At 51.0% G+C, this 230,686-nt stretch carries 213 protein-coding genes, 3 tRNA genes, 3 rRNA genes and 1 other RNA gene (1 of these 220 cut by a window edge); 103 read left to right on the top strand and 117 right to left on the bottom strand.

Features of this window, described 5'->3' with window-relative positions; all coding sequences use genetic code 11:
- The 7 genes in view from birA to F5I99_RS01070 are tightly spaced (at most 45 nt apart) and all read right to left on the bottom strand, a layout consistent with a single transcriptional unit that may run on beyond the window.
- A protein-coding gene (gene birA / locus F5I99_RS01100; protein ID WP_151053270.1) for a bifunctional biotin--[acetyl-CoA-carboxylase] ligase/biotin operon repressor BirA crosses the window boundary here: on the bottom strand, positions 1 to 264 show its beginning. The gene continues 705 nt to the left of window position 1, outside the view; the window shows 264 of its 969 coding nt (coding positions 1–264); the start codon lies at positions 262 to 264; the stop codon falls past the left edge of the window.
- Complete coding sequence (locus tag F5I99_RS01095) at positions 261 to 785, bottom strand: dihydrofolate reductase (RefSeq protein WP_191905915.1); 525 nt, start codon at positions 783 to 785, stop codon at positions 261 to 263. The genes birA and F5I99_RS01095 overlap by 4 nt, the downstream gene beginning before the upstream one ends.
- Before the next feature lie 8 nt (positions 786 to 793).
- Entirely contained in the window at positions 794 to 1,636 is an 843-nt protein-coding gene (locus F5I99_RS01090) for a thymidylate synthase (protein ID WP_151053269.1), read from the bottom strand.
- A 45-nt stretch (positions 1,637 to 1,681) separates the two neighbouring features.
- Complete coding sequence (lgt, locus tag F5I99_RS01085; RefSeq protein ID WP_151053268.1) at positions 1,682 to 2,467, bottom strand: prolipoprotein diacylglyceryl transferase; 786 nt, start codon at positions 2,465 to 2,467, stop codon at positions 1,682 to 1,684.
- A gap of 10 nt (positions 2,468 to 2,477) precedes the next feature.
- On the bottom strand, positions 2,478 to 3,275 hold the full coding sequence (locus tag F5I99_RS01080; protein ID WP_151053267.1) for a sulfite exporter TauE/SafE family protein: 798 nt from the start codon (positions 3,273 to 3,275) through the stop codon (positions 2,478 to 2,480).
- A 10-nt stretch (positions 3,276 to 3,285) separates the two neighbouring features.
- Entirely contained in the window at positions 3,286 to 5,595 is a 2,310-nt protein-coding gene (ptsP, locus tag F5I99_RS01075) for a phosphoenolpyruvate--protein phosphotransferase (protein WP_225307497.1), read from the bottom strand.
- Between the two features lie 34 nt (positions 5,596 to 5,629).
- Positions 5,630 to 6,112: an RNA pyrophosphohydrolase gene (locus F5I99_RS01070; RefSeq protein WP_151053266.1), complete on the bottom strand. Its 483-nt coding sequence runs from the start codon at positions 6,110 to 6,112 to the stop codon at positions 5,630 to 5,632.
- Positions 6,113 to 6,259: 147 nt separating this feature from the next.
- Here F5I99_RS01070 and F5I99_RS01065 point away from each other — a divergent pair, with 147 nt between their 5' ends.
- The gene (locus F5I99_RS01065; RefSeq protein ID WP_151053265.1) at positions 6,260 to 6,913 is read left to right on the top strand and encodes a histidinol-phosphatase; all 654 of its coding nucleotides are present in this window, start codon (positions 6,260 to 6,262) and stop codon (positions 6,911 to 6,913) included.
- On the opposite strand, the gene F5I99_RS01060 is transcribed toward F5I99_RS01065, so the two are convergent.
- The 7 genes from F5I99_RS01060 to F5I99_RS01030 all read right to left on the bottom strand — a co-directional run bounded on the left by F5I99_RS01060 (position 6,914) and on the right by F5I99_RS01030 (position 14,295).
- The gene (locus tag F5I99_RS01060) at positions 6,914 to 8,110 is read right to left on the bottom strand and encodes a class I SAM-dependent rRNA methyltransferase (protein WP_151053264.1); all 1,197 of its coding nucleotides are present in this window, start codon (positions 8,108 to 8,110) and stop codon (positions 6,914 to 6,916) included. It abuts the gene before it with no gap.
- 74 nt (positions 8,111 to 8,184) lie between these two features.
- On the bottom strand, positions 8,185 to 8,577 hold the full coding sequence (gene gcvH, locus F5I99_RS01055) for a glycine cleavage system protein GcvH (protein ID WP_151053263.1): 393 nt from the start codon (positions 8,575 to 8,577) through the stop codon (positions 8,185 to 8,187).
- Between the two features lie 15 nt (positions 8,578 to 8,592).
- Complete coding sequence (gcvT, locus tag F5I99_RS01050) at positions 8,593 to 9,699, bottom strand: glycine cleavage system aminomethyltransferase GcvT (RefSeq protein ID WP_151053262.1); 1,107 nt, start codon at positions 9,697 to 9,699, stop codon at positions 8,593 to 8,595.
- Positions 9,700 to 9,817: 118 nt separating this feature from the next.
- A complete protein-coding gene (locus tag F5I99_RS01045; RefSeq protein ID WP_151053261.1) occupies positions 9,818 to 11,092 on the bottom strand; it encodes a UbiH/UbiF/VisC/COQ6 family ubiquinone biosynthesis hydroxylase in 1,275 nt (424 codons plus the stop codon).
- A 10-nt stretch (positions 11,093 to 11,102) separates the two neighbouring features.
- Positions 11,103 to 12,353: a 2-octaprenyl-6-methoxyphenyl hydroxylase gene (ubiH, locus tag F5I99_RS01040; RefSeq protein WP_151053260.1), complete on the bottom strand. Its 1,251-nt coding sequence runs from the start codon at positions 12,351 to 12,353 to the stop codon at positions 11,103 to 11,105.
- Entirely contained in the window at positions 12,350 to 13,678 is a 1,329-nt protein-coding gene (gene pepP, locus F5I99_RS01035; protein WP_151053259.1) for a Xaa-Pro aminopeptidase, read from the bottom strand. The genes ubiH and pepP overlap by 4 nt, the downstream gene beginning before the upstream one ends.
- A gap of 26 nt (positions 13,679 to 13,704) precedes the next feature.
- On the bottom strand, positions 13,705 to 14,295 hold the full coding sequence (locus tag F5I99_RS01030) for a UPF0149 family protein (RefSeq protein WP_191905914.1): 591 nt from the start codon (positions 14,293 to 14,295) through the stop codon (positions 13,705 to 13,707).
- Between the two features lie 186 nt (positions 14,296 to 14,481).
- On the opposite strand from F5I99_RS01030, the gene F5I99_RS01025 reads away from it, so the two are divergent.
- The 4 genes from F5I99_RS01025 to F5I99_RS01010 all read left to right on the top strand — a co-directional run bounded on the left by F5I99_RS01025 (position 14,482) and on the right by F5I99_RS01010 (position 15,802).
- Entirely contained in the window at positions 14,482 to 14,691 is a 210-nt protein-coding gene (locus tag F5I99_RS01025) for a TIGR02449 family protein (RefSeq protein WP_151053257.1), read from the top strand.
- Positions 14,688 to 14,987, top strand: coding sequence for a cell division protein ZapA (locus F5I99_RS01020; protein WP_191905913.1), 300 nt, complete (start codon positions 14,688 to 14,690; stop codon positions 14,985 to 14,987). Before F5I99_RS01025 ends, F5I99_RS01020 begins: the two co-directional genes overlap by 4 nt.
- A gap of 29 nt (positions 14,988 to 15,016) precedes the next feature.
- Positions 15,017 to 15,197: non-coding RNA, 6S RNA (gene ssrS / locus F5I99_RS01015), on the top strand.
- 5 nt (positions 15,198 to 15,202) lie between these two features.
- On the top strand, positions 15,203 to 15,802 hold the full coding sequence (locus F5I99_RS01010) for a 5-formyltetrahydrofolate cyclo-ligase (RefSeq protein ID WP_151053255.1): 600 nt from the start codon (positions 15,203 to 15,205) through the stop codon (positions 15,800 to 15,802).
- A 343-nt stretch (positions 15,803 to 16,145) separates the two neighbouring features.
- Here F5I99_RS01010 and F5I99_RS01005 read toward each other — a convergent pair whose 3' ends face one another.
- A complete protein-coding gene (locus F5I99_RS01005) occupies positions 16,146 to 17,054 on the bottom strand; it encodes an AEC family transporter (RefSeq protein WP_151053254.1) in 909 nt (302 codons plus the stop codon).
- A gap of 155 nt (positions 17,055 to 17,209) precedes the next feature.
- Between F5I99_RS01005 and F5I99_RS01000 the strand changes: the two genes are divergently transcribed.
- A complete protein-coding gene (locus F5I99_RS01000) occupies positions 17,210 to 19,120 on the top strand; it encodes a methyl-accepting chemotaxis protein (RefSeq protein WP_151053253.1) in 1,911 nt (636 codons plus the stop codon).
- Positions 19,121 to 19,182: 62 nt separating this feature from the next.
- On the opposite strand, the gene argH is transcribed toward F5I99_RS01000, so the two are convergent.
- Positions 19,183 to 20,586 (bottom strand): argininosuccinate lyase, encoded by a 1,404-nt coding sequence (argH, locus tag F5I99_RS00995; RefSeq protein ID WP_151053252.1) that lies wholly within the window; start codon positions 20,584 to 20,586, stop codon positions 19,183 to 19,185.
- Positions 20,587 to 20,747: 161 nt separating this feature from the next.
- Here argH and hemC point away from each other — a divergent pair, with 161 nt between their 5' ends.
- From hemC to F5I99_RS00975, 4 genes are read left to right on the top strand one after another with little or no spacing between them, the layout of a single operon-like run.
- The gene (gene hemC / locus F5I99_RS00990) at positions 20,748 to 21,686 is read left to right on the top strand and encodes a hydroxymethylbilane synthase (protein ID WP_151053251.1); all 939 of its coding nucleotides are present in this window, start codon (positions 20,748 to 20,750) and stop codon (positions 21,684 to 21,686) included.
- Positions 21,664 to 22,482: a uroporphyrinogen-III synthase gene (locus F5I99_RS00985; protein ID WP_151053250.1), complete on the top strand. Its 819-nt coding sequence runs from the start codon at positions 21,664 to 21,666 to the stop codon at positions 22,480 to 22,482. The genes hemC and F5I99_RS00985 overlap by 23 nt, the downstream gene beginning before the upstream one ends.
- On the top strand, positions 22,479 to 23,798 hold the full coding sequence (locus F5I99_RS00980; protein WP_151053249.1) for a uroporphyrinogen-III C-methyltransferase: 1,320 nt from the start codon (positions 22,479 to 22,481) through the stop codon (positions 23,796 to 23,798). The genes F5I99_RS00985 and F5I99_RS00980 overlap by 4 nt, the downstream gene beginning before the upstream one ends.
- Positions 23,798 to 25,057 carry a heme biosynthesis HemY N-terminal domain-containing protein gene (locus tag F5I99_RS00975; RefSeq protein WP_151053248.1) on the top strand — a complete coding sequence of 420 codons (1,260 nt, stop codon included), beginning with the start codon at positions 23,798 to 23,800 and terminating at the stop codon, positions 25,055 to 25,057. The genes F5I99_RS00980 and F5I99_RS00975 overlap by 1 nt, the downstream gene beginning before the upstream one ends.
- Positions 25,058 to 25,108: 51 nt before the next feature.
- On the opposite strand, the gene F5I99_RS00970 is transcribed toward F5I99_RS00975, so the two are convergent.
- The 4 genes from F5I99_RS00970 to trxA all read right to left on the bottom strand — a co-directional run bounded on the left by F5I99_RS00970 (position 25,109) and on the right by trxA (position 29,303).
- Positions 25,109 to 25,849, bottom strand: coding sequence for an NAD(P)H-flavin reductase (locus tag F5I99_RS00970; RefSeq protein ID WP_151053247.1), 741 nt, complete (start codon positions 25,847 to 25,849; stop codon positions 25,109 to 25,111).
- Positions 25,842 to 27,335 carry a 4-hydroxy-3-polyprenylbenzoate decarboxylase gene (gene ubiD, locus F5I99_RS00965; RefSeq protein WP_151053246.1) on the bottom strand — a complete coding sequence of 498 codons (1,494 nt, stop codon included), beginning with the start codon at positions 27,333 to 27,335 and terminating at the stop codon, positions 25,842 to 25,844. Before ubiD ends, F5I99_RS00970 begins: the two co-directional genes overlap by 8 nt.
- 115 nt (positions 27,336 to 27,450) lie before the next feature.
- Positions 27,451 to 28,710, bottom strand: coding sequence for a transcription termination factor Rho (rho, locus tag F5I99_RS00960; RefSeq protein WP_036524738.1), 1,260 nt, complete (start codon positions 28,708 to 28,710; stop codon positions 27,451 to 27,453).
- Positions 28,711 to 28,976: 266 nt separating this feature from the next.
- On the bottom strand, positions 28,977 to 29,303 hold the full coding sequence (trxA, locus tag F5I99_RS00955) for a thioredoxin TrxA (RefSeq protein WP_151053245.1): 327 nt from the start codon (positions 29,301 to 29,303) through the stop codon (positions 28,977 to 28,979).
- A 192-nt stretch (positions 29,304 to 29,495) separates the two neighbouring features.
- On the opposite strand from trxA, the gene ppx reads away from it, so the two are divergent.
- Positions 29,496 to 31,022 carry an exopolyphosphatase gene (gene ppx / locus F5I99_RS00950; RefSeq protein WP_151053244.1) on the top strand — a complete coding sequence of 509 codons (1,527 nt, stop codon included), beginning with the start codon at positions 29,496 to 29,498 and terminating at the stop codon, positions 31,020 to 31,022.
- 135 nt (positions 31,023 to 31,157) lie between these two features.
- Here ppx and F5I99_RS00945 read toward each other — a convergent pair whose 3' ends face one another.
- Together F5I99_RS00945 and hslO are read right to left on the bottom strand one after the other, a co-directional pair.
- Positions 31,158 to 32,705, bottom strand: coding sequence for a phosphoenolpyruvate carboxykinase (locus tag F5I99_RS00945; RefSeq protein ID WP_151053243.1), 1,548 nt, complete (start codon positions 32,703 to 32,705; stop codon positions 31,158 to 31,160).
- 223 nt (positions 32,706 to 32,928) lie between these two features.
- Positions 32,929 to 33,798: an Hsp33 family molecular chaperone HslO gene (gene hslO / locus F5I99_RS00940; RefSeq protein WP_151053242.1), complete on the bottom strand. Its 870-nt coding sequence runs from the start codon at positions 33,796 to 33,798 to the stop codon at positions 32,929 to 32,931.
- A 99-nt stretch (positions 33,799 to 33,897) separates the two neighbouring features.
- Here hslO and F5I99_RS00935 point away from each other — a divergent pair, with 99 nt between their 5' ends.
- Positions 33,898 to 34,683 (top strand): phosphatase PAP2 family protein, encoded by a 786-nt coding sequence (locus F5I99_RS00935; RefSeq protein ID WP_191905912.1) that lies wholly within the window; start codon positions 33,898 to 33,900, stop codon positions 34,681 to 34,683.
- A 9-nt stretch (positions 34,684 to 34,692) separates the two neighbouring features.
- Here F5I99_RS00935 and hslR read toward each other — a convergent pair whose 3' ends face one another.
- Together hslR and yrfG are read right to left on the bottom strand one after the other, a co-directional pair.
- Positions 34,693 to 35,091: a ribosome-associated heat shock protein Hsp15 gene (hslR, locus tag F5I99_RS00930; protein ID WP_151053240.1), complete on the bottom strand. Its 399-nt coding sequence runs from the start codon at positions 35,089 to 35,091 to the stop codon at positions 34,693 to 34,695.
- Entirely contained in the window at positions 35,088 to 35,744 is a 657-nt protein-coding gene (yrfG, locus tag F5I99_RS00925) for a GMP/IMP nucleotidase (RefSeq protein ID WP_151058859.1), read from the bottom strand. The genes hslR and yrfG overlap by 4 nt, the downstream gene beginning before the upstream one ends.
- A gap of 94 nt (positions 35,745 to 35,838) precedes the next feature.
- On the opposite strand from yrfG, the gene cysQ reads away from it, so the two are divergent.
- The 3 genes from cysQ (at position 35,839) to trmB (ending at position 38,171) form a co-directional block, all read left to right on the top strand.
- Positions 35,839 to 36,654, top strand: coding sequence for a 3'(2'),5'-bisphosphate nucleotidase CysQ (gene cysQ / locus F5I99_RS00920; protein WP_151053239.1), 816 nt, complete (start codon positions 35,839 to 35,841; stop codon positions 36,652 to 36,654).
- 225 nt (positions 36,655 to 36,879) lie between these two features.
- A complete protein-coding gene (locus F5I99_RS00915; RefSeq protein WP_151053238.1) occupies positions 36,880 to 37,464 on the top strand; it encodes a superoxide dismutase in 585 nt (194 codons plus the stop codon).
- 50 nt (positions 37,465 to 37,514) lie between these two features.
- Positions 37,515 to 38,171 carry a tRNA (guanine(46)-N(7))-methyltransferase TrmB gene (gene trmB / locus F5I99_RS00910; protein ID WP_225307496.1) on the top strand — a complete coding sequence of 219 codons (657 nt, stop codon included), beginning with the start codon at positions 37,515 to 37,517 and terminating at the stop codon, positions 38,169 to 38,171.
- On the opposite strand, the gene F5I99_RS00905 is transcribed toward trmB, so the two are convergent.
- Together F5I99_RS00905 and F5I99_RS00900 are read right to left on the bottom strand one after the other, a co-directional pair.
- On the bottom strand, positions 38,158 to 38,676 hold the full coding sequence (locus tag F5I99_RS00905) for a DUF1311 domain-containing protein (protein WP_151053237.1): 519 nt from the start codon (positions 38,674 to 38,676) through the stop codon (positions 38,158 to 38,160). The genes trmB and F5I99_RS00905 overlap by 14 nt on opposite strands.
- A gap of 25 nt (positions 38,677 to 38,701) precedes the next feature.
- A complete protein-coding gene (locus F5I99_RS00900) occupies positions 38,702 to 39,316 on the bottom strand; it encodes an arylesterase (RefSeq protein WP_151053236.1) in 615 nt (204 codons plus the stop codon).
- Between F5I99_RS00900 and F5I99_RS00895 the strand changes: the two genes are divergently transcribed.
- Together F5I99_RS00895 and F5I99_RS00890 are read left to right on the top strand one after the other, a co-directional pair.
- The gene (locus tag F5I99_RS00895) at positions 39,315 to 40,010 is read left to right on the top strand and encodes an ABC transporter ATP-binding protein (protein ID WP_151053235.1); all 696 of its coding nucleotides are present in this window, start codon (positions 39,315 to 39,317) and stop codon (positions 40,008 to 40,010) included. The genes F5I99_RS00900 and F5I99_RS00895 overlap by 2 nt on opposite strands.
- Entirely contained in the window at positions 40,007 to 42,475 is a 2,469-nt protein-coding gene (locus F5I99_RS00890; RefSeq protein ID WP_151053234.1) for an ABC transporter permease, read from the top strand. The genes F5I99_RS00895 and F5I99_RS00890 overlap by 4 nt, the downstream gene beginning before the upstream one ends.
- A 27-nt stretch (positions 42,476 to 42,502) precedes the next feature.
- Here the strand turns inward: F5I99_RS00890 and rpiA are convergent, their stop codons facing one another.
- Positions 42,503 to 43,177, bottom strand: coding sequence for a ribose-5-phosphate isomerase RpiA (gene rpiA / locus F5I99_RS00885; RefSeq protein ID WP_151053233.1), 675 nt, complete (start codon positions 43,175 to 43,177; stop codon positions 42,503 to 42,505).
- Positions 43,178 to 43,314: 137 nt separating this feature from the next.
- On the opposite strand from rpiA, the gene ilvA reads away from it, so the two are divergent.
- Positions 43,315 to 44,832 carry a threonine ammonia-lyase, biosynthetic gene (gene ilvA / locus F5I99_RS00880; protein WP_151053232.1) on the top strand — a complete coding sequence of 506 codons (1,518 nt, stop codon included), beginning with the start codon at positions 43,315 to 43,317 and terminating at the stop codon, positions 44,830 to 44,832.
- 109 nt (positions 44,833 to 44,941) lie between these two features.
- Here the strand turns inward: ilvA and F5I99_RS00875 are convergent, their stop codons facing one another.
- The 3 genes from F5I99_RS00875 to F5I99_RS00865 all read right to left on the bottom strand — a co-directional run bounded on the left by F5I99_RS00875 (position 44,942) and on the right by F5I99_RS00865 (position 48,748).
- The gene (locus F5I99_RS00875) at positions 44,942 to 47,104 is read right to left on the bottom strand and encodes a TRAP transporter permease (RefSeq protein ID WP_151053231.1); all 2,163 of its coding nucleotides are present in this window, start codon (positions 47,102 to 47,104) and stop codon (positions 44,942 to 44,944) included.
- 82 nt (positions 47,105 to 47,186) lie between these two features.
- Entirely contained in the window at positions 47,187 to 48,173 is a 987-nt protein-coding gene (locus tag F5I99_RS00870) for a TAXI family TRAP transporter solute-binding subunit (protein WP_151053230.1), read from the bottom strand.
- 122 nt (positions 48,174 to 48,295) lie between these two features.
- Positions 48,296 to 48,748: a universal stress protein gene (locus F5I99_RS00865; protein WP_151053229.1), complete on the bottom strand. Its 453-nt coding sequence runs from the start codon at positions 48,746 to 48,748 to the stop codon at positions 48,296 to 48,298.
- 368 nt (positions 48,749 to 49,116) lie between these two features.
- On the opposite strand from F5I99_RS00865, the gene F5I99_RS00860 reads away from it, so the two are divergent.
- Positions 49,117 to 50,712 carry a methyl-accepting chemotaxis protein gene (locus F5I99_RS00860; RefSeq protein ID WP_191905911.1) on the top strand — a complete coding sequence of 532 codons (1,596 nt, stop codon included), beginning with the start codon at positions 49,117 to 49,119 and terminating at the stop codon, positions 50,710 to 50,712.
- Positions 50,713 to 50,760: 48 nt separating this feature from the next.
- Here the strand turns inward: F5I99_RS00860 and F5I99_RS00855 are convergent, their stop codons facing one another.
- Together F5I99_RS00855 and F5I99_RS00850 are read right to left on the bottom strand one after the other, a co-directional pair.
- Positions 50,761 to 52,128, bottom strand: coding sequence for a sigma-54-dependent transcriptional regulator (locus tag F5I99_RS00855; RefSeq protein ID WP_151053228.1), 1,368 nt, complete (start codon positions 52,126 to 52,128; stop codon positions 50,761 to 50,763).
- 12 nt (positions 52,129 to 52,140) lie between these two features.
- Positions 52,141 to 54,414, bottom strand: coding sequence for an ATP-binding protein (locus F5I99_RS00850; protein WP_151053227.1), 2,274 nt, complete (start codon positions 54,412 to 54,414; stop codon positions 52,141 to 52,143).
- Positions 54,415 to 54,519: 105 nt separating this feature from the next.
- Here F5I99_RS00850 and pyk point away from each other — a divergent pair, with 105 nt between their 5' ends.
- From pyk to gshA, 3 genes are all read left to right on the top strand, one after another.
- Complete coding sequence (gene pyk / locus F5I99_RS00845) at positions 54,520 to 55,956, top strand: pyruvate kinase (RefSeq protein ID WP_151053226.1); 1,437 nt, start codon at positions 54,520 to 54,522, stop codon at positions 55,954 to 55,956.
- An 18-nt stretch (positions 55,957 to 55,974) separates the two neighbouring features.
- Positions 55,975 to 58,116, top strand: a complete 2,142-nt coding sequence (locus tag F5I99_RS00840) for a Tex family protein (protein ID WP_151053225.1) — start codon at positions 55,975 to 55,977, stop codon at positions 58,114 to 58,116.
- 93 nt (positions 58,117 to 58,209) lie between these two features.
- Complete coding sequence (gene gshA, locus F5I99_RS00835; RefSeq protein WP_151053224.1) at positions 58,210 to 59,775, top strand: glutamate--cysteine ligase; 1,566 nt, start codon at positions 58,210 to 58,212, stop codon at positions 59,773 to 59,775.
- A 19-nt stretch (positions 59,776 to 59,794) separates the two neighbouring features.
- Here gshA and F5I99_RS00830 read toward each other — a convergent pair whose 3' ends face one another.
- Positions 59,795 to 60,187 carry a flagellar basal body-associated FliL family protein gene (locus F5I99_RS00830; protein WP_225307495.1) on the bottom strand — a complete coding sequence of 131 codons (393 nt, stop codon included), beginning with the start codon at positions 60,185 to 60,187 and terminating at the stop codon, positions 59,795 to 59,797.
- A gap of 186 nt (positions 60,188 to 60,373) precedes the next feature.
- Between F5I99_RS00830 and rsd the strand changes: the two genes are divergently transcribed.
- Both rsd and F5I99_RS00820 read left to right on the top strand, forming a co-directional pair.
- Entirely contained in the window at positions 60,374 to 60,850 is a 477-nt protein-coding gene (gene rsd, locus F5I99_RS00825) for a sigma D regulator (protein ID WP_151053223.1), read from the top strand.
- Positions 60,847 to 61,824 carry a WD40 repeat domain-containing protein gene (locus tag F5I99_RS00820; RefSeq protein ID WP_151053222.1) on the top strand — a complete coding sequence of 326 codons (978 nt, stop codon included), beginning with the start codon at positions 60,847 to 60,849 and terminating at the stop codon, positions 61,822 to 61,824. Before rsd ends, F5I99_RS00820 begins: the two co-directional genes overlap by 4 nt.
- A gap of 55 nt (positions 61,825 to 61,879) precedes the next feature.
- Here F5I99_RS00820 and F5I99_RS00815 read toward each other — a convergent pair whose 3' ends face one another.
- Both F5I99_RS00815 and F5I99_RS00810 read right to left on the bottom strand, forming a co-directional pair.
- Positions 61,880 to 62,584 carry an FKBP-type peptidyl-prolyl cis-trans isomerase gene (locus tag F5I99_RS00815; protein WP_151053221.1) on the bottom strand — a complete coding sequence of 235 codons (705 nt, stop codon included), beginning with the start codon at positions 62,582 to 62,584 and terminating at the stop codon, positions 61,880 to 61,882.
- 117 nt (positions 62,585 to 62,701) lie between these two features.
- Positions 62,702 to 63,205, bottom strand: coding sequence for a TIGR02444 family protein (locus tag F5I99_RS00810; protein WP_151053220.1), 504 nt, complete (start codon positions 63,203 to 63,205; stop codon positions 62,702 to 62,704).
- Between the two features lie 19 nt (positions 63,206 to 63,224).
- Between F5I99_RS00810 and F5I99_RS00805 the strand changes: the two genes are divergently transcribed.
- Positions 63,225 to 65,147, top strand: coding sequence for an ATP-binding cassette domain-containing protein (locus F5I99_RS00805; RefSeq protein ID WP_151053219.1), 1,923 nt, complete (start codon positions 63,225 to 63,227; stop codon positions 65,145 to 65,147).
- Between the two features lie 4 nt (positions 65,148 to 65,151).
- Here the strand turns inward: F5I99_RS00805 and F5I99_RS00800 are convergent, their stop codons facing one another.
- The gene (locus F5I99_RS00800) at positions 65,152 to 66,483 is read right to left on the bottom strand and encodes an HDOD domain-containing protein (RefSeq protein WP_151053218.1); all 1,332 of its coding nucleotides are present in this window, start codon (positions 66,481 to 66,483) and stop codon (positions 65,152 to 65,154) included.
- A gap of 88 nt (positions 66,484 to 66,571) precedes the next feature.
- Between F5I99_RS00800 and F5I99_RS00795 the strand changes: the two genes are divergently transcribed.
- On the top strand, positions 66,572 to 67,054 hold the full coding sequence (locus F5I99_RS00795) for an asparaginase domain-containing protein (protein ID WP_151053217.1): 483 nt from the start codon (positions 66,572 to 66,574) through the stop codon (positions 67,052 to 67,054).
- A gap of 7 nt (positions 67,055 to 67,061) precedes the next feature.
- Here the strand turns inward: F5I99_RS00795 and F5I99_RS00790 are convergent, their stop codons facing one another.
- From F5I99_RS00790 to F5I99_RS00770, 5 genes are all read right to left on the bottom strand, one after another.
- Entirely contained in the window at positions 67,062 to 69,176 is a 2,115-nt protein-coding gene (locus F5I99_RS00790) for a RelA/SpoT family protein (protein WP_151053216.1), read from the bottom strand.
- Between the two features lie 85 nt (positions 69,177 to 69,261).
- Entirely contained in the window at positions 69,262 to 69,474 is a 213-nt protein-coding gene (gene rpoZ, locus F5I99_RS00785) for a DNA-directed RNA polymerase subunit omega (RefSeq protein ID WP_151053215.1), read from the bottom strand.
- A 54-nt stretch (positions 69,475 to 69,528) separates the two neighbouring features.
- Positions 69,529 to 70,146: a guanylate kinase gene (gene gmk / locus F5I99_RS00780; RefSeq protein WP_151053214.1), complete on the bottom strand. Its 618-nt coding sequence runs from the start codon at positions 70,144 to 70,146 to the stop codon at positions 69,529 to 69,531.
- Positions 70,147 to 70,314: 168 nt separating this feature from the next.
- Positions 70,315 to 71,232: a GGDEF domain-containing protein gene (locus F5I99_RS00775; RefSeq protein ID WP_151053213.1), complete on the bottom strand. Its 918-nt coding sequence runs from the start codon at positions 71,230 to 71,232 to the stop codon at positions 70,315 to 70,317.
- Positions 71,233 to 71,326: 94 nt separating this feature from the next.
- A complete protein-coding gene (locus F5I99_RS00770; protein ID WP_225307494.1) occupies positions 71,327 to 72,229 on the bottom strand; it encodes a LysR family transcriptional regulator in 903 nt (300 codons plus the stop codon).
- A 142-nt stretch (positions 72,230 to 72,371) separates the two neighbouring features.
- On the opposite strand from F5I99_RS00770, the gene F5I99_RS00765 reads away from it, so the two are divergent.
- The 6 genes from F5I99_RS00765 to F5I99_RS00740 are packed head-to-tail and all read left to right on the top strand — an operon-like array spanning position 72,372 to position 78,689.
- Positions 72,372 to 73,346, top strand: coding sequence for a TAXI family TRAP transporter solute-binding subunit (locus F5I99_RS00765; protein ID WP_151053211.1), 975 nt, complete (start codon positions 72,372 to 72,374; stop codon positions 73,344 to 73,346).
- 17 nt (positions 73,347 to 73,363) lie between these two features.
- Positions 73,364 to 75,241 carry a TRAP transporter permease gene (locus tag F5I99_RS00760; protein ID WP_151053210.1) on the top strand — a complete coding sequence of 626 codons (1,878 nt, stop codon included), beginning with the start codon at positions 73,364 to 73,366 and terminating at the stop codon, positions 75,239 to 75,241.
- A complete protein-coding gene (locus F5I99_RS00755) occupies positions 75,238 to 76,167 on the top strand; it encodes a 3-hydroxyacyl-CoA dehydrogenase NAD-binding domain-containing protein (protein WP_225307493.1) in 930 nt (309 codons plus the stop codon). The genes F5I99_RS00760 and F5I99_RS00755 overlap by 4 nt, the downstream gene beginning before the upstream one ends.
- Positions 76,164 to 77,012 carry a BKACE family enzyme gene (locus tag F5I99_RS00750; protein ID WP_151053209.1) on the top strand — a complete coding sequence of 283 codons (849 nt, stop codon included), beginning with the start codon at positions 76,164 to 76,166 and terminating at the stop codon, positions 77,010 to 77,012. Before F5I99_RS00755 ends, F5I99_RS00750 begins: the two co-directional genes overlap by 4 nt.
- Positions 77,009 to 78,382 carry an acyclic terpene utilization AtuA family protein gene (locus F5I99_RS00745; RefSeq protein WP_151053208.1) on the top strand — a complete coding sequence of 458 codons (1,374 nt, stop codon included), beginning with the start codon at positions 77,009 to 77,011 and terminating at the stop codon, positions 78,380 to 78,382. The genes F5I99_RS00750 and F5I99_RS00745 overlap by 4 nt, the downstream gene beginning before the upstream one ends.
- Positions 78,375 to 78,689, top strand: coding sequence for an AtuA-related protein (locus F5I99_RS00740; protein ID WP_225307492.1), 315 nt, complete (start codon positions 78,375 to 78,377; stop codon positions 78,687 to 78,689). The genes F5I99_RS00745 and F5I99_RS00740 overlap by 8 nt, the downstream gene beginning before the upstream one ends.
- A gap of 28 nt (positions 78,690 to 78,717) precedes the next feature.
- Here F5I99_RS00740 and F5I99_RS00735 read toward each other — a convergent pair whose 3' ends face one another.
- From F5I99_RS00735 to F5I99_RS00700, 8 genes are all read right to left on the bottom strand, one after another.
- Positions 78,718 to 80,031, bottom strand: coding sequence for an ATP-binding protein (locus tag F5I99_RS00735; RefSeq protein ID WP_151058850.1), 1,314 nt, complete (start codon positions 80,029 to 80,031; stop codon positions 78,718 to 78,720).
- Positions 80,032 to 80,280: 249 nt separating this feature from the next.
- Positions 80,281 to 81,381, bottom strand: coding sequence for an HNH endonuclease (locus F5I99_RS00730; protein ID WP_151053206.1), 1,101 nt, complete (start codon positions 81,379 to 81,381; stop codon positions 80,281 to 80,283).
- A 2-nt stretch (positions 81,382 to 81,383) separates the two neighbouring features.
- Complete coding sequence (locus tag F5I99_RS00725) at positions 81,384 to 83,225, bottom strand: restriction system-associated AAA family ATPase (RefSeq protein WP_151053205.1); 1,842 nt, start codon at positions 83,223 to 83,225, stop codon at positions 81,384 to 81,386.
- A complete protein-coding gene (locus tag F5I99_RS00720) occupies positions 83,222 to 84,838 on the bottom strand; it encodes a restriction endonuclease subunit S (protein ID WP_151053204.1) in 1,617 nt (538 codons plus the stop codon). The genes F5I99_RS00725 and F5I99_RS00720 overlap by 4 nt, the downstream gene beginning before the upstream one ends.
- Positions 84,835 to 86,574 carry a type I restriction-modification system subunit M gene (locus F5I99_RS00715; RefSeq protein ID WP_151053203.1) on the bottom strand — a complete coding sequence of 580 codons (1,740 nt, stop codon included), beginning with the start codon at positions 86,572 to 86,574 and terminating at the stop codon, positions 84,835 to 84,837. The genes F5I99_RS00720 and F5I99_RS00715 overlap by 4 nt, the downstream gene beginning before the upstream one ends.
- Positions 86,575 to 86,576: 2 nt before the next feature.
- The gene (gene rhuM / locus F5I99_RS00710) at positions 86,577 to 87,566 is read right to left on the bottom strand and encodes a virulence protein RhuM/Fic/DOC family protein (protein ID WP_151053202.1); all 990 of its coding nucleotides are present in this window, start codon (positions 87,564 to 87,566) and stop codon (positions 86,577 to 86,579) included.
- A gap of 14 nt (positions 87,567 to 87,580) precedes the next feature.
- Positions 87,581 to 90,394 (bottom strand): type I restriction endonuclease subunit R, encoded by a 2,814-nt coding sequence (locus F5I99_RS00705; protein WP_151053201.1) that lies wholly within the window; start codon positions 90,392 to 90,394, stop codon positions 87,581 to 87,583.
- A 372-nt stretch (positions 90,395 to 90,766) separates the two neighbouring features.
- Positions 90,767 to 91,627: a YicC/YloC family endoribonuclease gene (locus F5I99_RS00700; RefSeq protein WP_151053200.1), complete on the bottom strand. Its 861-nt coding sequence runs from the start codon at positions 91,625 to 91,627 to the stop codon at positions 90,767 to 90,769.
- Positions 91,628 to 91,721: 94 nt separating this feature from the next.
- On the opposite strand from F5I99_RS00700, the gene rph reads away from it, so the two are divergent.
- Positions 91,722 to 92,495 carry a ribonuclease PH gene (gene rph / locus F5I99_RS00695; protein WP_151053199.1) on the top strand — a complete coding sequence of 258 codons (774 nt, stop codon included), beginning with the start codon at positions 91,722 to 91,724 and terminating at the stop codon, positions 92,493 to 92,495.
- A gap of 41 nt (positions 92,496 to 92,536) precedes the next feature.
- Here the strand turns inward: rph and F5I99_RS00690 are convergent, their stop codons facing one another.
- Positions 92,537 to 93,310, bottom strand: a complete 774-nt coding sequence (locus tag F5I99_RS00690) for an exodeoxyribonuclease III (protein WP_151053198.1) — start codon at positions 93,308 to 93,310, stop codon at positions 92,537 to 92,539.
- A 166-nt stretch (positions 93,311 to 93,476) separates the two neighbouring features.
- Between F5I99_RS00690 and pyrE the strand changes: the two genes are divergently transcribed.
- A complete protein-coding gene (gene pyrE / locus F5I99_RS00685; RefSeq protein WP_151053197.1) occupies positions 93,477 to 94,118 on the top strand; it encodes an orotate phosphoribosyltransferase in 642 nt (213 codons plus the stop codon).
- Positions 94,119 to 94,242: 124 nt separating this feature from the next.
- On the opposite strand, the gene rrf is transcribed toward pyrE, so the two are convergent.
- From rrf to F5I99_RS00645, 8 genes are all read right to left on the bottom strand, one after another.
- Positions 94,243 to 94,358: ribosomal RNA gene (rrf, locus tag F5I99_RS00680) — 5S ribosomal RNA — on the bottom strand.
- 166 nt (positions 94,359 to 94,524) lie between these two features.
- A 23S ribosomal RNA gene (locus tag F5I99_RS00675) occupies positions 94,525 to 97,605 on the bottom strand.
- A 327-nt stretch (positions 97,606 to 97,932) separates the two neighbouring features.
- A 16S ribosomal RNA gene (locus F5I99_RS00670) occupies positions 97,933 to 99,469 on the bottom strand.
- The 16S, 23S and 5S rRNA genes sit together here, the layout of an rRNA operon.
- Before the next feature lie 256 nt (positions 99,470 to 99,725).
- Positions 99,726 to 100,154: a universal stress protein gene (locus F5I99_RS00665; protein WP_151053196.1), complete on the bottom strand. Its 429-nt coding sequence runs from the start codon at positions 100,152 to 100,154 to the stop codon at positions 99,726 to 99,728.
- Between the two features lie 48 nt (positions 100,155 to 100,202).
- On the bottom strand, positions 100,203 to 100,631 hold the full coding sequence (locus F5I99_RS00660; RefSeq protein ID WP_151053195.1) for a universal stress protein: 429 nt from the start codon (positions 100,629 to 100,631) through the stop codon (positions 100,203 to 100,205).
- A gap of 11 nt (positions 100,632 to 100,642) precedes the next feature.
- Positions 100,643 to 103,249 (bottom strand): TRAP transporter permease, encoded by a 2,607-nt coding sequence (locus F5I99_RS00655; protein WP_151053194.1) that lies wholly within the window; start codon positions 103,247 to 103,249, stop codon positions 100,643 to 100,645.
- 206 nt (positions 103,250 to 103,455) lie between these two features.
- Entirely contained in the window at positions 103,456 to 104,436 is a 981-nt protein-coding gene (locus F5I99_RS00650) for a TAXI family TRAP transporter solute-binding subunit (RefSeq protein ID WP_151053193.1), read from the bottom strand.
- 169 nt (positions 104,437 to 104,605) lie between these two features.
- Entirely contained in the window at positions 104,606 to 105,613 is a 1,008-nt protein-coding gene (locus F5I99_RS00645) for a TAXI family TRAP transporter solute-binding subunit (protein ID WP_151053192.1), read from the bottom strand.
- A 214-nt stretch (positions 105,614 to 105,827) separates the two neighbouring features.
- Here F5I99_RS00645 and pfkA point away from each other — a divergent pair, with 214 nt between their 5' ends.
- Positions 105,828 to 106,832 (top strand): 6-phosphofructokinase, encoded by a 1,005-nt coding sequence (pfkA, locus tag F5I99_RS00640; protein WP_191905910.1) that lies wholly within the window; start codon positions 105,828 to 105,830, stop codon positions 106,830 to 106,832.
- A 27-nt stretch (positions 106,833 to 106,859) separates the two neighbouring features.
- Here pfkA and F5I99_RS00635 read toward each other — a convergent pair whose 3' ends face one another.
- The 7 genes from F5I99_RS00635 to hisB all read right to left on the bottom strand — a co-directional run bounded on the left by F5I99_RS00635 (position 106,860) and on the right by hisB (position 112,245).
- Positions 106,860 to 107,045, bottom strand: a complete 186-nt coding sequence (locus tag F5I99_RS00635; RefSeq protein WP_151053191.1) for a CPXCG motif-containing cysteine-rich protein — start codon at positions 107,043 to 107,045, stop codon at positions 106,860 to 106,862.
- A 117-nt stretch (positions 107,046 to 107,162) separates the two neighbouring features.
- The gene (locus F5I99_RS00630) at positions 107,163 to 108,599 is read right to left on the bottom strand and encodes a GGDEF domain-containing protein (RefSeq protein ID WP_191905909.1); all 1,437 of its coding nucleotides are present in this window, start codon (positions 108,597 to 108,599) and stop codon (positions 107,163 to 107,165) included.
- A gap of 34 nt (positions 108,600 to 108,633) precedes the next feature.
- On the bottom strand, positions 108,634 to 109,392 hold the full coding sequence (locus F5I99_RS00625) for a transporter substrate-binding domain-containing protein (RefSeq protein WP_151053189.1): 759 nt from the start codon (positions 109,390 to 109,392) through the stop codon (positions 108,634 to 108,636).
- A 32-nt stretch (positions 109,393 to 109,424) separates the two neighbouring features.
- A complete protein-coding gene (gene hisF, locus F5I99_RS00620) occupies positions 109,425 to 110,198 on the bottom strand; it encodes an imidazole glycerol phosphate synthase subunit HisF (protein ID WP_151053188.1) in 774 nt (257 codons plus the stop codon).
- Between the two features lie 9 nt (positions 110,199 to 110,207).
- Complete coding sequence (gene hisA, locus F5I99_RS00615) at positions 110,208 to 110,948, bottom strand: 1-(5-phosphoribosyl)-5-[(5-phosphoribosylamino)methylideneamino]imidazole-4-carboxamide isomerase (RefSeq protein WP_151053187.1); 741 nt, start codon at positions 110,946 to 110,948, stop codon at positions 110,208 to 110,210.
- Between the two features lie 53 nt (positions 110,949 to 111,001).
- On the bottom strand, positions 111,002 to 111,649 hold the full coding sequence (gene hisH / locus F5I99_RS00610) for an imidazole glycerol phosphate synthase subunit HisH (RefSeq protein ID WP_151053186.1): 648 nt from the start codon (positions 111,647 to 111,649) through the stop codon (positions 111,002 to 111,004).
- A gap of 2 nt (positions 111,650 to 111,651) precedes the next feature.
- Positions 111,652 to 112,245 (bottom strand): imidazoleglycerol-phosphate dehydratase HisB, encoded by a 594-nt coding sequence (gene hisB / locus F5I99_RS00605; protein WP_151053185.1) that lies wholly within the window; start codon positions 112,243 to 112,245, stop codon positions 111,652 to 111,654.
- 140 nt (positions 112,246 to 112,385) lie between these two features.
- On the opposite strand from hisB, the gene F5I99_RS00600 reads away from it, so the two are divergent.
- Genes F5I99_RS00600 through F5I99_RS00590 form a run of 3 tightly spaced genes read left to right on the top strand, consistent with a single transcriptional unit; the run spans position 112,386 to position 115,878 of the window.
- A complete protein-coding gene (locus F5I99_RS00600) occupies positions 112,386 to 114,533 on the top strand; it encodes an AsmA family protein (protein WP_151053184.1) in 2,148 nt (715 codons plus the stop codon).
- A complete protein-coding gene (mutY, locus tag F5I99_RS00595) occupies positions 114,534 to 115,619 on the top strand; it encodes an A/G-specific adenine glycosylase (protein ID WP_151053183.1) in 1,086 nt (361 codons plus the stop codon).
- Positions 115,609 to 115,878 carry an oxidative damage protection protein gene (locus tag F5I99_RS00590; RefSeq protein WP_151053182.1) on the top strand — a complete coding sequence of 90 codons (270 nt, stop codon included), beginning with the start codon at positions 115,609 to 115,611 and terminating at the stop codon, positions 115,876 to 115,878. The genes mutY and F5I99_RS00590 overlap by 11 nt, the downstream gene beginning before the upstream one ends.
- Positions 115,879 to 115,936: 58 nt before the next feature.
- Here F5I99_RS00590 and F5I99_RS00585 read toward each other — a convergent pair whose 3' ends face one another.
- The 9 genes from F5I99_RS00585 to F5I99_RS00545 all read right to left on the bottom strand — a co-directional run bounded on the left by F5I99_RS00585 (position 115,937) and on the right by F5I99_RS00545 (position 124,851).
- Positions 115,937 to 116,155 (bottom strand): hypothetical protein, encoded by a 219-nt coding sequence (locus F5I99_RS00585; RefSeq protein WP_151053181.1) that lies wholly within the window; start codon positions 116,153 to 116,155, stop codon positions 115,937 to 115,939.
- Positions 116,152 to 118,104 (bottom strand): ferrous iron transport protein B, encoded by a 1,953-nt coding sequence (feoB, locus tag F5I99_RS00580; protein WP_151053180.1) that lies wholly within the window; start codon positions 118,102 to 118,104, stop codon positions 116,152 to 116,154. The genes F5I99_RS00585 and feoB overlap by 4 nt, the downstream gene beginning before the upstream one ends.
- Positions 118,097 to 118,327, bottom strand: a complete 231-nt coding sequence (locus F5I99_RS00575; RefSeq protein WP_151053179.1) for a FeoA family protein — start codon at positions 118,325 to 118,327, stop codon at positions 118,097 to 118,099. Before F5I99_RS00575 ends, feoB begins: the two co-directional genes overlap by 8 nt.
- Positions 118,328 to 118,500: 173 nt before the next feature.
- On the bottom strand, positions 118,501 to 119,337 hold the full coding sequence (locus tag F5I99_RS00570; protein WP_151053178.1) for an ABC transporter permease subunit: 837 nt from the start codon (positions 119,335 to 119,337) through the stop codon (positions 118,501 to 118,503).
- Positions 119,330 to 120,235: an ABC transporter permease subunit gene (locus tag F5I99_RS00565; RefSeq protein WP_151053177.1), complete on the bottom strand. Its 906-nt coding sequence runs from the start codon at positions 120,233 to 120,235 to the stop codon at positions 119,330 to 119,332. Before F5I99_RS00565 ends, F5I99_RS00570 begins: the two co-directional genes overlap by 8 nt.
- A 23-nt stretch (positions 120,236 to 120,258) precedes the next feature.
- Positions 120,259 to 121,398: a polyamine ABC transporter ATP-binding protein gene (gene potA / locus F5I99_RS00560; RefSeq protein WP_151053176.1), complete on the bottom strand. Its 1,140-nt coding sequence runs from the start codon at positions 121,396 to 121,398 to the stop codon at positions 120,259 to 120,261.
- 67 nt (positions 121,399 to 121,465) lie between these two features.
- Positions 121,466 to 122,569 carry a polyamine ABC transporter substrate-binding protein gene (locus F5I99_RS00555; RefSeq protein ID WP_151053175.1) on the bottom strand — a complete coding sequence of 368 codons (1,104 nt, stop codon included), beginning with the start codon at positions 122,567 to 122,569 and terminating at the stop codon, positions 121,466 to 121,468.
- Positions 122,570 to 122,662: 93 nt separating this feature from the next.
- A complete protein-coding gene (locus F5I99_RS00550; protein WP_151053174.1) occupies positions 122,663 to 124,009 on the bottom strand; it encodes a glutamine synthetase family protein in 1,347 nt (448 codons plus the stop codon).
- The gene (locus F5I99_RS00545) at positions 124,006 to 124,851 is read right to left on the bottom strand and encodes a gamma-glutamyl-gamma-aminobutyrate hydrolase family protein (protein WP_151053173.1); all 846 of its coding nucleotides are present in this window, start codon (positions 124,849 to 124,851) and stop codon (positions 124,006 to 124,008) included. The genes F5I99_RS00550 and F5I99_RS00545 overlap by 4 nt, the downstream gene beginning before the upstream one ends.
- A gap of 274 nt (positions 124,852 to 125,125) precedes the next feature.
- Between F5I99_RS00545 and F5I99_RS00540 the strand changes: the two genes are divergently transcribed.
- The 7 genes from F5I99_RS00540 to hutH all read left to right on the top strand — a co-directional run bounded on the left by F5I99_RS00540 (position 125,126) and on the right by hutH (position 134,171).
- Positions 125,126 to 126,490, top strand: coding sequence for a glutamine synthetase family protein (locus F5I99_RS00540; protein ID WP_151053172.1), 1,365 nt, complete (start codon positions 125,126 to 125,128; stop codon positions 126,488 to 126,490).
- 24 nt (positions 126,491 to 126,514) lie between these two features.
- On the top strand, positions 126,515 to 127,813 hold the full coding sequence (locus F5I99_RS00535) for an NAD(P)/FAD-dependent oxidoreductase (protein WP_151053171.1): 1,299 nt from the start codon (positions 126,515 to 126,517) through the stop codon (positions 127,811 to 127,813).
- 15 nt (positions 127,814 to 127,828) lie between these two features.
- Positions 127,829 to 128,551 carry a histidine utilization repressor gene (gene hutC, locus F5I99_RS00530; protein ID WP_151053170.1) on the top strand — a complete coding sequence of 241 codons (723 nt, stop codon included), beginning with the start codon at positions 127,829 to 127,831 and terminating at the stop codon, positions 128,549 to 128,551.
- Positions 128,552 to 128,715: 164 nt separating this feature from the next.
- Positions 128,716 to 129,930, top strand: a complete 1,215-nt coding sequence (gene hutI / locus F5I99_RS00525) for an imidazolonepropionase (RefSeq protein ID WP_151053169.1) — start codon at positions 128,716 to 128,718, stop codon at positions 129,928 to 129,930.
- Entirely contained in the window at positions 129,927 to 130,910 is a 984-nt protein-coding gene (hutG, locus tag F5I99_RS00520; RefSeq protein WP_225307491.1) for a formimidoylglutamase, read from the top strand. The genes hutI and hutG overlap by 4 nt, the downstream gene beginning before the upstream one ends.
- 16 nt (positions 130,911 to 130,926) lie before the next feature.
- Positions 130,927 to 132,636: a urocanate hydratase gene (gene hutU, locus F5I99_RS00515; RefSeq protein ID WP_151053168.1), complete on the top strand. Its 1,710-nt coding sequence runs from the start codon at positions 130,927 to 130,929 to the stop codon at positions 132,634 to 132,636.
- The gene (hutH, locus tag F5I99_RS00510; RefSeq protein ID WP_151053167.1) at positions 132,633 to 134,171 is read left to right on the top strand and encodes a histidine ammonia-lyase; all 1,539 of its coding nucleotides are present in this window, start codon (positions 132,633 to 132,635) and stop codon (positions 134,169 to 134,171) included. Before hutU ends, hutH begins: the two co-directional genes overlap by 4 nt.
- Before the next feature lie 56 nt (positions 134,172 to 134,227).
- On the opposite strand, the gene F5I99_RS00505 is transcribed toward hutH, so the two are convergent.
- The gene (locus F5I99_RS00505) at positions 134,228 to 134,527 is read right to left on the bottom strand and encodes an MGMT family protein (protein WP_151053166.1); all 300 of its coding nucleotides are present in this window, start codon (positions 134,525 to 134,527) and stop codon (positions 134,228 to 134,230) included.
- Between the two features lie 34 nt (positions 134,528 to 134,561).
- Positions 134,562 to 136,061, bottom strand: coding sequence for an aldehyde dehydrogenase (locus tag F5I99_RS00500; protein WP_151053165.1), 1,500 nt, complete (start codon positions 136,059 to 136,061; stop codon positions 134,562 to 134,564).
- A gap of 120 nt (positions 136,062 to 136,181) precedes the next feature.
- Between F5I99_RS00500 and F5I99_RS00495 the strand changes: the two genes are divergently transcribed.
- The 6 genes from F5I99_RS00495 (at position 136,182) to F5I99_RS00470 (ending at position 143,915) form a co-directional block, all read left to right on the top strand.
- A complete protein-coding gene (locus F5I99_RS00495) occupies positions 136,182 to 137,465 on the top strand; it encodes an NAD(P)/FAD-dependent oxidoreductase (RefSeq protein WP_151053164.1) in 1,284 nt (427 codons plus the stop codon).
- A gap of 32 nt (positions 137,466 to 137,497) precedes the next feature.
- Complete coding sequence (gene aguB / locus F5I99_RS00490) at positions 137,498 to 138,373, top strand: N-carbamoylputrescine amidase (RefSeq protein ID WP_151053163.1); 876 nt, start codon at positions 137,498 to 137,500, stop codon at positions 138,371 to 138,373.
- Positions 138,370 to 139,470 carry an agmatine deiminase gene (aguA, locus tag F5I99_RS00485; RefSeq protein ID WP_151053162.1) on the top strand — a complete coding sequence of 367 codons (1,101 nt, stop codon included), beginning with the start codon at positions 138,370 to 138,372 and terminating at the stop codon, positions 139,468 to 139,470. Before aguB ends, aguA begins: the two co-directional genes overlap by 4 nt.
- Positions 139,471 to 139,556: 86 nt before the next feature.
- Positions 139,557 to 139,632 (top strand) — tRNA-Phe (locus F5I99_RS00480).
- A 391-nt stretch (positions 139,633 to 140,023) separates the two neighbouring features.
- Positions 140,024 to 142,183: an autotransporter family protein gene (locus F5I99_RS00475; protein ID WP_151053161.1), complete on the top strand. Its 2,160-nt coding sequence runs from the start codon at positions 140,024 to 140,026 to the stop codon at positions 142,181 to 142,183.
- A 466-nt stretch (positions 142,184 to 142,649) separates the two neighbouring features.
- The gene (locus tag F5I99_RS00470; RefSeq protein ID WP_151053160.1) at positions 142,650 to 143,915 is read left to right on the top strand and encodes an MFS transporter; all 1,266 of its coding nucleotides are present in this window, start codon (positions 142,650 to 142,652) and stop codon (positions 143,913 to 143,915) included.
- A 253-nt stretch (positions 143,916 to 144,168) separates the two neighbouring features.
- Here the strand turns inward: F5I99_RS00470 and F5I99_RS00465 are convergent, their stop codons facing one another.
- The 6 genes from F5I99_RS00465 to F5I99_RS00440 form a co-directional block, all read right to left on the bottom strand.
- Positions 144,169 to 144,534 (bottom strand): cation transporter, encoded by a 366-nt coding sequence (locus F5I99_RS00465; RefSeq protein ID WP_151053159.1) that lies wholly within the window; start codon positions 144,532 to 144,534, stop codon positions 144,169 to 144,171.
- Positions 144,531 to 144,800, bottom strand: coding sequence for a DUF2933 domain-containing protein (locus F5I99_RS00460; RefSeq protein WP_151053158.1), 270 nt, complete (start codon positions 144,798 to 144,800; stop codon positions 144,531 to 144,533). Before F5I99_RS00460 ends, F5I99_RS00465 begins: the two co-directional genes overlap by 4 nt.
- 51 nt (positions 144,801 to 144,851) lie before the next feature.
- Positions 144,852 to 147,125, bottom strand: coding sequence for a heavy metal translocating P-type ATPase (locus F5I99_RS00455; protein WP_151053157.1), 2,274 nt, complete (start codon positions 147,123 to 147,125; stop codon positions 144,852 to 144,854).
- Positions 147,126 to 147,212: 87 nt separating this feature from the next.
- Positions 147,213 to 147,812 (bottom strand): Spy/CpxP family protein refolding chaperone, encoded by a 600-nt coding sequence (locus tag F5I99_RS00450; protein WP_151053156.1) that lies wholly within the window; start codon positions 147,810 to 147,812, stop codon positions 147,213 to 147,215.
- A 92-nt stretch (positions 147,813 to 147,904) separates the two neighbouring features.
- Positions 147,905 to 148,288 (bottom strand): hypothetical protein, encoded by a 384-nt coding sequence (locus tag F5I99_RS00445; RefSeq protein WP_151053155.1) that lies wholly within the window; start codon positions 148,286 to 148,288, stop codon positions 147,905 to 147,907.
- Positions 148,289 to 148,431: 143 nt separating this feature from the next.
- Positions 148,432 to 149,901 (bottom strand): multicopper oxidase family protein, encoded by a 1,470-nt coding sequence (locus F5I99_RS00440; protein WP_151053154.1) that lies wholly within the window; start codon positions 149,899 to 149,901, stop codon positions 148,432 to 148,434.
- 197 nt (positions 149,902 to 150,098) lie between these two features.
- Between F5I99_RS00440 and F5I99_RS00435 the strand changes: the two genes are divergently transcribed.
- Complete coding sequence (locus F5I99_RS00435; RefSeq protein WP_151053153.1) at positions 150,099 to 150,782, top strand: heavy metal response regulator transcription factor; 684 nt, start codon at positions 150,099 to 150,101, stop codon at positions 150,780 to 150,782.
- Between the two features lies 1 nt (position 150,783).
- Positions 150,784 to 152,115, top strand: coding sequence for a heavy metal sensor histidine kinase (locus F5I99_RS00430; protein WP_191905908.1), 1,332 nt, complete (start codon positions 150,784 to 150,786; stop codon positions 152,113 to 152,115).
- 98 nt (positions 152,116 to 152,213) lie between these two features.
- Here F5I99_RS00430 and F5I99_RS00425 read toward each other — a convergent pair whose 3' ends face one another.
- Together F5I99_RS00425 and F5I99_RS00420 are read right to left on the bottom strand one after the other, a co-directional pair.
- Entirely contained in the window at positions 152,214 to 152,639 is a 426-nt protein-coding gene (locus tag F5I99_RS00425; protein WP_151053151.1) for an N-acetyltransferase, read from the bottom strand.
- A 15-nt stretch (positions 152,640 to 152,654) separates the two neighbouring features.
- On the bottom strand, positions 152,655 to 152,984 hold the full coding sequence (locus F5I99_RS00420) for an antibiotic biosynthesis monooxygenase family protein (RefSeq protein ID WP_151053150.1): 330 nt from the start codon (positions 152,982 to 152,984) through the stop codon (positions 152,655 to 152,657).
- A gap of 516 nt (positions 152,985 to 153,500) precedes the next feature.
- Here F5I99_RS00420 and F5I99_RS00410 point away from each other — a divergent pair.
- The 9 genes from F5I99_RS00410 to F5I99_RS00370 all read left to right on the top strand — a co-directional run bounded on the left by F5I99_RS00410 (position 153,501) and on the right by F5I99_RS00370 (position 159,832).
- Positions 153,501 to 153,824: a HesB/IscA family protein gene (locus F5I99_RS00410; protein WP_151053149.1), complete on the top strand. Its 324-nt coding sequence runs from the start codon at positions 153,501 to 153,503 to the stop codon at positions 153,822 to 153,824.
- A gap of 11 nt (positions 153,825 to 153,835) precedes the next feature.
- Complete coding sequence (gene nifU, locus F5I99_RS00405) at positions 153,836 to 154,780, top strand: Fe-S cluster assembly protein NifU (RefSeq protein WP_151053148.1); 945 nt, start codon at positions 153,836 to 153,838, stop codon at positions 154,778 to 154,780.
- 3 nt (positions 154,781 to 154,783) lie between these two features.
- Complete coding sequence (gene nifS / locus F5I99_RS00400) at positions 154,784 to 155,983, top strand: cysteine desulfurase NifS (protein ID WP_151053147.1); 1,200 nt, start codon at positions 154,784 to 154,786, stop codon at positions 155,981 to 155,983.
- 9 nt (positions 155,984 to 155,992) lie between these two features.
- Positions 155,993 to 157,171 (top strand): homocitrate synthase, encoded by a 1,179-nt coding sequence (nifV, locus tag F5I99_RS00395; protein ID WP_151053146.1) that lies wholly within the window; start codon positions 155,993 to 155,995, stop codon positions 157,169 to 157,171.
- 15 nt (positions 157,172 to 157,186) lie between these two features.
- On the top strand, positions 157,187 to 157,549 hold the full coding sequence (gene nifW, locus F5I99_RS00390) for a nitrogenase-stabilizing/protective protein NifW (RefSeq protein WP_151053145.1): 363 nt from the start codon (positions 157,187 to 157,189) through the stop codon (positions 157,547 to 157,549).
- On the top strand, positions 157,546 to 158,007 hold the full coding sequence (locus tag F5I99_RS00385; RefSeq protein WP_151053144.1) for a nitrogen fixation protein NifZ: 462 nt from the start codon (positions 157,546 to 157,548) through the stop codon (positions 158,005 to 158,007). Before nifW ends, F5I99_RS00385 begins: the two co-directional genes overlap by 4 nt.
- Entirely contained in the window at positions 157,997 to 158,830 is an 834-nt protein-coding gene (gene nifM / locus F5I99_RS00380) for a nitrogen fixation protein NifM (protein WP_151053143.1), read from the top strand. Before F5I99_RS00385 ends, nifM begins: the two co-directional genes overlap by 11 nt.
- A gap of 185 nt (positions 158,831 to 159,015) precedes the next feature.
- Complete coding sequence (locus F5I99_RS00375; RefSeq protein WP_151053142.1) at positions 159,016 to 159,339, top strand: DUF4258 domain-containing protein; 324 nt, start codon at positions 159,016 to 159,018, stop codon at positions 159,337 to 159,339.
- 61 nt (positions 159,340 to 159,400) lie between these two features.
- The gene (locus F5I99_RS00370) at positions 159,401 to 159,832 is read left to right on the top strand and encodes a helix-turn-helix domain-containing protein (RefSeq protein WP_151053141.1); all 432 of its coding nucleotides are present in this window, start codon (positions 159,401 to 159,403) and stop codon (positions 159,830 to 159,832) included.
- A 130-nt stretch (positions 159,833 to 159,962) separates the two neighbouring features.
- Here F5I99_RS00370 and F5I99_RS00365 read toward each other — a convergent pair whose 3' ends face one another.
- From F5I99_RS00365 to rsxA, 7 genes are read right to left on the bottom strand one after another with little or no spacing between them, the layout of a single operon-like run.
- The gene (locus F5I99_RS00365) at positions 159,963 to 160,238 is read right to left on the bottom strand and encodes an RnfH family protein (protein WP_151053140.1); all 276 of its coding nucleotides are present in this window, start codon (positions 160,236 to 160,238) and stop codon (positions 159,963 to 159,965) included.
- Between the two features lie 18 nt (positions 160,239 to 160,256).
- Entirely contained in the window at positions 160,257 to 160,946 is a 690-nt protein-coding gene (locus F5I99_RS00360; RefSeq protein ID WP_151053139.1) for an electron transport complex subunit E, read from the bottom strand.
- On the bottom strand, positions 160,939 to 161,607 hold the full coding sequence (gene rsxG, locus F5I99_RS00355; RefSeq protein WP_151053138.1) for an electron transport complex subunit RsxG: 669 nt from the start codon (positions 161,605 to 161,607) through the stop codon (positions 160,939 to 160,941). Before rsxG ends, F5I99_RS00360 begins: the two co-directional genes overlap by 8 nt.
- Positions 161,604 to 162,689 (bottom strand): RnfABCDGE type electron transport complex subunit D, encoded by a 1,086-nt coding sequence (locus tag F5I99_RS00350; protein WP_151053137.1) that lies wholly within the window; start codon positions 162,687 to 162,689, stop codon positions 161,604 to 161,606. Before F5I99_RS00350 ends, rsxG begins: the two co-directional genes overlap by 4 nt.
- Positions 162,686 to 164,170: an electron transport complex subunit RsxC gene (rsxC, locus tag F5I99_RS00345; protein ID WP_151053136.1), complete on the bottom strand. Its 1,485-nt coding sequence runs from the start codon at positions 164,168 to 164,170 to the stop codon at positions 162,686 to 162,688. The genes F5I99_RS00350 and rsxC overlap by 4 nt, the downstream gene beginning before the upstream one ends.
- Positions 164,171 to 164,182: 12 nt before the next feature.
- Positions 164,183 to 164,707, bottom strand: a complete 525-nt coding sequence (locus F5I99_RS00340) for an RnfABCDGE type electron transport complex subunit B (RefSeq protein ID WP_151053135.1) — start codon at positions 164,705 to 164,707, stop codon at positions 164,183 to 164,185.
- Between the two features lie 19 nt (positions 164,708 to 164,726).
- Positions 164,727 to 165,302 (bottom strand): electron transport complex subunit RsxA, encoded by a 576-nt coding sequence (rsxA, locus tag F5I99_RS00335; RefSeq protein ID WP_151053134.1) that lies wholly within the window; start codon positions 165,300 to 165,302, stop codon positions 164,727 to 164,729.
- Between the two features lie 261 nt (positions 165,303 to 165,563).
- Between rsxA and nifL the strand changes: the two genes are divergently transcribed.
- The 5 genes from nifL (at position 165,564) to F5I99_RS00310 (ending at position 171,204) form a co-directional block, all read left to right on the top strand.
- Complete coding sequence (gene nifL / locus F5I99_RS00330; RefSeq protein WP_151053133.1) at positions 165,564 to 167,102, top strand: nitrogen fixation negative regulator NifL; 1,539 nt, start codon at positions 165,564 to 165,566, stop codon at positions 167,100 to 167,102.
- Positions 167,095 to 168,666: a nif-specific transcriptional activator NifA gene (nifA, locus tag F5I99_RS00325; protein WP_325063003.1), complete on the top strand. Its 1,572-nt coding sequence runs from the start codon at positions 167,095 to 167,097 to the stop codon at positions 168,664 to 168,666. The genes nifL and nifA overlap by 8 nt, the downstream gene beginning before the upstream one ends.
- A gap of 168 nt (positions 168,667 to 168,834) precedes the next feature.
- The gene (gene nifB, locus F5I99_RS00320; protein ID WP_151053132.1) at positions 168,835 to 170,319 is read left to right on the top strand and encodes a nitrogenase cofactor biosynthesis protein NifB; all 1,485 of its coding nucleotides are present in this window, start codon (positions 168,835 to 168,837) and stop codon (positions 170,317 to 170,319) included.
- A 36-nt stretch (positions 170,320 to 170,355) separates the two neighbouring features.
- Positions 170,356 to 170,607 (top strand): 4Fe-4S binding protein, encoded by a 252-nt coding sequence (locus F5I99_RS00315; RefSeq protein WP_151053131.1) that lies wholly within the window; start codon positions 170,356 to 170,358, stop codon positions 170,605 to 170,607.
- A 15-nt stretch (positions 170,608 to 170,622) separates the two neighbouring features.
- A complete protein-coding gene (locus tag F5I99_RS00310) occupies positions 170,623 to 171,204 on the top strand; it encodes a nitrogen fixation protein NifQ (RefSeq protein ID WP_151053130.1) in 582 nt (193 codons plus the stop codon).
- A 9-nt stretch (positions 171,205 to 171,213) separates the two neighbouring features.
- Here the strand turns inward: F5I99_RS00310 and modC are convergent, their stop codons facing one another.
- From modC to modA, 3 genes are read right to left on the bottom strand one after another with little or no spacing between them, the layout of a single operon-like run.
- Entirely contained in the window at positions 171,214 to 172,308 is a 1,095-nt protein-coding gene (modC, locus tag F5I99_RS00305) for a molybdenum ABC transporter ATP-binding protein (RefSeq protein WP_151053129.1), read from the bottom strand.
- A 12-nt stretch (positions 172,309 to 172,320) separates the two neighbouring features.
- Complete coding sequence (gene modB / locus F5I99_RS00300; protein ID WP_151053128.1) at positions 172,321 to 173,007, bottom strand: molybdate ABC transporter permease subunit; 687 nt, start codon at positions 173,005 to 173,007, stop codon at positions 172,321 to 172,323.
- Positions 173,008 to 173,010: 3 nt separating this feature from the next.
- The gene (modA, locus tag F5I99_RS00295) at positions 173,011 to 173,781 is read right to left on the bottom strand and encodes a molybdate ABC transporter substrate-binding protein (RefSeq protein WP_151053127.1); all 771 of its coding nucleotides are present in this window, start codon (positions 173,779 to 173,781) and stop codon (positions 173,011 to 173,013) included.
- Between the two features lie 302 nt (positions 173,782 to 174,083).
- Here modA and F5I99_RS00290 point away from each other — a divergent pair, with 302 nt between their 5' ends.
- From F5I99_RS00290 to F5I99_RS00280, 3 genes are all read left to right on the top strand, one after another.
- Positions 174,084 to 174,572, top strand: a complete 489-nt coding sequence (locus F5I99_RS00290; protein WP_151053126.1) for a TOBE domain-containing protein — start codon at positions 174,084 to 174,086, stop codon at positions 174,570 to 174,572.
- Positions 174,573 to 174,631: 59 nt separating this feature from the next.
- Positions 174,632 to 175,453: a TOBE domain-containing protein gene (locus F5I99_RS00285; protein WP_151053125.1), complete on the top strand. Its 822-nt coding sequence runs from the start codon at positions 174,632 to 174,634 to the stop codon at positions 175,451 to 175,453.
- 155 nt (positions 175,454 to 175,608) lie between these two features.
- Positions 175,609 to 176,031 (top strand): acyl-CoA thioesterase, encoded by a 423-nt coding sequence (locus F5I99_RS00280; protein WP_407670363.1) that lies wholly within the window; start codon positions 175,609 to 175,611, stop codon positions 176,029 to 176,031.
- Between the two features lie 3 nt (positions 176,032 to 176,034).
- Here F5I99_RS00280 and F5I99_RS00275 read toward each other — a convergent pair whose 3' ends face one another.
- Positions 176,035 to 176,679, bottom strand: a complete 645-nt coding sequence (locus tag F5I99_RS00275) for a glutathione S-transferase family protein (RefSeq protein ID WP_151053124.1) — start codon at positions 176,677 to 176,679, stop codon at positions 176,035 to 176,037.
- 107 nt (positions 176,680 to 176,786) lie between these two features.
- Here F5I99_RS00275 and F5I99_RS00270 point away from each other — a divergent pair, with 107 nt between their 5' ends.
- Entirely contained in the window at positions 176,787 to 177,671 is an 885-nt protein-coding gene (locus F5I99_RS00270; protein WP_151053123.1) for a LysR family transcriptional regulator, read from the top strand.
- Here the strand turns inward: F5I99_RS00270 and F5I99_RS00265 are convergent.
- Both F5I99_RS00265 and F5I99_RS00260 read right to left on the bottom strand, forming a co-directional pair.
- Positions 177,660 to 178,091: a bacteriohemerythrin gene (locus tag F5I99_RS00265; RefSeq protein WP_151053122.1), complete on the bottom strand. Its 432-nt coding sequence runs from the start codon at positions 178,089 to 178,091 to the stop codon at positions 177,660 to 177,662. The genes F5I99_RS00270 and F5I99_RS00265 overlap by 12 nt on opposite strands.
- Positions 178,092 to 178,106: 15 nt before the next feature.
- On the bottom strand, positions 178,107 to 178,967 hold the full coding sequence (locus tag F5I99_RS00260) for an SIR2 family protein (RefSeq protein ID WP_191905907.1): 861 nt from the start codon (positions 178,965 to 178,967) through the stop codon (positions 178,107 to 178,109).
- Between the two features lie 332 nt (positions 178,968 to 179,299).
- On the opposite strand from F5I99_RS00260, the gene nifH reads away from it, so the two are divergent.
- From nifH to F5I99_RS19805, 20 genes are all read left to right on the top strand, one after another.
- Positions 179,300 to 180,175, top strand: coding sequence for a nitrogenase iron protein (gene nifH, locus F5I99_RS00255; RefSeq protein WP_151053121.1), 876 nt, complete (start codon positions 179,300 to 179,302; stop codon positions 180,173 to 180,175).
- Between the two features lie 118 nt (positions 180,176 to 180,293).
- Complete coding sequence (gene nifD / locus F5I99_RS00250) at positions 180,294 to 181,769, top strand: nitrogenase molybdenum-iron protein alpha chain (protein ID WP_151053120.1); 1,476 nt, start codon at positions 180,294 to 180,296, stop codon at positions 181,767 to 181,769.
- Positions 181,770 to 181,828: 59 nt separating this feature from the next.
- On the top strand, positions 181,829 to 183,400 hold the full coding sequence (nifK, locus tag F5I99_RS00245; RefSeq protein WP_151053119.1) for a nitrogenase molybdenum-iron protein subunit beta: 1,572 nt from the start codon (positions 181,829 to 181,831) through the stop codon (positions 183,398 to 183,400).
- A 27-nt stretch (positions 183,401 to 183,427) separates the two neighbouring features.
- Positions 183,428 to 183,643: a putative nitrogen fixation protein NifT gene (nifT, locus tag F5I99_RS00240; RefSeq protein ID WP_151053118.1), complete on the top strand. Its 216-nt coding sequence runs from the start codon at positions 183,428 to 183,430 to the stop codon at positions 183,641 to 183,643.
- A gap of 39 nt (positions 183,644 to 183,682) precedes the next feature.
- Positions 183,683 to 183,874 (top strand): 4Fe-4S dicluster domain-containing protein, encoded by a 192-nt coding sequence (locus F5I99_RS00235; RefSeq protein ID WP_036523961.1) that lies wholly within the window; start codon positions 183,683 to 183,685, stop codon positions 183,872 to 183,874.
- A gap of 83 nt (positions 183,875 to 183,957) precedes the next feature.
- On the top strand, positions 183,958 to 184,665 hold the full coding sequence (locus tag F5I99_RS00230) for a dinitrogenase iron-molybdenum cofactor N-terminal domain-containing protein (protein WP_151053117.1): 708 nt from the start codon (positions 183,958 to 183,960) through the stop codon (positions 184,663 to 184,665).
- Positions 184,662 to 184,937 carry a DUF6129 family protein gene (locus F5I99_RS00225; protein WP_151053116.1) on the top strand — a complete coding sequence of 92 codons (276 nt, stop codon included), beginning with the start codon at positions 184,662 to 184,664 and terminating at the stop codon, positions 184,935 to 184,937. Before F5I99_RS00230 ends, F5I99_RS00225 begins: the two co-directional genes overlap by 4 nt.
- Positions 184,938 to 184,962: 25 nt before the next feature.
- Complete coding sequence (locus F5I99_RS00220; RefSeq protein ID WP_151053115.1) at positions 184,963 to 185,946, top strand: hypothetical protein; 984 nt, start codon at positions 184,963 to 184,965, stop codon at positions 185,944 to 185,946.
- A 270-nt stretch (positions 185,947 to 186,216) separates the two neighbouring features.
- Complete coding sequence (nifE, locus tag F5I99_RS00215; protein WP_151053114.1) at positions 186,217 to 187,626, top strand: nitrogenase iron-molybdenum cofactor biosynthesis protein NifE; 1,410 nt, start codon at positions 186,217 to 186,219, stop codon at positions 187,624 to 187,626.
- Entirely contained in the window at positions 187,610 to 189,022 is a 1,413-nt protein-coding gene (gene nifN / locus F5I99_RS00210; RefSeq protein WP_151053113.1) for a nitrogenase iron-molybdenum cofactor biosynthesis protein NifN, read from the top strand. The genes nifE and nifN overlap by 17 nt, the downstream gene beginning before the upstream one ends.
- Positions 189,000 to 189,494: a NifB/NifX family molybdenum-iron cluster-binding protein gene (locus F5I99_RS00205; protein WP_151053112.1), complete on the top strand. Its 495-nt coding sequence runs from the start codon at positions 189,000 to 189,002 to the stop codon at positions 189,492 to 189,494. The genes nifN and F5I99_RS00205 overlap by 23 nt, the downstream gene beginning before the upstream one ends.
- Positions 189,488 to 189,955, top strand: coding sequence for a SoxR reducing system RseC family protein (locus F5I99_RS00200; protein ID WP_151053111.1), 468 nt, complete (start codon positions 189,488 to 189,490; stop codon positions 189,953 to 189,955). Before F5I99_RS00205 ends, F5I99_RS00200 begins: the two co-directional genes overlap by 7 nt.
- Positions 189,939 to 190,397, top strand: a complete 459-nt coding sequence (locus tag F5I99_RS00195; RefSeq protein WP_151053110.1) for a NifX-associated nitrogen fixation protein — start codon at positions 189,939 to 189,941, stop codon at positions 190,395 to 190,397. Before F5I99_RS00200 ends, F5I99_RS00195 begins: the two co-directional genes overlap by 17 nt.
- Positions 190,381 to 190,647, top strand: a complete 267-nt coding sequence (locus F5I99_RS00190; RefSeq protein WP_225307490.1) for a CCE_0567 family metalloprotein — start codon at positions 190,381 to 190,383, stop codon at positions 190,645 to 190,647. The genes F5I99_RS00195 and F5I99_RS00190 overlap by 17 nt, the downstream gene beginning before the upstream one ends.
- Positions 190,644 to 190,931: a ferredoxin III, nif-specific gene (gene fdxB / locus F5I99_RS00185; protein WP_151053108.1), complete on the top strand. Its 288-nt coding sequence runs from the start codon at positions 190,644 to 190,646 to the stop codon at positions 190,929 to 190,931. Before F5I99_RS00190 ends, fdxB begins: the two co-directional genes overlap by 4 nt.
- 81 nt (positions 190,932 to 191,012) lie before the next feature.
- A complete protein-coding gene (locus F5I99_RS00180) occupies positions 191,013 to 191,672 on the top strand; it encodes an alpha/beta hydrolase (RefSeq protein WP_151053107.1) in 660 nt (219 codons plus the stop codon).
- Between the two features lie 42 nt (positions 191,673 to 191,714).
- Positions 191,715 to 192,653 carry a tripartite tricarboxylate transporter substrate binding protein gene (locus F5I99_RS00175; RefSeq protein ID WP_191905906.1) on the top strand — a complete coding sequence of 313 codons (939 nt, stop codon included), beginning with the start codon at positions 191,715 to 191,717 and terminating at the stop codon, positions 192,651 to 192,653.
- Positions 192,654 to 192,747: 94 nt separating this feature from the next.
- The gene (locus F5I99_RS00170) at positions 192,748 to 195,441 is read left to right on the top strand and encodes an EAL domain-containing protein (RefSeq protein ID WP_151053105.1); all 2,694 of its coding nucleotides are present in this window, start codon (positions 192,748 to 192,750) and stop codon (positions 195,439 to 195,441) included.
- Positions 195,438 to 195,902 (top strand): tRNA (uridine(34)/cytosine(34)/5-carboxymethylaminomethyluridine(34)-2'-O)-methyltransferase TrmL, encoded by a 465-nt coding sequence (gene trmL / locus F5I99_RS00165; protein ID WP_151053104.1) that lies wholly within the window; start codon positions 195,438 to 195,440, stop codon positions 195,900 to 195,902. The genes F5I99_RS00170 and trmL overlap by 4 nt, the downstream gene beginning before the upstream one ends.
- 233 nt (positions 195,903 to 196,135) lie before the next feature.
- On the top strand, positions 196,136 to 196,261 hold the full coding sequence (locus F5I99_RS19805; RefSeq protein ID WP_267903003.1) for a hypothetical protein: 126 nt from the start codon (positions 196,136 to 196,138) through the stop codon (positions 196,259 to 196,261).
- Between the two features lie 251 nt (positions 196,262 to 196,512).
- Here F5I99_RS19805 and F5I99_RS00160 read toward each other — a convergent pair.
- From F5I99_RS00160 to znuA, 3 genes are all read right to left on the bottom strand, one after another.
- Positions 196,513 to 196,599 (bottom strand) — tRNA-Leu (locus tag F5I99_RS00160).
- A gap of 32 nt (positions 196,600 to 196,631) precedes the next feature.
- Positions 196,632 to 196,718 (bottom strand) — tRNA-Leu (locus tag F5I99_RS00155).
- A gap of 69 nt (positions 196,719 to 196,787) precedes the next feature.
- Positions 196,788 to 197,783: a zinc ABC transporter substrate-binding protein ZnuA gene (gene znuA / locus F5I99_RS00150; protein ID WP_151053103.1), complete on the bottom strand. Its 996-nt coding sequence runs from the start codon at positions 197,781 to 197,783 to the stop codon at positions 196,788 to 196,790.
- A gap of 70 nt (positions 197,784 to 197,853) precedes the next feature.
- Between znuA and F5I99_RS00145 the strand changes: the two genes are divergently transcribed.
- From F5I99_RS00145 to F5I99_RS00130, 4 genes are read left to right on the top strand one after another with little or no spacing between them, the layout of a single operon-like run.
- A complete protein-coding gene (locus F5I99_RS00145) occupies positions 197,854 to 198,354 on the top strand; it encodes a Fur family transcriptional regulator (RefSeq protein WP_151053102.1) in 501 nt (166 codons plus the stop codon).
- The gene (znuC, locus tag F5I99_RS00140) at positions 198,347 to 199,138 is read left to right on the top strand and encodes a zinc ABC transporter ATP-binding protein ZnuC (RefSeq protein ID WP_151053101.1); all 792 of its coding nucleotides are present in this window, start codon (positions 198,347 to 198,349) and stop codon (positions 199,136 to 199,138) included. Before F5I99_RS00145 ends, znuC begins: the two co-directional genes overlap by 8 nt.
- Positions 199,131 to 199,925, top strand: coding sequence for a zinc ABC transporter permease subunit ZnuB (gene znuB, locus F5I99_RS00135; protein WP_151053100.1), 795 nt, complete (start codon positions 199,131 to 199,133; stop codon positions 199,923 to 199,925). Before znuC ends, znuB begins: the two co-directional genes overlap by 8 nt.
- Positions 199,925 to 201,262 (top strand): MATE family efflux transporter, encoded by a 1,338-nt coding sequence (locus F5I99_RS00130; RefSeq protein WP_151053099.1) that lies wholly within the window; start codon positions 199,925 to 199,927, stop codon positions 201,260 to 201,262. Before znuB ends, F5I99_RS00130 begins: the two co-directional genes overlap by 1 nt.
- 6 nt (positions 201,263 to 201,268) lie before the next feature.
- On the opposite strand, the gene F5I99_RS00125 is transcribed toward F5I99_RS00130, so the two are convergent.
- A complete protein-coding gene (locus tag F5I99_RS00125) occupies positions 201,269 to 201,550 on the bottom strand; it encodes a YheV family putative zinc ribbon protein (RefSeq protein ID WP_151053098.1) in 282 nt (93 codons plus the stop codon).
- A 7-nt stretch (positions 201,551 to 201,557) separates the two neighbouring features.
- Positions 201,558 to 203,600 carry an oligopeptidase A gene (gene prlC, locus F5I99_RS00120; RefSeq protein ID WP_151053097.1) on the bottom strand — a complete coding sequence of 681 codons (2,043 nt, stop codon included), beginning with the start codon at positions 203,598 to 203,600 and terminating at the stop codon, positions 201,558 to 201,560.
- 120 nt (positions 203,601 to 203,720) lie between these two features.
- Here prlC and F5I99_RS00115 point away from each other — a divergent pair, with 120 nt between their 5' ends.
- Positions 203,721 to 204,263 (top strand): gamma carbonic anhydrase family protein, encoded by a 543-nt coding sequence (locus F5I99_RS00115; protein WP_151053096.1) that lies wholly within the window; start codon positions 203,721 to 203,723, stop codon positions 204,261 to 204,263.
- A gap of 4 nt (positions 204,264 to 204,267) precedes the next feature.
- On the opposite strand, the gene F5I99_RS00110 is transcribed toward F5I99_RS00115, so the two are convergent.
- The 10 genes from F5I99_RS00110 to F5I99_RS00065 form a co-directional block, all read right to left on the bottom strand.
- A complete protein-coding gene (locus tag F5I99_RS00110; RefSeq protein WP_151053095.1) occupies positions 204,268 to 204,999 on the bottom strand; it encodes an LrgB family protein in 732 nt (243 codons plus the stop codon).
- The gene (locus tag F5I99_RS00105; protein WP_151053094.1) at positions 204,992 to 205,360 is read right to left on the bottom strand and encodes a CidA/LrgA family protein; all 369 of its coding nucleotides are present in this window, start codon (positions 205,358 to 205,360) and stop codon (positions 204,992 to 204,994) included. Before F5I99_RS00105 ends, F5I99_RS00110 begins: the two co-directional genes overlap by 8 nt.
- A gap of 18 nt (positions 205,361 to 205,378) precedes the next feature.
- Positions 205,379 to 207,751, bottom strand: a complete 2,373-nt coding sequence (locus F5I99_RS00100; RefSeq protein ID WP_151053093.1) for a Lon protease family protein — start codon at positions 207,749 to 207,751, stop codon at positions 205,379 to 205,381.
- Positions 207,752 to 207,847: 96 nt separating this feature from the next.
- A complete protein-coding gene (gene aroE / locus F5I99_RS00095) occupies positions 207,848 to 208,693 on the bottom strand; it encodes a shikimate dehydrogenase (protein WP_325063002.1) in 846 nt (281 codons plus the stop codon).
- Positions 208,683 to 209,603, bottom strand: coding sequence for an oxygen-dependent coproporphyrinogen oxidase (gene hemF, locus F5I99_RS00090; protein ID WP_151053092.1), 921 nt, complete (start codon positions 209,601 to 209,603; stop codon positions 208,683 to 208,685). Before hemF ends, aroE begins: the two co-directional genes overlap by 11 nt.
- A gap of 33 nt (positions 209,604 to 209,636) precedes the next feature.
- Positions 209,637 to 210,194, bottom strand: coding sequence for an L-threonylcarbamoyladenylate synthase (locus F5I99_RS00085; protein WP_151053091.1), 558 nt, complete (start codon positions 210,192 to 210,194; stop codon positions 209,637 to 209,639).
- Between the two features lie 15 nt (positions 210,195 to 210,209).
- Positions 210,210 to 211,340 (bottom strand): 5-(carboxyamino)imidazole ribonucleotide synthase, encoded by a 1,131-nt coding sequence (locus tag F5I99_RS00080; RefSeq protein WP_151053090.1) that lies wholly within the window; start codon positions 211,338 to 211,340, stop codon positions 210,210 to 210,212.
- A gap of 17 nt (positions 211,341 to 211,357) precedes the next feature.
- Positions 211,358 to 211,846, bottom strand: a complete 489-nt coding sequence (purE, locus tag F5I99_RS00075; RefSeq protein ID WP_151053089.1) for a 5-(carboxyamino)imidazole ribonucleotide mutase — start codon at positions 211,844 to 211,846, stop codon at positions 211,358 to 211,360.
- Between the two features lie 112 nt (positions 211,847 to 211,958).
- On the bottom strand, positions 211,959 to 213,065 hold the full coding sequence (dprA, locus tag F5I99_RS00070) for a DNA-processing protein DprA (protein ID WP_151053088.1): 1,107 nt from the start codon (positions 213,063 to 213,065) through the stop codon (positions 211,959 to 211,961).
- 12 nt (positions 213,066 to 213,077) lie between these two features.
- Positions 213,078 to 214,112 carry a LysM peptidoglycan-binding domain-containing protein gene (locus F5I99_RS00065; RefSeq protein ID WP_151053087.1) on the bottom strand — a complete coding sequence of 345 codons (1,035 nt, stop codon included), beginning with the start codon at positions 214,110 to 214,112 and terminating at the stop codon, positions 213,078 to 213,080.
- A gap of 177 nt (positions 214,113 to 214,289) precedes the next feature.
- Between F5I99_RS00065 and def the strand changes: the two genes are divergently transcribed.
- From def to F5I99_RS00040, 5 genes are read left to right on the top strand one after another with little or no spacing between them, the layout of a single operon-like run.
- Entirely contained in the window at positions 214,290 to 214,808 is a 519-nt protein-coding gene (def, locus tag F5I99_RS00060; protein ID WP_151053086.1) for a peptide deformylase, read from the top strand.
- Between the two features lie 24 nt (positions 214,809 to 214,832).
- Positions 214,833 to 215,780: a methionyl-tRNA formyltransferase gene (gene fmt, locus F5I99_RS00055; protein ID WP_151053085.1), complete on the top strand. Its 948-nt coding sequence runs from the start codon at positions 214,833 to 214,835 to the stop codon at positions 215,778 to 215,780.
- Positions 215,780 to 217,108 carry a 16S rRNA (cytosine(967)-C(5))-methyltransferase RsmB gene (gene rsmB, locus F5I99_RS00050; RefSeq protein ID WP_151053084.1) on the top strand — a complete coding sequence of 443 codons (1,329 nt, stop codon included), beginning with the start codon at positions 215,780 to 215,782 and terminating at the stop codon, positions 217,106 to 217,108. Before fmt ends, rsmB begins: the two co-directional genes overlap by 1 nt.
- Positions 217,105 to 218,481, top strand: coding sequence for a Trk system potassium transporter TrkA (trkA, locus tag F5I99_RS00045; protein WP_151053083.1), 1,377 nt, complete (start codon positions 217,105 to 217,107; stop codon positions 218,479 to 218,481). The genes rsmB and trkA overlap by 4 nt, the downstream gene beginning before the upstream one ends.
- A gap of 10 nt (positions 218,482 to 218,491) precedes the next feature.
- Positions 218,492 to 219,940 carry a TrkH family potassium uptake protein gene (locus tag F5I99_RS00040; RefSeq protein ID WP_151053082.1) on the top strand — a complete coding sequence of 483 codons (1,449 nt, stop codon included), beginning with the start codon at positions 218,492 to 218,494 and terminating at the stop codon, positions 219,938 to 219,940.
- On the opposite strand, the gene F5I99_RS00035 is transcribed toward F5I99_RS00040, so the two are convergent.
- A complete protein-coding gene (locus F5I99_RS00035) occupies positions 219,941 to 220,834 on the bottom strand; it encodes a lysophospholipid acyltransferase family protein (RefSeq protein WP_151053081.1) in 894 nt (297 codons plus the stop codon).
- Between the two features lie 94 nt (positions 220,835 to 220,928).
- On the opposite strand from F5I99_RS00035, the gene glyQ reads away from it, so the two are divergent.
- Together glyQ and glyS are read left to right on the top strand one after the other, a co-directional pair.
- Positions 220,929 to 221,933, top strand: coding sequence for a glycine--tRNA ligase subunit alpha (glyQ, locus tag F5I99_RS00030; protein ID WP_151053080.1), 1,005 nt, complete (start codon positions 220,929 to 220,931; stop codon positions 221,931 to 221,933).
- Positions 221,933 to 223,981 carry a glycine--tRNA ligase subunit beta gene (gene glyS / locus F5I99_RS00025; RefSeq protein WP_151053079.1) on the top strand — a complete coding sequence of 683 codons (2,049 nt, stop codon included), beginning with the start codon at positions 221,933 to 221,935 and terminating at the stop codon, positions 223,979 to 223,981. Before glyQ ends, glyS begins: the two co-directional genes overlap by 1 nt.
- A 444-nt stretch (positions 223,982 to 224,425) precedes the next feature.
- Here the strand turns inward: glyS and gyrB are convergent, their stop codons facing one another.
- The 4 genes from gyrB to dnaA are packed head-to-tail and all read right to left on the bottom strand — an operon-like array spanning position 224,426 to position 230,686.
- Positions 224,426 to 226,849: a DNA topoisomerase (ATP-hydrolyzing) subunit B gene (gyrB, locus tag F5I99_RS00020; RefSeq protein WP_151053078.1), complete on the bottom strand. Its 2,424-nt coding sequence runs from the start codon at positions 226,847 to 226,849 to the stop codon at positions 224,426 to 224,428.
- Positions 226,850 to 226,864: 15 nt separating this feature from the next.
- The gene (gene recF / locus F5I99_RS00015; protein WP_151053077.1) at positions 226,865 to 227,947 is read right to left on the bottom strand and encodes a DNA replication/repair protein RecF; all 1,083 of its coding nucleotides are present in this window, start codon (positions 227,945 to 227,947) and stop codon (positions 226,865 to 226,867) included.
- 40 nt (positions 227,948 to 227,987) lie between these two features.
- A complete protein-coding gene (gene dnaN / locus F5I99_RS00010; RefSeq protein WP_151053076.1) occupies positions 227,988 to 229,091 on the bottom strand; it encodes a DNA polymerase III subunit beta in 1,104 nt (367 codons plus the stop codon).
- A gap of 29 nt (positions 229,092 to 229,120) precedes the next feature.
- Positions 229,121 to 230,686, bottom strand: coding sequence for a chromosomal replication initiator protein DnaA (dnaA, locus tag F5I99_RS00005; RefSeq protein ID WP_151053075.1), 1,566 nt, complete (start codon positions 230,684 to 230,686; stop codon positions 229,121 to 229,123).

The following is a 230,686-nucleotide window of genomic DNA, read 5'->3' as shown; positions in this document are numbered from 1 at the left end:
AGACAGACGCAGATCCACTTCATCCAGCAGGATCGGCGATGTGGCTCCCAGCAGACCTTTAAGCCTATCCAGCTCAATCAGGTCAACCCCACCAGGAATACGATAACCACGCCCACGAATACTGAAAACCTCAAGCCCCATAGCTTCAAGCAACTTGATCTGCTTCCAGACAGCCGTACGACTGATTTGCAAGGCCTCACCCAGCTCTCGCCCGGAATGAAAAGCGCCATCAGCCAGCAATGTCAGTAGAGAATGTCTTGTCACAGCTCAGCCTCAGCTCTGTCAGCACGCTGGTAAACAATAAAACTATAATCATAGGGATTAGGCCCATCGGCATTAAAGTCCTGACGCAGCGCTTCCTGCCACTGATCCTTGTCTATCGCCGGAAAGAAAGCATCGCCTTCCACCTGTGCATGCACCTGAGTCAGATACAAGCGGTCCGCCTGTGGCAGGGTCAATGCATAGATTTCCGACCCGCCGATCACCAAAGCCTCTTCGGAACCATCAACCAGCGCCTGTTGTTCGGCCAGATCCAGAGCCTGCTCCAGCGTATGCACAACCTTAATGCCCGGTGCTTGATAATCACCGTCACGGGTGATGACAATATTGGTACGACCAGGTAACGGACGACCGATGGATTCATAGGTTTTGCGACCCATAATAATCGGCTTTCCCTGGGTAATCCGCTTGAAGTACTTCAGATCTTCCGGCAGATACCAGGGTAACTTATTGTTGATACCAATCACCCGATTTTGTGATTGGGCCACGATAATTGATAACAGCATAACTCTCCTTAAATCGCTATCGGTGCACGTATACCGGGTTGAGGATGGTATCCCTCCAACTGAAAGTCTTCATAGCAGTAATCAAACAGGCTAGCGGGACGACGTATAATACGCAGCTCAGGCAAAAGGCCGGGGGTACGGGAAAGCTGTTCAGCTACAATCGCCGGATCATTGAGATGGTTGCTATACAGATGTACATCACCAAAAGTCAGCACGAATTCACCTGGCTCCAGGTCACACTGTTGCGCCAGCATCATCGTTAACAGGGCATAAGAGGCTATATTAAACGGCACACCCAAAAAATAATCAGCGCTGCGCTGATATAGCTGACAGCTCAATCGCCCGTTGGCAACATAGAACTGAAACAGCGTATGGCAAGGAGGTAAAGCCGCCTTTCCCCGGCGCACATTTTCCTGCGGACTCAGCGACTCATCCGGCAGGTCTGCCGGGTTCCAGCCACTGACAATCAAGCGCCGCGAGTTAGGTTTAGTCCGGATCATCTCCACCAGGTTAGCGATCTGATCCACACTACTGCCATCCGGACACGCCCAGGAGCGCCACTGTTTGCCATAGACCGGCCCCAGGTCACCATCTTCCAGCGCCCATTCATTCCAGATGCTCACACCGCGCTCTGACAGCCAGTTGTTATTGGTATTGCCGGAAAGAAACCACAGCAACTCATAGATAATCGACTTCAGATGTACTTTTTTTGTCGTCAGCAAGGGAAAGCCCTGCTGCAAATCAAAACGCATCTGTCGACCAAACACCGAGCGTGTCCCGGTTCCGGTCCTGTCCCCTTTATCCACACCGTTATCGACAATATCCTGCATAAGATCGAGGTATTGCTGCATCAGCCGATCACCTTTTCTACTCTGAAATTATCTAATAGACGTATTTTAGCGCTTTACGCCCCGATAGGCATAGATCATCATAAATGCACCTGCCAGCAACATCGGCAGAGATAACACCTGCCCCATTGTCAACCAATTGAACGCAACAAAGCCCAGTTGTTCATCCGGCTCACGCACAAATTCCACCAGCATACGAAAGCTTGCATAAAGCATTAGAAACAAACCGGAAACAGCCATACGAGGCCGTGGTTTGGACGAAAACCACCAAAGCAGCACAAACAACGCCACACCTTCCAGGAGCATTTGATAGAGCTGTGACGGATGGCGGGCCAGACCATCGCCCGCCGCGGGAAAGATCACCCCCCAACTCTGATCAGTGGCTCGCCCCCAGAGTTCGCCACCAATGAAATTACCCAGACGACCAGCACCCAGCCCAATGGGTATCAATGGAGCGACAAAATCCCCCATATCGAACAGGTTTTTCTGATAGCGGTGTGAAAAAATAATCAGGGTAACAATCACCCCCATTAAACCACCATGAAATGACATCCCACCTTCCCAGATGGCAAATAACCACAGTGGATCAGTGAGAAAATAGTCAAAATTATAGAAGAGCACATAACCGGCTCGCCCACCCAACACCACGCCGACAGCACCCCAGAAAACAAGATCCGCCACCTGCTGTTCAGTCCAGCCTGAGTCAGGCTTTGCGGCACGGCGATTACCTAGCCACCAGGCTGCCGCAAAACCTATGACATACATCAGCCCATACCAATGTATTTGAATCGGGCCCAACTGCAAGGCAACTGGGTCTATCGAATGCATCCACATAAAATAACCGTTATAAATTACTTAATAGAAACCGCAGACCTACCAACAGCAGGAACACAGCAAAACACTTCTTCAATACGGCCTGAGGCAAACTGTGCGCCAAACGTGCTCCCAACTTAGCAAAGGGGGTACTGCTAATAATGATTCCTGCAAATGCCGGCAAGTAGACATATCCCAGACTCCAGGCCGGAAGCTCAGGGTAGCCCCAACCCACCCAGATATTAGTAACAGACCCCATTAACGCAATCGGTAAACCACAAGCAGCCGAGGTTGCTACCGCCACGCGCATCTCTTGGCGTCGCCAACTCAGGTAAGGCACAGTCAACGTACCGCCACCTATCCCAAAGATGGAGGATGCCCAGCCAATCAGACCACCCGAGAAAACCAATTCCTTTTTGCCCGGCGCGTCCGATCCCTTAGGGGGCTGGAGATTAAATGCCATCTGCGTAGCAACCAGGATCACAAAGAGCCCCAGGGCTATCTGCAACAAATACCCCGGTAGCATTACTGCCGTATTCACACCTATTAATGCACCGAAAACTATCCCGACAGCAAGCGGTTTAAACAGTGGCCAGGCAACTGCGCCACGCTTCTGATGCGCGCGAATTGAACTCACAGAGGTGAAGCAAATTGTGGCCAGTGAGGTGGCAACAGCCATATGTGTCAACACCTCGACAGGTACACCCTGTAGCTCAAAACTAAACACCAGTACAGGAACAATCAACAGGCCGCCACCTATGCCAAACAAGCCAGCCGCCAAACCGGCAAACGCTCCCAGCACCAGATAGAGGATCAAGGTCATCAACATTTATATATCCTTAGCAGGGAGGGATTTTCTGATCGGGCATCAACGGTCGTGTCAGTCGCGCCAGACCAAAGGCTTTCAAGGATTGGCGCAATTCCTGATGAATATCGTCAGCATCATGCAAGGAGCGCACGGACAGCAACAGCTGACGTGCGCGAGCAAAACTGACACTACGTATAGCAAATTTGATTTTAGGCAGGTTATTGGCGTTTACCGACAACACATCGTACCCCATTGCCATCAGTAGCAGAGCGCCGCCCGGATCTGCAGCGATTTCACCACAAATGGAGACATGTTTACGCTCCTTGTGCGCTTCATGAACGATAAAATCAAGCGCCTTCAGCACAGCCGGATGATAGGAAGCGTAGAGCCCGGCGACGCGTGGATTATTCCGATCCACAGCCAGCAGATACTGGGTCAGGTCATTAGAGCCGACGGATATAAAATCCACTAATCGGGCAAACCGACGCGTCTGATACACGGCGGCAGGCACCTCAATCATTACACCGACCGGCGGCTTCTTGATCTGATAACCTTCTTCACGCAACTCTTCACAGGCCCGATCAATCTGGCGCAGCGCTTCCTCTACCTCACTGACACTGGTCACCATCGGCAGCATAATACGCAGATTATCCAACCCTTCTGAAGCCCGCAGCATGGCCCTGACCTGCACCATAAATATTTCCGGGTGATCCAGCGTGACTCGAATACCACGCCAACCCAGGGAGGGGTTTTCCTCTTTAATCGGAAAATACGGCAGGGCTTTATCGCCACCTATATCCAGGGTGCGCATAGTCACGGGTAGCGGGGCGAAGGCCTGCAACTGAGTACGGTAACTTTCCAACTGATCCTGCTCACTGGGAAAGGAGTCACGGATCATAAATGGAATTTCGGTACGGTACAGACCAATGCCCTCAGCGCCCTGCTCCAGTGAGCGCGGCACATCAGCGGCAAGACCGGTATTAACCCAGAGCGGCAATCGATAACCATCTTTGGTGATTGCCGGTAAATCCCGTAACACCCGCAGCTCATCAGTGACCACTTGCTCATCAATCACTATCCGACTGAAGGCCTGCACCAGCTCAACTGATGGATTGATATACACCCGGCCGCTGTAACCATCGACGATCACGGCAGCACCATTCAAGCGACGGTAAGGCAGATCCACCACGCCCATGACGGTGGGAATCCCCATCGAGCGCGCCAAAATCGCCGCATGTGAATTACCCGAACCTGTAATTGAAATCAGCCCGGACAACTTACCTTCGGGCACCAGCCCCAGCATTGCCGGGGTCAGCTCATCAGCCAGCAGAACGGCATTTTCGGGATAGTCAAGATGACGGCCATTATTGTCTTCTTGCAGATGCTGCAAAATCCGCTTACCCAGATCTTTAATATCTGTGGCACGCTCACTCAGATAGGGATCATCCATCGCCGAAAACGCTCGTACATGCTCCAGAATCACTTCACGCAAGGCGCCCTGCGCCCAGCTGCCCTGCTCAATTTTGGCACGCATTTCCAGTGGCAGACCATTATCATCCAGCATCCGCAGATACACATCGAAGAGAGCACGCTCATCCTTGCTCAATCGCCCAGCCAGGTTTTCCGCCACCAGGCCGATCTCTTCACGCACTGCAAGCAGCGCTTGCTCCAACTGCGTCAGTTCCAGCGCGACATCTGCTGTTTGCTTGTCCGGTACACTATCCAAATCCGATGGCAGAGAAGCAACCACAATTTCACCGATCACTACCCCACCAGCCGCAGCTACGCCATCGTAGCGCAAATCAGAGCGTAGCTGACTAACTTCACCTTTTTCTCCTGCCGTCTGGATGGCACCAGTCGCGTAAGCGTGAGCAATAATACCTGCCAACTGTGCCGACAGGGTCACCAGAAAAGCTTCTTCACTCTCATCAAAACGGCGACGTTCCTGTTGTTGTACCACTAACACGCCCAGCACTTTGCGCTGATGCATAATCGGCACACCTAGAAAAGCATGAAAAAGCTCTTCACCGGTTACATCCAGATAGTGAAATGCCGGATGACTTGAAGCATCCTCCAGATTAATCGGCTCAGCGCGTTTGGCAACCAAACCGACTATACCTTCGTCCTTAGCCAGACTCACCTCATCCACTGCTGCGGCGTTCAAGCCCATGGTTGCACGCAATACATAACGACCACTGTCCTGATTGAACAGAAATACCGAGCAGACTTCGGTTTTCATGGCTTTTTGTACACGCCCAACGGTAATTGCCAGCACAGCATTCAAATCAGGTGCCGTACTGACATCCTGTACTATCTGCCGTAACACCTTAAGAATGCTCATACGTTAATCTACCTGATTGGGTCTCTGTTAACCGCTACTGCAATATTTTTGACAGCTTAGGAGATAATTCTTTCATCGCTTTGCGGTACACTTCTCGTTTGAACGAAACAACTTGTCCCAAAGGATACCAGTAGCTCACCCACTGCCAACCATCAAACTCCGGCTTGTCGGTCTGGTCAATTTTCACTGCGCTATCATGACTCAGCATACGCAACAAATACCACTTTTGCTTCTGCCCCACACACATGGGCAAGGAGTGACGCCTTATCATGCGTCGTGGCAAACGATACTTCAACCATCCACGTGTCACTGCCAAAAGTTCTACATCGGTCGATAGCAGCCCTATTTCTTCTTCTAATTCCCGGTACATCGCTTGTTCAGGTGATTCATCCTGCTGGATACCGCCTTGGGGAAATTGCCAGGCATCCTGCCCAACGCGCCTTGCCCAGAGTACCTGCCCCAACGAGTTCACCAGAATGATACCGACATTTGGCCGAAACCCCTCTGCATCAATCACAATTTACTACCCGACTCATCATTCTGTTGGCTTTTATTGTTCCACAGTTAGACGCTCGGGCAAATAGCCAGTTTCGACTCATTGCATCTGCAACAGCCTTCAGATTAAGCTATCACGCTTTCATTGAGGTTACACAGGAGTATTGGCGTGAGACTGGCAATTTTTGATTTGGATAACACCCTGTTAAATGGCGACAGTGATCATGCCTGGGGAGAGTTCCTGTGTAATGAGGGTCTGGTTGACCACGACGTCTACCGTGAAGCCAATGACCGTTTCTATCAGCACTACCAGCAAGGCACACTGGATATTGACGAGTTTCTTGGCTTTGCACTACAGCCGCTGACACGCTTCTCCCGTGAACAGCTGCAGCAACTGCATACGCGTTTTATGCAAGAGTGTATTGAGCCGATGATATTGCCTGCTGCCCAGGCGCTATTGGAAAAACACCGCCAGGCAGGCGATTTTTTGCTAATCATCACCGCAACCAATAGTTTTATCACCGCACCTATCGCCAGACGATTGGGAGTTGATGATCTTCTGGCAACCGATCCTGAAGAAATCAATGGCGACTATACCGGCAGGGTTGCTGGCACCCCCTGCTTCCGTGAAGGCAAGGTATTGCGCCTGCAGACCTGGTTAGCACAAGCCGATCATTCACTGAAAGACAGTTATTTTTACAGTGATTCCTGTAACGATCTACCCTTGCTTGAAGCGGTAGATCATCCGGTAGCCGTGAACCCGGATGAGACGTTGCTGGCCGTTGCCCAGGAGCGCAACTGGCCAGTGCTGGATCTGCGCTGATCAGCTCGCGGGCAGTACACGCAAAAAACAGGCTTTCAGATATTCAGTTTCCGGAATAGCAGGGTGGATCGGGTGATCGGCCCCCTGATGTCCCTGGATAAACAGCTGGGCGGATCGATCCAGTTCACGGGTGTTACCCCGCAGAATGTCCACCAGACTTTCGCGAGTCAGGTGCATGGAACAGGAGCCCGCGATTAACACGCCATCACGGCCCAGCAGGCGCATGGCAAAGTTATTGATCCGGGAATAGGCTCGTTCACCATTGCGGATATCTTTACGGCGTTGAATAAACGCTGGCGGATCAGTAATAACAATATCGAACCGCTCACCTTCGGCAATCAACGCCTTGCAGATATCAAAGGCATCACCACGCAGACCCTTGAAGCGCATTTCACCCTGATTAAGACGCGCATTTTCAGCCGCCACATCCAATGCTGTCTGTGAGGCATCAACACAGACGACTTCAGCGGCACCCGCGGCCAGCGCTTGTGCGCCCCAACCACCAACATAACTGAACAGATCCAGCACGCGTTTGCCTTTGGCCAGTTGCATCATCCGCGCACGGTTATCACGGTGATCATAAAACCAGCCGGTTTTTTGACCATCCAGTACCGGCGCTACCAGGTTGACGCCATTTTCAACCAAGGGAGCGTATTCCGGGACCTCGCCCTGCAGTACTTCAACATAGCTGTCCAGCCCTTCCATTGCCCGCATTTTACCGTCATTACGGAACAGGATGGCCTGGGGTTGAAATACCTTATTCATCGCATCGACTATCTCATCACGCACGGCTTCCATACCTGCGGTAGAGATCTGTACCACGAAGATATCAAAAAAACGATCAATAACCAGCCCGGGCAAGCCATCCGACTCACCATATACCAGACGGTAACAAGGCTGCGGAAAATGCATTTCACGTAGCCCAAGAGCGACTTTAAAGCGATGCACTAACAGTGAGCGATCCAGCGGATAACGCACATCGCGGCTGACCAGACGACCACAGATCAGGTTGGAAGGGTTAAGGTAAGCAATACCTAACGCTTTACCCCTGGCATCCTGAACCACCACCTGCTCGCCCGCCACATAGTTTTTCAGCGGCGACTGAGCGGTGTCGATTTCATTGCTGTATATCCACAGATGACCGGCTTTGAGACGACGCTCAGATCCGGCATTGAGGGTCACTGACTGAAAGTTCATTAAAATCACTTATCCAATAATAAAGACCCCGGCTGTTGCCGGGGATCCAGGTGGGCGAAAAGCGTTACCACAACTCAGCTTTCCGCTTCACAGTGCTCAGCATAGCCATCGGCATCTAACAGATCTGTAAGCTCTTCGACATCAGTCAGACGCAAGCGTATAAACCAGCCATCGCCATAAGGATCGCTATTAACCAGTTCCGGAGCATCTTCAAGATCCTCGTTCACGGCGACCACTTCGCCCGTCAGCGGCGCATAGACATCAGACGCGGCCTTTACCGACTCAACAACACCGATATCATCACCGGCTGAAACCTGATCACCCACCTCGGGCAGCTCAACAAAAACCACATCACCGAGCAAATCCTGGGCATGATCCGTAATACCGATGGTGACTGTGCCATCACCTTCATCGCGGATCCATTCATGACTGGCAACGTAGCTGAGTTCGTTTGGAATATTGCTCATGTTTTCCTACCTGTTTCAGGAATAGACTTTTTGACCCTGACGAACAAAGGGCGGCTTGACAACGCGCACTTTGACCCGTTTCCCACGCATTTCCACCTCGGCTTCACCGGATGTATCTACGGGTATTCTTGCTAAAGCTACAGCATAGCCCAGCGTTGGTGAAAAACCACCACTAGTAATACTGCCTTCAGCATTGCCAGCCGTTAGTACGGTCTGACCCTTTCGTAACACACCTTTACCTTCTTCCAAGGCCAGGCCGACAAGCTGACTGGACGGACCGGCTGCCAGTTCTGCAGCCAAGGGATCACGGCCAACAAACCAGCGTTCTTCGGGCTCCCAGGCGACAACCCATGCCATATTGGAAACCAGCGGGCTCACGTTTTCATCCATATCCTGGCCATACAGGTTCATACCTGCTTCAAGGCGCAGGGTATCACGCGCTCCCAAGCCACAGGGAGACACACCCGCCTCAGCCAAAGCTTGCCAGAAGGTTTCTGCTTCATCCTCAGGCAGCATGATCTCCAGGCCATCTTCACCGGTATATCCGGTACGAGCGATAAACCAGCCTTCTGATTCCTGCCCCTGAAATACTTTTAGGGCATCAATCAACTTGCCGCGGAACTCACTGACAACTGTTTTAACCCGAGACAATGCCTGTGGCCCCTGAATAGCAATCATCGCCAGGTCTGGCTGCTCTGTCAGGGCGACATCCATTTTCATCACCTGGTCAGACATCCAGCGCAGATCTTTTTCCCGCGTTCCGCAGTTAACAACAACGCGAAACCACTCGCCAGACACACCCGGATCGGTCATCAAATACACGATCAGATCATCAACTACACCACCCTGCTCATTCAACATAGCGGAGTAAAGGGCTTTACCTTTGAGTTTTAGCCGCGCGACATCATTAGTCAGCAGACGGCGCAGGTAGTCCCGTGCATCAGAACCGGTGATATCCACCACCGTCATGTGCGACACATCAAACATACCGGAATCACGGCGCACCCGATGGTGTTCTTCAACCTGGGAGCCGTAATGCAGGGGCATATCCCAACCACCAAAGTCGACGATTTTGGCACCCATGGCGAGGTGTTGATTATAAAGAACGGTTTTATTGCCCATTGGAAAGCTCATCTATACAACATTTAGCAGGCGAAACGGTGACACAAACGCCTGAATGCAAAAAAAGGGAACCTAATGTAGCGACAAACTCTGATCAGTTCAATGCCTGTCTAGATCTTTACGCGGCGGAATTATCGCGCTGCGCCAAACGAGGCAGGTCCGAGTGCAGTCCCATCGCCAACATCGCCAGATGATTTTTCAATGGAGACAAATGATTAACCAGATTCATACCACTACTGCGCAACAAGCGCACCGGTGCCGGTCGTTCACCAAATAAGCGCCGAAACATTTCCATGGTGGCAGACATGCGCAGATTATCACTGCGCCGCAAACGCTGGTAACGACGCAATACACTCAAACTACCCAGCAGCTCTCCCTGGGCATGAGCTTCCATTAATACTTCAGCCAGTGCAGCCACATCCAGAAAACCCAGATTGACACCCTGTCCGGCCAACGGATGAATGGTATGCGCGGCATCACCCGCCAACACCACGCCCGGGACAACATAGCTATGCGCATGACGCTGGCGCAGATTGATCGCCTGACGCGGCTCAGCCGTCAGCACGCGTCCCAGGCGAGTATCAGACGCCCGGCTAAGTGCTTCACAAAAGGCCTGATCATCCATCGCCAGCAACGCACGCGCATGTGCAGGAGACGTCGACCAGACAATCGAAGCACGGTCAGCCGTCGCTGATGCCAAGGGCAGAAAAGCCAAGGGGCCATCCTCAGTAAAGCGTTGCCAGCATTGCCACTGATGTGAAGTCTCAGTGGTCACTGTAGTAACCAGGGCATGATGGCCATAATCCCAGGCCGTTGCCGGAATGCCTGCCAACTGCCGGGTAGGTGACTCTGCACCGTCAGCCCCAATAAGCAAAGGCGCGTACAGTGACTCGCCATCAGACAGCGTCAGCCAGCGTCCACCCTGTGCATCCGGTGCCGACAGTGCGGTCATTTGGACAGCATTACGTACTTCAATACCAGATTGCATCAGCAAACACTGATACAGCGCTGCCAGCGTGACCCGATTTTCAACAATATGACCCAAGTAAGGCTCGTGCAGCTCAGCCGCACTGAAATGAACATGTCCGCTTCCCAAACCATCCCAGACTTCCATACCCTGGTAAGCCGCCGCTCTTGTCGCTGCCATGGTCGGCCAGGCACCGATATGGGTTAGTAGCGCCTGAGAAGCCAGTGTCAGCGCACTTACACGAGCATCGTAGCCTTGCGCCTGTAGTTCAGGCAATACATCAAGCAACTGCTGCGGGGTTTCTTTGCGCGGTTCGAGCACCAGGACGCGCATACCTGCGCTTGCCAACAAGCATGCTAAGGCGGCACCGACCATGCCTGCACCGTTAATCACTACATCGGTACTACTTTTTTCAGGCTGCTGCATAAAAAGTCCTCTATCGGGGAAGCTGTAAAGCTGGTGAATTCAACCCCATGGCGGCACGGGCAAACAGAGTTTTACCCAACGGACAAATATCAAGGAACTGTAACCCCAATGAGCGACCCAGACTTAATATCGGGTTGGGATTAGAAAACAAACGCATGGTTTTATCGCTGAAGCCAATGGTGCGCAACTGATCAGCCTTACGCTGCTGTTCATAGGTCTGCAAACGGGCCAGATCACCCAACGAAATACCCATCTGCCGCGAAGCAATCAGATTTTCAGCCAAGTCGGTAACACCCCGCAGGGCCAGGTTATAACCCTGACCCGCAATCGGATGCAAAGCGTGCGCCGCATTACCCAGCACCACCAGCCCCGCACGCACCTGCTCCTGTGCCAAGGTCAGTTTAAGGGGGTAGCTGTAACGCTCACCAACCCGCATAAAGCGCCCGGCACGGTAGCCAAATGTCTGCTGCAACTGCTGCAAAAATGCCACATCATCCAGCGCCAACACATCAGCAACATCCTCATCTGGCAGCGTCCAAACCAGGCCACAACGAAACTCACCATCCAGAGTTTCACCCGGTAACAGCGCCATCGGACCCGAGTCAGTGAAACGTTCATAGGCTACCTGCTGATGCGGGCGATCAAGGCTGATATTGGCAACCAGGGCATGCTGATCATAGTGGTGTTCTTCACAGGAGATTCCCAGCGCCTCACGCAAGCCTGAACGACCGCCATCAGCAATTACTGCAAGCTCTGCCTGCAACTGCAACTGGGCGTCCGGAGTCTTCACACTCAGAAGGCTACAACCCTCACCCGGCGTGAAGGATTCAATCTCAGCCGGACAAATAAAATCCAGACAGCCTGAACGATCCTTACGAATATGATCCAGCAACACCTGACCCAGCCAGTGATTTTCAACTACGTAACCCAAGGCCGGCACCTGCTCATCAGCGGCATGCAGACGTGTAGCACCGAAATGCCCGCGGTCAGAGACATGAATATGCTCAATGGGTGTCAGATGCTCTTGTAAACGTTGCCACACCCCGGTGGCTTGATAAAACGAACGCGCACCATACGCCAGGGCTGTGGAACGCGCATCATAACTGGGCTGAAAGCGGCTTTCATCTGGCGGCGGCAAGGGCTGCAGTTCAACCAGGGCGATTTTTAGTTGCAACGCCTGGGCAACTGGCAGCAAAGCGCAGGCCAGACTGGCCCCCACCATGCCGCCACCCGCAATCACCAAGTCATAATGTTTTATCATTGCTCGTCTCCGCTGTGCATCAGCGCCTCGATCTCAGCGATTGACTTAGGCACCCCGGCAGTCAACACCTGACAGCCAGTTTCAGTCACCACCACATCATCTTCAATCCGTATGCCTATGCCGCGCCAACAGGGATCGACCTGTTGATTATCAGGGGCAATATACAACCCTGGCTCAACCGTCATCACCATACCTGGCTGCAATGGCCGCCAGGCGCCAGTAGCATCTTTATAGCGCCCGACATCGTGCACATCCATACCCAGCCAATGGCCGATACGATGCATATAAAACGGTTTGTAGGCTTCTGATTTAATCAAATCATCGAGATCACCTTGCAACAAGCCCAGTTGCAGCAGACCCTGCGTCAGCAACCTCACCGACAAGTCGTGAATATCGCCCCAGGGACGGCCTGGCCGGATGGCATCAATGCAAGCTTCCTGTGTATCCAGCACCAACTGATAGAGCGCTTTCTGTGCCTCACTGAAATGGCCATTCACCGGAAAGGTCCGGGTGATATCACTGGCATAATTATCCAGCTCGCAACCCGCATCGATTAATACCAGATCACCATCCTTGAGCTCGGCATCATTATCAATATAGTGCAGAATACAGGCATTCACACCGCCACCCACTATCGGGGAATAAGCCTGAAAACGTGCACCCGCCATAGCACAATGCTGTTGAATAATCGCTTCCAGCTGATATTCCATCATCCCCGGCTGACACAGCTGCATGGCTCGGCAATGCGCCTGAGCCGACAATTCAGCCGCTTGCTGCATTACTTGCAGCTCTGCTTCCGACTTAAACAAGCGCAACTCATGCAAGTACTTATCCAACAACAGGGTTTGCTCTGGCAGACTGAATCCTAATCTGATTTTCGCCCGTAACCTGTTCAGCCAGTGAGTTACTTTTACATCCAGCCCAGCATGACTCCCCTGGGCATAACACAGCACAGCCTTAGCATTAATCAGCGTCGGCATCTGCTCATCCAATTGATCCAGATTAAATGCCTGATCCAGACCAAAGTCATTAATACACCCCTCTGGACCCGCACGATAACCGGTCCAGATTTCCATGGCCGCATCGCGCGGTGGGCAAAACAAAATCGACTCACCCTCAGCCGCACCGGGTATCAATACCAACAAGGCATCTGGCTCATTAAATCCGGTCAGGTAATAAAAGTCGCTATCCTGTCGAAAAGCATATTCGGCATCGCGGTTACGAACCTTCATGCTGGCAGCCGGTATCAGCGCAATACTGTTTTCCGGCAACTGCTGCAGTAACTGCTTACGTCGTTGGCTGAACTGATCAATCGAAATTTTCATTATTACCTACTGTACACGGTTGAGAGTCAATGTAGCTGCTTACGTTTATCCGCCGGATCAGGGTCAACATCCGGATTGCATTCAGCAAAAATATACAAGGCCGCCATACGGACATATTCTTGTAACTCCAGCAGGCCGGATTCGTCTTCATCATGCAGTTCATCCGGGTCTGTAGACACCTGGGCAATCTCGGAAAAATCCTGCAGCCCCTCTTTCAGCGCTTCGGACATAGGTAACTCACCCAGATACATACCAAAACCGGCCAGAAACCCGCTACACCAGCTACTCAGGGCATCCACCCGCTGGCTTATGTCCTGCTCATCATCTGGAAGCAGCAGTTGAAACCCGAGATCTTCGTCCAGCAAATGCGCCAGCGTAATAGTGTAAAGGGAGACGAAGAGCAGTTTACCTTCTTCTTCTACCAGTTGGTTGATATTCATCAACTCAGACAACACACGCAGCAACGTATCTGTATCAAAACGTGCACCAGCTGACAGCTGCCCAACCATGAGTCCATGCAACTCAGCAGGAGATAGAGTCAACGCCCCTTCGCTGATCATCAGATCGGCGATGGCGTCAAAATCAGGGAGGTCAGGTAGCGTTTTTTCAGAAGTCATTTCAATATCCATCAGAGAAATAAATAAATCAGGAGCAGGCTATGCTAGCATTTACTGTAAAGGGTATGAATAGTCTGTCTGATTGACCAGAATGCGCGCCAAGCTCTTTAGTTTACCCGCGGAAGATGTCAAGGTTTGCCACAGGCTGTTAATATAAACATGATGGTTGTCAGGAAGCGCCCGGACATGAGCGAACATCTTTTTAATGCACTGGAACACAAGGTTGACCAGCTGATAGCTCGGCTCAACGAACTGGAAAAAGAAAACAAGCGTCTGCGCGAGTCAGAACAGCGCTTAAAGGAAGAGCGCACCCAGTTGATGCAACTGAATACGCAAACCCAAAGTAAAATTGAAGCAATGATTTCCCGATTGAAATCATTGGAGCACGGATCATGACAACAGCCCGAAGCGTTACCGTCAGACTACTGGATAAAGAATACACTATCAGTTGCCCGGATGGCGCTGAAGCTGAGCTTTTGGCTTCGGCTGATTATCTCAATGATAAAATGCGTGAAATCAAAAATACCGGGAAGATCGTTGGGCTTGAGCGCATTGCGGTCATGGCTGCGCTGAACATGTCCCATGATTTGCTGAAAAACAAGGAGCATCAACGCCAGAGTGTTGATACTCACTTACGCCGCATTGGCAGTAAAATTGATAACTCATTAAACACATCCAACTCCGGTGGCTGACAATCCTAGTTAATCTGGTATAATGAAATCGTCTTCTGGGGTGTTCGAGAGCTGGTTAAGTCCCTCGAGCCTATATCCTTCTAAATGGGAGTGTCACTTTGATGTTGTGTGCATGTCCGCTTGTCGGAAAGCCTGATATGTCAGACACTGCTCCCTCTCTGAACCTCACGGTTCAGGGCCAGAATCAGTAAACGGCACTCTGGGAGACCTTCATCATGCCCGATTCCCGCAGGGCTCTGCGCCAACACCTTAGACGCCAACGCCGCGCACTGTCAGCCAGTGAACAAAAGCGGCATGCCAACCGCCTCTGTCGCAATCTGAAACATCAGCTTTGGTTTCGTAAAGCACAGAATATTGCTCTCTATTTACCCAATGATGGTGAAATCAGTCCCGAGCCATTGATCCACCTATGCTGGCAATTAGGTAAATCTGTTTATCTGCCCGTACTCCATCCGATTCATCACAATCGCCTGTGGTTTTTACCCTACAGACCCGGTAGTCCAATGCGACTGAACCGTTATGGTATTTCAGAGCCAAAACTACAACGCACACCCAGAACCCCGGCCTGGGCCCTGGATCTGGTTTTTCTGCCGTTAGTTGCTTTCGATATCCAAGGCGGACGATTGGGTATGGGAGGTGGCTATTACGACCGCACGTTTGGCTTCAAACTGCAGTACAAAGGAATAATCAGAGGACCGAAGCTAATAGGATTAGCACACAATCTACAGAAAGTAGATTGCCTGACAACGGAAAGCTGGGATGTACCGCTGACAGGAATTGCCACAGAGGAAGGTGTTTATCGGCTTAGCTGTTGAAAACCTGTTGAACTACAGCCGCAAACTCAATACCACTCTGAGATACACCAGTCATTATTGTGCCAATTACAAAAACCAGCACCAGCACCAGCACTAGATCAGGACTCCTTCTCATCTCGCCTATCTCTTTTATTTATTGCGTTGCAGTTTAATTAGAGATCAGCCACATAGCGTGACTGCAACTAACCCAAACAGGCGTTTATGACCCATACATAGTGTTTCACAAAATAAAAATATTTCAAGTCTATTACAGAGTTTTTTTCGTTTTTTTACTGCATGTTACATGGCTGAGTTAACCGTAGTTATTGAACTATGCCATTAACATGATGATTTTAATCTATTTTTACAGTAATAATGTTAACCAAAAAGGAATGGTTAGCATGGACAACAGGGTCTGTGCAGTAATAATTGCCGCCATCAACGATGCATCACCACCTAACTGACGCGCAAGAATATAGGCCGAAGTAGCCGTGGGAATAGTGGCGAAGATGATCAACGTCCCTGCTGCCAGAGTTGATAAACCCAATAACAGCGCAATTAATCCCGCAAGCAAGGGGAACAACAGCAGCTTAATCACTATGGAGAAGAGCATCCCCCGTCCCGAGCGTCGCAAAGCAGACAGGTTCAACGCAGCTCCGACGGATAGCAAACCAAGTGGCAGGGCCATTTGTGATAGGAGTACAAAGAAAGGCTGCATAAGCTCAGGTAAGCCTCCTGCCAAATTAATACTCACTCCCAGCACAGACGCCAGTATCAACGGATTTGTTAGCAGCGTTTTCAGCACTCCACCCAAGGTTGGTTGGCGCTCTGCATTATGAGCAAATACCAGCACACAAAGCAGATTCAATGCTGGAATCATAACGGCAGCCACTACAGCCGCCAGAGCTATCCCGGCAGAACCAAACTGTGCGGAGGCAACTGCCAGGGCTACAAAGGTATTGAAACGCATACTGCCTTGATAGAAGGACGTAAAAGCCGCATTACCCAACCGCAAGAAACGTCGCAGCCCATAGCAGACTAGCGTGCCCGCCATCAGCAATAGCAGCACGGCCAGCATCAGCCTCAAAGATTCCTGTCCAGACAGCGAGGCCTGACTCAGACTGTTAATCAATAACGCAGGAAAAAGAAAATAATAAGTCAGCCGCTCAGCAGGTGCCCAGAAGCCATTACCAGGAAAATTGAAGCGACGCATGCCAGCACCAGTAATCAACAGAGCGAACACCGGCCAAAGCACTGATACCACTGATAACATAAACTTTCCTGATATAAGTCAAGCTAAGACACACATGATCAATACTTGTACAGATTCAAGTTCTATAATTTTATAATGTGTGCTTGAATTAGATTAAATTTAGTGTCTCTAGAAAAAGTTAGGCTACTAACGTCCAGCTTTAGGAATCCCCGTCAATGCTGAGAAATATTCGCATATCCATTCGCCTTGCCTTAGGTACGGCAATCATGTTGGCACTAGTCATTGCCATCATTCTTCCCACAGTATTAAACCTTTTAAGTAATATCACACAACGTGCTGAAAGCCGTCAACTCGAAGATCTACATAACGCCCTGCAGGCTTCCATTGATGAAACAGCCGAACAGGCATTGCGTATCACTACCGCCGCTACAAGCGGTGTCGGCATTTCTGAAGCTTTTGCCAACCGCGACAGAGCACTGCTGCAACAACTGACACTACCTATATTTGAAGCCTTGCAAGAGACTTATAATATCCGCCAGTTTCAGTTTCATCTGCCACCCGCAACCTCTTATCTACGCTTACATCGGCTGGACAAATATGATGATGACCTGAGCAGCTTCCGTCTGACAGTACTGCAGGCCAACAATCAACAACGCCCCCAAAGTGGCCTGGAAAGCGGTGTCGCTGGCATTGGTCTGCGAGGCGTTATTCCTGTGTATTACCAGCAACGCCATATAGGTTCCGCCGAGGTTGGCCTCTCATTTGGCCAGGATTTCTTTAACACTTTCACTGAGCGCTTTGGTGCGCGAGCAGCACTGCATATTCCAGCAGACCAGGGCTTCAGCACCTTTGCCACAACCATTGAAAACAACACCTCTCTCACCAAGGCCCAGCTAGCCGAAGTCATGCAGGGGCAGATCTATACCAGCGAAATCGATAAAGGCGAACAGAGCTGGGCTGTCATGGCGCGTCCAATCATGGATTTTTCTGGCGAACCACTCGGCGTGGTTGAGCTAATGATTGATCGCACCGAATATGTACAGGGCTATCAACAGGCACTAATCCGCATCATTGTGATTGGCATTATTTCAGTTTTACTGGGCCTGCTGATGGCAACGCTATTGGCTCGCAGCATTATCAAACCTTTAAAAACCACGGCAGACAGCTTGCGTAATATTGCCGCTGGCGATGGCGACCTGACCGCTCGTCTTGACGACAGCGGCCGCGATGAACTGGCCAATCTGGCAAGTTCATTTAATCACTTTGTTGCGCACATCCACAGTCTGATTAAGCAGGTCGGTGCTGCCACTGTTCAGTTGTCTGCTGCAGCAGAGGAACTATCAGCCTCTAGCACCGACACCTCGCAGCAAGCCAAAAAAGAGCAGTCTGAAACGCTACAGGTCGCTACGGCAATGAATGAGATGACTGCCACAGTGACTGAAGTAGCGGATAATGCAGCTCAAACATCACATGCTGCGGGTGCAGCTAATGAATTGGCACTATCCGGAAAACAAAAACTGGCCAACACTCAAGAATCAATTCAAGGCTTGGCCAACGACATCGAAGCGGCTGCACAGATCATCAATCACTTATCTAATGATAGTCAGGAGATCAGCAAGATTCTTGATGTCATTCGTGATATTTCCGATCAGACCAATCTACTGGCGCTGAATGCCGCCATTGAAGCAGCACGAGCAGGCGAACAAGGGCGCGGATTTGCAGTGGTTGCCGACGAGGTACGCAGTCTCGCCAGCCGTACTCAGAACTCCACCGTGGATATTCAACATATGATTGAACGTCTGCAAACCGGTGCCGAAAAAGCGGTCAGCTCAATGGAGCAGAGTCGCAACAAAGCCACCGCCAGCGTTACCAGCTGTAGTGATACAGATGAGGCACTGACCAGCATCGCGGCAGCAATCGAAACAATCAATACCATGAACATACAGATTGCCGAAGCCGCTCGCCAGCAATCCCAAGTGGCTGATGAAATCAATCACAACATCAGTTTTATTACGGATGCCGCTGAAATGACTTCAAGCAGTACTGAGCAAGTGAATACAGCGGCGGATGAACTAGCCAAATTAGCCAATGAACTGCAAAGCCGGATCGGACGCTTCAAGGTTTGATAAGATACCGGAGCAGCCAATTGACTGGCGGCTCCGGCCTAACCCGGCCAAGGATATTACTATCAACTATGCAGATCACGACCTGACAGCAACTGGTGACCAGCGACTACGGCTTTACGCACTTGATTGGGTGCGGTCCCCCCTATGTGATCACGCGCGGAAACAGATCCTTCCAGCGTTAATACACTAAACACATCCGCTGCAATGATGTCAGAAAACTGCTGCAACTCGGATAGCTCCATCTGCCCCAGATCCTTACCAGTGCGGATGCCATAAGCCACCGACAAGCCGACAATTTCATGCGCATCACGGAAAGCAACGCCCTTACGCACCAGATAATCAGCCAGGTCCGTAGCGGTTGAAAAGCCTCGCAAGGCCGCTTCACGCATCACCTCTTTACGTGCCTGTAGCGCTGGCACCATATCAGCAAAAGCGCGCAAACAACCTTTAACCGTATCAACTGTGTCGAACAGCGGCTCTTTGTCTTCCTGATTATCTTTATTGTACGCCAGCGGCTGAGACTTCATCAGTGTCAGCAAAGAGAACAAATGTCCAAAGACCCGACCACTTTTGCCTCTTACCAGCTCTGGCACATCGGGATTTTTCTTTTGCGGCATAATCGACGAACCGGTGCAGAAGCGATCCGGCAGATCAACAAAATTAAACTGCGCAGAGGCCCAGAGCACCAGCTCTTCTGACATTCGCGTCATGTGCATCAACAACAGGCTCGATGCGGCACAGAACTCTATGGCAAAGTCACGATCCGATACCGCGTCGAGTGAATTACCTGCCGGAGCGGTGAACTTCAACAGTTCAGCCGTATAGTGGCGATCAATCGGATAGGTGGTACCGGCCAGTGCAGCGGCTCCCAAGGGTAGAATATTGATACGCTTGCGACAATCAACGAAGCGCTCATAATCACGGCTAAGCATTTCAAACCAGGCCATTAAATGGTGGCCAAAGGTCACCGGTTGCGCCGTTTGCAGATGGGTAAAGCCCGGCATGATGGTATCGGCTTCACGCTCAGCCAATTCCAGCAACCCCTGCTGCAATCGGGATAGCTCATCCAGGATCAAATCAGTTTCATCGCGCAGATAGAGGCGTATGTCCGTAGCTACCTGATCGTTACGTGACCGCCCCGTATGCAGCTTTTTGCCGACCACACCTATTTTATGCGTCAGTGCCGCTTCGATGTTCATGTGAACATCCTCTAATGCAACCGACCACTCGAACTCACCCCGTTCTATCTCAACGCGAATTTCACCCAACCCGCGCAAAATAGCATCACATTCATCCTGACTCAGCACACCTACCCGGGTCAGCATCCGCGCATGGGCAACGGAGCCCTGAATATCCTGCTTGTAGAGGCGTTTATCGAAATCAACTGATGCGGTAAAACGCGCGACAAAAGCATCGGTCGGCTCGGAAAAACGGCCGCCCCATTGCTGATTGGTTTTGTTGCTCATACTGACACTCTCCATGAACAGGCCATGAACTGGCGGATGGCTGAAAATCCCGCCATTATACCAAGCTTGGCCACGGATTACCGTGGGGTTTATCGCCCGTTGTGGTTAATCTGCTACAATCTGTATCTGATTTTTTGCACTCACGGCAACAGGACACCCTTATGAGCAGAACCATCCGTATCGCAACACGCCGAAGCCTGCTGGCCCTATGGCAGGCTGAATATGTCAAAGCCGAGCTTGAAGCTCACTACCCTGGCATCCAGATTGAACTGGTCACCATGGTGACTCAGGGTGACAAGATTCTGGATACGCCATTAGCAAAAATCGGTGGTAAAGGTCTGTTCGTCAAAGAGCTGGAAAATGCCATGCTGGAGAATCGTGCGGATATTGCCGTACATTCGATGAAAGATGTACCCATGGAATTTCCTGAAGGACTGGGATTGGCCGTGATTTGTCCACGTGAAAAACCTACCGATGCCTTTATCAGTAACCACTTCGCCTCGCTTGACGACCTCCCCCAGGGCGCCCATGTCGGCACCTCATCATTGCGCCGAGAGGTTCAAGTACGTGAACGCCGCCCCGATCTGAAAGTCAGCAGTTTACGCGGCAATGTACAGACACGCCTGGGCAAGCTGGATGCTGGAGAGTTTGACGCCATTATTCTGGCAACTGCCGGTTTGGTTCGGCTCAAGCTGGAAGCGCGTATCCGTAGAGAGATGCCCGCCGAGGAGTGCCTTCCTGCCGGTGGACAGGGTGCTGTCGGCATTGAGTGTCGTAGCGATGATCAGGAACTGATCAGTCTGCTGAAACCCCTGCACGACACTCAAACAGCCAGCCGCGTGTTGGCAGAACGCGCCATGAACCGTCGCCTTGAAGGGGGCTGTCAGGTGCCTATCGGTTGCTATGCCGTATTACAGGAAAACAATACTCAGCTTTGGTTACGTGGTTTGGTCGGCCTGCCGGACGGTAGTCGTGTGTTACGCGATGACATCACCGGTCCGGTTGAGTCCGCTGAGGCTCTGGGCATTCAACTGGCGGAGCAACTGCTTGCCGCGGGCGCTGACGACATATTAAAGCATGTCTACACAGAACGCGGCTAAACCGCTGCAAGGACAGCGTTTACTGGTCACTCGAGCGGTCCATCAGAGCCAGACACAGCAGGCGCTGATCCAGGCGCTTGGTGGCGAGGCCGTATGCCTGCCACTCATCCAGATCGAACCGGTGAGTGATTCAGATGCGGCTTACGCCGACCTCAAGTACTGCCTGCTGGATCTGGATCTCTACCAGAAAGTCATTTTTGTCAGCCCCAATGCCGCCAGACTGGGTGTTGAACTGATCGAAGACTTCTGGCCACAATTCCCCTTGGGCATCGACTGGATCGGTATAGGCCGCCAGACAGTTAAGCAGCTTGAAAAGCAGGGTATCCCTGCCTGGTCCAGTGATCAGGGCTATGACTCTGAAGCGCTGCTCGCTAGCGACAGGTTCCAACAGGTTAATGGTCAGCGGATTCTGATACTGCGAGGCAATGGCGGTCGAGATCTAATGCGCTCCACCCTGACAGCACGCGGAGCCAGAGTTGACTATGGTACAGTTTACTATCGACGTCTCCCCGGTTATTCTGAACAAACAGTAAAGCAGAAACTGCTGGATGAACCCTTGTCGGCGCTGCTCATTACCAGCGGCGAAGGTCTGTTAAACCTGCAGACCCTTATTACGGCCTATTCAGCAGACCGGTATCAACCGCTGCTCAACACGCTTTTAATAGTGCCCAGTGAACGCATTGCCGTCATTGCACGGGAGCTGGGATACAGGCGGGTCAGAGTTGCACAGGGACCGGATGACGACTCAATGGTCCGGGCCACTCTCCCCGGAAATGACTTGGAACAGCTGGCATGACAAATAAATCTGATAAACCCGACCAGAATAGTAATCCTGAAACACCTGTAGCTGAAACAGAACAACCGGATACACACACAACAGCGGCGCCAGGAGACGATAGCACCTCCAGTGCTACAGAGAGCCCTACCTCAGAGAGCCTTGCAACTGAGAGCCTTGCAACTGAGAGCAGTGCAGTTGAGAGTACAGCCACTGAATCTGAGGTCCGCCAAGCCAAGCCCGGATTAGCCACACACAGCTCAGACACAGCAACGGCATCTAAATCCTCATCCCCCTGGCCCGCAAGAGCAGCCTTAGTTATCGCCTTGGCTGCATTGGGCTTATCTGGCTATTTGTTTTACCAGAACCAACAGCTGCAGAATAAAACCGTCAGTTTGGCGGCTGAGGTCGAAACCCGACTGGCCAGTAATGCTACTGAAGTAGCTCGTACGGTTTCCTCTGTTAGCGAGCAGGCGGCGGGCATCAATCAGCAACTAGGCCAATTGAAGGAGCAAACAGCGGCCAGCCAACGTAACGTCGACAGTCTGCAACAACGCTTGACTCAAAGCATTCGTCAGGTTCAAGCACAGCAGGTCGTTTCCGAAAAGGACTGGCTGCTGGCTGAGGCTGAGTATCTATTGCGCCTTGCCAACCAGCGTGTACTAATGGAACAAAGCGCCACGGGTGCCCTGGCCTTGCTCAGGTCTGCTGACGAAATACTGCAACAGGCAGATGACGCGGCACTCTATCCGGTCCGCGAAGCTCTGGCAGAGGATATCGCCGCACTGGATGCTGTTCCCCGTCTGGATACCGAAGGCGTTTTCCTACGCCTCAGTGCTTTGAATGCACGCGTGTCTGATCTACGCATGACACCGGTTACAGATCGTCGTCAGCTACCGGATATGCTGGAAGAGATAACACCTGAAGCAGTCCGTGACACTTGGGGAGCTGGCGCCAAAAACGCACTGTCCAGCGCCATGTCTAAGCTGGATCAACTGGTTGTAATCCAACACCGTGATGACCCGGTTGAACCTTTGCTCTCACCAGAACAAACCTACTATCTGCAACAAAACCTGCACCTGATGCTGGAACAAGCTCAACACGCGTTGCTGCAACGCCGCCAAGGCGCCTATTCAGAGAGCCTGGAAAAAGCCAGCCGCTGGATAGCGGACTATTTTGAACCCAGCGATGCAACAACCCAGTCATTGTTGCGCGGCCTTGATGAACTGAAAGCTGTCGAAGTCGCCCCAGAGGTGCCGTCGATCAATGCATCGCTGGATGCATTACAGACTCACATCAGTGAATTGCGCCGCCTGAAGCGTGAAGGAGGCAACTGATGAAGCGCCTTTTCGTATTACTGTTACTGGTCCTTGTAGCCGGTGCTTGGGCTGGCCAGATGATGGTCACCGATTCCGGTTATGTGCTGCTGGCCTATAACAACACCACCGTTGAAACCACCCTGTGGGTATTTCTGGTTGGCGTATTCATTGCCTTTATACTGCTGCATTTGATCTTCAATCTGATCTTTAATACCCGCCTGCCAACGGGACGCTTCCGTCATTGGCGAGCCATCAAGAAACAGCAATCTGCACGGAGAAATACCTTGAAGGGCCTGCTGGCCCTGTCCGAAGGCGAGTGGAGCAAGGCACAAAAATCCCTGACGCGCAGCGCAGAAAACTTCGACTTGCCTGCAATCAACTACCTGGCAGCTGCTCGGGCTGCACATGAGAATGGAGACCAGGCCGGTGCTGATGAACTGCTGAAAAAAGCTTTAAAGTCGACCCCTGAAGCCAGCCTGGCGGTCAGCATTACCCAAGCGCAGATTCAGGTTTCACGCGGACAACTGGAAGCGGCGCTGGCCAATTTACTCAAACTGCGTCGCAAACAACCACACAATAAACAAATTCTGTCCTTGCTGGCCGATGTCTCGGCACGTTTGCATGATTGGCAGGGTGTTGCCGATATTCTACCCGATCTGCGCCGCAGCAAAGCACTACCACAGGAAAATCTAAATCGTCTGGAGCGTGAAACACTGTTACATCTGCTGCATAAACAGAAAACACCAACAGCAGGAGGCTCTACACCCGAACCGGAACAGCGGGTCCGGCATCTACAGAGTGTCTGGGTAAGCATGCCTGAAACAGCATCCAGTTACGATGATGTAGTGGCAGAATATGCCGAACAGTTAATCACTGCCGGTGACTATAAGGCCGTAGAAACTTTATTGCGCCAACGTCTGGAAACCCGCTGGAGTGAAACACTTATTCCCCTTTATGGTCTAATCGATAGCACCAAACCACGCAAGCTTTATCAACAAGCACAAAAATGGTTATCGGTTCATGAACAAAGCCCGGGATTATATATTGCCCTGGCAAGATTGGCAGCAAAATGCCAACTGTGGAGTGAGGCGGTAGGGTTTTATGAGCAAAGCTTAAGTATTGATCCTGACCTGGACACCTGCGCCGAGTTTGCCCGTTTGTTGCAGCAATTGGAACAACCGGAAAAAGCCATGCAGGTTATGAATCAGGGTATTAGCAATCTGACAGCGAAATTGCCCGATCTACCCCTACCGAAACCGGCACTTAAAGCCGACTAGGTGCCTGAGGGGTGCGTCTAATAGACTTAGACGCACCCTTGATTCAAATCGTTAGCTTGTTGCCTTAGGCCGGGGCGCATAGGCAAACACATCCGCATGTATCTGGCGCTCGCTGATGCCTTTGGCTTCCAGTGCATCAACCAGTGCATACACCATACCGGGTGAGCCGCAGGCATAAATATCCGTTTCAGCGGGTGCCTGAATGTCTGCCGCCACGATGTCAGGCAGCAATCCTCGCTCACCCAGCCAACTAGCGTTGGGCTCTGATACTACAGCGGTATAGTGTAGATTGGAGTAGTCATTTGCCCACTGACGGGCCAGATCATCCAGATAGAGATCATCAGCAATCCGCCCACCCCAGAAAACATGAATAGGCTGAGTTACCTGATTGGCTAACAAATGCTCAACCATGCTTTTTATTTGCGCAAAGCCGGTACTACCGGCAACAAAAACCAGTGTGCGCTCAGTTGATAAAGCTGCGGCAGAAAGATGACACTGCCCCATAGCCATGCTCAGTTCCACTTCGGAAGCCTGCTCCAGGTGCGCAACAAGCGCACAATTCATCTCACTATCTGGCATATGACGAATATGTAGCTCCAGCTCGTCCGCCTGCTCTGGAGCTGATGCGATAGAAAAGAACGCACTGCGACCATCTGGCAAAAATAGCTCAAGATACTGACCCGCACTAAAAATTGCTGGTTCAGACCCTGATGCTTTCAGCGCAATCCGAACCCGATAGACATCACGATTCAAACGCTCATTACTGATTATTTTTGCCGTATATCTATTCAAAACTCTCTCCAGAAATAATACCTAAACTGTCCCATATATCATCTACATGCGCCTTGATCTCTGCAGACATCTGAATTGGCTCACCCCATTCACGCTGGGTTTCCCCAGGCCATTTATTGGTTGCATCCATGCCCATTTTTGATCCCAGACCAGAAACAGGTGACGCAAAATCCAGGTAATCAATTGGTGTGTTCTCGATCATGACGGTGTCTCTTGCAGGATCCATACGCGTGGTCATGGCCCAGATAACATCCTTCCAGTCACGCGCATTCACATCGTCGTCACATACAATGACAAACTTGGTATACATAAACTGACGTAAAAACGACCAGACACCCAGCATCACCCGTTTGGCGTGGCCTGGATACTGCTTCTTCATCGTGACCACGGCAAGGCGGTAAGAGCAGCCTTCCGGCGGCAGATAGAAGTCGACGATTTCTGGAAACTGTTTCTGCAGAATTGGTACGAACACTTCATTGAGTGCAACACCTAACACCGCCGGTTCATCCGGCGGTCTGCCAGTATAGGTACTGTGATAGATTGGATCCTTGCGGTGGGTAATGCGCTCTACGGTAAAAACCGGGAAACGGTCCACTTCATTATAATAACCGGTATGATCGCCAAATGGGCCTTCCTCAGCGGTTTCGTCCGGATCGATATAGCCTTCCAGAATGAATTCGGCACTTGCAGGTACTTGCAAATCATTACCGATACATTTCACCAGCTCGGTCTTTCCACCGCGCAATAAACCAGCAAAAGCATATTCGGATAGCGTGTCCGGTACCGGTGTCACAGCACCAAGAATAGTAGCAGGATCAGCCCCCAAGGCGACAGCTACAGGGAAAGGTTCACCGGGATGCTGCTGTTTCCATTCACGGAAATCCAGTGCGCCGCCACGATGCGCCAACCAGCGCATAATCAGCTTATTACGACCAATCAGCTGCTGTCGATAAATACCCAGATTCTGTCGACTTTTATTCGGCCCACGGGTAATCACCAATGGCCAAGTGACCAAGGGCCCGGCATCGCCTGGCCAACAGGTTTGAATGGGTAAACGATACAGATCTACAGCGTCGCCTTCAGTTACAACGGCCTGACAGGGTGCTGATTTAACCAGCTTCGGTCCCATATTCAGCACCTGTCTGAATACCGGTAGCTTGTCCCAGGCATCTTTGAAGCCCTTGGGTGGTTCCGGCTCTTTTAACTGCGCCAGCAATAGACCCACATCACGCAGTGCAGATACAGATTCTTGCCCCATGCCCAAGGCCACCCGCTCAGGCGTACCGAACAGATTGGCCAATACCGGAATATCGAACCCAATCGGGTTCTCAAATAACAGTGCGGGGCCACCTGCACGCAGGGTTCGATCCGCGATTTCAGTCATTTCCAGCACAGGGCTGACAGGCTGGGTAATGCGCTTGAGCTGACCTCTGGCCTCAAGCATCTGGATAAAATCGCGAAGGTCATTATATTTTGGCGTGGACATAGCTAAGTCTTACCAGACACTGACACCCAGACAGCAACGCTACCTGGGTGTCTGGGTGAAAGAGTTTCGAATGTTTACGTCAGAACTCTTTTTGCAGATCGTTTTTACAGATCGCTTACTTACGCTTCATCGACTGGAAAAACTCATCATTGGTCTTAAAGTCTTTCAGCTTATCGATGACGAACTCGGTAGCGGCGGAATCATCCATCGGATCAAGCAATTTGCGTAAGATCCAGATACGCTGCAGTTCATCTTCTGTAGTCAACAGATCTTCACGGCGTGTACCTGAACGACGGATATTAATTGCCGGGAACACACGCTTTTCCGCAATACGACGGTCCAGATGCACTTCAGCATTACCGGTACCTTTAAACTCTTCGTAGATAACTTCGTCCATTTTGGAACCGGTATCTACCAACGCTGTGGCAATGATTGTCAGGCTGCCACCCTCTTCGATGTTACGCGCCGCACCAAAGAAACGCTTGGGGCGTTCCAGAGCATGGGCATCGACACCACCCGTCAATACTTTACCGGAAGACGGAATCACGGTGTTATAAGCACGTGCCAGACGGGTAATGGAATCCAGCAGGATGACCACATCTTTTTTATGCTCAGTCAGACGCTTGGCTTTTTCCAGCACCATTTCAGCGACCTGTACGTGACGTGAAGGCGGCTCATCAAACGTTGAGGCAACAACCTCACCGCGGACAGTTCGCTGCATATCTGTCACTTCTTCCGGGCGCTCATCTATTAACAGCACAATCAAGTAGCAATCTGGGCTGTTGCGGGTAATGCTGTTGGCAATATTCTGCAACATCAGCGTTTTACCGGCTTTAGGCGGCGATACGATCAGCGCACGCTGACCTTTGCCCATAGGTGACACCAGATCGATGACACGGGCAGTAATATCTTCGGTACTGCCATTACCGACTTCCATGCGTATGCGCGATTGGGCGAATAGCGGTGTCAGGTTCTCGAACAGTATTTTATTCTTGGCATTTTCAGGACGGTCAAAGTTAATTTCGCTAACTTTTAACAGCGCGAAATAACGCTCACCATCTTTGGGTGGCCTGATTTTTCCAGCGATGGTATCGCCCGTGCGCAGATTAAAGCGACGAATCTGACTGGGTGAAACATAAATGTCATCAGGTCCGGCAAGGTAAGACGAATCTGCCGAGCGTAAAAAACCAAAGCCGTCCTGAAGTATTTCAAGGACGCCGTCGCCGTATATATCTTCACCGCTAACAGCATGCTTTTTCAGGATGGCAAAAATCACATCCTGTTTGCGGGAACGGGCCATGTTCTGGATGCCCATGCTGTTTGCAATTTCCAGTAGATCTGGAACACTTTTGAGTTTTAATTCAGATAGATTCATAGTTTTTTAGAATGCAGCCAAGCGAAGGCTGATAATTGAATGGTAAGCCGGAGGATTGAGTTGGAAAGAGATTGCTTCAGTGGATCCGCAGATCGGACTGTAACACCCTGCCGGGATCTGACAGGATCATCAGCCAAGCACAGCATGAATATAAAGTGTTTAACGACCGCTGTCCAGTATCCGTCGATATTATCGTATGGTGATTGATCCTGAGCAAGACTATTGGAAAGGGTGGAGTACTCCAACCCTTTCATCCCGACCATCACTCAGAGATTAGCATCGATAAAAGCAGACAACTGAGACTTCGACAACGCTCCCACCTTAGTGGCCTCGACACTGCCACCCTTGAACAACATCAAGGTAGGTATACCGCGGATGCCGAACTTGGGCGGCGTATCATTATTTTCGTCGATATTGAGCTTACATACCTTCAATTGCCCTTCATACTCTTTGGCAATTTCTTCCAGAACGGGCGCAATCATCTTGCACGGACCACACCATTCTGCCCAGTAGTCAACCAACACGGGGCTATCTGCTTTTACCACTTCTTCTTCAAAAGTGGCATCGGTGACATTAATAATATTTTCACTCATGTCTCTGTTTCTCCATTGCACCGGGTGCTTTGTAATAGCTGTCATATAGGGATCATAACACCTGCCGTATAGGCTTGTGAACTTATCCGAATGGCATAGATACGCCAAGAAAATGTTTTTACGGCTTCTTATGCGCCACAGCGTCTGGCAAAATAGCGACCATTCGCTACAAAACGTGACGTGGAGAGCTTAATGGAAGTATACGAACAGCCCGGCCGGCTCGATCAACCTGAAGAGGGTGCGCTGCTGGCGGCAATCGATATTGGCTCCAACAGCTTTCATATAGTAGTTGCCCGGCTGGTGGATGGAGAACTCAAACCGGTCGATGTCATGTCAGAAAAAGTGCAACTGGCTGCCGGACTGGATGAAGCCGGCACTCTCTCAGAAGAAGCCCAACAACGTGGGATCGACTGCTTGCGGCGCTTTGCTGAACGCATCAAAGAGCTACCCAGGTCAGCCATACGAGCAGTTGCCACCAACGCCCTGCGTGAAGCCTCAAATCGCCGGGAGTTTGCCAGCCGCGCCTCTGCTGTTATCGGACTACCGCTGCAGATCATTTCTGGTTATGAAGAAGCACGCCTGATTTATCTGGGTGTTGCGCATACTCTGGCCGATGATACCGGCCGTCGCCTGGTTATCGACATAGGGGGAGGCAGTACTGAATGCATCATTGGTGAACGCTTTGAATCACGACTACTGGAAAGTTTGCAACTGGGCTGCGTTAGCTTTAGCGAAGATTTCTTCCCTGCTGGCCTACTAACGGACAAGGGCTTTCAACAAGCTAAAATGGCTGCCATGCAGGAACTGCTGTCGATCCGACATAACTATCGCCGCATGGGATGGCAAAGTTGTGTCGGTTCATCCGGTACTGCCAAAGCCATCAATCAGGCCTGCATAGAGCTAGGGTACTCTTCCGGGCCTATTACGGCTGAAGCCCTGAACCAGCTTAAAGCCTATCTACTGAAATTCAACCACACTGATGACATCACCCTAAGCAGCATCAAACCGGAAAGAAAAGCCGTACTCCCGGCAGGCACCGCTATTATGTGTGCAATTTTTGAGTCGCTGGATATTCATACCATGGAATATTCGGACGGGGCACTTCGCGAAGGCGTGCTCTACGATATGGCCGGTCGACTGCGCCATGAAGATGTGCGAGAGCGTACCATCAATGCGCTGATGAAACGCCACCATATCGATACCCGTCATGCCGCCAATGTAGAAGCAACAGCACTGATCATGCTGGCCCAGGTCAGTGATAGCTGGCAACTTCAGGATAATGAATTTCACGACATGCTCGGCTGGTCGGCACGCACACACGAAATCGGCCTGACCATTTCACACAACCGCTTTCATCGCCACAGTGCCTATTTACTGCAAAACTGCGACCTACCGGGATTCAGTAACACAGAGCAACAACTGCTCGCCTTCCTGGCCAGAGCCCACCGTCGAAAACTACCCAAGGATGAATTAAAGCTACTGCCTGAAGACAAGCAACTACCCTATATACACTTAAGCTTGCTGCTTCGCCTTGCGGTTATCCTGCATAGAAGTCGCAGTAAGGCCCGCCTGCCCGCTTTCAAACTGCAGGTAGAAAATCAGAAAATCACCCTGACCTTCCCAAGCGAATGGCTGCAACATCACCCTCTGACCCAGACTGACCTGGAAAGCGAAGCGGATTATCTGAAAAGTATCGATTACAAACTGAAGTGCAGCTAACCCCACATTGTGGGTAGCTTGCTTTAGATGCGCCGCTCCTGTGCAGCCATGCGCTCGCGGCATACCGTACGTCCTGTACATAAAAAAGGGGGGCAATTTCCATTGCCCCCCTTTTTTTATGTACCAACTAAGCCGTTACAGCTCAGGTCCTGCCTTAACGATCTCTTGCGAAATGCCATTAAACTTAGTGAAATTACTAACAAACTGACCAATCAGGTCCTTCGCGGCCGCATCATAAGCCGCTGGATCAGCCCAGGTCTCACGTGGATTCAGCAAGCCACTGTTAACACCGGGGACAGCCAAAGGCACAGCCAGATTAATACCCGGCAGTTGCTGGGTTTCACAGTCTTTCAACGCTCCACTTTGAATCGCACTGATAATAGCCCGGGTTGTCGGGATACTAAACCGTTCACCCGTACCATAAGAGCCACCAGTCCAACCGGTGTTAACCAAGTAAACGCGTGAACCATAGTCACTGATTCGCTTCATCAGCAGGTCAGCATAAACATGCGCCGGACGCGGAAAGAAGGGCGCACCAAAGCAGGTAGAGAAGGTAGATTTAATCCCACCACCTGAACCCATTTCCGTGGAGCCAACCAGCGCCGTATAACCAGACAGGAAATGATAAGCTGCCGCTTCTTTGGACAATACAGACACAGGTGGCAAGACCCCTGTCAGGTCACAGGTCAAAAATACAATGGAATCCGGCTCTTCACCCATATTGGTCGCAGAACGCTTATCAACATGCTCCAGCGGATAAGCACAACGTCCATTTTCAGTCAGTGACGTGTCGTTATAATCCGCTTTGCGACAAGCATTCAGGGTAACATTTTCAACGATGGCACCAAAACGAATCGCATCCCAGATAATCGGTTCGTTCTTTTTGCTCAGATTGATGGTCTTGGCATAGCAACCACCTTCAATATTGAATACAACCCCTTTGCCCCAGCCGTGCTCATCATCACCAATCAAGTAACGCTCTGGATCAGCAGACAGGGTAGTTTTGCCGGTACCTGACAAACCAAAGAACAACGTGGTAGAACCATCTTCTCCAATGTTAGCAGAGCAGTGCATCGGCAGCACATCATGCGCAGGCAGCAGGAAATTCTGCACTGAAAACATCGCCTTTTTCATTTCACCGGCGTAACGCATACCGGCGATAAGTACCTTGCGTTCAGCAAAGTTGAGGATCACGCAACCATCACTGTTTGTACCATCACGCTCAGGATCACATACAAAACCTGCAGCGTTAATGATTTCCCACTCAGGCTTACCCTTGGGGTTATACTGATGCGGGCGAATAAACAGATTCAGGCCAAACAGGTTTTGCCAGGCAGTCTGGGTAGTCATTTTGACTGGCAAATAATAATTGTGGTCAGATCCAACGTGAACCTGAGAGACAAAACGCTCTTCACCTTCCAGCCAGCTTTCTACACGCTGCCAAAGGGCATCAAACTTATCAGCATCAAACGGACGGTTAACTTGTCCCCAATCGATGTCTGCGACTGTAGAGGATTCTTCGACGATATAACGATCCATCGGTGAACGACCAGTGCGCTTGCCGGTAGTTACAACCAATGCACCGGTATCAGCAAGCACACCTTCCTGGCGCTGCAGAGCACGCTCCACCAGTTCAGCAGGGCTCAGATTCTGATGTGCAATTTTGACAGTGTCTGTAGTCATTACGCTTTCCCTTGGCTTGATGCCAACAAATTACTGAATAGCAAATGCGAGCCCTGACCAGATACGCCACAGGTATCAGATAGTACTTCGCAGTGTAAATATACCGGCTTGCAAAACTTATTATTGTTTTAAGGACGGCTATTATTGCATAAAAAAACCGCCATGTGGACAACCGGAAACTGTTCTCATTAACTGTTTCACTAAAGTTGCATAGCGGCTTAATTCAATGCAGGGTTTCTCCAGCCGGACGCTGATCCTCTGTTAATGCCAAAATATCTTCATGATCAAATTGATAGACGGTATTACAAAATTGGCAGTCGACGCTGATATGCCCGCCTTGCTCACCGACCGCTGCAAGCAATTCATCCCGGCCGACCAACTGAAGCGCACGTCCACAACGCTCACGAGAACAGTCACAGTGAAACGCCAAGGTTTGTGCCTCGTAAAGACGACACGCCTCTTCATGGAACAATCGATACAGCATTGATTCATTATCCAACGTCAGCAGCTCCTCCTGCGTCAGCGTATCAGCCAGCATACCAATCCGGTTCCAGTCCTCATGCCCCCCTCCAGCAGCTGGCAGCACCTGCAACAACATTCCCGCCGCACGCTCACCATCGCAGGCCAATTGAATACGCGTAGGCAACTGTTCCGAACGACTGAAGTAATCTTCAAGACAAGCCGCCAGTGATCCCTGCTCCATCGGCACAACACCTTGATAACGTTGCCCGTTGACAGGCTCAATAGTCAGGGCCAAGCGCCCCTGTGCAAACAGTTGCGCAAAATTTTCGGCATCCGGCAGCTCACCTTCAATGCGCGCGATACCACGCACCTGTTGATGATGACTGCACTCTGCCATCAACAGGCGCACGGCACCCTCTCCCTGAGCCTGGAGTATCAGACGACCATCAAATTTCAAAGTAGAACTCAGCAGTGCTACAGCAGCAAGCATTTCACCCAGTAGCTTCTGAATCATCATAGGGTAGCTATTGCGCTCCAATACGGCACCATAGCTTGTCTGTAAACCGGCCACAACACCGCGGACATCGGCCTCTTCAAAAAGGATACGCTGGATTTTATCCGCTGTACTCATACACTATTTTCCATTATTGCTGCAATACCAGACTTTGAGCTGGTATCTATGACTGTTACTATAGGAGACGATTTTATCACAACCCATAAAGATAAACGCATGACTTCAATCTCTCCTGTATTTGGTAATCAATGGCGCCCCATTCCCTTGCTCATGATGCACTTGATTGCTTTATTGCTGATGCTCAGTTTTATATTTCCCAGCGGTTTTCAACTATGGCGACAATTAGATAGCAGCCTGTTTCTGACACTTAACGGAACCCTTGCGGAAGGCGATACCTGGGCATGGATCTGGGCCTGGGCCAACACCCGCTACAAAGATATGCTACTGGCTATCGTCATGCTGATATTCATCATCTTTCCCGGGTTCGGTTTCAGAAGACAACAGCTACAACAAGCACTGGTAGGCTTCCTGGCGCTAATGCTGTCACTAGTAGTTTTACGTTATTTTTTCTACGAATTCTCCGAAAAGCTGGATCTCAGCGGGCCCAGTCCCTCTTTAGTCCTGTCTCCAGCGTACCTGTTAACCGAGCTATTCCCGGACATTCCTGCCAAAGACGGCTCCGGTCGCAGCTTTCCAGGTGACCATGCCACCGTACTGATTGTTTGGGCCGCTTATCTGATCATGAATACCCGCTGTCTTGGCAGCTATCTCGCCGTTGCTCTAGCTTCAGTGATGATATTGCCGCGAGTGGTCGGTGGGGCACACTGGTTCAGTGATGTAGCTGTTGGCGGTTTCTCTGTGGCATTGCCATTACTTGCCTGGGCCTTCTACTCCCCGCTACTGTTGAGACTGACTCGCTGGATGGAAAAAGCTTTTCTACCGCTGTTCCAGCTCATCGGACGATTACCACTGCTGAAACAACTACCTTTTTTCAATCCCTGAGTAACGCAGCTAATCCCAACTGCCTTTAACGCGTAGCAATTCACGCCGACTACGTTTATCGGGGCGTTGATCCGGGGCGCTGCCTAACATTTTGCGTTGAGCGGCATGCGCCTCACGCTGCGCCACACTTTGCTCGGTTTCACGGTAAAGCGCCTGCGCTTCAGTCGCACCCCGGCGCTGATCCGATAATGCCAGCACGGCGACGGTCTTCACTTCATTGCCTTGGCGCAGGGTGATTTCTGCCCCCACTTCCACCATTTTACTGCTCTTGGCACGGGTACCATCATACTGCACCTTGCCACCATCAATCATCTGCTTGGCCAGCGCCCGGGTTTTGTAAAAACGCGCGGCCCATAACCATTTATCCAGGCGCACCTTGTGATCGGCATGATAATAATGCTGGGTCATTTGTCTGGCATAACCTCGGTGAAGTGGTCGATAAAGGGAAACTCGGTAATAGTGCGAGGCTCAGACTGACTGTCTGGCTGCACGATGGACAGCAGATAACGAATGCCATAGGTCTGCGCTGAACGTAACACAGCCAGACTATCGTCAATCAACAGGGTTCGCTCAGGGTCAAAGGGCTCTACTTGCTGTAACTGCTGCCAGAAAGCCTGCACCTCTTTAGGGTAACGAAAGTCATGCGAGCTGACGACATTATCAACCAGTGCATCGATAGCAGTTTTTTCAATCTTTAAGGATAAACTGCCGCGATGGGCATTAGTTACTATTACTGTACGAATACCGGCATAGCGCACTGCCAGCAAGAAATCTTCAACATGAGGCCTGAAACTGATACGCTCAGCTATCTCACGCTTCAGATCGGCTATGGGTATTCCCAGTTGCTCAGTCCAGTAGTCCAGGCAATACCAGTTCAGCGTCCCCTGCTCTTTGCCAATTCGTTCATGCAGCCAGACTCGTGCCTCTCCTGGTTCAAGCTGATGCACTTCAGCATAGCGAAGAGGCAAAAACTCCAACCAAAAATAACTATCAAAGTGTAGATCCAGCAGCGTGCCATCCATATCCAGCAGCAAGGTATCGATTTTTTTCCAGTCCAGCATCATCCCGCCTGTTTCTCTTTTATACTGACTAGAGTATGAACGCTTGCCCAACGCTTTTAAAGTCTATGACCAACGCATTACTCATGGGAGCAGCATGTACCGCAACCTCTTACCGACTCTAAAACAGTTAGCCTGCGATGCTGGCGATGTCATTATGCACATTTACCAGGATCCAACCCACTGGAACACGCAACAGAAAAGTAATAACACACCGGTGACAGCCGCCGATCTGGCCGCACACAAGCTACTGGTAGAAGGCTTGCAACAGCTCACTCCCGACATACCGATACTCAGTGAAGAAGCTGAAATTCCTGACTGGCAGCAGCGGCAGCACTGGCCTCGCTATTGGCTACTCGACCCACTCGATGGCACCCGGGAGTTTTTGCATCGCAACGGTGAATTTACCGTCAACATCGCTCTTATAGAAGCTGGCCAGACGCAACTTGGCATAGTTTATGCTCCCGACAGTGAAACACTCTACTGGGGCAGCCCGGCAATCGGGGCATGGAAAAGTCAGCGCTTAGAAGCTGGCACCGCGATTCATACGCGCTCAGTTGAAGGCACTCTGACATTATTAACCAGTCGTCGCCACAGCCAGCATGAATCGGAGGCCATTGGCCAGCTTTTACCAGCCGACGCCAGCAACATAACGACTCAATGTCTGGGCAGCTCACTCAAATTGTGTCGCATTGCCGAAGGGCAAGCCGATCTGTATTTACGCTTATCACCTACCAGCGAATGGGATACAGCCGCAGGCCAGGCCATTCTAGAAGCGGCGGGTGGTGAACTGCTGCAGCTGCCTGAGCTCAACACGTTGTCATACAACAGCAAAGCTTCATTAGAGAATCCCGGCTTCATTGCCAGCGGTCAAAAGCGACTTGACTGGCGACCACTCCTCCTGTCGGACTGACAGGAGGAGTGGCAACCCTTGATTTTTACAGACTCACCCCAAGATAAACTAATGAAGATGGGCGATTGAAGACCTATTCTATTTATGTGGCTCAACTCTTTTGCTATTTTTCGCCAACAAAAAAACACACTTTTTGTATCATGATAGATACATATAACGGTGCTATGATTAAGCAACATTAAGCCACATTGATTTAAACCTGTCAGATAATAAGGGACATATACTATGAGCTTCGAACTACCAGCACTACCCTATGCCAAAGATGCACTGGAACCCCATATCTCTGCCGAAACCCTGGAATACCATCACGGTAAGCACCATAACACCTATGTGGTCAAACTGAATGGACTGGTTCCCGGAACAGAATTTGAAGGCAAATCACTGGAAGAAGTGATCAAAGCCGCACCCGCCGGACCTGTTTTCAACAACGCCGCTCAGGTTTGGAACCACACTTTCTACTGGAACTGCTTGTCCCCCAATGGCGGCGGCGCACCTACTGGTGCTTTAGCAGATGCCATCAATACCAAGTGGGGTTCTTTCGAGAAGTTCCAGGAAGAGTTCAATGACCGCGCAGTGAACAACTTCGGTTCCAGTTGGACCTGGCTGGTCAAAAATGCTGACGGCTCACTGGAAATTGTCAACACCAGCAATGCCGGCACACCTATGACCAATGGTCAGACAGCCGTACTGACAGTCGATCTGTGGGAACACGCCTACTACATCGATTACCGCAACCTGCGTCCTGACTACCTGAAAGGTTTCTGGGCTCTGGTTAACTGGGATTTTGCCAACCAGAATTTTGCTGCATAATCACCACAGACGTTAAACTGAAGACCGCGCCCAGCGCGGTCTTATTGTATATGATGACAGGCAATTCCAGACAAGTTACCTCAGAGCAGCAAGGCTGCCACCCTGATCTGATAGATCGGGTTGCGCGCCATCGCAAGCATGAGTTTCAAAAGCCGATAGCCGACTTTAATCTGCACGCCTTTCAGCAGGCAGAAGCCCAACTGACGGCGCATGGTGGACCCTTAATACTGGATTCAGGCTGCGGTGTCGGTGACTCAACCCGCCATCTAGCTGAACACTATCCGGATCATCTGGTACTGGGCCTGGATCGATCCGGACATCGCTTACAACGTCAGCGCCCGGACTTACCCGATAACGCGCTACTGATACGAACTGACCTGGTGGATTTCTGGCGTCTCGCTGCGGCAGCAAACTGGCAGCCAGCACGCCACTGCCTGTTCTACCCCAACCCCTATCCGAAGCCTTCTCAGTTAAGCCGGCGCTTTCATGCCCACCCAGTATTTCCAGCCATGGTTACCCTGAGCAGGCAATTTGAAGCACGTAGCAACTGGAAAATTTATCTACAGGAGCTTCAGCTAAGTCTAGCAGTCTATGGTATCCACAGCCTGATTGAGGCCATTGACTCCGACAGCCCGGTGGTATCCGCATTTGAACGCAAATACCGAGCCAGCCAACAGCCCCTATGGAAGCTGATCACTCAATCTTAACACCCGCCAAACGCTGCTCAATCAGACTCATCCGCTGACGCGTCTGGGCAATAAACATATCGGCAGCATGATAGGAGCCAACTTCACCACCGCCATTACGATTGAAGGCCTCACTGACGGCCTCCTGACGCGTATCCAGCCACCTGTTCTGCTCATCGATTTCCTTTATCCTGGCCGCGTCCGGCAAGTAATCCAGAAACTCATCGAACAGCACATAGAGCTGTGCATCATACAGATAAGCAATATTGGTGATAGTTTGCCCCATAGCCCGATCATCTGTCTGCTCACGCAACTGCGCTTCCAGATAACGAATAGGTTGGGAGTAATTAGGTGCCCAGTCCAGTGAGGTAATTAACGGTGGTTCAGTTACCTGCGCGGTTTCTGCCGGGGCAGGTTCCGGCTCGCGGCTGCCAAAGCCAGGAATTTGCACATTGCTGCAGGCTGAAACCAGCAACATGACAGTCAGCAGACTGCCTGTCCGAATAAATGAAGCCGGTGTTTTCATGCTAAAAATCCATAGTACTGTGAGATTAAGTGCCATCCGCTGCGGTTGTCAGCATCACATCCAGATAGGGCCAAACATTATCCAGAATGAGTGGCTGTGCCCTCGCATTGGGATGAAGCCCGTCAGACTGCATCAGATTCCAATCCAGTGCAACATTTTCAAGCAAAAAGGGAACTCTGGACACCCCATACAGGTCTGCTACTTCAGCATAGAGAGCAAAGAAAGCGTCGGTATACTGAGGTCCATAATTGGCAGGTATACGTATACCAATCAATAACACCTGGCTGCCAGCATCGACACTTTGCTCTACCAGTGATTTAAGGTTTTTACGGATAACTGCGACTGGCAGTCCTCGCAAGGCATCATTGGCACCCAGTTCAATCAGCACAATATCCGGCTGATGCTGAGACAACAACGCAGGCAAGCGCGTCAGGCCACCACTGGTTGTTTCACCACTGACACTGGCGTTGATTACCTGATAATCTGTATCAGTTGCCTGCAAGCGCTCATCCAGCAATGCCACCCAGCCTTGCTCAGGTGAAATACCGTATGCGGCTGACAAACTGTCACCAACGACTAGCAGGGTATTGGCACTAAGCGAAGCTGACATAAATAAAGCCAAGGAAATGAGATAACGCATGACGCTCCTGAACTCTGATGAAATTATTCTTGAGGCCCAGAATGTCGCAAAATGGTTCCCGGCACAAGCACAACGCCTAAACCTGTTCAGCGATTTGAACCTTACTATTCACGCAGGCCAGACGCTCGCCATTGTCGGCCGTTCAGGGGCGGGAAAATCCACCCTGTTGAGCCTGCTTGCCGGACTTGATCAGCCCAGCGAAGGCCAGATTAAACTGGTCGGACGCTCTCTCAGCGACATGGATGACAAAACCCGCGCTGACCAACGCGCCCGCTATATTAGTTTTATTTTCCAATCGTTTCATTTGCTTCCAGAACTGACAGCCTTAGATAATGTACGTCTGGCACTGGAAATACGATCAGACAAGGATGCTGACCAACAAGCCCGCCATTGGCTAACCGAAGTCGGCCTGGCTGATCGCATGCAACACTACCCGGCGCAACTCTCCGGTGGCGAACAACAACGTGTCGCGATTGCACGCGCCTTTGCCACCCGACCGGCCTTGTTGTTTGCCGATGAACCCACTGGCAACCTCGATGAAGAAACCGGTCATCAGATTATTGAGCAGCTTTTCGACCTGAACGCCAAGGAAAACACCACATTGATCCTGATCACCCACGACCAGGAACTAGCCGCTCGCTGCCAACGCTGCGTTACGCTGCATGCCGGACAATTGCACGAGACAGCCACATGAAAGGGTTCCGACTGCTGTTATTGCGTCAGATAGGCAGCCAACTTCGTACCACTGAGTGGCGTGCGCTGCTGTTCGCCACCTGGATAGCCATTGCGCTAGCTACACTACTGGCATTGCTGGGAGACCGCCTCGAACGCGGTCTGTTACGCGAAAGTGCTGCGATGCTCGGCGCTGACCTGGTACTCAGCAGTCAACGTCCAATCAATCCCGAACGCATTGAGCTGGCCCGCGATGCAGGCCTGAAAACCTCTGAAGTTGCCCAGTTTCCCAGCATGATCCATGTGGGTGAACAGATGATGCTGGTCTCGGTACGCGCGGCAACGCCCCCCTACCCCTTGCGGGGCCAGATACGCACACAGCCAGAACAGCCCACGCCGATGCCGCCACCGGGCGAGGTCTGGGTAGAAGCGCGGATTCTATCCCAGCTTGGGCTGGCACAAGGTGACAGCATCACACTAGGTTACAGTGAACTGCGCATAGGCGCAGAAATGCTCAGCTCACCCGACCGTGGCACAGGCTTTCGCAGTTTCAGCCCACAACTGGTCATGCACAGTGATGATCTTGAAGCAACGCGCATTCTCGCACCGGGCAGTCGCGCCCAGTTTCGCTTACTCATGGCAGGGCCTGGGGAGATACTTGAACAATTTGAAACCCAGTTGCAGAGTGATTTGTCATCCGATGAGCGGCTTTTCAGTCTCCGATCAGATCAGCCAATGACGGGTGCCGCGCTGGGTGGCGCGTTAAGCTATCTCAAACTTACCGCACTGATTGCACTGCTGCTCGCCGCACTGACTATATTCCTCAGTCTGCGCCGCTTTAGCATCGGACAACACAAACGCTGCGCCTTACTCCTCAGCCTGGGTATGCGAGCCAACGACCTGATCAGGCTATACCTCTGTCAGTTACTGATTGCCTGGTTCATATTGTCGTTGCTGGGTACGTTAACCGGCGTACTGCTTGAACAACTGATTCTAAGCTGGCTGAATGAACTGCTCCCCCAGCAGCTTCCACAGCCAACCGCCTGGCGTTATCTCAGCGGCAGTGCCATGGGCTTCGCGTTACTAATTCTGCTGGGCTTGCCGCCTGTGCTGCAACTGTCACGGGTGGCGGTGTCGTCATTGTTTCGGGATGAAGTCAGCGGTTCAGACAAACGCGCCGTGTCTATCCAACTGGTCTGTTTCACACTGTTAGCCGCCGCCCTGCTCACTTTTCTGGAAGCCCCGCTGGCCGCCTCAACCCTGTTGCTGCTAATTTTAATCGGTGGAGCCGTGTTCGGCTGGATAGCGCAGCGTTGTCTGCGTCTGCTAGCCCGCCCCCTGGCGCACAAGTTACTACTAGGGCGCTTGTTGCTGATGCGACTGGAACAGCAGAAGCGCTGGCATCGACTACAGGCCGGCGTTGTCATCCTGCTGATGACCCTGCTGAGCCTGGTGTGGATCAGCCGGACCGACCTGCTGGCAGACTGGCAGGCACAGATTCCGGACAATACCCCCAACTATTTCGTAGTGAATATTCAACCCTGGCAAACCGAGCCCTTAGAAACCTTCCTGCAACAGGAGGGCATCAACAGTGAACTCTACCCAATGGTCAGAGGACGCATCTCAACACTCAACGGCGAGCCGATACGTGCACACATGAGTCCTGAACAGCTGGAGCACAACACCCTCAATCGTGAGCTCAACCTCAGTTGGAACAATCAGCCGCCAGCTCATAACCGCCTGGTAGCGGGTAACTGGTGGACAACAGATACGTCGGAGGCTGAGATTTCAGTTGAGAGTGAAATGGCTGAAGACCTGGGACTCATTCCGGGGGATCGTTTGGGATTTGATCTTGGGGGCTTAACCGTCGAAGCACGCATCACCAGCTTACGTGAAGTGGAATGGGCCTCTTTCAAACCAAATTTTTACGTTATTTTTAACCAGGCAGCCCTGCAGGATATGCCAGCCACCTTTATTACCAGCTTCAGGCTCACCCCAGAGCAGGATGCGCTGGCAACACAACTGGTTCGTGAGTTCCCATCGTTGACATTGATCGATATTGGACAGCTACTGCAGCAGATTGCAACCTGGATGCAACGCCTCGGTGACAGCTCCGCCCTGATTCTGTCACTGACGCTGTTTTGTGGCGCCTTGTTGATGCTGTTGACACTGCGTCAGGCACTGGATCAGCGTCGCTATGAAAGTGCGTTACTGCAGACACTGGGTGCCAGTGCACGCCAGACACAGCAACTCGACCTGCTGGAATTAATGCTATTGGGACTGGTGTGTGGCGTACTTGCTGTATGGACCGCTGAAGGCACACTGGCATTACTGTATTTATATCTGCTGCACCTGGAGCCGGGACTGCATCCATTCATGTGGATGCTACTACCCGCCGCATCAACACTCTTTTTCACTTTGAGTGGCGCACTGATGCGACGCCAGTTAACACTACCCCAATGTTACCGACTGCTACGCACCGGCTAAGCCCAGAGTGGATTGATACCTGACCTATCAGTCCTGCTGCAGGGTAACTACGCCCTGCGGCGTACCCATGAGAATGACATCCGCACTACGGTTAGCAAACAAACCATTGGTCACTACACCAACAATATTGTTCAGGTGGCGTTCAAAGGTCTTTGGATCAAGAATATCAACAGAATGCAGATCCAAAATAATATTACCATTGTCCGTCACAAAACCCTGACGATAGACCGGTTGTCCGTCCAGTCCGGCAAGTTGCCTGCCGACATAAGAGCGCGCCATAGGAATCACTTCCACTGGCAAGGGAAAGTTGCCAAGCACATCCACTTGCTTGCTTTCATCGACAATACAGATAAAAGTTTTTGCCACCGCCGCAACAATTTTTTCACGTGTCAGTGCACCACCACCGCCTTTAATCAGGTTGAAGTGCGGATCAAATTCATCAGCACCGTCGATATAAAACTCCAGCTCTGAGACACTATTCAGATCAAACACTTCAATATTATGGCGGCGTAAACGCTCTGCCGTGGCTTCCGAACTGGCCACAGCACCGGCAAAGTCATTGCGACAAGCGGCCAGCGCGTCAATAAAACAGTTGGCCGTGGAGCCAGTTCCGACACCAATCACTGAGTTTTTTTCCAACTTAGGCCGGATCATATCAACAGCAGCCATCGCCACGGCACGCTTCATTTCGTCCTGGTTCATTATTTACACCTACATTCACTTGGATAGATTGTGGCAATTATACGCCTGACAGCTTTTAGCTTATAGACGTTAGCACACATAGCCGATACCATCAGTATCCATAAATTATTCAGACTATCTTGGCTTACTCTCCCGCTATGGCACACAGGTATATCAAAAAAATTCTTGAAGCGCGCGTTTACGATGTTGCCATCGAAACCCCGCTGGATGAAGCACCCTCACTTTCGGCTCGCCTCGACAATCGCGTTCTACTTAAACGCGAAGACCTGCAGCCGGTATTTTCATTCAAACTCAGAGGTGCCTACAACCGTATGGCACAACTCAGTGAAGCCGAAAAAGCGGCGGGCGTAATTACCGCCTCAGCAGGCAATCATGCTCAGGGCCTGGCCATGTCAGCCAAGGCGATGGGGGTTAAAGCCGTTATTGTGATGCCAAAAACTACCCCTGACATTAAGGTCAGCAGCGTTAAAGCCCGTGGCGGCCAGGTAGTCCTGCATGGTGATACCTTTGATGAAGCGCAGGCACATGCACGCAAGTTAATGGCAGAAAAAGGGATGACTTACATCCCCCCGTTTGATGATCCAGATATCATTGCCGGGCAAGGCACCATTGCCATGGAAATATTACGGCAACACAGCGCTCCGATTGACGCTATTTTTGTGCCTGTGGGTGGCGGCGGTCTGATTGCCGGCATTTCAGTCTATGCAAAATATCTGCGTCCGGAAACCCGCATCATTGGCGTTGAACCTGAAGATGCCGCCTGCCTGAAAGCGGCTCTGGATGCTGGCGAGCGCGTTACCTTATCCCAGGTAGGTTTATTTGCTGACGGTGTGGCCGTGGCGCGTATCGGCGAACACACCTTTGAACTGGCCAAGCAGTTCGTCGATGACGTAATTACCGTTACAACCGATGAAATCTGTGCCGCGGTAAAGGATATTTTTGATGATACCCGCTCCGTCTGTGAACCAGCAGGCGCTCTCGGAGTCGCGGGCCTGAAAAAGTATGTAGAGCAGACCAACGCCAAGAAGCAGACCCTGGTCGCCATAGATTCTGGTGCCAATGTTAACTTCGATCGCTTGCGTCATATCGCCGAACGTTCTGAGCTGGGTGAAAAGCGTGAAGCGATCATTGCCGCACGGATCCCCGAACACCCAGGCAGCTTCAAAAAGTTCTGCACCGCACTGGGTAAGCGCAATATCACCGAATTTAACTACCGTTATGGTGATGACAAAGAAGCGATCGTGTTTGCTGGCATTCAAATCAAGCCTGGCAACGATGGCCGCAAAGATCTGCTGGAAACACTGAACAAACACGAAGTGGACGTGGTCGACCTTACCGATAATGAAATGGCCAAAATCCATATTCGCTACATGGTCGGCGGCCATGCCCCCGCTAACGTGAATAATGAAGTGATTTACCGCTTTGAATTTCCAGAACGCCCCGGTGCGCTAATGCTGTTCCTAAGCAAACTAGGCGGTCGCTGGAACATCTCCATGTTCCACTACCGCAACCATGGCGCCGCCTACGGTCGTGTTCTTTTAGGCATGCAGGTACCAGAAAACGAACGCGATCAGGTGCCTGTTTTCCTAGATGATATTGGCTACAGCTATTGGGAAGAAACTGACAACGAGGCTTATCGGTTGTTTTTGGGTTAGTTCGCGCGACATAAGCAACAGTTCTCTGCCCCCACATCCGAAAAAATGGCGCTTCAAAGAAGCGCCATTTTAATGTGTAGACCGATACAAGCCGGCCGACCAGAATCGATCAAGCAGTTGCCTTGTTACGAACAGCTAACTGCCACGCCAGCACCAGCGCACTCAGAACCAGACCGACTACATCGGTCAGCAAACCACCAGCAATCATGGCCAAAGCAGCAACCAGTAGCAGACCGCGCTGTATCAGATTAACGCGATTGCTCACAAACCAACCCTGAATCGATGCGGCCAACAGGTAAATACCACCACTTGCAGTGACAAACACCCTAAGTATTTCACCCCAGGTTCCGTCCATTAACAGCGCGGGGCTGTAGAAGAACATGAATGGCACGATAAAGGCTGCCAGACCAAACTTGAAGGATGTCATCGCTGTTTTCAGCGGATCAGTGCCGGCAATGGCTGCCGCAGCATAACCTGCCAGCGCCACCGGCGGTGTAATTGCTGAAAGCACCGCGTAGTAGAACACGAAGAAATGCGCTACCAATGGCGGAATACCGATCTGCTGCAGACCCGGTGCCACTACAGAAGCGGCTACGGCGTAAGCTGCCGTTGTTGGCATACCCATACCCAGCAGAATACTGATACACATGGCAAAGAACAGCGCTAGCAAATGACTGGCATCAGCAATATTCAGCAGCATGGAAGCGAATCGTGCACCCACGCCGGTTAGACTGATTACACCCACGATAATACCAGCGCAGGCACACACCGCAATTAACGGCACCGCCATTCTAGCACCCAATGACAGGGCTTCCAGCAAGGCTTTAGGTCCCATGCGATAGGGTGTAAACCAGGACACCACCGCCGCACTCGCCATTGCCAAGGTACCGGCACGGATTACTGAGTAGCCCATAAACAGGGTAGATACCAGAATAATAATCGGCAGAAACAGGTAGACCTGTTTGATCATTTCCTTGAATACCGGCAACTGATCCTTAGTCAGCCCGGACATACCGTCACGACGCGCCTCCAGATCAACCATGAAATAGATTGACAGGAAGTAGAGCGCAGCTGGAATCAGGGCAGCGATGGCGATTTCGGTATAGGGAATACCGGTCACCTCGGCCATGATAAACGCACCGGCACCCATGATCGGCGGTACGATCTGTCCACCGGTAGAGGCAGCCGCCTCGATACCTGCGGCACTACGCGGGTGGTAACCCACTTTTTTCATCAGCGGGATAGTCAAACTACCTGTAGCAACTACGTTACCCGCTGATGTGCCGTTGATCATCCCCATCAAACCGGATGCAAACACCGCCACTTTGGCAGGACCACCACGGGCACGACCGGCTGCCGCGAAAGCAAAGTTAACGAAATAGTCACCTACACGCGAGGCCTGCAGGAAAGCGGCAAAGGTGATAAACAGTATAATATAAGTGGAGGAAACGGCCGTTGTCGGCCCCAGAATACCGTTATCAGTGTAAATATAGGTAAAGAAACGCTGTGCTGAATAGCCGCGATGCTCCAGGATGCCTGGCAGAAAAGGCCCGGCAAAGGCATAAGCCAGGAATACACCGGTAATAATAATGAGTGCCAGACCCGCCACACGACGTGTCAGCTCCATAATCAGCGCAACGCCTGCCAGCGCCACCAGAAACTCGGTTTGCCCCACCATTGGCGTACCTGCCGCCATGCGCCAACGATTCAGCACAAACAGCAGATAGGCGGCAACAACAATAGCGGCAAGCATCAATGCCCAATCGGCCCAGTTAATGCGTTCATTATCCGCAGACTTCCACACCCAACTGGAAACAATCGCTGCCAAGGTTCCAATAGCCAGTAGCCAGGCAATCTGGGGTAATAACCAGTTTGGCGGCATCTGCCCGGTAAACTCACGGCTCAGCCACGCATACGTTATTCCTGCGGCAGACAGCAACACAGCCAAGGATACCGGTACCATAACAGCTCGCTGCAGCAGCGATAGAGGCACAGGTTTTTTGTGTCGATCAAGCGTGTAGGCTGCAATCAGTGCAAATCCCACCACCAGGCCACCCGCTACGTGAATAATACGGAATGCCCAGGTCTCGATCGGAGAAATATTGAGTGCATAAAGGTGCAGCAGCGTATAGAAGACACAGGTAAAAAAGATTACCTTAGCCACGACACCACTTAAATCCCGCTCATTATGACCCAGAGGGGCATCGGCTACGCCTTCAGCGCCGATTTTTTCAGCTGCAGCATCTGCAGATGCCGAAGTTCTATCTGTCATGTTATGAAGACCTACATTAAGGCATAGAAAACAGGGCCAGGCTGACAACCGGCCCTGCACAAGCAATTCCGTCGATAGACGATTAGTCTTTCATATCGGCCGGAATATCATAGCCATTTTCTTCAAACCAACGAACCGCACCGGCATGCCATGGCACGATGGTGTTGTACTTGTAGTTTTCAGGAATTGTCTCTTTCGCAGCACCGTGAATCTGTAGCATCCGCTCGTTATTTTCCATCACGGTCTTGGTGACACCATAAACCAGAGACTCAGGCATATCTTTGTGAGTGATGGCAAAGTTCCACAGTGACAAGGCTGATTTATCTTCATCCATTGACGAATACACTGACGCCGGAATAACACCTGCACTGAGTTCAGGATAATCGGCCGCAATGAGTTCGATGTTTTCTGGAGAATAAGAGAAGATGTTTACATCAACCTGAGCTTCCAACTGGTTGAATGCCGAGATAGGCATACCGGCCGCAAACGCAAAGGCATCGATAAGACCGTCCTGCAACTGACCTGCCTGATCAGACGCACCGCCATTACGGGTTGTGACGTTCAGACCCAGTCGTTCAAACAGCTGCGGATGATACATATCAGCCGTACCGCCAGCAGGGCCTACACCTACGGTTTTACCATCCAGATCAGCAACTGACTCGATACCGGAACTCTTCAGTGAAATGATCTGCAAGGTTGTCTGATACATTGGGAACACGGCACGTACGTCCTCATGCGACATACCCGGCGCCAATGTACTGTTACCAGCAAGCGCTTCAACCAGCGGACCGGTGGTGACCATACCAAAGGCATGCTCGCCCATCTGAACCAGCGTGGCGTTCTGAACCGGACCACCGGTAACTTCTGCGCCCGCAGAAATACCCAGCGCTTCACCTACCATATTGGCCCAGCCAGAACCATAAATGTAGTAAGTGCCGCCCTGGCTGGCAGTGCCGACAGTGATACTGTTCGGCCAGTCACTGCGATCTTCTTCTGCAAAAGCCACACCTGTCGCCATAACAGCGCCAAGGCAACCGGCAATGAGGGATTTTTTGGATAAAATAGTCATTATTGTATTTCTCCTGATTGTATTGCTTGTTGTCGTTTTAGTTTGCACTTACTCAAGTAACCCTGTCAGTTACTCATATCTCTGCTTAGCCTGATGTACTAGCCCTTTTTCAGCACTGTGAATCAGGTTCTGACGGTTAATACCGGAATGGTGGAATTACGCACGACCCGCTCTGCTGTAGAACCTACTAGTACCTTCTCTATGCCGGTTCGGCCATGGGTGCCCATAATGATGAGGTCAGCCTGAATACGGCTTGCTTCATCAATGATGTCTTCATAGCCGGTGCCGACAATCACATTATGGCTTAACTCAAAACCCTGAGCCTGAGCATCAGCAAAGTGCCGATCACAGAAAGATTGCATATCCTCATGGGCGTGCTTGGTAACCTCCCGGATAAAGGTATCAATCACATCCGCCGGGACACGCTTACGTCGTTTGTCTGAGAGCTCAGTAATGATATGCAGCAGATGCAACCTGGCACCTGTGAGCAGGGCAAGCGTACGTGCATGATCCACAGCCCTTTCTGCACCTTCAGAAAAATCTGTCGCAAACAGAAGCGTTTTATAATTCGCCATTCATTCCACCTGTTCCATTTCAATTAAACCCATGACACTGACCTTCAAACCTTAACTCTAGTCATATTTACGCCAGTTGCCAGTCGGCTTGCTGTAAAACTAACAAGCGGAATTCATGCCAAGTATAATAACAAGCTGAAATACAACAATATTTTATAAGTAGCAGATGGAGATGCTGAATGTTTGTGTGGAAAATCGCCCATAACAAATCAGCAAGGGGTGAAAATCCGCCACTTTCTGATTAAAACACTAAGCCTCTGTTTAACTTATGCAAGGTTACAGGCGTATTACTTTAGGGTATTCTTAGTAGACTTAAGGAAAATACGCTAAAATTACAAAGACAAACGTTTAATACGGGCCGCATTTACATGTCAATCAAAACCAAAGTTAACGTCTCACTATTGATTGTCTTCGTGGTGGTACTCTTCAGTTCCCTGACGGTCATTTACCGCAGCGAGTCATCGCTGGTAGCCGATGTTGCCAGAACTACGACCCTTGATACGGCTGATTCTTATTTCGATAGCATCAACATTTTGATGCTGAGTGGATCCATGGGGATTCGCAAAGAGCTGCAACAGCGTGTTCTGAGCAATGAATCCATCACTGAAGCCCGTATTGTACGCAGCCAACAATTAAACTCAGTCTATGGCCCTGGCTCTGAAGATTCAGTGATCATGGATGATCTGGACAGACGTGCTTTGGATGGTGAGCGCGTTATGGAAGAGGTTCGTGATAGTAACGGTCATCGCCTTACCGTTATCGTGCCGATGAAAGCTGTTCCCGATTACAAAGGAACTAACTGCATGCTGTGTCACCAGCATCCGGAAGGATCTGTGATCGGTGCGGTTCGGGTAACCTACTCATTGGATAAGATGAATCAAACCATTCGCACCAACATGATTAAAGTGGCCCTGGTGGAACTGGCGCTATTCGTCATTGGCATACTGGTGATCGGCTATATACTGAACCGTATTGTAATCCGTCCAATCAACCGGTTTGCAAATACGCTTCATGAGATCGAACAAGAGCATAATTTCAATCTTCGGGTCAGCGTCAACTCCGCTGATGAAATAGGTACCATGTCTGCTGCGATGAATTCATTGCTAGATAATATGCACAAAAGCTTGAAACAAGTTAGTAGCACTGTACTGAAATTGTCCGGCTCAAGCGGGCGTATCAATGATATTGCCAACCTGACCACCCAGGCTGTTTTACATCAACAGGATCAGACCCGCTCCGTTGCATCAGCGATTGAGCAGATGGAAGCCTCTACACGCAGTGTTTCCAGCAGCTCTACCCAAACTGTAGAAGCCTCGGATCTGGCACTACGTGAAAGTGATGAAGGCACTCGTGTCACAGCCCAGGCGATTCATGCTATTGAAACATTGCGACACAATATTGATGAAGCAACGATTGTTATTCAAAAACTTGATGACCAGGCTCAAAATGTCGGCACGGTACTGGAAGTTATCAAAAATATTGCGGAACAAACCAACCTTTTGGCGCTCAACGCAGCTATAGAAGCGGCTCGTGCTGGTGAGCAAGGACGCGGATTTGCAGTGGTTGCCGATGAAGTCAGGACACTGGCCAGCCGTACTCAAGCCTCAACCGAAGAGATTAATAAAATCATTGATGGCCTGCAACTGGATGCTAAAAATGCTGTGCAGGTGATGCAGACATCGCTCAGCAGTGCTGGACAGGGTGTTGAACAGGTGCAGAACACCTCTAACGCGCTCAACACCATTGCTGCAGAAATCCGCCGCATCAACGACATGAACCACGAAGTCGCTGGAGCTGTGCGCGAGCAGAGCGATATGGCCAGCAGCATTGAACGAAATATTCTGGCTATTAATGACAGCTCAGAAGACAGTTCAGAACATGCTCGCCATCTGACCCAGGTCTCAACGGAACTGACCAGCCTGGCACAAGAACTGGAGACTATGCTCTCTCGCTTTAAACTCTAAGCATCCCTGAGATTGAGGTACGCAGCAGGCCGGTTTCACCGGCCTGTTTTATTTATAGTGGCTTTTATCCAAACCATATTTACGCATTTTGTCGTACAGGGTTTTGCGCGGTAGCCCAAGAGATTCCAACGTATCCTTGATAGATCCGCCATGTCGGCCTAACTCAGTATGGATCAACATTTTTTCAAATCGCTCCACCTGTTCAGGCAACGTCATCCCTAGCCCCGGCAAATCTACAGTGATTGGCCGGTTATCAAAATCAAAGGTGCAACTCTCCCCCAGAAGAATGTAGCGCTCAGCCAGATTACGCAGCTCGCGAACATTTCCTGGCCAGTCGTGCAACATCAGGCTATGCATACGCTCAGCCGGCAGAGGCATGACTTCACGTCCGTACTGATTAGACGCTACCAGGGCAAAATGCTGGAACAGCAACGGAATGTCTTCACGTCGTTCGCGCAATGGGGGGATATCCACACGCAATACATTCAGACGGTAATACAGATCTTCACGAAAGCCACCGCGTTCACACAAATCCAGCAGGTCCACCTTAGTGGCAGCGATTACACGGAGATTCAAATCGATGGTCTGATTAGAGCCCAGGCGTTCAATACTGCGCTCTTCCAACACCCGCAACAACCGAATCTGCAGTGCCACAGGCATACTTTCGATTTCGTCCAGAAACAAGGTACCACCGTTAGCGTATTCAAACTTGCCGATACGCTTACTTCTGGCATCGGTAAAGGCACCCGCCTCATGTCCGAACAGCTCACTTTCAATCAGCGCTTCCGGCACCGCACCACAGTTAATAGCAACAAAGTTTTTATCCCGGCGTTGACTGTGTTCATGAATAAACCGCGCCAACAAGTCCTTACCACAGCCGGTTTCAGCCATCACCAGAATATCGGCTGCAGTATCAGCAATGGCAGCCAATAAGCGCCGCAACTGCTGGATCTGCTGTGACTTACCAATAATTTTGGGTCCGGGTGCGCTTTGTGCTTCAAGCTCAATACGCAGTTGCCTGTTTTCCAACGTCAAACGGCGTTTATCCAGGGCGCGCCGGACTACATCCAGAAGGAACTCCGATGCAAAAGGCTTTTCAATAAAATCATAAGCTCCCTGGCGTATAGCATTAACAGCCATAGAAATATCGCCATGGCCGGTAATCAATATAACAGGCAGATCCGGGTCCTTGGCATGAATACTTTGCATCAGCTCCAGGCCATCCATACCGGGCATATTAATATCGGTAATCACTACGCCGGGCCAGTTCTCATCCATTGCCGGGATCACACCCTCGGCATTTTCCATCAATGTCACGGCATACCCTGCCAGCTCCAGTGTTTGACCAGCGGCCAGACGAATATGCTTTTCGTCATCTATCAACAATACCGGGCTAGCGCCTTGATCTTCGGTCATAGACTGTCTCAATTAAATGTTATCCAGGGTCAGGCCCTCAACAGAGGCTTGCTTAACCGCCGTCGGTAAGCGAATCAGAAATTCCGCTCCGGCAGTTTGATGGTTACGAACACGCAACTCACCGTAAAACGATTCAATGATACGCTGCGAAATAGGCAAGCCCAGCCCGATGCCCTGTCCCGAGCTTTTGGTGGTATAAAAGGGCTCGAATACGCGTTCAGGATCTCGTACACCAGGCCCGTTATCCAACACCCGAATTTCAGTCCGCTCCTTCACCTTATCAACACTAATCCGGATTTCTTTAACTGATTGCCCGGAAATGGCCTGGAGCGCATTGGTCAACAGGTTAACGAATACCTGCTCCAAACGTAAACGGTCAGCCATGACCCAGACTTCATCGGCAGCATCTGGCCATACAACGGTCACATCTTCCTTGTCGAAACGACCATACATAACCGACATCACACCATCACGTATCTGCTGCAGTGAAACCGCTTCGATACAGTTAGTACTCTTGCGGGAAAACTCTTTGAGCGGATGAATAATCTTTGCCATGCGCTCAGTCAACCCACCGATTTCCTGAAGATTGTTGGCAACAGGCTCCAGGCGGCCAGCTTTCAGAAACGCCTTGGCATTGTCGGCATAGTTACGAATCGCAGTGAGCGGCTGATTCAGCTCATGATTAATACCCGCCGATAACTGACCTAGCACTGCCAACTTGGCTGTCTGTATCAACTCATTCTGGGTATTACGATGCAGGGTCATCTCCTCGACCAGGCGCGCATTGGTCTGCACCAGATCTTTGGTGCGCTCCTCAACTCTATACTCCAGCGCTTCAGTCGCATCCCTGAGTTTCTGCTCATAAAGCTTACGCTCGGTAATGTCGTGAATTGTTAACATAAACAGTTTTTCACCGGCCACCGACATGCGCCCGATGGTTAACTCAACCGGAAATACCTGCTGATTCTGTCCTAACGCCCCGACCTCTGTAGTTAACTCCGCCGTATCCGTAGTTTCATCCATGATGTAGCGCCAGCAAATAATCCGGGCGGTGTCAGAAAACAGTGGATTCAGGTACTGACCTCGTATTTCATCGGCAGACCAGCCAAACAGCTTTTCTGCCGTAGGGTTCATATAGCGGACAGCCCCAGCTTCATCCAGGGTAATCAGACCGGCATGAGTGTGATCAATAATAGCGCGTATTCTCGCCTCACTCTCTTCGAGAGCCGTATGTTCGCGCTGCCGAAACTCCTGTTGCTGTGATTTTAGACGATAGCGAACTCTCAGCACCAGAAACAGCAATATCAGTGCGATATAGACAAAAGCCACCTGCACCATGGCAGTGATCACTTTCTGGTCAACCACTTTCATACTCGCCAGCATGGATACATTTAATCCGGCATCAGCCAGAGACTGAGTCAGTAGAAGGTAATCCTGCTCCTGGCGGGACTCATTGCTGGCAGAGATCTCTGATTGCCGGGTTTGTAGAGTGATCACTTCAGCATTATCATTTAAAGGCTGCCGACTACTTATATCTAGCGGAATCAGAGAGTTATCACCATAGCGCAAACTCTCTTTTAATCTACGCTGATCATGCGGAGCCAGGGGTGTCAGGGTACGGAACTTCCATTCAGGGCGTGTTGAGATAAACACCACATCATCACTGTCGGTAACCAGAATATCCTGTAACGGATCACTCCATTGATCTTCAACGTCATTCAAGTCGATCTTAACAACAATGACGCCTGCAACTTCGTCGCCCTGGTACACGGGGTAACTGAAAAAGTAGCCACGTTGGTGCGAGGTTGTACCCAATGCAAAATAACTGCCAGGGCCACCAGCAATGGCTTGACTGAAATAGGGCCTGAAGCTGAAATTCCCGCCAATAAAGGAGCGATCAAGGCTCCAGTTACTGGCGGCAACTGTCAGACCACGTCGGTTCATCAAATACGTGTCTGATGCACCGATAATGTCATTGACCTCCTCCAAGAAGCGGTTGAGACGCTGGCTAGCCACCTCACTATCTGCCTGAGGCAATACACTCAACAGATCCGGATTAGTGGACAGTAGCTTGGGAAGATCTTTAAAGCGGTCCAGCTTTTGCTGCACAGTGATGATATAGCGATTAAGGTCAGCCTCAGTCTTATGCTGCAACTCGTTTACTGCCTGATTACGGCTGATATCGGCTGTTTGCAGCATAAGCACCACAAACAATGCCAATACACTCAGTATAATAAGCAGACGCGCGGCCTTGCCATTTTTTGCAGGTTGTGACGATGAATTCATGAATCTTCCAGATTTACTACGCTCGCGGCATAGGTTCAACTGCGCGCAGACGATATACTATAAGCATAAAGTATACTAGAAAACCTGAACCGCACCGGAGTGAACATGTTGAAACGCACAAAAATTGTCGCAACACTCGGCCCGTCTACAGACGCCGATGGCCTGCCAGAGCTACTCCTCAAAGCGGGCGTCAACATGTTCAGACTGAATTTTTCCCATGGTACCACAGCTGATCACCGACAGCGCGTGGAGCAGGTGCGGGAAGCGTCTCGTAAAACCGGCATTCCGGTTGCCCTTCTCGGTGACCTTCAAGGGCCAAAAATCCGTATTGCGCGCTTTGAAAACAAACAAGTAACACTGACACAGGGTGATGCTTTCATACTCGATGCGGCGATGGATCCTTCGTCTGGCAATCAGCAAGCGGTTGGCATCGATTACAAAGCCCTTCCAGATGACTGTCGTGAGGGTGATATTCTGCTGCTCGACGATGGTCGGCTGCAACTGCGCGTACTACGCATTGATGCCAGCCGCATTCATACCGAAGTAACCATCGGCGGCATACTTTCAAACAACAAGGGTATCAACCGATTGGGTGGCGGGCTCTCTGCCGCCGCGCTGACAGACAAGGATCGCTTTGATATTCGTGTTGCTGCTGAACTGGACTTTGATTATGTTGCCGTGTCCTTTCCGCGTAATGCCAACGATCTGCATGAAGCGCGCCGCCTACTGGATGCCAGTGGCAGCAGTGCCGAAATTATTGCCAAGGTTGAACGCGCCGAGGCCGTTGCCACCCCAGAGGTACTGGATGAGATTATTCTGGCATCAGATGGTGTGATGGTGGCTCGTGGCGATCTGGGGGTAGAGATAGGTGATGCTGAACTGATTGGTGTACAAAAACACTTGATCCGTCGGGCTCGCGAGCTGAACCGTGTGGTCATTACCGCCACACAAATGATGGAAACCATGATTTCCAGCCCTATGCCGACGCGGGCTGAAGTGTTTGATGTAGCCAATGCCATACTCGATGGTACTGATGCGGTAATGCTCTCTGCAGAAACCGCAGCAGGACAATATCCAGTTGAAGTCGTTGAAGCCATGACGCGTATTTGTCAAGGTGCCGAAAAACATCTGTTATCCGCGCCGACTCCAACTGCGTCAAGTGCCCCATGTGACCGTATCGATCAGGCCATTGCACGTTCAGCCATGAACACAGCTAACGGCCTCAGTGGCGTGGCTGCAATTATCTGCCTGACAGAGTCAGGCTCGACACCCCTGTGGATGTCGCGTATCCGCTCCGGCCTCCCCATCTATGCGCTAACCCGCAACAGTCGCACGCTAAGACGTATGGCTTTGTATCGTGGCGTGATGCCGATTTTCTTCGATGTCACCGCTATTAATGAAAGCCGTATTAATGAAGCTATTATGGCAGGCCTACTGTCCGATGGTCGCATTCGTAGCGGTGATCTTGTACTGCTGACTCGCGGTAGTGAAATCGGAGCCCATGGACAGACCAATCAAATGCAGATTCTACAAGTACAGTAACCAAAGCAGCCCTACGTAATGAACCTGACTGAACAGCTATCCTCCCGACTAAATATTCCGGCAAACCAGATCAGCGCGACGCTGAAGCTTATCGACGAAGGGGCGACCATCCCCTTTATTGCCCGTTACCGCAAGGAAGCCACTGGCGGGCTGGACGACACCCAGCTCAGGAAACTGGCCGAACAACTGGAATACTGTACCGCACTGGAACAAAGACGCACCACCATACTGGAGCAGATCCGCAGCCAGAATCGCTTGACGCCAGATCTGGAACGCGCCCTGCAGCAGGCTGATAGCAAGGCACGCCTGGAAGATCTTTACCTGCCTTATAAGCCCAAACGGCGCAACAAAGCACAAGAAGCGCGTGAAGCGGGGCTGGAACCTCTGGCCCTCTCTTTGCTGCAACGCCCGGAACAGCAGCCAGAAGGCTTAGCTGCTAAATTCCTGAATCCGTCTAAAGGTATCAATACCCTAGAGGATGCGCTTGAGGGCTGTCGCCATATACTGCTGGAATCACTGACAGAGCAACCCGATCTGATTGGACGCTTACGACAGCTACTCTGGCAACAGGGCATGCTTGAGGTCGCTGCAGCCAAAGGCAAGACGGATCCAGACAGTAAGTACCGTGACTACTTCAACTATGCTGAACGCCTGGCTCGAGTCCCCTCACACAGGGCGCTGGCAATCCTGCGAGGCAAGCAGGAAGGTGTGCTCAGTTTCAAGTTGCAATTGCCGGATGAACTACAGGAGCGGCCGATACAAGACATTGCCAATGCCAACCGCCTCTCCGTGCCACGCTGCTCAACCTGGCTGCTACAAACCCTGCAGCAAAGCTGGAAACAAAAACTGGCCCCGATGCTGGAGAATGAGCTCATCAAGCAACTGCGTAGCCAGGCAGAAACAGCGGCCATCGATGTCTTTGCGCGCAATCTACGTGATCTGCTGTTGTCGGCCCCTGCGGGTGCGCATGTGACACTGGGACTGGACCCTGGACTGCGGACCGGTGTGAAAGCCGCTATAGTCAATGCCACCGGGCAGTTACTGGCGTGCGACACCCTTTATCCACACCCGCCACAATATCAAGCTGAAGCGGCCCTGAGCCGGCTTGCCCAACTGATCAAAAAACACCAGGTCACCCTGATTGCCATCGGCAACGGTACCGCCTCACGGGAAACCCTGTCCTGGGTTCGCCCCCTGCTGCAGCAACCCCAGTTTGCCAACGTGGCGGCCATGCTGGTGAGTGAAGCAGGCGCCTCGGTCTACTCAGCCTCAGCCCTGGCGGCCCAGGAATTTCCACAATTGGATGTGACACTACGAGGAGCGGTTTCCATTGCACGTCGCTTACAGGACCCTCTGGCTGAACTGGTTAAAATTGATCCCCAGGCTATTGGGGTAGGTCAGTACCAACATGATGTTGATCAAAAAGCGCTGGCTAATAAGCTGGATGCCGTAGTCGAGGACTGTGTTAACCATGTTGGCGTCGACCTGAATACCGCGTCACAACCGCTACTGGAAAGAGTCGCCGGGCTGAACACTACGCTGGCAGCCAATCTGATCAGTGAACGCGAAGCATTAGGACGTTTTAGTAATCGCAAGCAACTGCTGAAAGTCCCTCGTCTGGGACCTAAAGCCTTTGAACAATGTGCTGGATTTCTACGTATTCGTGATGGCAACGAACCGCTGGACAATTCCGCTGTGCATCCTGAGTCCTATCCGCTGGTCAGGGACATAGCCGATCTCTGGGGTCTTTCTGTATCTCAGCTACTGAAAGCGCCTGACAAGCTCAAGGCAACTCAACCCGAGTCCCTCAGCCAACATGGCAGCTACACTTTGAAAGATGTACTGACTGAACTGGAAAAACCCGGACGTGATCCTCGCCCGGCTTTTCGCTCAGTGGAATATGATACTCGAGTCGAAACTATTGATGATCTACTTCCCGGCATGCAACTGGAAGGCGTCATTACCAACATCACCAACTTTGGTGCGTTCGTCGATCTGGGCGTTCATCAGGACGGACTGGTGCATATTTCACAGCTCGCAGACACCTATGTTAAAGACCCTCACAGCCTGGTCAGTAATGGTCAGATTGTATCGGTCCGAGTGCTCGAAGTGGACAGCAAGCGTAAACGTATTGCACTGAGTATGAAAAAAAACACCTGACACGCCTTGTCCAGCGTGACTGGCAACCCCATTCAAGATAGGTTGGTTTATAATAACCGCCATACAGATCACAATAAAACAGGGAATTGAATCTTGTCTGCTACCCTCGATCACCATCTGAACCAGTTGTTAAGCGATGGCAATAGCCGCCTACTAACACAACTTCAACACGGTCTGGAAAAAGAGGGCTTACGGGTCACTCCCACAGGTCATATTGCCCAAAGCGTACACCCCAAAGGGTTAGGTTCAGCGCTGACTCACAGTGAGATCACCACTGACTACTCGGAAGCGCTGTTGGAATTCATTACGCCGGTGTTTCATGATACCGACTTGATGCTCAGCCATTTGAGCGACCTACATCGTTTCAGTTATGAAGTTATGCAAGATGAACTCATCTGGTGTGCCAGCATGCCTTGCGATATCTCAGGAGAGGATGAAATCCCCATCGCCTTTTACGGTGACTCCAATATCGGTCGTCTGAAACATATCTATCGAGTAGGCCTGCAACACCGTTATGGCAAAATGATGCAAACCATCGCGGGTATTCACTATAACTTTTCCTTGCCCGAACAACTCTGGCCCGCTTACCAGGCGATCTGCAACGATAGTGGCGATATGAACAATTTCCGTTCAGCAAGTTACTTTCGGATGATTCGTAACTTCCGCCGCTTTGGCTGGTTACTGCTCTACCTGTTCGGCGCATCACCCGCCTTAACCCGCAGCTTTATGGGCCAACAGCCCCATAACCTGGAAAGCCTGGCCGGCGATACGCTTTATCAGCCTTGGGCAACGTCCTTGCGCATGAGTGATCTGGGTTATTCCAACCGCATACAGTCATCACTGAACATCTGTTATAACCGTCTGGACAGTTATACCGATTCATTGCAACGCGCAATTCACACCTCGCACCCAGCTTATGAGCGCCTCGGCGTGAAGGTGGATGGCACTTACCGCCAGCTCAACAGTAATATTTTACAGATAGAGAATGAATACTATAGTGATATTCGGCCCAAACGCGTAACGGAATCCGGTGAGAAGCCCATCCATGCACTGCTGAGCCGGGGTGTGCAGTATATTGAAGTACGTAATACTGATATCAATCCGCTGCTGCCCACCGGCATCAGTAGCGAGCAAGCCAGCTTTATGGATGCATTTCTGGTGACCTGCCTATTGTGTAATGATACTGAGCTGAGTGATGCCGAGTGCGGCATGATTGCAGAAAACCAACAACGTATCGTAAACCGGGGACGCGAACCAGGACTCACATTACTCACGGCCACCGGTGACATCAGCCGCACACAACTGGGTAAGACCATTCTTGACCAAGTTGCCCGCACGGCCGCCGTATTGGATGAAGCCAACGCTACCCAGCGCTACTCCAGTGCCGTTGAACTACAACGAGAAAAACTCCAAACTCCCGAGTTGACACCTTCAGCCCAGGTTTTAGCTGCCCTTAAAGCGGCAGGCGGGAGCTATCATCACTGGATCCGGGATCTAAGCCGACAACACCGTGATACCTTGATGCAAAAACCCCTGGCACCAGAACTAAAGGCTCGCCTGCAAAGCGAAGCTCAGACGTCGCTTCTGGAGCAAGCCAGCATCGAAGCAGCAGACAATATCAGCTTCGACGAGTTTCTGGCGAGCTACAACAAGGAATGATGTTACTTTAGTGGTCGCGTTACTGTATTACCAAACTGGTAAAGAACAGATCATCTACTTGAGGATGATCTGTTTCATCAACCAGTATTTGCTGCACTATTCGTAACGCCTTCTGAGCCAGCAGAGTCTGAGCTTCTACGGTAGCCAGATCCGGCTCTTTTTGCTCCATAAACAAAAAAATCAGATCATTGCGAATGTGCGCCTGGTGTTTTTCCACATCAATGCGACTTCCTCCATCAGCCAAATGCAAAGTCACATCGGCTTTCATAAAGCGCAGCGGCCCAGATGGCACTTCCCCAAAATTTGTCACGAAGGACTCCAACTCAATATAATTGAGGTATTCTTCACTCTGCACCAGGCTTGGCGGCATAATCACCAGTACCAGCATTAATAGCACACGTTTAATAACCACCTTTGTCTCCCGTTAGAAAAATAAGTCCATCTGTTGTTTTGATTTTATCTGATAGTTTTGTGACTGTCAGGTTGCCGCGCACCATCTCTCGCATTACTATGGTGCCGTAGCGCTGACTTGTTCATTACGGTTGTACGACAACTGACAAGCCGAGTCATTTTTTGAGTCACTAGGAGAACTTTAGCCATGTTGGAAAAATGTCGCAACGCCAAGGAGCGCTGGGGTGGAGTCAGTCAAATCATCGACCAATGGCTGGAACAGCGTCAGCAAGTCATCAGTGGATTTATCAATTTACCCGATGCCGAAGTAGGTGAGATGCTTAACGCTCGTCTGGATGAGTTTTGCTCTAACCTGATCGACTATATTTCATCCGGGCATTTTGAAGTTTATGAACAACTATTGAATGAAGGTAAGGACTTTAAAGACGGCAGCGTTGCTGAAGCCCAAAAACTCTTGCCATTAATTCAATCCTCCACTGATTCTGCTTTGGATTTCAATGATGTCATCCACGGCTTCAGCAGCCCGACACTACGTGAGTTGCGTGATTTTTCGACACAACTGTCATGCCTAGGGGAAAAGCTTGAAGAGCGTTTTGAGCTTGAAGATCAGTTGATTGAAATTCTCCACAACGCCCACAAAGAACAGATAAACGCAACGGCATGAGAGCCCCACACGTTGTTGTAATGATGCTGTTTCTGCTGCTGAGTGGCTGTGATTCGGCGCAACAACCTGAAAACCACTTATCACTCACAGCTGGAGGAGCTTACAGTGCCTCCATCTCTGAAGATGGCCGTTACGCCATGATCGGCTCTTTTGAACTAGGTGGACACCTTTGGGATTTGGTTAATCGTGAGCGTCTGTATGACTGGAATCATGTAGACGACGGCTTTTCTGACTTGGTCGCCAGCGCCTTCTCTCCAGATGGAAGCTACGTTGCTACGGCAACTACAACAGATCTGGTGCTCTGGCAAACCCGTGACGGCCAACCGGTATGGTTCTGGAGCAGCCCCGGTGAAATTCTGGATATGGCACTATCGGCCAATGGTGACTTTGCGCTGCTGGGACTAGCCAATCACACAGCCGTTTATTTTGATATTAAAAATGGCGGTGTTCGTCACACACTTCGCCACCCTGCCAGAGTGCGCAGCGTTGCTTTAAGTCAGGATGGTCGCTTCGCTTTAACCGGTGCAGATGATTATATTGCGCGTTTCTGGGATCTGGAAAATGAAACCCTACTGACGGAGCATGCGTTCGACAATATCGTCAACCGTGTAGCGCTTAGTCCAGATGCCCAGCTTGCCTTCAGCGCAGCCACTTTAAGCAGCGCAAGGCTTTGGCGTACCAGCAATGGCGAACAAGTTCATTCACTCAGTGGCGATGAATCCTTCTTTACCCGCCGCCTGAGTCATCTTTCCGCACGTTTCTCTGCTGACGGCAGTCAACTCGTGACTGGCACGGCCTCCGGGCGCGTCATGCTTTGGGATGTCGGAAGTGGCAACCATCTACGCAGCTGGCGTATTGAACAACGCGGGAGTATTGGACCGGTACAAACAGGTGTCTACGCTGTCGGCTTTTCAAGCCATCGCGAAGGGCTGGTTGCGGTTGGCTCCAATGGTCTGCTGAATGAACTGAGATAAGGTTAAAAAATCGCCCGGCGTCTAATCCGCTCGGGCGATTTTTCAGAACAAATAATTAATTATCTGTCTCTGGATTGACTTCAATGAGCTCAACCTCGAATACCAGCGTTTCATTCGGACCGATGGCATTACCCATACCATTAGCACCGTAGGCCAGATCCGCAGGGATGACCAATCGCGCTTTTTCTCCGGTTTTCATCAGCTGCAAGCCTTCAGTCCAACCGCCGATAACGCCATTCAATGGGAAAGAAACAGGCTCTCCACGAGCATAGGAGCTATCAAACTCGGTTCCATCGATCAGACTTCCACGGTAATGTACTTTTACCACATCACTGACCGAAGGGGAGGCACCTTCACCGGCTTCCAGTTGCTCATACTGCAGTCCGGATTCAGTTGTAGTGACACCGGATTTTTTGCCATTTTCTGCTAAGTAAGCCTGCCCTTTTTCAAGGTTTTCTGCAGCCATCTCAGCGAAAGCAGCTTGCTGTGCCTGCATTTGCTGTTGTTGAAATGCCTGCATGGTTGCCATGATTTCTTCTTCAGTCATCAGGGCTTCCTGATTACCGTAAACGGTATCAATACCCTGGCGGAATGCCTCGGTATCCAGAGTTTCAAAGTCCTGAATCAGAATATTTTCACCGATCATGACACCCAAACTATAACTTAACTTCTGCTCATCTGATGTCAGAGTCTGCGCATGCACACCCTGCGCCAGACTGACGCTACCGGCCATCATTACTGCCAGTGCAATTTTCTTCATAATCCCATCCTATCGTTTGTAAAAGCTGTTAGGCATTAACAGTGTAACTGTTAGTCGAACATTTAACGTCAAAGTTCAGTATTTTACCAGTCTATGACCAAATCACACATCCGAGTATTAATTAACCAGGACCAGTGCATCCACTAATTTATTGCAACAAGTCACCGCTGTTGTTGAATCCATTCCAACAGTTTTCAGATAGCTGGCTATATTTATCCGCGCAACGTCATCAGGCAAGATATCGGCTGAAGCGCCAGAGACTACCGGTGAAGATTTTGCCAGATATAGCTGCCATAACAAGGCGATATCAACCTGTTCAGCCGCAAGTTCACTCAACTTTAGCTGCTGATAACAGGACTGTAGCTCCGGGTATGTCTTACACATCTGTCTAACCTGATAACGCACCTGACGTAATGGGCTTAGCACAGGTTCACGCCATAGCGAATAGGCACTGGAGTAACGCTCAGGATGAAAATATTCACCCTTTGTTGCCAGCCAGCAGCACAACAATAGTGTATTTACGTGTAAACCCACTTCCTGCGCAGCCAGACAGGACTGTTCAACAGAAGAGTGTGAATAAACCTTAAGCGCATAACGCCAGAGTGGATTGTCCAACTGCATTTTATGCTAAAATCCCGCCATGATTCAGATGACTAACCTTAGCATACAACGCGGCACAACGCGGCTCCTCGATCACGCCAACCTGACCCTGCATCATGGCTGGAAGGTCGGTATTATCGGCAGCAACGGTGTGGGTAAATCCAGCCTGTTCCAACTTCTGCTTGGGCAGTTGCAAGCCGATACCGGTGACCTGAAAATCCCGCCGTCCGCGACTGTGTCACACATGGCACAGGAGGTCGCTGCGAGCGACCGTCGGGCTCTGGATTTTCTGCTGGACGGCGATCAGCAACTGCGCCATATTCAACAACAGCTGCAACAAGCTGAAGCGGGTCACAACCCGAGCCGTGCTGGCGAGCTCCACGCTGAGCTTGACAGTATTGACGGCTATCGCGCCGAAGCGAGGGCTCACCAACTGCTTAATGGCCTGGGATTCAAACCCGATGATGCAAATAAGTCAGTCTCTTCTTTTTCCGGTGGCTGGCGAATCCGCCTGAACCTGGCCCGAGCACTGATGTGCCGTTCTGATATCCTGCTGCTGGATGAGCCGACCAACCATTTGGATCTGGATGCTACGCTTTGGCTGGAACAGTGGCTAAACAGCTACCAAGGCACGCTATTGCTGATTTCACATGACCGTGACTTTTTCGACAATGTAATCGCTCATACCGTGCACATGTCGGCACAACAACTTACCCTGTACAAAGGCAATTACACCGCCTTTGAGCGTGCAAAATCAGAACGTTTATCACAGCAACAGGCCGCTTTTGAAAAACAGCAGGAACGCATCGGCCAAATTGAAAATTTTGTACGCCGCTTTCGTGCTAAAGCCACTAAAGCCAAACAGGCACAAAGCCGCCTGAAAGAACTGGAACGCATGGAGCAGCTTTCGCCAGCGCATATCGATAGCCCGTTCACCTTTGCGTTCAAAAACAGCGAAAAAACCTCATCACCACTATTGTCACTTCAGGATGTAGTCATGGGCTATGCTGGCCAGCCCGTGCTGCAAAAACTGTCGCTATCACTGACACCCGGGGAGCGTATCGGCTTACTGGGGCCAAATGGGGCCGGTAAATCAACCCTGATCAAAACCCTGACCGGCAGTCTGCTACCCATCTCCGGACAGCTGGTTGGTGGAGAACACCTAAAGATCGGCTATTTTGCCCAGCACCAACTGGAAGCTCTGGATCCTAACGCCTCACCCTTTTTACATATTCAGCGTTTATCGCCCAAGGCTACAGATCAGTCAATTCGAGATTTTCTCGGCAGTTTTGACTTTGTTGGTGACAAGGCGCTGGAACCGGTATCACGTTTCTCCGGAGGTGAAAAGGCGCGTGTTGCTTTGGCATTGATCGGCTGGCAACGCCCTAATCTGTTACTTATGGATGAGCCTACAAACCACCTTGACCTTGAAGTCTGCCATGCATTAACACTGGCTTTGCAAACCTTTGAGGGCAGCTTGATTTTGGTGTCCCACGACCGTCATCTATTGCGCAATACGGTGGATTCCTTCCTACTGGTTGCAGAAGGTCAGGTTAAGGAGTTTGATGGTGACCTGGATGACTACCAAAACTGGCTCGGACAGTACCGACGTCAACAGAATAACGATAACAGCCCAGCCCGTCCCGCAGATAGTCGCTCTCTCAGTGCAAACGAACGCAAAGAAATCAAACGTCTGCAGGCCGAACAACGTGCAGCCCTTCGACCACTACGCAAACAGACAGAGACTCTGGAACAGGAAGTCGCACGTCTCAGCAAGGAGTTGAGCAGCACCGAGGCACTACTGGCAGATGCCGATATCTATACAGCGGAACGTAAGGATGAATTAAAAAGCCTGCTACAGCGTCAAACGGATCTCAAACAAACACTGGAAACCCGTGAGCTGCATTGGCTGGAATTGCTGGAAGAACTGGAAGAGAAAGAAGCAGAACTAGAGGTTGAGTAAGCACTTACTCAACCCCTGAATGCCCAAATAAACGAGTCAGTTCTTGCAACTGTTCCTGACTACTTAAAAAAGCCTCAACAGCTTTATCTTTCAACTCTGGCGTGAGCCCAACACGAAGTAAATCACTGGTTGAAACCGGCTCAACTGGTCCGTCACAGTACCCTAATTCCCGCAGAATCCGACTAGCGACACTGATCAGTTGAGGATACTCTGCAAACTTGCCAGTATAATCAGGTTCATTTTGACGCCTGACAGCGACACAAATTGGTTCAGGCAAAGACCAGTTTTCCAGCAACCAGGCACCGACCTGTTCCCGCGTAAGGCGCAACACCTGCTGCTCCACCAGTGTATAAGACAGGTGTGGGTTCGCCTCTATATAACGTGACAGAGTTGAGAATTGAGCCGGAAAAAGGTGCGATAAAAGCAAATAACCAAAATTATGCAACAAGCCGGATAGGTATACTAACCCAGGCTTGGGTTTCTCATCAGTCTGCACCAGGTGAGCCAGGTGATCGGCAAATACTGCCAGCGATACCGACTGAAACCAGAAGGGCGTTCCACCTCTGAGCATATTTTCTGGCAGGCTCATGATGCGTCCCATCGCCACACCCAGGGCCAGATTGATTACCAGATCAAAGCCCAGTACACGAATAACGGCATCTTCAACCGACTCTACCTTGCCTGGGGCGGCATAATAGGGTGAGGCAGCCCAACTCATAACCTGAGCAGAGACCGGAGCATCGAGTTTAATTACCTTAAGCAGATCATCGATATTTGCATCAGGATTACCGCGTAACATTATTAACTTTTGCGTGGTTTGACTGAAACCAGGCAGGCTGAGAGTGTCTTCCAGTCGTTGACGGACACGCAGTGCTGAAAAATGTTCCAACGCTCGAGTGATCGCTTCCGCGTCACTTTGTTCAGGCGTATGCTCACGAATAAGTTCAGAAGTAAGACCCAAAGGGCCCGTATTAACAGCTTTTTGCAACCAGCCTTCACGCACCTTGAACCTGAGCCCAGTATAAGGCTCCCAAAGTTCAACCCTTTGCTTTTGGTCGATGGCACTGTCAATGATCAACGGCATTTCCATCAACTGCTGCTGACCCCAAGGTGTTTTGAGTCCATCCTGGGTAAAAAAGCGTTGGGAATCGCCACAACTGACCGGTTGTAGTTGCCGCCCGGTCAAACGCCAGAGGGAAGCCAAATTCAACAAAGCATGAGCGGGAACCAACACCAAGGCTTTTCCCTGTTTATCATGCACCAGAGCGATTCTGACCACATTTTGCTCAATATGACCTAAGGGTCTTGCGCCGACAGACAATTTACTACCCCTCATGATTGTAATAATCTGTTTATTATTGCAGCTAGTGTAACAGAAGCTGCAAAAAACCAAACCAATTCACTACAAGTTATACGGAATCACCATGCATCTTCAGATCATCACCACAGGCGGCACCTTTGACAAGGTTTATTTTGATGCACTGAGCGAGTTCAGCATCGGTGATCCAGCGGCTGAAGCCATTCTACATAACATCAATCCAAACCTGAGCTGGGAGGTCACTAGCTTACTGCGCAAAGACAGTCTGGAACTCACCGATGCTGATCGCGAGCTGATCTATCAGACCGTAACCAACTCTCCGGCTGAACACCTGGTCATCACCCACGGTACAGACACCATGACTCAAACCGCACAACAGCTGAAAGACATCTCGGGGAAAACTGTTGTTATCACCGGCGCAATGCTCCCCGCATTGTGTAAACAAACCGATGCCGAGTTTAATCTAGGCGGTGCCGTAGCTTTGGCTCAGACCCTACCACACGGGGTGTACTTATTCATGAATGGCCGTGTATACGACCCTGATAAAGTTACCAAAAATCGTGCCGCCATGCAGTTCCAGGATGCTTGATCACCGATCAAGGGCGGGTTATTTTTAACACCGCCCTTAAACGACGTAACTTTCTGATAACCTCAGCCAAGTGCACTCGGTTGCTGACAGCCAGATCCATCTGCACCTTGTAGATCTGCCCTTCATGCTCGCCACTATCGATTTTCAACAAGTTTGCACCTGCCTGGCTAACAGCCGAGGCCAGATTGGCAATAATACCGCGCTGCGACTCCACCTCCAGCAGCAAAACCACCGGATACTCATCTGCATCACTGCCCGACCACTCGAGATAGATGCAGCGTTCAGGATCATCACGCAAATCTCCCAAATTACTGCAATCGGTCCGGTGCACTACCATGCCTTTACCCGCGCTCAGGTAACCGACAATAGCATCACCCGGTAGTGGGTGGCAGCAGCGGGCATACTGCAGCACCACACCTTCAACACCTTTGATGGCAATAGGTTTGCCATTCACCGTCTGAGGTGATTCCTCATCGCTACCGTCTGGCTTGAGACGACGAGCCACCACGTAAGCCATGCGATTACCCATACCTATATCTTCCAGCAGATCCTGAAGAGAAAGCAGTTCAGCCTCTTGTAACAGGGCGGTCAGCTTTTCAGAATCCACATGCTCCAAACTGGTACCGTAATTACTCAGGAACTGATTCAGCAAGCGACGCCCCAGCTCGACAGACTCATGGCGTTGCTGGTTTTTAAGAAAATGACGGATGCTGGATCGGGCTTTGCCGGTCACTACAAAATTCAACCAGGCCATATTAGGTTGAGCGCGTGGTGTTGTGACCACTTCAACCGTCTGACCACTTTCAAGTGGTTGCGATAAAGGTGCCAAACGCCGATCTATTCGGCAAGACACACAGGAATTGCCTATATCTGTATGCACGGCATAGGCAAAGTCTACCGGTGTCGCCCCTTTGGGCAATTCCAGAATGCGGCCTTTGGGAGTGAACACATAGACCTCATCGGGAAACAGGTCTTTTTTCACATGCTCGATAAACTCCATCGAGTCACCGGCACGCTCCTGCATTTCCAGCAGACCTTTGACCCACTTGCGAGCACGGTTGTAGGAACCCACCGCGCTGTCTGAATCTCCATATACTTTATAGTGACTGTGTTCCGCTATGCCCTGGCTGGCGACCGCATCCATTTCACGCGTACGTATCTGCACTTCAATGGTGATATCCTTGGCGCCAAACAGATCGGTATGCAATGACTGGTAACCGTTAGCCTTGGGGATGGCAATATAGTCTTTAAAACGACCGGGCACCGGCTTATACAGATTATGCACGGCGCCCAGTATGCGGTAACAATCATCGACACTTTCGGTAACGATACGGAAGGCAAACACATCCATAATATCAACAAAGGCTTTGCGCTGGGTTTTCATCTTTTTATAAATGCTATAAAGATGCTTCTCGCGCCCTGCGACCGAGCCAGACAGCCCTTCCATTTTTAAGCGATTATCGATGGCTTTTTCTATGCTGGAGATAACATCCTTGCGTTGTCCTCGCGCTTTCACTACCGCACGGCGAATATACTTAGCCCGCATCGGGTAATAAGCCTGAAAGGCCAGATCTTCCAACTCAACCTGCAGATCACGCATACCTAATCGCGCCGCAACAGGAGAGTAGATATCCAGTGTTTCACGGGCGATACGGCGCTGTTTTTCCGGTGGCATAGCACCGAGCGTGCGCATATTGTGCAGCCGGTCAGACAGTTTGACGATAATGACACGGATATCCTCCGCCATCGCCAACACCATTTTCTGAAAATTTTCCGCCTGCGCTTCGGCTCGGGTTTCAAATTCCAGGTGGGTCAGCTTGGACACACCGTCCACTATGTCAGCTACGGACTGGCCAAACTGCTCAGATATGCCCTGATAGCAAATATCAGTATCTTCAATAACGTCATGCAGCATGGCCGACATCAGGCTCGGATGATCCATGTGCATACTGGCAAGAATGGAGGCTACAGCAAGCGGATGGGTAACATAAGGCTCGCCGCTTTTGCGCCGTTGACCATCATGGGCTTGCTCAGCATAATAGTAGGCACGCCGAACCAGATTAATCTGGTTTGGATCAAGATATTCAGTCAGACGCTGAGAAAGATCGTCAATTGTCGGCATCACCCCTCCCGTATTCAGACCAGCTATTCAGAGAAAATAACCGCCCTACCAAGATGATGCCGCATAAGTGAAGTAATTGGAAGAATCAGAACTCGTCGGCGTCTTCAAGCACTGAACGATCAATCAAGCCTGCGCTGATTTCCCGTAGTGCCACAACGGTCGGTTTATCATTTTCCCATTCAACCTTGGGATCTTTACCACCTATAGCCAGTTGACGCGCACGTTTTGACGCTACCATTACCAGCTCAAAACGGTTTTCCAAATTATCCAGACAATCTTCAACAGTTACTCGGGCCATACCAACCTCAGGATTCGGGGCAAAAAGATGCGATAGTTTACGAAATGACCAGTTTCACGACAAGAGCTCAGACAGCAAGGCAGCATGTTTTATCTGCTGAGCATCCTGTCTTAACCGTCTGGCAATGAACAAACTATGCAGTTCTTCAAGGGCCTGGTCAAAATCATCGTTGATTATAACATAATCAAACTCAGGATAATGGCTCATCTCATCAACAGCCTTAGACATTCGCAACGCAATCACTGACTCGTCGTCCTGACCCCGCCCTTTGAGGCGTTGCTCAAGCGCCTGACGCCCAGGTGGCAGGATAAACACTGACACAGCCCCGCGCATCAAACGGCGCACTTGCTGTGCGCCCTGCCAGTCAATTTCCAGAATCACGTCAACCCCGTCAGCCAACCGATCCTTCACCCAGGCCTGAGAGGTACCGTATTTATTGCCAAACACATCAGCATATTCAAGAAACTGCCCCAGTCCGATCATTTCATCAAAGGTCTCATGACTGACAAAATTATAATCGCGGCCCTCTATCTCTCCAGAACGAGGCGAACGAGTGGTATGTGAAACTGATACGAGAACGTTAGTATCTTGTTGCAATAACGCTTTCACCAAGCTGGTCTTACCTGCACCAGAAGGTGCTGAAATAATAAAAAGTGTTCCTGGCGTATTCATGCCCTTATCCTGAATAAAGTTATCATTAAATGAAGTAGCTGCTCAGTGTATTTGCTGATTAATAGTAAAACATTCTACTAGCTAATGCTTAAATCACAGACCAGGTTAAACTGTTATGCAACACAAAGTGGCCTCGATGCACTACCGAACTCGCCGGAGCTGAGTAGTTTACTGCAAGCACGCCTTCACACGGTTACGCCCTGCATGTTTAGCTTGATACAAGGCCGTATCCGCACGTTGCAACAGGCTCTCAAACTGCGGATCAGAGATAAGAAATTCACTGACGCCCAGACTGATAGTAATGGCTCGTTCATATTGTGGAAAACAAGCACTGAGTTCTCTGAACACCACTTCCCGCATGCGCTCAGCCAGATGCAGTGCTTGTTCCATCACAGTGTTTGGCAATACCACGATAAACTCTTCCCCGCCAAAACGGGCCAACAGATCATTATCCCGCAGAGTTTGTTGGCAAATATCACAAAGGGTAGTCAGCACCTGATCCCCCATCAAATGTCCGAAGCGATCATTGACCTGCTTGAAGTGGTCAAGATCAAATAAAATCAAGGATGTAGGGTGGTGATAACGCTGAAACTCGCTGAAGCGACTCTGTAACAGATCAAATAATGGGCGCCGGTTAGCCACTCGGGTTAAGGGATCTGTTTGACTGGCCTCCAGCAACTCTTTTTCCAATAGTTTGCGCCGGGTAATACTTCTCGCCACCCAGATTACAGCACGCTCACCCTCGACACGCCGAGGAAAGGGTTGGATATGCCCTTCAAACCAGATTACCCCATCGGGTCCAGCCTGGCTTTCCAGCCCCTTAACCTGTGCTGCCGATAATGGATACTCTACTTTGACCAGGCCGCCTTTATCCCAGGCCAGCTGCATATGCTGCATCACCCATTCAGCAACATCAGCAGACAACACATCGGCTAAATAGGCACCAACCAGATCATGGCCACTGTGATAATAATTTGGATCTGCATGTCCATACACTCCCGCATAGCGTCCTGTTTCCGTAAGCACAAACACAGGGTCCGGCAGGGCATTCAGTACTGCCAGCATTTGCTCCGGATTTAGGCTCATGAACAGGCTTCCAATAAATCTAATTTATACCAAGTGAATTCTATGCACTATGGCCTATTCTAGGGATTTGACGCTGAATTACTACTGGGGCGGCCTACTCAAGTTTGGATAACTCATCAAGTGAGTAGGAGTGCTCCCGTATTAGATCCAGCATCGCGGTCGCTGCCGCTGAATGCAAGCCACGGGAGGGGGTGATAATACCCAATGACCGTGGCACATAGGGGGCTGTTAATGACCGCCAACCCACACCTTCCGAAGAGATTTGACGAAAGCTAAGGGATGGAAGCGCGGCAACACCTAACCCTGCCGCAACCATTCGTCCTGCTGTACCAATTTGACTAACCTCACACATTAGATCCATCTCCATGTGCAGCGCTCGCAATACACCTTCGATGGCGTTCCGTGTACTCGAAAGTCGGCTCACCGCAATGATAGGGTAGCGCAACAACTGATCCCAACGAACCTCTTGCCGCTCAAGTAACGGATGCCCAAGAGGACAAACAGCGACGAAATGGTCTTCAACCAAGGGTTCAAAATGAGTTGCCTCAGCACGAGGCGGTTGGACTGAAAGACCAATATCCGCACGATGGTCGCTGACTAAATCATCCACTTGTGAAGCCAGCACATCATGAACACTAATTGAAATATTGGGGTAGCGTTGGCGATAATCCGACAGTACGGCTGGTAGAAAACCAGCCGCCAGTGTAGGCAGTGCCGCGAGTGTTACTTTGCCTCGCTGCTTATTGAAAAGCTCACCAAGATCACCCAAGGCCTCATCCCAATCTCCGATCAACCGTCTAGCCGTCGGTAAAAAAAACTTACCCTCTGGAGTGAGCTGTACGCCTCTGGGAGACCGATTGAGAAGCGTGCCTCCCACCGACTCTTCCAATTTTCGAATAGCAATACTTAGCGCAGGCTGCGACATGTGCAGACGCTCAGACGCCTCAATAAAGCTACCAAACTCGGTGATGGCGACGAAGGCTTTGAGTTGTCGCATGGAAGGTTGCATAAAAAAAGTAAAAGTCTCGTTCGTATAATTATATTAGACAAATAATAGCAGCTTCTCTCATTATTAGTAGCGTCAAATGACACATATCTTCTGGAACCAAAAACAAATAACACCTGGGAGAAAAAACACCATGCCCTTACTCAAAAAAACGCTTCTAGCAACCATGATGACTGCAAGCCTGATCGCAGGCACAGTTGCACAGGCTGAAGAACAACTTCTCATTGGCTCCACTTCTACGTCTTCCAGCCAGTACGGCTATTTCGTTGCGGTTGGACAAATTATCAACCAGCACGTTGAAGGCGTGCGAGCGTCTGTAGTTGAAACCGGCGCTACTGTTGATAACCTGCGTCGTATTCTAAGAAATCAGGTCGATATGGGACTGGTAACAACGAATGTTGGTTACCATGCTTACGCTGGCCTAGGTGAATTTGACGGCCGCCCTGTCGATAATCGCTTGCTATGGGTCTACTCTCTGGCACCACAAAACCTGGTTATCCGCCAGGATGCAGGGGTGTCCAGCATGGAAGAGCTAGATGGCGTAAGACTAAATCCAGGTATTACTGGTTCCGCCACCGAGGCAACCACCCTGGCCGTGATGCAGGCACTGGGCCTATCCCCTGAATATGTGCGCGGCTCAACCACGGATGTGGTAGCCGGCGTAAAGGACAACCGCATGGCGGGCTATGTTAAATCTGGCGTAGGCGACAAGCTGGATGGCTCATCCATGGACATTGCTACCTTCACCCCCATACAGGTGCTCTCGTTAAGCGATGCACAAGCCGCCATACTGCGTGAACAGATGCCGGATATTTCCGTTGTTGATATTCCTGAAGGCTCAGCAGAAGGGATACCCGCCTACTCTACCTGGAGCTTCGGCTTAGCCGTGCACGCCAGTCCTGATATGGATGACGAAACGGCTTACCAGATCGTTAAAGCTGTGATGGAACATCCAGAACCGCAAGTTAGCGCACTCGCAAATCTCGCCGATGTTAACATCGCCGAGCTCACCCTAAAGAGCGGCACCGTCCCTTTCCATCCAGGAGCAGCACGCTATTTCGAAGAACAGGGATACACCCTTCCTGAACACTTAGTGCCGACTGAATAAGCAAGGAGCTCGGTGCCATGCGCAATAGACTGCTCATAACAGTCGCCCTAATACTGGGCGGCTTCATCTTCTATACCTCAGCAAACGGGCCATTCGAAAGTTTGGTCCATCGCAGCATATTTCTTGCGCTGGTCATCGTGCTGGGGTTACTTACTTATCCGCTCGGCGTTAACAAGTCATGGCGTCCAGTCGGTGTGGTTATCGACTGCCTAGTAGCATTAGGCGCGGTAACTGCCTGCCTGTTCGTTACCTTCAATGCGGATAAAATTTTAACCACACTCCCCTGGGCAGCACCCTCCGATATGGTAATGACAGCTATTCTAGTCATCGCCATATTGGAAGTAGCCCGACGCGCCATCGGCTGGGTGTTTCCACTGCTTGTCACTCTAGGGATCATCTATGCCCTATTCGGCAATCATCTATCCGGCCCGCTCAGCCATCGCGGTTTTGATGTCAGCTTCGTTACCGAAACGCTGTTCCTGGGCGATTTAGGCATCTGGGGCATGCTGCTTGGCGTCGCCGCCACAACCATTGCGGCCTTCGTACTTTTTGGCAGCCTGCTGCTTCACACAGGAGGGGGGCAAACCTTTATAGATATTTCCATGCGCATCGGTGGACGTAGCCAGGGTGGTGCCGCCAAGATCGCCACCGTAGCATCTAGTTTGTTCGCCATGGTGAGTGGCAGCGCTGTTGCCAACGTGGCCACTACCGGCAATTTCACCATCCCAATGATGAAGCGCCTTAAATACCCGCCCGCCTTTGCTGGTGGTGTAGAGGCCGTGGCATCTACAGGAGGTCAGATTGCACCACCGATACTCGGATCGGCGGCCTTTATCATGGCGGAAATTTTGGGAGTCAGCTACGTTACCATCGCAATGGCCGCTGCGCTTCCGGCTTTACTCTTCTATGTCGCCGTCTTTGTTACTCTGCATTTGGTCGCAGTACGTAATGCATTACCCCTGGTACCCGAAAATGAGCTTCCAGCGTGGCATGAGGTGCTGCAGCTTAAACGCATCACGCCAATTGTTGCGGCATTAGGCGGCCTGTTCGGCGGCGTTCTGAACGGTTACTCAATCCAGTTCGCCGCATTCCTTGGCATAGCGTTACTACTGGTTAGCTTCCTTTTGTTTGCATTCTTAGATCGCATGCCCGCCCGCCAAGTCCTGCGTTCGTTGATTAGCGGCCTGGAGGATGCAGGTAAAGGGATGGTCATTATAGGCGTATTGCTAGCAGGCGCGCAGATACTGGTGGCCATGTTGAACCTGACTGGAATCGGGGTAACCTTGTCAACGCTGGTTGTGAGCATAGCCGGCGAGCAGGTGCTGTTGGTCGCCCTTATCGTTGCTGTAATCTGCCTCATTATGGGTATGGGTATCCCCACCACCGCCGCCTATGTTCTGGTCGCTGCCGTTTTAGCCCCCGCACTTACGCGGATTGGCGTCGAACCTCTTGTTGCCCATCTATTTGTGTTCTATTTTGCCACCATATCGGTAATCACCCCGCCGGTCTGTATTGCCGTTTTCGTGGCGGCAGGCATAGCGCAAGCCAGTTGGATCAAGGTTGCCGGACATGCCATTCGCCTGGGTGCAACGACCTATATTATCCCTTTCCTAATCCTTGCTTATCCAGCACTCATCGGTTTGGGCGATGCTTGGGATATTACTCTGGCCGCCGCACGTGCCATGGCCTTTGTGCTTGCATTTGCCGGGATAATCGGAGGCGCTCGTCTGCTGGGTAACCGCTGGGTTGACAGTGGCTTGTTTGCCGCTGTGGGACTACTGACGTTGGTACCCAACATCCCACTTAGTTTAATCGGGATCAGTAGCCTGATAGGGCTCTATATCTGGGCGTGGAAGCCCGCTAAATCTATTGCATTACAAGGAGTCAAACCATGAGTACACAAGAGGCCAGCATGAAGCGTATTACCATGATTGGATGCGGCACCATCGGTATCAGTTGGGCCGCTTATTTTCTTGCGCATGGCTTACAGGTAACTGCCTTCGATCCTGATGACGCAGCACGAGCTCGCTTTTCAGACTACGTAGCGGATGATATGCGCGCCCTGGGAGCGGATGTCCGCTCACCGGACATTAAAGACAACCTTGAAGATGCCGTACGACAAGCCGATCTGATCGTCGAGAACGCGCCTGAATCCGTCGCACTGAAACAGCAATTACTGGCTGATATTCAACGCGCGGCCATGCCTCACGCACTGATTGTCAGCAGCACCTCTTCTTTAATGCACTCTGATATCGTCAACGCATCGCCTGCACCAGAACGCATCATCATCGCCCACCCTTTCAACCCGCCACACCTAGTGCCGCTGGTCGAACTCTATGGGCCTGATATGCAACTGGTAAATGAACTAGCCGACTTTTACCGCGGCATTGGCAAAAAGCCGGTCATTATGCGTAAAGAGATGATTGGGCATATTGCCAACCGGCTATCTTCAGCACTCTGGCAGGAAGCACTTTATTTGCTACAAGAGGGTGTCGCGAGTGTAGAAGACATCGATCTTGCTGTAACCGCTGGACCCGGGTTGCGCTGGGCGATTCAAGGCCCCTTCTTAACCTATCACCTGGGCGGCGGCAAAGGCGGTATTCGCCATTATCTCGAACATCTGGGCCCCAGCCAGGAATATCGCTGGGCCAGTTTAGGCAAGCCCACCATGAATGCCGAACTCTACGAGCAAGTTATCCAAGGGGTTGAATCAGCCACGCAGGGTAAGCCTTTAACCGACTTGTTTAACGAGCGGGATCAGCAACTGGTCACCCTCCAGCGCGCCATTGCGTCGAAGGAAAATCAGGAGGTGATTGCATGAGCCATTCACCCTGTTTACTGATGGTAGCGCCCAATGGTGCCAGGCGCGTCTATACCGACCACCCTGCCATTCCTCTCACCCCTGAGGAACTCGCACGAGATGCACAACAGTGCGTTAAAGCTGGTGCGTCCATGATGCATTTGCATGTGCGTGAACCGAATGGGCGCCATTTACTTGATGTCACGGCCTACAAAGAAGCTATAAGCGCCATTAATGAGGCCGTGGGCGATCAACTGATATTACAAGTCACCAGCGAAGCCGCTGGACGCTATACCCCCAACGAACAGCGCCGTGTAATTGAAGCCTTGCAGCCGGCGTCAGTTTCTGTCGCTGTAAGAGAGTGGTTTGGCGATAGACATGAAATCGACGCAAGTGGCGAACTTTGCCGGTATCTTGCAGCTAAAAACTGCCATATTCAGTACATCGTCTACTCACCCGAGGACCTGGCCTATTTTAATCTATTAAGACAGCAAGGTTGCCTGCCTCATGGCAGAGCCTTCTTGCTGTTTGTGTTAGGGCGGTATTCCACACCCCCTCTTGCAGATCCAGGCAGTTTAACCGGCTTTCTACATGCACTGGAAAAAGATGACGCATGGGCCGTCTGTGCTTTTGGAACGACCGAAGGTGAGTGCATGTCGATAGCGGCCCAACAAGGTGGGCATGTACGGGTCGGTTTTGAAAATAACCTATGGCGGGCGGATGGCAAGCTCACTAACAGCAATGCTGACATCGTCACCGACACCAGGATCCGCATTGAAGCCGCTGGCCGTAGCGTAATGAATGTACAGCAAACACGCCACTTTCTCGCCCTGACTACAGGGGCTGGACGCGAGGGCGAATTATGACGGTCATTGTAGGTTGTGGTGCTGGCTTCTCCGGTGATCGTACCGATGCGGCCAGACCCTTGGTTGATGCACTGATAGCGTATGATGCACCACGCGCACTGATGTTCGAGACACTCGGTGAGAGAACCCTGGCCGCCGCCCAATTACGCCGAATCAAAAACCCAGATACAGGTGATGAGCCCTTACTGGAGGAATTTTTGTCGCCAGTCCTAAGTGACTGCCTGGCTAACAAGATTACCATCCTGGGTAATTTTGGTGCGGCGAATCCCGATGCGGCCTGCAATCGCATTAAGCGGCTAGCGCAAAACTGTGGCTATCCTCAAGCTTGCTTAGCCACCATACATGGCGATGATGTACGTGAACGGCTTACTGAGCTTGACTGGCTGGCGTGGGAAGGTGAAAACCGCCCCCTAAGTTCACTGCACCAGGTGTTAGCGGCCAATGTTTACCTTGGTGCGGGTTCGTTAATTGAAGCAATGGAAAAAGGGGCTCAGGTAATCATCACTGGTCGTGTAGCAGACCCGGCTTTGGCGCTTGCCCCGCTGTGTTATTACCATGACTGGGCATTAGACGACTGGGACAGATTGGCTGCAGGAGCCTTAGCCGGCCATTTAATTGAGTGTGGTGCTCAAGTAACCGGCGGCTATTTTGCTGACCCTGGCTTTAAAGATGTCCCCGGCATGGCAACGCTGGGCTACCCCTTGGTTGAAGTTGAACGCAATGGTCGATTGGTGGTAACCAAACCAGCGGGTACTGGAGGCTTAGTCACCGAGCAAACAGTTAAAGAGCAACTGCTCTACGAAATTCATGACCCCAGTGCTTATATTACGCCTGATGTCGTCGTTGATCTGTCCCATGTCAGCATCAGGCAACTGGCTAAAGATCGTGTTGAAGTAGTAGGAATACGTGGCAAACCAGCACCTGCACGCCTAAAAACTACTGTCAGTTTCCTAGACGGTTACCAAGGGGAAGCTGAAATATCCTATGCAGGCCCCAATGCTCTCGCTCGAGCCCAGCTAGCACGAGAGACCCTTCGTCAGCGCTTGGCAATGCGCTGCCCCAGCGATTTACGCTCGCGGTTTGACTTAATTGGTCTATCCAGTGTGTTCGATGGTGATACGCAAAACGCCAGTCAATGCATGCACCATCAGCCAACCGATATTCGCTTGCGCTTAGCCGTAGAGCATGCCGATAAAAAAGTCGTTGAACTAGCGACCCAAGAGCTATTAGCACTCTATTGTTGTGGGCCTGCCGGCGGTGGTGGCGTCCGCCGCACCCATTCACAACGGGTAAAAACAGCGTCTTACCTGGTTCCCAAACAACAAGTCATGCCTACCGTCACACTACATGGAGGAACGGCTAGTGAATAATACTCTGCATAATTACGCTCATGCCCGAGCAGGAGATAAAGGCGACCGACTGAGTTTAGGTGTATTCGTATACCAAGATGCGCACTACCCCTGGCTCATTCAACAACTGACTGCGGAGCGTGTCAGCGAGATTTTTAAGCACCGAGGCATCAGCAACGTTACCCGCTACCTGTTACCTAACCTGAAAGGGGTCAATCTGGTGATAGATGATGCCCTTCAGGGGGGCGTTAACAGCGCACTCAACCTCGACGGTCATGGAAAAACTTTATCGTCCTTATTGCTGTCCATGGAAGTAACGCCACCTTAGCCAGCTCTTTGTGACAGGAAAGAGCCGATCACCACCTCAACGGCAAATACTGGGTAAAGTACAAGGGCATCACGATATTAGTTTGCTCAAGCGCCGAAGAGCCTTGTGTGCCAGTTAACTTAAACGTTTTGCTCGGTGCGCACTTTGCAATGTAGGACGTCAGCGATTTAGCCCGCGTGCGTTTACCGCTTTTGACTTCGACCGGGACGATATCACCGGCATCCGTTGTCAGGACAAATTCAATTTCAGCGCGGGCATCATTCCAAGAGTAACTAGGGTCAATGCCGATGGCGGTGAGCTCTTGCTGAACAAAGTTTTCTGCAACATACCCCTTGTACTCGTAGTTTTGCTGTTTGATCTCTTTATAACTACTGCCCAGCATATGATTGAGCAGGCCTACATCAAACAGAAACAGCTTGACCATATTCTCTTTCTTATAGGCCGCCAGAGGCGATTTCGGCTGCCCTTCAATGGGGTAGTTCGCCAAGGCCAAGCGGCAACAGGTTAACCAATGGATAGCGGTTTCAAAATCGCTGTAACGAGATTTACGCTCATGCACGTGTTTAAATTTAAAGCGTCTAACGGACTCATCGCTCACCAGCGATAGTTGTGACGGAATGCTATTGAATACAGATTCAATCAGCGTCGCATCGACCTTACCCGCGTATTTACCAAAATCTCGGCGATAACCTTCAACTAAATCAGCATGAATTTTAGAGACCTTTTCAACACGTTCTAAAATGCTTAATTCTTTATATTGATACCAAGCAGCAACCGCTTCAGGCATGCCACCAGTAAAAAAGTAGTCCGTTAGCTTATCCATTAATTTAGTGTGAACTGCTGCTGTGTTTGCTTGGCTATCAAAGGCTTTGATCAGAGCCTGTTCCCCAGAAGCATAAATAAACTCTTGGAAGGTTAATGGGCGTAAGTTGTATTGTTCAACCTTGCCAACAGGAAAAGTGTTTAACAAACCAATGTTCGAGCCACTGGCCGCCACAAAATAGGACGGTGCTTTTTCAGCAAAATACTTTAATGAGGTAACGGCGCGTTCACATTCGCCAATCTCATCCAAGATCAGCAGATCAGTTTCTGGGTTGAACACCTGGTTGGTAAGCAGCTCAATATTCATCAACAGTTCGTCAGGTGACAGTGAGCCATCGAATGCTTCTTTGTAAGCTGGATTTTCCAGAAAGTCGAGACGCAGGATGTTGGCAAAGGTGCTGCCAAACAACTCTTGCAGTAAGAAGGTCTTACCCGTTTGCCTAGCACCATCGATCAATAAGGGTTTGCGCATGGGTTGAGCTTTCCATGCCATTAAGGCGTTGAGTAAGGTGCGCTGCATCGTCTCTTGTCCTGCCTGTAAGATCGTTAGCTGGTCAATACTATAACTCATTTCGCACTTTTTCGCGCAGAAAAGTGATGAATATCTCATTTTTATGCGCGTAAAAGTGTAAATTATAACTCTAGGTGTATTGGAAGTACGTCAATCGGTCTTGATGGCTGATTACCCTTTGGGCATTTGGGCAAAGCCTTAATTCACCACTTTGGCCGCCTTTCAACTATGCCTACAATGCTGTTATTAATTGGGATATTAAGGTTGCACTGGTGCAAGCACATCAAACAAGCCATTGGTTTGGCAGGCATCGAGAAAGGGTTTCTTTAAGAAATTACACTCCGCGAAAGGCTTTTTTTGAGCTTGCCTTGTTAACGTGCGGATAAATTGGGCCGGTTCGCGGCCGTCTTCTTTCCATTCGTCGAGCACTTGTATTAGCCAGTATTTCCCATCGTTTTCGCCGCATAGCTTGGCTTTGTAGCGTTCTTCAATGCCGTAGACATCTTTCCAAGTTTCAATTTGTTCATTAACAGCCGCGGGGCCGAATTGCAGATTGATATCTGCGGGTGTCAAGTTGGCGACATCTGTCTTATTCAGCTCTACTGTAATGTCAATAGTATGTGGTGCTGTTGAATACGGATAAAAAACGGCTCGACGGTGAACTAAACGTGCCGGGTCTTTAGGTGTATAGGCCGGATCTTTAGTGGTTTTGTAACTGCTGTTGCAGTGATGACAAGCGGGCACCAGATTTTTAAAGTTGATCGAGTTAAACGGATAAATAGCTTTAGGTAAGTAATGGTCGTAAGCTTCGCGCTTGCTGTGATATTCACCCAATAAATCGTTAATGCCGCAAAAGGGGCACTTACCTGCATTATTAGTTTCCATGAAGATTTGGTAATGGTCGTCGATGTCGCCAATTTTTGCGCGAAGCGCGACAAGATCCAGAAGAGACTGCGAATAGAGCCCCTTGAAAAAAATCCCAAGTTGGTCGGAAAGGGCCTTTTGATTGACAGCAATATCAGCGTATCGAACGAGCTCAGTTTTTGGGTTGTTTGCACATATTTTGGGGATATTATTATTCGCTTGATACCAGCGTTTAAACTGCGCGATTTCTTGGCGCGATAGCTTTGCAAAGCTTTCATAAATTGCTTGGACTTGGGTAGAAAACTTGTCCCCTTCTTTCGTGTGATCGTAAGCAAATGAAGTCATCACTTCTTTTAGCCCGGAGTTTTCATCAAACAGGCTTAAATCATATGCTCCGGCCTTCCTTGCTCTACACCACACTTGATAAAAAATATAATTAACATATCTCTGCATCTTTTCCATTTTATGCGGCACGTAGGTGTAGGCAAACAGCATGATTAATTTCCCTCTTCACTGTCGTTTTCTTCGCTGGCATTATCTTCTTTGGCAAGAATGGCTTTAATCAGTAATAGCTTTTCCACCGAATCGCCCAGTTGCTTATGAATTTCATTAATCAGCGTATCGTCATCCTCACCGCCTTGCTCAAAGCGTTCGCGTAACTTATCCAAAATTTCTTGGGCATAAGCGCCAATGGTTTCCCGTTTGCCAAAGGTGTTAATGGTAATTTTATTGATGGATGCACCCAGTGTGTTGTATTCGGGGTGGCGGATGCTGACTTCGCGGGTGGTTTTATCTTTGTTAAATACCAACACTTTTTCCGGCTTGCTATCGGAAATTAAAAACGGTGTATGGGTGGTGATCAGCATTTCTTGGCTTGCCGCGCCGTCTTTCGGGAAACACTGGCGCAACCGGCTGATAAAGTTAGCGCGCCAGTCGGGGTTGAAGTGGGTTTCTGGTTCGTCTAACAAAAACAGGCTGTTGGTATTGCGAAACAGCAGGCACAGGCCGAGGCTGTGGAGTAACTGGTGTTCACCATCCGACAATTCTTTAAGCATTAAAGGCTCGTCACATCCGGTTTTGCTAAAACGCACAAACTTAAAACGCATAATGCGCTGATCCGATGCCAACACCGGAATCGTTTCACTCACATAGTGACTATTGCTTTGGTACAGATCGGCTTTTAATGGTTCGCTTACCGTGTACAAATTCAGCGTTAATAACACCTGAAACGCTTGAAATAACGATAGCGGATCGTTACTGAAATTCTCGCGAAAAGCTTGCTTGGTAGCTTCGTTTACCCAGTAGTCAAGTATCAGGCTATCGCTGGCATCATCTTCGTAGTTCAGGGTGGCGCAGCGCTTAAGGGCGCTGATCATGCGCGACGATTGTTCATCGCCCTTTAACAGGTGCAAAACATTTAAGCGGTAGTGAGTGTTGCCCAGCTCGTCTTCTTCGGCATTGAGTGCCGGATTGTTTTTTACTATCTCTTCGAGGGTTTCTCGTTCGTTTTCATTTTCGCTGGCAAAGGCTGCGAGCTGGTTTGCATCAATAGCAATACTTCGGCGCAAAATAATGCGGAATTCTTTAAGTGCTTCAATGCCAACGTCTTCACTAAACGGCTGTAAGGTTTTGTCATCCTGAAACAATAAATTGCACAGCAGAATAGCCTGACTGAAGCTGTTGTCGAGGCATATCATTCTGGCTTCAGGTTGGTTGCTGTAGATCTCTTGCCGTTTTAGCCTTTGCCAGTATTCATCAAGCTGAATAAAACGCATTTTAAAAAACGGTAGGCTTAAAATTTCGTTTTCGCCAGAGGAGTAGCTGATTATGTATTGCGGCAAAAGTTTCCGCCGCATACTCCTGCCAAAGCTTGTTTTCTGGTCTTTCTCGAACTCTTCCAACTTCCTCCATTCAGCTGGAGAATTTGTCCATATCGACCATTGAGGGTCTTTTTGATTCTCCTTGCAGATTTTTAGGCGGACTTGGATTTCTTCGCTATTTAGTTCAGAAGGTGGCTCAATAATGTATTCAATCTCGAATCCGTCTGGAGTAGCCTTGCTACCTAAAAAACCATTAGGGTTATCTATTGGATCGTGGTCGAAACTATCCGGTCGATTTTCAAGATAGATGCATTCCATATGGTAAAAAATCGCGCCTAACACTTCCAATAAGTTCGATTTACCGCTGCCATTGGGGCCAGCGCATACAAAAGGAGCAAAGCCTTCGTCGCTCGTCAGTTCTTCCTGCAACGACAATTCAGTGCGAAAGTGATGTTCAAACTCACAGGGCAGACTGCGAAAGCCAGCTGGATCGGTGATTTTTAGGCGGAGTAATTTCAAGGCTGAACTCCGGCTCTGAGTTCAATCAGGTTGCCGAGAATAGAATCCCCATTTTCATCATGACCAGTAACATTTTGCGCCTGTTGCAAAAGGCCACTATTGAGTGCGTCAAATACCCAGTTTTTCACGATGTCGTAATCATCCACGCTGAGTTCAAGCTCGGTATCGGGATGCAACTCGGTCATGCGTGTTTGCGCCGCAGCGAGAAAATCGCTGGCAGAAAATGACGTGTTGCCGATTTGCTGGCAATAACTTTTCAACCAATCACTTAACAAGCGCTGGCGCAGTGTGCTGTCGGCAAGGGCGTCTAACAGGTAATCCGTATCTGGCAAGTTGATGGTCAATTGTTCTTCGGCGGGCGTTTCAACTTTTTCAGTGGGTTCGGCAGCTTCGGCAGCTTCGGCAGCTTCGGCAGCTTCGGCATCAGATTGAACATCAGGCAAAGGCACCCGTGATAAATCCAGCTCGCCTTTAAAGGCTTGCTGGCTTAATGCGCCGTAGAGTGATTCAAGATCGCTAAGGCTTTGTTGATAGCCAGATTTAAGCGCTTCGACTTTTTCGACGATGGTGGCGAATTGGTCTTGAAGTTCGCTAGGAGGATAAGGGAATTCAAGTGTGTCGAGTATACCGGTATTCATATGCGTAAAAGCGCCGTCAGGGCCAACTTTGAGCCTACCAACTTTACCTTTGCAATAAGTCATCAGCGCAACGACATGGAGAGGTCTAAGATTATCTCCTAATCTCAACCGAATAAGGTTGGTACTTATAATTGCTTTTCCACCATTCATTTTCGCTACGCACATTTTACCAACGGTGCCTGCGCGGGAAATTATGATGTCTCCATCAATAACGGAATATGAGGAAAGTTCTTTAAATTTCTGCTCTGTTATCCACATTCTAAAAGGAGACAGCATTCGACCCGTAGGGTCAATATTGTCCATATTCCATACTGGGACGCCTGAATCTACATATTCGCCTTTCTTTAAAGCGCTGCCGAAAGGGCCACATTTCGTTCCTTCTTTTGGATTTATATAGAAGTCAGAAAGTTTTCTAACAGGAAAAGTATGTGGATTCTTTATTGGATCACCAAACATCTCCAAAAACACGCTTTTCAGCAGCTCGTCGAGTTGTTGCAGGTGTTGTTTGCGCTGGGCGATCAGCCCTTCCACTTTACCGAGCAGATGGGCAATGCGGATTTGGTCGTTAAACTCGACTTCAGGTAAAGGAATGCCTTCAAGGGCTTTTCGATTGATATGCGGAATAGTTGCACCTGTCGCAGTTTTCCGTAAATAGTCAAATTTCGACTTGAGAAAGAGCCCCAAAAATGGGGTAAATAGTTTTGATTCTGGCTTTATGCGTAGTCGCGCAATGGTGCTGCCAATGAGGCCTCTCTTTCCAAAACCAATAGTTCCAGCGTTAGCACCGTCCCATGCGATAAGTACATCTTCTGGGATTGCTTCTACTCCCTTTCTATCTTCAGTGTATCGAAGCAAATCATCATTGCGGAGGTCATCTATGCCAATCAAACGTTTCGCAGAGCTAGATGGTGATTCAATAACCTCATGTTTTTTACCTTTCGAAATTGAAATTGCTGAGCCTAGGAACTGTGTCATCCCACCATCCCTTTCAATTCCAACAACTCCCGCACTATACCGCTTTGCACTTTCGCCAGCTCCGTATCATCCACCTCACCTACTTCTGCCTGAATAAGCCGATCTAAAATCACCCCCGGCGCATCGTAATGCACTTCTTCAAACACATCTTCTTTATAACGGCTCAGCGACAGGTCATAGTCATTCTTTTCTTCTACTATTTCACTGTATGGCACCATGAACGATTTGGCAGTGCGGTCGATGTCTTTCTCGGCATTACGGGCGTGATATTTTCCGATAATATCTTGTAGGTCGCCCCAACTGTCTTTTCCATCGGTAGTCTTTTGTTTGCTGCGCTTGTCATCCAATGAATAACCATCGGCGGCCATTTCGTAAAACCAAACGTGTTCCGTAGCGGGTTTATCGACCTTGTCTTTTGGCCCCCAAACTTTGGTGAATAGTAAAATTGCGGTACTAACCCCGGCATAGGGTTTAAATACGCCACTGGGCAGGGTTATCACGGCTTTTAAATCGCAACGATCTACTAATATTTTGCGCAAATCCTTAAAGGCTTTACCGGAACCAAACAGCACGCCCTGCGGCACAATCACCCCAGCAGTGCCTCCTTTTTTTAATAGGCGATAAATATTTTCAACAAACAATAATTCGGTTTTGGTGGTAGAAAGTTGCAGGTTCTCGTTGATGTCGCCTTTGTCGATGCTGCCGGTAAAGGGCGGGTTGGCCATGATGATGTCGTATTCGGCTTCTTGGGTGTAACTTTTACTCAGCGTATCTTTATAGTCGATATTGGGCTCATCGATGCCGTGCATCATCAAGTTCATTAAGCCCAAGCGCACCATGGTGCTGTCGATGTCATAACCCCACAGCGAAGCGCTTAAAATGGCCTGGGCTTTTTCGGTCAGGGCAGCGGCCACCGAAGTGCGGATAAAGCCATCTTCATCGGGGGTAAGGTCTTTTGTACCCGCTCCTTTTTTCATTTGAGTTAGTGCTAATTGAGTCACTATGTATTGATAAGCGCCCAGCAAGAAGCCACCGGAGCCACAGGCCGGGTCGGCTATTTTGTGGCCGAGCTGCGGCTGCACTAAATCGGCCAGTAATTTAATAATATGGCGCGGGGTGCGGAACTGGCCGTTTTTACCGGCGGTAGCAATCTCGGAGAGCAGCATTTCATAGACATCGCCTTGAATATCTTGAAAGGCTTGGCCATTTTCCCGCGAGTCGCGCTCCATCACTTCAAAGATTTCATCGATAGTTTTTACTGCTTCCACCATTAGCGACGGCTTAGGAATAATAAATACCGCGTTTTTCATATGGTGGGTAAAGTTGCTTTCGGCCCCGTTTAAGTCTTTTAAAAACGGGAAGACCTTGCTTTGCACATGCTGCAGCATCTCTTCGGCCTGCATGCGTTTGAACTCGCTCCAGCGTAGGGTGCTTTTGTCGATTTCGTACATCTGCGCATCGGCGTGTCTTTTATCGGTTTCTTTCTGGGTGTCGTCTTCTCTGGCTTTGGCGCGGTATTCTGGCGGTATCCATTTGCCTGCAAATTTGGAGGTGTATTTTTCGCCCGTCCACTCGGCATCTGCTTGGCGCTTTAAGTCCAGTTCGTCGAGGCGCTTCATAAACAGCAAGTAGGTGATCTGCTCGATAGCGGTAAGCGGGTTACTGATGCCACCGCTCCAGAACTTGTTCCATAGCTGGTCAATTTTGCTTTTGAGTTCGGGGTTGTTTTGTAACATGCTTAGTTTGCTTCTTTTAATAAAATAAAATGTTCGATTAGGCGAATCATCTGTTCTTTTTGATCCGGTTTGCTTTCAGCCACCAATAGCGCCAAGGCGACTAGGGTGTTGTCGTTTATGAGTTGTTCAACAGGCTTGGCCAGCAAGTGCTGGTTAATGCGCAGGTACCACAAAAACAAGAATGATCCGCTGCGTTTATTACCGTCGGCCAGTGGGTGGTTTTTGATAACCAAGTACAGTAAGTGAGCTGCACGGCTGGCGATGTTAGGGTAAAAAAGCTCATCGCCAAAACCTTGTTCTATGGTAGCAATAGCGGAGGCTAGGCCATCACCGCGCAGTTGACCAAATAATGCAGTGGCTTCGCCTTTGATAATGAGTTCTTGTTTTAATTGGCTTATCGCAACCTGCACATCATCCGGCAGTAATGCCTTCATGCCGGTTTGTCTGTCGGTGCGTTCTATGAGGCTCTGTTCGTCGTAGGCCTGCAACAGGCTCCAACTGCGGGCATAGTCGTGAATCACGGTGACCACCGCCGCACCTTCGGTGTTGATAAGTTGCTGGTTGGTCAGTGTTTGTGTGAGCAGTGTTAGCGCCTGTTCGAATTCGATACCTCGTTCTTGCAGGCGGTGTTGGTTAAGGGTGTAGCCTTCTACCAGGTGCTGTTTGAGGATACGGGTGGCCCATATCCGAAAACGCGTTGCCTGTGCGGAATTGACCCGGTAGCCCACCGAGATAATGGCATCAAGGTTGTAGTGTTTGGTTTTGTATACCTGACCGTGTTCGGCCACATGTTCCAAAATGGAACATGTGCTGTCTTCGTCTAATTCACCACTTTTAAAAATATTGCTTAAGTGCTTAGTAATGGCCGGGCGTTTGGTGCCAAAAAGTTCCGCCATTTGTGCCTGAGTGAGCCATAGGGTGTCCGCGTTTTTTGTCACCTCAACCCTGATTTGGCCATCGCTGGTGGTGTAGAGCAGTATTTGCTGGTTCATGATTCCTCCTTGAATCAACTTGCTAAGCGTTCTGTGAGTTGCAGAATGTCGTTTATTTCCGCTGAGCTAAAAACCCCACGAATACCCTGCGGGTGGATTACCGTAAAGGGCGCATTGATTAAATCTTTTTTCTCGATTTTTTCACGCTCGATAATGAAGTTTTTAAGCAGGTTTAAAAACTCCAGCTGGCGACTGTTGAGCGTGGTATGGGCACGGATAAACTGATCAAAGGCGGCGCTGACTTCATCAGGGAAGCTTTTTAATATTTCGATGCCGAGAATATGGCGAATAAATTGAATAAAACGCGCCTTACGGTTTTTATACACCTGGCGCAGCAGGTTTTCGGTAATGTGCGGGTGCTCCTCGTGCAGTAGCTCAGCTAGCTGCTCAGCCTCATCACTGTTGACCAGCTCACCGTTTTTGATCTTTTGCAGTATGGGGTTATGTTCGGTAAGTTCGGCAATCAAACTCTCTACCATTTCCCGATAACGGGTCACGCTCACGGCTTCGTTTTGCGGGCCAAACTCTACCCATTCTTTTTTGTGCAGTTCATCCATTAAATCGAGGTGGGTTTGTTCCTGCCCGGTGTTTTGTTCGCGGAATTTCATCAGCGGGCCGAGTTTTATCACCATCTCGTCAAAACGGTCTTCGTCGGCCTTGCTCCAAAACTGCGGTGCTTGAGCGGCACGGATCAGTTCTTCTTCCTGCTTCACAAAAGGCACGGATAGCGGCAGCTCGCTGATTTGCTCGACGATACCTTCTTTAAGCGTTTCGGCTTGCTCTTTTTCTTCACGTAATATAGCCAGCGAATATTCCAGCAGATCGCGCTCAAAGCGCATGGATTTGAAGTCGGCCTCAGATACGGTGCGAAACAGCGGCTTGATGTTAGTCCGCAAAAATTCGAGCTTGTCGTCGTTTTTGTTATGAGAGAGCAGGGTGAGCCAGAAGTTGTCGTCACCGAGGCGGGCCAGTTGAGCGGCGGCTTCTTTAATGACTACAGAATTCTGCGGTAAGGCAGCGATTTGCACGCGCAGCTTGGCCACTTCTCGTGCGGCGATATCGCCAAGGCCTGCATCGTTTGCGGCTTCGATTTTATCCAGCCGCAGCCCAACGAGCTTAACCGGTAAGGGCAGCTGGGGTTTGAGCTCTTTACCTTTGGGATTGAGCTTAAAGTATTCAAAGTTATCCCAGCAGTCGAGAATTAAAAACACGTCTTTCTCTAAACACCAAGGCTTGGGTTTGCTGGTTTCGAGTAAACGGGTGCCACGACCCACCATCTGCCAAAACTTGGTGTAGGAATAGACCGGCTTGGCGAATACGAGGTTAACAATTTCGCGTACGTCGATGCCGGTATCAAGCATATCTACGCTGACGGCAATGCGCGGCATGTCGTTATTGGTGAACTGATCAAGCAGACCACCCTTGCCGTAAACACGCGGGTCATCGGATACCAGAACCTTGGCCAGTTCACCATGGTATTGCGGGTAGAGTTTGTCGAAGATTTCTTCTATGCGACGAGCATGGGCTTTGGTGGCGCAAAAAAAGATGGTTTTACCGGGCAGTACACCGTTGGCGTCTTTAATGCCCTCTTCCATAAACTCACGCACGATCAGGGTGTTAGTGCCTTTGTTGATCACCTGCTTTTCCAGCTGTGTGCCTTCGAAGTTGATATCTTCGATTTCTTTACCCTGCAGGATCAGCTTTTTCTGGTCTTCCAGTGAAATGGTGCGCTTGCTGATGCCCTCCATCTGGAATTTGGTTTGAATTTTCATCACCTGAAAATTGCAGAGGTACGGTGGCACGTTGTTGACCGCTTCTTCGTAGGTGTAGGCAAAGGTAGGAATGCCATCTTCGCAGTGAAACAGCTCGAAGGTGTTGTGATCGATAATATCCGTAGGCGTAGCGGTTAAACCTAGGGTGATAGTTTTGAAATAACTGAGTACCTCACCAAAGGTGTTGTAAATGGAGCGGTGGCTTTCATCAACCACGATAAAATCAAAAAAATGTGGCGATAGGTGTTGTGTGTCATCGCGAATAATATTGAGCATGGTTGGGTAGGTAGCCACATACACGCGGCGATCTTTAGCGATTAACTTTTCACCCACGTTGGGCCAGCGCGGTTCGTTGGGCATATGCTCTTTAAAAGCGGCTAATGCCTGCTCACGCAGTGCGATGCGATCCACCAGAAATAAGACTTTTTCGGCATGGCCGGCGCGCATCAGTGCATCAGTCAAGGCGATGCAGGTACGGGTTTTACCGGTTCCTGTCGCCATGACCAGCAAAAAATCGCGTTTTTTCTGCTCGATCCCTTCGAGAACAGAACGAATGGCACGAATCTGGTAGTCACGCCCAGCAATAGAGGTGTTAATGAATTCCTGCGTGAGTGGCTTGCGGTTGCGGCGGATGTAGGCAAAACGGTTTAAGTCATCACGGGTGGGAAAGCCAACCACTTTACGTGGAGGGGCGTTTTCCAGATCCCAGAAATAAAGTTCGTGGCCATTGGTATAAAAGCAGAACGGCAACTCACCACCCAGTTGCTTTTGGATGTTGTAGCAATACTGTTTGGCTTGCTCGCGACCAATGGCTGCATCTTTTGCGGTTTTTTTGGCTTCGACTACCGCCAGAGGCTTGCCATCTTTTCCCAGCAGCACATAGTCACTGAATTGGTGGCCTTCGTACTTGGTGCGCGGCTCGGCTACGCCTTCGGGTAAGGCGGTAACAATGTCGAATTCTTCAACGACATGGGTAGGGTCTTTGATAATCCAGCCCGCCAGAGTGAGTTGTTGGTCGATGAGTTCTGACCGGGTTTGTGCTTCGGTTTTGCTCATACTCCATTGCTCTCTTTGCTGGCTTTCTAGTTCTACATCCACCCCACCCACTCGTACCCATTCATTTACCTCTGAAAGCTAAAACTTCCACAACCGGCCAATTTTGTGTGCAGGCAGGCCTTTTCCCTCACGCTAACAGTTACACGATATCTTTAGCGATGCCTAAATACTTCGCAACGTCGAGGGCGGTGACTCAGGGGTCTATGGTCATGGCACCCAGTTAAAAGACTAGAGTCGCTTATAACCGTTAGCAGTCTACCCAACTAACCCCAAAATAACTATGCCAAATTTAATCGTACAATGAGGTACTGCTTAGCGTTTGCGTTAGCTCTAAAAATCGAGACGCCAAACCTGTTTGAACCGGTGAAAAATCTATTCAACGTTCTGGATCTGCTCTCTCATCTGCTCAATCAGCACCTTAAGATCAATGGCAGCTTGTGTTGACATAATAGCAATGGATTTTGATGACAGGGTGTTTGCCTCTCTGTTCAACTCTTGCATCAGAAAATCCAGCCGTCGCCCCATGGGTTCTGTGGTTTTCAGTACACGGCGGACTTCGTCAAGGTGTGCATCCAGGCGGTCCAGCTCTTCTTCCACATCGGCTTTGTTGATAAGCAGCACGACTTCCTGCTCTACGCGAACCGGATCGGAATCACTGATAAGCTTTCCGATGCGCTCCTGTAATGTGCGGGTTTGTCGTGCCAATATCTCTGGCAGATGTTGACGCAGTTCAGTCAATATAGCGGTGATCGCGTCGAGACGCTGTTCTATCATGACACAGAGCTTCTCTCCTTCACGAAGACGGCCATCACAGAGTGACGCCAACGCCTGATCAAACAGTGCCAGCGCCTGTTCATCCGGCACTTGCTGAGAGTCCTGTTGCTGCAGCACACCTGGCCATTTTAGAAGGTCCAGAGGAGACAGGGCTGTAGACGCGGGTAGATGCCTCTCTACCTGCTCAACGGCTGATAACAAGCCCTTGACCAAGGCTTCGTCAACACTCAATTGCGCGTCGCCCAGAGCGTCCTGAACTCGCAATGAGATTTCTACTTTGCCACGATTTAAGTGAGCCCGCAGGCGCTCACGTAACTGAGGCTCCAGATCCCGGTAGCTATCGGGCAAGCGGAAATGCGTCTCTAAATAACGGCTATTAACCGAACGCAGCTCCCATTTCAGCTCTGTTCCAGTGGATAGGTCACTTAAGGCGGCAAAAGCGGTCATGCTTCGTGTCATCTTGGCTCAATCTCGACTAAAATCACAGGTTGGACTTATATTAACAGCCTTGGTGCCATGACTCTATCTGGTACCGGCCAAGCAAGGGGATACAATGAGCTCAACTTTGTCAGATCAGTTGAAAGGTCTCGGTCTGAATAAACTCCGTCCGGGTGGGCGTCAGCCTGATCAGCTACGCGAAATAAAAATGACCCGGAACTACACCCGCCATGCCGAAGGCTCTGTATTGGTTGAGTTCGGTGATACCAAAGTGCTTTGTACCGCCAGTGTTGAACGCGGGGTGCCCAGATTTTTGCGTGGTTCTGGTTCAGGCTGGGTGACTGCCGAATATGGCATGTTGCCGCGAGCTACTAACACCCGCAACGACCGTGAAGCCAGTCGAGGCAAGCAATCCGGTAGAACCATCGAGATTCAGCGTCTGATCGGACGTTCACTGCGTGCCGCCATCGATTTGAAAAAACTGGGTGAGAATACCATCACCCTTGATTGTGATGTTATTCAGGCCGATGGTGGAACCCGTACTGCTGCGATTAGTGGTGCTTGCGTAGCACTTGCCGATGCCATTGAGTTTCTACGTAAGGATAAAAATGGTGCTGTAAAAGGCAATCCATTCAAACAGCTGATTGCTGCTGTCTCTGTGGGTATCTGTAAAGGCGAGCCGGTGCTGGACCTGAATTACGAAGAAGATTCTGTCGCTGAAACTGACATGAATGTGGTGATGACTGAGGCGGGTGGCTTTATCGAGGTACAGGGTACCGCTGAAGCAGCACCCTACTCACAGGAAGAACTGAACGCCATGCTGGATCTTGCGCGTAAGGGCATTACTGAAATTAATGAAATCCAGAAAGCCACACTAAAAAATAGCTGATAGAATAACCGGACCTGCTATCAAAACGGGTCCGGTTTATCTCAAAAATCCAGATCGTAATCGATAATCAGCGGGGCATGGCCAGAGAAGCGCTGATCTTTATAAATAGATACGTCCTTAATCGTTTTACGCAAATTAGGCGTGGTTATCTGATAATCCAACCGCGCGCCTTCGTTCAGCTTCCAGGCACGATTGTAATCAGGCCACCAGGTATATTGCCGATCCGCTTTGTTTACCTGGCGCAAAGCATCGACAAAGCCCAGATCACCAAACATCTCTTCAATCCAGATTCGCTCTTCGGCCAGAAAACCTGATACACGCTGATTAACATACCAATTGCTCAGATCTATTGGCTTATGGGCAATGTTAAAAGTACCAGTGAAAATAAAATCTCGGCGCTTTCGTAAGGTTTTTTTCAGGTGTCCCATAAACAGGTCCAGGTACTCCATCTTGGCAGCCTGGTCCTGATCACTTTTGAGCCCAGATGGAATCGTCAGCGAAGAAATACTGAACTTGTCAAAATCGGCTTGAATAAAGCGACCATTAAAATCACACTGTTCAAAACCCAATCCAGTCATGATAGCTTTAGGCACATGCCGGGTGTAAATGGCCACGCCACTAAAACCATCTTCAAAGGCATCAAAAAAGTAGGCATGGTAGCCTTCGGGGTGGTAGCGATCTGCATCCAGCTGATACTCTTTTGCACGGAGGCTTTGCAGACAAACCACGTCCGCATCCTGTTTAACCATCCAATCAAAGAATCCTTTGTCAGCGGCTTGTTCAATACCTTCAGTATTGAAAGAAATCACGCGCATATTCGGGCGGCTCCGTTGAGCAGGTTTAGTGTTATTGGTATTAAGTAGTAGATTGTATCGGGAACAGACCGAAAAAGAAATTTATACTACGCAACTTAATGGAATGGTGAAGTCTACAGGGTTATCATTATCCCCCTATTTTTCAACTCAGACCAGCGGATTGCCTATGCACGATTATCAACGCGAATTCATTCAGTTTGCCATTGAAACCCAAGTACTCAAGTTTGGCGAATTCACTCTGAAATCCGGTCGTGTTAGCCCTTATTTTTTTAATGCTGGGCTATTTTGTACTGGTGAAGCGCTACGTAAGCTGGGACACTTTTATGCCGCTGCGTTACAGCAGTCAAGCGTGGAATATGACCTACTCTTCGGCCCAGCCTATAAAGGCATCCCTCTGGCTGCCACAACGGCTGTTGCCTTGGCTGGAGAATACCAACGTGATGTTCCCTATGTGTTCAACCGCAAGGAAGCCAAGGACCATGGAGAGGGCGGCTCACTAGTGGGTGCCGAATTGAAAGGCCGCGCATTGATTGTTGATGATGTGATTACCGCGGGTACAGCAATACGCGAGGTCATGGCCATCCTTGAGCAGGCCAACGCACAACCCGCCGGTGTATTGATTGCACTGGATCGTCAGGAGAAAGGGCGTGCTGAGCTATCGGCCATACAGGAAGTGGAGCGTGATTACGGCATTCCCGTTATCAGCATCATCACTCTGGCGCAGTTAATTGAATATCTGCAGGAACAGGGTAGCCAATCTGCCGAACTAGCCGCTATTCGTCAATACCGTCAGGATTATGGTATTTAACCTTTAGCGCTACCTGCTTTTGGCCATCTGGACCATGAGCGCGTAGCGCGACACATTTTGGACTGATAACTGCCCAATAAAAAACCCCTGGCACGAGGTGACAGGGGTTTTTTAAGTATTAAGTGCCTGGCGATGACCTACTCTCACATGGGGAGACCCCACACTACCATCGGCGATGACGCGTTTCACTACTGAGTTCGGGATGGGATCAGGTGGTTCCACGTCTCTATGGTCGCCAGACAAAACTGGAACAACTCGGACTGGTTCGAAATAGATGTATTTAACTCTGTCTTATAGCACTACAAGCGTCAACCGCGTATCGATCTGTTGATTCAGTGTATCTTCTGAATCGTTGGATTCTTAATCCTTCGTTACCAGCTCACCAACCAAACGCCTTGGGCGTTATATGGTCAAGCCTCACGAGCCATTAGTACAGGTTAGCTCAACGCCTTACAACGCTTACACACCCTGCCTATCAACGTCCTGGTCTCGGACGACTCTTTAGGGGCCTCAAGGGCCCAGTGAGATCTCATCTTGAAGGGGGCTTCCCGCTTAGATGCTTTCAGCGGTTATCCTGTCCGAACGTAGCTACCCGGCAATGCCACTGGCGTGACAACCGGAACACCAGAGGTTCGTTCACTCCGGTCCTCTCGTACTAGGAGCAACTCTTCTCAAATCTCAAACGCCCACGGCAGATAGGGACCGAACTGTCTCACGACGTTCTAAACCCAGCTCGCGTACCACTTTAAATGGCGAACAGCCATACCCTTGGGACCGGCTTCAGCCCCAGGATGTGATGAGCCGACATCGAGGTGCCAAACACCGCCGTCGATGTGAACTCTTGGGCGGTATCAGCCTGTTATCCCCGGAGTACCTTTTATCCGTTGAGCGATGGCCCTTCCATTCAGAACCACCGGATCACTAGAACCTGCTTTCGCACCTGCTCGACGTGTCTGTCTCGCAGTCAAGCACCCTTCTACTCTTGCGCTCATTGGCTGATTTCCGACCAGCCTGAGGGTACCTTCGTGCTCCTCCGTTACGCTTTGGGAGGAGACCGCCCCAGTCAAACTACCCACCACACAATGTCCTCAATCCGGATAACGGATCTAAGTTAGAACCTCAAAGTTGTCAGGGTGGTATTTCAAGGTTGGCTCCACGCAGACTAGCGTCCACGCTTCTAAGCCTCCCACCTATCCTACACAAACAAATTCAAAGTCCACTGTGAAGCTATAGTAAAGGTTCACGGGGTCTTTCCGTCTAGCCGCGGGGACGCTGCATCTTCACAGCGAGTTCAATTTCACTGAGTCTCGGGTGGAGACAGTGTGGCCATCGTTACGCCATTCGTGCAGGTCGGAACTTACCCGACAAGGAATTTCGCTACCTTAGGACCGTTATAGTTACGGCCGCCGTTTACCGGGGCTTCGATCAAGAGCTTCTCCGAAGATAACCCCATCAATTAACCTTCCGGCACCGGGCAGGCGTCACACCCTATACGTCCACTTTCGTGTTTGCAGAGTGCTGTGTTTTTAATAAACAGTCGCAGCCACCTGGTATCTTCGACCGACAAAAGCTTACGGAGCAAGTCCTTCACCTTCATCGGCGTGCCTTCTCCCGAAGTTACGGCACCATTTTGCCTAGTTCCTTCACCCGAGTTCTCTCAAGCGCCTTGGTATTCTCAACCTGACCACCTGTGTCGGTTTGGGGTACGGTCGTCTGTAACCTGAAGCTTAGAGGATTTTCCTGGAAGCAGGGCATCAACCACTTCAACTCATACGAGTCTCGTCATCAAGTCTCAGCCTTAGCAGAGCGGATTTACCTACTCCACCAGCCTACACCCTTAAACATGGATAACCATCACCATGCTGGCCTAGCCTTCTCCGTCTCCCCATCGCAGTTACAGCCGGTACGGGAATATTAGCCCGTTTCCCATCGACTACGCATTTCTGCCTCGCCTTAGGGGCCGACTCACCCTACCCTGATTAACATTGGATAGGAAACCTTGGTCTTCCGGCGGACGAGTTTTTCACTCGTCTTATCGTTACTTATGTCAGCATTCGCACTTGTGATACCTCCACGATGCCTCCCGGCTTTCGCTTCAACGGCTTACACAACGCTCCTCTACCATGCGTGCACTTCCTTAAATACACTTATATTCCACCACCTCACCCGACTCAACGTTCGGGGCGCGCTTGGTCGTGCGCTTCGCGCCCGACAATCGCTTTAGTGTACTTAAGTGAAGTGCACGCATCCGCAGCTTCGGTACTAAGTTTGAGCCCCGTTAAATCTTCCGCGCAGGCCGACTCGACTAGTGAGCTATTACGCTTTCTTTAAAGGGTGGCTGCTTCTAAGCCAACCTCCTAGCTGTCTGAGCCTTCCCACATCGTTTCCCACTTAACTTAGATTTTGGGACCTTAGCTGGCGGTCTGGGTTGTTTCCCTTTTCACGACGGACGTTAGCACCCGCCGTGTGTCTCCCATGATTGCACTTCTGGGTATTCGGAGTTTGCATCGGGTTGGTAAGTCGGGATGACCCCCTAGCCGAAACAGTGCTCTACCCCCCAGAGTGAGACATGAGGCGCTACCTAAATAGCTTTCGAGGAGAACCAGCTATCTCCGGGCTTGATTAGCCTTTCACTCCGATCCACAGGTCATCCGCTAACTTTTCAACGGTAGTCGGTTCGGTCCTCCAGTTGATGTTACTCAACCTTCAACCTGCCCATGGATAGATCGCCCGGTTTCGGGTCTACTCCCAGCGACTTGACGCCCTATTAAGACTCGGTTTCCCTACGCCTCCCCTAATCGGTTAAGCTTGCCACTGAAAGTAAGTCGCTGACCCATTATACAAAAGGTACGCAGTCACCGTATTAAAACGGCTCCCACTGCTTGTACGTACACGGTTTCAGGGTCTATTTCACTCCCCTCACAGGGGTTCTTTTCGCCTTTCCCTCACGGTACTGGTTCACTATCGGTCAGTCAGGAGTATTTAGCCTTGGAGGATGGTCCCCCCATCTTCAGACAGGATATCACGTGTCCCGCCTTACTCGTTTTCACTACGTTTAGGTTTTCAAATACGGGGCTTTCACCCTCTACGGCCGCACTTTCCAGAGCGTTCTTTTAACCATAACGCAGCTTAAGGGCTGCTCCCCGTTCGCTCGCCGCTACTTAGGGAATCTCGGTTGATTTCTTTTCCTCCGGGTACTTAGATGTTTCAGTTCCCCGGGTTCGCCTCTCAAAGCCTATGTATTCAGCTAAGAGATACCTGACACTTTAATGACTCTACCTCTCTCCACCTCCTCGCGTTTGCGCAAGAGGGCTTTGACCTGCGCTTCGCGCAGTTAAAACCATTAAAGTGTCAGGTGGGTTTCCCCATTCGGACATGTACGGATCAAAGCTCGTTTGCCAGCTCCCCGTACCTTTTCGCAGGCTACAACGTCCTTCATCGCCTCTGACTGCCAAGGCATCCACCGTGCACGCTTATTCACTTGACCATATAACCCGAAGGCGTCTGTTCAATTGATGTTTGCTAGTAACGATCGATTTCGCCGGTTGGCGCTTGTATTTCTACAAGACAATCTATTTCTTTCAGTTCGAATTGTTAAAGAGCGATGTCCATGGATGGACTGAATGTCGCAAGGAGGCATGGATGCCGATGCGACTGTCTAAAATTAGCACAAGGCTTATTTAAACATTTATCCAAGAACACAAAAGTCAATAAAGAGTGCTTTCCAGCTATCTTCATTCACTGCTGTATTCTCAGCCGCTTAACTTTCAATCAGGTAATGCGTGTGGACACTTGAACAGGCCAAGCTATCGTTTAAGGAGGTGATCCAGCCCCAGGTTCCCCTAGGGCTACCTTGTTACGACTTCACCCCAGTCATGAATCACACCGTGGTAACCGTCCCCCTTGCGGTTAGACTAGCTACTTCTGGTGCAACCCACTCCCATGGTGTGACGGGCGGTGTGTACAAGGCCCGGGAACGTATTCACCGCGACATTCTGATTCGCGATTACTAGCGATTCCGACTTCACGCAGTCGAGTTGCAGACTGCGATCCGGACTACGACCGGTTTTCTGAGATTTGCTCCACCTCGCGGTCTTGCGGCCCTCTGTACCGGCCATTGTAGCACGTGTGTAGCCCTACTCGTAAGGGCCATGATGACTTGACGTCGTCCCCACCTTCCTCCGGTTTGTCACCGGCAGTCTCCTTACAGTTCCCGGCATTACCCGCTGGCAAGTAAGGACAAGGGTTGCGCTCGTTACGGGACTTAACCCAACATTTCACAACACGAGCTGACGACAGCCATGCAGCACCTGTCTCAGAGCTCCCGAAGGCACTTCAGCATCTCTGCCAAATTCTCTGGATGTCAAGAGTAGGTAAGGTTCTTCGCGTTGCGTCGAATTAAACCACATGCTCCACCGCTTGTGCGGGCCCCCGTCAATTCATTTGAGTTTTAATCTTGCGACCGTACTCCCCAGGCGGTCAACTTATCGCGTTAGCTGCGCCACTAAGACATCAAGTGTCCCAACGGCTAGTTGACATCGTTTACAGCGTGGACTACCAGGGTATCTAATCCTGTTTGCTCCCCACGCTTTCGCACCTCAGTGTCAGTATCAGTCCAGAGAGTCGCCTTCGCCACTGGTGTTCCTTCCTATATCTACGCATTTCACCGCTACACAGGAAATTCCACTCCCCTCTACTGTACTCTAGCTCAGCAGTATCAGGTGCAATTCCCAGGTTGAGCCCGGGGATTTCACATCTGACTGACTGAACCACCTACGCGCGCTTTACGCCCAGTAATTCCGATTAACGCTTGCACCCTCCGTATTACCGCGGCTGCTGGCACGGAGTTAGCCGGTGCTTCTTCTGTGGCTAACGTCAATGTATAAAGGTATTAACTTTATACCCTTCCTCACCACTGAAAGTGCTTTACAACCCGAAGGCCTTCTTCACACACGCGGCATGGCTGGATCAGGGTTGCCCCCATTGTCCAATATTCCCCACTGCTGCCTCCCGTAGGAGTCTGGGCCGTGTCTCAGTCCCAGTGTGGCTGATCATCCTCTCAGACCAGCTAAGGATCGTCGCCTTGGTAGGCCTTTACCCTACCAACTAGCTAATCCTACGCAGGCTCATCTGATAGCGAAAGGTCCTAAGAGCCCCTCCTTTCCCCCGTAGGGCGTATGCGGTATTAGCGTCCGTTTCCGAACGTTATCCCCCACTACCAGGTAGATTCCCACGCGTTACTCACCCGTCCGCCGCTCTCAAAAGTAGCAAGCTACTTTCTACCGCTCGACTTGCATGTGTTAGGCCTGCCGCCAGCGTTCAATCTGAGCCATGATCAAACTCTTCAGTTTAAATTTCGACAACCAATTACCTAAGCAATCAGCCGTCTAAGTCATGCTCAAAAACGTACATCTAAATGAATTCACAGTTAGGTTGCTTGTCTTTGATTAAGCTTTAATGCCTAACCTGAACAAGCGCCCACACGCATTACCTGATTAATTTGTTAAAGAGCGGCTTGAGCTACCCGATGTGTTGGGCTGTTGTCTCAAGCGAGGTGCGTATAGTATAGATCAAAATCAGATGGGTCAACGGTTTTTTGTAGTTATTTTACCGAATGACTAGTACAGAGCAATTAGCTTGCTCAACCACCTTTGACGTCACTGATCCTATAAGAATATTTTCTAGTTTAGAGTGGCTATGGCTAGGTAGCATTATCAGTTGCGGCTGCAGTTTGCGGGAATACTTCAATATCTCTTTATGCACTACACCTTCCGCAGTCTGGACTGTAAAGCCCGTCAATTGCGGCAATGCCTGTTTGACAAGCAAAGTTAAGTCATCCTTGAGAACGGACAAAGCACTTTGCACCTCTTCTTTTGAGGCATAGGAAGACAATAGCGGCACCGGCTTTCCTGGCAATATTGACATAAAGTGCATACATACCTCTTGCTCTCCAAGGTATTTCATCACTTTTATTAAGCCGGCAACCGCAGCATCTCGATCCTGTATATCAACGGGAAGCAGAATTTTCAGACCCATTGGCTTATCCGAATTTTATATGCACAAAACAGCGGCTGGGTCTTCGACTCAGCGCACCACCATCACTGATATATTACTGTGTTTTACCACATGGGCTGAATTGGGTCCCAGCACATAATCAGCGAATTTACGTTTGTTGTGAGCAGCCATAACAATCAAATCTGCATCGATCTCTTTTGCAATGTTTACAATCGTCTCCCAAGGAGACCCGTCCGCCACAATACGCTGAACCTGAATCTCCTCAGGAATATTTTCCTTCACGAACTTTTTCAACTCATCCTTGAGCAGCGTATGTGCTTTGCTGGAAAAGTCCTTAGGAAAGAAAGAACCCACCATTGGCATGGAAAAATCTGGCATCACCGTGAGGACATGCAAAGAAGCATCATAGGTCTTGCATAAATTTAGTGCTACAGGCAAGGCACGCTTCCATGAGTTAGGCTCACTTAACACCACAGGCATTAATATTTTGTTGTACATAGTCAAAGCTCCTATGCCTCGGTAACAGTTTGAACAGCATGCCCCTTACGGGCATGCCGGCGTCTTTGCAGCCAATAAACAAGGCCAAATAACATAAACCCAGGCACCCATACCCACTCTTTAGCCCAACGATCCACAGGAGCACTTACTTCCACTATTTCTTGATCAAAGTCGAAGCCTATGTCCGCAGCCAAACTACCAAATTCAACCATATCAACAAATGCACGATCAGCATCCATATACAATTCAAGGCCTAAGTTTTGCATACGCTCAACAGCCGTTTGACCGCCGGGGACCGGAACCAGTCTATAGGTAACCAGTGGATCACCTACAGCATCCTCACCGGAAATTTGAACACGTAGATGGCTACCTTGATCGGCTCGCATCAAAGCCTCTGCGAATTCTGCAGGTGCCACCGTCTGATAGGGATCATGTATCTTATCCATCCAATAACCCGGACGGAACAGTGTAAATGCCACCAACAATAACAGCAGGGTTTCATACCAACGACTGCGGGTTAACATATAGCCCTGTGTAGCTGCAGCAAAAATTAACATCGCGATCGTCGACACGATAAATATTAATATCCCCTGAATTACAGTGACATCAATAAGCAACAGATCGGTATTAAAAATGAACAAGAAGGGCAGCGCCGCCGTTCGCATACTGTAGTAGAAGGCTTGAAATCCGGTTCGAATCGGATCGCCCCCTGACACGGCGGCGGCGGCAAAAGACGCCAACCCCACCGGTGGGGTAACATCCGCCATAATACCAAAGTAAAATACGAACAGATGCACAGCAATCAAAGGTACCAAAAGGCCATTCTGTTGTCCTAGCGTAACCACCACCGGAGCCATCAGCGCCGCAACAACAATATAGTTAGCTGTTGTTGGCAACCCCATCCCCAATATCAAACTCAGCACAGCCGTCAGCAGCAAAATCAACATCAGATTGCCCATGGCCAGAGTTTCAACCACATCAGCTAATAGATTTCCCACCCCTGTCTGCGAGACAGCGCCTACAACGATACCAGCCGCGGCTGTGGCAATACCTATGCCGATCATGTTACGGGCACCAGCCACCAAGCCATTCCACAGATCCTGAGCGCCTTCTTTTACATCATCCAGCGGCTGGCTACGCTGTCTAAACAACGCAATCAGAGGGCGCTGTGTCAGCATGATAAATATCATAAACACTGTTGCCCAGAAAGCAGATAAACCCGGTGATAAACGCTCAACCATCAAACACCAGACCAACACAACAACCGGCAGAATATAATGCAATCCAACCATAACCGTTGGGCGAGTTTGCGGCAGATGAATGACTTCGGAATTTGGATCATCAAGCTCAAGCTCTGGATATCTCGCGCCTAATTTCAGCAAACCCACGTAGGCAATAGCCAAGGCTACGGAAACCACCCAAGGAGTAGCATCACCCAGGAGTGGCTTAAGCCAACCCAATCCATAGTAAACGCCAAAAGACAGCGCCATAACCAGAATAAGGCCAGTCATAAAGCTGATCACCTTATTGAGTAAGGGCCTGACCGGGTTAGCCGATGGCAATCCCTGCATATTTGCCTTAAGGGCTTCAAGGTGAACGATATACAACAGTGCAATGTACGAAATTAAAGCCGGGAGGAATGCATGCTTAATCACTTCCACATAGGATATACCAACATATTCAACCATCAGAAAGGCCGCAGCCCCCATAACCGGCGGCATAATCTGACCGTTAACCGATGACGAAACCTCAACAGCACCAGCCTTTTCTGAGCTGAAACCTACGCGTTTCATCATCGGAATGGTAAAAGTACCTGTGGTTACTGTGTTGGCGATCGACGAGCCTGAAATCAAGCCCGTCATTCCTGAGGCCACTACAGCGGCTTTCGCCGGACCACCACGATAATGTCCAAGTAAGGAGAAGGCGACCTTTATAAAATAATTACCTGCTCCTGCCTTATCTAGCAGGGCACCAAAAAGTACAAAGAGAAACACAAAGCTGGTTGATACGCCTAGTGCGATACCAAACACCCCCTGAGCTGACACCCACTGATGGTTAACCAAACCATCTACACTGACACCGCCATGGGCCACAATACTTGGCATATAGGGCCCCAGCAGGCTATAGACAAGAAATACCATAGCAACAATCACCAGCGGCGGCCCAAGCGCACGGCGTGTCGCTTCCAACAATAACACCAAACCTATTACACCGATAATAACATCCTGAGTAATCGGTGCTCCTGGGCGCTCAGCTAACTGTGCATAGAAAATGTATATATACAGTGCACAAAAAGCTGCGACTAGCCCGATAGCCCAGTCAAACAGAGGAATGCGATCACGAGGAGAACGCTTGAGGGCCGGATATGCCATAAAAGCCAGCGTTAAAGCGAAAGTCAGATGAATTGATCGTGCTTCAGTTGAGTTAAAAACACCAAAGCCAAAAACAAATGGCAATGGTGATGCAATCCACAACTGAAACAACGACCAAGCCGCAGCAATACTAACCAGCAATTTCCCCTGAAACCCGACCGGCGCTCGCGCCCCTGTATCAGAAGCGGCTACCATTTCATCAAGATCAACTGCTGGCTTTGCTGGCTGATGCGTATCGTTAGTCATCTGTTTACCCTGTAATCATGTTCAGAGAGCATCGGAAGTCGAGACTTGTGATCTCTACACTCCTACCTTTATAGCTTATTAGAACTAAAAATGATAAATACCGGCATCACTGCCGCCTTTTCCATGCGCCCGCGGTATACCGTACTTCCTGTACATAAAAAATGCGCGACGGGTTAGGACGCGCATTTATTTAATATATCGGCTAGTTATTCCTGCATCCAGCCACGCTCAACATAATAACGCATCGCGCCATCATGAATAGGAGCAGTTAAACCATCGGCGATCATATCGGCTTCTTTAAGGTTTGCGAAGGCCGGATGGAGACGCTTGAAGCGATCAAAGTTATCAAACACCGCTTTCACTGTCTGATAAATTGTCTCGTCATCAACACTCGCATGGCTAACGAAGGTGGCTGCTACACCGAAGGTCGGCACGTCCTCATCATTGCCACGGTATAGTCCACCAGGAATAACAGAACGAGTATAATAAGGATAAGCATCGACTAGCTCATCTATTTCTGCACCTGACACGGATACCAGTTTTGCATCAACGGTAGTCGTAGCTTCCTGAATTGATCCATTTGGATGGCCAACTACATACACCATGGCATCAATGTTGTTATCTGCCAGAGCAGATGCCTGCTCAGCAGCATCCAGCTGTGATGCCAGAGCAAAATCTTCAACAGTCCAGCCCATGGTGTTCATCACAACATCCATAGTGTTACGCTGACCTGAACCAGGATTACCAATATTGACCCGCTTACCTTTTAAATCGGTAAAATCGGTAATCCCCGAGTCAGCACGTGCGACAACGGTCAGAGGCTCACCGTGCATGGTGAATACTGAACGCATTTCTTCCCAGGCACCTTCTTCTTCAAAGTTACCTTCGCCATTATAGGCACGGTAGTGAACATCTGACTGTACAACGCCCATATCCAGCTCAGCATTTTTCATACCGTTTACGTTAGCCACGGAGCCACCGGTTGACGGCGCATTACAACGAACACCATGCTCATCACTATTACGGTTTACCATGCGGCAAACCGATTGGCCTACAACATAATAAACACCAGTTTGTCCGCCGGTACCGATAGTAATATATTTCTGTTCTGCGACAGCTTGGGTCGAAAACGCAGTTGCACCAAGTACAATGCCCGTCACGGCTGCTGCTAAAGAAAGACGCTTCATATAACTTACCTCATCAGGTTTATATTTTATTTTACTGCCCGGACCCATTTGACCGGATTAACACATTAACTGTAAGTGCTCGCTGTCAGTCAGCGGAGCTTTTCCTGCATCACTGGATGCATATAACTAAAGTCTAAAAATAGCCCATTAAGCATGAATTATCAAAGTATTATCCATCTTCCGGCAGTATAAGACCCTTTTCTTCATAAAAACGCCTCGCTCCTGAATGCAAGGGTGCCGTCAATGCTTCCTGGACCATGGCTTCAGGAGTTAATTCTGCAAATGCAGGATGCAATCCTTTGAAAGTATCAAAATTATCGAATACCGCTTTAACCAACGCATAAATGATTTCATCTGGAACACTGGAGCGCGTAACCAATGTTGCCACTACGGCAAAAGAATCAACTTCACCAGCATTTCCCTTATAGATTCCTGCAGGAATTCTTGACGTGCGATAATAGCTGTGTTTTTCGATCAACGAGCGAACCTGCTCATCATCAACGGCAATTATATTCACATCACAAGTGGTGGTCGCTTCCTGAACTACACCACTGGGATGTCCCACCGTATATACGGTTGCATCTATGCGGTTATCACATAACGCACTGGCCTGCTCAACCGGCCCGATAGTTTTTACTTCCTGAAAATCATCTAACGTCCAACCCTTGGCCTCCATCAGTACCTGCATGGTAGCGAACTGCCCCGAGCCGGGATTTCCAATATTTACCCGTTTACCCTTAAGATCATCCAGCATGGTGATGTCTGCATCAGCCCGTGCCAGTACAGTAAAAGATTCTGAATGCAACGAAAATACTGAACGCAACTCAAGGTCAGGGCCCTCAGTCTCAAAAGCGTCAGAGGTGCCCAAATAAGCGTGATGCTGCCAGTCAGATTGTGCCAGCCCCAGCTCCATGTCGCCAGCTTGCACCACCTTAAGATTAATCAGCGTCCCCCCTGTAGCACGAACAGCGCACCGCACCCCATGCTCAGCACGAGTGCGATTAACCAAGCGACATACCGCACCACCTGCCGGATAATAGACACCCGTAACACCACCAGTGCCAATGGTTATCGCAGTACTCATTCCCGGATCCGATTGCGCAAGCACAGCTGAGTTATTCATCAAGCCAGCTACCAGCAACAAAGCTCCCACGGTCGATTTATGCTTGCTAAGCATTTTTATTTATCCTACAGCTCCCAGATTAATTGATTATTGGATGTTTCCAGTATTAGCCACATTAACAAACATCTCCAGCTATGACGCTAAACTTTTTCGCACTCGTTAAACAATCGTAATTAAATGCGGCTGACTGCAAGCGTTGAACAGGCGCAAGTTACGCAAAAAAAGTATAGTCTATAAGGACACCTTTATTTGGTTCAGGACCCGTGCCATGTACAATCTTCCAAGCCTAGAAGCGATCCGGGAAATCACCTCTGTTGCCGTATTAACCAGCGGCGGTGACTCGCCCGGCATGAATGCAGCCATCCGCGGTGTTGTGCGCACAGCCCTGAGCTATGGCATCACCGTCTTCGGTATCCATCGAGGCTTCACCGGGCTATTGCAAAATGACATGGAATTACTGTCCTCCGCCTCAGTATCCAACATCGTCCAACGCGGAGGCACTTTCTTGAAAAGTGCTCGTTGCCCTGAGTTCCATGACCCGGCATGTCGCAAACAGGCCGCTAAGATACTGCACACTAGGAATATAGAGGCGCTGCTTGTTATCGGCGGTGACGGCTCTCTGACCGGAGCCCACCTGCTTGAAGAAGAGACTGGCATTCCGGTTATAGGCCTACCGGGGACCATCGACAATGATATTTTTGGTACTGAAGATACCATAGGTTTCGATACAGCCATGAATACGGCACTGGATGCTATCGATCGCATTCGCGACACTGCCGACTCTCATGAGCGCCACTTTCTGGTTGAGGTAATGGGACGAAATTCAGGTTTCCTCGCCACTCACGTTGGGATTGCTGCTGGTGCAGAAATGATTCTGGTACCTGAATATTCCGTCAATATTGCAGAAATCGCGCTGCAATTGGCCACGTCCCGCAAAGCAGGCACTGGCTCCAGTGGTATTATTGTTGTAGCCGAAGGCAATGAACCCGATTTGACCAGTAAGATTGCCCATGAATTACAACAACATGGCCTTGCGCCTCACATTTCCATTCTCGGGCATATTCAGCGTGGTGGACGCCCCAGTGGCCATGACCGGGTACTCGCATCCTGTCTTGGAGCAGTGGCAATCGAATACCTTCTGGCGGGCTACAGCGATATCATGGTGGGTGTTAGCAATGGTGAGGTTGTCGATATACCGCTGGACGACTTGATCCGCTATCGTAAAGGACTGGATCCTGAATTACTCAAAATCGCTCTGCAACTACATAAATAATCATAGAGCTAAAGAGCCAAATTAATTTCAGTCACTCTCTCGCTCAACCGAGACTTCGAGGGTGTTACCGATCACCACGCGGATTGCAACCGGCGCACAGCAAACCGGACAGTCTTCTGTATATTCCTGATCACCACCGCTACAGTCTACCATCAATGAAAAAGGCTCACTGCAATAAGGGCACACCAAATCAACAGCTTCTAATGGATTCATCTTTTCCTCCTCACTTCAGCAAGACGGCTGGTGATACCGCAACAGATACAAGGCTGGCGTTTACACAACACACAGACAGCACTAAGCTTAGCCTAATTATGACTGCACGGCATGAACTCAACCATAAATACGGGTGCAGTTGCGTCCTGCCGACTTAGCTTCGTAGAGCGCCTGATCAGCATGTTTAAGCAAGCGGTCAGCTGAATCAGTTACCCCAATTCGAAAACAGGCAATACCGATACTTACAGAAAGACTAACGGACTTATCAGGCAAGAGAGCAATTTTCCGGCATTCGACATGTAAGGTTTCTGCGATCTGCAGCGCTTCCTCAACAGTGGTTTCCGGAAAGATCAGGGTAAACTCTTCACCGCCAAAACGAGCTGCTAACTCACCAGGTCGCTGAGTGTACTGCTGAAATATCCTTGCCATCTCTTTCAGACACTCATCACCTAACTGATGCCCATAGGTATCGTTAAGTCGTTTGAAGTGATCAATATCGATCATCAACACGGCAATCGGATGGTGGTAGCGCAGTGAACGACCCACTTCAGTGTCTAACGCCTGATCCAGGCAACGTCGATTAGCTAACCCGGTTAAGCCATCCATCTGCGACAGGCGCTCAAGTTCCAGGTTTGCTTTTTGCAAGCTATGAGCCAGCCTGGAATAATCCTCTATCGACTGACGAATCGTATCCAGCTCTTTGAAGCAGAGAGGCTGTAATTTGATCGGTTGCTCACCCTGCCCCTCGATGGCGCGCAGACCATTTACCAGATCTTGAACAGGGCGCAGAATAAGTCTTTGGAAAGAGAAAAGTATGATGGCTGAAAAAAAGATCAATAAACCAATCAGAATGAGAAAGTAATTGCTGATTTTCAGTGCGTCATCACCAATATCACGGGTAATCAAACGCGCCTTCAAGGCTGCATCAGAACTGAGGTAAGACGACAGATTTTCAATCCGCTGATGGGTGTCATCTACCAGCCAATCCAACTGAATATTCAAGTCAGATATAAAACGAATATTGTACAGCAAGCTATCGTAATCGTCCGGCGTCAGACGGGTTTTCAGGCGATCCAGTGTATTCTGCAAACTTTGCAGCTGAATGGCCTGTACCGAGATAGCTGAAAAAAAGCCGACGAAAAAACTCAAGTCAGTATAGTCAGCTTCACTCAGTTGCTGATGTACTTTCTGCTGCAGATCACGCTGCAACTGCCGGACATTAAGCATCTCGCGAATATCAAACATGATATTGTTAGCTTCCGACATCAAGTAGGCATCCTGATCCAACATAAAGCTATGAACAAGCACCTGCGATAGTAACCGGTAATGCCGCTCTTCTGACGCGTTTTGTACTCGATACGCGGCATCCAGATAGGTACCGATTTTTTCTACTTTCAATGCATCCTGCTGTGTACGAACCAACTCTGGCAAATAGTCTTCTGCAGTAGCCCGCGTTTTAGCAGATATATCCTTTAGCAGCCCAAGTGATAGGATAAGAGCCAGGGTAAACATTAACAGCAGACCCAGCACCACGACCAGCAGGGTAACTGACATTTTAAACTGTGGAATACACTTTGGATGTACCATATCAATAGATACTGAAGGGAATGTACTTACGGTTTATCCGCTCATAGGTACCGTTTAACCGTATGGTTATCAGCGCCTGATTGATAGCGACGCGCAATGACTCATTCCCCTTCTGAATAGCTATATGTGCATCAGTTTTCAGCAAGTCATCGATCAGCGGCTCTGCAATAAAGTCAAATTTGCTACCTTCGGCTGACTGAAGAAAACTTAAAAGATTAATACTATCAGACAACACCAGTTCCACATCACCAGACACCAACTGTGCAAGCGCCTGTTCCTGATCTTCAGTAACAATAACCTCAGCCGCCGGATAGCGTGTTCTCAGAAAGTTTTCCTGTACAGTACCGACACCCGTAGCGATACGTACACCCGCTAAAGCGTCAGGACTACTGCTGGAGTATTTATGTGGGTTACCAACAAAAATGGAGTGACTACGATAATAGTAATCACTGAAATCAACACGCTCTTCCCGTTCAGCGGTCCTAGCCATACTGGCAACTATCAGTTGATAATCGCCTTCTTCCATACCCTCTAATATTTCGATCCAAGGTACGGCGACCAGCTCACAGTCCCGCTGCATAGCCTGACAAAGTGCTTGAGCGATATCTACGTCAAAGCCTGACAATTCGCCAGCTTCATCTATATAGCTGAACGGAGGATAAGCACCTTCAGTTGCGATGATCAGCGGGCCTGCCTGTGCAAACCCCAACCATCCTGTAAGCAGGATACCTAACCAGATGTTTGTTTTTGTTGTTATCATCACAAACGTCCCTGATTATAAAAAACGATGGGTTATAATCTTACTTCGATTCCCCGCGACTGCATATACAGCTTCGCTTCAGGAATGGAGTACTCATTAAAATGGAAAATAGAGGCGGCCAGTACCGCATCGGCTTTACCTTCCAGAATACCATCAACCAGATGATCAAGATTACCCACGCCACCTGAAGCAATTACAGGCACATGCACGGCTTCACTGATAGCACGAGTGACGCCCAGATCAAAGCCTGATTTCATACCATCCTGATCCATTGAGGTCAGCAGGATTTCACCCGCCCCCAGATCGACCATTTTCACGGCCCACTCGATGGCATCTAATCCGGTTGGTTTGCGACCGCCGTGGGTAAAAATTTCCCAACGATCAACTTCGCCGGGCAGAGAGACCTTTTTAGCATCAATTGCCACAACAATACATTGTGAACCAAAACGAGATGCAGCTTCTTGAACGAAATCAGGATTGAAGACTGCGGCCGTATTAATAGACACTTTATCAGCACCGGCATTCAACATACGACGGATATCTTCACACGCACGGATACCCCCACCCACAGTCAAGGGGATAAACACTTCTGCTGCCATACGCTCAACCGTATGCACAGTAGTTTCCCGCCCTTCGTGACTTGCAGTGATATCCAGAAAAGTAATTTCATCGGCGCCTTGTTGCTCATAACGACGCGCTATTTCAACCGGATCACCGGCATCGCGAATGTCCAAAAACTTAACGCCTTTCACAACGCGGCCATTTTCAACATCCAGACAGGGGATAATACGCTTGGCCAGTCCCATAACCGCTCCTTATGCTTTACACAGCTGGTCGCTGAGTATCTGAGCTTCTGCCACATCCAATGTACCTTCATAGATGGCACGACCAGTAATAGCACCCAGAATCCCCTTGTCGGCAACCGCTGCAAGACGACGAATATCCTCAATATCGGTCACACCACCGGAGGCAATGACCGGTATACCTGCATCCTGTGCCAGCGCAACAGTCGCTTCCACATTAACCCCCTGCATCATGCCATCACGGCTGATATCGGTATAAACAATGGAAGAGACGCCATCATTGCGAAACTGAATCGCCAAATCAGTAGCCTTAACGCTAGACACCTCAGCCCAGCCATCGGTGGCTACATAACCATCCTGTGCATCCAGTCCAACAATAATATGACTGGGAAAACGTTTGCACATCTCGGTTACGAAAGCTGGCTCTTTCACCGCCTTGGTACCGATAATAACGTACTCCACACCGGCATTCAGGTAAGCTTCTATGGTTTCTGCGGTACGAATACCACCACCTATCTGAATCGGCAGGTCAGGGTAGGCCTGTGCAATCGCTTTAACGATTTCACCATTAACCGGCTCTCCGGCAAAAGCACCGTTCAGATCGACCAGGTGCAAACGGCGGCAGCCTGCGTCAACCCATTTGGCAGCCATATCAACCGGGTTATCCGAGAACACCGTAGAGTCATCCATGCGTCCTTGACGCAGGCGCACACATTTACCATCTTTCAAATCTATTGCAGGGATAATCAGCATGTTTCTTTCCAGTTAATCAAAATCGGTTACACCCATGTTTTCACACGGAATGGTCAGGCACGCCCATCCCAGCTAAGGAAATTCTGCAACAGTTTAAGCCCTGCCTGCTGGCTTTTTTCAGGGTGAAATTGTACGGCAAAAACATTTTTATGTGCCAAAGCGACATCAAAGGGTACGCCATATTCACAGCGACCCGCTACCTGCTCAGATTGCGCCAGTTTCACATAATAACTATGTACAAAGTAAAAGCGGCTATTATCTTCGATCCCCTGCCACAGTGGGTGGAACTTCGCCTGTTTAACCTGATTCCAGCCCATATGAGGAACTTTCAGAGTCTGGTTGTCGGCATCACGCAAATCATTACCAAAGAAATTTACTCGTCCGGCAAACTCGCCCAGACAATCTACACCACCATTCTCCTCAGAGAAATCCATCAGCGCCTGAAAGCCGACACAGATCCCCAAAAAGGGCTTACCGGAGCGGATAGCTTCAGCCACTTCAACATCAACCCCCAAGCGGCGTATTTCAGCCATACAGTCACGAATCGCGCCAACGCCCGGCAACAGAACTCGGTCGGCATCACGTACCGCTTGCGGATCGGCCGTTACCAGCACTTCAACATCAGGATTGACATGTTCAAGCGCCTTGGCGACCGAGTGAAGGTTTCCCATGCCATAATCGATAACGGCAATACTGCTCATATTTACAGACACCCCTTGGTTGACGGCATCATACCCTTGGCACGCGGATCTTCTTCCAGCGCCATACGCAGGGCACGGCCAAAGGCCTTGAAGATGGTTTCAGCCTGATGATGGCTATTCTTACCCTTGAGGTTATCGATATGTAGCGTGACGCCAGCATGATTAACAAAGCCATGGAAAAATTCGCTGAACAGATCTACATCAAAGCTACCAATACGGCCACGGGTAAACTCAACGTCCATTTCTAACCCGGGACGCCCAGAAAAATCGATAACCACCCGAGACAAGGCTTCATCCAGGGGGACATAGGCATGGCCATAACGGCGTATGCCAGTTTTATCACCTACGGCCTGACGAAATGCCTGCCCCAGAGTGATACCGACATCCTCTACTGTGTGGTGGTCATCAATATGCAGATCGCCCACCGCATTCACTTCCAGGTCAATCAGGCCATGGCGGGAGATCTGGTCCATCATGTGATCCAGAAAGGGAACACCGGTATCTGCCTCGAATTTGCCGCTCCCATCCAGATTAACAGCAACGGTAATCTGGGTTTCCAGAGTGTTCCGGGTAACTCTGGCTGTGCGCTGCGCCATAACATTCTCCGCAAATAATTCAGTAAATACTGCTATTATACGGTATAGATGCTGCCAACGGCAGGGCTGAAGCCCAGTGAGACTGCGTAAATTATTTAGCGGTGTATTTTTCTTTTGTTAACAGACTGTGAGACGTACTTATGAAACGCTTTGTCAAAATCATTGCTGCAGCCTTAGTCGTTCTGGTTCTGGTTGTAGCTATCGGTCTTTTTTACATTACTTCTGTAATGGATCCTAATGACTACAAACCAAGAATTGAACAACTTGCGCTCGACAAGGCCGGACTGGAACTCAACATTGAAGGGGATATCGCCTGGTCACTGTATCCTTGGCTGGGCATGCAAACCGGTGCCATCCACATCGCATACCCTGATAAACCACAACTTGCCAGTCTGACGTCAGCACAGGTATCGCTGCAACTGATGCCACTGTTCTCAGGTCGGGTGGAAATGAGCGATTTAATACTGGAAGGTTTTGCTCTGACTTTATCTAAAGATACTGATGGCAATGTAAACTGGATAGAGCCATCAGCAGAAGCAACGGAAGCCTCTGCACATTCAAGTGCTGAAGCTGCCAACCCAGCCACGACAACAGCGGATATTGATCTGAACATCGAATCCATCTCTGTACAGCAGGCAAGCATTCAGTACACAGATCTGGCCGAAGATACCCGCATGGAGCTCAGCAACCTGACACTGACAACAGCCAACGTACGTCTGGATCAGCCAATCCCTACCGAACTAAGCTTTAATCTGCGCTTATTTGAAGGTGCTGATGCCGTTACTGAAGCCAAAACAGAACTGGACACCCAACTTCTGATCAGCCGGGACTTAAAACGCTTCAATCTGACAGACAGCCAGATAAACCTGCAACTGGGGGGCAGCGGCCTGCCGCCGAACCTTCCAGCAATCAGTTTACGTTCAGATATCAATCTCAATCTGCTCGAAGAGCACCTGACTATCGATCAACTAAGCCTAACACTTGGCAGCTTGGCACTGCAGGTCCAGCTCAGTCTGCAGAATTTTAATGAGCCAGATATAAGCGGACGTATCGAAGCCGCGCCCTTTAACTTGAAAGCCCTGTTGGCCGAACTTGGGCAGCCGCCACTCACCACGCAAAATTCCAGCGCACTTGAGCAAGTAGGCTTTTCAACGCAACTCACCGGCGACCTCAAGGCCATCAGCCTCTCGCCGCTAAGCCTCACTCTGGATGACACACAATTAACAGGGTCTGCGGGCGTCAACTTGCAAAGCGGACAACTATCCCTGGCACTTAAGGGCAACACGCTGAATGCCGATCATTACCTGCCACCCCAAACAGCAGCCACCTCTGCATCTGGCAGCAACAATACCAACAGTCCAACTACGACTGGCTGGTCACAGGAAGAGATACTGCCGATTGACAGCCTGAAGGCCATTAATCTTTCTCTGGAACTGGATCTGGAAGCGCTGATATTTGAACAACAGCACATCAATAATCCAGGTATCAGTCTGACCGCCGCAGGCGGCCTGATTAACCTCAACCGACTGACTGCTCAGCTCTATTCAGGTCAGCTCAATGCCAATGGCATCCTCGATGCTCGAACAGCACCGGCATCAACGCAGGCTAACCTTCAAATCAGCGACATACAGGTAGGGGAGCTGTTAAAGGAGATGGCTGATTCAGAAGCGGTCAGTGGTCTCTTTTCAACACAAGCCGAGCTGACCACTCGTGGGGGCTCAATACATGCCATGATCAATAATTTGAATGGCTCTGCCAGTCTCAGCATGCAAGAAGGTGTGCTGCAAGGCATAAATATGGCGCAAACCGTGTGCCAGGGCATCCAGACAGTGACCTCTTTAGGTATCAACACCCAGCAAGTTGATAAATCCACCCCCTTTGCCGATCTACTGGGCAACTTCCGTATCCGCAATGGCATTGTGGAAAACAACGACCTTAGCGCTAACCTGGATGCCATGCTGCTCAAAGGGCAGGGCAGTGTAGATCTTCCGGCCCAGGCTATCGACTACCGACTGGGTTTCACCATCCAGGAAAACCTGTTCCAACAAACCTGCTCAGTGAACAACCGTCTTGAAGGGCTGGAACTGCCAATCAATTGCAAAGGCCAGTTTGATACACCGCCGGCACAGATGTGTCGCCCTGATACCAGCGTATTTACACAAATGCTACGCCAGGAAGTACAACGCAAAATCGAAGAGCGTATCGGTGGCAGTATTGAAGAGCAGGTCAAGGAGCGTATTGGTGGTGAAGAGAGCGCCGGTGATTTAATCCGAGGGCTGCTGCGCTAAATGACCTTAAGCATCAAGCCCATTAGTGACGCTCTGTTAAGCTGGTTTGACCAGCACGGGCGTCACGATCTGCCCTGGCAGGCTGAAAAATCACCTTATTACACCTGGATTTCTGAGATCATGCTGCAGCAAACCCAGGTTAAAACGGTGATACCCTATTTTCAGCGCTTTATTGCTGAATTTCCTGACGTTCAGGCTCTAGCTGCAGCTCCTGTTGACAGGGTTCTGCATCACTGGACTGGACTGGGTTATTACGCTCGTGCCCGTAACCTGCATAAAGCCGCACAGATAATCACCCGGGAGTTTAGCGGCCACTTCCCTGATACTCAGGCTGAACTGGAAAAACTGCCGGGTATAGGGCGTTCCACAGCAGGCGCCATTCTATCCATCGCATTAGGGAAAAAAGCGGCAATTTTGGATGGTAATGTTAAACGGGTGCTAGCCCGTTACCATGCCGTGAAAGGCTGGAGTGGCGAAGCGGCAGTGCAGAAACAACTCTGGGCATTGGCAGAGCAACATACACCGGATCAGCGCAATGGCGATTACACCCAGGCCATCATGGATCTGGGCGCCACACTCTGCCGTCGCAGCAAACCCAATTGTTCAGCCTGCCCACTCAACACTGACTGTCGTGCGCTAGCACTGGGAATCACCGATCAACTGCCAACGCCCAAACCGCGTAAAATCCTTCCAGTCAAAACAGTCAGCCTGGCTATAGTGCGCAATTCAGCCGGAGACGTCTGGTTGCAACAGCGTCCTCCCAGCGGCATCTGGGGTGGGCTGTGGAGTCTGCCTGAAATCAACGACCCTGATTTACCCTTTTGCTTGTCAACACAGCATCCAAAGCAGACACTGGCTGTTTTAAAGCATAGCTTCAGCCATTACCATTTGCACATTACCCCTCAGGTATACCAATTAAAAACCCCTGAAAACTGTGTGATGGAAGCCGCCAACGGTCTCTGGTATAACATAGACCAGCCACTGCAGGCGATTGGCCTGGCTGCACCGGTTAAAAAGCTGCTTCAGCAGTTACCTATTCAATCTACTCACCCCAGCGGTGATTCAGGAGCAACAGATGAGTCGTAGTGTTTTCTGTCGCAAGTATCAGCAACAGCTGGAAGGTCTGGACAAACCTCCCTATCCTGGCCCGGTAGGCCAGAAAATTTATGAATCAGTGTCCAAACAGGCCTGGCAGGCCTGGACTGAACATCAAACCATGTTGATCAATGAAAAACACCTGAACATGATGGACCCGGCAAGCCGGAAATTTCTTCAGGAACAGATGGAAAAGTTCTTTGCAGGTGATGAGTTTGAGCAGGCCGAAGGCTATGTGCCACCCGCATGAGTTTTCATAGAGGCCTGGCCTTATCATTCTTCTAAAAACAACAAGCCCGGCTGAATAATCAGTCAGACTTTTCAGTCTCTAGCGTGCTGTTATCAGGTGGCTGGCCACACTGCGCCCGCTTTTGGTTGGTTTTGCCACATCCGCCACTGCATCCGGCGCAGCCAGAGCTGTCCGTGCTGCAACAACTGGCCTTGAGATTGGCGCGGATACGCTGCACTAACCAGACTGTCACCAGCAGTATGAGTCCAGCCAGGACAACACTGTCGAAAATGCTCATAGCAACCATTGTCCTACATGAAAAGTTATCCAGGCAAATACCCAGGCAAGACTCAACCCCAGCACCAACGACAACCCAGCCCAGGCCCAACGTCCGGTTTCGCGCCGAATAACGGCCAGGGTTGCCAGACAAGGCATGTAAAGGAGTGTGTACACCATAAAGGCAAGCCCGGCACTTGGAGGCAGTGACTGCCCAATCGCCTGCTGCAGTTGTCCCGAGTTTTCGGCGCTGGATTGGTAGACCACTGCCAGAGAAGCCACGATCACTTCCTTGGCGATAAAGCCTGACAGCAAGGCCACTGTTTCGTGCCAACTGAATCCCAGTGGTGCAAACAATGGCGTCAGCGCATGCCCCAACTGCTGCAGCAATGGCTCGCCGCCACGCGGGAAGGTTTGCAACAGCCAGACCAGAATCGAGCCGACCAGAATGACTGTTCCGGCCTTGGTCAAAAAGTCGCGACTGCGGTCCCACAAATGCAACAGTAGCGAACGCAGGCCCGGCATGCGCCAAGGGGGCAACTCCATAATAAACGTTTCGTCATAGTGCGCAGGCAACACTCGGGCAAACACGCCGGCACACGCCAAAGCCACCAGCACACCCAGGGTATAGATGCCGAACAACACCGTACCGGCATTGTCGGGATAAAACACGCCCGCCAACAGCAGCAATACCGGCAGGCGGGCGGAACAGCTCATAAAGGGATTGATCAGAATGGTAATCAGACGAGCGCGCGGCTCTTCGATCGAGCGCGTCGCCATAATCGCGGGCACATTACAGCCAAACCCCATTACCAGCGGCACCAGCGCCTTGCCATGCAAACCGACCCGGCTCAACATTCTGTCTACCAGAAAGGTGGCCCGCGCCATATAGCCGCTCTGCTCCAGCAACTCCATAAACAGGAACAGCAGCACCACATTGGGCAAAAAAACCAGAACCCCACCGACACCGGCAAAAATACCGTCCACCAGTACGTCGCGCAGTAACGACGCTGGCATCAGCTGCACCAACTGCACTGAGAACCAATCTACACCCAGTCCGATCCAGTCAGCAGGAAGCGCACCAGCGGTAAAAGTGGTTTCAAACATCAACCAAAGCAGCGCCACCAGAATCGGTAGTCCCAGCCAGCGATTGAGTACCAGGTTGTCCAGGCGATCATCCGCCAGGTTCCGCTCTGTATGCACCACTCCAACACGGTGCAACAGTCCATGCACCCAACCGTAGCGACCTTCAGAAAGCAGTTCGGCAATACTCAGCACATGCTCACTTTCGATGCTGGCTCTCGTCTTCATTAAGGCCTGTTGTTCAGCCGTCAGGTCGAACCTCACGTCGTCTTCTGATTCGAGCCAGCGAACACTCTGCCAGCGGGGCAGACACTGATCTTCCAGCTGCTGTAACAGCGCATTCACATGAGGTTCGTAGTCAATTCGGAGTGACCGGCTCACGACATGAGCCTGTAATTGCTCGACTACTGCATCAAGCAGGCGCTCACGATAGAGTTTACGTCGCCCGTCACTGGGCAACACCGGGACACCCAGCGCATCAGACAGAGCACTCAAGTCGAGCTTAACGCCGTTGCGCTCAGCCTCATCCAGCATATTCAGCGCCAGCAGCAGCGGCAAGCCTTGCTCCATCAATTGACTGGTCAGTGCCAGGTGGCGACCGAGATTACCGGCATCCAGAACATTTAATACCAGATCAGGTGGTTCATCATCCAGATAGTCACGCGCGACCCGCTCTTCACTGCGATTTTGGCTCAGGGAATAGATACCGGGCAGGTCGACGATGCGCAGGCGTACACCTTTGTGCACACATTCACCAACACGACCGCTGACCGTTACGCCAGAGAAGTTACCGGTACGCTGATTGGCGCCTGTCAGCTGATTAAATAGCGAGGTTTTGCCACAGTTGGGGTTACCGATCAGCGCAACAGTGTAACTGCGTTCAATCATTTTGCAGTTGTATCCGAATATACCGGGCTTCGACGTTGCGCAAACATAATTGCTGACCGCCAATTAAATAGGCACGTGGATCACCCCAGAGGGTCTTGGCACGTAATTCGACAACCTGCCCACGCAGGACACCCAACGCCGCCAGCCGTTGACGCAGCGATTGCGGCCCATTCAACACGGTAATGAGGGCCTTTTGATGGTGCTGCAGATCTGTCAAATTCATCAGTGGCTCTTTATATTCACAATATCAGACTAAGCCTAATTCAACTTGAATCTATTTGGGTTGATTTTCGTCAACCTGGATAAGATTTGCTGGCAAAAAAAGCATTAGAACTGCTGAAAAGTTGTTTGCAGGTGATGAGTCTGAGCAGGCCGAAGATCCCGCTGAAAATTAAACTACTCCATCGACTCAGGCAGGGGACGGCGACGTTTTTCTTCGGCTCGCCGCATCAAATACCAGGCAATAAACGCAATCACAGATACCGTCAGAATGATCAAGGTTGCCAGGGCGTTAATCTTGGGCGATACCCCGAGCCTGACAGATGAGAACACCACCATAGGCAGGGTGGTGGCGCCCGGACCGGACACGAAACTGGCAATCACCAAGTCATCCAGCGACAGGGTAAATGCCAGTAGCCATCCGGAAATCAGTGCCGGAGTAATAATAGGAATCGTAATCAGAAAAAAGGTTTTAAAAGGGGTGGCCCCAAGATCCAGGGCGGCTTCTTCTATTGAAAGATCCAGCTCGCGCAGGCGCGATGACACCACCACAGCCACATAGGCACTGCAAAAAGTCGTATGGGCTATCCAGATGGTCACCATTCCACGATCCGCAGGCCAGCCGATTATCTGCGCCATATGCACAAACAGCAGCAACAAAGACAAACCTGTAATCACCTCGGGCATTACCAGCGGCGCAGTGATCATACTCGACAGCATGGTTCGTCCACGAAAGCGATTAAAGCGTGTCATTACCAAGGCGGCAAGAGTGCCGATACACACTGCCATGGTGGCAGAATAAAAAGCGATTCTAAGACTCATCCACACAGCCGATAACAACTGCTGATCACGTAAAAGTTCCGCATACCAGTGCGTCGAGAAACCGGCCCAGACGGTAACCAACCGAGATGAGTTAAACGAATAAAACATCAGAATCGCCATGGGGATATACAAAAATAACAATCCCACCACCAGCATGACTTTGGAGAAGCTGAGATTTCTTAACTTAGCCATTCTTTTCCATCTCCTTGGACTGATAACGGTGGAAAAGAATGATGGGTATAATCAGCAATGCCAGCATGATAACAGCCAGCGCAGAAGCCACTGGCCAATCGCGGTTGTTGAAAAATTCCTCCCACAATACCTTACCGATCATCAGTGTATCCGGGCCACCTAATAGCTCGGGAATTACAAACTCGCCCACGGCTGGAATAAACACCAACATGGAGCCTGCGATAATCCCGCCTTTTGACAAGGGCAAAGTGACACGCCAAAAAGTATTGATCTTCCGCGACCCAAGATCTGAAGCGGCCTCAAGCAGACTGGCGTCCATTTTCACCAGATTGGCATAGAGTGGCAAAATCATGAATGGCAGGTAAGCATATACAATACCGATGACGACAGCGAAGTTGGTGTTCATCATCCTGAGGGGCTCGTTAATCACCCCGAGCCACAACAAAAAATTATTCAGCAACCCCTGATTACTCAGAATACCCATCCAGGCATACACACGAATCAGGAATGAAGTCCAGGAAGGCAGCATAATCAGCAACAGCAGAACTAACTGCCACTGCAGTGGTGCACGCGCCATGGCGTAGGCCATCGGATAGCCCAGCAGCAGGCAGAAGAGGGTCGAAATAAGCGCGATTTTCAGTGAACCAATATAGGCGGACACGTAAAGACTGTCTGACGCTAGGAAAATATAGTTACCCAGGTTCAATACAACGGAAAAGATCTCGTCGATATAGCTGAACACCGGTTGGTAGGGCGGAATAGCGATCATTGCCGAAGAAAAACTAATTTTCAACACCAATGCAAAGGGCAACAGAAAAAACAGTAACAGCCAGATAAAAGGTATGCCGAAAACCAGTAACCTGCCACTGGGGAGTATCTGTCTGATCTTGTTCAGCATACCTAAGCCTCCACGCATACTGCTTAATCCCAGAGCACAACAGGACTGGAATCATCCCAACTGACAAATACGGAGTCTTCCCAGGTGGGTCGATCACCGCGTCGCTCAGTGTTGGCAATGCTGGCCTGAATGATCCTGCCTGATGGTAACTGGACATAGTAGACTGATATACCGCCTAAATACGCAATATCATGTACTTTACCAGAGCACCAATTATAATCTGAATCAGGCTGCTCGCGGCTGATCAGGGTTTTTTCCGGTCGTAGCGCCACCATGGCGCGTTCACTTTCAGCGCGTGTACTGACACCATGTCCGATATAAACCGGCTGATCCAGATCTGTACAAGATAAAGTGAGACTATCAGCTTCATCTTCCAGGATACGACACTCAAAGATATTCACAGAACCGATAAACTCGGCAATCATGCGGCTGTTAGGGCTCTCGTAAATGTCGATGGGTGAGCCTATCTGCGCAATCCAGCCTTCCGACATAATGGCAATGCGACTTGCCATCGTCATGGCTTCTTCCTGATCATGGGTTACCAGCACACAGGTCACCCCCACTTTCTCCAGTATATCCACCACTTCTAACTGCATTTCAGTACGCAGCTTTTTATCCAGCGCTCCCATGGGTTCATCCAACAGCAGCAGTTTTGGCCGCTTGGCTAAAGAGCGTGCCAAAGCTACGCGCTGGCGTTGCCCCCCAGATAACTGTGCTGGCCGACGCTTGGCATACTTATCCATTTTCACCAACCGTAGCATCTCGGCCACGCGCTGATTCACTTCGGCTTTAGGAATCTTGTCCTGTTTCAGACCAAAGGCAATGTTCTGCTCCACAGTCATGTGCGGAAACAGCGCATAGGACTGAAACATCATATTGATTGGGCGCTCGTAGGGTGGCAGATCGGTAATGTCCTTACCATCCAGAATGATGCGTCCTTCACCGGGTTTTTCAAAACCGGCCAGGATACGTAACAGCGTGGATTTTCCGGAGCCGGAACCACCCAGCAGCGCAAAAATTTCACCTCGGGTAATGTCTAGACTGACATTATCCACGGCCAGTACATCATCAAAATACTTACTCACACCCTGAATTTGCAACAGCACCTCAGTCGCGGCTTCAGTATCCAGTGGTTTCTTCACAGCACTCGAGCCACTCGGCATGCGTAAGCCCTCCAATCATGTGCAAATAAAAACTGGCTGCCATCCCCTGACGGCAGCCAGTATGCTATTAACGTCCAGATTTAACCCGGTTCCAGGTACGTGTAACGATACGCTGGGCATCCAGAGGGCGCTCTTTAGCTATGAACAGGTGTTCTTTCACCTCAGCGGTCGGATAGATGGAGGAGTCGTTAAGAATATCCTCATCAACGAACTCATCAGCCGCTGCGTTAGGGTTGGCATACCAGACATAGTTGGTGATATCAGCAATAATTTCCGGCTTCAGCAGAAAATTAATCAAGGCATGCGCATTATCAACATTCGGCGCACCGTCCGGTATCGCCAGCATATCAAACCACAGTGCTGCACCTTCCTTGGGGATGGTATAGACGATAACATTGCCATTATCTGCTTCGTCAGCACGATCAGCTGCCTGCAGAATATCACCGGAATAACCGGCACCAACACAGATCTCTCCGTTAGCCAAATCAGAAATATAACGTGAGGAGTGGAAGTAAGTGATGTGCGGCTGAACAGCACTGATTACTTCGGCTGCACGGGCAAAATCGTCAGCATCGTTACTGTTTGGATTTAAGCCGAGATAAGCCAGAGCCGCAGGCAACATTTCGTCACCGGAATCCAGCATACTGATACCGCACCCGGCTTCGGCCAACTTGGCTGTCACCTCTGGATCGAACATCAGCGCCCAGGAATCGGTTGGCGCATCATCACCGAGAATTTCCTGTATACGGCCTTCGTTATAGCCATAGCCATTGGTTCCCCAAAGATAAGGAATAGAGAAGCGGCTACCTGGGTCCACGTCTTCCAGATTACGCATAAGCTCAGGGCTTAGGTTATCCATGTTGGGCAACTTACTGTGGTCCAGCTCAACAAAAGCACCTGCACTGATCTGCTTGGTCAGATAATGATTTGAAGGCACTACCAGGTCATAACCTGAACGACCGGATAACAAGGCCGCTTCCAGAACTTCATTACTGTCAAACACGTCATAGATTACATTGATACCGGTTTCAGCTGTGAATTTTTCCAGCGTATCCTCGGCGATGTAATCTGACCAGTTGTATACCCGAACTTCATTGGCACTGGCTGCTGTCGCACTCAGGGCGAGTGTTATTGCAGTCACCACCAGAGTTTTGTCAAAAGATCTGATCATCTGAGCACCTCATACTTAGGTAAACGTTGTTAAACCATATTTAACATAGTCTGACATAAAAAAAACCTGAAATTTTATGCTGTGGCTGCCGGTCTAAACAGATAACAGCAGAAACTCACGCTCCCAGGAGCTAATAACCTGCTTGAAATTCTCATGTTCAACCCGCTTCACAGCAATATAGCCCTTCACAAACTCAGGACTCAGGTATTCACGGATCACCTTGGAGTGTTCCATACGCTCCAGAGCAGCCTCTAACGTCAGGGGTAGACGCAGATTACGGCGCTCGTAGGCGCGCCCTTGAACTGGTGCTGACGGATTTATTTTTTTCATCATACCGAGATAACCGCAAAGCAGACTACCAGCAATGGCCAGGTAGACATTGGCATCAGCACCTGGCAAACGGTTTTCCACCCGGCGGTTCTGCGAATCGGAATCCGGTACGCGCAGCCCACAGGTACGGTTCTCCAGACCCCACTCTACGTTAACGGGTGCTGAGGTATCCGGCAGAAAGCGGCGGAAGGAGTTCACATTAGGAGCCAACAACGGCAGGATTTCCGGAATATACTTCTGCAAACCTCCGATATGATGCAAAAATAGCTCGCTCATCTTGCCCTGAGCATCGGAGAAGATCGATTCACCCGTGTTGAGATCCACCACACTCTGATGCAGATGCATCGCACTACCCGGCTCATTGCTGACCGGCTTGGCCATAAAGGTTGCCGCCACATCGTGCTTCAAGGCCGCTTCACGCATGGTACGCTTAAATACAAACACCTGATCAGCCAGTGATAAAGGATCACCATGACGGAAATTGATCTCCATCTGTGCGGTGCCTTCCTCATGAATCAGGGTATCGATATCCAGCCCCTGCGCTTCACACCAGTCATACATATCTTCGAACAAAGGATCAAATTCATTGGCGGCATCGATGGAGAAGGACTGACGACCGGTTTCCTGCCGCCCGGAACGTCCGATAGGCGGCTGCAAGGGCAGATCAGGGTCTTCACAGCGTTTAGTGAGGTAGAACTCCATTTCCGGTGACACTATCGGCTTCCAGCCCTGATCCTGGTACAGCCGCAGTACTTTTTTAAGTAAGTTACGCGGTGACAGGTTAATCGGTAAGCCATTGCGATCGTAACAATCATGAATCACCTGAGCCGTGGGCTCCAGGGCCCAGGGGATCATGAAAATGGCATCCGGATCCGGGTGGCAGATCATGTCGATATCGGCCGGATCAAGCAGGTCGTAGTAAATATCATCTTCAACATAGTCGCCTGTCACCGTTTGCAGCAGAATACTTTCAGGCAGACGCATGCCTTTTTCGGCAATAAACTTGGATACCGGGGTAATTTTACCCCGCGCTATACCATTAATATCACTCACTACACACTCTATTTCGGTGATCTGATTTTCTTTCATCCAGTCTTCAAGTTGTTTCATAAAATCTCTGCCATATTGTGTTTGCCTGTCCTGTTAGTCGTACGTTCAATATGCCTTTGACGACAGGCGTCTCCAAATGCTTTCAGAATGGCGCGGTAAAAAGGGAACTCTCCGACCCCATCATCCGGATGCCACTGCCACTCCGGATGCCACTGTACTGCCAAGGCGAAGCGATGGGCTTGTTTAACCGAAAAAGCCTCAATCAGTCCATCATCAGCCACGGCCTCTACCTGCAGACCAGGTGCCAGCGTCTGGATGCCCTGACCATGCAAGGAGTTCACCTGTACTTCAGTCGCGTGCGGCCAAATACTCGCCAATACGCCACCGGCCTTCAGGGTGATCGGATGTGCCAAGGTATTGTACTGTGCATTGATTGAGGTGGTTTTGTCTTCACGATGATCGTGATAGCCTTCAACTTCATGCACTTTTTGATACAGTGTGCCGCCCAATGCCACGTTCATCTCCTGAAACCCACGGCATATTCCCAGAATCGGCACACCGGCTTTCACCGCAGCCCGAATCAGGGGCAGGGTAGTTGCATCACGCTGAGGATCATGTTCCGATCCAGGATCACTCGGCTCGCCAGCATAGTGATGCGGCTCAATATTGGAAGGAGAACCAGTGAGCAGCAAACCATCCAGTTGTTCAAGCAACTGCTCTGGCGGGATTTGTGCACCCAGAGCCGGAATGACCAACGGTATACCACCCGCACCGTCAGAGACAGCACGCACATACTTTTCGCCGACAATAAAAAAAGGATGTTTTTCAGGTAAGCGTTGGCTGCAGGCATTAACTCCGATCAATGGCAGAGACGATACGGAAGCAGGTAGATCGGATGACATAAAATTCCTGATTAAGTTAGTAATAGAGAAAAGTCGGGTGACTTCTAAGTTAAACTTGTAGCGCGACTCCGTGCGCTTATCAAGGGGCTCATTGCAGTTTGAGCGATTATTTTTCACACCCTTGGCCCGGGCCGTATACCTGCCGTTAACAACGCATGGAGCAACTCACTCAATTGTTGACAGCATTTGATTATTAGAATTAACTCAGTGTTGATTCTTCTGCTGACAAACTACTGTCATCGCACAACTACCAACGGATATAAAGGTTTCCCTTATGGGTTCGGGTACAGAACAAGCCACTAATTTCCTGCAGGAACATCCGGAGCTGCAGTTTGTTGATCTGCTAATTGCTGACATGAACGGCATTGTCCGCGGCAAACGGGTTGACCCCGGAGCGTTGCTCAAAGTCTTTGACAAGGGTGTCGCACTACCAGCATCGATTTTTGCGTTAAATATTCAGGGAACTACTGTCGAAGAAACCGGCCTGGGGCTGGATATAGGTGAAGCCGACCGCATCTGCCTGCCGGTCCCCGACACGTTGAACATGGAACCCTGGCAAAAGCGTCCAACCGCGCAACTGCTGATGACCATGTATGAATTGGATCGCGAAACGCCCTTCTTTGCTGACCCTCGTGTGGTGCTGCAAAATGTAGTGGAGCGCTTCAAAGAGCTGGAATTGACGCCCGTCACCGCCTTTGAGCTGGAATTTTATCTGATTGACCAGGAAAACATCTCCGGTCGTCCTCAGCCTCCTAAATCACCTATTTCTGGTAAGCGACCTGCCAGTGTTCAAGTTTATTCAATCGATGATCTGGATGAATATGCCGAATTTCTGGCTGATGTACTGGATGCAGCACATGAACAGGACATTCCGGCCGATGCACTGGTAGCTGAATCTGCTCCCGGACAGTTTGAGGTGAATCTGCACCATGTAGATGATCCGATCAAGGCCTGTGATTACGCCACACTGCTCAAGCGCCTGATCAAAAATATGGCCTATGACCATGAAATGGACACCACCTTCATGGCCAAGCCCTACCATGACCAATCCGGCAGCGGTATGCACCTGCATGTCAGCCTGATAGACAAAGATGGCCACAACATTTTTGCCGGCAACCCGGAAGAGCCCAATGATATGCTGCGCTGGGCCGTGGGCGGATTGCTGGCCACCATGAACGATGCCATGGCCTTGCTCTGCCCGAATATCAATTCCTACCGTCGTTTCAGCCCGGAGTACTATGTACCCAGCGCGCCCACCTGGGGTGTCGACAACCGTACCACCGCACTGCGTCTACCCGGTGGTGATCCCGAGGCCTTGCGAATTGAGCACCGCATTGCCGGTGCCGATGCCAACCCTTATTTACTCATGGCAGCGGTGTTAGCGGGTATTCACTTCGGTATTACTCACAAGATTGAGCCCGCCGAAATCACCATCGGCAATGCGCATGAGCAGCATGATTCCTCATTGATCAACAACCTGCGTGATGCTCTGAGGGAGCTGGAAGATTCCCCGGTAATGCAGGAGTATCTTGGCTATAAATTCCTGAAGATTTTTGTAGCCTGTAAAGAGCATGAATTGACTGAGTTTGAGCATACCATCTCGGATCTGGAGTACCTCTGGTACTTGCATACGGTCTGATCAAACCAGAAGGGAATTCTCGTCATGAATACAGCAACGGAACATACCAGTTCCTGGTACGCGGCAACCCGACACAGCCAACGCACCTGGCCAGCGCTGCAAACAGCACTGGATGTGGATGTTTGTGTCGTCGGGGCTGGATTTACCGGCATAAATACGGCGCTAGAGTTAGCACAGCGCGGCTTTAGTGTGGTGCTGCTGGAAGCCCATCGGATCGGCTGGGGTGCCTCAGGCCGCAATGGTGGTGAACTGATACGCGGTATCGGCCATGATCTGGACCAGTTCCGCAATACCCTTGGTAGCGAGGGTGTACTGGCACTCAAACAGATGGGCACCGAAGCACTGGAACTGGTCAAGCAGCGTATCCAGATCCACCAGATCGACTGCGACCTGGTACTGGGCTATGCCGACCTGGGCACCAATGCCAAACACCGCAAGCAGCTGGATGAAGAGCTGCAAGCGCTACAAGCGATTAATTACCCACACCCGCTGCGCTTGCTGGAACCCACTGAACTGAAGCAACAGGTGGTTGATTCCGATTTCTATACGGGAGCCCTGGTTGACGAAGGTAGCGGCCATTTACACCCCCTAAACCTGTTGCTGGGTGAAGTCGATGTAGCCGAGCAGTTGGGCGTGCAGGTGTTCGAGCAATCGCCTGTCATACGGCTAGAGAAGGGTGACCGGCCGGTGGTGCATACCGCTCAGGGCCAGGTGCGTTGCAACCGCGTGGTGCTTGGCTGTAATGGCTACCTGAATCCTGATCTGGAGCCCTGGCTCGGTGGGAAAATACTTCCAGCAGGTAGCTACGTTGTCGCCACAGAACCTCTGCCAGTTGAGCTTTGTGAGCAACTCATGCCCGGTCGCAAAGCCGTTGCCGACATGCGCAGCACCCTGGACTACTACCGCATCAGCCAGGACAATCGTTTAATCTTTGGTGGCCTGTGCACCTACAGCGGCAAAGACCCCAGGGACATTGCCGCCGCACTGCACCCCAATATCGCCAAGGTTTTCCCGCAACTGGGGCCGGTTAAAGTCGACTACCAATGGGGTGGCATGCTGGGTATCGGTGCCAACCGTCTACCCCAGATAGGCCAGTTACCGGATTGTCCGGCGATTTATTTTGCTCAGGCTTATGCAGGCCATGGCGTTAACGCCACACATTTAGCTGCACGCATACTGGCCGAGACCATCAGTGGTGAAACCGACCAGCGCTACCGCTTGTTTTCACAGGTTAACCATCTGACATTTCCTGGAGGACGCTACCTGCGCACCCCACTGCTGGCGACAGGTATGCTGTGGCACCGCCTCAAGGAGCTGTTCTGAAAAACAGGATGCTATGTGACTAGTCAGACACCGCGCTTTTTACAGATTAAACAATACCTGCTGGATGCCATCCATGCCGGTCAGTTTGCTGTACACCACAAGATACCGCCAGAGGAACAACTGGCTCGTGATTTTGGTGTCAGTCGCATGACAGCCAACAAGGCGATTCGCGACCTGGTTCAGGAAGGCTATCTGGTCCGTCAAGCGGGTCTGGGTACCTTTGTCACCGACCGAAAGTCTGAATCACCGCTGGCGGAAGTCAACAATATCGCTGAAGAGGTCCGCTTGCGTGGCCATGAATACAGCAATTCCGTACTGCTCTGTGAAGAGGTCAGTGCTGACGATGAAATTGCCTTGCGGCTGGGCGTACGTGTCGGTAGCCACGTGTACCACAGCATTATCGTACATAGAGAAAGCCGCACGGCGATCCAACTGGAAAGCCGTTACGTCAATCCCCGCTGGGTACCGGATTATCTAACCTCGGATTTTTCCCGGCAGACACCTAATGAAGTACTGGTGTCCGCCTGTCCGATCACCGATCTTGAGCATGTGGTTGAAGCCGTCCTGCCAGATACTCAATCAGCGCAATGGCTGGATATTTCCCCACACCAGCCCTGCCTGAGCATGATCCGTCGCACCTGGTCAGGTGATCACCTGATCAGTTATGCCCGGTTACTGCATCCCGGCGACCGCTATAAATTACGCTCCTCAACCGGCAGCCACACAACTCGCCAATAAACTTCACTTCACTCTGATAATCTTTAATGTATATACATTAAAGATTTAGCCTTCCAGCGGTACATCGTCATACAGGAAAACAAAAAAAGTCCGGCGTGAATACTTGACAGATCTGCTCAAATGATCAATTGTATATACAAATATAATGACAAATGGAGTCAGGCATGTGCCGTCAAACCGTCAAGCGACATCTATGGCAAGACATCACTCTGTTTGATGGCCTGAAAACCCATGCTGAAAAAATGGCCGTTCTGGTTGAAGGTGCCAAAATCCAGCAGATTTGCCCCATGTCACAGCTGCCAGCCGACCTGCGTGATACGGCCGAAAAAACCTGTCAGGGTGGTGTCATGACACCCGGTCTGATTGACTGTCATACCCACCTGGTTTTTGCAGGCTCACGCGCTAACGAGTTTGAGCAACGTCTGGAAGGGCTCAGCTACGCAGAGATTGCCAGGCGTGGCGGCGGCATTCTAAGCACGGTCAGTGCCACGCGCGCAGCCTCAGAGCAGGCCTTATTTGAAGCGGCTCTGCCGCGTATTCAAGCCCTGATTGCAGATGGTGTCACCACAGTTGAGATCAAGTCAGGTTATGGTCTTAATCTGGTGGATGAACTGAAAATGCTGCGTGTCGCTCGTCGTCTGGGACACCAGTTGTCTATCCATGTCGTCACCACCTTGCTGGCGGCTCATGCTCTGCCGCCAGAATATCAACAGGATGCCGACGCTTACATCGATCTGATCTGCGATGAGATTATTCCCAAGGCAGCCGCTGAAAAGCTGGCGGACGCCGTCGATGTATTTTGTGAAGGGATCGGCTTCAGTCCAGCACAGTGTGAGCGTGTCTTTCAAGCGGCACAAGCGCACAAACTTCCCGTTAAGGCCCACGCTGAACAGCTATCGAACCTGGGGGCAGCAGCCTTGTCGGCACGCTACCAGGGCTTGTCAGCCGATCATATTGAACACCTGGATGAAGCGGGTGTCGCGGCCATGGCCAAATCCGGCACAGTGGCCACTCTGCTACCGGGCGCTTTTTACACGCTGCGGGATACCCAAGTGCCGCCAATCGATCTGTTGCGCCAGTATCGAGTCCCTATGGCCGTTGCGACCGATGGTAATCCAGGCTCATCGCCTATTTTTCAGCTCAGTCTGATGCTGAATATGGCCTGTACGCTGTTCCGACTGACACCAACCGAAGCCTTGCAGGGCGTCACCCATCATGCCGCGCTGGCGCTGGGACTTTCGCAGACAGCCGGTTTGCTATCCCCAGGCCGGACGGCTGACTTCTGTGTATGGGACGTCAACAGCCCGGCTGAACTGGCTTATGCCATCCAACCCGGCCGCCTGAAGCAACGCGTGTTCAATGGCGAGGTTACCGCATGACACTCAGAACAGCAGACACACTCATGGAGTGCTGGACAGGCCGTCATGACCCTGAAGCAAACAGCCTGCGCTGGCACCAGAAAATTCAACCTGTACAGCCAGACAGCCCGCCTGGCATAGCCTTGCTGGGATTTCCGTGTGATGCAGGCGTGCAGCGGAACCAGGGGCGCCGCGGGGCCGCACTCGGCCCACAAGCACTTCGCCAGCAGCTAGGTAACCTGCCCTGGCTACAAACGGCTCCCTTGTATGAGTGTGGTGACATCCTCTGTGAACAGGATAACTTAGAACAAGCCCAGGCCGACCTGGCGGATCATCTAGCCCAGTTGCTGAATCAGGGACACCTGCCAATCCTGCTTGGCGGTGGACATGAAATCGCCTTTGGCAGTTGGTCAGGATTAGCTAAGCACCTGGGAGCCAGCCCAGACAAACCTCGGATCGGCATCATCAATTTCGATGCTCACTTTGACCTGCGCGATCCGCACTGTCAGCCGACCTCTTCAGGAACACCTTTCGCCCAAATAGCCGAAGTTTGTACTCACCATCAATGGAAATTCCAATATGCATGCCTGGGTGTCAGTCGCATGAGCAACACCCCGGCCCTGTTTGCACGCGCAAAAACGCTCGGCGCGTACTTCGAAGAAGATTTGCAAATGACGCTGTGGCATCTACCAGAACTGCACCAGCGTCTGCAGGATTTTATCAACCAGTGCGACCACCTCTACCTGACCATCGATCTGGATGTTTTTCCAGCAGCCCAGGCCCCGGGGGTTAGTGCGCCTGCTGCACGAGGTGTCAGTCTGGAGGTGATCGAGCCCCTGCTAATACAGATACGTGACAGTGGCAAATTGCGGCTCATGGACCTGGCTGAACTGAACCCCGGTCTGGATATCGATGCACATACCGCACGCTTGGGCGCGCGTCTGATTCATCAGATGACCCTGAACCCTGCAGCCAATGAATCATCAATAACTGAACAATAACAATGAGGAGAATTGCATGAATGCCCCACAGCCCCACACACAAGATCTGCGCCACGATACGTCGCGTGTCATCCATGCTCCAACCGGCAGCACGCTAAGCTGTAAAAGCTGGTTGACCGAAGCGGCCCTGCGCATGTTGATGAATAACCTGGATCCGGATGTCGCTGAACGACCTGAAGACCTCGTAGTGTATGGTGGGATAGGCCGTGCCGCGCGCGACTGGCCCTGCTTCGACAAGATCGTTGAGGTGCTCAAGCGTCTGGAGATGGATGAAACGTTGCTGGTACAGTCTGGCAAGCCGGTCGGGGTCTTCAAGACTCACCCGGATTCACCTCGGGTATTGATCGCTAACTCAAACCTGGTTCCTCACTGGGCCAATTGGGAGCATTTCAACGAACTGGATCGCAAAGGGTTGATGATGTATGGCCAGATGACTGCGGGCTCCTGGATATATATTGGCTCTCAGGGGATTGTACAAGGCACCTACGAAACCTTTGTGGAAGCAGGACGCCAGCACTACGATGGCAACCTCAAGGGCCGCTGGATTCTAACCGCCGGTTTAGGCGGTATGGGCGGCGCGCAGCCACTGGCGGCAACACTGGCGGGTGCCTGCTCACTCAATATTGAATGCCAGCAAAGCAGTATCGATTTTCGTCTGCGCACCCGCTATCTGGATGAGCAGGCCAAAGACCTTGATGACGCACTGGCCCGCATCAAACACTACACCGAGGCAGGCCAGGCCGTCTCTATCGGCCTGTGTGGCAATGCGGCTGACATACTACCAGAACTGATACGCCGCGGGGTGCGCCCTGATATGGTCACCGATCAGACCAGTGCCCATGATCCCTTACACGGTTACCTGCCTTCGGGCTGGAGCTGGGATGAATACGTAGCACGGGGTAAAACCGAAGCGGATGTTGTGGTCAAGGCGGCCAAACAGTCGATGGCGGTACATGTTCAGGCGATGCTGGCCTTCCAGCAACAAGGCATACCCACCTTCGACTATGGCAATAATATTCGACAGATGGCCAAGGAAGAGGGCGTTAGCAATGCATTCGATTTCCCCGGCTTCGTACCCGCTTATATTCGCCCGTTATTTTGCCAGGGTATAGGCCCCTTCCGTTGGGCGGCGCTTTCTGGCGATCCGGAAGATATCTACAAGACCGATGCCAAGGTTAAAGAATTGATCCCTGACAACCCGCACCTGCACAACTGGCTGGACATGGCGCGCGAGCGGATCAGCTTCCAGGGCCTGCCTGCACGTATCTGCTGGGTCGGCCTGAAAGACCGTGTACGCCTGGGACAGGCCTTCAATGAGATGGTTCGCCAGGGCGAACTTAAGGCACCGGTAGTAATTGGCCGGGATCACCTGGATTCGGGTTCAGTCGCCAGCCCTAACCGTGAAACCGAAAGTATGCTGGATGGTTCCGATGCTGTATCCGATTGGCCGCTACTGAACGCACTATTGAACACCGCCGGAGGAGCCACCTGGGTGTCCCTGCACCATGGCGGTGGAGTGGGCATGGGATTCTCCCAGCACGCAGGCGTAGTGATAGTCGCTGATGGGACCGATGCCGCGCATAGCCGTTTAGGTCGCGTACTTCGCAACGATCCGGGCACAGGAGTGATGCGTCATGCCGATGCGGGCTATGATATTGCCATAAACTGTGCTCAGGAGAACGACCTTGATCTTCCGATGATCACGGCTCAGGGAGATGTTAAATGAATAAGCTATGCATTCTGCCAGGACAGATGACACTGGCACATCTGCGACAGGTCTACAGTCAGCCAATCCAGATTGCGCTACCCGCCAGTGCTGATAGCGCCATTGAAGCGTCTGTTGCCTGTGTTAACCGGGTGGTTGCTGAAGATCGCACCGTTTACGGCATCAATACAGGCTTTGGTCTGCTGGCACAAACGCGCATCAAACATGAAGATCTGGAGAGTCTGCAGCGTTCACTGGTGCTGTCACATGCAACCGGGCTGGGTAATGCCATCTCAGATGAACTGGTGCGGCTGATTATGGTGCTCAAGGTAAACAGCCTGGCACGTGGATTCTCCGGTATTCGCCGTAGTGTACTGGATGCGCTGATCAAGCTGATCAATCTGGAAATTTACCCCTGCATTCCTTTACGCGGCTCTGTCGGGGCCTCGGGCGATCTGGCACCCCTGGCTCACATGAGTGCGGTGCTACTGGGAGAGGGACGTGCACGTTACCGTGGCGAGTGGATCAGCGCAATGCAAGCTCTTGAACTAGCTGGGCTACAGCCGCTGTCCCTGGCCCCCAAAGAAGGGCTAGCACTGCTCAACGGCACACAGGTTTCAACGGCCTATGCCTTACGTGGCCTGTTTGAAGCTGAAGACCTCTATGCCGCCGCCACTGTCTGTGGCTCACTCACGGTCGAGGCAACCCTGAGTTCACGCAGTCCTTTTGATGCACGAATCCACGCAATACGTGGACAACAGGGCCAGATCGATGCGGCCGCCGCCTATCGACATCTGTTACAGGAACGCAGCGCCATCAGCGACTCTCATAGCCATTGTGACAAGGTGCAAGACCCCTATTCATTGCGGTGTCAGCCTCAGGTGATGGGTGCCTGCCTGACCCAGATACGCCAGGCTGCCGACGTATTACTGGTGGAAGCCAATGCCGTTTCCGACAACCCACTGGTGTTTGCCGAGTCCGGCAACATCATCTCCGGTGGCAATTTCCATGCGGAACCCGTGGCTATGGTCGCCGATAATCTTGCGCTGGCGATTGCCGAAATCGGCTCACTGACAGAGCGGCGTATTTCCTTGATGATGGATAAGCACATGTCTCAGTTGCCCCCTTTTCTGGTTGAAAACGGTGGGGTCAACTCCGGTTTTATGATCGCGCAGGTCACAGCGGCTGCCCTGGCCAGCGATAATAAAGCCCTGGCACATCCGCACAGTGTCGATAGCCTGCCTACGTCGGCCAACCAGGAAGATCATGTTTCCATGGCGCCTAATGCAGGCAAACGCCTATGGGAAATGGCCGAGAATACCCGGGGTATCCTGGCGATTGAGTGGCTGGCAGCCTGCCAGGGTCTGGAATTCCGCAAGGGTCTAAAAACCACGGCATCCCTGGAGCAGGCGCGCGTATGGCTGCGTGAACAAGTCAGCTACTATGATAAGGATCGCTTTTTTGCTCCGGATATCCAGGCCGCTATCGACCTGTTACTCACCCAGCGTTTAAGTGCCCTGGTACCGCCGTCTCTGCTACCCAGCCTGCATTCTTAAACTCAATACCTGGCCCCTTTCCCGACTCAGGGCAGGGGCTGGCATTTCAGCAAGGCTTACAGGAAATAACGTTTGGGTACCCGGTTACCCTGCAGCAGAATCCCGTCCGCCAACAGCCGGGCACGCTGCTCCGCAGCACCGGCATGATCGGCAAGCTGACCATCACTGCGAATAACCCTGTGCCAGGGCAGAGTGGTGCCTTGGGGTAAGTTGGCCATTGCTCGTGCCACCATACGTGCATTAACACCGTCCAACTGACGCGCCAGCCCGCCATAACTGATTACCCGATCCGACGGCAAGGCATCCAACAGCGTATAGAGCTGTGTTTTCCAGTTGCTCTCTACGTACCTATCCACCTATCTACCTCAAGCTTCAAGTAAGCACTTACACTCAAGAAAGCTCAATCCAGGTAGCTTTCAGCTCGGTATACTTGTCAAAAGCATGCAGGGATTTATCCCGTCCATTGCCTGACTGCTTGAAGCCACCGAAAGGCGCGGTCATATCGCCACCATCATAATGGTTGATCCAGACACTACCGGCACGCAGTGCCTTGGCGGTTTTGTGCGCCTTGTTAATATCCGCAGTCCAGACGGCGGCGGCCAACCCGTAGATAGAGTCATTGGCAATCGCAATAGCTTCTTCCGCGGTGTCAAAAGGAATCACCGACAGCACCGGTCCGAAGATCTCTTCAGCCGCGATCTTCATCTGATTGGTTACATTATCAAACAGCGTAGGCTGCACGAAGTAGCCACCGCTCTCCTGCAACACCTGACTGCCGCCTTCGGCCAGCGTTGCGCCCTCCTGCACACCGGCTTCGATGTAACTGATAACCCGCTCCAGTTGCTGCTGATCAACTATGGCACCACAGGTGGTTTGTGGATCCAGAGGGTGGCCCGGCTGCCAGGCTTTCAATGCTTTGGCCACGCGCAGTACAAACTCATCCTTAATGCTGGCTTCCACCAGCAAACGACTGCCTGCTGTGCAAACTTCACCCTGATTAAAGGCAATAGCTGAGGCCGCTTCAGTGGCAGCACGATCCAGGTCCGGCGCATCGGCAAAGACAATATTCGGGCTCTTGCCTCCGGCTTCCAGCCACACGCGCTTCATATTTGATTCGCCCGCATAGATCATTAGCTGCTTGGCCACACCGGTAGAGCCGGTAAACACCAGACAGTCAACATCCTGATGCAGCGCTAATGCCTTGCCCACGGTATGCCCATAGCCCGGTAACACATTGAATACTCCGTCCGGGATACCGGCTTGCTGTGCCAGCGCCGCCAGACGGATAGCGCTCAAGGGCGACTTTTCCGAAGGCTTAAGAATGACCGAGTTTCCGGTAGCGAGTGCAGGCGCCAGCTTCCAGGCCGCCATAATCAGCGGAAAATTCCAGGGTACGATAGCCGCGACCACACCGATAGGTTCACGGGTCACCATGCCGATCTGATTCGCCGGTGTTGGTGCCAGCTCATCATAGATCTTGTCGATCGCTTCGGCGGTCCAACTGATGGCCCGCGCGGTTGCTGGCACATCACCTTTAAGAGCGTGACTGATAGGTTTGCCCATATCCAGCGTTTCCAGCAATGCCAGCTCTTCACGATTTTCCAGGATCAGTTCGGCAAAGCGCAGTAGTACCTTTTTGCGTTTAGCCGGAGCCAACTGACTCCAGCCACCGGATTCAAAGCTCTGCCTGGCCGCAATCACCGCCAGGTCGGCATCTGCCTGATCACAGCTGGCGACCTCCGTCAGAATCTTGCCATCCAGTGGGCTGATCGATGCAAAGGTTTCGCCGGACACCGCTGGGCAAAACTGACCGTTAATAAATGCCTGCCCATTGAAATCCAGGGTAGATGCTCGTTCTTGCCACTCCTGACGCGTTTTAGGTGTAGACATAAGTACCTCGTAGGCTGAATATATGAAACAATCATAGCAGGTTAATTCAGCCAGGAACCTGCTTTCAAGATAGGTTTTTCTGGCATAGACTGACAGCTAATTTCCGACAGTGAGGTTGTGATGACAGCTTTTGAACCGGTTCCATCCTATTATGCCGCCTCTGCCAATCCCACACCGCCCAGACCCGCCCTGCAAGGCCAGGTCGACGCTGATGTGTGTGTGATAGGTGCAGGTTATACCGGCCTTTCTACAGCGCTGTTTCTGGCTGAAGCTGGCTATAAAGTGGTTGTGCTTGAAGCGGCCAGCGTTGGCTGGGGCGCTTCTGGTCGCAATGGTGGTCAGATCGTCAATAGTTACAGCCGAGATCTTGATGCGATCGAAAAGCAGGCCAGCCCAGGTAATCTCAAACTGCTGGCGGAAATGGCCTTTGAAGGCGCACAGATCATTCGCCAACGCGTTAAAGACTATGCCATTGACTGCGACCTGAAAGAAGGCGGTGTTATGGCCGCTATCACTAACCAACAACTGAAGCATCTGGAAACCCAGCAAACCCTGTGGCAAAAGTACGGTTACGATCAGCTTGATCTACTTGATGCCAAGGGGATACGGAGCGTTGTAGACAGCGAGCGCTACGTCGGAGGGGTACTGGATCATACCGGCGGACATATTCATCCACTCAATCTGGCATTGGGGGAGGCCGCTGCACTGGAATCACTCGGGGGGCAAATCTACGAACACTCGGCTGTTACCCAGATTAAACCCGGTGAGCCGGTAGAACTGGTTACCGCTCAGGGTTCCGTGAAGGCCCGCTTTGCTGTGGTGGCGGGCAATGCTTATCTTGGCGACCTGCTGCCACAACTGGCATCGAAATCCATGCCTTGCGGCACTCAGGTAATTACCACCGAACCGCTAAGCAATGAACAAGCCGCGCGTTTAATCCCGCAAGACTACTGTATTGAGGACTGTAACTACCTGTTGGACTACTACCGCTTATCCGGCGACAAACGCCTGATCTACGGCGGTGGCGTGGTCTATGGCGCCAGAGATCCGGCCGATATCGAACGGATTATTCGCCCGAAAATGCAGAAGACCTTTCCAGAGCTGGCCAAAATCAAGGTAGATTACGCCTGGACAGGTAATTTCTTACTGACCCTGTCGCGGCTGCCACAGATGGGGCGAATCGGCAGCAATATCTACTACTCACAGGGCTGCTCAGGCCACGGCGTCACTTTTACTCATGTGGCGGGTAAATCACTGGCACTGGCCATACAGGGCCAGGCCGAGCGTTTTGATGCCTTTGCCAGTCTGCCACACTACCCCTTCCCGGGTGGACGGCTATTCCGCGTGCCTTTTACAGCCATGGGAGCCCTCTACTACAATTTGCGTGACCGGCTAGGCATTTAATTCAGGGGTTTAATTCAGGAGTTTGTTTCACTATGCGTAAAGTCAGCGTTGCTGCCACCCAGATGCCCTGCGGCTGGGATGTCGAAGAGAACATAGCCAGCGCCGAAGCCCTGGTGCGCCAGGCCCATGCGCAAGGGGCGCAGATTATTCTGTTACAGGAACTGTTCGAGCGCTGCTACTTCTGCCAGAAGCAGATATATGATTATCTGACCTTCGCAACGATCCTTGAAGACAATCCGGCGCTTGCCCATTTTAGCCGCATCGCCGCCGAACTCCAGGTGGTTTTACCCATCAGCTTTTATGAGCGTTGCAACAACGCCTATTATAACAGTATCGCCATTATCGATGCCGATGGCAGCCTGTTAGGCATCTACCGAAAAAGCCACATACCTGATGGTCCGGGCTATTCAGAGAAATTCTACTTCACCCCGGGTGATACAGGCTTTAAGGTATGGGATACCGCCTATGGCCGCATCGGTGTGGGTATCTGTTGGGATCAGTGGTATCCGGAGTGCGCCAGAGCTATGGCGCTAATGGGTGCTGAACTGCTGTTTTATCCCACCGCTATCGGCAGCGAGCCGCAAGATACCAGTCTGGACTCGCGTGATCACTGGCAGACAGTGCAGTGCGGCCATGCCGGTGCCAATCTGGTGCCTCTGATCGCCAGCAATCGCACCGGCATAGAAACCGAAGGTGACTCATCCATCACCTTTTACGGCTCATCATTTATTACAGATGAAACCGGCAAAAAAGTGGCTGAGCTGGATCGCAATAGCAGCGGCATTCTGGTGCACAGTTTCGATCTCGACGCCATTGCCCACAAGCGCCATAACTGGGGCATTTTCCGTGACCGCCGACCTGATTTGTTTCAGGTGTTACTAACTAAGGACGGAAAAAACCATCAATGAGTAGCCGAACACTGGATACCACACCACGCCAGGATGGCTTCAGCATGCCTGCTGAATGGCGCCCTCACGCCCAGACCTGGATGATCTGGCCGGAACGCCCAGACAACTGGCGCCTGGGCGCAAAACCGGCCCAGCAAGCCTTTGCAGCCGTAGCACGCGCCATAGCCGAGTTTGAACCCGTCACGATGGGTGTTTCTGCGGCCCAGTATGAAAATGCTGCTGCTCACTTGGCTGAAGCCCCTGGTATACGGCTTATCGAGCTATCCACCAATGATGCCTGGATGCGTGATACCGGCCCTACTTTTGTAAAGAACCCGGCAGGGGAACTGCGAGGCATTGACTGGCAGTTTAACGCCTGGGGCGGACTCAATGGCGGCCTGTACTTCCCCTGGGATAAGGATGACCAGGTTGCGCGCAAAGTCCTGCAGATCGAAGGTTTGAGCCGTTACCGCGCTGATTTCGTGCTGGAAGGCGGTGCCATTCATGTGGATGGCGAAGGCACCCTGCTGACTACCGAGGCCTGTCTGCTGAACCCTAACCGTAATCCGCATCTCAGTCGTGCGGATATCGAAGCACAACTGAGCAACTACCTGGGGATCGACAAGGTACTTTGGCTACCACGTGGTATCTTCGAAGATGAAACCGACGAGCATGTGGATAATATCGCCTGCTTTATCGCCCCTGGTGAAGTGCTGCTGGCCTGGACAGATGATACCCAGGATCCACAGTACGCACATTCTCAGGCGGCACTGGACTACCTCAGCCAGCAGACCGATGCCAAAGGGCGGCCACTTACAGTGCACAAGCTACCGCTTCCCGGTCCACTCTATATGACCGCCGAAGAAGCCGAAGGTGTTGATCCGATAGATGCCACGAAACCTCGTCAGGCCGGTAATCGTCTGGCAGGCAGTTACATCAACTTCCTGTTCTGTAACGGCGGCATCGTCATGCCCAGCTTCAACGACCCGATGGATGCCAAAGCGCTGCGTATTATTCAGTCACTCTGCCCGGAGCATCGAGTGGTACAGGTGCCAGGACGTGAAATACTGCTCGGAGGCGGCAATATTCATTGCATTACCCAGCAACAGCCTCTTTAAAGGGGCTTTTGTGCAAAAAAACATAAGTATTTCAGTAAAGGTGTTGACGTAAGGCCTCAAATTTAATTTAATACGCGCCTCGGTTAGCCCGGATAGCTCAGTCGGTAGAGCAGAGGATTGAAAATCCTCGTGTCGGTGGTTCGATTCCGCCTCCGGGCACCATTACTTTAAAGCCAAATCAACATGTTATGTAAATAACATACGGTTTGGCTTTTTTGTTTTTGGTGAATATTGACCCGCTATTGCGCTGAGATACGTTGGCTTACGTAACGCAACCTCCCCTCTGCTCCCCCATTTAGTAGAAGCACTAAACACCTCTACAGACACAAATTAGAGGTATGATCATGACTACATTAGGGAGCCTGCGATCAAGTTCCTATAGCCCAGCGCCCCGACAAAGTCAGCGCTTTGAAAAAGCACCCGCACAAAAACAAAAAATCTTACAGCGCATGTGCTTCGGATTGTTTTATTCTCCTGGGTAGTCCATTTAGATAGTATGAGTAAACAAGTAAAAGTATACTCAAGGTCTTTAATGCATAATTGAGATTCCTAAATGCAAACTATTACAAAAGAGCGGCACCTTCTTCGAGTTAAAACTCTTTCGCTAGCAGTAGCTGGCTTAATTGGTGCGGCTTCTTCCAATGTATTTGCAGTTGGCTGTAATGTGAATTTGACCATAGGCCAGGATTACAACGCTACGTCGGATTGTGCCAGTAGCTATGCTGTCCGTATAAGGAATGCGGCTGCAGGCACACTCACGATTGACAGTGGCGTAACGCTGTCTTCGACTGGACTTAATGCGGCGCGTGATGTAGGTGCGGTTGTCTTGGGAACCCAGTTTCCCGCTACAGCCCCATCGTCTCTCCAAAGTTTGGTCAATAATGGCACGATCAGCGGTGGGTCTGCTGCCGGTATCAGTATGTGGGGTGACGGCTTCTCAACCACAGTGTCCAGTCTGACCAACAATGGTGCGATCACCGGTGTCCATGCCATTCATATGGTCAATACTGCTGATATAGGCACCCTTACCAATAATGTTGGGAGTTCGATAATTGGTGATGACCATGGTATTTTGAGTCAGACAGGCAGCATTGGTAGCCTCCTTAACTACGGCACCATCAGTGGTCAGGCTGCAAACGGTCTCTCCTTGGGATCAGTTGTTACTACCGTTGATAACTATGGATCGATTACGGGTAATGGGCATGGTATTGGTATGGATAATACCCTCACTACGCTAAATAACTACGGGACTATTTCGGGGAATCACGACACTGATATATTCAATAATGGTTCTCTGGGCACCTTAGTAAACAGTCAAAGTAATCTATCCTACAGAGGCAATCTGCCTTCTACTTACGTCACCTATTTCAGTGATGCTTCAACCTACGGAACCGTTGATTTCTCCAATATTACTGGCGGCACGACCCTCGACACTTATGGTGCGCGCATAGCAGATGGTGAGAATTGGGCTGCTGGTACGTTTACCAATGTAATTACCTCTGACTCGGCACTCACCATTACAAACTATGAGCCTATCAGTGGTATCAGCTATCAGCTCGTTAATGTAAATAATGATGGTAAGACCTGGAACTTGGTGATTAGCGGGGTTTCAACGTCCCGAGTGTATGATGCAGCTCAAGCCCTGCGTAATACCCCGGCAGGCGTGGCTGCCCAAGTGATCGATGCAGATCCAGCGTTACTGGCTTATTTCGCTGGTCTGACTACAGATCAACAGCTTTCTGAGGCAGCAAGCCAAACCCTGCCATTGTTGGTGGGCGCCACGCCTCAGGTTATCTTCAATGCTCTGGGTAATACCAACCGTATTATTCAGGATCGTCCGAGCGCCAATAGCGGTATGAACTCAGGTGATGAGATGCTAATGGATACCCATGCCTGGGCCAAGGTGTTTGGCTCTTTGCATGATCAAGACGATCGCAACCAGGTGGTGGGTTACGATGGACATTCCAAAGGGCTGGTATTCGGCTTTGATGGGGACCTGAATGACCGCACCACCCTGGGTGTAGCGTTTGCTTACGGCAATACCAATGTCACAGGTAACACTAACCTGAACTCAGCCGAGATCGACAGCTACCAAATGGTGGGTTACGGCAGTTATGCTGTTAATGATCGTACTGAAGTGAATTTTCAGGCTGATGTTGGCCTGAGTAAAACTGATGGCGAGCGTACTATGGTTATCCCTGTTGCAGGGCTTGCCAACTCGGATTACGACAGCGTCAGCGTCCATGTGGGTACCGGCATTGCCAAGAGCTTTGACCTCGGACCTCGTACACAAATTGCGCCCACTGCACGAATCGATTACACCCGTGTGGACAGCGATAGCTATACCGAGACAGGCAGTGCGGCGGTGACTCCGTTCCTCAATCAGGTGAACTCTGAGACTGCAGAGGCTCTGGAGGTTGGGCTGGGTGCCAAGTTGAGCCAACAGGTAGGCGATAATACTCGCTTGGATGCAGAGCTGGGTGTTGCTTATGACACCATGAATGAGGCCGCTACCATTACCTCCAGTTTTGTCGGTGGCGGTGCCAGCTTCACCACGACAGGTATCAAGCCTGACCCCTGGATTAAGCGCTTAGGATTAGGCATTACCAGCACCTTAAATAATGGCGCTGAAATTACAGCGAGCTACGACATTGATTCTCGCAAAGATTTCACAGACCAATCGATCAGTGTTAAGTTTAGAATGATGTTCTAAATTCACGTTATCAAGGAATATAAGAAAAGCACCTTAGGGTGCTTTTCTTATATTGTACCAGGTCAAGAACACAGCTGTTGCTGGGCTGAAAAACAACTATGCAAAACCCGCGACCTTAAAGCTGGGTCTATTTGCCGAATATACTCCTCGTTAACTTTTGCATAAATCGATACATCTAGTGGCGTTGACTCAATGTTGAGTGCTTATTGGCTGATGGGTGACCGATAATCCGAGTGCCTGTTTAAGTAAAATCTGCAATAGTAAAAATATCTCTGAATCACCTGAATAACCCTTTGGAACCGAAAACAGGTTCAGTTGTTTTTATCCAGTCATTAGCGCCAACCAGTTACCAAGCTCCCCTGTCGTAAACCAGCATAATTCTGCCGCTACAGTGATGACATCATCAACCTATCCATGCGACGCTCTGAACAATAGGCAAAGAATATATCGCCGCTGAGGGTATTGAATGAACAAGGTTATACACGGGGTCTGGCCCCTGCTGCTCGGTATTGTGCTCATTATGTTGGGCAATGGCATGCATTTTACCCTGATTGGCCTGCGCGGTGGTATCGAGGGCTTTTCGGCTGCGGAACTGGCAATTGTCACCTCAGGGTATTTTGTCGGCTTTTTGTCTGGCGCCCGTATTGCCCCAATCATGATCAAACGGGTAGGTCATGTACGCGTATTTGCGGCACTGGGAAGCTTTATGTCGGCTGGGCTTATCGCTTTTCCCTTGCTAACCGAACCCTGGGCCTGGACGCTGCTGCGAATTTTAATCGGCTTCTGCATGTCGGCCATCTACGTCACCGCCGAGAGTTGGCTGAACTATGCCGCTACTAACGAGACTCGCGGCAAGGTGTTATCGGCCTATATGATTGCACAGACCCTCGGAATAATCGGCGCACAGGGACTGCTGACACTGGGTGATGCGGCGACTTCAGTGCTATTCATTGGTGCTTCAATTCTTGTATCCATCTCCTTTGCCCCCATCCTTCTGACCGTCACCCCGGTCCCAGCCGTCGAAGTTGCGCGTCCGATGCGTTTGCGTGACCTATTCTCAGGCTCACCACTTGGCACTGTAGGGATCTTTTTGCTAGGCAGTGTGTATGCAACCCAGGCAGGTATGGGTGCTGTATTTGGCACACAGATAGGTCTCACGTCAGGACAGATAGCCTTATTCGTTGCCATGCTGTTTGCCGGAGCATTGTTGCTGCAGTACCCCATTGGCTGGCTGTCAGACAGGATGGATCGACGCAAACTGATCTTCATTGCTGCTACGCTGGGTGCCACATCCTGTACGCTGGGCTGGCTTTCCGGTGGCGATTTCAGACTTTTACTGGCAGCCGCCTTCCTGGCGGGCGGGGTGACAACGCCTCTCTATGCCCTGTTCCTGGCTTACACTAACGATGCGCTTTCGGTCGAGGATATGCCAGCGGCCTCTGGGGGTCTGGTCTTTACCTTCGGACTGGGTGCCATAACAGGTCCACTGCTTACAGGCTGGGCAATGCAAGAGTTGGGGCCTTTTGCATTCTGGCCAGTGCTTGGCGCCACCTTCGCCGCCATCTCACTCTTTGCGCTCTACCGCATGACCCAGAGTGTCAGTGTGCCTATGGAAGCAACCGAAAGTTACTTAGGGGTTATTCCGACGGCATCGCCTGTAGCAGTTGAAGCGGCAGGTGTCTGGGCTGCGGAGCATGCTGAGGCTGAGGCTGAGACTGATAAATCTCTCTGACTAACTGGAGATACAACAAATCCGGCTTAATGCGGCTAAGGCTGACTACCGCAATATAATAATGATTTAGCTCAGCTTCATACAAGTGCCATTGCCCTATCTCGGACTTCAGGTCTTGGTATGCTGGTCATGATCAGAATAAAGCCCAGATACTGCGGGTGCTACACCCGGGCATACAACCCTTGAGTGGTGAGTGACTTGTCGCATTCATCCTTTTTCGATATGCAGAAATAAGTGCATGACGCTTAGACCCTTATTTTCGAGTATGGCTATTTGTGCGATGGCAACTCCAGGGTTCATGCCGGGCATTGTTCTTGATGTTCTGATCGACAAAGCGGTAATACTCTTCCTTGAAGTGAGCCCACAAGCCATGCCTGGGTTGGATACCGTATTTTGTCAGAATTTCTTCCACGCAGTCGATGCATAATCGGGATGCGTCATAGGAAAAATCGAGCCTGCCAGATTCCTCGTCGAAAGCAACGTTATCCAGACCATATAGTTGGTCGATTTCTACAATGGCGGCGTTCAGTTTTGTGCTATCTATCGGTTTCAAAAGCCCGAGATGACGCGTCACCAGGTTGACTTCTGAAACGCCTAAACGATGTTCATTGTGGCTCATTGTCTGTCTCCTTCTTTTCGACCTTCTTCCAGGCCGCGGCGATAGGCCGCTTCCGCATCCTGATGATTATGTTCTTCGTGACCGTGTCTGCCGTGGCCTTTGTGCATGAAAATATGCATCAGTGGGCACAACAGAATTATCAGAAAGGGGAAATACGGAAGTAGGTGGGCGCCGTGCTCCACAAAGAGAAAGTAGAGCGCTGCGCCAATCAGTGTGAGTGTTGCCAAGCCATGAAGGCTGGTCCAGTATCCATGTTTGCCTGTCATAGAGTTTCTCCTGTGCTGCCCGTCAGGCGGCGCTGTCATGTTGTTGTCTGATCATTTATCCACACTCAGTTTCACCCGCTTGAGAAGCAGGGAGTTGCCGATCACCGACAATGAGCTGGCCGTCATGGCAATTACGCCTATCATTGGGTGCAACAGACCTAGAGCGGCCAGCGGGATGGCAGCAGCGTTATAAGCACTGGCCCAGATCAGGTTCTGTACGATTTTGGCGAAGGTGGCACGAGACAGGTGCATCGCTTCGACCACGGCACTCAGTTCACCGCGTACCAGGGTGACATCGGCTGCTTCAATGGCGACATCTGCTCCGGCGCCGATGGCTATTCCTACATTGGCCTGTGTCAGGGCCGGTGCATCATTGATACCGTCGCCGACCATGGCGACTTTATTACCGTATTGTTCCTGCAGCCTGCGTATGGCATCCACCTTGCCCTCCGGCAACACACCTGCCTGAACTTCATCAATGCCCACTTCGCTGGCTACGGCACGAGCGGCACGTTCATTGTCGCCAGTGATCATCACCACATGCAGGCCCAGTGCGTGCATGCCACGAATCGCGGCTACTGAATCCGCCTTGATGGTGTCAGCGACGGCGAGCAGGCCTAGAGCCTGACCGTTCAGTGCCACAGTGACGACTGTGCGGCCCAGTGATTCGAGTCGGGACAGCTCTTCATCCAGAGCATCCAGTCCTTCGACGCCCTCCTCTTCAAGGAGGCGGCGGTTGCCTATCAGAACTGACTCACCGTCGACCTTTCCGGCAACGCCTCGTGCCCCAGTAGAACGGAAGTCTGTGACCTGCTCAGCTGCTATGCCCTGTTCTCGGGCACCGGCCACGATCGCTTGGGCGATCGGGTGCTCAGAGGCATTTTCTACACTGGCGGCAATCTGTAACAGTTGCGACACCTCAATACCGGGCGCTGCGTAGGTATCGGTCAGTCTGGGTTCGCCTCGGGTGATGGTGCCGGTCTTGTCCAGCACCATCACTTTGACATCCTTGAAGGTTTGAATCGCCTCACCGGAACGGATCAGGATACCGCGCTCTGCGCCGATCCCGGAGCCCACCATCAAGGCGGTCGGTGTGGCCAGACCCAGCGCGCAGGGGCAGGCGATAACCAGCACCGCAATCGCGGCGAGCAGCGCCAATACCAGTGAGCTGGCCTCTGGATTGACCCAAGGCAGGAATAGGGCACCCCATTCAAGTACTGGCCTCAGGCTGTCAGCGGCCAGAAGCCAGGCGAATAAGCTACCCAGCGATATCAGAATTACTACAGGGACAAAGCGACCCGTCATGCGGTCAGCGAACTCCTGAATCGGCACGCGTGACCCCTGTGCCTGATCGATCAATCGCACCACCTGGGACAGGAAGGTATCCTTGCCGATGCGGGTTGCCCGGACATGCAGGCGACCCTCCTTGTTGATCGTGGCACCGATCACTGTGTCTCCGGTGCTTTTGTAGACCGGAACAGATTCGCCAGTGGCGATCGATTCGTCCAGATGGCTTTCGCCGCTGACTACCTCGCCGTCGGTCGGTACCTTATCACCGGGTCGTAACACCATGATATCGCCGACCTGCAACTCGTCTATGGCGATATCGATCTCCTGTCCATCACGTTCGACACGGGCTGTTTTAGCACCCAGCGTTAACAAACTGCGGATCGCCTGAGAGGCACGCCCCTTGGCACGAGCCTCAAGGTAGCGACCGAGGAGATGGAAGGTCATGATGGTTGCGGCCATCTCCACGAAAGAGGTCATGGGGTAGATAAACCCGATCAGACCGATTATGTAGGGCGGCAGACTGCCCATCGAGATCAGCACATCCATATTGAACGTGCGGTTGGTCAGAGATCGCCATGAGGCTTTATGGGTGGCTGCACCGCCATACAGAAACACCACCGGGAATGCCAGCAACACAACGATCAGCAGATAGCCCGGCAGCGGTTGCCAAAACATGTGCGGTATCATCAGTAACATGATCAGTGTGGTGGGTATACCAGCAATCCACAGGCGCTTTTTGGCCGTGTCCAGATAGGCTTCGTCAATCTCTGTATCTGCCGGGCCCTGATCATCCAGTGCATCATTGCGTACGGCGGCGACATCATAGCCAGCCCCTTCAACAGCCAGGCGCAGTTGCTCACCATCCGGCCCACCCGGCTGAACAGTAACCTCCACCCGGTGGTTGGCGATATTGATATGGATATCGCCCACGCCATCAAGGCGAGTGAGTGTCTGGCGGACAATACCGGCACAGTGGTCACTGCCCATGCCGGGAACGGTCAGTTTGAATAGTGTGTTATGAACATCTGCTGACATGATCTGTCTCCCTTTGATGTCTGGCGTTGATATCGGGCCATCGCGGAGTTTCCGTCTGCGATGGCCTGCTGCCCGTGTTGTGACTGATCAGTGGTGAGCCGCGTGGTCTGTCTCATCACTGTTGGTCGCTGGCGACTCTATCAAGGTCTGACGCTGTTCATCCGTCAACAGATCCTGAATGGCGTTATTCAGTTTGATGCGTGCAACCAGCATTTCACCATGCATCTCGGCAATTTGACTGTGCAGTGCCTTGATTTCATCAGGGTTCGGGCGATCTGATGACATTTTTGCCATCAGATCTTCGCGCAGATTCATCAGATGGCCCATTTGTTCGAATTGAGTCGGACGGTGGGCGTGTCTGAGCTCGCGAACTTCCAGCCGTTGCTCCTGGGTCAGTTGCGCATGCATGCCAGTTCCCATCATGCCCATGCCGCCTTCCATCATTGGGCAGGAGCCCATCATTCCACCTCCCATGCCAGACATCATGCCGCCTTGCATGCCGCCACTCATCATGCCCATGCCACCTTTACTCATGGGTGAGTTTGTTTCTGACTTTGCCTCTGACTGTCCACCGCGCATGTTATCCATCATGCCAGAACCCACACCTTGGGCGATGACCTGACTGGAAACGGCGGTTAACAACAGTATGGATAAACCCTGTAACAGACTGTTTTTTGAAATAATCATGGCTATTCTCCTGGCAGGCAAAGCCTGCACCTAATGCACTAAAAAAGATCTGGATTGCTTTTACATCAACGGCTATCGCTGCGCGCGATCACTCATAAGCGCAGGCGTTGCGTCAGTAAAAATAGAGGTGCAGTAGAGGAGAGCTGGTAGGTGACAGTATGGATACTGGTTATCTGATAGTTTGCTAAAGCGAATAAGTCAGACAGCTGTATCAGGAAAAAATCAGGTTTCAGATCGGGCTTGGCTTGTCTTGATTGGGCCATCACCTCCTGAGAGGTGTTTTCATGATGGCATTGATGGTCTTTGTGGGGCTGTTCAACAGCAGACCACTGATGCTCCACGCTGGATGTTGCAGCATGTGCATTGGCGGTCGTGCAAATATAAAGGATGGAAAAAGCGATCAGAAACAATACAACTCCTGCGGCCAGTAAGGCCGGTTGGAAGGGTTGTTTGCTACTGATCGCACGTGCATGCATGAGTTGTGGCTCTTCAGTTGATCATGGATACAGCTTAGTCTATTTAGATCATTTTGGCACTGATTTGTACCAACGGGAAACCATTGCTTGAGTTTCTTCATCATTGTCAGGCGCTGCCACTCTGCATCACGTAGAGTATCAGACTAAGCTTCGTATTTGATGCTTGTCATCATCCCTGCTGCCATGTGATACAGGTGATGGCAATGGAATACCCACTCCCCCGGATTTATAGCATCAAAGGCTATAGTGATCTGCCCCCTTGCAGGTACGAGTACCGTGTCACGCATAGCGCCAGAAATCCGTTTGCCATTAATAGCTACGACCTGAAAATGATGACCATGTAAATGCATTGGATGTGCCATACTGGTCTGATCGGTGATGGTGATTTCCACACGCTCCCCCTGTCGAACCCACATTGGCTGATGATCGCCATGTGCTTTCCCATTCAACAACCATCCATAGCCAGCAGTTTCTGTAATAGTTACATGGTGTTTTCTATCTACTGGGCGCTGCGATAAAGGAGTCACTGCACGCAGTGCCTGTTCGAGATTGAGCCCTATTGCAGGCACCTGCTGGGATGCCAGATTAGAGACTTTAGTAATCGTTGCAGCCGGTGTGGCTAGCAAAATCCCGGTGCGTTCACGCTCGCCTTCACGTATCGCAAAGATCGGCCAGACCCCTTCTTCACCTGCTGGCAGGTCGACTAAAATATCCAGTCTCTGGCCCATTGCAAATTCAAACTTACTCGCTCTCATCGGTTCAACAGGCATACCATCAACCGCAATCAACTGACCTTGCAGACGATCAAGATCTATCCAGAAGGCCGTTGCAGTGGCTCCATTAATCAAACGTAAGCGAACACGTCCGCCACGCTCAACTCTATGAACTTCAGGATCATTCAATGTCCGATCATTGGCCAGGAAGGCGTCATACTCTACATCATGTAAATGTGCCATAGGCATGGCCGCTTGATCCTGAGTAGAGCCATGTTGCATATTACCATGACCTGCATGAAGATCTGCAGACGATGAACCATGCCCACCCTCTGACTGTAAAGCAGACAAAATTTCCATGGGATCACGAAAGGTAAAGTCATGGAACAGAACAACCACTTCCTGAACATCATCCGCAGCCTCAAGCGGATCACGAACAATCAATGGAGCCGCCATCAACATCTGCTCTTGCAAACCGTGATGCGAGTGCATCCAGTTAGTGCCGGGTTTATCGAGGAGAAAGTCATACTCATGATGGCCGCCAGCGGGAATTGGCAGTTGTGTGAGTCCCGGCACGCCATCCTGTTCCCAGGGTGGAGTCAGACCATGCCAGTGTAACAGCGTAGACTCATCAAGCTGATTCTCCACTCGTACACGAAAGCGCTTACCTGCCTCCAGCATCAAACCCGGTGTACCGTCTGGTTGAGTCAAGCCAAACACACGAGCAGATTTGCCATTGACCTCAATCACGCGCGTGCCGACTCTGATAATTTGTGTATCCTGCTGCATTTCAGTGGCAGCAAAAACAGAACCCTTTCCTGTTAAAAGTGTTGGCATGGCAGTGAGTGCACCCGCTGCAGCGGTAGTTGCCAGAAACTGGCGACGTGTTATTAAACGCATCTTAAAAACTCCATTGATTAGGCTTGTTGTATTTGCTGACTTCTGCACCTCCGTCACTGAAGGATAGAAACCTATACTTCAGGCATACACACAGACTAAACTGACTATCCAGACAAGAGGATGACGCTGAAATTACAACTTTGTAATCTTTCCTTAACTGCTTGCGTGTTTTACGCTGGCCCCTGAGAATACAAGGCATGCGTATACTGATCGTTGAAGACGAACCCAAAACCGGTGACTACCTTCTGCAAGGCATGACCGAAGCGGGCTTTATCACAGATCTTGCCCGAAATGGACCCGATGGCCTGCACATGGCACTGGAGGGGGAATATGACTTGGTAATACTGGATGTCATGCTGCCCGGCATGAACGGCTGGAAAGTGCTGGAAACAATACGTCGATCTGGTCACGACATGCCGGTTCTTTTCCTGACCGCACGTGATCAGGTGGAGGATCGCGTGCAAGGGCTGGAGCTGGGTGCTGATGACTATCTGATCAAGCCCTTTGCTTTCTCTGAGTTGCTCGCTCGTATACGGGCATTGTCTCGGCGCAGCAAAGCTCCTGTGGTCGAGATATTGAAAGCAGGAGATCTTGAAATGGACTTGCTGCGTCGTCGCGTTCATCGTGCCGGACAACGCATTGCTCTCACGCCAAAAGAGTTCGCTCTGCTTGAACTGCTGCTGCGTCGGCAGGAGGAGATTCTGCCACGATCACTGATAGCCTCACTGGTCTGGGATATGAACTTCGATAGTGACACAAATGTCGTTGAGGTCGCTGTGCGTCGCCTGCGCGCCAAGGTGGATGACCCTTATTCCCCCAGACTGATCCGCAATGTACGTGGCATGGGTTATGTACTGGAAGACCCTGACGCGAATCAATAGCATGATAAAACCGATATCTCTCACTGTTCGCTTGGTATTACTCTTTACCACAGCCGCTACTCTGGTATTGCTGCTGTTGGGCTGGCTGCTGTCACTGGCCATTGATCGGCATTTTATCGAGCAGGACACGACCGAGTTAAATAGCCGTCTGGAGTTTATCAAACAACAGCTGGCAACCGCTCAAACCCCAGATGCGCTGGATCACCTGCTGACTCAGCTAAACACACTGCAGACGTATCATGTGATGGTCTCAGCCAGCCATTCAACCTCGCAGACAGACACACTCCATAGAACCACAGGGCCCGAGCTGACAACCTGGCAGCAAGATGGGCGCAGTTTCAGACGACTCAGTGGCACATTCCCAACCGCACTGCCGGATAGCCACATCACTCTCACCATCGATCTGAACATCACTCACCATAAGGAGTTTCTGATATATTTCAATCGTCTAGTATGGGGCTTCGTCGTTTTCTTTTTCCTGATAATGACTGTCCTGGCATGGTTTGCCGCCCGACAGGGGCTCGCACCACTGCGTAAAGTGACCACACTGGCAACCAAGGTATCTGCGGTCAGACTGGATAAGCGTCTGCCACTGGCTCAAGTGCCGGTAGAACTGTTACCACTGACGCAGTCGCTCAATGCGATGCTTGAGAGACTGGAAAACTCCTTTCAGCGTTTGTCTCATTTTTCATCAGATATTGCACATGAGCTGCGCACACCGGTGAACAATCTGATGATACAGACCGAGGTTGCCCTGTCTCGCGCACGCACACAGGAAGAGTATCGCGACCTGCTAGGCTCCAATCTGGAGGAATATGAGAAACTCGCGCGCATGATTTCAGATATGCTATTTATTGCCAAAGCGGATAATGGTCTGATCATTCCCTTGCGCGAGAAAATCAACCTTTCAACTGAAGTCAGGCGCATAGTTGAATTTTTCGAACCCCTGGCGGCAGAGTCATCCGTAGAGATTAGCGTTGAAGGCGACGCAGAAGTACCAGGAGATCGGGTCATGCTGACTCGTGCACTTTCCAACCTCTTATCCAATGCCATACGCCATGCAACACCCAACTCTGACATTAAGCTGATTATAACTACCCACAAAGATAGAGTTCGGGTTGCTGTCGAGAACCAGGGTGAAGAGATACCCGAAGAACACCTTCCCTATCTTTTTAACCGCTTTTATCGTGCCAATCCAACCCGAGATACTACAACAGAGCATTCAGGTCTGGGGCTAGCCATCACTCGTGCTATAGTCACTGCACATGGTGGCCAGATAAGAGTGACCTCGACAAACGGTATTACGTGCTTTTTAATTGAACTGTCTGCCTGACATTGCTGATCAGCCACAACACTGGCATTACTGTGCTTGATTTTGCCGTAAAACCGGGAAGGCTATTATTTAGCGTATCGAGACAGTAGGTGTGCTGGTCATGTGCGATACTCCATAGCCAGCTCCGGATAGCCTGTATGCTCATCAACCTGCTCATCCATGACAACAAACCCCTGCTTTTCATAGAACGAAATGCTTGAGCGGTTAGCCTTGTATACCGTTAAACGCAGGGTCTGTCGCTTGCACTTGGCATCGTTCAATAAAGCCGTGCCTATGCCCTTACCCTGATACTCAGGTGACACAAAAATGGCCGCCAGAGTGTCATTGAACAAGCTATAAAACCCGGCGATGTCGGATGCATTCTCAAACACCCGGGTCTCTGATGCGGGAAGGTAGAGATTACGCATATCCTCCAATTTCGACTCCCAGAACGCTGGCTCCACAAAAGAGTGCGCCTGAACCGACGCGGACAGCCAGATTTGCAGAACCTGGTCTACATCTTCAGGACGGTAATTACGTAGCATTCAGCACACCTTTTTCTATATGCTTTTGGACATGCCATAGTCTCGCTCAACCTTTGCAATTCTGGTTGTAAAACTGGCATACCATTTCTCACGCCCCAGCTTCTGGGCTATTAAATGTTCAGCATGGTTTTTCCACAGCCGTATAGCCTCCATATCGGCCCAATAGGAAACAGTTATGCCGACACCTTCACGTGCTGACTCAACACCGAGAAAGCCTGGCTGCTCAGTTGCCAAGGCCAGCATTTTCTCCGCCATGGCAGCGTAGCCGCTATCCTCTTCGGTACGCAGCGAGGTGAAAATTACTGCGTAATAGGGTGGTTTGGGTGTGTCAGCGATACTGGACATGCATTTTACTCTGAGTTGGGATAAGTATTTTGTCAGGTTGATAGTTTAGAACAGCATCGCCATACAGCAATCTGCCTACTAAACTAATCTCATCCACCTTATTTATACACAAGGAGAAACGCTATGAAAGGCAAATGTCTAAGCGGTTCAATCGAGGTACTTGCGCCGGATCATCAGGAAGCTGGGCTATGTCACTGTTCCATGTGCCGGCGCTGGTCGGGTGGGCCGATGTAAATAATGACACCCATAAAATGACCGGGCAGGAGGTTTTTGAGCAATTTGCACCGCCTTCATGAGCTGGTGCAAGGCAAACTAGCCAACTTTCCCTGTTACAAATCCGACAAAACACCACACAGGTGTCATTCGATACATCCTTTTCTTTATCGGATTTGCAACACAACTCATATCTTTCAATTATTTAGATGACACTCATCCGACTGGCACAGGGTTTGCCATGTAACAGGTATAGCGTCAGCGCTGTTTGTGCGTTGGCAATCTGTATTCTGGAGGTCGGAAATGGTCACTTTAACACCTGCTGCACAACTCGCGATCAGTCGCTTCATTGAAAATGCCGGTACGCCTGTAGCCGGGCTGCGGGTTTCAGTATCCGACGGTGGCTGTTCTGGCTACAAGTACGGTCTGCAACTGGAAACCACAGTCTCGGAGCAGGATACCAGCCTGTCCTTTGGAGAAGTGTGTCTGCTGATCGATCCCGAGTCCCTGCCACTGCTACAGGGCTGCGTGGTCGATTTCGTTGAATCGCTGGATGAAAGCGGCTTCAAGTTCGAAAACCCGAATGCCAAGGCCGCCTGTAATTGCGGTAAATCCTTTGCTGCCTGAGAGGTCATGTCATGTGGAACTATTCTGAGAAAGTACAGGAACATTTTTTCAACCCCCGCAATGCCGGTGAGCTCGAAGGTGCGAATGGCATCGGGGATGTTGGCTCGCTGTCCTGTGGCGATGCCTTACGTCTGATGATCAATGTCGATCCGGAAACTGAAGTGATTCTGGATGCACGTTTTCAGACCTTTGGCTGCGGTTCAGCCATCGCCTCTTCGTCAGCCTTGACCGAGATTATTAAAGGCAAAACGCTTGATGAAGCGTTACAGGTAAGCAATCAGGAGATTGCCGACTTCCTCGACGGCCTGCCGCCGGAGAAGATGCACTGCTCGGTGATGGGACGTGAAGCACTACAGGCGGCTGTCGCCAACTACCGCGGTGAAGTCTGGAGTGATGACCATGAAGAGGGCGCGCTGATCTGTAAGTGCTTTGCCGTGGATGCGGTGCTGATCGAAGAAACCATCCGTGCCAACAATCTGACCACGGTGCAGGATGTCAGCTTTTATACCAAGGCGGGCGGTGGCTGCTCGGCGTGCCATGAAGGCATAGAAGAGATTCTTAACAAGGTGCTGGCAGAAACTGGCCAGTCGTTCCAGGCCGATGTTGCCAGGGTGCAAGCTGATGCCGAGAAGGCTCTGACGCAAATCGACATGCCATCCGTTAGCGCACCTCAGGCTACCGATGCCGCTGCCAGTGGTCTGAGTACGCTGCAGCGCATTCGCAAGATTGAAGCGGTGATTGAGGCGGTCCGGCCACAACTTCAACGTGACAAGGGTGACATAGAACTCATCGATGTGGTCGGCAAAACCGTCTATGTCCGTCTGACAGGCGCCTGTACCGGCTGCCAGTTGGCCAGCGTCACCTTGAGTGGCATTCAGCAACAATTGATCGAATCCTTGGGTGAGTTTATCCAGTTATTGCCGGTCAGCAAGTCACCCGTTACTGCAGGAGCCTGAACCATGGAGACTATTTATCTGGATAATAATGCCACCACGCAGGTGGACCCGCAGGTAGTCGAGGCGATGCTGCCTTACTTTACCGAACAGTTTGGTAACCCATCATCCTTACATCAGTACGGCAACCGTGTCGGCCTGGCGCTGAAGCAAGCGCGTCAGCAGATTCAGACGCTGATAGGTGCTGAGCATGATACCGAAATCGTGTTCACCTCCTGTGGTACTGAAAGTGATTCCACGGCTATCTTGTCGGCGCTGAAAGCTCAGCCGGAACGCCGGGAGATTATCACCAGCGTTGTGGAGCACCCTGCCGTTTTGTCGTTGTGTGAATACCTGGAAAAAGATGGCTACACCGTGCACTACCTGGAGGTAGACGGCCAGGGTCGTCTGGATCTGCAACACTATCAGTCACTCCTGAGTGACCAGACCGCCATTGTCAGCATTATGTGGGCTAACAATGAGACAGGGACCTTTTTTCCGGTACTGGAAATGGCCGAAATGGCTTACCTGGCTGGGGTAATGTTTCATACCGATGCGGTACAGGCCGTTGGCAAGGTGCCGATTGATCTGAAAAACAGCAAGATCGACATGCTGTCGCTATCCGGGCATAAACTCCATGCACCCAAAGGTATCGGCGTACTTTACCTGCGTCGCGGTACACGCTTTCGGCCGTTACTGCGCGGGGGCCATCAGGAGCGCGGGCGTCGTGCTGGTACAGAAAACTCGGCCTCTATCGTGGCGCTGGGTAAGGCTGCTGAGCTGGCGCTGCAATCGATAACCCATGAAAATACCCTGGTGAAAGCCCTGCGTGATCGCCTGGAGCAAGGCATCCTGTCACAGGTCGAACACGCCTTTGTTACCGGCGATCCGGACAACCGTCTTCCCAACACCTGTAATATCGCCTTCGAATACATTGAAGGGGAATCGATCCTGTTGCTGCTGAATAAATACGGTATTGCTGCGTCCAGTGGTTCGGCCTGTACCTCAGGTTCTCTGGAACCCTCGCATGTGATGCGTGCCATGGGGCTGCCCTATACCGCGGCCCACGGCACGGTGCGCTTCTCACTATCACGCTACACCACCGAGGCGGAGATAGACCGTGTGATCGAGGTTATGCCGGGCATTATCACCCAACTGCGCAGCCTGTCTCCTTACTGGAAAAATAATGCGCCGGTTCAGGAAGCCTTTGATCCGGCCTATGCCTGAGGTTGTCTTATGTCTGATATCGGCCTGGATATAGTCATTGATGACACCACCCTGCGTGATGGCGAACAAACTGCCGGGGTGGCTTTTTCACGCGACGAAAAACTGCAGATAGCGCAACAACTGGATGCGCTGGGCGTGCCTGAACTGGAAGTCGGCATTCCCCCCATGGGGGAAACCGAGCGGGATGATATCCGTGCACTGGCCGATCTGCAGCTGTCTGCTCAGTTAATCGCCTGGTGCCGTATGCGTGCGGATGACCTGCAAGCCTGTCAGGGTTTACCGGTGCAACTGCTGGATCTCTCTGTCGCCGTATCTGACCTACACATCCACAAGAAACTGGGTAAATCACGTGCCTGGGTGCTACAGCAGATCAAGCAACTGGTTCCGACTGCTGTTGATCAGGGTTTTGCAGTGATTGTCGGTTGTGAAGATGCATCCCGCGCTGACCCGGAATTTTTGCTGCAGGTCGCTGAGGTTGCCCAATTAAGTGGTGCGCTGCGCCTGCGCTTTGCCGATACGCTGGGCATCATGGAGCCTTTCGGTGTTTTTTCGATCATCAGCCGTTTGGCGGCCGCCACCGATCTGCAACTGGAGATGCACGCCCATGATGATCTGGGGCTGGCAACCGCCAACAGTCTGGCTGCAGCCAAAGCCGGTGCCAGCCATATCAATACCACGGTCAACGGTCTTGGCGAACGCGCCGGTAATGCCGCACTGGAAGAAGTGGTACTGGGGCTGAGCCAACTCTACGGCCTGTCGACGGGTATCGACCTGCAAGCTTTTCCAGCGCTATCGACACTGGTCGCCGAGGCTTCGGGCCGACCAGTCAGTTGGCAAAAAAGTCTGGTGGGTGCGGGTGTGTTTACCCATGAAGCCGGTATTCATGTCGATGGCCTGCTCAAAGACCCATTGATCTACCAGGGCATCGACCCGGCGCTGCTGGGGCGTCAACACGAACTGGTATTGGGCAAACATTCCGGCAGTAAGGCTGTACAGGCACGCTATACACGCCTCGGGTTGTCAATCAATACCGCTCAGGCCCAGCAGTTATTGGCGGTGATTCGTGAGCAGATGCTGCGAAGCAAGCAGCCACTGACCGATAGCCAGCTGGTGGCTTTGCATCAGCAGCTGATTGTTGGTGCAAACCCTTCCCCTAATCTGGCCGAACCGACACCCGTCATTTGTTGATACGAGGTAACCATCATGAACACTGCAAGCCGATTCACTAGTACAGCCGAATTGGAAGAGCAAATGCAGGAGCTGGAAAGTGCCGAAGATTTCCTGGAATTCTTTGCCATAGACTTTGTGCCATCAGTGGTACAGGTCAACCGCTTGCATATATTGCAACGCTTTCATAACCACATCCATGCTGGTAAAGCGGCGCTACCGGCTCAGCCAGACGCCCTGTTCAACGCCTATCGGCAACTGCTGGAGCAGGCCTATCAGAGCTTTATCAACTCCAGCGCCCAGCAGGAGAAGGTACTCAAGGTGTTCAATCGAGCTGAGCCGGGTAAAGGCTTTGTATCCCTAAGTGCCATTCAGCCAGTCGCGGGAGGGCCAGAATGATCCCCGTTTATAGCTATGGTGACGAAGTCCGGGTCATACGCAACCTGCGCAATGACGGCAGTTTCCCGGGCGTGGACAAAGGCCAGTTACTGGTGCGTCGCGGAGAAACCGGTCATGTGCGTAATCTGGGTACCTTTCTACAGGATCAGATTATCTATACCGTGCACTTTATTCAGGCCGATATCCAGGTAGGTTGTCGCGAAGAAGAACTGATTCCCGCCAGTGCATCCTGGATCAATAGCCGCTTTGAAAACCGCGACAGGGTTGTGGCCGCTCAAGCCTTATCTTTGCGAGGTGAGGTGATCGTGCCGCTCGACACGCCCGGTGAAGTGTTCAAGGTCATACGCCATGAGGACGCGGTTCACTACCATGTGCAGTTTCCCGGCCATCTGTTGATCGTACCGGAAAGCGCACTAGACAGTTTAGATCCGGAGGAGGCACTGAGCCATGCATCCTGAGACACCTGAAGTACTGGCCTACCTGGAGTTAAAAATTGCCGAGTCTCAGTTCACCAGTACGCCCGATCAACTTGCAGCCGATAAGCGTGCCCAGGTTGAGCTGCTGGCAAAGCGTCAGTTTCTGCTGGAACAAAAAATTCTGGCCAGTCAGGAAGCTCAGCAAGTGTACCTGCCTGATGCAACGCTTGATGAAGCCTTTGCACGTATTCAAAACCGCTATGAAACCCCTGAGCTGTTTGCCCAGGCTCTGTCTAATTCGGACCTGACACCTGCTGGTTTCAAAGCGGCGCTGAGCCAGGAGATGCGTATCGATGCCGTGTTGGAAAGCATCTCGGCTCAGATTGAACCAGTCACCAGGGATGCGGCTGAGATCTACTACTATAACCACCTGGAACGTTTTCAGCTTCCCGAAAGGCGTCAGGCCAGTCATTTGTTGATTACCCTTGATGACGACAAGCCGGAAGCTGATCAGCGAGTTTACCGTAAACTCTGCGGGCTGCAGGAGAAAATCCAGCAAAAACCGGCACGCTTCGACAAGCTGGTGCTTCGCTATTCGGAGTGTCCCACGGCGATGAATGCAGGCAACCTGGGGCTGATCACACCGGGTATTCTCTATGAAGCCCTGGATAAAGCACTATTTACTATGCAACCGGGTGAAGTCAGTACGCCGTTGCGCTCCCCCATGGGCTACCACTTGTTGCGCTGTGATGCCTTGCACCCGGCAACCCGGCAATCCTTTGCTGAGGTTTCAGCACGTATTATTGAACTGCTGACCGAGCGCCAGAAAAGCAGGCTGCAGAAAGAATGGATATTAAGTTTGTAACCTTTTCAAATCGATAGAATAGCCATGTCTCTGATTGTGCCGGTTTTCAAGGCGCCCTTCGTAACGAGTAATACCAGTAGAACCTATTGCAACAATCGAGCCCTACCTATAGTATATATAGGTATATTATTTATAGGTAAACGCATAGGCAGCAGTATCCACGAACATTAAGGCAAGGAGGTTTTTTGAGCGCTAAGATACTAACGCTGCCCCTCCAGAAGGACCAAGCCCAAGATATTTTGCGACAAGTGGCAGAAGATAGCAGTCGCATCATATTTACTAACCATGCTGAAGATCGGATGTATGAAAGAGAGATCACTCGTACTGATATTATCAGGGTGCTTAGAACTGGTTCGATCAAGGAAGGACCCAGCCAAGCAGCAAAGGGAAATTGGGAAATGAAAGTGGAGGGAAAATCAGCTGGCACTTGGGTTACTGTTGCCATTGCAATTGATTACAAAGAGCTAAGAGAAGACAGCTGTTATACTGTTGTCATAACGACTTTCTAACAAAAAACAAACAAATAACGAAACTAATTAAAAGTTGATTTATCCAAAATGGAGATGAGGCATGTATCACTACAGAAGTTGTGGCCTGCCCAATGTGTATTTGAAAAATGGATATACCGAACACACAACTGATTATGGGGTAGGCGTGTCAATAGACAACGTTGAGGGTCTGCATAAGGCAATTGCTTTAGCAATCATTGAATCCCCTACCAAGATGACGGGTGCTGAGTTTCGGTTTTTACGAAAAGAACTGAATTTCTCACAGAAACGTCTTGGAGATGCTATGGGTGTAGAGGATCAGACCGTGGCTGGTTGGGAGAAGAAGCACCCTACATCAATGGCAGGTAGATTGCTTCGTATTCTAGCAAAAGGCCACTATGAAAATGACAAAATTAAAGAGTTGTTAGAGAAATTAGCAGATCTTGACTCAAAAGAGAGCCATGAAAACTTGTGCTTTGAGGAGTCTTCAGAAGGTTGGCATAATGCCGCTTAGCAACTAATGGAGAACCCCTCTTCTTTTGCTATCAATTTTCTAGTCTGATGTGGCTACACCAAGAAAGAGACCTCGGCTTAGTCCGAGGTTTTTTATACCTGAAATTTTCGTCGTGATAATAACCAAACCGTCAATCTTCCTCTTCGGTCTGACGTCGTGGCACCTGTGTAGGATCAGCGGTAATCGGACGATAAATTTCCACCCGATCATACTCAGCCAGAGGTTGATCCGGCTTGACCAGTTTACCAAACACTCCGATTTTCTGACTCGACAGGTCGATATCGGGAAAGCGCTCCAATAGACCGGACGCTTCGATAGCAGCGGCGGCAGTGGTACCGACAACCACATCAAGATTGACCCAACTCTGTTCACCGCTGACACTGCTATAAGCAACACTGACTTGCATCTTTGACTCCTGGCTTGATTAACTGGATGACTGACTCACCGGTTCGGGCAGACTCACCGGCCGGCGTTTGCGCTGCTCAACCCGCCGATCTATCCAGCGTTTCGCCACCAGCAGAAAACCCACTGCAATAAAGCCGCCTGGTGGCAACACCATAATCAGGAAGCCGCGATAATCCGGGATAACGGTTATCTCAAGAAAGGCGAAAGGGGCGCCCAATAGTAAATGCGCATTGGCAAACAACGTGCCGCTGCCAATCACTTCACGCACGCCACCGATGATCACCAATGCCCAGGTTAAGCCAATTCCCATCATCAGCGAGTCGACGATGGAGTCCCACAGGGTATTTTTAGAGGCAAAGGCTTCGGCACGTCCGAGAATGGCGCAGTTAACTACGATCAAGGCAATAAACAACCCCAGCACCTTGTAGAGCTCATAAGCGAAGGCATTGATCAGCATATCCGTTAAGGTAACCAGGGTCGCAATAATGACAATATACACAGGTATACGGATAGCCGGACTGATGAAATGCCGTAGTGTGGAGATAATCATGTTGGCGCCCAGCAACACAAACAGAGTCGCCAGGCCCATCCCCAAGCCATTGGTGGCTGTACTGGTCACCGCCATTACCGGACAGAGCGCCAGCATCTGAGCAAACACCATATTATTGCTCCAGAGGCCATCCTGAGCTAAACGTCGATAGTCAGTCATGCTCTTCAACTCCTTGCTGCGCAGTGACCGAACCGACAGCGTCCGGCAGCCTGACCGGATACAACAGTGTCGGCTGCTCAGCTTCAAAAAACAGCAATGCGCGTTTGATTTCCGCCACGATAGCCCGCGGAGTGATCGTGGCACCGGTAAACTGATCAAACTCTCCGCCATCCTTTTTCACCGCCCAACCTGTCGGCAGCGGGTTATGCAGCGACTTGCCAGTAAAGTAGGTAATCCAGGGGTCTCGCGCCACCTCAATCTTGTCACCCAGTCCGGGGGTTTCCTGATGTACCAGCACCCTGACGCCAGACAGTTCGCCATTGGCTTTGATCGCCACCAGCATCTCAATTTTGCCGGCATAGCCGCTGGCCTGCATGGGAAACACCACCGCACTGATGTCACCCGCCAGGCTGGCCTGATAGTAGGTCAGACTCCCCCAGGGTGCTTCGATCTGACCGGCATGATCCAGCAGATCATTGTCATACAGATGATCCGGTAACACCTGGGAAAAACTCTGGCGCATATCGTCGGCCAGCGCCTGTTGAATCGGTTCTCGCGTTAATTGATAGGCCAGGGCCAGCAGTGCACAGGTCACCATCACCACCACGCCCAGCAACAGCGACTGATAATCCAGACGCTCACGCATTACCGCCAGGTTCATAAGCGCTCTCCTGTTTTCATTTTCTGCACAGGTAGCGGTTGCCCCTTGCCAGAGCGACCATAAATACGCGGGCGTACATAACGATCAATCACCGGGACAGCACTGTTCATCAGCATTACAGCGAAGGCGATACCTTCAGGATAATTACCGAAGGTGCGAATCAGATAAGCCAACACCCCACAACCCAGACCAAAAATAAACCGGCCACTGGCGGTTGCCGGGGCGGTTACGGGATCTGTGACGATAAACCAGGCGGCCAGCATGGCTCCGCCAGTCAACAAGTGAAACAGGGCGCCAGGATAAGCCTCTGGATACATACGGTTTAATAGCAGCGCAGGCACCACCAGACCCAAAATCAACCCTACCGGTGCTTGCCAGGTAATCACGCCTCGCCATAACAGGAACAGTCCACCCAGCAGCAACAGCAGGGCGCTGCTTTCACCCAGACTGCCCGCATGCAGTCCAGTCAAGGTATCCAGCCAGGTGTAATCCTGCCCTTTAAGTATCTCAGACAGTGGCTCGTCAATGGCCAGACGGTTCTTGACGCCATCCAACAGGGTCGCCCCACTATAGCTGTCTAGCAGACTTTGCTGGCCAAAGCTGTGCTGCAAACTGGCACTGAACGCCGGGCGTTGCTGCAGTTGCTGATCCGCGGCCACCCACTGGGTCATCTCGACTGGAAAGGCAATTAACAACATCACCCGTGCCGCCATGGCGGGGTTAAACACATTCTGCCCCAACCCACCAAAGATCTGCTTGATCATAGCGACGGCAAGAAAGGTGCCGGTAACCGCAATCCACCAGGGCGCCCAGGGGGGTAAGCACAGCGCCAATAACCAACTGGTTACCAAGGCCGAGCCATCAAAAAGGTGTGTTTTCACCGGTTTATTGAACAACCGCAGAAACACAGCTTCCCACACCAGCGCACTGCTCAGGCAGATTAACCAAAGTGAAAAGGCAGGCCAACCATACAGCCAGAATCCATACAGGGTCGCCGGTGTCAGTGCCAGTAACACCTGGTACATCATCACTGGCAAGCGCGCCTCGCTGTGCGCATGGGGTCCGTGAATCGGTTGTTTCATGCCGAGGCCTCCTGTTTTAGCGCGTCTTGCTCGGCTTGTTGCGCTTTTTTTGCAGCGGCAGCGGCACGCCGCGCCGCCATCAGCGCTTCGCGATCCCGTGCTTCTCGCTCCATGCGCTGTTCACGCCGCTGTGCCAGTATTTTGGTGGCTTCCATCTTCTGTCGGGCTTTGTCCTGCAACACCAACTCGCCCTTGGCATAGTTGAACAAATGCGTCAGCGGGATAGATGAAGGACAGATATAACTACAGGCCCCACAGCCCACACAGTCACTCAAGCCCAGTTTGCTGGCACCCTTCAGATCACCTGAGCGTATATTGGCGGCCATTTCCAACGGCATCAGTCCCATGGGGCAAGCACGCACACAACGACTACAACGCACACAGGGGCTGCTCTGCTTATGACTGATTTCCTGTTCGGTAAGCGCGAGGATACCACTGCTGCCTTTGATGATCGGCACATGCAGATCCGGTAACTCTATTCCCATCATCGGCCCCCCCATCAACAGGCGTGCGGGCTTCGTATCGAATCCGCTGGCTCGATTAAGAAACTCACTGGCCAGAGTGCCCAGAGGCACCTCCCAGTTGCCCGGATGGGTCACCGCACCACCGCTGAGGGTGACAATCCGCGAGATAAGGGGTTGATCCTGATAGATGGCCATCGCCACGGCATAGGCTGTCGCCACATTGTGCACCAGAATACCGCTATCAGCGGCTCGACTGTGTGCCGGTATTTCCACGCCGGTCAGTTGCTGGATCAGCTGTTTCTCCGAGCCCATAGGGTAGCCACTGGGTACCGCTTTAACAGTGATCCCCGTACCCCATGAGGCTTCGGCCATAATCGCCAGGGCTTCCGGCTTATTGTCCTCAATGCCCAGAATCGCCCGCTTGGCTTGTACTGCATGGCAGATAAGCTGTGCTCCCCGCAAAATATCCACGGCGTATTCGCGCATCAGCCGATCATCACAACTCAGATAGGGCTCACATTCACCGCCGTTCAGAATCAGCGTATCCACCCCTGACTTTAAACTTAGATTCAACTTTACCGCAGCGGGAAAGGTGGCACCGCCCAAACCAACGATGCCAGCGGCACCAATGCGTTCGCAAACTGCCTCCGGAGACAAGCTGAAAGGGTCCGCTACCGGATCCCGACTAATCCACTGATCACGGCCATCAGACTCCAGTGTGACGACCAATACCGGCAAGCCGGAGGGGTGAGGTGCGGTATGCTCGGCAATGGCCGCTACCCGCCCGGAAGTGGGTGCATGAACAGGCGCAGACACCGGCCCTTGAGCGACAGCCAATAGCTGCCCCTTAAGCACCCTGTCTCCCACCTTCACCACGGGTGAGGCGGGGACGCCCAGGTGCTGCTGCAGGGAGACATACAAGCGCTCCATAACCGGAAAGTGCTGGATTTTGGTGGTGTTGCTCAGTGCCTTGTAACCGGCGGGATGAACCCCGCCACGTAAGGATTTCCACAACATAATCGTCTCCTGTTACAGGGCTGGCTGACTCCATACCCAGGTTTGCAGAGTGGGCTGTACCGGTTCCAGGTAAATACACTCGGTTGGACACACGGCTTCACACTTGCCACAAGCCGTGCAGGCATCAGCGAACACAACATGCATATGCTTCGCGGAACCCAGAATCGCATCGGTCGGACAGATTTTGAAACAGCGGGTACAGCCGATACACAGGGCTTCATTAATCCGTGCCACTTTCGGGCCTTCATCGCACAAAGCGTTCAAATCCAGCGAGATGCCCAGCTTTGCCGCTATAGCTTCAGCCACGGCGCGACCGCCGGGGGGACAGAAGGTTGCGGGTAAATTGCCATCTGCAACCGCTTGAGCCGCCGCCCCACAGCTGGGATTTCCACACTGTCCACATTGAGTGCCGGGCAGCAGTTGTTCAATTTCTTCCACCACATTGCTGCGTTCCACCTTTAACAGCCGTGAAGCAATACCTAGCAGCAACCCCAGTATCAGGCCCAAGAATGTTAACGGCATCACTGACATCAGCATGGTTAGTTTCCTCCAGAATTCAGGCCAGTCCGGCAAATCCCATAAACGCCACCGACAACAGGCCCGCAACAATAAACGCAATCGGGGCACCCTGATAAAGCTCAGGCACTTGCAACACCGCCAGGCGCTCACGCAGGCCAGCGAACAGCACCAATACCAGGGTAAAGCCCATGGCTGAGCCAAATCCGTACATCAGGCTTTGAATAAAGCTGTGCTGGTTTTGTACATTGAGTAAGGCAATACCCAGTACGGCACAATTAGTGGTAATCAATGGCAGGTAAATGCCCAGAATCTGATAGAGCGAGGGGCTGATTTTACGAATCAACATCTCGGTAAACTGTACGACGGTGGCGATCACCAGAATAAACGCCAGTATGCGTAAATACTCCAGACCCAGAGGGTTCAGCAACCAGTTCTCCAGCATCCAGCTGGCTGCCGCCGCCAGGCTCAGTACAAAGGTCGTGGCCAATCCCATACCCAGGGCACCATCCATTTTGGTGGACACACCCATCAACGGACACAAACCCAGAAACTTGATCAGTATCACGTTGTTTACCAGCGCTGTGGATACCAATAACAAAATGTAATCAGACATGCGTTTCTCCACTCAGATCGATGCTGATGGGTAGTCAGCAAAGTCTGTGCCATACACCGAATGCACTGTGTGACGCCTTATTTCGGTGCATTCACGCCATTTTTGAGTGATGGAAATGCGACAAAATGACAGTTTGTAATTAACCCGACAAAACATTTGTTCTTAAATCAATCCGCTATCAGCGCCAGCATCACATCCACACAAATGGTACGCCTATTGCATGGACTGGTTATAGATTGACTGTCCCAGGAACCTGAGCATATGACCGAACCGGCAGATAATGTTGTGCTAGCTGAGCTTAAGATAGCGGCAGAAACCCTCCCGCCCGAAGTCTTCAGGCTAGCGGTAGAGCAGGCGGCTGTAGCCATATCTATCACCGATGCCAAGGCACGGATCGTCTATGCCAATCCCTGCTTTGAAAAGATGACCGGCTACAGTTGTGAAGAGCTACTAGGCAAAAACCAATCCATTCTGTCTTATAAGGTCACGCCCCGGCTGGTGTATGACAGTCTGTGGGGGCAGTTGGAACGCCAACACCCCTGGAATGGCCTACTAGTCAACCGACGCAAGGATGGCAGTCGCTACCTGGCTGACCTGACGATTACGCCGGTACTCAATACGGCGGGAGAAACCACGCACTACCTGGGATTACAGCGCGATGTGACTGAAGTACATCAGTTGGAGCATCAAGTGTTGAACCAACGCGCTCTGATTGAAAAAGCCGTGGATGCCACCCAGGTAGCCATGGTGCTGGTAGACACCAAACTACAGCCAATTCTGCGCAACCGCAGCTATAAAACCTTGGAAGCCAGACTGGGTCATGAACCCCTGGAGATCATCTTCGATGCACTGGAGCAGGAGTGGCCTGATCTGTTTGAACGGAAAAAAGCCCTGCATGAAGGCTTTGTTACCCTTGAAGTGGCCTTGCTGCTGTCCAGCCGTGAGGAGCCGCTCTGGTTCAGTTGTACCGGCTCGCTAATTGAAGAGAAAGACACCAGTGCCGATGCCTTTTACCAGACACGTCTGAGCCGCTATCTATTGGTGACCCTGCAGGACATCACCGGACTGAAACAACAACAGGCACAGCTACGCCTCAATAGCCTGCAAGCTTTGTTAGCCGAGCAGGAACGGGTACAAAGTGTCCGGGAAGCCCTGTCAGGTGCCATTTACCAGCTCGAACGCCCGTTGAATATGATCAATGCGGCTTCACGGCTGGCGACCCGCCGTAACCGCATCGATGCCGCCGAGATGCTAAAGCTGCTGAATGAGGTGCAGAAGGCTGGCCATCAGGCTATCTCCATGCTCAACGCCTGCATCCCGGCACGTGGCGATGAAGTTACAGAAGTGGTGAACATCAACGAACTGTTGAAAAACACCCTGAGTTTGTTAACCCCCAGGCTACTCGCGCTCGGCATCACGGTGGACTGGCAGCCTGAATGTAATTTACAACGCGTTCATGGTCAGCCAACGGCACTGGTCACTCTGTTCAAACAGCTGATCGATAATGCCATCGATGCCATGAATGACACCAAACAACGGACACGCGAATTGCGCTTAAGCACCCGCACACTCGATAAGGTTGTGGAGATCAGCATTGAAGATACCGGTGCCGGAATTCTGCCAGCTGATCAATTTAAGGTTTTCGAGCCCTTCTACACTACCCGCGACCATAGCAAAGGTCATCTGGGCATGGGACTGACCCTGGCTCAGGATATCGTTAACCGCCATAACGGCTTGCTGGCAATTGATGCTGATGTAACTACCGGCTGCTGCATTAAGGTGCACCTCCCCTATGAATAAATCACCTGCAAGTTATCAAGACGACACTAGCGATTCGCTGAGTCCGGAAATGCTTCAGGCGATTCTCGTCGGAGAGCTGGAAACCCTGTTTCTGGTCAGCCAGGTGCTATCCAAATCCCTCAACCTTCAGGAAACCCTCAGTAAAGTCATGGAGGTACTGGACGATCGGGTTGGGCTGGAACGAGGTCTGGTTGGACTGGTACCACCAGATCAGAATGAACTGGTCATTTATGCCCTGTGTGGAGTACCGGATCTGGAAGCCGGAGATATACGTTACCAGCCAGGTGAAGGTGTCGTAGGTGAAGTAATGCGCCGCGGCAGCAGCCTGATACTCCACAAAATTACCGATGATCCGCGTTTTCTTGGCCGTTTAGGCATTTATGATACCAAACGCCCCTTTATCGGTGTGCCTATTCTCAGTGGCGATGAAGTTCTGGGGGTGTTCGCAGCCCAACCCAGTAGCTCCCACAGGGAACTGCTGGGAGAGCGTGCCCGATTTCTGGAGATGGTCGCCAATTTAATCGGCCAGAGTGTACGCCTGTCGCGGGAGGTGGAACGTGAGCGTAAAGCCCTCAGAGAGGAACGTGATCAGCTCAAACGCACCGTGCGCGGGCAGTTTGGCTTCGACAATATCATTGGCCACTCTTTCCCCATGCGTCAGGTATTTGAACAGGTACGCCAGGTCGCTAAATGGAACACCACGGTGTTGATTCGTGGCGAAACTGGTACCGGAAAGGAACTGATTGCCAATTCCATCCATTACAATTCCCCCAGGGCCAGAGGACCATTTGTTAAGCTCAATTGCGCCGCTTTACCGGAAAACCTGCTGGAATCGGAACTGTTCGGGCATGAGAAGGGTGCCTTTACCGGTGCGGTAAGCCAACGCCAGGGGCGCTTTGAGCAGGCCGACAAGGGCACACTGTTTCTGGATGAGATTGGCGAAGTCTCGGCCGGATTCCAGGCCAAGCTGCTGCGCGTGTTACAGGAAGGTGAACTCGAGCGTGTGGGTGGATCGCGCACGATTAAAATCAATGTTCGCGTGGTAGCGGCAACCCACAGGGATCTGGAGGCTGATGTGGAGCAGGGGCTGTTCCGTGAAGACCTTTACTACCGTCTTAATGTCATGCCTATTTTCATGCCGACGCTGCGCGAACGCCTGGAAGATGTGCCCGATATCGCCAATTTCTTACTCAACAAGATAGCCACCGCTCAGGAACGCCCACTCAGCATCACCGACAGCGCCCTGCGGGTGCTGATGCATCATAGCTGGCCAGGTAATGTACGCGAGCTGGAAAACTGCCTGGAACGCGCCGCGGTGATGTCAGAGGATGGCATCATCGACCGTGATCAGGTATTGCTGACCGGAATCGATGAGCAGGTCATGGGCAGTCATGGCGGGCAGATCGACCTGGGGGATGACAATCTGGATGAGCGTGAACGGGTGATAGCCGCACTGGAACAGGCTGGCTGGGTCCAGGCCAAGGCGGCCCGCTTACTGGGCATGACACCACGTCAGATCTCCTATCGTATCCAGACGCTCAATATTCGGGTCAAGCAACTCTAAACGATGACTGTCTCAAAGCTGACATAGCGCCTTTGTGTAGCTGTCAGCTTTGAGACAAACCTACCTAGCCATCCATTAATTAATATACAAATCAATAGATTAATAAAATACAGCAAATAGGCATGGAATTTGCGACAGGTCAAATGAACCCAAGACGAGGATCTGACCGTGAAACTGCCCGTTATCAATAACACCACTGTAACCAGCGAAGCCGGTGGTTGCGCTTCCGGCTCCTGCGGCAGCAGTGATGCCTCTGTTCAGAGCCTGCCCGAATCCATCCGGGCCAAGGTGGCCGATCATCCCTGCTTTTCCGAGCAAGCTCACCACTTTTTTGCGCGTATGCATGTCGCGGTTGCACCGGCCTGCAATATCCAGTGCAACTACTGCAACCGCAAATACGATTGCAGCAATGAATCCCGTCCCGGTGTCGTCTCTGAAGTGCTGACCCCGCAACAGGCGGTGAAGAAGGTCAAGGCAGTGGCCGCCGCCATACCTCAGATGTCGGTATTGGGGATTGCTGGCCCTGGGGACCCTCTGGCCAATCCGCAAAAAACCTTTGAAACCTTTCGACGATTAACCGCCGAAACACCGGATATCAAGCTGTGTGTGTCGACCAACGGGCTGACGCTGCCCGAGTGCGTGGATGAGCTCTGCCAGCACAATATCGATCATGTCACTGTCACCATCAATTGTGTCGACCCGGAAATAGGCGCAAAAATCTATCCGTGGATTTTCTGGAATCATAAGCGAATTCGTGGAGTTGAAGCGGCACGTATCCTTATCGAGCAACAGCAGAAAGGGTTACAGATGCTGATTGATCGGGGCATTCTGGTAAAGGTGAATTCCGTGCTGATCCCTGGCATCAATGATCAACACCTGATTGAAGTGTCGCGAATCGTCAAGGAAAAGGGTGCCTTCCTGCACAATGTGATGCCGATTATCGCCGAACCGGAACATGGTACCTACTTCGGCCTGACCGGCCAGGCTGAACCGACACCAGCTGAACTCCAGGCGGTACAGGATGCCTGCGCCGGCGATATGAATATGATGCGCCACTGCCGCCAGTGCCGCGCCGATGCAGTCGGACTCCTGGGCGAAGATCGCGGTGCGGAATTCACGCTGGACAAGATCGATGCCATGGAGATCGATTACGAGGCCGCCATGGTAAAACGTGCCGAGGTTCATGAACAGTTGCTTGGCCAGCTCTATGCCCAACGTGAGTCAGTAGTTCAACCAGATACAGCCCTGCAAGGCCGGGCGGTACTGATGGCCGTGGCTACCCAGGGAGGCGGCCTGATTAATCAGCATTTTGGTCATGCCACCGAATTTCTGGTCTATGAAGCCAGTGACGATGGTGTACGTTTTATTGGTCACCGGCAAGTTGAAAAACCTTACTGTGAAGGCGGTAGCAGCTGTGGCGAGGATGCAGAAACCCTTCTGGACAAGCTGCTTAACAGTCTGCAGGGCTGCGAAGTACTGCTGTGCTCCAAAGTCGGCTATGAGCCCTGGAGTGCACTGGAACAGGCCGGTATTCAGCCCAATGGTGAGCATGCTCTGGAACCGATTGAAGATGCCATTCTGGCGGTTTACCAAGAGATGCTGACAAAGGGCTTGTTGCAAACACCCGACAGGGTTGATCTGAAATCAGCTTGATCCGACAAATCTGACCTGAGCTAAGGAGTATTTCTTATGGCTTTTGAAATTGTTGCCAGCTGTGTCAGCTGTACCGCCTGTGAATCTGTCTGTCCCAATGATGCGATCACGGATCAACAGGCTATATTCGCCATAGATCCGGACTTGTGCACTGAATGTGCCGAGTCGTTTCCCGACCCTCAGTGCGCCAGTATCTGCCCCATTGAAGGGGCCATAGTCGATAGCCTTGGCGATCCACTGAACCCACCCGGATCACTCACGGGAATTATTGCCCGTGTTGCTGCCTGACAGAGGGGAAGTGCCATGAATGCGCTGATTATGCCACCGCGAATACAACAACGTTACAGTCACTGGATGGGCTTATCCCGCGGCGATTTTAATGCCGTGTACCTGGCGCGTATGCTGGCATCTGTCGAGCAGGGACACAGCGTACTCAGTGATACGCTGGGCCTGACTGACGATCGTTACCAAACCCTGATACAGCGCTACTTTCCGGTTAAGAACAAATGTTTTCAAACCCGGTTGGCAGAACCTCTTGGTGAGCTGGATAATCAAGGCGTATCAAATGAAGTGATTCAACTGACAAACCTGCTGCTTGGCTATCGTGCCCAGCGCAGCAACAGCGAATACGCCTTGGCACGTATTATCGCTTGCGCCTGCGGTGGCAGCGACCACCTCTGGTACGATCTGGGGCTCTGGTCGCGTGATGATCTGAATGCGCTGCTACAACACAATTTTCCGGACCTGGTCAAGGCCAATCGCTTCAATATGCGCTGGAAAAAATTTCTCTACCGCCAGCTTTGCCTGGAGTCCAATGTGATGATGTGCCGATCCCCCAACTGCCGGGATTGTGTAGATTATTCAGAGTGCTTTATCCCTGGATAACCCACAGCATCAGCTATTCACCGCCACGCCTTTGATCAGAGCGTACACTTGCTGTCCGGGCTGGAGCTGTAACAACCCGGCAGATCGTTTTGAAATACGCGCCATCAACGCCTGTTCACCCAGTTGTAAATGCACCAGTACCTGACTCTTGTCCAGATCGGTATCAAGCGCTACAACCCTGACTAAAAGTGCATTCAACAAGCTGATCGCTTCAGGTAGCTGCCTTGCCAAAACCACATCGCGAGCCATAATAGTGACCTTGACAGTCGCGCCCAGGGTGATGGGTGATAACCGTCCAGGCGACAAGTGAGTCTGACTGATTAACAACGGCTGCTGTTCCAGTTGTAAACCAGCCAGTCCATCACCGGCATCCGTGTCAACCAACTGGGCTTTAAGCAGACTCGCCGCCTGTTCACTACGGGCAAAGGGCAACTGATGATCGGTCAGCAGCGCCTGTAGCGGGCCTTGAGCCTGCACCTGGCCCTGATCCAGCAGCACCATATAGTCAGCCAGGCGCATCACTTCATCAACCGCATGACTGACATAAATAATCGGTAACTGCAGCTCTTCAGTCAAACGCTCCAGATAAGGCAGTATTTCCTGCTTGCTGGTAGCATCCAGTGATGCCATAGGCTCATCCATCAGCAGCAACCTGGGACTGGTCAGCAGCGCACGACCTATAGACACACGCTGACGTTGCCCACCGGATAGCTGGTCCGGATAGCGCGTCAGATAGTCTTGTAAAGACAAGAGTTCAACCACTTCATCAAAGCCGATGCGGCGCTCAGCCGCGCGGATACGTTTAAAGCCATAGTGCAGGTTTTGTTCAATGGTCAGGTGCGGAAACAGACTCGCCTCCTGAAACACATAACCGATAGGACGTAGATGCACAGGCACAAACTCATCAGCAGACTGCCAGACCTGACCCTGAAAGCTCAGCGAGCCACCGGGTAGCTGTTCCAGGCCTGCAATACAGCGTAACAAGGTGGTTTTACCTGATCCTGAACGCCCGAACAGCGCCGTTACCCCCTGATCCGGCAGTTCCAGCGATACCTGTAACTGGAATTCAGCGCGATTAACCTGAAAACTCATAGCCAGTGACATACACCCTCCAGCCTAAACCACACTAACGACTTTGAAGCGCCGGTTCAGTGCAAACACCAGCAACAGCAAGATAAATGAGGCACCTACGAGGATGATCGAGAGTTGATGTGCAGCGGCATAGTCCATAGCTTCGACGTGGTCGTAGATGGCAATTGAGGCCACCTGAGTACGGCCGGGAATATTGCCACCGATCATCAGAATCATGCCAAACTCACCCAGGCTATGGGCAAAAGACAGCACCGCTGCGGTCAAAAATCCGCGGCGTGACAACGGCAGCACGATGCTGACAAAGCGGTCAAACGGAGAGGCCTTAAGCGTTGCCGCCACCTCCAGCACCCGCCCTCCGGCGGTAGCAAAGGCATTCTGCAACGGCTGTACCACAAACGGCAGCGAAAACAGCATGGAACCAATTACCAACCCGGTAAAACTGAATGCCAGATGGCCAATCCCCACCGACTCCAGAAAACCACCCACCACACCGCGTGGACCCAACAACACCAGCAGGTAAAACCCCATCACTGTAGGTGGCAGCACCAGCGGCAAGGCGACCAGCGCTTCCACCAGCACCTTGGCCCGGCAAGCTGTGTGAGCCAGCCACCAGGCCAGGGGGGCACAGAGTAGCAACAGGGCCAGGGTGCTGATCAACGCCAGTTTCAGCGTGATCCATAAGGCCATTACATCAGCACTACTGAGATCCATAGATCAGAACCCGTAGCCAGCGGCTTCAATCACGGCACGGGCCTGATCACTTTTCAACCAATAGAGAAATGCCTGACCAGCCTCTAGCTGCGGTGAAGCGCTCAACACCACGGCCTGCTGCTCCAGTGAGGCATAGCTATCCACATCAGGTAACCAGGTATTACCTCGGATGCTGCCATCCGTCTCTATCACCTGAGACAGTGCCAGGAAACCAGCCTGTGCGGTGCCACTGGTAATGTATTGCATCGCCTGAGTCAGGTTTTCCGCCTGAGCGATATGCCCTGCCTGCAAGCGTTCATAAGCACCCAGTTGCTGCATCACCTCAACACCTGCTGCGCCATAGGGTGCGGTACGGGGGTTCACCAACGCCAAGTGCTGCAAAGACTCACTGTGCAGAAACTCCCCACCCTGCAACGGCAGATCCTGCTGATCACTCCAGAGCACCAATACACCACGTGCATAAGTAAAGCGCGAGTCAGCCAGAGCTAGCCCCTCGTCAACTAACAACTGAGGTCGCTCAACATCCGCTGACAAAAACACATCAAAAGGAGCGCCATTCCGGATCTGAGCATAATGACGCCCGGTGGAGCCGGAGCTGATCAGCAGCGTCTGGCCTGAGTGAGCTTCATACAGGGGTGCTAACTGGTTCAGCGTACCCAGAAAGTTGGCCGCCACGGCCACTCGTAGCTCGCTGGCCAGGGATGTAGTGCTGAATAGCAGGCTGAGGGTCAACAACAGTAATTTATTTACGGTTTTTATGGCTGAGGCTTTCATGGCTTGCTCCGATAAATAGATTAGTAAAGGAGCTTTAGCAACAAGGGTGCCAGTTATCCATAGAGCTGTATTTAGCCCTATATAACGCTGGGTGAAACGCCAGATAGCCCAATGTGCAGGTTTTTTGTCATTTCTGGATTGTCATCAATCTGACAAATGTCACTTTCCTTTCACTGAAAGACCTGTGGTCTTGAGCTACGGGTGGTGCTTTATAACGAAATCATGGGCGATATCGCTGCAGGGTGTGCTGCTGGCACGCATTTCGCTATAGCTAAACCTATATAACCCTGCATCAGGAGGTCATGATGAAAGCAGTTTATCCGATAGTGGCGAAGCCCAGAATGCAGAAAGCCCGTTTTAAAAGCAGTGCCCGCAACCAGTACAGTGGGCAGGTTATGTTTATGGTGACCGAAGGCGAGCTGGTACACACCAGGTTACAACTACCTTCCGGTTATGTGATACAGGCCTTGCTAACCCGTGCCAGCGCTGAAGCCATGGCGCTGAAGGTCGGCGGGGTGGTATCGGCTCTATTCAAGGCAGCCTCCGTTGAACTGCTGCTGGACCCTCACCTGGAACTGGAAATTAGTAACCAGTGGTGGGGCGAGGTGACTCACATAGTCGAAGGCAATGTACGAGACGAAGTGACCCTGAGGATAGCGCCGGAGGTGGAAATAACAGCACTGGTGAATGCGGATTTCTGTCGTCAGCAGCACTTATACAAGGGGGATGCCGCCTGTGCAGTGTTCAGTGCTTCGTCGGTGATTCTGCTGACGCTGGCGTGGGAAGATTAACAATACAAATACCCACATCCAGACGTGATTTAAGTGTATCCATACAGGAGTCCTGATTTATGAGTTATGAGTTTTCCGAGCGCTTTATCAGTCGACTGTCACTGGAAAATGGTGCCGGTGCGGCACTGTCGGATACCCGCATCCATCTGCTGGAGCAGATCGACCAATTGGGTTCGATTTCTCAGGCGGCCAAGGCGGTACCGTTATCTTATAAGGCCGCTTGGGATGCCATTGACCTGCTTAACAATACGGCTCCCGAGCCGCTGGTAGTACGTTCTGCCGGTGGTCGCCAGGGCGGGGGCACGTGCTTGACCGAATACGGGCGACGGATGGTAGTGATGTACCGGGCTCTGGAAATTGAATATCAGTCCACGCTGGATCGGGTGATGGCAGGTATGCACGAGATGCATAAGGGGGATCTGAAGGAGTTTCAGCTGCTGATGCACCGCATGGCAATGAAAACCAGTGCGAGAAACCAGTTCACAGGGCGAGTGTCTGGTCTGAGGGACAGTGGCCTGGATTATCTGGTACACCTGCAATTGACGGAAGATCATGAGCTGGTGGCGATGATTACCAAAACCAGCGCCGAGTATCTGGGTTTATCGATGGGTGCCGATGTGTTTGCACTGTTCAAGGCCTACAGTGTGGTTCTGGCAACGAAGCCGGAGCGGGCCAGAGGATTTGCCAACCAGCTCTGGGGCGTGGTGGAAGGCGTCAATCTTAGCCGGGATCAGGTAGAAGTCATCCTGCAGTTGCCAGGTGAACGCCGCCTGGTCTCACTGGTGCAGGAAACGGATTTCCAAGCGCTGAACCTGAAGCCTGGCGATAAGGCCTGTGCCTGTATTGATCCGGAGCAGATTTTACTGGCGGCTTATGACTGATCACCAGACCACAGAGGATCGCAACGATATAAACCCAAACGTGCTAGCACTCCAGGGTCATAAGCAGCATCTCTATTTTCTGCAACATTGCAGGTTTTACTCTATGATTAAAAATAAATTTCTACCCTTAAAATGCTTTGGAGGCAACATTGGGTATTCACAGCCAGGAACATCCCGTCAGAGGTCGTTTAACCATTCGCACCCTGGCCATGCCAGCCGACACCAACCCCTCAGGGGATATCTTTGGTGGCTGGGTACTGTCTCAGATGGACTTAGCGGCCGGCATTTGTGCAGGTCAACGTGCTCAATGCCGCGTAGTGACGGTTGCACTTGATAGCATGAGTTTTATCCGGCCGGTAAAAGTCGGTGATATTCTCGGCGTCTACACCGAAGTCTCACGCGTTGGCCGTAGCTCATTGGACATTCATGTTGAGTGTTGGGTAAGACGTGGTCGTATCGGTATACGCGAAAAAGTCACGGAAGCCGTTTTCAAGTTTGTGGCACTGGATGATGATGGTAAACCCATCAAAGTACCCGACACAGGGTCACTTCCGCCCTATGTCGAGAGTGAAATTTAGCGATTAGCGCTCGTAGGAAGGCATCTGCCAGGTTTCAGCGCGTGCCGATGCCAACCATTCCTGCATTGCCGGAAGGTCATACATCGCCTGTACCCAACGATCAAACGCAGGTGACACTGTCAAACCATAGTTGCGAACTCGCCACATTACTGGCGCAAACATGGCATCAACGTTACTAAATTCTCCCGCTAAAAATGGACCCTTTGGCTTATCCGCTTGTTCAAAGCGCGCCCAGATCTCCGCTAATCGTTGCAACTCTTGAGTCACAGCGTCACTCGGTGCCACAGCCTTTTCAGTACGGCAGTTCATTGGAAACTGACTGCGTAACGCATTAAAACCACTGTGCATTTCAGCGGCAGCAGAGCGTGCCAAAGCACGCAGTGCACCAGACTCAGGCCATAACTGCCGCTCTGGATAACACTCTGCCAGGTACTCTAAAATGGCCAGGCTATCCCAAATAACCAGGTCTTCCACGATGAGTACAGGCACCTGTGCGGGTAACCCATGCTGTTCACTGAACTGCTTTAAGCTGTTGCCATGCGCGAAAGGCAGCAGCGTTTCTGCAAAGGGAATACCGGCCACTTTCATTGCCAGCCAGGGTCTCAAAGACCAGGACGAGTAGTTCTTATAGGCTATATAGAGGTGCATCTGACGCTCCTTGATGACTTAGGTAATGAATGAGTTTTCAGACTAATCCGTTATACTGGACAACAAAAGCGAATTATTTAAAACATATTCAATGGTATTTTCGAACAATGACACCTAAACAAATACGTAGCTTATTAAAAGTGCTCGATTTAGGCAGCGTTCAGGCAGCAGCTAAGGTCTTGCATCTTGCGCCGTCCAGTGTCTCGGCACAGTTAAAAGAGCTTTCCAGCGAATTAGGTATACAGCTCTTTGCTAGTGCTGGCCGCGGCTTAGTGCCAACGGCGGCAACACACCAGTTGGAAGCGGCTTTTCGAAGTTTTATCCTTCAGGCCGACGAAATTCGCTACCGGGCACAGCATTTTATTAATGAAGCTCAAGGTCAGTTGCGCGTTTTTGCACCCAGCTCAATATGCATCTACCGTTTACCCGCATTAATTGATGCGCTTCAGCAAGAGGCGCCGGGCATTGAACTGCTACTCACCCATGAACCGTTTGATTATAGCCGCGCCTTTGAACAGGGCGAACTGGATGCTGCCATTTTAGTGACACAGTCTTTGGCATCTAGTCATGACTGGATCCAGCATCCACTGCATACTGAAGAGGTGATTTTTGTCTGCCATCACCAACGGCTTCAGAACACCGCACTCACCCTGGCGCAATTAGCTGAACAGCCCCTAATCACGACAGAGCCGGGATGTACCTACCGAGTGCGTGCCGAAGCACATTTTCGCAGCCAGGGATTACAACTAAAACCTCGGCAATCCTTTGCAAACGTTGAAGTCATCCGTCGTTGTCTGTTTGCTGACATGGGTATCGGACTGCTACCGCGCTGCGTTGTTGAGGCTGACCTGGCGACAGGTCAGCTATACGAGCAGCCAGTTGTCGATACGCCCTACGCTTTCCTCTCCAGTCTCGTTTATCCAGCTGAACGCTTCCGTTCACCCCTTTTGGACAAACTGATTCAGGTGGTTGAAAGTCAATCAACTTTCTAGACTAAGCACCACCTGTTCATGCGGATGCCAGCAGTGAGCATGGCGCAGATATTGCGCCAGCGGGTCATCCCAGTTTTGCTGGTGCTCATCCTGCCAAAGGCACAACTGGCTGTGCAGTGTGAGCGCATCGGGTCCTGTCTGATGCTGTAATTGTTGGTGATAGTCATCCAGCATTTTCAGTAACGCCTGATGCTGTCGGCGGTGTGACTCATAGCCAGGATAGCCGGTCACCAGCATAAAGCGTTCTTCCTGATCAAAATGCTCGCGTGCATTCAGTATCAGGCTATTCAACAGGCAAGGCAGTGCGGTTTCTGACACCATCGGCAGGGCGCCAAGCAGTGCTGTGAAGTGGTGATGGGCACGATCCATGGCCGGTAAATTGTAATGCTGTAAGCGCAGTGTCGCGGTCATATCTGTCATGGTAGATCTCCTCAGTCAGGCATAGCAGGGGTCGGTAACCTCAACCAGTGCTGCCAGACATTCGTCGTGTGTCATTGGCAAAATCTGGAACCCTTTGCGACTTAGAAATTTTTCTTCGTTAGGGGTGGGATCAGGCAGACAAGCCCAGCCAGCAGGCTTTCCGGCACCATAGGCAATATCACTGAGCAGCATGCGCGGGGTGTCACGGTTCAGACGCAAGCCCAGCAACAAATACTGTTTCCCCAGGCGTTGCTGTTTCAGGAAGGGGGGCATTCCGAACCCGCCCATCAGTTCTGTCAGGTAATCGACATAATCCGCATCTGAGGCAATATAGAGCGACTCAGGCAAGGGCGTTCCTACCGGTTTGAATAATACCGATAGATCTGTATCCAGCCAGGATGCCTGGGTTGCCAGATATTGGCTGCCGTTGTAATGAAACAGTCGATAGCGTTCGCTCCCTCCGCCAATACGTGCTACCCCAACCACCAGAATATGCGGCGTGTCCTGCCATAACAGCTGCATCTGGGTATCACGGTTCATATCGATAATGTAATCCTGATTCAGTGATGCCAATTGCTGATGAACGCTGGAAACACTCCAGGTGGTATCACGGTAGGTGGTATCGAGAAACCGCGTAACCGCTTTGCGACCTTTTTTCAGTTCAATATTCATCGCCGCACGTGGAAACTCGTACATCAGTTTAGGTGCCATCGGCCGCCCCTGATTCATGGCGATGATCAGGCTGTCGCTATCAGCGGGTATCGGATTTCCCTGCGGGTCGGTCACACCATTAAGTGCGTCCGGCCCTATAACCGGTACACATTGACCAGAGCGCATGGCATCCAGCAGGCTGTCAGGCAGTGTCTTGTTCATCATCTGGTTCGCCTCTGTCTTTAGGTATTCAACCTGAACACAGCAAATCACATGCCATGATCACACCCGTGTTCTTAATTCGCGGTATAGCAGTGGCTGTGTACCTTTCACCTTATAAGTACCTTGTCGGTGACCTACAATTTTGTTGTCGCCAGTCCGACAAGACGTTTAGCTTTGTCAGCTCCATAACGACCATGTCAAATACAGGGTTATTTTAAATCCATATAAATAACAACAGGTTGAAATATTTTTAACACTTGGCACAGCCCTTGCGATATGACCTGCAGCGGTGAGCAATTTTGTTCACCAAATGATCCAACTTGAGGAGAATGACTATGGCTTTACGTCAAGCTGCTATCTACGGTAAAGGTGGTATCGGTAAATCCACTACAACCCAGAACCTGGTTGCTGCACTAGCAGAAATGGGTAAAAAAGTCATGATTGTGGGCTGCGATCCAAAAGCAGATTCCACCCGTCTGATTTTGCACTCGAAAGCACAAACTACAGTAATGCATTTGGCTGCAGAAGCCGGCTCAGTAGAAGACCTTGAGCTGGAAGATGTGATGGCCGTGGGTTACGGCGGTATCAAATGTGTTGAGTCCGGTGGCCCTGAGCCAGGGGTTGGCTGTGCCGGTCGCGGTGTTATTACCGCCATCAACTTCCTGGAAGAAGAAGGCGCCTATGATGAAGAACTGGATTTCGTATTTTATGACGTATTGGGCGATGTGGTGTGTGGCGGTTTTGCCATGCCAATTCGTGAAAACAAGGCTCAGGAAATCTACATCGTCTGCTCTGGCGAAATGATGGCTATGTTCGCTGCCAACAACATTGCCAAGGGTATTGTGAAATACGCCACCTCCGGCAGCGTGCGTCTGGCCGGACTGATCTGTAACAGCCGCAACACCGACCGTGAAGATGAACTGATCGAAGCGCTGGCTGCGCGCCTAGGCACCACGATGATTCACTTTGTTCCACGCGATAACGTGGTGCAGCATGCTGAAATTCGCCGCATGACCTGTATCGAATACGACCCGAACACCAAACAGGCAAATGAATACCGTACTCTGGCACGCAAAATTGTTGAAAACAAAAATTTTGTCGTACCCACCCCGCTGGAAATGGACGACCTGGAAGAACTGTTGATGGAGTTCGGCATTCTGGAAGAAGAAGACGAAAGCATTGTTGGTCAGCGTGCTGAAGAGGTTGCTTAACCGCAACCCTTCATGCTGATAGATCTCGTGCTGGGGTCAATATGAGTAGTAAATACTCACTAATTTATTCTCGATGGTGTTTCTGCAGATTAGCAGACACCGCTGGAGGAAACCTGTTATGGCTAAATTAAACAAAGAAGAGGCTCAAGCACTCATTCAGGAAGTGCTGGAAGTCTATCCGGAGAAGGCGAAAAAGGAACGTGCCAAGCATTTAACGGTGAATGACACCGCTGCTGAAGCAAAAACCTGCGTCACCTCTAACCGTAAATCCCTGCCAGGTGTCATGACCATCCGTGGTTGTGCCTATGCTGGCTCCAAGGGCGTGGTCTGGGGACCAATCAAGGATATGATCCATATATCCCATGGCCCGGTTGGCTGCGGTCAGTACTCGCGGGCTGGACGACGTAACTACTATGTTGGCACCACGGGTGTGGATAGTTTCGGTACGATGAACTTCACTTCGGATTTTCAGGAAAAAGACATCGTTTTCGGCGGCGATAAAAAGCTCAGCAAACTGATCACGGAAATTGAACAGCTGTTCCCGCTTAATCGGGGTGTCAGCGTGCAGTCCGAATGCCCTATCGGGCTGATTGGAGATGATATTGAAGCTGTCTCCAAAGCCAGCAGTAAAGAGATCGGCAAGCCGGTGATTCCGGTGCGATGCGAAGGTTTCCGCGGTGTGTCCCAGTCGCTGGGCCACCACATTGCCAACGATGCGATCCGTGATCATGTGTTTGACCGCGAAGGGGGTGGCAATGGTGTCGAACCGGGTCAGTACGATGTCGCCATTCTGGGTGACTACAATATCGGCGGTGATGCCTGGTCTTCGCGTATTTTGCTCGAAGAAATGGGCTTGCGTGTCGTTGCTCAGTGGTCCGGTGACGGTACCCTGGCCGAGATGGAGCAGACGCCGAAAGTGAAGCTTAACCTGTTGCACTGCTATCGTTCGATGAACTACATCTCCCGCCATATGGAAGAAAAGTATGGCATCCCCTGGGTAGAGTACAACTTTTTTGGCCCTACCAAAATTGCCGAAAGCCTGCGCAAAATTGCCGCCTATTTTGATGACAGCATCAAAGAAGGCGCTGAAAAGGTTATTGCTAAATATCAGGCCATGTCTGAGGAAATTATTGCCAAATACCGGCCGCGTCTGGAAGGCAAGAAAGTCATGCTGTATGTCGGCGGCTTGCGTCCACGCCATGTTATCGGTGCCTATGAGGATCTGGGCATGGAAGTGGTCGGGACTGGCTATGAATTCGGCCATAACGATGACTATGACCGTACCCGTAACGATATCGGCAACGCCACGTTGATTTATGACGATGTCACCGGATTTGAGTTTGAAGAGTTCGTCAAACGCGTCAAACCTGACCTGGTCGGATCCGGTGTGAAGGAAAAGTACATTTTCCAGAAAATGGGTGTGCCTTTCCGTCAGATGCATTCCTGGGATTATTCCGGCCCCTATCATGGCTACGATGGCTTCGCCATTTTTGCCAAGGATATGGACATGACACTGAACAATCCTTGCTGGTCAAAACTGACACCGCCCTGGAAACAACTTCCAGCAGAAGCCGAGCAGCAGGCGGTTGCCTGATTCCAATATCACTACTCACGCCTGCGTCCGCAGATTAGCGGCCAGGCAAGGAGACGGTCATGCAAGACATTGAAGATATCAAACAAAGCTACCCCTTGTTCCAGAATGAAGAGTACAAGGATGTGCTGGCGCGCAAAAAAGGTGACTATGAAAACGGCCATCCGGTCGATACAGTCGATGACACCTTCATCTGGACCACCTCAGTTGAATATAAAGAGCTGAACTTTGCCCGTGAAGCCCTGACAGTTAACCCGGCCAAGGCCTGCCAACCACTGGGTGCGGTACTCTGTGCACTGGGCTTTGAAAAAACCCTGCCTTATGTGCATGGGTCACAAGGCTGTGTGGCGTACTTCCGCACCTACTTCAACCGTCACTTCAAGGAGCCGATAGCCTGTGTTTCCGACTCCATGACAGAAGACGCGGCAGTATTCGGCGGTCAGAAAAACATGATCGATGGGCTGGAAAATGCCAAGGCACTTTACAAGCCAGAGATGATCGCCGTTTCCACCACCTGTATGGCCGAGGTTATCGGTGATGACCTGAATGCCTTTATCGGCAACGCCAAAAAAGCCGGCGCCGTGGCTGAAGAGTTCCCCACACCCTTTGCGCATACGCCCTCCTTTGTCGGCTCGCATGTGACCGGCTGGGACAATATGTTTGAAGGCATCGGCCGCTACTTCACCCTCAACTACATGGAAGATAAAGAAGTCGGCAGTAACGGTAAAATCAACCTGGTACCGGGGTTTGAAACTTATCTGGGTAATTTCCGCGTTATCCATCGCATGATGCAGGAGATGGGCGTTGATTACAGCCTGCTGTCGGATCCGACCGAAGTGCTGGACACCCCGGCAGACGGCGAATACCGCATGTACTCCGGTGGTACAACCCAGGATGAAATGAAAGATGCTCCCAATGCCATCACTACCATCCTGCTGCAACCCTTGCACCTGGTCAAAACAGCCAAACTGCTGACCAATACCTGGCACCATGATGTTCCCAAGCTGGACATTCCCATGGGGCTGGAGCTGACTGATAACTTCCTCATGGAAGTAGCACGTCTGACAGGCAAAGAGATTCCAGACAGTCTGGCCAAAGAGCGTGGACGCCTGGTGGATATGATGACCGACTCCCACACCTGGTTACACGGTAAAAAGTTTGCCCTCTATGGCGACCCTGACTTTACCCTGGGACTGACCAAGTTTCTGCTGGAGCTGGGTGCCGAGCCAAGCCATGTACTCTGCCAAAGCGGCGGCAAGCGCTGGGAAAAACGCATGAAAAAAATGCTGCAGGAGTCGGCACCGGTCAACAATCAGACGCAGCTGTTTTCACGTCATGATCTGTGGCACTTCCGCTCACTGATGTTCACTGAAAAACCGGACTTTATGATCGGCAACTCCTACGGCAAGTTTATCCAGCGTGACACCCTGCATAAAGGCAAGGAGTTCGAGGTACCGCTCATCCGTATCGGCTTCCCGATCTTTGACCGGCATCATCTGCATCGTTCAACCACGATGGGCTATGAGGGTGCGATGACGATACTGACCACCCTGGTGAATGCCGTACTGGAGCGCATGGATGATGATACCCGTCTGATGGCACAAACAGACTTTAACTATGATCTGGTGCGTTAATCAGACGATTCAGTACAGGAGAAACCTATGGCCAACATTATCATCAGTCAGGCAGCAGACGGTGGATTAACCTTCTACATGCCGAAAAAGGATCTGGAAGTCCCGGTGGAGTCGCTGGAATTTACGCAGCCGGAAAAGTGGGGCGGTGAACTGACCCTGGCCGGTGGCCAGCGTTATTACATCGATCCACTGGACGCTATACCGTCGCTTCCCCGATCCCTGCGTGCCAGACGCATGGACTGAAGGTCATAGGTTTCCTGGATAACTGTGGAGGATGTAACCATGTCAATGAAAATAGATCCGGATATCTGTACGGCCTGTGGTGACTGTGAGGTGGAATGTCCCACTGTGTCCATCAGTGCCAAGCGTGGAACCTATGTGATCAATGCCAGCAGCTGTGATGAGTGTGTTGACGAGGGCGAGCCGCGCTGTGTGGCGGTCTGTCCGGTCGACTGTATCACACTGGCGGCCTGAGCCATTCAGCCCTACCTGAAACCGGCTGTGACCGGCCGGTTTCAGCTTAACTTATCCATTAGCTTCCGGAGGGGAGAAATTCCATGACTAGTATTAGCCAGGGCGCCGCACGTCGCTTATCCCATGCCGCACGTGTGCTGTCCGAACAAGACCCGGCCATTTTTGTGGTGGCGATAGGTTCCTATCTCGGCTTGCCGATTACCGAAGACAAGCTGCAGACGCTGACCGTAGAAGATATTAACCGCATTCTCAGCGGTGATGATGGCGAACTGCCCGAAGACTATAGTCGTGACAGTATTAAAAATGCACTGCAATACCTTTGGGGCGAGCAGGAAGCTCAGCTCGCGACACCGGAAATAGAGGAGATGCCAGCGGTGATGCAGGGCTCACCCAGCATCAAAGTGGCTGTCGCGTCGAATAATGCCGAACTGCTGGATGGCCATTTTGGCTCCTGCCTGCGTTTTCTGGTTTACCGCATCAACACCGAAGGGCTCTACCTTGCCGATATACGTGATGCCAACACTACCCAGACGGCAGATGACCGCAATACCGCCAGAGCCGAGTTGATCGGTGACTGCCAGCTGCTTTATGTACAGTCTATCGGCGGTCCGGCAGCAGCCAAAGTAGTACGCGCAGGCGTCCACCCAATTAAGTTTCCTAAACCCGGTGCCGCTCGGGAGACGCTGAATGCGCTGCAAAGCAGCCTGGCCAAGCCGCCCCCCTGGTTGGCCAAAATTCTGGGCAAGGAAAATGCCTTGTTACGGCGCTTTGCCGAAGAGGCTGAAGAATGATCGCCGTCAACACGCTGCAGCAACTGGCTCAGGCCATTGAGCAAACGCCGCTGGCACTCAGGGAAGATACCCAGCGACTTAAAGCCTTTTTGCCAGAGGCCGGTCTGACCTGCTGCAGCGACAACGATATACCTGGGCGCGCCAAGCCAGCCTGGCAGGGAACAGGATTTGATCTGTATCTGGTGGATGCCACAGCACATTGCGCCAGCCTGACCAATGATCTGACAATCGCCTGTGGCGTGGTGTTAGCACTTCATGACGATGACGATTAGGCCTGAATCCGGTGGGGAGAACACTATGCAGAACACCGAATCTGCTGTATTACAGACTAATAGCCTGAAAAACTTCGGACCGGGCATTGACTATCTGGCCAGAGGTATTGCTCGCCTGCAACCCCGTCCACACCACACCACACTGCTAACCTACCTGAATACCTGTTGGCCGGAAGCTAGTTTCAAGCACCGCTTAACCCGCTCCGGCTGGTTCAGAACCGGGGGCATTCGTCATCAGGACGGTACTCTGCTCAGCCAGGATATGCAGCAGTGGCTAGAGAGATCGCTGCGACAGAGTGGCGATTTTGAGCAGTTGCTGATTGATCTTGAATCCCTGCAACCTCTGGTGACTCGCTATAATGGCGCCACGCACTTCTTTACGGCCAGTTACGGCCATGCACCGGAAGCCTGCTGGCAGCTGGAAGTAGAGGAGTTACAAGAAGTGATGGACCGGCAGCTACTCAACAGCACAGCGGAACCACCACAGGATCTGGCCGACCTGACCGATCCACTGCATCCGGCAAAGCTGGATGGACAGCCACTGGGGTTTCCCGTCTATCGCCTCGGCTGCCTGATCAATCTGCATCTCGCCCTGGAAACAGCCGTAAACGCACCCTCACTACGACGTTTCTTCAGTGAATGGAACGAAGGACCCGGCAGCGGATTAACCGACTTTCATCGTCATTGGTTTTTTCAGCGGCATCAAAGTCGCAATCGCTATGGTGTAGATGAGCTACGCCTGCAACCCCATGCGATTAAAGCCAATATGTTGAAAACACACCCCTGGAATCTGCATGACGACGTCACGGGAATCGCCGCACAACTGCGCAGTTTCGATAAAGCCGCCGGCTTTTTCGGGGCCTGGTATTTTGGCATGGTGGCAGGCAACCTGGTTCCCAGAGAACTCGCCGAGCGTTTACAGGATGACTGGCTGAAAGATTACCGCTACATCTCGGAGCGTCAAGCCGAGTGGATCCGTAATTGGCTACACAAGCCTTATACACTGTAATTTTCCCCTGAGGCTGACAGCAAGCCCTTGTTTGTCAGCCTCGCCTTCTAAGCAGACAGCTTTGTTGCTTTTCATACATTTTCTCCCTTACGTACGACAATGACAGCAACACACACAGATTAAAAAATACAATCCATTGTTTTAACTGAAAAAATATTCAAAAAACTTTCCAGGCACCCGTGGCACAGCCTTTGCAAAACCCTGTACAGATACGCTGAAAGCGCCGGATTAACCGGCCATCAGCCTCAGTTATCCACAGAGGAAGCGACTATGCAGGCAAAACAACTGGCCGCCTTACTGGATGAGCCCGCTTGCAGCCACAACAGCAAAGCAAAAAGTGGCTGCACTCCGCCAAAACCCGGCGCGTCGGACGGGGGCTGCGCTTTTGACGGGGCACAGATCGCCTTGCTCCCGATTGCAGATGTTGCCCATATTGTGCATGGCTCCATCGCCTGTGCCGGCAGTTCCTGGGATAACCGTGGTACCCGCTCATCCGGTCCAACCCTCTACCGTATCGGTATGACTACGGACCTGACTGAGCAGGATGTCATCATGGGGCAGGGTGAGAAGCGCCTGTTTCACAGTATTGCCCAGGCCATCAGGGACTACTCACCCGCCGCTGTGTTTGTCTATAACACCTGTGTTCCTGCCTTGATCGGTGATGACTTCGAAGCGGTCTGCCGGGCTGCCACTACGCACTTTAGTCTGCCGGTGATACCGGTGGACTCGGCTGGCTTCTACGGCACCAAAAACCTGGGCAACCGTCTGGCCGGTGAGGCCATGTTTAAGTACGTCATCGGTACCGCTGAGCCGGAGCCCATAGCCGCTGCGGTGCAGCGCCCTGGTATCCAGGTGCATGACATCAACCTGATCGGTGAGTACAACATCGCCGGAGAATTCTGGCAGGTACTGCCGTTACTGGATGAACTGGGGCTGCGCATCCTGTGCACCCTGTCCGGCGATGCACGCTTTCACCAGGTGCAAACCATGCATCGTGCTGAAGTCAACATGGTGGTGTGTGCCAAGGCGTTATTGAATGTCGCCCGTAAAATGCAGGAGCACTATGGCATTCCCTGGTTTGAAGGCAGTTTCTATGGTGTAGAAGACACCTCTGATGCCCTGCGCAGCCTGGCGCACCTGCTTCAGGACCCTGACCTGACCCAGCGCACTGAACAACTGATCACACGGGAAGAGGCCCGTATCCACAGCCTGCTAGCCCCTTGGCGTGAGCGCTTAAAGGGTAAACGGGTGTTGTTGTATACCGGTGGGGTGAAATCCTGGTCCATTGTCTCAGCCTTGCAAGACCTGGGTATGGAAGTCGTGGCCACCGGCACCAAGAAATCCACCGAAGAAGACAAACAGCGTATCCGAGACATTATGGGTGAGGATGCCCGCATGCTTGATGATGGCAGCCCAAGGGCGCTGCTGGATACCATCCGTGACTACCGTGCCGATATGCTGATTGCCGGGGGCCGTAACATGTATACCGCGCTGAAAGCGCGCATTCCTTTTCTGGACATTAATCAGGAACGCGAATTTGGCTATGCCGGTTATGACGGCATGCTGGAGCTGGCTCGCCAGCTCTCACTGACGCTGGAATCACCGATCTGGTCATCACTGAGAACACCGGCACCCTGGCAGACCCCGGTTAAAGGAGAGCAACATGGCCAAGATCATTAAACGCCAAAAACCCCTGGCAGTGAATCCACTCAAAGTCAGCCAACCCACCGGTGCAATTCTGGCGTTTCTTGGCATACGCCACGCATTGCCCATGCTGCACGGCTCACAGGGTTGCAGCGCCTTTGCCAAGGTGTTTTTTGTGCGCCACTTTCGTGAGCCTATTCCCCTGCAAACCACCGCCATGGACCAGACAACCACGGTCATGGGCGCTGATGACAATGTCTTTCAAGGGTTACGTACGGTGATCGAAAAGCGCCAGCCCGCCCTGATCGGCATTCCGACTACCGGCTTATCGGAAACCCAGGGCAGTGATATCCAGGGCCTGGTTAAACGCTTCTACCACCAGCACCCCGAATACAGCAACACACCGATCATCCCTGTCGTCACCCCCGATTACAGCGGTGGGCTGGAAAGCGGTTATGCCCTTGCGGTTGAAGCGCTGATCAATCAGCTGGTAGCCGATAATCCGGGACACGCAAGTGAGCGCCCAGAGCAGATCAATCTGTTGGTATCCTCTATGCTGACGGCGGCTGACCTGGAGTATCTGCGTGATCTGGTGGAAAGCTTTTCCCTGCAGCCAGTGATACTGCCCGATGTCGGCGATGCCCTGGATGGTCACCTGACTGATGATGACTTTACCCCGGTAACGGTCGGTGGTACCCCGGTAGAAGCCTTTGCCACCCTGGGACAAGCCCGTGCCACCCTGGTTATAGGCCGTTCCCTGCATAAAGCCGCCGATCTGTTACACCAGCGCACCGGTGTTGAGGATTACCGTTTTGACAGCCTGATGGGCCTTGAAGCCATGGATGTACTGGTCGATATCCTGCACCAGCTCAGTGGCCAAGCCGTCTCCGTAAGGCTGGAGCGTGAACGCAGCCAACTTCAGGACAGCCTGCTAGATACCCACTTTATGCTCGGTTTTGCACGTTATGCTGTGGCAGCCGATCCGGACCTGCTCTACTCACTCAGCCAACTAATCGTCAGTACAGGCGGAGAGGTTGTGGCAGCCGTCAGCCCGCATCACGCCGCCCTGCTAGCCGATTTGCCAGTCAATGAGGTATTTATTGGCGATCTGGAAGATCTGGAACAAACGGCCCGTAACCATCAGGCACAACTGCTGATCAGCAACGCTCATGCGGCCGAGACAGCAGCCAGACTGCACATTCCATTAGTGCGCGCTGGCTGGCCGATCTATGACCGACTGGGGGCACAGCACCAGCTATGGATCGGCTATCGTGGCACACGCGATACACTGACACGACTGGCTAATCAGTTGCTGGAACAGGACCATCAACACGCCATCAAGCCGCATGTCTCTATCTATGCCCATCAGACGGCACATACCCATCAATCTATGACAGGGGAGGCTGACAATGCGTCACTTGAAGCTAATTAAACCCGCTGAATCTGATACCGGCCAATTGCAGATCGCCTTTGCCAGCAGTGATCGCCACCAGGTTAATCAGCACTTCGGCGCAGCAGAAGCCTTTGTCATCTATACCCTTAGTGCTGCGGGATATCAGGTTGCTGAAGTGGCCGAATTTTCCGGCAATGACACCCTGAAGGACAGGCAGGAAGGCAAGCTGGAAGCCAAGGTCAGGCTGCTGCAGGGCTGTGCAGCTGTTTATTGTATTGCTATCGGAGCCTCCGCTATCCGACAGTTACTAGCCCAGGGTGTACAGCCTTTGAAGGTTGAGCAGGGTGAATTGATCGAAGACCTGCTTAAACAACTCAACCTGTCCTGGCAAGCGTCACCACCCGTGTGGTTAACCCGGGCACTGCGCCAGCAACATAATGCCCGACCAGCGGATGAGCGCTTTACCGCCATGCTTGCTGAAGGCTGGCAGGAGGACTGGCCATCATGCTGACAACCCAGGGAAAAATTGTACGTTCAGAAGATGGCCATCTGGCCATGCAAGCCGATTGTCTGGAATCCTGCAAGACGTGCGGAGTCAACAAAATCTGTTCTGGTAGCCGTCGTACCCAGCTATTGAGCTTGCCTGCAACACAACAGATCTGGAAAGAGGGGCAGCAAATCCGAGCTGATATTGAAGAAGGTGAACTGCTGCGAATAGCCCTGCTGGTCTATAGCCTGCCCTGTGTCTTTATGCTGATGGCAGCGCTGCTGGCTTCTCCCTGGGGCAATCTGGCTACCGCCGCAGGCTGCCTTGCGGGACTGGCAAGCGGTCAGGTCATCAGCAGCCTGATTGCCCTGCGCAAGCCACCCCAGGTACAGCTGACTCTGCAGCAGGGACACCCGGACCAGCCTACCAACCCCTTAGCCTATAACCCCGAACTTTTGGAGAAAGACTATGAACCAATGCGCTGAAGCAACGCTGCCAGACCACCCGTTTATTGCCGAGATGATCCGTCAAACCCGTGCGTTTGACAGTTATGGCGTTAATGAGCAGCTCAATACTACCGAGCTACTACTGCCTTACGTGGTCACCAAAGCACAGCGCCGCGAAATTCCTATTATCGGCGACCCCGATGAAGAGATTCTGGCCCGCCTGAAAGCCTATTACAGTGCTATCGCCATGCGTATTGAAGCTGTCTGCGGCATGATGGCCACCCCCTTGTTCAGTCTGTCCCATGAAGGATTTGGTCGCGTCATTATCAGTGTGGGAAAACTGCTGGTGCTGGATCGCTCCCTGCGGGATGTACACCGCTTCGGCTTTGAATCTATGCAGAGCCTGTGTGAGCAAGCCGACACCCTGGTTGACAAAGCCCTGGAGCTGGTCCGAGCACATCCCGATGCTGCCGCAGACTGACCCTGGTAAAGAAGGACGCCTGACAATGAATGAAAATGAGATCAAGACACTGGAAAAACAACTGCGCCGTGCGCGGCGCATCGCCGGCGAACAGGCCATGGAGCTGCACGACCTGGTGGAAGATGGACTGCCAGCGGCCTATGCCAGACTACCCGAACTTTCAGCATCAACCTATGCCGCCTGTGAAGACTGGGACAAAGCACGAAAAGCCCTGGAGCAGGCCCAGCAGGCAGAGGAGAGCACCGCATGAGTCCGATCACCGGCCTGACGCGTGGTGGCAGCGAATGGCTACCCGAATTTGTTGTGCACCTGAATGATGAAACCTGTATCGGCTGTGGACGTTGCTACAAGGTCTGTCCTCGTGATGTGTTCACCCTGGAAGAGCGAGAGCCAGATGATGACGATGAGATGGACGATGTCGTCAGTGTCATGGTGATAGCTAACGCGGCGGACTGTATCGGCTGTGGCTCCTGCGCCCGGGTATGTCCGAAAAAATGTCACACCCATGAAGCCAGAGCCCTGGGTGAAGGCTAGCCTGAAGTCAGTGCAGTTTGCCAGCACCATTGAAACTGGTAAGCTGCGCTTATTATTAATTATTTCAGGAGCCCTGCATCCATGCTATCCAGCGTTGTAATCGAACCGAAAAAACCAGCCGATAGCTGTGTCATCTGGCTACACGGCCTGGGTGCCAATGGCCATGACTTTGAGCCTATAGTTCCAGAGCTTGGTCTGCCCGACAGTCTGGCTACCCGGTTTATCTTTCCACATGCGCCGGAAATGCCTGTCACTATCAATGGCGGAATGGTGATGCCTGCCTGGTACGATATTCTGGAAATGAATATTGATCGCAGGGTCGACAGTGAGCAACTGATCAAATCCGCCCGGGACGTTACTCAACTGATCGAACAGCAGATGGCGGCAGGCATCGCACCGGAGCGCATCCTGATAGCCGGTTTTTCACAGGGTGGTGCGGTGGCCTATCATGTCGCACTGAGTTTCCCACACCCACTTGCGGGCCTGCTGGCCTTATCAACCTATTTTGCTACGGCTGAGCTGGTTGAGCATAACCCTGCAAACCAGACCCTGCCTATCCTGATCATGCATGGCACGCATGATGATGTTGTTCCCGAAGCACTGGGTCAGAAGGCCCGTGACCTGCTAAGCGAAGCAGGTTACCCTGTCGCTTATACCAGCTATCGCATGCAGCATGCTGTATGCCTGGAGCAAATTGGTGAAATTGGTCATTGGTTGGCTGAACGTCTGAAAGCAGACTAGACTGGAGGGATGCGCCGCAGTAACAATAACGAGGTGTCCGCCGTGAAAATACTGAAGCTTGTCTGCTTGATTCAACTACTGCTCTGCAGTACGGCATTGATAGCTGAAGAGCCTTTCCCGGCGCGTCCCTTAACCCTGCTGATCGGTTTTGAACAAGGAGGGTCCATGTCAACGCAGGGTAGCGTCCTGGCTAACATATTATCAGAGCAACTTGGGCAACCGGTTAGGATACAATACCGGCCAGGCATCGGTGGCGGAGCCGCCGCGGCGATGTTAGCGACAAGCCATGAACAAGGCTATATGTTGCTGTTTACACCCTCAATGCCTTTTACCAACTATCCGCTGGAAATGTCTACTTCATACAACCTAAATGATTTTGCGTATATCGGTGCTGTTTCCGAAGACCAGCAGGCGTTGGTTACCCGCCAAAGCAGCCCATTCAGCAACTGGGATGAATTCCTTGAATATGCCCATCAAAGAGGCGAAATTTCCTTTGCTTCGCAAACGTTAACAGATAGAAGAATTATCAATCGCATCGCCAAGGAGGAGGGCTTTATTGCCCGAATCATACCAGTTACAGGTGGTAATGCCATGACCACTCTGGTGATGGCAGGTGACGTGGATATTGGATTCAGTGGTGGCAGTCACAGCAAATTTGTTGATGCAGGCAATATGCAACTCTTAGCCGGTCTGGGAAACCATCGGCTCAAGCACTACGCCACGGTACCTACACTGAAAGAACTGGGCTATGATTTACAGATGTCTTCAGTTCGCATGTTGGTTGTACCTGTCACAACGCCACTGTCGCAGCAGCAGACTCTGACTTCAGCACTGTATAACGCAACCAGTGACTTACGCTTTATTAACGTAACAGAAGAGATCATTCATCAACCTGTTCGCTACATGAGCACAGAACCTCTCACACAGTTTCTACAACAGCAACAAGACGACTATTTTAGTTTGATAGCACAAGAGTCGTAACGTGACGCCACTCATTATTTCTGCCTATAATAAAACCTCAAAACATAAGCTATAACAAAGTGGAAAGTAGGGTTATGCAGATCTTGGGTAGTATATGACGACAGTCAAACCATGGGCACTGACCTTCACTACCCGTATATCACTGATTTTTGGTTTTCTCGGTCTTATGGCGCTGCTGACAGCGAGCCTGTATTCTGCAAAATCAAGTGAAGTTCAGCTCCAGGCTGAGATTAGCAAAACGCTTGAGCAACGTCACCGAACAGTACAAAGCCTGATTGAAAATCGTCTGGAGCTATTAAATGCCTACCTGGATGTAGCCTCATTCAACCGTGTTTTTACCACACTGCTTACCGACGATCCTGGCTTTGACTCAGTCACTGAAGATATGATCCTTTTATTTCAGGACTCAGACCGTGGCGTACATCTGGATCTTTTTTTTCTGCTCGATCCTGATGGCAAATTGATTTTCGATGCGGGTATGCCACTCTACAGCGCAGAAAACATTATTGCCGAAATGGACTCACCTATTCTCTATACCTCTGAGTGGAAACCAGTCGGTTCGGATAACTTGTCTATTATCCGGTCTACACCGATCTTCGACCCTTCAACCATCCAGCTGCGAGGCTATATGGTCACCGGGCTGGCGATAGGACAGAACCGCTATTTTATTCAAGAGCTACTGAATATGGCTGATCTGGATGAAATCAGCATTCATGACAGTCACAATAAAAAATTGATCAGCGCGGGTCGTCTGAATAAAGCGGATGAAAACAGTGTTTCTAAACCGATAGATCAAAGTGGCGTCGCGGCGCACTGGCAAAGACAGCCATTGATCATTGCTGGTAAAGAAACCCGCTTTATGGTTTCTGTGGCCCTTGCTTCTGAACGATTCGCCCACCGGAGTGAACACTTCACTCGTTCATTTGTGTTGTTTGCGGTAGGTTTTATCGTTCTGCTGGTCATTGCCGGGTGGCTTTTACATATAAGCCATAGCCGGGCAATCTCTCGGTTACTCGAATTTATCAACGCTACCCAGAGGGGAATCAGAGGGAGTCTTTTTCAAACCACCGGTATTAAAGAGTACAACCAGGTAGGCTATGCCATGCAATCTATGGTCAGCGACCTCAATATTGCTGCAACTGTATTTGAATCGGGTGAGGGCATACTGGTTACTGATCACAATCGCACCATTCTCAAAGTCAATCAGGCATTTACTCGCATAACCGGTTTCACACCAGACGAAGTCACTGGCAAAAATCTGAGTTGCATTAAAATCAAAGATGAAAACACCAGCTTTGATTTGATCAACGAAGCCTTGGAAAAATATGGTGTCTGGCAAGATGAAGTCTGGAGTCAGCGCAAAGGTGGCCAGGGATTCCTGCAGTGGACCAGTATTTCAGCTGTCATCAACGACTATGACGGCTCCATTATCAACTATGTTGTCACCTTGCTGGATGTTACCGACCGCAAAGAAGCTGAAATCCGTATACGCCAACTGGCGTTCTATGATCAGTTGACCCTGCTGCCAAACCGACAACTGCTGATGGATCGTCTCCAGCACGCGCTGGAAAACAGTCACCGCCATAAGAGTGTCGGCGGTATTCTTTACCTTGATCTGGATGATTTTAAAACCCTGAATGATACGCGAGGCCATCACACAGGTGATCTGCTGCTGAAACAGGTTGCCGAGCGCTTATCCGCCGGTGTTCGCCGAGCTGATACCGTCGCACGCCTGGGCGGCGACGAGTTTATAATTCTACTGGAAGAACTGGGAGATGAAATTGACCAGGCATCGGTAATGATCAATCATTTATGTCAGAAATTATTACACTCCCTCTGCCAACCCTACCACTTCGAGAATTTGGAGCACTTCAGTACACTGAGCATTGGCGTCACCTTGTTTCGAGGCAAGGAAGAGAGTATTGATGAACTGTTTAAACAAGCTGATCTGGCGATGTACCAGGCCAAAGCCGCTGGACGAAACACCTTTTGTTTTTTCGATCCAGCCATGCAAATCCGTGTGACCGAGCATGCCACTCTGGCCAGGGATATACGGCAGGGCATCCAACAGCAGGCCTTTTTCCTGGTGTATCAGCCCCAGATCAGTCATCAGGGACACGTGTCAGGCGCTGAAATACTGCTACGCTGGCAACACCCGGAAAGAGGGATGGTCTCACCCGTGGAGTTCATTCCGATAGCCGAAGAAACCGGCCTGATCCTGCCCATTGGGCAATGGGTGCTTAAGCAAGCCTGCGAGCAGTTGGCGATCTGGGAACAAGAACCGAGATGGCGTCACCTGGAGCTGGCCGTTAATATCAGCCCCAAACAATTCCAGCAAACTGATTTTGTCAGTCAAGTACTCGCCACTATTGAAAAAACTCAGTGCAATCCACACAGATTGAAACTAGAAATCACTGAAAGCATGTTGCTTGAAGATATCGATGACACCATCTCAAAGATGGATCTGCTAAAAGCAGAGGGTATCAGCTTCTCACTGGACGACTTTGGTACCGGGTACTCATCACTGTCCTATCTTAAACGTCTACCGCTGGATCAGTTAAAAATCGACAAGTCTTTTGTCAGTGATATGCTACATGACCAGCATCATGCAGACATAGCCAAAACCATCGTCTCTCTGGCTCGCAGCCTTGACCTGGCTGTTATCGCCGAAGGTGTGGAAACAGAAGAGCAAAGGGCCATGCTGGAAGGCTTTGGCTGTTTCTCTTACCAAGGTTACTTGTTCAGCCACCCCTTAACCCTGGAAGCCTTTACCCGGCAGTTTTTATGATTAATATTGTCCTTTACCAACCCGAAATACCTCCCAATACCGGCAACGTGATACGACTGGCGGCTAATACAGGTTGTCATCTGCACCTTATCGAACCATTGGGATTTTCCATGGAAGAAAAATCCCTGCGCCGGGCTGGTCTGGATTACCACGAATATGCTCAAGTGCAGGTCTGGCCAGACTTCGAAACCTTTTTGCAGCAGGTTAATCCAACACGTCTGTTTGCCTTGTCGACTAAAGGCACTCAGCGATATACCCAAGCCAGCTTCGAGGCAGGCGACTATCTGCTGTTTGGTCCAGAGACACGAGGTTTACCAGCCGAGCTGCTGGCAAGCTTAGTATCAGACCATATTCTGCGATTACCTATGCACCCCAACAGTCGCAGCCTAAACTTGTCCAACAGTGTCGCTGTAGTGGTGTATGAAGCCTTGCGGCAGCAGGATTTTAAGAGTCTGGATTAAACCAAATATGCCATTAATGACAATAGCATCTGACACATGTGTCATAAATGCCAGACAAACAGATTATCTTCACTAGCTATTATCGAGGTCAGTGTAGCCAGTTAGCATAGTGATCTAATTAATATCTTTAATAATCAATTGATTAAATATTACAGGCTGGCAAGAAATTAAACTGGCACCCATTTTGCTCTATTAGAAGTAAATGCAAACACCTTGCACTTCAGGAGCAATTTATGAGCCATACAACTGATGAAGCCTATGAAACCATAGGACTGATACCTTCCATCTTATTGATCGTTGGTGCGTTTCTGGTAGCCATTTTACCTTTAGCCTTTCAGCTAGGCATATTGGTCGTTTAACACTCACCGATTATTTAGCTGCAGTTGCTGGCACCTCATCCGGCCAACAAGCACCGATCTCATCCATCCCAAGTTATGCAGCAGCCTGCTTAGTCACCTGAGCGGGCTTTTTTTGCTTCGTGTACTGTCATTAGCTCGTCAAACACAGATGCGGCGGCCCCCATAGGGTTAGCACCAACCTGAATCGGAATAAAAGCTGAAGACAGCAATCGAACTAAGTGAAATATAATATGGAGAGAGGATTTCAAGGTTGGTGCAGATGGGGAGACTCGAACTCCCACGCCCGTGAAGGCACTAGCACCTGAAGCTAGCGTGTCTACCAATTCCACCACATCTGCAAATTCACTTTTAACTGACTGCACCCTATAAATGGTGCAGATGGGGAGACTCGAACTCCCACGCCCGTGAAGGCACTAGCACCTGAAGCTAGCGTGTCTACCAATTCCACCACATCTGCGTCAAAAGTGGGGCGCATTATATCCAGCCCACAGAGGCTTGTGAAGCCCCCTGGGTGAATAAAACTCAATCAATTGCTCAGACAGCCCGCCATCTCAGTAGCCAAGCCACGTAAATAATCAACATAGGCTGTTTTAGAAGGTGCAATATCACGCGCCATTGGATCCAGCACTCCCTGACCAACAGAAATACCCCGGGTGATTGACTCCACGATAGCACTGGTAAACTGAGGTTCACTGAAAACACAACTAGCATTGTTATCTTGCAACTGCTGACGTATTTCAGCCAAGTGACGGGCTCCCGGCTGCCGGGCAGGATCCACCGTAAAGTAGCCCAACTGATTCAAACCATAGTGGCCAACAAAATGTCCGTAGGCATCATGAAAAACGAAAAAGCCTTTATCCTGAACCGGTTCTAACAGAGTTTTTAGCTCAACATCCAGTTGTTCAAGAGATAATTTGAATTCATTCAAATTAGCATGCAAGGCGGCTTCGTGCTCTGGCATGACACTGACTAGCGCATCTGTCATTTGCACGGCAATTTCGGCGGCATTATGAGGATCTAACCAGATATGTGTATCGTGGTTGTGCCCGTCATGTTCATCACCATGCTCATCGTGATCGTCGTGATCGTCGTGATCGTCGTGATCGTCGTGATCGTCGTGGTCGTCGTGGTCGTCGTGGTCGTCGTGGTCGTCGTGGTCGTCGTGGTCGTCGTGGTCGTCGTGGTCGTCGTGGTCACTATTATGATCAGTGTATAACGCTACAACTTTGGCACTTGTGCGCTCCAGAGGTCTGACCATGAACTGTTCCATCTCTGGTCCCACCCAGAAAACGAGTTCAGCATCCGTTAACACCTGCATATCAGATGGCCGCAACGAGAAGGTATGTGGCGAAGCATTGTCTGGCAGTAACTGAACAGGCTCAAGCACCCCGTCAGTGACGGCCTTGGCTATCAGGTGCAGGGGTTTAAGGGTACTGACAACTTGCTGAGCGCTCACTTGTGTGGAAAAAAAGAGTGCCGCAGCAAGCGGCAAACTACGGACTAACGTATTTAATTTTGGCATGATAGATTCTGATCCTGTTTATTAACTGTTTAGGTTATAATATAACAAATAACCTCGGAACGCATCTGTCATGCCTGATAAGAATACAACCTTTGTCTGTGCTAATGACCATCAGCACTGTATTGATGAAGCCATGTCATCCGCTAAAGCACTTTGCCGTGAGCAACAACTGCGCCTGACGCCAGTCAGAGAACTGGTGCTGCGGTTAATCTGGCAAAACCATAAACCCCTGGGCGCTTATGATCTGCTACCCGCACTGGCTGACGCTGGTTTTAACTCAGCGCCCCCCACTGTTTACCGGGCATTGGAATTTTTGCAAGAACAGGGCCTGGTGCATCGACTGGCTTCACTCAATGCTTATATGGGTTGTTCTCATCCTGGAAAACAACATTCCGGATGCTTCTTCATCTGCGAGCGCTGCCATCAGGCTTGTGAAGTGGATGCAGCACCACTCCAGGCAGCGCTCAAGCAACAATCACAAAGCCTGGGCTTTTCCATTACCCGTGAAACTATTGAAGTATTGGGTATCTGTCCAGAATGCCAACAAGGAAACCCACAATCGCATGTCTAGTCATGATCGCGATCTTGTACGCTTAGAAGACATCTCTGTACGCTTTGCCCGAGAGGATGTGCTCAGCCATGTATCTCTGACACTGCACGATGACTGCATTACCACCCTCATTGGCCCTAACGGGGCAGGCAAGACGACACTGGTACGTGTCGTGCTTGGATTAATCTCACCCAGCCAGGGCAGCCTATGGCGCTCACCGGGGCTGAGAGTCGGGTATATGCCACAAAAGCTGCACATCGACCGAACCATGCCTCTCACAGTGAAGCGTTTTCTAAATATCGGCCTCAAACCTGATTCAACCACTCTGGAGACGACCCTGGACCAAGTCGGCGCACGACACCTGTTACAACACTCCTTTCATGATCTGTCCGGTGGGGAAACCCAACGGGTCATGCTGGCCAGGGCACTACTGCGTAATCCGCGTCTACTGGTCCTGGATGAGCCGGTGCAGGGTGTCGATGTCAATGGTCAAACAGAACTCTACCAGTTAATCAGTGCCATCCGGGAACAACGCAAGTGTGGCATCCTGATGATCTCACACGACCTGCACCTGGTTATGTCTGCAACGGACCATGTGGTTTGCCTTAACCGCCATATCTGCTGCTCAGGTCATCCGGAGCGGGTGAGCAACGACCCGACCTTTATCGAGCTCTTTGGGCGAAGCCAGGCACAGGCTTTTGCCCTGTACAACCATCATCATGACCATCGCCATGACCGACTGGATGCAGAACCCGAACTACTTAAATCCGACACGCGTCAACCACCGGAGTCAACCGATGCCTGAGTTTATTCTGATTGCCCTGGCTGGTGGCCTGGGGGTTGCAGCCATCACCGGCCCTTTGGGCGCCTTTGTGGTATGGCGGCGCATGGCTTACTTTGGCGACACCCTGGCACATTCGGCACTGATGGGTGTTGCCATGGGCTTTCTATTCAGCATTAATCTCAATCTGGCCGTCATGGTGTGCTGTGTATTGCTGGCCGTTATACTGGTGGCGATGCAAAAACAGCACATGGTTGCCACAGACACGCTACTGGGCATCATGGCACACAGCACTCTATCCATTGGGTTGGTTGCGGTGTCTTTACTGGACCATATCCGTATTGACCTAATGCAGTATTTATTTGGTGATCTGTTGGCAATTGCACCCACTGATCTGTTGTGGGTTTATGGCGGGGGGCTGCTGGTATTGCTCACACTCTGGCGCCTGTGGCATCCACTCCTGGCGATTACCATCAACGAAGAGATGGCACGTGTAGAAGGGGTGAATGTCACAGCCACGCGTCTGGCACTAATGTTGATGATTGCCCTGGTTATCGCGGTGGCCATGAAACTGGTTGGTATTTTGCTGATCACCTCGTTACTGATCATCCCGGCAGCGGCAGCGCGTCGTTTATCCAGCACTCCCGAACAGATGGCCTTCATCGCCTCACTGCTGGGTATGGTCGCAGTAACCGGCGGCATCTGGGCTTCCTGGGTGTTTGACACCCCCGCAGGTCCCTCGGTCGTTGTGACAGCCCTGGTGATCTTTCTGTTTCTCTACACCCTGCCATTAAGACAAGCCAGCCACTGATGAACTTCCGTTATTGGCCCGATAACACCACACACCGTCGCGTCTGGCAGCTCGCCTGGCCGATGATGTTATCCAATATCAGCGTACCCTTGTTGGGACTGGTGGATACGGCGGTGATGGGACATTTGCCAGAGCCCCGCTATCTGGCCGCCATCGCTATAGGCGGAATGCTGTTTTCAGTAGTATACTGGAGTTTTGGCTTTTTACGCATGGGCACCACAGGACTGGTAGCCCAGGCCTTTGGCCGTGAAGATGGCGATGCCATCCGTAACTACCTTGCCCAGTCCTTGCTCATCGCCTTTGTATTAGGGATTGCGATATTTCTGTTGCGTAGTCCAATGACTGAACTGGCGCTGACTATATCCGGCGCAACAGAAGCCGTCGTGACCGAAGCTCGCCGTTATGCGCATATCCGCGCTTGGGGTGCACCGGCGGTGTTATGCAATTTTGTGCTGCTGGGCTGGTTTGTCGGCAATCAGAACACCCGCATTCCGTTACTGCTGCTGACCCTGACCAATCTGCTGAATATTATCCTTAACCTGGTGTTTGTATTTGCTCTGGGGATGCGCGCTGACGGTGTTGCACTGGGCACGGTGCTGGCAGAGTACGCCAGTCTCGGGCTCGGCTTATGGTTTTGCCGCGGACTGCTGCTTAACACTGGCGGTCAGTTCATTGCCCGTCAATTACTGCGTTGGCGTGATTATGCCGCATTGTTTCACGTGAATCGTTACCTGTTCGTCCGCACCCTGTCTTTACTGTTCTGTTTTGCCTTTTTTACTGCTCAGGGAGCGCGTATGGGTACGGACATTGTTGCCGCTAATGCGGTGCTTCTGAATTTCCTGGTACTTATATCCAATGCATTGGACGGCTTTGCCCATGCGACAGAAGCCCTGGCAGGCCGGGCACTGGGGCGACGTAAAGCGAAAGATTTTTATCAACTCATCACCGCAGCGGCCCTCTGGTCAATGATATCGGCTTTGGGGATGACACTGTTTTTCTGGCTGGCCGGTGATTTTGTCATTTCCTTGCTCACCAGTATCGACAGTGTAAGAGAGCAGGCGAGCCTGTACTTACCCTGGTTGATCGTTATGCCGTTGATTGGCGTCTGGAGCTATCTGCTTGATGGTGTTTTTATCGGTACCACTCAGGTTAAAGCGATGCAGGATACCATGCTGTTTTCGGTGCTAGTGGTCTTTCTACCGCTCTGGTGGCTAAGCCAGCCCCTAGCCAACCATGGTCTATGGATGGCTATGAGTGGTCTGTTCCTGGCCAGAGGCCTCAGCGGGGGGTGGGTCTATGTGCAACTGACCCGTCATAACCGCTGGGGGCTGGCGTAGCGACGCTCAATCACTTTTATCTGGATTGATGAATAACCTGATCGGCTCGGCCTTAACCGGCTCAGCAGCCTTGGCTTTGGCGCTGAGCCGGTCTTCCGGTTTATCCTTGTGTACCCGTGTATTGATCTCTTGTGGCTCTGGGCGTCCATCCAGACGCAAGGAATCACTGAAACCGCAGGCGATACACTCGCGGTACTCTCGTTCCTCATCCCGATGCATACGCACTGCATCCATCTTGCCACACCGGGGGCAAACGGCTCCGGCGATAAAGCGTTTAGTTACAGACATACAAACCTCATGCTTTGGGTGTTATGCCATTGTGTCTCAGTAATGCCTCGACACTGGGTTCACGGCCACGAAATGCAACAAACAGATTCATGGGTTCATCCGAACCACCTTTCTCCAATATATGGGTACGAAAATCCTGTCCCGCCGTCTCACTGAAAATACCCTCTTCTTCAAAGCGGGAAAAGGCGTCAGCTGACAGCACTTCCGCCCATTTGTAGCTGTAATAACCAGCGGCATAGCCACCGGCAAAGATGTGACTGAAGCTATGCTGAAAACGATTTTCAGGTGGGGGCGTCAGCACAGCGACCTGCTCACGCACTTTATCCAATACGGCTTGGATAACCGTTTCACCCGGCTGATACTCATGATGCAAACGGAAGTCGAACAGGGAAAATTCCAACTGACGCACCATCATCATACCGGCTTGAAAATGCTTTGCCGCCAGCATTTTGTCCAACAGATCATTTGGCAAAGGCTCGCCGGTTTCATAGTGTCCGGACATAAGCGCCAGCCCTTCCGGCTCCCAGCACCAGTTTTCCAAAAACTGGCTTGGCAGTTCGACAGCATCCCAGGCGACACCATTAATACCACTGACCTCGGCATAATCGATCTGCGTGAGCATATGATGTAGCCCATGCCCGAATTCATGAAACAGGGTGGTCACTTCATCATGCGTCAACAGCGCCGGCTTCCCCGCAACAGGTGGATTAAAGTTACATACCAGATAGGCCACTGGCAGTTGAACCTGACCATCAGCACAACGCCGACGATCACGGCAATCCGCCATCCAGGCGCCACCGCGCTTATTACTGCGGGCAAAGGGGTCCAGGTAACAATAGGCGAGCGTGTTGCCATCGCGGGATAAACGCAAGAAACGCACGTCTGGATGCCAGGTATCGGCGTTATCCTGCTCTTCTATATGAATACCAAACAAACGCCCTGCAATCGCAAACAAACCATCCAGTACTTTAGGTAAGGGGAAATAGGGGCGTAACATCTGCTGAGAAAGCTGATAGCGTGACTGCTTGAGCTTTTCGGCATAATAAGCCAGATCCCAGGGATTGAGGCTTTCCACGCCATTTTGTTCGGCGGCAAAGGCAGTCAGCTCTGCCAGATCCTGTTCAGCGACATGACGGCTTTTAGTGGCAAGATCTTCCAGAAAACCAATCACCTGGTCGGGTGTTTCAGCCATTTTTGTGGCCAGTGAATAATTAGCATAGCTGTCATAACCAAGTAATTGAGCCAATTCGTGTCGTAAGGCCAATATCTCCTGCATCACCACCGAGTTATCCCAGCGACCAGCGTTTGGGCCTTGATCAGAGGCACGGGTGGAGTAGACGCGGTAGAACTCTTCACGCAGTGATGCCTTATCAGCATAGGTTATCACTGCATAGTAGGAGGGAAAGTCCAGGCTAATGACCCAGCCTTGCAGATCACGGCTATGTGCGGCACTGGCGGCGGCTTCAATGGCATCGTCCGGCAGGCCTTGCAAATCAGACACATCATCTGTGTGAAAATACCAACCCTGGGTCGCATCTAACACATTTTCAGAAAATTTATTGTTCAGTTCAGATAAACGTTGCTGAATTTCGGCATAACGCTGCTGCTGCGCTGGCGGCAAGGCTATGCCGGATAAACGGAAATCCCGCAGAGCATTATCGATCACTTTTTTCTGTGCTGGGTTCAGGTCAGTATATTGTTCACTGGCGGCAAAGCGCTCATACGCCTGGAACAAACCTTTATGCTGACCCATTTCAGTCCAGTAGGCCGACAATTTAGGCAAGCAACGGTTGTAGACTTCACGCAGCTCATCAGAGTTCATCACACCGTTCAGGTGAGAAGCCGTGGACCAGGCATAGGAGAGTCGATCAGAGCCTTCTTCCAACCTACCCATCAGTGACTGCCAATCATGCGCCTGCTGTTCGGCTGTCAGAGCTGCTACCTCTGCACGGTTTTGCGCCAGAACTGCATCGATAGCCGGTTCAATATGCGCCACCTCAATACTGCTGAATGGGGGAAGCTGAGTGGGCTTGAGTAAAGGGTTGTGCATATTGGGGCCTCTTCAAGGTTATTCTCGGCAGACACTAAGCGCCTGACTGAAACGTTGTCGCTGATCTGTTATACAATGGGGAAGTGTACGTCACTTTTCAACTGATCCGGAGTTTTATCCATGCATATACGTGAGTATCAGGGCAAACGGCCACAATTAGGCAAGGCGGTTTTTGTCGATCCGAGCGCCGTAGTACTGGGCGACGTGGAAATCGGAGATGATTCTTCAGTCTGGCCACTGACGGTGATACGTGGTGATATGAATCATATACGCATTGGGCGCTGTAGCAGTATTCAGGATGGTTCGGTATTACATATCACTCATGCAGGTCCCTTTAATCCAGATGGTTTCCCACTGATCATTGGCGATGAAGTGACGGTAGGCCATCAGGTGACACTGCATGGTTGTCGTATTGGTAATCGGGTACTTATCGGCATGGGTAGCCTGATAATGGATGGCGCCATGGTTGAAGACGAGGTGGTAATTGGTGCGGGTAGCTTGGTACCCCCAGGAAAAACCCTGCAAAGCGGTTACCTCTACGTGGGCCGACCCGCAAAACAAGTCCGCCCACTAACTGACAAGGAACGCCACTTTTTCAGCTACAGTGCAGATAACTACCGAAAGTTAAAAGACACGCATATGCAAGAGTCCTGGAGCGAGTAAGTGCTTACAACCCAATCAGCACCCAAACCAATGGCAGGAACAGAGCGGTGAATAACCCGGTCAGCCCCATACCGAGTGACGCAAAGGCGCCAGCGGTGGGGCTGATCTCGAATGCTCGCACTGTGCCGATTGCATGGCCGTTGATACCCAGAGCAAACCCTATCACTCGATGATCTTCAATCTTTAACCAATTGCTGAGCAGATTCACCCATAGGGTAGCCATCACGCCGGTGATCAGCAAGGCGCCCATCAGTATAGGAATGGAGCCACCCAGTTGCTCAGTAATGCCCATGGCAATCGGTGCAGTTACCGACTTAGGCGCTAAAGAAGCCAGCACCTCTGGAGAAGCTCCCGCCAGCCAACCTAGTAGCAACGCATAGAGGGCTGCCAGGATAGCGGCCGGTGGCAGGGTAAAGAGTATCGGCTTCCATAACTCACGGATATGGTGGATTTGTTGAAACAACGGCACGCCAAGAGCAACCGTAGCGGGTCCCAACAACAGCACCAGCCAGCCAGCACCAGTTTGATAAGTGCGATAGTCGATCCGCAGCACTACCAGCATCGCCACCACAAACAATGCCGCCAGCAATATACCGGGACACCAGGTTGGCCGCCCCATTTTCTGAAACAGCCAGTTTCCGGAAAAAAAGGCCGTCAAGGTTATGGCAATGGCGGCAATAGGTGTCGCAGTCAGATGATCCCGCAACATGACCAAACCCGACATCAGCTCAGGCATTATCACCCTCCGGCTTTGTCGAACCGGGCATCAATCGCGCCATTAACCACAGCGTTGTGAGGACGCTCAGCATCGTGCCTACAACCAGCGCCAGGAGCCCTGCAAGCCAGTACTGAGCATAATCACCAACAACAAAAAACACCCCCACTACACCTGGCATAATCAGCATGGCCAAAAGTGCGATCAGTGGTTGGCTGACTGCGGCCAGATCATTCTGCATACGTCCACGCATCAGTAGCCATAGCATGACCAACAACATGCCGATAACACCAGGTGACACCGGCAGTTGCAGACTGGTAACGATCACATCACCTAACAACAGAAACAATAACAGGATCAAAAACCCTTTAATCACAGTCATTTATCATACCACCAGAATTTAAGGTTTGGCCTTGGCGATTTCTCGCAGACGTTTAACCACTAAGGCGTTAATGCTGCGCTGAGTGAAATGACCGTCGGCTTTCAGGTAGCCGGCCTTGCGCCCCATCAGCAGCCCCAGACACTGATCAACATGACTGACAGCATGTATAGCAAAGTCGCCCGCTTTGACAGCTTCAACCACATCCTTTTTCAGCATTAGGTTGCGCACATTTGCACGCGGAATAATGACGCCCTGACTCCCCGTCAACCCTCGCATTTTACAGAGCTGGAAGAAACCTTCGATTTTTTCATTAACTCCACCAATGGCCTGTACTTCTCCATACTGGTTAATCGAGCCTGTAGTGGCAAAGTGCTGAAAGATCGGAATTCTTGTCAGCGCTGAAATCAAAGTGCATATTTCAGCCAATGACGCACTGTCACCATCGATGTAGCCGTAAGACTGCTCCATGGCAATACTGGCGGACAGGGTCATGGGGAAATCATGCGCATATTGGTGACCCAGATAGCCAGACAAGATCAACACGCCTTTAGAGTGGATCGGCTGGCCCAGAGTCACTTCACGTTCTATATCCACTATACCCTTGTTACCAGGGTTCACTGTTGCGGTAATACGGGCAGGGGTACCAAAAGACACATCACCGACTTGCAGTACACTCAGGCCATTAGCACAACCAACGGTGCTACCATCGGTATCAATCAATACGGTACGGTTAAGAATACTTTCGAGAATTTTTTCTGACAAACGGCCTGTACGGCGCTCTTTACCCTGCAAGGCCATTTCCACATGTGCCGTACTGATCAACTCATCACCTCGCTGGCGACGGCGAAAATCTGCCTCACACAGCAGGTCAACCAATTCGCCAATATGGGCTGATAGCATCTCCTGATCTTCAGCCATACGTGAGCTGTGTTCTGTCAGGCGTGCCACGGCTTCTCGCTTCAGCGGAGCTAAGCCTTCCTCCATAGCCAGGGTTTTCATCAGCCGGGCGTAGTTACGCACACTTGCAGGTGAACGTTTTACGTCTTCATCAAAATCCACCACCACACGGAACATTTTTTCAAAATCATGATCCAGCTCTTGTAACAGGTAATAAATGTCACGACCACCGATCAACACCACTTTAACTTTCAAGGGGATAGGCTGGGGATTCAGTGTAATTGTGCTTACGCCAGTATATTCACTGACCGGATTTTCAATACGTATCTCGTGAGATTTAAGGGCACGCTTCAGTGCACTGTAGACAAATGGCTGCTCCAGCAGCTTTTCGGCCTCCAGCAGCAGATACCCACCATTAGCCCTATGCAGAGCTCCCGGACGGATCAGTGTATAGTTGGTGACCAAGGCCCCCATTTCACTGTTATATTCGACTCGACCAAACAGATTTTCATAGCTGGGGTGGGCTTCATAAACCACCGGTGCACCCTTGGTCTTATGATTGTCCACCAGCAGGTTTATGCCGTAATTCTCTTCCAAAAACTGCTGGCGCATCTGGTCAGTTTTAACTTCTATGCCACGTTCATCACTGACAATTTCCGCTACATTCTTGATTAGGTCTTTTTCGAAATAACCCAGATATTTAATGATACTGGCATGATGTACATAGCGGTCACGCAGCTGAGCAAACAACGGCAGAATCGATTTGCGCGCCGTGTCGCTGTCTAATTGACGTAACTCTGCTGCTGCTTCACGGCGCCACTTGGGTAGTTCCGTCAGCCCTTCATTGAGTTGATCTTCGAGATCAGAGATATTTTTCTGAATAACTTCGCGTTCTTCTTCAGGCAACTGCGAAAAAGCAGCTTCATCCATGGCCTGACCCTCAGCCAAGGGGGTAAAGCCGATCGTGCCGGCATCACGATAGACAGCGATATTCATATCACGCGCCTTACGTTCCACCTGATCCACAGCCTGATCATACCGACGAGTAAAATCTCGCTCGATGCGGCTTTTAATACGTTGATAACCCGGGCTTTCAAATGCTGCAGGTAGTTCTGTTTGCAAGGTTTCGAATAACGTCTCAATATCTTTTTTCAGTTGCATTGCTTTGCCAGCCGGAAGCTGCAATACAACCGGATAGCGCGAGTCTGAAAGATTGTTCAGATAACACCAATCAGACGGCTTATGCTCCTTTTTGGCATAGGTTTTCAGATTTTCCATGGCAAAAGAAAAGCGACCAGTATGCGGGTTACCCATAACAAACAGGTTGTAACCATGGCGCTGCATGCTGATACCGAAGTCCATCGCCTCAATTGCACGTTCCTGACCAAAAAAGCCGTTAAAAGGCTCAATAGAGTCTGTTGTCAGAAAAGGCAGGTCTTTTGGGTCACAGATTTTATACAGCTGATCAGTGCTCAGTAAGGTGGAATCTGTCATAAAGCGTATCCAAAGACGGGAGAGTGATAATCGGGTTATAACGTTTATTAGACCCGAGTTGCAACATTTGTCGTAACCTGTATTTAGTCCGGTGATTTATTGCTGAGCCAGACTCTGGCGCAACATAGCAATAACCGGTGCTGTATCGGGGCGTCGCTCACGCCAACGGAAAAAAGCTTCTGCTGCCTGCTCAACCAACATGCCCAGACCATCTACAGCACGTGCTGCACCTTGCCTGGATGCCCAATGACAAAAAGGGGTCTGCGTAGCACTGTACATCATGTCATAACAGAGAGAGTGAGCACCTACTATCGCTTCAGGCAAAGGAGGCAGATCTCCCTGTAAACTTGCAGAGGTTCCATTAATAATCACATCATAGGCTTTAGCGGGTATTTCACTATAACCACAGGCGTGAAGCGTCACGGCCGCGCCAGCCGTTTCTGCAAAGTGTTGCACCAGCTGCTGCGCTTTTTCCGGGGTGCGATTGGCAATAATAAGCTCGGAACAACCCGCTTCCAATAAGGGCTGAATAACGCCACGAACCGCACCACCAGCACCCAATAACAAAACAGAAGCTCCCTTCAGTGAGCAGCCGAGATTCTGAGTCAGATCATTAATCAGCCCCAAACCATCGGTATTGTCACCACAGATGCGCCCCTGCTCATCACGCCAAAGCGTATTTACCGCACCCGCCAGGGCAGCACGTGGCGTTTTAACCTCAGCCAGTTGCCAGGCGAGCTCTTTAAACGGCACAGTAATGTTGAGCCCTTTACCCTGACCCTGTAAAAAAGCATCGACTTGTTGAGCAAAGGATTCAGGATCAATCTGAGTGGCTACATAGTGCATCGATTGCTGTTGCTGACGCGCAAAGCAGGCATGAATAAAGGGTGACTGGCTATGCGCTACTGGGTTACCAAATACAGCATATTGATCAATCATCATGGCCTCCTAGCCAATCGCGTGGACGTAAAAACTCTTCATAGAGGCGCGCCTCATCAGAGCCAGGATCAGGTGACCAATCGTAGCTCCAGCGAACTTCCGGGGGTAGGGACATCAGAATTGACTCAGTGCGCCCACCCGATTGCAGCCCGAACAGCGTACCGCGGTCATAGACCAGGTTAAACTCAACATAACGCCCACGACGGTGCAATTGAAAATCGCGTTGCTCTTCTGTCCAAGGCAGATCACGACGTCGCTCCACAATCGGTCGGTAAGCTTCAATATAGGCATCGCCAATGGAACGCATCAACGCAAAGCTGCTTTCAAAGTCCGGTGTATTCAAATCATCAAAGAACAGGCCACCAATACCCCGCGGCTCGTCACGGTGTTTCAGATAAAAATACTCATCGCACCAGCGCTTGTAACATGGGTAGACAGTTTCACCAAAGGGATCACAAGCCGCTTTGGCCACCCGATGCCAGTGTATACAATCTTCCTCAAAACCATAATAGGGGGTTAAATCAAAACCGCCGCCAAACCACCAGACTGGCGGCTCTCCGGGCTTTTCGGCAATAAAGAAGCGTACATTGGCATGCGAGGTTGGAATATGCGGGTTGTGCGGGTGTATCACCAACGACACACCCATCGCCTGGAAGTTACGCCCAGCTAATTCGGGTCGGTGCGCCGTTGCGGAAGCGGGGAGTCCTGTGCCAAATACATGCGAAAAATTCACCCCACCTTTTTCGATCAGGTTACCCTTAGCCAGCACCCGACTACGACCACCCCCGCCAGCCTCACGTTGCCAGCTATCTTCAACAAACGCCTTGCCATCTAAGGCCGACAAGGCTTCACAGATACGATCCTGCAACGCAAGAAGATAGGTTTTAACCTGCTCAGTATCTGGTTGTTTCATTAAGGCTCCTGGATATTGTGAAGTGAGTAATCACTACAACCTTATTACAGATGAATCGGCTATAGAGCGTATTGTACTAGGACTTTTCTGCCCCCCAAGCTTTCCATCGATTATTTTATCTAGCCCACAGCCGAAGTAAGCCATCACTTTCAGTCTTGATCTTGCTGGATATGCATTAGATGGGTTGGCTGAGGTCGAAACAATCGGTCCACCCCAAGCCTCACATAAGGATTTAACTAAAGGATGCGCACTGACACGTATGGCTACCTGGCTGTGCTGACCCTTTATCCAATCTGGGACCAAGCCAGTAGGATCAGGGAGCAACCAAGTATTAGGGCCAGGCCAGGTCTGATCCAGCCAGCCTAACTGTTCAGCGGTAAGCCCGCCCAACAAAGGCGCAATCTGTGCCTGAGAGGCCGCCACCAGAATCAACCCCTTATGTACAGGGCGCCGCTTGAGTTTTAGTAACCGCATCACCGCAGATCGATCATAGGGATCGCAACCCAACCCCCAAACAGCTTCAGTAGGGTAAGCGATCACCCCTCCGGATTGCATAACACGCACTGTCTGTTGTAACTGCCAGGCATTCATAGTCAGAAACTACTATCAGTCAGCAACAAAGCTAAATGCAGGCGGCGGTGCATCAGGCAATAATGCTGCAACCTGATTAACCCTTTGCAGCAGAGTGTCTATGTCAGCCGCAACTAAATTAATATGGCCCAGCTTACGCCCCGCACGCTCGGACTTACCATAGAGGTGTAAGTGCGAGCCTTCCACTGCCAGGATAGCAGCAACATCACCCATACAACCAATGATATTGATCATGCAGGTAGGAGCTATCGCCTGGGTTGAACCCAGTGGCAGCCCCTGAATTGCTCTCAAGTGATTTTCAAACTGACTGGAAATCGCGCCGTCTTGTGTCCAATGCCCCGAATTATGTACACGCGGAGCCATTTCATTTGCCAACAGCGTTCCATCTGCCTGCTGAAATAACTCAAGAGTCAGGACACCAACGTATTCCAGTGCATCTAACAGTTTGTGAATATAGCTTTCAGCCTGCTGCTGCACGGCATCACTCAGATCAGGTAACGGCGCCAGCGAATAGCGCAGTATGCCATCGACATGGTTGTTTTCAGCCAGTGGATAAAAGACCACCTCACCTTGCTGATCACGTACAGCAATGATCGATACTTCGCGAACAAAGGATACAAAAGCCTCAACGATCAGACGCGCATGACCTATCTGCGCCCAAGCTTCTTCTGCTTGCTCCGGGTCACGCAACACCGCCTGGCCTTTGCCGTCATAGCCTTCTGTGATGGACTTGGCTACTACCGCTGGAGCTCCGGCCCGCATCAGCTCAGTGCAGGCTTGAGCCAATTCATCAGCAGAACTGACCAGGCGATAATCAGCAACAGGGATAGACAACTGATCGAACAGCGTCTTCTCCGCCTCACGATTTTGACACACACGTAGCGCTTCAACGCCGGGATACAGCGCTTTTTCCTGCGCCACTTGCTGCACTAGCGCCAAGGGCAAATGCTCAAACTCGTAGGTTACCAGATCCACCTGCGCTAAAAACTCATCCAACTTCACGCCCGAGGTGTCGCTCAGCGTGGTACCTATATCTGCACTGGGACTGCCTGTCGTATCAAAAAAAGCAAAACGATTACCGAGCGGGTAACCGGACAAGGCCAGCATCTGTCCTAACTGGCCGGCACCAAGGACACCTATTCGCATGGGTTTATTCACCTTTATCAACCTCGTGGATCAGGGTTATCCATAACATTACGGGTCTGTTCATCCCTAAAGCGTTGCAGGGCCGAGCGAACAGAGGCATCCTGCAAAGCCACAATCTGAGCGGCAAGAATACCGGCATTGGTTGCACCTGCTTTACCAATCGCCAGGGTACCTACTGGTACGCCACCTGGCATCTGCACAATAGACAGCAATGAATCCATGCCACTTAGCGCCTTTGACTCAACCGGCACACCCAGCACCGGCAGTGCTGTCTGCGACGCGACCATGCCCGGCAGATGAGCGGCACCACCGGCACCCGCTATGATCACCTGCAAACCTCGGTCGGCTGCACTCTTGGCATAATCAAACAGCAGGTCGGGGGTACGGTGTGCCGAAACCACCCGTGTCTCATAGGCAACGCCGAGCTTTTCCAGCATATTCACGGCATGTTCCATGGTCGGCCAATCTGACCGGGAACCCATAATTACCCCAACTTTTGGCTGCATTGTCTAAATCCTGTAGCGCAACAAGGCACCGGGAAGGCACTTGTAAAAAATGAAAGCCCAGCAGGATACCCTTAAACGCTGGGCGGGAAAAGTGAAACAGTTTCATTTATCTTCAGGCAAGCGCCGTGTAGCGGTTACCTGTAATAGCTATTTTACCGATAAGCTCCAACTTTATCAGCTGCTGCTGCAATTCACTCACTGACACCCCTGTTTCTGCGCGCAATTCATCTAAACTCCAGGATTCCTGCCGCAACAGGGACAGCAGAGGTTGCAGTTCTGGGGCAACCGGTGCAGTATCCGGCTTATCCACCATTTCAGCCGATGAATCCTGCAAATAGCCCAATAAAGGCGCTAGTGGCTCACAGATATGTTCGGGTGTTTCGGCCAATATTGCGCCCTCTCTTATTAATGCATGACACCCTCTGGCCAATGGATTACTGAGAGCACCAGGTAGGGCAAACACTTCTCGCCCTTGCTCCATCGCCAACCGCGCTGTAATCAAAGAGCCGCTGCGTAATGCCGCTTCGACCACCAGCGTACCGACACTTAAACCACTGATGATACGGTTACGCCTAGGAAAATGCTCAGGACGAGGCCGCGTACCCGGCGGAAACTCAGAAACCAATGCGCCGCCCTGAGCCAGAATTCTGTCGGCCAAGTGCATATTGCAGCGTGGATAAATCAGCTCTGGGCTACTGCCTAAAACAGCAAGTGTTGGCTTAGAAGCATTGAGCGCGCCCTGATGAGCAGCCGTATCCACACCCTGAGCAAGTCCACTGGTTATGACAAACCCGGCGCCAGCCAAGCAAGCCGAAAGTTGAAGGGCCGACTGTAGGCCACTGCGCGAAGGCTTGCGACTACCAACAACCGCCAACTGTGGACAGAAGAGTAACTTCACATCGCCACGCAACCAAAGCACCGCTGGCGGATCATGAATTTCACGCAGCAATGGAGGATAGCCTGGACAATCAAATCCAATAACCTGCAACTCAAGAGATTCAGCTACCCTGAGCAGTTGATCAGCTTGTCGGTAGAGTTTTCCAGCAGGGTTGTATTTAAGGAAATGCCGGGTGTCAGTACGCAAACGAACTGTATCCGGAAGTTGTTGAGCCAAGATATCAACCGGTGTATAACCAGCAGCTGTCAGTTTGGCAAGCGTTGCCGGGCCTAGCCCTGGTACCTGACTGACAGCGATCCAGTCCCTTGGATCGCAGCACATAGTAAGCTCCTGTTAGCTGGGGTTACGAATTTCATCCCCAACAGAAATGACATTGGTTGCCCGCATGATCAAGCCATAGCTGACCTTATCGAACGACTTGAATACCATCAGTATACCGGCATGCTCCGAGGGTAGTTGCACTGTATCGTTGACAACAGGATCACGGATGGTCTCACCAGTACGGTAGATCGAAAACACATGCCCAGGCTCGATCTGCTCACGCTGACCGACATTCAACACCACAGCATCATATTGCCCGGCGCTGGAAACCCCTTTAAGCAAACCGATGATAAGTCCTTCCTGACCATCCGGAGCAGGTTTGGGGTAAAACATCGACTGAATACGGGTCTCTTCAGTAGGCAATACCCGGTAAGTCGCACGCACCTCTTCATTGGAGCTTTGCAGGTCCAGCGAGATAACATCCTCCTGAACTGCCGAGATAACAGCATCGGCAACCTTAAACAGCTCGTATCCCAGAAATTCGCCGGTCACTGGATCAAAATATTCACGTGCTGGACGATACACTGCCTGGTTACGATCATCACGGACAAGTTTGCCACGCGCATAGGCTCTGTCCCCGGCACCGGTGATTAGCCGTCGGTTGTCCCCCCCAACTACGTAGGGTGCTTGTTCTAGCACATCATCCTGAACCACAAGGTTATCACTGATAAAGCTATTAATATCTCGCAGAGAAATTGCCGGGATAGCCTGTTCTAACGGCATTTCCCTAACCTGAGGGCTCAAGCGACCATCCCCGGGACGCAAGCCCAGTCTTGGCTGGCCATCTACCCAGGTCAGATAAATAACATCACCCGGATAAATCAGGTGGGGATTGTCTATCTGCGGATTGACTCCCCAGATTTCCGGCCAACGCCATGGACGATTAAGAAAATGTCCGGAAATATCCCAGAGGGTGTCTCCCTTAACCACGACGTGCTCTGTTGGATGATCCTGTTTCAGCTGTAACTGATCTTGACCGGTCTGAGCTGCAGCCACACTGGAGAAAAGCAGGCCTGCTGTCAGCAGCCCACATAGCAGTTGTTTCATATCCGCTTCCCTTTGATCAGACACCGTCACCACTTTCAAATTTCCGCTTATCCGGCAATTAAAAGTACTTCCAGGCATCATAACAATGCATTCAGTTTTGTATTCAGTATAATAGGCTTAATAGACTAAAACGTCACCTATCTGACCCATTCTAGCCTCTTAATATGATGCAGACCTATGTCCAAGCTCAATATTCTTGAATTTCCTGATCCACGTTTACGCACAATTGCAGAACCCGTCGACCTTGTTGATGAAGAAATCCTTCAACTCGTCGATGATATGTTTGAAACCATGTACGATGCCAATGGCATAGGCTTGGCGGCAACGCAAGTCAATGTTCATAAGCAGGTGGTCGTTATGGACCTGTCTGAAGATGCGTCAGACCCCCTGGTGCTGATCAATCCGCGCTTCGATGTTTTACAACAGGAGCAGGATGAAATGCAGGAGGGTTGCCTGTCTGTTCCCGGTTTCTATGAAACAGTGAAACGCCCCAAGCGTATCAAGGTGGATTTTCTAGGGCGCGATGGCAAAATGCAAAGCTTTGAGGCCGAAGGCTTATTGGCTGTGTGCATTCAGCACGAACTGGACCACCTCAATGGCAAGCTGTTTGTTGACTACTTATCCAAGCTGAAACGTAGCCGCATCCGTAGCAAACTGGAAAAACAGCACAAACTCGACCAACAGCCTCAACACTGATCACCCGTAACCGGAGCCCTGTGCATGAACTCGCCGCTACGTATCGTTTTTGCCGGCACACCGGAGTTTGCCGCCAGCAGTCTGGCGGCACTTCTTGAGCAATCACATCAAATCATTGCTGTGTACACCCAGCCAGACAGACCGGCAGGGCGAGGCCGCAAACTTGTGCAAAGCCCGGTCAAGCAACTGGCACTGCAGCATAACCTTCCAGTTTATCAACCACTCAACTTTAAATCCGATCAGGCTATTGATGAACTTGCCGCACTTCATCCAGACCTGATGATTGTGGCCGCTTACGGCTTACTCCTGCCTCAAGCAGTTCTTAACCTGCCACGACTCGGCTGCATTAATGTGCATGCATCACTCTTGCCTCGCTGGCGAGGTGCCGCCCCGATTCACCGCGCACTGCTAGCCGGTGATAGTCAAACCGGTATAACCATTATGCAGATGGATGCTGGTCTGGATACCGGTGCGATGTTGTATAAGCGCAGCACAAATATTCTGCCGGGGGAGACGGCTGGCAGCTTGCATGACCGCCTGGCAGCACTCGGCGCAGAAACGCTCATAGACAGCCTTGTAGCACTTATACAGGGGCAGCTAAAGCCTGAAAAGCAAGATGACAGCCAGGCCTGTTATGCGGCCAAGCTGGTGAAAGAGGAGGGGCGTATTGACTGGTCTTTGCCAGCCGAACAACTGGCCGTACAGATTCGGGGGCTTAATCCCTGGCCGGTGGCTTTCTGCCGGCTTGAAGATGAGACCTTACGCATCTGGCAGGCTGAGGCAGACGCCTCCGAAAAAACAACTACCAGCCCAGGAACCTTAACCGCCATTCAACGTGACGGCCTTGTGGTTGCTACCGGTCAGGGCTTGTTAAAGCTCACCCATATTCAATTACCCGGCAAACGGGCGCAGCCAGTCAGTGCCTTGCTGAACGGGCAGCACCCCTTCACTGTCGGCATGAGGTTTTCCTAGTGACCGATGTGCGTCTGGTTGCCACTCGACTTCTTACTGAGCTACTCAGCCAACAGGGTTCCATTGCCTCACTGATGCCTGATGCCCAAAAGCAGATCAGCGAGCGCGACTCAGCCCTGTTACAGCAACTTTGCTATGGCTGCACGCGGGAGTTTTTCCGTTTGGATGCTCTGGCCCAACACCTATTGAAAAAGCCCTTTCAGTCCAAAGATTATGATCTCTACGCGGTGCTGCTGCTAGGCTTATATCAACTGCGTGAAATGCGCATCCCGGAACATGCAGTGGTGCATGAAACCGTTGAACTAACACGACTACTAAATAAAGATTGGGCCAAGGGCTTGATCAATGCTGTGCTACGCCGTTACCAGCGTGAAGCGATAAGCCTGGATCAGACACTCTCGCAGCAGTCTGATGCCTACCACTGGAATCATCCCGCCTGGATACTCGATAAGCTCAAGCACAACTGGCCTGAACAGTGGCAATCCATTTTGGTTCAAAATGATATCAAAGGCCCCTTAACACTCCGTGTTAATAAGCACTTACTATCACGCGAAGAATACTTGAATAGGCTGCTTGAGGATGACATAACGGCTAAAGCAGGCGTTATGTCTGACCAAGCTATCATTCTCGATGAGGCGATGGATGTTCATCTACTACCAGGTTTTGACCAAGGCTGGTGTAGCGTACAGGATGAAGTTGCACAACTGAGTGGTTATCTGCTTGATGCTCAAGCTGGCGAACATCTACTCGATGCTTGCGCCGCACCGGGCGGAAAGCTGGGTCAATTACTGGAACTCCTGCCAGAGAGCACTTCTGTTACCGCTCTGGAACTCAGCGAATCCCGTTCTCAGCGCATCCGTGACAACCTGCAGCGCCTGAATTTTAGCCATCGCTGCCAATTGATTAACGGTGATGCGGCGTCACAAGACTGGTGGGATGGCAACTTATACGATCGAATCCTGCTGGATGCACCCTGCAGCGGCAGTGGTGTCATTCGACGCAATCCGGATATCAAGCTATTGCGTCAGAATGAAGATCTATTGAAGCTGGCCAGCCTGCAACTGAGCATTCTCAGCAACCTATGGGGCCTGCTAAAACCCGGAGGGACGTTGCTATATGCTACCTGTTCGGTGTTCCCGCAGGAAAACGAGCGCATTATAGAACGCTTCTGCAAACAACAGCCAGATGCTCTACATCAACCGCTGGAGTTACCCTGGGGCCAGGCACGCCCTATGGGACAACAATTTTTTCCGCAATTACACAGCCATGATGGCTTTTTCTATGCCAAACTGATCAAGTCGACCGATACTGGACTCACCAGACCATGAATATAATTATTTTAGGGGCAGGGCAAGTAGGTGGGACACTGGCTGAAAACCTTGCCAGCGAAGCCAACGACATTACCATCATTGATACCAATCCCGCCAGATTGCGTGAACTCGCCGATCGGCTGGATATACGTACCCTGGATGGTCCTGCCTCCAATCCTTCTATGCTGGCGCAAGCTGGTGCTCGCGATGCTGATATGTTAATCGCCGTGACCAACTCCGACGAAGTCAATATGATTGCCTGTCAGGTCGCCCATACTATTTTCAATATACCCACCAAAATTGCACGTATTCGTGAACACGACTATCTCTACAACAACAGGGCATTATTTGGTTCCAAGTCCATGCCGGTTGATGTTTTGATCAGCCCGGAAGAGTCGGTAACACGTCATATTAAAAAAATGATTCAGCATCCCGGAGCACTTCAAGTACTCGATTTTGCTGAAGGCAAGGCGCAACTGGTTGCTGTGCGTGCCTATTATGGAGGCCCGCTTGTGGGTCGGGAAATTTCCTACCTGCGCGCGCACATGCCAAATGTCGATACTCGTGTTGCCGCCATTTTTCGTCAGGATCGCCCCATCATACCCAAGGGCGACACCATCATCGAAGCCGATGATGAGGTTTTCTTTATTGCTGCACAGCGTGATATCCGCTCTGTGATGAGTGAACTCAGACGACTGGATAAACCCTATCGCCGTATTCTGATAGCGGGTGGAGGTAATATTGGTGCCCGGCTAGCAGAAAGCCTAGAGAAATCTTTTCAGGTCAAAATTATCGAACGCTCTTTGCCACGTTGCCAACTTTTAGCCAAAACCCTCAATAACACCATCGTGCTGCATGGCAGTGCCTCTGATCGCGACCTGTTAATTGAAGAAAACATTGAAGATACTGATGTTTTCTGCGCCCTGACTAACGATGATGAAGCTAATATCATGGCATCGATGCTGGCAAAGCGTCAGGGGGCTCGCACGGTAATGACGCTGATCAACAACCCCGCCTACATTGATCTGGTGCAGGGCGGTGTAATTGATATTGCTATTTCGCCGCAGCAAACCACCATAGGCTCCCTGTTGACCCACATACGTCGAGGGGATGTCGTTGCAGTGCATTCCTTACGTCGCGGTGCTGCAGAGGCCATGGAGGCGATTGCACACGGTGATCGCAACTCTTCTAAAGTCGTTGGGCGCGCCATTGAGGATATCAATTTACCTCAGGGTACAACTATTGGTGCGATTATTCGTAACGATAAAGTACTGATCGCACATGATGATATCGTGGTGGAAAATAACGACCATGTCATTCTTTTCCTGGTTGATAAACGCCGCATTCCGGAGGTCGAGCGCCTGTTTCAGGTTGGCTTGACCTTCTTCTAAGGCTGCCACTATGCATTACCAGCTCACACTGCGCGTTCTGGGAGTTCTGTTGATGCTGTTCAGTATTGCTCAGATCCCCCCTATTGCCGTGTCATTTTATTATGACGATGGTGCGCACCGCGCTTTTATTTCGGCGTTTTTTATTCTTCTGGCCTGTGGTTTCTTACTGTGGGTCCCTTTCTACCGGGTGAAGGGTGAGCTGCGTATACGCGATGGCTTTCTGATCACGGTATTGTTTTGGTCAGTATTAGGCGTATTCGGTGCCATCCCACTCTACCTGTCTCCAACACCAAATATGTCACTGGTTGACTCGGTATTTGAATCTATCTCCGGACTTTCTACGACCGGTGCTACGGTCATTACCGGTCTGGACTACCTGCCTAAATCAATCCTCTACTACCGACAACAGCTTCAGTGGCTCGGTGGAATGGGTATCATCGTTCTCGCTGTAGCCATACTGCCTATGCTGGGAATCGGGGGGATGCAGTTGTTTCGTGCTGAAATTCCTGGGCCAGTCAAAGATACTAAACTAACCCCGCGTATTACAGAGACGGCCAAAGCGCTTTGGATTATCTACGCCATTCTGACATTTCTCTGCGCTACAGCCTATTGGCTCGCTGGCATGACACCTTTTGATGCCATAGGCCATAGCTTTTCAACCGTTGCCCTGGGTGGATTCTCAACCTATGACGCCAGTATGGGCGCGTTTAACAGTGCCACCATCGAGCTTATTGCCATCTTTTTTATGATTCTGTGTGGTATGAATTTCGCGCTGCATTTCTTCGCTTGGCGACAGCGCAGCCTGCTTCACTATTTTGGTGATTCAGAGGTGCGCTTTTTTCTCAGCATATTACTGCTGACTTTTGTTATCACCTTTTCCGTCCTGTTGATTCATGAAACCTACCCCCCAATCAAATCGTTACGCAATGCCGCATTTATGACTGTATCGGTTGCATCCACGACAGGTTTTGCCACGGGTAATTTTGCTTATTGGCCCGTCATGCTGCCGTTCATGTTGTTTGTGACGGCTTTTATTGGTGGCTGCGTGGGATCAACTGGCGGTGGTATGAAAGTAATCCGGATCCTGCTTATTCTGAAACAGGGCTATCGAGAGTTGCAGCGCTTGGTTCATCCTAATGCCATATTCCCAGTAAAGCTGGGGCGGCGCACCATACCGGATAAAGTGCTACAGGCCGTGTGGGGGTTTTTCTCAGTATACCTACTGGTGTTTGTCATTATGATGATTGCACTGATGGGAACGGGTCTGGATCAGGTTACCGCATGGTCTGCTGTAGGGGCAACCATCACAAATCTCGGCCCCGGATTGGGCGATGTATCCAACCACTTTGGTAATATCAACAGCACAGCAAAATGGATACTATGCTTTTCCATGTTGCTGGGACGACTCGAAGTCTTCACCCTGCTGGTACTCTTTACCCCGGTATTCTGGCGCCGCTAATCAATAGATGCGTGCGGCGCCCTCAGGGCGTGAATTAAAGCGTTTGTACTCCCACTGGTACTGCTCGGGTAATTCACGCACACAACGCTCAACAGAGCGGTTCATAGCCTCTGTTGCCAGCAGGGCGTCCTTCAGCGAAATATCTGCTTCGGCTTCACTGAAGTAAATATCAAATCCTGTAGCCCCCTCCAAACGCTTGGCATAACCACAAACCACTTTAGCTCCCGTCTGTGCGGCTAACTGTGGCAGTAGCGTCATGGTCAGGGCAGGGGTGCCAAAAAAGTCTGCAAATATCCCGCTGCCAACATCGGGTTCCTGATCTGGCAGTATCCCAACCATTTCACTTCGTCTAAGCGCTTTCATAACTTTACGTACGCCTTGTACATTTGCAGGGGCCATGTCTGTTCCCAAACGCGCACGCATGCGTTTAATCAGACTATCCATCTGTTTCTGTCGCGGAGGCTTGTACATGGCGGTAAAGGTATAGCGGTTGGATAAATACAGATTCAGGATTTCCCAATTTCCCAAATGCGGTGCAATCAGGATCACACCTTTTCCCTGGTTGATTCCTTCGGTGATCAACGCTTCATTGTGCACAGTGCGAATTATTTTCAATGTACGTTGAACCGGCCAAAGCCAGGACATGCCCATTTCAGCAATTGACTGCCCAGTCTGCTCAAGACTTTGCAGGGTTAATTCCTGCCGTTGTTGGTCGGAAAGCTCCGGAAAACAGGTAAGTAAATTAACCTGCGTAGTACGATATATTCGACTACTATCACCTTGCCGATAGAAATACCGCCCTAGACGTTTTCCTAACCCTTGCGCCCAGCGCAACGGCAATAGGGCGGTAAGCCCGAGCGCCAAAATAGCCAGTATGCCCTTAATCGTTTTCATAGCCACTCCAACCAGATTTTTCACTTATTATACCCATCTTGCTTCAACACCTATCAAGTTTCTCTGATGGGATCACGCCCTAAAGAGCTTGTTCATGTATAATTATGGGTTTGTTTTGATCCTATCAACAGTTAAGGTGATTCACGTGACTGATAAGGCTACTACAGACGTTAGCACATTTCAGGGCCTGATCCTCGCCCTGCAGCAGTACTGGGGTGAACAGGGTTGTGTTATCGTACAACCTCTTGATCTCGAGGTCGGGGCAGGGACTTTCCATCCGGCGACGTTCTTGCGTTCTATCGGTCCGGAGTCCTGGCGCTCGGCATATGTACAACCCAGCCGCCGTCCAACTGATGGCCGCTATGGTGAAAACCCCAATCGCCTGCAACATTATTATCAATTCCAGGTGGTTCTTAAACCCTCACCTGATAATCTTCAGGAGCTCTTTCTAGGCTCATTCAAGCATATCGGCATTGATCCGTTGATCCATGATATCCGTTTTGTTGAAGATAACTGGGAATCACCAACACTGGGCGCTTGGGGTCTTGGCTGGGAGATCTGGCTGAATGGCATGGAGGTAACCCAGTTCACCTATTTCCAACAGGCCGGCGGTCTTGAGTGCTACCCGGTTACTGGCGAGTTGACCTATGGCCTCGAGCGCATCGCTATGTACCTTCAGGGCGTCGATAGCGTCTATGATCTAGTATGGGCCAAGCAACCAGATGGTAGCGTAGTAACCTACGGTGACGTGTTCCATCAGAACGAGGTCGAGATGTCGACCTACAACTTTGAGCACGCAGATGTTCCGACGCTGTTCAGCAACTTCGATCATTACGAGCGCGAGTGTAATAAACTGCTTGAAGCATCGTTACCGCTGCCTGCTTATGAGATGGTACTTAAAGCATCCCATACATTTAATCTGCTGGATTCGCGTCACGCTATATCTGTGACAGAACGGCAGCGCTTCATTCTCAGAGTAAGAACCTTGGCACGACTGGTAGCACATGCCTATTTCAACAAGCGCAAAGCCCTTGGATTCCCACTTGCACCGGAGCCAATTCGCCAAGAAGTTTTAGCTGCCAGCGAGGAGAAACACTAATGTCTGCACAGGATTTTCTGGTAGAAATTGGTACAGAAGAACTACCACCTACCTCTTTAAAAACACTTGCCAACGCATTTTTAGGCGGTATAGAGACTGGCTTGCAACAAGCAGGATTAAGCTATGACAGTGCCTGCTATTTTGCCGCACCGCGTCGATTGGCCGTTAAGGTTACGGCTTTAGCCGAACGTCAACCTGATCGTGAATTTGAAAAACGCGGCCCAGCCACTCAAGCACCAGCTAAAGCCGTTGAAGGCTTTGCCCGCTCTTGTGGCGTGACTGTTGAAGACCTGATTCAGACCGAAGTAGGCAAGGGCAGCTACTTTGTTCATCGAGGTATTGAGGCAGGTAAATCAGCCCAGGAACTACTGCCTGAAATAGTAGCCGAATCCCTCAACAATTTACCGATTCCAAAACGCATGCGCTGGGGTAGCAGTCGGACTGAGTTTGTACGGCCCGTCCACTGGTTAGTTATGCTCTTTGGCGAATACGTTATTCCCTGTGAAATTTTAGGCCTGAAATCTGGTCGTAAATCACGTGGCCATCGCTTTCATTATCCACATGATATTGAGCTATTATCACCCAGCGACTATCAGCCTAAACTGCTGGCACCGGGCAAAGTGATTGTCGATTTCGCTCAGCGCATGGAAAAAATTCGTGACCAGGTATTAGCCGAAGCACGGAAAGTAAATGCTGAAGTGGTTATTGATGAAGACCTGCTGGAAGAGGTTTGTGCTCTTAACGAATGGCCAGTAGCTTTAACTGGTCGATTCGAGGAACGCTTTCTTGAGGTACCTTCTGAGGCACTAATCTCTTCAATGAAGAGCAATCAGAAATATTTCCATCTGATTAGTACCGAAGGCAAACTACTGCCGTATTTTATTACAGTAGCTAATATAGAATCGCTCGACCCAGCGCAGATCGTTTCAGGTAATGAAAAGGTTATTCGGCCACGCCTGGCAGATGCAGCATTTTTCTTTGAGCAAGATCGTCAGTCTTCCTTGGCTTCCCGCACCGACAAACTCAAGAGCATTGTGTTTCAGCACGACCTCGGCACTCTGCATGACAAGACTAAACGTGTCTGCAAACTTGCCAGCAGCATTGCTCGCCTGATTGATGGTAATCCTGAGTTTGCCGAACGTGCGGCCTCACTGTGCAAGTGTGACTTGATGACTAACATGGTATTTGAATTCACCGAGCTTCAAGGCTTGATGGGTTATTACTATGCTAAGCACGATGGTGAAGAAGACGAAGTTGCTCTGGCGCTTAACGAGCAATATATGCCACGCTTTTCTGGGGATGAACTTCCCAGCACCAAGACGGGCATGGCTTTGGCTTTAGCAGACCGCATTGATACCATTACGGGGCTTTTTGCTATCAACCAACCACCCACAGGCTCCAAGGATCCTTTCGCACTACGTCGCCAATCATTGGGCGTACTGCGCATTATTATTGAGCACTCTCTGGATCTCGACCTGGCACAACTGGTTCAACTTGCTGCTTCTAACTACCCTGATCTTCCAGGCAGCGCTGATGTATCAGACCGCGTGATCGACTTTATGCTGGAGCGCCTACGGGCCTGGTATGAAGAGAAGGGCGTTTCTGTATCTGTTTATCAAGCAGTACATGCACTAAGACCGACACGGCCGCTTGATTTCAATAAACGTGTTATTGCCGTTTCCAACTTCGCGCAATTGCCTGAAGCCCAAGAGCTTGCCGCCGCAAACAAACGTGTAGCCAATATTTTGGCAAAGCAGATCACTGCTGATTCTTCTGGAGTTGTGGACTCGACACTTCTTACTGAAGATGCTGAAAAAGATTTGGCTGCAGCTGTTTCAGTACTAAGCAAGCAGACCCAACCCTTGTTTGCTCAAGGCAAGTACCCGGAAGCCATGACTTTGCTTGCGGCATTGAATCCTCAAGTAAACCGCTTCTTTGATGAAGTGATGGTTATGGCTGAGGATGATGCTACCAGACACAACCGTTTAGCATTGCTTGCGCAGCTTCGCGAATTGTTTCTTGGCACTGCAGATATTTCGCTACTCTAGCCAGCGCTCTAACGATTCCTAAAAACCCTGCTTGCAGGGTTTTTTATTGCCTGGATGTTTCACGTGGAACACCGGTAAAGGAAGTATGAGTAGTTTGTTTCATATGAAATGCAGCCAGAGAAAGTATAGCTAACTTGTTTCACATGAAACAAAGTCATAAAAAACAGGGGAGGTTAACTAATAGCAAATCCTGCACATACACCCACGGTATATCCACCAAGGACTTCGTTTGTGCAGAAAAACACAGGAACAATTTATGCCAGCACATGCGCTCATGGCATATCGCGCCAAGAATGGCACTTATACAGAAAACGCAGGAGCGGTTTTCTGCACGTACATCCTGTACATGCACCACTCCTGCGCATCCATGCGCTCGTGGTATACCGTACATCCTGTACATAAAAAAGGAGGCCTAGGCCTCCTGATGTTATGTGCTGCTAACGATCAAACATCAAGGTTAGAAACATTCAACGCATTCAGTTCGATGAATGCACGACGCGGTTCGACATCATCGCCCATCAGGGTAGAGAAGAGTTTGTCAGCGCCAATCACATCATCGATGGTAACTTGAAGCATACGGCGGGCGTCAGGGTCCATGGTAGTTTCCCATAGCTGATCCGGGTTCATTTCACCCAGACCTTTGTAGCGCTGTACATTATTACCACGACGGGAAATATCCAGCAACCAGGTAATACCATCCCCCAGATTACGCAAGGGGTAGACGCGCTCTCCGCGCTGAAGGTAAGCACCTTCTTCCAGCAAACCCTGTAACTCCTCACCCAGCTCAGCAATGGATTGATAATCACGTGAACGGAAGAACTCCTGATCAAAGCGATAGGTAATATCATTGCCGTGCTGGGTGAACATCACTACCGGGATAAACTGACTGTGTTCACGATCTTCGGCTACTGAACAGCTGTACCAGGATGAGGAAGAACTCACATGATCTGAAAGGTAGACGGATAACTGCTCAACCCAGGTAGAAACCGCTTCTTTATTATAAAGCGAATCAACGTCCAGTTTTTTCAGATACATCAACTGACCCAAAACAGAGCGTGGGTATACACGGCTAATTCGGTCAATCAATGATTCAACATGACGATAGCGTGAGATCAGCTTTTCTAGCGCCGCACCTGAAATTGGCGGTGCATCAGCCGTTGGAAACAATTGCGTACCGTCCAACGCACCCTGTAGCAAGTACTGCTCCAGGGCAGCTTCATCTTTAAGATATTGCTCTTGCTTACCTTTACGCACTTTGTACAGCGGCGGCTGAGCAATATACACATGGCCACGCTCAATCAACTCAGGCATCTGACGGTAGAAGAAGGTCAGTAGCAGAGTACGGATGTGCGAGCCATCCACATCGGCATCGGTCATGATAATAATGGAGTGATAACGCAATTTATCCGGATTGAATTCATCCCGACCAATACCGCAACCCAAGGCCGTAATCAGGGTACCAACCTCAGCCGAGGTGAGCATCTTATCAAAACGGGCTTTTTCAACATTAAGAATCTTACCCTTGAGCGGTAAAATAGCCTGGGTACGACGATCACGTCCCTGCTTGGCAGAACCACCGGCCGAATCACCCTCCACCAGGTAGATTTCTGACAGCGCCGGATCTTTTTCCTGACAGTCAGCCAACTTGCCTGGCAAGCCTGCAACATCCAGCGCCCCTTTACGACGAGTCATCTCACGTGCTTTACGCGCGGCTTCACGCGCACGGGCCGCATCAATCATTTTGGAGACAATCGCTTTGGCATCCTGCGGATTCTCGAGCAGATAGTCCGACAGGTTTTGAGCCATCATTTGCTCAACAGCCAACTTCACTTCAGATGAGACTAATTTGTCTTTGGTCTGAGAAGAGAACTTAGGATCAGGCACTTTGACAGAAATAATAGCGTTTAGCCCCTCACGGGAATCATCCCCAGTGGTAGCGACCTTACCATTTTTATTCAGCTGTTCATTATCTATGTAGTTATTCAGACAGCGAGTCAGGGAGGCGCGAAAACCTGAAAGGTGCGTACCGCCGTCACGCTGTGGAATATTATTGGCGAAACAGTGAATGCTTTCCTGATAGCTGTCGTTCCACTGCATGGCAACTTCAACACCCACACCATTCTCATGCATGGCATTAAAGTGAAAAATGGAGTTAACAGTGGTTTTACTCTGGTTCAAGTAGGCAACAAATGAAGCCAGACCTCCTTCATACTCGAACACCTCTTCACGACCAGCACGCTCATCCTTAAGACGGATACGCACACCTGAGTTAAGGAAAGAGAGTTCACGCAAGCGCTTGGCCAGCAGGTCAAAATGAAAATGAATATTGGTGAAAGTATCTTCTGAAGGTTTGAATCGAACGATAGTGCCGGTCGAGTCGGTTTCACCCACAACTTTCAGCGGAGCAACCGGAACACCATGACGGTAAACCTGCTCATGCACCTTACCGTCACGACGGATAGTCAGAGTCAGCTCACTGGAAAGGGCATTAACAACCGACACACCCACACCATGCAAGCCACCCGAAACCTTGTAAGTGTTATCGTCGAACTTACCACCAGCATGTAATACAGTCATGATGACTTCAGCCGCCGAGACGCCTTCCTCTTCATGAATATCGGTTGGCACACCACGACCGTTATCAAATACCGTGACGCTTTCATCAGGATGAATAGTAACCGCAACTTCTGAGCAATAACCCGCCAGCGCTTCGTCAATACCGTTATCTACAAGTTCAAATACCATATGATGCAGACCACTGCCATCATCGGTATCGCCTATGTACATACCAGGACGTTTTCTGACGGCATCGAGTCCTTTCAGAACTTTGATACTCGATGAATCATAACTATGGTTTTCACCACTCATTTTACACTCCTAGCGTCACCGGCTGAGTAAGCGGCCGGCATCCAGATGAAATAGCGCCAGATCAGTATCCGGCGACCAAAATTCGGTTAATGTGTCTGGGTCGACACAGGTGATGAAGCATTGATCCTGGCTCTGCTCAAGAAATTGGCAGAACAATCGGGCATGCGGTTCATCCAGTTCAGAGGGCAGGTCATCAATCAGATAGATACAAGGCCGATCAGCTTTTTGCCGAAACACTTGCCCTTGCGCCAGGCGTAAAGCACTGACGACGAGTTTTTTCTGACCCCGTGAGAGACGATCGGCAGCATTAACTCCATCGCAACGAAAGCGCAGATCGGCACGTTGAGGTCCGGACAGGGTAAAACCTTGAGCTGACTCTCTAACAAATTGATCCGCCAAAACAGCCGTTAGATCTCGCTTACTATCCCAGCCGGGATAAAACTTCAGATCAACATCAACATCGCCTAACAGCACCGCAAGAATCGCTTTGAACTCCGGTAACAACCTGGCAATGTAAGCCTGCCGATGACGGGTTAACTGCTCGCCGTAGCTTACAAACTCACGATCCCAGACCTGCATCTGGAACCTGTCGATTTTACCATATTTCAATAAAGAATTTCTTTGTTTCAGTGCACGCTTAAAACCACGCCACAGCGTTATAAACGCCGGGTCAGCATGAAACCCTCCCCAGTCAACAAATTGCCGCCGAACAGAAGGAGAGCCGTCCAGCAATTCAAAGGTACCACTATAAAGCACCTGAACTGGCAAGAGGCTGGCAAGCTCAGCAGAATCCAGTGAGCGGCCATCAAAACGCACCCTGACATCACCTTCAAGCGTGCGCTCCACGCCGAGCGGCAAGGGGTGGGTAGATGACTCAACACGAGAAAAGACCAAAGCGGATGACTCACCCTGGGTAACCAGATGACGCAGTTCATTGCTACGAAAAGAACGGGTTGTGGATAAAAAATGAATCGCTTCCAGAATACTGGTTTTACCACTGCCATTCTGGCCCGAGATAATATTGATCCGAGACGCCGGAGAAAAACTCGGGGCCTGAAGATTGCGAATTCTGGAAATCTGTAACTCAGAGATAGGCATGAATTGAAAGCAGGAGAGAGGCTAGCTCCCCCCGACCCGATCACATACGCATCGGCATGACGACATAAACAGCGTCATTTTCATCATAGCCTTGCACCAACGCACTGGAGTTTGCATCCGAGAGAATCAGGCGCACAACATCAGAATTAAGAATAGAGAGAACGTCTAACAGATAGTTGACGTTAAAGCCGATCTCCAAATCCTGACCCTCATAATCAATAGCCAGTGTCTCTTCAGCTTCTTCCTGCTCCGGGTTATTGGCAGTGACCTTCAACAAACCATTAGACAGGTTCAGACGCACTCCACGGTATTTTTCATTCGAGAGTATGGCAATGCGGGTAAACACCTGACGAAGTTCTTGTCGGTCACCCAACAAGACCTTATCACCATTGCGAGGAATGACGCGATTGTAATCAGGAAACTTACCATCGACCAGTTTGGAGGTAAAAGTAAAATCACCTACGACGGCGCGAATATGGCTCGACCCTATCACCAGCGTAACCGGTGCATCACCACCTTGAAGCAAGCGAGCAAGTTCCAGAATACCTTTACGCGGTACTATAATCTGGTGCTCCAAGCCGGACTCAGCTTCGACCGGAGTCAGACAGGTTGCCAGACGATGACCATCCGTCGATACGGCACGCAAGCAGGCATCGCGCACTTCCAGCAACATACCATTGAGGTAATAACGCACATCCTGCTGCGCCATGGAAAAGCCGGTTTTCTCAATCAACTGACGCAACGCAGACTGAGGCAAGGAGATGGTCATCGCCTCAGGGCTATCTTCGACATTAGGGAAATCTGCTGCGGGTAGCGTCGCCAGCGAGAAACGGCTACGGCCAGCTTTAATGCGGGCTTTTTCATCAGTGACGCTGATTTCGACCAGCGCATCATCTGAAAGAGACTTACAGATATCCATTAATTTACGCGCCGGTACAGTTACCGAGCCAGGTTCGGACAGTTCCTGCAGCGGAATACGCGCAACCAGTTCGACTTCAAGATCGGTACCGGTCAGGGACAGCATACCCTCCTCAGCAACCAGAAGAATATTGGAGAGTACCGGCATGGTCTGACGGCGTTCAACTACACCAGCCACCAACTGCAAGGGTCTGATCAGTGCTTCTCTGGAAATGACGAATCTCATGGCTTCATTCCTTGGTCAGGATCTGAGCGCTACGCCGTCAGATGACGCAGCAGGTTTTTATAATCTTCACTAATGTCGTTGTTGCTTTCGCGAAGCTCCTTTATTTTACGACACGCATGAAGAACCGTCGTATGATCTCTACCACCAAAAGCGCTGCCAATTTCAGGCAGGCTATGATTGGTCAGTTCCTTCGATAATGACATAGCCATCTGCCGTGGTCGAGCAACAGAACGACTACGACGCTTCGAAAGAAGATCATTGATCTTAATTTTATAGTAATCTGCGACAACTCGCTGAATATTATCAATACTAACCTGCTTATCCTGCAGGGCAAGCAGATCTTTCAGCGATTCTTTAATAAAAGGTGTATTTATCTCACTACCAGTGAAGTGAGCATTCGCTATCACGCGCTTCAGTGCACCTTCAAGCTCCCGCACGTTGGAACGAATTTTCTGTGCCAGGAAAAAGGCTGAATCATCCGGTAACTGGATACGCGCTTCCTCGGCTTTTTTCATCAATATAGCTACACGTGTTTCGAGTTCAGGAGGCTCAATCGGCACTGTCAGCCCCCAACCAAAGCGCGACTTCAGGCGCTCCTCAACACCAGAAATTTCCTTGGGATAGCGATCACTGGTCAGGATCAGTTGCTGGCCACCTTCAAGCAGCGCGTTAAAAGTATGAAAGAACTCTTCCTGAGAGCGCTCCTTACCCGCAAAAAACTGAATATCATCGATCAACAGCGCATCAACAGAACGGTAGTAGCGTTTGAAATCATTAATAGCATTTAGCTGCAGCGCTTTAACCATATCGGCTACAAAGCGCTCTGAGTGTAGATAGACTATCCGCGCATTGGGATTACGCTTGAGCATCTCGCAACCCACAGCATGCATCAAATGCGTTTTACCCAGGCCAACCCCCCCATAAATAAATAACGGATTGTAACCGCCACCCGGATTGTCGGCCACCTGCTGAGCAGCCGCAAGGGCTAACTGGTTGGACTTACCCTGGACGAAAGCGTGAAAAGTAAATGCAGGATTCAAATTCGATTGATGCTTGACCCCACCTTCAACATCGACCTTGCGCGAGGAACGCCGGCGAGGCTCATCAGTGGGCAAGGAGGGCTCTCTGGATGTATCCTGCAACGCTAGCCCCACCTGCTGAGGCGGGGTGGCATCGAGGGCAGGCAGGTAATTTGCCTCGCCAGTCACGGCCTCAGCAACCGGACCTGCGGATGGTGCATCCGATTGCAGGCGCACAACCTGCTCAGGTTGTCGTTGCTCAGGTTCAGCTTGAACGACTGGCGGAGCGTGAGCCGACAAAAAACCGGTTTCGCCATTAGCCGCCCTTGGTTTAGCGGTAATATCTATACTGACGTCAGCGCTGAGATTGCCACTGACATTAATAAAAGTCTGGCGAATATGGTTAAGGTACTTATCAGTCACCCAATCTTTGACAAAACGATTAGGTGCAGTCAGGATCAGGCGATCAACTGTGCAATCAGCCAGACGCAGCGGACGTATCCATGTGTTGAACTGCTGCGACGGGAACTCCTCCCTGAGACCGGATAAACACCGCTCCCATAACGCTTCTGACAT

Source organism: Nitrincola iocasae (assembly GCF_008727795.1).
Lineage (GTDB): Bacteria > Pseudomonadota > Gammaproteobacteria > Pseudomonadales > Balneatricaceae > Nitrincola > Nitrincola iocasae.
This window is presented reverse-complemented; position numbering and strand designations above follow the sequence as displayed.

Bases quoted from the DNA above. Each gene is read 5' to 3' on its own strand.
- F5I99_RS01095 (WP_191905915.1), bottom strand. From the start codon at position 785: ATGCTGTTATCAATTATCGTGGCCCAATCACAAAATCGGGTGATTGGT.
- F5I99_RS01090 (WP_151053269.1), bottom strand. From the start codon at position 1,636: ATGCAGCAATACCTCGATCTTATGCAGGATATTGTCGATAACGGTGTG.
- lgt (WP_151053268.1), bottom strand. From the start codon at position 2,467: ATGTGGATGCATTCGATAGACCCAGTTGCCTTGCAGTTGGGCCCGATT.
- F5I99_RS01080 (WP_151053267.1), bottom strand. From the start codon at position 3,275: ATGTTGATGACCTTGATCCTCTATCTGGTGCTGGGAGCGTTTGCCGGT.
- ptsP (WP_225307497.1), bottom strand. From the start codon at position 5,595: ATGAGCATTCTTAAGGTGTTACGGCAGATAGTACAGGATGTCAGTACG.
- F5I99_RS01060 (WP_151053264.1), bottom strand. From the start codon at position 8,110: ATGAACTTTCAGTCAGTGACCCTCAATGCCGGATCTGAGCGTCGTCTC.
- gcvH (WP_151053263.1), bottom strand. From the start codon at position 8,577: ATGAGCAATATTCCAAACGAACTCAGCTACGTTGCCAGTCATGAATGG.
- gcvT (WP_151053262.1), bottom strand. From the start codon at position 9,699: ATGGGCAATAAAACCGTTCTTTATAATCAACACCTCGCCATGGGTGCC.
- F5I99_RS01045 (WP_151053261.1), bottom strand. From the start codon at position 11,092: ATGCAGCAGCCTGAAAAAAGTAGTACCGATGTAGTGATTAACGGTGCA.
- ubiH (WP_151053260.1), bottom strand. From the start codon at position 12,353: ATGATAAAACATTATGACTTGGTGATTGCGGGTGGCGGCATGGTGGGG.
- pepP (WP_151053259.1), bottom strand. From the start codon at position 13,678: ATGAAAATTTCGATTGATCAGTTCAGCCAACGACGTAAGCAGTTACTG.
- F5I99_RS01030 (WP_191905914.1), bottom strand. From the start codon at position 14,295: ATGACTTCTGAAAAAACGCTACCTGACCTCCCTGATTTTGACGCCATC.
- F5I99_RS01025 (WP_151053257.1), top strand. From the start codon at position 14,482: ATGAGCGAACATCTTTTTAATGCACTGGAACACAAGGTTGACCAGCTG.
- F5I99_RS01020 (WP_191905913.1), top strand. From the start codon at position 14,688: ATGACAACAGCCCGAAGCGTTACCGTCAGACTACTGGATAAAGAATAC.
- F5I99_RS01010 (WP_151053255.1), top strand. From the start codon at position 15,203: ATGCCCGATTCCCGCAGGGCTCTGCGCCAACACCTTAGACGCCAACGC.
- F5I99_RS01005 (WP_151053254.1), bottom strand. From the start codon at position 17,054: ATGTTATCAGTGGTATCAGTGCTTTGGCCGGTGTTCGCTCTGTTGATT.
- F5I99_RS01000 (WP_151053253.1), top strand. From the start codon at position 17,210: ATGCTGAGAAATATTCGCATATCCATTCGCCTTGCCTTAGGTACGGCA.
- argH (WP_151053252.1), bottom strand. From the start codon at position 20,586: ATGAGCAACAAAACCAATCAGCAATGGGGCGGCCGTTTTTCCGAGCCG.
- hemC (WP_151053251.1), top strand. From the start codon at position 20,748: ATGAGCAGAACCATCCGTATCGCAACACGCCGAAGCCTGCTGGCCCTA.
- F5I99_RS00985 (WP_151053250.1), top strand. From the start codon at position 21,664: ATGTCTACACAGAACGCGGCTAAACCGCTGCAAGGACAGCGTTTACTG.
- F5I99_RS00980 (WP_151053249.1), top strand. From the start codon at position 22,479: ATGACAAATAAATCTGATAAACCCGACCAGAATAGTAATCCTGAAACA.
- F5I99_RS00975 (WP_151053248.1), top strand. From the start codon at position 23,798: ATGAAGCGCCTTTTCGTATTACTGTTACTGGTCCTTGTAGCCGGTGCT.
- ubiD (WP_151053246.1), bottom strand. From the start codon at position 27,335: ATGTCCACGCCAAAATATAATGACCTTCGCGATTTTATCCAGATGCTT.
- rho (WP_036524738.1), bottom strand. From the start codon at position 28,710: ATGAATCTATCTGAATTAAAACTCAAAAGTGTTCCAGATCTACTGGAA.
- trxA (WP_151053245.1), bottom strand. From the start codon at position 29,303: ATGAGTGAAAATATTATTAATGTCACCGATGCCACTTTTGAAGAAGAA.
- ppx (WP_151053244.1), top strand. From the start codon at position 29,496: ATGGAAGTATACGAACAGCCCGGCCGGCTCGATCAACCTGAAGAGGGT.
- F5I99_RS00945 (WP_151053243.1), bottom strand. From the start codon at position 32,705: ATGACTACAGACACTGTCAAAATTGCACATCAGAATCTGAGCCCTGCT.
- hslO (WP_151053242.1), bottom strand. From the start codon at position 33,798: ATGAGTACAGCGGATAAAATCCAGCGTATCCTTTTTGAAGAGGCCGAT.
- F5I99_RS00935 (WP_191905912.1), top strand. From the start codon at position 33,898: ATGACTTCAATCTCTCCTGTATTTGGTAATCAATGGCGCCCCATTCCC.
- hslR (WP_151053240.1), bottom strand. From the start codon at position 35,091: ATGACCCAGCATTATTATCATGCCGATCACAAGGTGCGCCTGGATAAA.
- yrfG (WP_151058859.1), bottom strand. From the start codon at position 35,744: ATGCTGGACTGGAAAAAAATCGATACCTTGCTGCTGGATATGGATGGC.
- cysQ (WP_151053239.1), top strand. From the start codon at position 35,839: ATGTACCGCAACCTCTTACCGACTCTAAAACAGTTAGCCTGCGATGCT.
- F5I99_RS00915 (WP_151053238.1), top strand. From the start codon at position 36,880: ATGAGCTTCGAACTACCAGCACTACCCTATGCCAAAGATGCACTGGAA.
- trmB (WP_225307496.1), top strand. From the start codon at position 37,515: ATGATGACAGGCAATTCCAGACAAGTTACCTCAGAGCAGCAAGGCTGC.
- F5I99_RS00905 (WP_151053237.1), bottom strand. From the start codon at position 38,676: ATGAAAACACCGGCTTCATTTATTCGGACAGGCAGTCTGCTGACTGTC.
- F5I99_RS00895 (WP_151053235.1), top strand. From the start codon at position 39,315: ATGACGCTCCTGAACTCTGATGAAATTATTCTTGAGGCCCAGAATGTC.
- F5I99_RS00900 (WP_151053236.1), bottom strand. From the start codon at position 39,316: ATGCGTTATCTCATTTCCTTGGCTTTATTTATGTCAGCTTCGCTTAGT.
- F5I99_RS00890 (WP_151053234.1), top strand. From the start codon at position 40,007: ATGAAAGGGTTCCGACTGCTGTTATTGCGTCAGATAGGCAGCCAACTT.
- rpiA (WP_151053233.1), bottom strand. From the start codon at position 43,177: ATGAACCAGGACGAAATGAAGCGTGCCGTGGCGATGGCTGCTGTTGAT.
- ilvA (WP_151053232.1), top strand. From the start codon at position 43,315: ATGGCACACAGGTATATCAAAAAAATTCTTGAAGCGCGCGTTTACGAT.
- F5I99_RS00875 (WP_151053231.1), bottom strand. From the start codon at position 47,104: ATGACAGATAGAACTTCGGCATCTGCAGATGCTGCAGCTGAAAAAATC.
- F5I99_RS00870 (WP_151053230.1), bottom strand. From the start codon at position 48,173: ATGACTATTTTATCCAAAAAATCCCTCATTGCCGGTTGCCTTGGCGCT.
- F5I99_RS00865 (WP_151053229.1), bottom strand. From the start codon at position 48,748: ATGGCGAATTATAAAACGCTTCTGTTTGCGACAGATTTTTCTGAAGGT.
- F5I99_RS00860 (WP_191905911.1), top strand. From the start codon at position 49,117: ATGTCAATCAAAACCAAAGTTAACGTCTCACTATTGATTGTCTTCGTG.
- F5I99_RS00855 (WP_151053228.1), bottom strand. From the start codon at position 52,128: ATGACCGAAGATCAAGGCGCTAGCCCGGTATTGTTGATAGATGACGAA.
- F5I99_RS00850 (WP_151053227.1), bottom strand. From the start codon at position 54,414: ATGAATTCATCGTCACAACCTGCAAAAAATGGCAAGGCCGCGCGTCTG.
- pyk (WP_151053226.1), top strand. From the start codon at position 54,520: ATGTTGAAACGCACAAAAATTGTCGCAACACTCGGCCCGTCTACAGAC.
- F5I99_RS00840 (WP_151053225.1), top strand. From the start codon at position 55,975: ATGAACCTGACTGAACAGCTATCCTCCCGACTAAATATTCCGGCAAAC.
- rsd (WP_151053223.1), top strand. From the start codon at position 60,374: ATGTTGGAAAAATGTCGCAACGCCAAGGAGCGCTGGGGTGGAGTCAGT.
- F5I99_RS00820 (WP_151053222.1), top strand. From the start codon at position 60,847: ATGAGAGCCCCACACGTTGTTGTAATGATGCTGTTTCTGCTGCTGAGT.
- F5I99_RS00815 (WP_151053221.1), bottom strand. From the start codon at position 62,584: ATGAAGAAAATTGCACTGGCAGTAATGATGGCCGGTAGCGTCAGTCTG.
- F5I99_RS00810 (WP_151053220.1), bottom strand. From the start codon at position 63,205: ATGCAGTTGGACAATCCACTCTGGCGTTATGCGCTTAAGGTTTATTCA.
- F5I99_RS00805 (WP_151053219.1), top strand. From the start codon at position 63,225: ATGATTCAGATGACTAACCTTAGCATACAACGCGGCACAACGCGGCTC.
- F5I99_RS00800 (WP_151053218.1), bottom strand. From the start codon at position 66,483: ATGAGGGGTAGTAAATTGTCTGTCGGCGCAAGACCCTTAGGTCATATT.
- F5I99_RS00795 (WP_151053217.1), top strand. From the start codon at position 66,572: ATGCATCTTCAGATCATCACCACAGGCGGCACCTTTGACAAGGTTTAT.
- F5I99_RS00790 (WP_151053216.1), bottom strand. From the start codon at position 69,176: ATGCCGACAATTGACGATCTTTCTCAGCGTCTGACTGAATATCTTGAT.
- rpoZ (WP_151053215.1), bottom strand. From the start codon at position 69,474: ATGGCCCGAGTAACTGTTGAAGATTGTCTGGATAATTTGGAAAACCGT.
- gmk (WP_151053214.1), bottom strand. From the start codon at position 70,146: ATGAATACGCCAGGAACACTTTTTATTATTTCAGCACCTTCTGGTGCA.
- F5I99_RS00775 (WP_151053213.1), bottom strand. From the start codon at position 71,232: ATGAGCCTAAATCCGGAGCAAATGCTGGCAGTACTGAATGCCCTGCCG.
- F5I99_RS00770 (WP_225307494.1), bottom strand. From the start codon at position 72,229: ATGCGACAACTCAAAGCCTTCGTCGCCATCACCGAGTTTGGTAGCTTT.
- F5I99_RS00765 (WP_151053211.1), top strand. From the start codon at position 72,372: ATGCCCTTACTCAAAAAAACGCTTCTAGCAACCATGATGACTGCAAGC.
- F5I99_RS00760 (WP_151053210.1), top strand. From the start codon at position 73,364: ATGCGCAATAGACTGCTCATAACAGTCGCCCTAATACTGGGCGGCTTC.
- F5I99_RS00755 (WP_225307493.1), top strand. From the start codon at position 75,238: ATGAGTACACAAGAGGCCAGCATGAAGCGTATTACCATGATTGGATGC.
- F5I99_RS00750 (WP_151053209.1), top strand. From the start codon at position 76,164: ATGAGCCATTCACCCTGTTTACTGATGGTAGCGCCCAATGGTGCCAGG.
- F5I99_RS00745 (WP_151053208.1), top strand. From the start codon at position 77,009: ATGACGGTCATTGTAGGTTGTGGTGCTGGCTTCTCCGGTGATCGTACC.
- F5I99_RS00735 (WP_151058850.1), bottom strand. From the start codon at position 80,031: ATGCAGCGCACCTTACTCAACGCCTTAATGGCATGGAAAGCTCAACCC.
- F5I99_RS00730 (WP_151053206.1), bottom strand. From the start codon at position 81,381: ATGCTGTTTGCCTACACCTACGTGCCGCATAAAATGGAAAAGATGCAG.
- F5I99_RS00720 (WP_151053204.1), bottom strand. From the start codon at position 84,838: ATGACACAGTTCCTAGGCTCAGCAATTTCAATTTCGAAAGGTAAAAAA.
- F5I99_RS00715 (WP_151053203.1), bottom strand. From the start codon at position 86,574: ATGTTACAAAACAACCCCGAACTCAAAAGCAAAATTGACCAGCTATGG.
- rhuM (WP_151053202.1), bottom strand. From the start codon at position 87,566: ATGAACCAGCAAATACTGCTCTACACCACCAGCGATGGCCAAATCAGG.
- F5I99_RS00705 (WP_151053201.1), bottom strand. From the start codon at position 90,394: ATGAGCAAAACCGAAGCACAAACCCGGTCAGAACTCATCGACCAACAA.
- F5I99_RS00700 (WP_151053200.1), bottom strand. From the start codon at position 91,627: ATGACACGAAGCATGACCGCTTTTGCCGCCTTAAGTGACCTATCCACT.
- rph (WP_151053199.1), top strand. From the start codon at position 91,722: ATGAGCTCAACTTTGTCAGATCAGTTGAAAGGTCTCGGTCTGAATAAA.
- F5I99_RS00690 (WP_151053198.1), bottom strand. From the start codon at position 93,310: ATGCGCGTGATTTCTTTCAATACTGAAGGTATTGAACAAGCCGCTGAC.
- pyrE (WP_151053197.1), top strand. From the start codon at position 93,477: ATGCACGATTATCAACGCGAATTCATTCAGTTTGCCATTGAAACCCAA.
- F5I99_RS00665 (WP_151053196.1), bottom strand. From the start codon at position 100,154: ATGGGTCTGAAAATTCTGCTTCCCGTTGATATACAGGATCGAGATGCT.
- F5I99_RS00660 (WP_151053195.1), bottom strand. From the start codon at position 100,631: ATGTACAACAAAATATTAATGCCTGTGGTGTTAAGTGAGCCTAACTCA.
- F5I99_RS00655 (WP_151053194.1), bottom strand. From the start codon at position 103,249: ATGACTAACGATACGCATCAGCCAGCAAAGCCAGCAGTTGATCTTGAT.
- F5I99_RS00650 (WP_151053193.1), bottom strand. From the start codon at position 104,436: ATGAAGCGTCTTTCTTTAGCAGCAGCCGTGACGGGCATTGTACTTGGT.
- F5I99_RS00645 (WP_151053192.1), bottom strand. From the start codon at position 105,613: ATGCTTAGCAAGCATAAATCGACCGTGGGAGCTTTGTTGCTGGTAGCT.
- pfkA (WP_191905910.1), top strand. From the start codon at position 105,828: ATGTACAATCTTCCAAGCCTAGAAGCGATCCGGGAAATCACCTCTGTT.
- F5I99_RS00635 (WP_151053191.1), bottom strand. From the start codon at position 107,045: ATGAATCCATTAGAAGCTGTTGATTTGGTGTGCCCTTATTGCAGTGAG.
- F5I99_RS00630 (WP_191905909.1), bottom strand. From the start codon at position 108,599: ATGTCAGTTACCCTGCTGGTCGTGGTGCTGGGTCTGCTGTTAATGTTT.
- F5I99_RS00625 (WP_151053189.1), bottom strand. From the start codon at position 109,392: ATGATAACAACAAAAACAAACATCTGGTTAGGTATCCTGCTTACAGGA.
- hisF (WP_151053188.1), bottom strand. From the start codon at position 110,198: ATGGGACTGGCCAAGCGTATTATCCCCTGTCTGGATGTTGAAAATGGC.
- hisA (WP_151053187.1), bottom strand. From the start codon at position 110,948: ATGCTGATTATCCCTGCAATAGATTTGAAAGATGGTAAATGTGTGCGC.
- hisH (WP_151053186.1), bottom strand. From the start codon at position 111,649: ATGAGCAGTATTGCCGTTATCGATTATGGCATGGGAAACCTTCACTCG.
- hisB (WP_151053185.1), bottom strand. From the start codon at position 112,245: ATGGCGCAGCGCACAGCCAGAGTTACCCGGAACACTCTGGAAACCCAG.
- F5I99_RS00600 (WP_151053184.1), top strand. From the start codon at position 112,386: ATGAAACGCTTTGTCAAAATCATTGCTGCAGCCTTAGTCGTTCTGGTT.
- mutY (WP_151053183.1), top strand. From the start codon at position 114,534: ATGACCTTAAGCATCAAGCCCATTAGTGACGCTCTGTTAAGCTGGTTT.
- F5I99_RS00590 (WP_151053182.1), top strand. From the start codon at position 115,609: ATGAGTCGTAGTGTTTTCTGTCGCAAGTATCAGCAACAGCTGGAAGGT.
- F5I99_RS00585 (WP_151053181.1), bottom strand. From the start codon at position 116,155: ATGAGCATTTTCGACAGTGTTGTCCTGGCTGGACTCATACTGCTGGTG.
- feoB (WP_151053180.1), bottom strand. From the start codon at position 118,104: ATGATTGAACGCAGTTACACTGTTGCGCTGATCGGTAACCCCAACTGT.
- F5I99_RS00575 (WP_151053179.1), bottom strand. From the start codon at position 118,327: ATGAATTTGACAGATCTGCAGCACCATCAAAAGGCCCTCATTACCGTG.
- F5I99_RS00570 (WP_151053178.1), bottom strand. From the start codon at position 119,337: ATGGCTAAGTTAAGAAATCTCAGCTTCTCCAAAGTCATGCTGGTGGTG.
- F5I99_RS00565 (WP_151053177.1), bottom strand. From the start codon at position 120,235: ATGCTGAACAAGATCAGACAGATACTCCCCAGTGGCAGGTTACTGGTT.
- potA (WP_151053176.1), bottom strand. From the start codon at position 121,398: ATGCCGAGTGGCTCGAGTGCTGTGAAGAAACCACTGGATACTGAAGCC.
- F5I99_RS00555 (WP_151053175.1), bottom strand. From the start codon at position 122,569: ATGATCAGATCTTTTGACAAAACTCTGGTGGTGACTGCAATAACACTC.
- F5I99_RS00550 (WP_151053174.1), bottom strand. From the start codon at position 124,009: ATGAAACAACTTGAAGACTGGATGAAAGAAAATCAGATCACCGAAATA.
- F5I99_RS00545 (WP_151053173.1), bottom strand. From the start codon at position 124,851: ATGTCATCCGATCTACCTGCTTCCGTATCGTCTCTGCCATTGATCGGA.
- F5I99_RS00540 (WP_151053172.1), top strand. From the start codon at position 125,126: ATGGGTTCGGGTACAGAACAAGCCACTAATTTCCTGCAGGAACATCCG.
- F5I99_RS00535 (WP_151053171.1), top strand. From the start codon at position 126,515: ATGAATACAGCAACGGAACATACCAGTTCCTGGTACGCGGCAACCCGA.
- hutI (WP_151053169.1), top strand. From the start codon at position 128,716: ATGTGCCGTCAAACCGTCAAGCGACATCTATGGCAAGACATCACTCTG.
- hutG (WP_225307491.1), top strand. From the start codon at position 129,927: ATGACACTCAGAACAGCAGACACACTCATGGAGTGCTGGACAGGCCGT.
- hutU (WP_151053168.1), top strand. From the start codon at position 130,927: ATGAATGCCCCACAGCCCCACACACAAGATCTGCGCCACGATACGTCG.
- hutH (WP_151053167.1), top strand. From the start codon at position 132,633: ATGAATAAGCTATGCATTCTGCCAGGACAGATGACACTGGCACATCTG.
- F5I99_RS00500 (WP_151053165.1), bottom strand. From the start codon at position 136,061: ATGTCTACACCTAAAACGCGTCAGGAGTGGCAAGAACGAGCATCTACC.
- F5I99_RS00495 (WP_151053164.1), top strand. From the start codon at position 136,182: ATGACAGCTTTTGAACCGGTTCCATCCTATTATGCCGCCTCTGCCAAT.
- aguB (WP_151053163.1), top strand. From the start codon at position 137,498: ATGCGTAAAGTCAGCGTTGCTGCCACCCAGATGCCCTGCGGCTGGGAT.
- aguA (WP_151053162.1), top strand. From the start codon at position 138,370: ATGAGTAGCCGAACACTGGATACCACACCACGCCAGGATGGCTTCAGC.
- F5I99_RS00475 (WP_151053161.1), top strand. From the start codon at position 140,024: ATGCAAACTATTACAAAAGAGCGGCACCTTCTTCGAGTTAAAACTCTT.
- F5I99_RS00470 (WP_151053160.1), top strand. From the start codon at position 142,650: ATGAACAAGGTTATACACGGGGTCTGGCCCCTGCTGCTCGGTATTGTG.
- F5I99_RS00465 (WP_151053159.1), bottom strand. From the start codon at position 144,534: ATGAGCCACAATGAACATCGTTTAGGCGTTTCAGAAGTCAACCTGGTG.
- F5I99_RS00460 (WP_151053158.1), bottom strand. From the start codon at position 144,800: ATGACAGGCAAACATGGATACTGGACCAGCCTTCATGGCTTGGCAACA.
- F5I99_RS00455 (WP_151053157.1), bottom strand. From the start codon at position 147,125: ATGTCAGCAGATGTTCATAACACACTATTCAAACTGACCGTTCCCGGC.
- F5I99_RS00450 (WP_151053156.1), bottom strand. From the start codon at position 147,812: ATGATTATTTCAAAAAACAGTCTGTTACAGGGTTTATCCATACTGTTG.
- F5I99_RS00445 (WP_151053155.1), bottom strand. From the start codon at position 148,288: ATGCATGCACGTGCGATCAGTAGCAAACAACCCTTCCAACCGGCCTTA.
- F5I99_RS00440 (WP_151053154.1), bottom strand. From the start codon at position 149,901: ATGCGTTTAATAACACGTCGCCAGTTTCTGGCAACTACCGCTGCAGCG.
- F5I99_RS00435 (WP_151053153.1), top strand. From the start codon at position 150,099: ATGCGTATACTGATCGTTGAAGACGAACCCAAAACCGGTGACTACCTT.
- F5I99_RS00430 (WP_191905908.1), top strand. From the start codon at position 150,784: ATGATAAAACCGATATCTCTCACTGTTCGCTTGGTATTACTCTTTACC.
- F5I99_RS00425 (WP_151053151.1), bottom strand. From the start codon at position 152,639: ATGCTACGTAATTACCGTCCTGAAGATGTAGACCAGGTTCTGCAAATC.
- F5I99_RS00420 (WP_151053150.1), bottom strand. From the start codon at position 152,984: ATGTCCAGTATCGCTGACACACCCAAACCACCCTATTACGCAGTAATT.
- F5I99_RS00410 (WP_151053149.1), top strand. From the start codon at position 153,501: ATGGTCACTTTAACACCTGCTGCACAACTCGCGATCAGTCGCTTCATT.
- nifU (WP_151053148.1), top strand. From the start codon at position 153,836: ATGTGGAACTATTCTGAGAAAGTACAGGAACATTTTTTCAACCCCCGC.
- nifS (WP_151053147.1), top strand. From the start codon at position 154,784: ATGGAGACTATTTATCTGGATAATAATGCCACCACGCAGGTGGACCCG.
- nifV (WP_151053146.1), top strand. From the start codon at position 155,993: ATGTCTGATATCGGCCTGGATATAGTCATTGATGACACCACCCTGCGT.
- nifW (WP_151053145.1), top strand. From the start codon at position 157,187: ATGAACACTGCAAGCCGATTCACTAGTACAGCCGAATTGGAAGAGCAA.
- F5I99_RS00385 (WP_151053144.1), top strand. From the start codon at position 157,546: ATGATCCCCGTTTATAGCTATGGTGACGAAGTCCGGGTCATACGCAAC.
- nifM (WP_151053143.1), top strand. From the start codon at position 157,997: ATGCATCCTGAGACACCTGAAGTACTGGCCTACCTGGAGTTAAAAATT.
- F5I99_RS00370 (WP_151053141.1), top strand. From the start codon at position 159,401: ATGTATCACTACAGAAGTTGTGGCCTGCCCAATGTGTATTTGAAAAAT.
- F5I99_RS00365 (WP_151053140.1), bottom strand. From the start codon at position 160,238: ATGCAAGTCAGTGTTGCTTATAGCAGTGTCAGCGGTGAACAGAGTTGG.
- F5I99_RS00360 (WP_151053139.1), bottom strand. From the start codon at position 160,946: ATGACTGACTATCGACGTTTAGCTCAGGATGGCCTCTGGAGCAATAAT.
- rsxG (WP_151053138.1), bottom strand. From the start codon at position 161,607: ATGAACCTGGCGGTAATGCGTGAGCGTCTGGATTATCAGTCGCTGTTG.
- F5I99_RS00350 (WP_151053137.1), bottom strand. From the start codon at position 162,689: ATGAAACAACCGATTCACGGACCCCATGCGCACAGCGAGGCGCGCTTG.
- rsxC (WP_151053136.1), bottom strand. From the start codon at position 164,170: ATGTTGTGGAAATCCTTACGTGGCGGGGTTCATCCCGCCGGTTACAAG.
- F5I99_RS00340 (WP_151053135.1), bottom strand. From the start codon at position 164,707: ATGCTGATGTCAGTGATGCCGTTAACATTCTTGGGCCTGATACTGGGG.
- rsxA (WP_151053134.1), bottom strand. From the start codon at position 165,302: ATGTCTGATTACATTTTGTTATTGGTATCCACAGCGCTGGTAAACAAC.
- nifL (WP_151053133.1), top strand. From the start codon at position 165,564: ATGACCGAACCGGCAGATAATGTTGTGCTAGCTGAGCTTAAGATAGCG.
- nifA (WP_325063003.1), top strand. From the start codon at position 167,095: ATGAATAAATCACCTGCAAGTTATCAAGACGACACTAGCGATTCGCTG.
- F5I99_RS00315 (WP_151053131.1), top strand. From the start codon at position 170,356: ATGGCTTTTGAAATTGTTGCCAGCTGTGTCAGCTGTACCGCCTGTGAA.
- F5I99_RS00310 (WP_151053130.1), top strand. From the start codon at position 170,623: ATGAATGCGCTGATTATGCCACCGCGAATACAACAACGTTACAGTCAC.
- modC (WP_151053129.1), bottom strand. From the start codon at position 172,308: ATGTCACTGGCTATGAGTTTTCAGGTTAATCGCGCTGAATTCCAGTTA.
- modB (WP_151053128.1), bottom strand. From the start codon at position 173,007: ATGGATCTCAGTAGTGCTGATGTAATGGCCTTATGGATCACGCTGAAA.
- modA (WP_151053127.1), bottom strand. From the start codon at position 173,781: ATGAAAGCCTCAGCCATAAAAACCGTAAATAAATTACTGTTGTTGACC.
- F5I99_RS00290 (WP_151053126.1), top strand. From the start codon at position 174,084: ATGATGAAAGCAGTTTATCCGATAGTGGCGAAGCCCAGAATGCAGAAA.
- F5I99_RS00285 (WP_151053125.1), top strand. From the start codon at position 174,632: ATGAGTTATGAGTTTTCCGAGCGCTTTATCAGTCGACTGTCACTGGAA.
- F5I99_RS00275 (WP_151053124.1), bottom strand. From the start codon at position 176,679: ATGCACCTCTATATAGCCTATAAGAACTACTCGTCCTGGTCTTTGAGA.
- F5I99_RS00270 (WP_151053123.1), top strand. From the start codon at position 176,787: ATGACACCTAAACAAATACGTAGCTTATTAAAAGTGCTCGATTTAGGC.
- F5I99_RS00265 (WP_151053122.1), bottom strand. From the start codon at position 178,091: ATGACAGATATGACCGCGACACTGCGCTTACAGCATTACAATTTACCG.
- F5I99_RS00260 (WP_191905907.1), bottom strand. From the start codon at position 178,967: ATGATGAACAAGACACTGCCTGACAGCCTGCTGGATGCCATGCGCTCT.
- nifH (WP_151053121.1), top strand. From the start codon at position 179,300: ATGGCTTTACGTCAAGCTGCTATCTACGGTAAAGGTGGTATCGGTAAA.
- nifD (WP_151053120.1), top strand. From the start codon at position 180,294: ATGGCTAAATTAAACAAAGAAGAGGCTCAAGCACTCATTCAGGAAGTG.
- nifK (WP_151053119.1), top strand. From the start codon at position 181,829: ATGCAAGACATTGAAGATATCAAACAAAGCTACCCCTTGTTCCAGAAT.
- nifT (WP_151053118.1), top strand. From the start codon at position 183,428: ATGGCCAACATTATCATCAGTCAGGCAGCAGACGGTGGATTAACCTTC.
- F5I99_RS00235 (WP_036523961.1), top strand. From the start codon at position 183,683: ATGTCAATGAAAATAGATCCGGATATCTGTACGGCCTGTGGTGACTGT.
- F5I99_RS00230 (WP_151053117.1), top strand. From the start codon at position 183,958: ATGACTAGTATTAGCCAGGGCGCCGCACGTCGCTTATCCCATGCCGCA.
- F5I99_RS00225 (WP_151053116.1), top strand. From the start codon at position 184,662: ATGATCGCCGTCAACACGCTGCAGCAACTGGCTCAGGCCATTGAGCAA.
- F5I99_RS00220 (WP_151053115.1), top strand. From the start codon at position 184,963: ATGCAGAACACCGAATCTGCTGTATTACAGACTAATAGCCTGAAAAAC.
- nifE (WP_151053114.1), top strand. From the start codon at position 186,217: ATGCAGGCAAAACAACTGGCCGCCTTACTGGATGAGCCCGCTTGCAGC.
- nifN (WP_151053113.1), top strand. From the start codon at position 187,610: ATGGCCAAGATCATTAAACGCCAAAAACCCCTGGCAGTGAATCCACTC.
- F5I99_RS00205 (WP_151053112.1), top strand. From the start codon at position 189,000: ATGCGTCACTTGAAGCTAATTAAACCCGCTGAATCTGATACCGGCCAA.
- F5I99_RS00200 (WP_151053111.1), top strand. From the start codon at position 189,488: ATGCTGACAACCCAGGGAAAAATTGTACGTTCAGAAGATGGCCATCTG.
- F5I99_RS00195 (WP_151053110.1), top strand. From the start codon at position 189,939: ATGAACCAATGCGCTGAAGCAACGCTGCCAGACCACCCGTTTATTGCC.
- F5I99_RS00190 (WP_225307490.1), top strand. From the start codon at position 190,381: ATGCTGCCGCAGACTGACCCTGGTAAAGAAGGACGCCTGACAATGAAT.
- fdxB (WP_151053108.1), top strand. From the start codon at position 190,644: ATGAGTCCGATCACCGGCCTGACGCGTGGTGGCAGCGAATGGCTACCC.
- F5I99_RS00180 (WP_151053107.1), top strand. From the start codon at position 191,013: ATGCTATCCAGCGTTGTAATCGAACCGAAAAAACCAGCCGATAGCTGT.
- F5I99_RS00170 (WP_151053105.1), top strand. From the start codon at position 192,748: ATGACGACAGTCAAACCATGGGCACTGACCTTCACTACCCGTATATCA.
- trmL (WP_151053104.1), top strand. From the start codon at position 195,438: ATGATTAATATTGTCCTTTACCAACCCGAAATACCTCCCAATACCGGC.
- F5I99_RS19805 (WP_267903003.1), top strand. From the start codon at position 196,136: ATGAGCCATACAACTGATGAAGCCTATGAAACCATAGGACTGATACCT.
- znuA (WP_151053103.1), bottom strand. From the start codon at position 197,783: ATGCCAAAATTAAATACGTTAGTCCGTAGTTTGCCGCTTGCTGCGGCA.
- F5I99_RS00145 (WP_151053102.1), top strand. From the start codon at position 197,854: ATGCCTGATAAGAATACAACCTTTGTCTGTGCTAATGACCATCAGCAC.
- znuC (WP_151053101.1), top strand. From the start codon at position 198,347: ATGTCTAGTCATGATCGCGATCTTGTACGCTTAGAAGACATCTCTGTA.
- znuB (WP_151053100.1), top strand. From the start codon at position 199,131: ATGCCTGAGTTTATTCTGATTGCCCTGGCTGGTGGCCTGGGGGTTGCA.
- F5I99_RS00130 (WP_151053099.1), top strand. From the start codon at position 199,925: ATGAACTTCCGTTATTGGCCCGATAACACCACACACCGTCGCGTCTGG.
- F5I99_RS00125 (WP_151053098.1), bottom strand. From the start codon at position 201,550: ATGTCTGTAACTAAACGCTTTATCGCCGGAGCCGTTTGCCCCCGGTGT.
- prlC (WP_151053097.1), bottom strand. From the start codon at position 203,600: ATGCACAACCCTTTACTCAAGCCCACTCAGCTTCCCCCATTCAGCAGT.
- F5I99_RS00115 (WP_151053096.1), top strand. From the start codon at position 203,721: ATGCATATACGTGAGTATCAGGGCAAACGGCCACAATTAGGCAAGGCG.
- F5I99_RS00110 (WP_151053095.1), bottom strand. From the start codon at position 204,999: ATGCCTGAGCTGATGTCGGGTTTGGTCATGTTGCGGGATCATCTGACT.
- F5I99_RS00105 (WP_151053094.1), bottom strand. From the start codon at position 205,360: ATGACTGTGATTAAAGGGTTTTTGATCCTGTTATTGTTTCTGTTGTTA.
- F5I99_RS00100 (WP_151053093.1), bottom strand. From the start codon at position 207,751: ATGACAGATTCCACCTTACTGAGCACTGATCAGCTGTATAAAATCTGT.
- aroE (WP_325063002.1), bottom strand. From the start codon at position 208,693: ATGATGATTGATCAATATGCTGTATTTGGTAACCCAGTAGCGCATAGC.
- hemF (WP_151053092.1), bottom strand. From the start codon at position 209,603: ATGAAACAACCAGATACTGAGCAGGTTAAAACCTATCTTCTTGCGTTG.
- F5I99_RS00085 (WP_151053091.1), bottom strand. From the start codon at position 210,194: ATGAATGCCTGGCAGTTACAACAGACAGTGCGTGTTATGCAATCCGGA.
- F5I99_RS00080 (WP_151053090.1), bottom strand. From the start codon at position 211,340: ATGCGAATAGGTGTCCTTGGTGCCGGCCAGTTAGGACAGATGCTGGCC.
- purE (WP_151053089.1), bottom strand. From the start codon at position 211,846: ATGCAGCCAAAAGTTGGGGTAATTATGGGTTCCCGGTCAGATTGGCCG.
- dprA (WP_151053088.1), bottom strand. From the start codon at position 213,065: ATGTGCTGCGATCCAAGGGACTGGATCGCTGTCAGTCAGGTACCAGGG.
- F5I99_RS00065 (WP_151053087.1), bottom strand. From the start codon at position 214,112: ATGAAACAACTGCTATGTGGGCTGCTGACAGCAGGCCTGCTTTTCTCC.
- def (WP_151053086.1), top strand. From the start codon at position 214,290: ATGTCCAAGCTCAATATTCTTGAATTTCCTGATCCACGTTTACGCACA.
- fmt (WP_151053085.1), top strand. From the start codon at position 214,833: ATGAACTCGCCGCTACGTATCGTTTTTGCCGGCACACCGGAGTTTGCC.
- trkA (WP_151053083.1), top strand. From the start codon at position 217,105: ATGAATATAATTATTTTAGGGGCAGGGCAAGTAGGTGGGACACTGGCT.
- F5I99_RS00040 (WP_151053082.1), top strand. From the start codon at position 218,492: ATGCATTACCAGCTCACACTGCGCGTTCTGGGAGTTCTGTTGATGCTG.
- F5I99_RS00035 (WP_151053081.1), bottom strand. From the start codon at position 220,834: ATGAAAACGATTAAGGGCATACTGGCTATTTTGGCGCTCGGGCTTACC.
- glyQ (WP_151053080.1), top strand. From the start codon at position 220,929: ATGTATAATTATGGGTTTGTTTTGATCCTATCAACAGTTAAGGTGATT.
- glyS (WP_151053079.1), top strand. From the start codon at position 221,933: ATGTCTGCACAGGATTTTCTGGTAGAAATTGGTACAGAAGAACTACCA.
- gyrB (WP_151053078.1), bottom strand. From the start codon at position 226,849: ATGAGTGGTGAAAACCATAGTTATGATTCATCGAGTATCAAAGTTCTG.
- recF (WP_151053077.1), bottom strand. From the start codon at position 227,947: ATGCCTATCTCTGAGTTACAGATTTCCAGAATTCGCAATCTTCAGGCC.
- dnaN (WP_151053076.1), bottom strand. From the start codon at position 229,091: ATGAGATTCGTCATTTCCAGAGAAGCACTGATCAGACCCTTGCAGTTG.
- dnaA (WP_151053075.1), bottom strand. From the start codon at position 230,686: ATGTCAGAAGCGTTATGGGAGCGGTGTTTATCCGGTCTCAGGGAGGAG.